Raw genomic sequence first — 230,686 nt, forward strand, 5'->3', positions numbered from 1 at the left:
CGAAGAGCTTCGGAATGCTGCCGAAGGCTTCGGATCCTTCACGCTTGCGGTTCGCGGAATGGGTACATTTGGACGACCTGCAGCTCCCAGTATACTTTGGACCGGAGTGGATGGACAGACAGGCAGGCTGACTGATCTGCACAAGCAGGTGATTAACGCAACGTCCAAATTGGGATTTCAGCCAGAGGAGCGATCATATAAGCCCCATATCACGCTTGCCCGGTCTTTCCAGGGTAACCATGCCTTTAACTTGTCGGAGCTGGATTCAACCATTTCGTTTGGGGAGTGGAGTCCTGATTCCTTCGTGATTTACAGGACGCGGATGGGACGAGCTCCAATGTACGAAGTCATCCAGAGAATCAGGTTGTAACAGATTTTTACGAGAGACGTTATTCAAAGCTCTCATATTCGGTTACATAACATAGAGTAAGCAGGTACAGATGTACCTTATGAAGCGTCTCCCGGGGGAGAGCGGGAGGTTTCGGACGACTTCATAGCATAGAGAGAATATACCGGAACGCAGGAGGTCACTATGGATTTATTCAAACAAAATCGTTACGTCGCGCTGTTGATCGGCGCTATTCTAGTATGTGTAGGATCCATTTGTCTATTATGGAGAACGGCAGGAATAGAGGAACAGGGGATTATGAGTATGCCTAGATTGGGTGCGGAATCTACTATTCCTATGCTGCAAGCTCAATCTTTACGTCCATTTGAAGCTTCAATCTCAGTGATCCAGAGGAATAAGATGCCTCATACTGCTATGGTGGGACACGAATTTAAGCAAGAGCTAGAGAAGAGTAAGCTAGTCAAAGAGCAGAGTGTGTCTGCTGCCAAACTAGACAAAACAATCCCCCCAAAACAAATTTTCTTCACCCGAACTGCGCTGTTAAGCCCGGAGGATGAAAGTAAATCCACCTGGAAATACGCGCTTTCAGAAGAAGAGCTGCTTCTCCTGCAAAAGATTGTCATGGCAGAAGCAGAGGGCGAACCGTACGAGGGCAAAGTGGCAGTTGCCAATGTTGTCCTGAACCGGCTGCGGTCAGCCAATTACCCCAATACCATAACAGAAGTTGTATATCAGAAGTATCAATTCAGTCCTGTTCGGAATGGACGCTTAAAGCGTGTAAAGCCAAACAAGGATACCGTTCGTGCAGTTACCGAAGCCCTGTATGGACGTAAGGAAGTTAGTGATGATACCTACTATTTCCTATCCATCAAGCTTGCCAGCGATTTAACTGTTGCGCGTACTCAGAAGAAGATCAAGCAAATTGGCAATCATACTTTTTATAAATAAATCGGCTTACATGTTCTGATTACATGCTGAACTGCTTTAGCGCTTGTGGATCACTGCTATGTCTCAAAGGCACGGACGAGGAAGAGTCAAAGAGCATTTCCACTAAATCATGAGCACAACGGTCGGGCTTGTAGTTAATTTTGAAGGTGTGATGCCGTGCCGATTTGGACTCTGCAGAACGGTGTCTGCTGGTTAGCCGCTCGAACCACCGATCAATGGCTTCAGCCTCCAGTGTCTCACCATAACCACTGGTCACGAAATACTGCCTGTTGCTCTCTTCTTGACCTGGTATGGATTCGCAAAACAGCATAGGAAGTCCCTTGGCCAGCGCTTCTGTACAAGTCATTCCGCCAGGCTTTGTAATCAGCAGATCTGAGGCATCCATCCATTTACTGATTTCTTTGGTATGGCCGAGAATGACTACATTGGGATGATCAAAGCCCGGATGATTCCGTAGCTTGGAAGCCAGCTTCTCATTCGTACCTGTACAGAAGACGAGTTGAACCTTGTCTCTCCAGGAGGTTAGGGAATCGAGAACCTGTTTCTTGAACAGAAGGCCCCATCCGCCGCCCATAATCAAAACTGTGGGGATATTGCGGAGCTGCAGTTCCTTGCGCACACAAGCCTTATTCCGGGTCGTCCAGAAATTCGGATGAACAGGGATTCCGGTTACATGAACAGCCTCGGGCTTAATGCCCCGTTTGAGAAGTAATCTGCGGACCTCGGGAGTAGAGACCAGATAGCGGTCAACTTCAGGATTGATCCACGCAGCATGGGCATCATAATCGGTAATGACGGTATAGAGGGGCACGTTCAGCCCGGCAGCCGATTTAAGGCGGGAGATAACAGCGCTTGGAATCGGATGTGTGCATATAATCAGATCCGGCTTAAGCTGCTTAATGAGATTAGCCGTATGTGTATAGAATATCTTATGAAGGGCAAGCCGGGTCAAACGGTTAATGGGCTTTTCATACTGCTTGCGGTACAGCATCCCGACTAAGGCCGGACTTGTAACGACAGTCTTACGATAGGCAGACAGAATGATTGGTGCCACAACAGGATTGAGAAAAGAACCTAGTTCCAGTACCTTGGTTTGTATTCCCGGGTTGATTTTTTTCATACCTGCTGCCAGGGCATAAGCAGCCTGGGTATGCCCGCTTCCAAAACCTTCAGATAGAATAAGCACTCTTTTTCTGTTCACTTTGTTCACCTGCTTTATTTAGTCCTCCTTGTTTAAGGAGGCTATTTGTTTATATTGGGAAATTAAAATTATTGTTCCATATGTATATTAACGTTGTTCACTTATCTATAGTTTATTTCGAATCCCAACTTTAGAGAACAGGCCGTGGACCAGATAAATACTGGACCAAGGTCGGGGAATAATTAATGATAGAATTTCAAAATAAAAAAACGATGAAAATAAGTTGCAAATTCAATGAAAGAGTGATAAATTTAACAATGACCGTATGACCGAAAATCAATTTTAGTCATTTAGTTCTAAAATTCTTGCGGAAGGAGAGAAAAGGTGTCTACAATCGATCGGCGCAGACAAATCGTGGAGGCAGCAACAAAGTCCTTTTCTTTGTTTGGCTACAAGGCCACAACCATGGATCAGGTAGCCAGAATCGCGAATGTCGGTAAAGGCACGATTTATACGTTCTTCGCGAATAAAGAGGAGCTGTTCGATGACATTCTTCAAGGTGTGCTGCTTGAAATGAAGCGAATCACGGAGCAGCAGGTTGCCCAGGACAAATCGTTTTTTGACAATCTGTATAATGCTCTGGACGGTGTGCTTGAATTTAGGGAAGAGCATGAGCTGCTGATCAAGCTGGCTCAGGAGGTCAAAGAATTTGGAACCCCGCAGGCAAGAGAAGCCATGCAGCGCGTGGAGAATGTGATCATCGATTACCTGGGAAGGCAGATCATCCGTGCGATGGAACAGGGTGAGATCAGTCAGGTCAATCCTGAGGTGGCCTCGTTCGTTATGGTGAAGCTGTACATTGCCCTCGCTTCGGATTGGAGTAAGCAGCATGAGCCTCTGACCAAAGACCAAATTAAGGATTATATCAATTTGTTTCTGGCTGAAGGCATAGCTGTAGAGGGCCGGGGACGAGAGAAGAGTTATCCGCTCGTACAAACAGTTAAAGATTTATAAGGAGAGAGAAATCGCGATGAGAGCATTATCTGTGTTTTTCAAGGATATTAAATCAGGTGTTAAGAAGCCGATGACCCTGATATCGTTCATTGCGGTCATATTCGTACCTATTCTGTATTGTGGGATGTATCTGTCCGCATTCTGGGACCCCTATGGTCACCTGGATGAACTTCCGGTTGCGGTAGTCAATCAGGATAAAGGCGCTGAATATGAAGGGAAATCACTGCATATCGGCAGTGATCTGGTGGATGAGCTTAAGAAGAATGAGGATTTCAAATGGGACTTCGTAACCGAGAAGGAAGCCCGGCAGGGGATGGATGAGAATCGCTATTATATGAAGATTACGATTCCTGAGAACTTCTCCTCAAAAGCTACAACGCTAATGAACGATCATCCTGACCCGGCTGAACTGGTCTATGAACCGAACGGGAACTATAACTTCGTAGCTGGACAAATCGGCAACAGCGCGGTCAAGGACCTTAAAGCGAAGATCTCCGCTAAAGTGACTGAGGCCTATACGAACAGCTTGTTCGATAAAGTCTCGGAAATATCATCGGGTCTTACTGAGGCAGGCAACGGTGCCGGCGACATCCACACAGGTGCCGGAAAGCTGCAGGACGGTGCGGCCAAGCTGAAGGAGAATCTGGGTAAGCTGGTTAACGGTACTTCTGAGCTTGAGGCCGGTATTGTTCCTCTGGCAAATGGCGCTGGCAAGCTTCAAAGCGGGGCCTCTGAGCTGAATAAAGGAGCTTCCTCATTAGCAAGCGGCCTTGATCAGCTTAGCGCTGCCCATAAGCAGCTTCAAAGTGGGACAGAGCAGGCTGTGGCCGGTGCCACGCAGTTATCAGGCGGCCTTCAAACTTCCCTTGAAGGAAATAAGAAGCTAAATCAGGGTCTTCATGACTCGCTTGAGGGAACTACCAAGCTGCAGGCGGGGCTCCATTCTGCAGTAGACGGAAGCACGAAGCTGAACCAAGGACTGCAATCTTCAGTCGATGGCAGCGCTAAGGTAGCTGAGGGCGCCAAAGGCGTTGCTCAGGGTCTGGATCAACTGGTTAAGGCCAACCCAGCTCTCGCCAAAGACCCTTCTGTTCAAAAATTGCTCGCGGCAAGCCAGGCAGTAGCCCAAGGCAGCGAGCAGGTAGCAGCAGGGCAGAAGCAGCTTGCCGAGGGCAGTAACCAGCTGGCAGCTGGCAGTAAGCAGCTGTCTGATGGCAGCGACCAGCTGGTCCAAGGGAACAAGCAGCTCGTAACCGGCAGTGATGCGCTGCTTGAAGGGAACCAGAAGCTGGTGGATGGAGCATCTAAGCTCCAGGCGGCTGGACCGAAGCTTACCGGCGGTATGCAGCAGTTCGGCAGCAAGCTGTCCGAAGCGGCGGCAGGCAGCCATAAGCTTGCATCTGGTGCCCAGCAGCTATCTACCGGCACAAGCTCACTGGTAGAAGGAATTCATAAGCTCGTCGGCGGTGTCAGCACGATTGCCAGTGGTTCCGTGAAGCTGGATGAGGGTGCGGGTGAACTTAAGAACGGAATGGGCGACCTCGTTAGCGGCTCCGGCAAGCTTGCGGATAAGCTGAATGAGGCGGCAGACAAAACTTCGGATGTGAAGGGAACAGACGAGCGGGTTACTATGTATGCCCAGCCTGTAGAAGTCCATGAGGACACATCCAAGAAGATCAGCAATTACGGAACAGGTATTGCACCGTACTTCCTGTCGATCAGTCTATTTGTAGGTGCGCTTCTTTCTACTATTATTATCTCCATGAGAGGAACCACCGTAGAGGATGCGTCCGGCTTGCAGCGTTTCTTCAGCCGCACGTTCACATTCCTGCTCATGAGCCTGTTCCAGTCTATTGTTGTGGCTACACTTGTACTGGTGCTCGTTGGACTTAAGGTGCAGAGCCTGCCGCTCTTCTACCTGTTCACGTTCGCAACAAGCTTTGCCTTCATGATGATCATTCAGGCCATTGTGACCTGGCTGGATCAACCAGGCCGCTTCCTGGCGGTGATTCTCATGGTACTCCAGCTGACAACCAGTGCAGGTACATTCCCGCTCGAACTGCTTCCGGAATGGATGAAGCCGATCAACCCTTGGCTGCCTATGTCCCACTCCGTGGCAGGGTTCAAAACGGTAATCTCAAGCGGGGACTACAGCGTGATGTGGCATCAATTCGCACTTCTGCTTGTGTACGGAATTGTCTTTGTGTTAATTACCTTGGCCTACTTCCTGCTGAGAACACCTAAATCGACGGATATGAATCAGGAAGAAATCGTTACTCCATTAGCTTAAATAGAAGTATAGACAGGCGTCCCTGCAAAGGGGCGCCTTTTGCTATTAGAGTATAAATGCCAAGGGATCGTTACATAAAAATTCTTATCGCCATCATAAAAAGATTAGATTTCCCACATAGGAAACGGGATGCTACAATATCTAGAACAATAATACGAATGTGATTTCTGTCTAATTTTGCATTGCAGCTGAGAATTTAGTAGCTATGATCCATCTATCAGAGGATTTATGCAAATAAAGTGTTCAAAAGTCTATTGGAAACCTGCCGTTTTGCGTATAAATTGATTGGAACGAGCTATTTTACGAACAGAAAGGTTGCATGTTATATGAAACATACGGATATTCCGGCAAAGCAAGGTTTATATGACCCGGCTTTTGAAAAAGATGCCTGCGGTATGGGCTTTGTTGCTCATATCAAAGGACGGCCGTCTCACGATATTGTCAGCCAGGCGCTGACTATGCTTACTAATATGGAGCACCGCGGCGGCCAAGGCAGTGAGCCCAACTCCGGCGATGGAGCAGGGATCATGATTCAACTTCCGCACCGTTTCTTCGCGCTTGAAGCCGAGAAGCTGGGTTTCCGTCTTCCGGAACCAGGCCAGTATGGTGTCGGTATGATTTTCCTGCCTCATGATGAGGAGGTCCGCAGTCTTCAGGAAGCGAAATTCAAGGAAATTGTCGAAGAAGAAGGACAGCAGCTTCTTGGATTCCGTACCGTGCCAACGAACGATGAGATGCTTGGCAAATCAGCCAAGGAAGCTAAACCTTATGTCCGTCAGGCTTTTATCAGCCGCAGCGCGGATATTAAGGATGACCTGAGCTTTGAACGCAAACTTTACGTCATTCGCCGCCGCGCTGAGCTTGCCATCCGTTATGGTGGAGCTGAGCAGGGCGATGCCTTTTACATGCCGAGTCTTTCATGCCGTAAAGTGGTGTACAAAGGAATGCTCACAACTGAGCAGGTGGGCGAGTTCTATCTGGATCTGCAGAATGAACAGCTTGAGTCTGCTATTGCTTTAGTTCACTCCCGTTTTAGTACGAATACATTCCCGAGCTGGGAACGCGCGCATCCATACCGCTTCATGATTCACAATGGTGAGATCAATACGCTTCGCGGAAATGTGAACTGGATGCATGCCCGTCAGTCCCTGTTCCAAAGTGAAGTGTTTGGAGAAGATTTGGCGAAGGTGAAGCCGGTCATTAACCCGGATGGGTCCGATACCGGTATGTTCGATAATACCTTTGAATTCTTGTATTTGAGCGGACGATCTCTGCCGCACGTAGCCATGATGATGGTGCCAGAGCCTTGGAATAACCATGAAAGCATGGACGACAGCAAGAAAGCTTTCTATGAATACCACAGTTCCCTGATGGAACCATGGGATGGCCCGGCCGCAATGGGCTTCACAGATGGTATTCAGATCGGTGCGATTCTTGACCGTAACGGACTTCGCCCTTCACGTTACTATGTAACCAAAGATGATTTGATCGTATTGTCTTCCGAAGCAGGTGTCCTGGATATCGCTCCGGAGAACGTTCTATACAAAGACCGTCTGCGTCCAGGCCGGATGCTGCTGGTAGATACCAAAGAAGGCCGGATTATCTCGGATGAGGAAGTGAAGGCTTCCATCGCGGCTGAGAATCCTTACCGCGAATGGTTAGATGAGCACCTTATTCATCTTGATGACCTCCCTGACTCTCCTGAACTGCCTGAGCAGGGACATGATAATGTAACCAAGCAGCAGTTGTCCTTCGGTTACACTTACGAGGAACTTCGTAAAGTTCTTGAACCGATGGCTTCCACAGGACAAGAAGCAATTGCTTCAATGGGTTATGATGCTCCAATTGCTGTATTGTCTGACCAGCCTCAGCGTCTGTTCAGCTACTTCAAGCAGATGTTCGCCCAAGTTACGAACCCGCCGATTGATGCGATTCGTGAAGAACTGGTAACGTCCACGCTGACCACAATCGGTCCTGAGCGCAACCTGCTTAATCCGGAACCGGAAAGCTGTCGTCATATTCGCCTTGAATCTCCTATTCTATCGAATGAGGATTTCGCGAAGCTGCGTCACGTTCACCGTCCAGGCTTCAAATCTATGACGATCCCGACCTTGTTCCCGGTTGCTGAGGGAGCAGAGGGACTTCGTAAAGCCATTGATACGCTTTGCAGTGCGGCTGATCGTGTAATTGAGAAGGGCCATAATATCCTTATTCTGTCCGACCGTGGTGTCAATGAAGAGAATGCAGCTATTCCTTCACTGCTTGCTGTATCAAGCTTGCACCACTACTTGATTCGTAAGGAGACCCGTACTAAGGTAAGTATCCTTCTTGAGTCCGGTGAGCCTCGTGAAGTTCATCATTTCGCACTGCTGCTCGGTTATGGGGTAAGTGCGGTGAATCCTTATCTGGCCTTCGAGACTTTGGATGATATGATCTCTCAAGGTATGCTTCGCGGGGTATCCCGTGAGAAGGCTGTGAAGAACTTCATTAAAGCTGCTACCAAAGGGGTTGTTAAGACTCTGTCCAAGATGGGGATCTCTACGATTCAATCCTATCGCGGAGCTCAAATCTTTGAGGCTGTTGGCCTTAATCAGGAATTCGTAGATCGTTACTTCACATGGACGCCTTCACGTATTGGGGGGATTGGTCTTGAGGAGGTAGCTCAAGAGACAATCGCTCAGCATTACCGGGCTTTCAATGAGAAGGACGGCAACGATAACGTGCTGGATTCGGGCGGTGAGTACGCATGGCGTGCGAACTCGGAAGAACACATGTTCAATCCACAGACGATCCATCTGCTTCAGCAGGCGGTTCGTACTGGAGACTATGGAATATACAAGAAATATGCTGCGCTTGTTCAGGGAGAGAATGAGAACCATTTGACGCTTCGTTCCCTGCTTAATCTGAAGCCTGCAGGACCTAAGGTCCCACTTGAAGAAGTTGAATCCGCAGCTTCGATTATGAAACGGTTCAAGACCGGTGCAATGTCCTTCGGTTCTATCAGTAAAGAAGCTCATGAGTCTATCGCGATTGGTATGAACCGCGTAGGCGGCAAGAGCAATACTGGTGAGGGCGGGGAAGATCCAGCCCGCTTCATTCCGGATGCGAATGGTGATTCACGCCGCAGTGCCATTAAGCAGGTAGCCTCCGGACGCTTCGGGGTTACTTCTCACTACCTGGTCAATGCAGATGAAATCCAGATCAAAATGGCGCAGGGTGCGAAGCCGGGTGAAGGTGGACAGCTTCCAGGCCGTAAGGTATATCCTTGGGTAGCTGAAGTCCGCGGTTCAACTCCGGGTGTTGGCCTGATCTCGCCGCCTCCGCATCACGATATTTATTCGATTGAGGATTTGGCGGAGCTAATCTACGACTTGAAGAACTCCAACCCTCGTGCTCGTATCAACGTGAAGCTGGTATCTGAGGCTGGCGTAGGCACAATTGCAGCCGGGGTAGCCAAAGGACGTGCGGATGTCATTCTTGTCAGCGGTTATGACGGCGGAACAGGAGCATCACCGCAAGGCTCAATCCGTCATGCGGGTCTGCCTTGGGAGCTGGGTCTGGCTGAGACACACCAGACGCTGATCATGAACAATCTGCGTGACCGTGTTGTCCTTGAGACAGACGGTAAAATGCTCAACGGTCGCGACCTGGCTGTTGCCGCGCTGCTTGGTGCAGAAGAGTACGGCTTCTCTACAGCTCCGCTTATCGCGGTTGGCTGTATCATGATGCGCGTATGCCATATGGATACTTGTCCGGTTGGTGTAGCGACTCAGAATCCGGAGCTTCGCAAGAATTTCACAGGGGATCCACAGCATGTGGCTAACTTTATGACTTTCGTTGCTGAGGATATGCGTGAGTGGATGGCTGAGCTCGGCTTCCGCACCATTAATGAAATGGTTGGCCGCACCGATTGCCTGGAGACCAGCAATGCGATTAATCACTGGAAGAAGAGCGGTATAGACCTGAGCCCGCTGCTTCATGTTCCTTCACTTCACGAGGGTGCAGATCGCTACAACACCCAGCTGCAGAATCATGGCCTTGAGAAAACGCTCGATATGACAAAGCTGCTTGAGCTTGCAGCGCCTGCTCTTGAGCGCGGCGAGCGCGTTCATGCCGAGCTGCCGATCACGAACGTGGATCGCGCTACGGGAACGATCCTCGGTAGTGAGGTGACCCGCTTATACGGAGCAGCGGGTCTGCCGGAAGATACGATCCGCTTCCATTTTGTCGGATCGGCGGGTCAAAGCTTTGGAGCGTTCGTGCCGAAGGGCATGACGCTGACGATTGAGGGCGATGCCAATGACTACATTGGTAAAGGCCTGTCAGGCGGTAAGCTGGCGGTGAGACCGTCACCGAAAGCTACCTTCGTTGCCGAAGAGAATATTATCGCCGGCAACACGGCCTTCTATGGAGCGACAAGCGGGGAAGCTTATGTCCGCGGTATCGCGGGTGAGCGTTTCGCGGTTCGTAACTCGGGCGCGAATGTTGTGGTTGAGGGTGTAGGCGACCACGGATGTGAATACATGACGGGTGGACGTGTGGTTGTCCTTGGCGGAACAGGGCGCAACTTCGCAGCCGGGATGTCCGGCGGTATTGCTTATGTATATGATCCGGAAGGTACCTTCCTTGACCGCTGCAACCTGGAAATGGTACTGCTTGAGCGTGTCGAGGAGGCGGAAGAGGCGGAAGAGCTTCGTTCCTTGATCAGCCGCCATGTGGAGTACACAGAGAGCGCTGTGGGCCGCAAGGTACTGGATAATTGGAATGAGTCACTGGCTTCCTTCGTGCGGGTTATTCCGAAGGATTACAAGCGGATGCTGCAGCAGATCCGCAAAGTTCAAGATCAAGGCCTTCAAGGCGAAGCAGCTCTGCTTGCCGCATTTGAAGCTAATATGCGTGAGCTTGCCCGTGCTGGCAACTAATCACTAAATCTAAGACCTGTAAGTCCAGAATGCTGGACTTGCAGGTTTTTTTGTGTATATCTGTGTTACTGGTGAAGCGAACTTGGAGAAAAGGCCCTCCGGTGAGGCGTTTCAGAGGAGAAGCTTGGACTGCATAAGCGAACGCCGGTCGCCATGTGTTTAAGATGCTGTACCAAGCGGGATGGAGCAAAAAGATGGAGAGGGGCAGAGGACGAAGGTCCAAGCATTCCCGGAAGTTAGGATTGTATGTACAAAAGTGAATAGTTCAACTGTCGTCCAATTAGATTTTCCTTTCAGCAGGCAGCAGGCAGGAATAAGCAACACAGAAGGACACCTAAGTCGGGGTTGTGACTAGAAGGTAGGTTAAGCTCGTACCGTGCCATACTGCAAATAAGCAGCATATGCTGTGAACAAGGGCTGCTTTTGAGGCAGTCTATTGTTAGGGGGTATCAGGTATGCGTGTCATAGACACAAAGCTGCCGGGAGCGGTGATTATTGAAACCGATGTGTTCGAGGATGAGAGGGGCTTTTTCACAGAGAGCTATAACCAGGAAGCCTTCGCGAAGCTTGGAATCACCCATGATTTCATCCAGGATAATCATTCCTATTCGGCGTCAGCAGGTACGCTGAGAGGGCTGCATTATCAGCTTCAGCCAAAGGCGCAGACGAAGCTGGTCCGTGTTCTATCAGGAGCCATATACGATGTATTCGTAGATCTTCGTAAGGATTCACCTACCTTCGGTAAGTGGGGGGAGGTCATCTTGACATCACGGAACTTCAGACAGGTTCTGATTCCCCGTGGATTTGCTCATGGATTCTGTACACTAGTCCCTCATACGGAAGTGTTATATAAGGTGGATGAGGTCTATTCCAAGGAACATGACCGCGGGATTCTCTGGAGCGATCCGGCGCTGGCCATTCCTTGGCCTGGAACCAAGCTTATTTTATCGGAGAAGGATAAGGTTCATCCGGTAATGGCCAAAGCCGAATTTGATTTCTGATTGAATAAATGGGCTAATGCGAAGGGGATGAATAGGTGTTATGAGTGAGATAATGACTCAGACTCACGAGCGGAAGAGCAGCGTGATACTCACAGGCGCCGAGGGCCAATTGGGGCGGGAATTGATGGATGTTTTTCGCGGTCTAGGATACGAAGTACATGGTCTGGGCCAAAGGGAGCTTGATATTACAGACACGGAACAGTGCTTTCAGGTGCTGCGGCGCCTGAAGCCGGATATGGTTATACATGCCGCGGCCTACACTAACGTAGACCGGGCGGAGAGCGAGCCGGATGTGGCTTATCAGGTGAATACCTATGGAACACGCAACATTGCTGCGGCTGCCGAAAGTATCCATGCCAAGCTGGTCTATATCAGCACCGATTATGTATTTAATGGAGGAGCTGACCAGGAGCCATTTGATGAGTTCCACCCCACCAAGCCCATGAACATTTACGGTCAATCCAAATTGGAGGGGGAGAAGTTCGTCAGAGAGCTTCATTCCCAGTTCTTCATTGTTCGCACATCATGGGTATATGGGCGCCATGGAAGCAATTTTGTAAGAACGATACTGGAGCTTGCCAGCAAGCAGGAGAGTATCTCTGTAGTGAATGATCAAATCGGTTGTCCCACTTATACCCGGGATTTGGCTCAGAAGCTTGAAGAGCTTGCTTCCTCCTCGAAATACGGAACTTATCATATATCTGGAGCCGGTTCATGCTCCTGGTATGATTTTGCATGTGCGATCATTGAATTTGCCGGTCTTAAGACAGCCATTATTCCCGTATCTACCAAGGAGTTCCCCCGTCCCGCGCCTCGTCCAGCCTACTCGGTGCTGATGCAGAGGGCGCTTCGCCTGAACGGGTTCAGTCCGCTGAGAGACTGGAAGGAAGCACTGGAGGATTTCATGAACATAGAGAAAACGCAACTGAATTGATTTTCATGCGTTATTATTAAGTATGGTAAAATCAAGAAATTACCGTCCGGCATACCCGGACCGGGTACATAAGGAGAGTGAATTTTTATGTTTCAAGAACCTGTTGTCCGCTTATCGAATGTGACGAAGAAGATTGGTTCCAAGACCATCATTGATCGTCTTACGCTCGATATTCCAGCGGGTCAGGTATTTGGCTTCCTGGGCCCTAACGGATCAGGGAAGACCACGACCATACGTATGATGGTTGGACTGATGTCGATTACTGAAGGGGATATTGTGATCAGCGGGTCGAGTATTAGGACGGATTTCGAGAAGGCGATTGCTCATATCGGAGCGATTGTGGAGAATCCGGAAATGTACAAATTCCTGACCGGATATCAAAACATGGTTCACTATGCAAGGATGTCTGGAGTTAGCAAAGAGCGTATTAATGAAGCGGTAGCTTTGGTCGGTCTTGAGAATCGGATTCATGATAAAGTGAAGACATACTCACTCGGAATGCGCCAGCGTCTGGGTGTGGCCCAGGCCATCCTGCAGCGTCCAAAGCTTCTGATTCTGGATGAACCTACGAACGGTCTTGATCCACAGGGTATTCGTGAGCTCCGTGACTATTTGCGGGTACTGTCAAGAGAAGAAGGGACAACCGTATTTGTCTCCAGCCATTTGCTGTCGGAGATGGAGCTTATGTGTGATACGGTGGCCATTATTCAGAGCGGCAAATTGATTGACGTTCGTTCGCTTAAGGCCGAGGATTTGGAAGGGCAGTATGCGGAGACTGGCTTTGAGGTTAGCGAACCGGAGCGGGCGCTTGAGCTCGTTGGAACTGGCCGACTGGAAGAGGGCCGTCTGATCGTCACAGTTAACCGGGAGCAGATTGCGGATCTTAACAGCCGCTTGGTAGCGGCGGGAATTAAGGTCTATGGCATTCAGGTTCTGACAAGATCGCTTGAGGATCAATTCTTGGAAATGACGGGAGGCGGACAAATTGGGTAATTTTCTATCTTTGGTACAGAATGAGAATATGAAAATTTATCGGCGGCTGCGCACATGGATCATGCTTGCTTTGGTTGTGCTGCTGCCTATATTATTCGCATCCATAATTGCAATTAATGAGAACAGATTTGGTCCTCATACGGAAGCCTGGAGTGCTGCATCTAATCTGTCCTTCATCTATTTTCTTGTATCGATCTTCTCGGTTGTTATCGCCGCCGATATTGTGGCCTCAGAATTCACGTGGGGGACGATTAAGCTGCTGCTTATCAGGCCTTGGACAAGAAGCAAGGTGCTTCTATCGAAGCTGCTTGCCGTTCTATTGTTCGCCATTGGAATAAGCATTCTCTTTATGATTGTAACGATAGCGATTTCTCAGATTTTGTTTTCTTCTGGGCCTACAGCCACGAATATGGAACAATCAAATTTTGGTCATTTTAGCCTGATGATATTCTATAAATTTGTAGATCTGCTCGTAATTAGTATCTTTGCATTTATGATCTCGACCGTATTCCGTACGAGTGGGCTCGCGATCGGGTTGTCTATGTTTCTCTTGCTGGCAGGCGGTATATTGGGAGCCATTCTGAATCCGGTGAAATACGCCTGGGCTAAATACCTGATCTTCAATAATATGGATTTGTCACAGTATGATATGTGGGCATCTGCAGGAATAACTGCACCTAGCGGGATGAGCCTCGGCTTCTCGGCTACGGTATTGGCTGTTTATGTTGTGATTTTTCTTGTGATCGCATGGCTGGTATTTAAAAGAAGAGACGTTGCGGCTTAATAAGGATAATAGTTTGTTGAATTGATAAGACTCTGGTGCTTCTTGTGCCGGAGTCTTTTGTATGTATACTGATCCATACAGAACTAACTTCAATCTCCAAGCTAAAGTCACCTGAAGAAAGTCACCTGAAGAAAGTCACCTGAATAAGGTTCCCGATAAATAGTTCCAACCAAAGTTGCAATTCATGGTCCCAACTCACAAATTCTGATTCCAAATGTCCTGACAATATAAGTGGCAGGTCCGATATCCAAATCATAAGGGATACCCAATAATTGGGGTATACGGGAGAATGTTGTATTTTCTCGGCAACTTACTTTGAGAGGGGATATGTCCTTGTTCAGTACCATGCAGCGTAAGATTACAAGTCTACTGGCATGCGCTATCATCATCTTCGGATTGGGGTCAGAGAAGAGCTATGCGGCTTCCGAAGTTCATTCGGACACTCAGCCGATTATGGAATGGTCTCAAAAGTACGGAGAGAATTCCACAGCTAAATCAGTAAGCCCCACTTCAGACGGAGGGTATGTAATGGCTGGGGAGATCACAGAGATCGATTACTCCACTCCTTATCCGGATTCGATCAAGAAGGCCTATATTGTGAAGACAGACGCGGCGGGGAAGCTCGAATGGGAGCAAAAGGTCACTTATGCTAACCATGAGTCGGAGTCAAGCACAGCGTATAAAGCGGTACAAACCCGGGATGGGGGTTATATCGTGACCGGATCTACTGATATAGATCGGCAGACCTGTGTATTTCTGATTAAACTCAGCCCTCGGGGTGAGGTGGAATGGAAGAATGCGTATGAAGGGTACTATTTCCAATCTGGGCAAGCGGTCTTGGAGACATCCGATGGAGGGTTTGTAACGACTGGATTCTCGGCGGGTTATGCGACTGGAGCTGATGCCTACGTCTTGAAGACAGATGCTCAGGGACGGAAGCTATGGATGAAATATTATAACTTTAGCGGGGATCAGTATTTCAGTGATATCATTCCTGCCCGGGATGGGGGATATGTAGCTGTAGGTAATGTGAATATTGATGAATACAGCTCAGGTCCAGAAGACTTCTCTGTCATTCTCAAGCTTAATGAGCAGGGTGAGAAGGTGTGGGAGGAATTTTATAAGCGGGCAGATGGGGCCATGAGAGTGGATTCTGTGATACCGTCCGGAGATCCTGACCAAGGATATTTAATTTTACAGAGAAAGTGGGATGGAAAGAGTACTACTCCTATATTGACCCAGACAGATCTGAGGGGCAAGGTCATTTGGGAGAAGACGTACGATCAATTATCGAAGGAGACTTCCCTCGGGCAAGTTGTCCGTACAGAGCAGGGTTATGCTCTAATTGGCGGGATCTACGATGCGACTGAAAGCTCTATTAAGCGGAAATATCAACATGTCATTCTGACTTTGGACAAGTCTGGCGGGCTGATAGACAATTTAACTTTTGGTGGAGCAGATAGTTATGCTCTTGGAAAAGGAATATACACAAATGAGGGAGGCTTCGTACTCTCCAGTGTAACAGGGTATTCCAGCCAGCAGAAGGCAACGTTAACGAGAGTACTGGAGCCAAAGACCGAACCGTCTGTATCCGGAAGCTTCTATCTTGATTCAGATGAATATTCCATTTCAGTGGGAACTTCAATAGATACGGTCGCTTACCTCAAGGACACTGACGGATCTCTGCATAATGTAACGAAAGTTGCGACTTTTTACAGTGAGAATCCAGAGATCGCGGAGTATGATAAGGAAGGCAACATAATTGGACACCGTGCAGGTATTACCTATATCAACGCTGTATACAAAGGCCAAACTTATAGGGCCAGCGTCCAGGTGCTTCGTGCGTTCGTTCCGATTGAGAAGCAGCTCATCGAAGAGTAAGGCTAGGGTCAACCATAATTTGATCCTGCCTGTTCGAGGGCAAGAAAGGGACACATTCTTCTCGGAGAGTGTGTCCCTTGACCATTCATGAGAGATAGACAACATACTCTGTTACTGTCTTAGACACAGGGTGAAATGATTCTGGAGAGGCTTGCTTAGCCGGCTTCGGGCTGAGGAACATTCTTGGATGGGCCCGCTGGGACAGGGGAAGCAACCGCGCTGGCTGCAGGCCGCTCCATAATGCTGATCCCATTTAGAATTCCCCCGTCCAAGATGACCAGTGTATGTGCCGATACATTGCCGTCTACTTGGCCGCTCGCCGTAATGGTTAATTTGCCTTCGGTAATAATGTCACCAAACACTTTTCCCGCTACGATAATTTCATTCCCTCTAATGGTAGAATGGGCTTCGCCTGACTCACCAATCACAATTTCTCCTGTTGTCTCAATTTCCCCGTGAAATTTGCCCTCGAGTCTGAGGTTGGCTTCACAGCGCAGCTTGCCCTGGATATCACTGCCGATCCCGATTAAGGTGTCCGATCCTTTTCCTGTACGTTTGTTGTCTTTGAACATGATTATCCTCCATTCTTAAGGGTTATTTAATTACTAATCTTGAGTTAGATAGGGGAGTGGATCAATCGGTTGATTCTGCTTCAGCACCTGGAAATGAAGATGGGGACCCGTACTCCGTCCGGTTGTGCCAAGTCTTCCGATCACTTCTCCCTTAGTTACCTTGTCATTAACGCTTACACTGATTTGGCTTAAATGCATGTACCAGGTCTGTAGTCCGTTAGGATGCTTAATAATAATAAAGTTGCCCCGTGCAGGTGAATGATCCGCCTGAAGTACTGTGCCCGCGGCGGCAGAGTAGATCGGATCTCCTATTTCCCCGGAAATATCCACACCGGCATGAAAAGCTGATTTTTTCGTAAAAGGATCAGAACGGTAACCAAAGCTTGAGGTTATACTTCGGGAGAGGGTTGGCCAAAGTGAAGGTGTGCCAGACAGAGATTGCTCAATATGCTCGGCTTGATCAACCATGCCGGGGACCTTGTTTAGCATAGTGTTGATTAGTTCGGACATCTCGGCAAAATCATCCTGGGTATCATAGGCCAGCCTGCTCGCCGTGTTCACATCATGTACGGCAATGAATTCGCCTCCAACTTGTGCAGTATCTTCCGGTGTACTTGAAGATGAGAGGGCCTTGCTCGTACCAAACTTACTAATAATTTGCTGAAGCTCCTTCTCCATCTCGGAGACCTTCTGAACTTTATTCTTCATACTCTTCGATTCGGCTGAGAGAGTAATAATCTGAGCTTGCAGACGTTTGATCGCCTCATCCTTGTCGGTAACAATAGCCTCAAGCTGCATATTATTGCTCTGAAGCTCTTGTTCCAGACTTGCTACGGTGTGGCCGGAATAGGCTTGAAGGCTTACAATTAACCCGGATATCGAGAGCAGGGCGGCAAGCGGGACGGCAATGACCAAAGGTTTGGATACTTGGATTTGCCTTACGGAATGGTTGGCATCCTGAAGTACAAGGAGGGTCATTTTGCGGGATAACGCTGCATTTCTCATGGCATCTCCTTTCATTAAAACTGAAATTTGATATTTTTCTTTAATTCACCCAGCATTACTTCTATAATTTATGTATTCGCCGCTCTCTCATAACATGCTTAAATAGCCAGATTTAACTCTCTTGATAGTTGTAGATGGGTGTAAGGAGTATTACACATGAATATGGTTAATGCTGAGTGGTACATAAGTTCAAAGAATTCATATTTAGAGATAGAAGGGGGACAACCATGCTTTGGCTGGTTTTTGCGCTTATAGCTTTTATATTCCAAAGCGCTACAATACTTATTCTTGAGTTCCGCAATCCTTCCAAGACGGTTGCCTGGCTCTTCATTCTGTTCTGCTTCCCGATTATTGGCTTCGTGCTTTATTATTTCGTGGCTCAGGATTATAAGAAGCGGAAGAGCCTCCGGCGAAGAGGAACCAGACTGTTTCAAGAGATGAAGGGCCGGATTTGGCAGCAGGCTAAGATTGTTGAAGTTGTCCAGGAAATGCAAAATCCCGAGTTCCATCATCAAGAGAGATTATTTAATCTATTAACTCATTTGTCAGAAAGTCCAATTACCGGATGTAACCGGACAAAGGTACTTACAAACGGGGAAGATACCTATGATGCGATCCTTAGTGAGATGGAGAAGGCCAAGGATCATATTCATATTGAATACTACATATTTAGAAGTGATGAGGTCGGGAAGAGATTTAAGGAGGTCATGATCCGAAAGGCCAAGGAAGGCGTTAAGATCCGCATGATCTGCGACGGACTGGGAAGCTATTACCTGAAGAATGAGTTCATTAACGAATTAAAGGAGGCGGGGATCGAGTTCTATTTCTTCCTGCCACCGCTCATTGCTACGATAGACAGACGGGTGAATTACAGGAACCACCGCAAAATTGTAGTCATCGACGGGACTATCGGATTTCTGGGAGGAATTAATGTCGGCGAGGATTACCTCGGTCTGTACCCAAAGCTTGGAGAATGGAGGGATACCCATCTGCAAATTGAAGGTGATTCGATCTACTTCTTGCAAAATACGTTCCTGGCCGACTGGAGGCTGGCTTCGGGTGAGCGGATCTCAGATCCATCCTTCTTCCCGGAGCATCACTGTACCGGGAATGAACAGGTTCAGATTCTGACCAGTGGACCGGATCAGCATTGGGATGCGATTCAGGAGATGTGCTTTGAGGCGATTGCTGTAGCCAAGAAGCGGGTGTGGATCACAAGCCCCTATTTCATTCCGGACCCAAGTGTATATACTGCGCTGAAGACCGCCGCCGTCAGCGGGGTTGAGGTGAAGATCATTATTCCATATCGTTCTGATAGTAAGCTGGTCCATCTGGCCTCACTGTCCTATGTAGAAGAGCTTCTGCATGCCGGAGTCAAATTCTATCAATATACCAAGGGATTCATCCACGCCAAAGTGATGATTATTGATGATCTGCTGGCTACGGTTGGAACGGCTAATATGGATATGCGCAGCTTCTTCTATAACTTCGAAATGACAGCGGTACTGTTCGATCAGGCGCCAATTCGGAGATTGCTGAATGACTTCGAGGTGGACCTCACTCACTGCCGTCCCATAGCTCTTCGGGAGTTCTCCAAGAGACCGCGGCTTCAGAAGGGGGCTGAAATGCTTACACGGATGCTGTCTCCACTATTATAACCTTGTCTGCTCTTCTGCTCTAATTCGGGCAGTGAACTATTTTGTGGCCGAGCTTTTTAAATGTTTGAGAATCAAATCAACAGATTGGGGCGGCACTGCTTGAAGCAGGTCGCCTTTTTGCTGTAAGCGCTCGGAGATATTAAGCAGGTTGAACTCGGAGGGATGCGGATTCTGCCTCACTTCATCCCAGGTTAATGGGGTGGACACGCTCGCGGCAGCCTTGGCACGCGGTGTATAAGGCGCTGCAAGAGTTTTGCCGTTATAATGCTGGAGATAATCGAAATATATTTTATCCCCGCGGTCCTTTTTCAGCCGTTCTATGGTGAACAGGTCAGGAAAGCGTTCCGTGACGAATCTGGCAATGAAATGTCCGATCGTTCTTAGCTCGTCGAAGGTTACACCATACTCGGTAGGAACAATAATCTGTACCCCGGTCGCCCCCGAGGTCTTAGGAACGGAATTGAGGCCGAGTGAGGTGAGAATATCCCCCACATGGGCGGCAGCTTCCATAATTCGCGGATCATCCTCCAGTGTAGGATCGAGATCAATCATCCACTCGCAGGGCAGGGATTCATCGACATAGTGCAGCGAAGGGTGAAACTCAATGGAGGCAAGATTGCCCAGCCATAGCAGTGTCGGGAGATTATCCAGGACGATATAGTTGATGTTCTCGTGAAGAACGGTTTGAACGTACTCGGGCAGAGGCTCGGGGGCATTCTTTTGGTAAAAGAAAGGCCCGTCAACGCCACCTGGATAACGAATGGTGGTTAGAAGACGGTTCCTGCAGTAGTTAAGCAGGTAGGGAGAGAGCTCAGCAAGCTTCGCCAGGTAATCTCGCTTCGTTATCCCGGCTTGGGGCCAGAGCAGCTTGCCCGGATTGGATATAGGCACCTCATATCCTTCAACAGTGATCGTGCCGCGGATGGCTTTAGGCATGGGAGCAGCTCCTTCCGATTTTGATACATACAAGTATTGTGGGATGAGACAGCGCGTGGGGGAATGGTGTCTAAGGATTCGCAGAGCATCGATGACAATGTACAAGACAGCACCAGGGAGCAGCGCTTCATCAACTGAATCCGAATTTGCACATTGACGGATCAACAGAGACGACAGCCTGAATACTCGGCTGACGAAGGGTTCCTCCAGGTGTCCATTCTAGAAAATTGACCTTTACGGTCAGCTGTGGTTCAACCCAGTAAGCTTCCTTGCTGCGGGACGGCGAGGCAGTGAAAGAACGGGAGGGCCTTGTAATTGGAGCAACCCGCTCCGTGATATCTCTCCAATCCTGCACGGTCAATTTGCCGGTGCCCGCATGTCCGATATACCACAGCCGTCCTTCCTCATCATAGAGACCGAGCATCAGCGCATTCACGATCCCACCGCGCAGTGTGTATCCTCCGACGACAGCTACCAGGTCCTGAATGACCTTCTTCTTCATCCATCTCTTGTCTTTGCCATCCAGTGCATAAGTGCTTCCGAGGTCCTTAACTACGATTCCCTCCATCCCGTGCTGGCTCATTACTCCGTATAAGACTTCAGGAGAGGGAAAGTCAGCTGTGATCTGTACACAGGAAGTGGGGATGATGGCTTCCTTGAGAATTGTCTGCCGTTCCCGCAGGGGAAGGCTGGTTAACCACGCGCCGTTATAATACAAAATATCAAATAACATATAAGTGACAGGCACCTCCTGCTGTGCCCGTCTGATATTCTCCGCTCTGCGCGAGCCATCCCGCCGCATCACCTCATGGAAGGAGGGCTTGCCTTGATCCAGCGCAATAATCTCGCCATCCAGAATCACGGATTCAGCCCGGCAGTATTCCTGAATCCGGGTAAGCTCCGGATACTGCAGTGTCCGGTTATTTAGCTTCCGGTTGACGAGCTGAACCTCATGTCCATCGAAGTAGGTCAGCATCCTGACCCCGTCCCATTTAATCTGGGCGGTCCATGATTCACCTTCGGGCAGCTTGTCCGTGGAGATAGGCTCAAAAGGAACTACTGGCTGTAATTTCATCCACGCTCACTCCTTACTGGTTCTGGGGGCAGCGGGTACGGCTGTTAAGTTCCGTAATCCGCCTATATAAGCCGCAGTTAAAATGTCTACATTTGTGTATGCAGTCGTAACTACGGGGAATGCTTGGACTTTCGGCCGCTGCCCGCCTCCAGATTTTTTGATTTATACCTCAAGACGGATGAAATCCGGAGACAAAGCATATGCTTCCGATGCAGCTTTCTTTCAGAAAGCTTGTAGGCGATCGCTTGCGCTCCTACAGTTCCAAGCTTCCCCTCCGTTACGCCTTACCTCAAGTCAAATTTTTAACTGCGTCTTATATTGCTAAGAAATAGTCTTCTTCGCTTTGGAAGCGCTTGGACGTTTCGGCTTGGGCGCGGCCTTCGGCGCGCCAGTAGGGTCTTCTGTGGCTGCAGCCGCAGGGGTCCCCCGTTTGGCTCTCGGCTTCTTCACTACAGGCCCCGGGTCTGTAGCAATAGGCTTCACGGCTTCAATACTTGCTTGCAGGGCAGCCATCAGGTCAATAACATTGCTCTCCGGCCTTGCGGGAGCGAGGCTGATCTCCTCACCCGCTACTTTGTGCTGGATCAGATTCATGAGTGATTCGCGGTAATCATCCGTATACTTGGATGGCTCGAACGGAGTGGACAGCTGTTCAATCAGCACCTTGGCCATGCCGAGTTCCTTATCGTTCACCCCGGCCGCCTCGGGAAGATTGGGCACCTGGCTGATCGGTCGTATCTCATCCGGATAAAAAATCGTCTCGATTGCGAGGCAACCTTCCATGACCCGGATCGCAGCAAGGCTGCTCTTGGAGCGTATGGCTATCTTGGCAATTCCAATCTTGCCAGTCTGCTTCATCGCTTCAAGCAGCAGTAGATAGGCATTGGAACCAGCCTGGTCGGGGGATAAATAATAGGTCTTCTGGAAATAAATCGGGTCGATGTCCTTAAGGTCGACAAAATCCAGAATGGTGATCGTCCTCTCCACTTGGGCGGACAGCTGCTCAAGCTCCTGCTTCTCAAAGAGGACGTACCTTCCTTTCTCATACTCATAGCCTTTGGAGATCTCCTCCCAATCCACATCCTTCTCACAGGAAGGACAGCGTCTCACATATGAGATCGGGCTTCCGCAGGCCTTGTGAATATATTTCATGGAGATGTCTTTATCCTCTGTCGCGGAGAACATCTTCACCGGAACATGAACAAGACCGAAGCTAATTGCGCCTTTCCATACCGTATGCATACAGGGCGGGCTCCTTTCAGGGTCAAATCGAATATTTAACACAGGTCGCACCATGCTGACTACCTTTAGTATGGGACAAAAAAGGCTATCTAATAACAATGGCGGGCTAAGCACAAATAATTCCTGGTTTCTTGCGGGGGGGACAAGGTACCGATATAATGAGAACAGATGTATGGGTATATGAATACAAGGATGATCGGATAAAGGTGGTTTATCCCATGGAATTTGATAAGAGAGCAGCAGATCTGATATTGAAGGCGAATGATCTGGCTGATACGGAGAAGCTGGCTGCATTTCTGGCTGCTCAGGCAGAGCCTGGAACGGTCATAGCGCTGGATGGTGACCTGGGGGCAGGCAAGACCGCGTTCTCGCAGCTGTTCGCGAAGCATCTTAAGGTTGAGCAGCAGGTGAACAGTCCTACCTTTACTTTAATTAAGGAGTATGAGGGCAGACTGCCCTTCTATCATATGGATGTATACCGGCTGTCGCTTGAAGAAGCGGACGAGCTGGGCCTTGAGGAATATTTCGAAGGCCAAGGAGCCACTCTTGTGGAATGGGCAAGCCTCATTGAGGAGCTTCTGCCTTCTGCTTACCTGCATATTTATATTGAAGTTATGGGCATGAATGAGAGACAGATTTATTTGAAGGGGCAGGGATCGCCTTATGAGCAATGGCTCCTGGACCTAAAGAGAGAATGGGGAACTGAATCATGAGTATTAATTCAGGAATGCCGCGTTATACGCTTACCTTTGATTCGTCTACGGCTTCGCTCGCTGTAGCCGCTATGGATGGCGGCCGGCTGCTGGCTGAGCGCAATATAACCGCCGAGCGCAATCATTCGGTGCATCTGATCACGGCCATCGAGGAAGTGCTTGCCGAGGCCGGCATCGCGAGGAGCCAGCTTGACGGTATCGGAACCGGAGTCGGCCCGGGGTCCTACACGGGCATCCGGATCGCCGTGACCACGGCCAAGACCTTGGCGTGGTCCATGGGCCTGCCGGTGGCGGGCATTTCCAGCCTCGCCGCCCTGGGACTTGGCGGCTGGGCCACCGGAACGGGCCAGCCGCCCGAGGCCTTCGAGGCTGCGGCAGGGCGCCGCAGCGAGGAGACAGCAGCCAGTGAGCAGGCTGCTGCGGGCGGGCCCCCAGCGGAATGGATTATTCCGCTGATGGATGCACGGCGCGGTCAAGTATATACCGCGCTGTTCGAGGCGGCGCCGGGCAAGCTGCCCCGGCGCCTTGAGCCGGACGGCATCCGGCTGATGGAGCGCTGGGTCACAGCGCTTGCCGGACGCCTGGAGGCGCTCGCGCCAGAGGCGCGGCCGTCCGCCGTGTGGTTCACCGGCGAGACGCAGGTGCACGGCGCGGCTGCGGAGGCGCTCCGCCCGCTGCTGGGCGGGCGGCTTGAGACGCGGCCTTACGTGCTGGAGGGCGCATGGGCCGGTCTGCTGGGCGCGGACCGGCTCATGCGCGGCGAATCGGACGAGGTACATTCGCTCGTCCCGAATTATACCCAGCTCGCGGAAGCGGAAGCGAACCTGCTTCGCGGCGTATAAGGGGGCAATCGAACATGGAAGCAGAACAGGCTGGTGGCGTACAGGCCGGTGCCGGAATCCGGTTCCGCCCAATGACGCTTGAGGATATTCCAGACGTGATGGTCATCGAGCACGAATCCTTCACGCTGCCCTGGACGGAGAATGCGTTCCGCAGCGAGATGACGCAGAATCATTTTGCCAAATATATCATCATGGAGAAGGACGGTGCACCGATCGGATATGCGGGCATGTGGACCGTGGTGGATGAGGCCCATGTGACCAATATTGCGGTACGTACCGCTTATCGTGGCCAGCATCTCGGGGAGAGACTCATGCGGGAGATGATGCTGCTGGCCGGAAGAATTGGAATGACCAAGATGACCTTGGAAGCCCGCGTCTCCAACACGGTGGCGCAATCCCTGTACGGTAAGCTAGGCTTTCGTCCTGTAGGGCTGCGCAAAGGTTATTATTCAGACAATCAGGAAGACGCACTTATTATGTGGTGTGATCTGCCTGATGATATTGTTGCCCATTATGGGGAAGGAAGCGAATGGGACTTATGAATGGATTGGATACAAAGTTAGAACAAGACAGCTACATTCTGGCTGTGGAGACCAGCTGTGACGAGACCTCCGTGTCGGTCGTTAAGAACGGGCGGGAGGTGCTCTCCAACCTGATCTTCAGCCAAATTGAGACACATAAAGCCTTCGGGGGGGTAGTGCCTGAAGTTGCTTCACGCAAACACGTCGAGAGCATTACTCTGATGCTGCAGGAGGCGGTTGAGCAGTCCGGCATTTCTCCAGACAAGCTGTCCGCGGTTGCGGTGACACAAGGGCCGGGTCTGGTAGGTGCGCTGCTTGTTGGAATTATGGCCGCCAAGAGCTTGGCCTTTGCCCTGGATAAGCCCCTGATCGGAACGCATCACATCGCAGGTCACATCTATGCGAACCGCCTGGTTCAGGAGATTTCCTATCCGAGTATTGCGCTTGTCGTATCCGGTGGACATACGGAGCTCGTGCTGATGGAGAGCGAAGGGCAGTTCAAATTGATCGGTCGGACAAGGGATGATGCGGTGGGAGAGGCTTATGATAAAGTTGCCCGTGCGCTGGGATTCCCCTATCCCGGGGGGCCTTATGTTGACCGGCTGGCACACGAGGCGGAGAATTCGGCCGACCTTCCCCGTTCCTGGCTTGAGCCGGATTCCTATGACTTTAGCTTCAGTGGACTTAAATCTGCGGTACTCAATGTGCTGAACCAGAGCAAGATGCGGGGCGAGACCCCGGATATTGCCGCGATTGCCCGCGGATTCCAGGAATCGGTCATCGAGGTGCTGGTGGAAAAGGCGATACGTGCCATGCGGATGACTGGAGCAGCCGAGCTTCTTCTCTGCGGTGGAGTAGCGGCCAACCGTGGGTTGCGTGAGGCCTTGGCCGCACGCTGTGAACGTGAAGACATTACGCTTAGAATTCCACCGCTTGCGTACTGTACGGATAATGCGGCAATGATCGGAGCGGCCGCTTACCTGAAGCTTACGCACGGGGAATTCGCGCCGCAGACCATGAAGGCCGAGCCGGGCTTATCGCTTGAAGAATGGTCGGTAGGCAGTTAAAAATGTATCGCACTCCATGTCCATCCTGATAAATGCAGGATGGATTTTTTGTCTAAATCCAAATCCGAGTAAAAGGATGGAGTAGACAACAGCAAATGAAGTGCTGTGCTTCAAAGACATGTGCGGGCTGAATCGCACCCCGGCTTAATCCCTTGTCTAGCAGTTTTGGGAAAACAGGCAGTGGGGATGCAGAAATGTTGGAAAGTTGGAATGCTGGGAATGCTGGGAATGCTGGGAATATAGCTTCTGACAAGCCTGCCTGTGTTTATACGTATAAGAGATAACTTTTCATTGGAGGTTACTATTATGGATTTGGGTCTATCAGGCAAGTCGGTTTTTGTGGCGGCGGCAAGCAAAGGATTAGGCAGGGCCAGTGCGCTGGCCTTCGCACAGGAAGGTGCGCTTGTAACCATAGCTAGCCGAAATCAGGAGCAGCTTGAGGTTGCTCAGCAGGAGATTCAAGCAGCAACGGGGCATAAAGTGAACACTTTGCGTATGGATGTCACCAAGGAGGAGGAGATTCGCCATGCGATTAGTACCACAGCCAAGTCCCAAGGGGGTCTGGATATATTGGTCACGAATGCGGGCGGACCGCCGGGAGGAACCTTTGCCGATATGAGCGATGAGGATTGGCAGAGAGGGTTTGAATTGAATTTGCTTAGTGTCATTCGCATGATCCGGGAAGCGGTACCTTACATGAAATCAGCTGGGGGCGGGAGAATCGTCAACCTGGCGTCCACTTCGATCAAGCAGCCAATTCCAGGACTTATTCTGTCCAATGTATTTCGTGCGGGTGTCCAATCACTTGCCAAGACTCTTGCGGAAGAGCTGGCGAAAGATAGGATTCTTATCAATACGATTGCCCCTGGCCGAATTGCTACGGACCGGATCACCGAGCTGGATTCTGCGCGGGCGGAGAAGAATGGAACTTCGCTTGAGTTCATCCAGGCTGAGGCTGTTCAAGCGATTCCGCTTGGCCGGATGGGAACTCCCGAGGAATTTGCCCGAATGGTTACTTTCTATGGATCATATGCGAATACATATGTGACCGGTCAATCCATTATGGTCGATGGAGGCATGCTGAAGGGGCTATAGCCCGTAGTCGTGCTGATTTTCTACGGCGTAACTTCTTCAGCTTGCTTCCCTGAACAATATTCCAACCTTTTACACTTTATGGTGTAGAAGGTTTTTTAATTTTCGCAATACCGCATCCTTCCTAGATAGGATAAAATTACAATAAAAGCGGAAGGAGGAGTTTTATGACACCCCTCGTGTTCAAAACGAGCCGAGACAGGTTCTACGTTAATTTTTGGATCGGAGTCCTTGTGTTTATCACGTTATCCTTATTTTTGTCGCTGCTGTTTACGCCAGTCGATTACTTGCAGCTTTTTATTGTTGGTGTGATCGATCTGCTTGTAATTGGCTTTATGGTTTGGTTGGCTGTAGATCTTAAATATGTGATTACCGAGGATCATTTATTGGTTAAGGGGGGTTTCATTAAGTCTAAAATCAATTACAGCGATATCACCAAGATCACAAGGAATCCAAATATCTGGGCCGGCTACCGAGTGTTATTTTCGCGTGATGCTATTGAAGTCCACTATAAGACCGGACTTTGGAGCAGTGTAATCATCTCCCCTATGGAGAAAGAAGCATTCATAGAAGAGCTTAAGAGTAGGAATAACCGTATCTATGTTGAGCCTCGTGAAATGAAGCAGTTATAACTAATCTACATAACATGGATTTTACAATCAGAGCTTATAGTGAAATAAGCACTTATTAATTACGGTTACCTGAGGAGGATGAGCAAGTGCCCCTTATTAATTTCGCCCATCGCGGAGCGGCAGGCCACTGCCCGGAGAATACCATGGTGTCATTTCAGAGAAGTATTGAGCTAGGAGCTACGGGGATTGAGACCGATGTGCAGATGACCCGGGACGGTCATTTGGTATTGATTCATGACGAGACGCTGCAGCGTACTGCGGGATCTCCGGAGTGGGTGAAAGATTTGACGCTGGAGCAGCTTAAACAGAAGGAAGTAGGATCCTGGTTCCATGAAGATTTTCGAGGCGAAGCGATTCCGACCCTTGAACAGCTGCTTGAGCTTGCACAGAACCAAGAGATAATTGTGAATTTGGAGCTTAAGAATGGGATCGTGCAGTATCCGGACATAGAATCGAAAGTTATTGAGGAAGTAAGGAAGTTCGGTCTTTCCGACCGGATTATTATATCCAGCTTCAATCACTATTCCTTGGTCCTGTGCAAGAAGATTGCCCCGGCTATACGTACCGGTATTCTATACATGGAAGGGCTGTATGAGCCTTGGAACTATGCGTCTGGAATTGGCGCAGATGCTCTTCATGCTTTTAAATATGCGCTAACTCCTGAACTTGTGGCCGAGGCCGCACGGCATGGGATTCCCTATCATCCCTTCACCGTGAATGATCCCGAGGAAATGAAAGCTCTTATTCATGCAGGGGTCTCAGGAATTATTACGGATTATCCGGATCGTCTGGCGGAGCTGTTAGCTTCTGCAGGAGGTTAATACATGACTAGAACATGTCTGTTGGGGCTTGGTTTCTTTAGCATTAGTCTGACCTGGGCACTGTACAATGCCTTTGTTCCCTTATTTCTAGACGATTATTTAAAGAAAGCCTCGATGATTGGCTTCATGATGACCATTGATAATTATCTGTCCCTGTTCATCCAGCCATGGATTGGCTATCGCAGTGACAGGACACGGACCAGGTATGGCCGGCGGATGCCGTATCTGCTTATCGGTATGCCGCTTGCGGCGGTATTCGTTACGCTGATTCCGTGGTACACCAGTCTTACTACCCTGATCCTGTTCATGGTGCTGATGAATCTCTCAATGAGCCTGTTCCGTTCTCCAACGGTTGCGTTAATGCCGGATATTACACCAGAGCCGCAGCGGACCAAGGCTAACGGGGTCATTAATTTAATGGGCGGGTTAGGCTCAGTTCTCGCGTTCGGGGTAGGTTCTGCGCTGTACGGAGTTGGCTCTTATGTGCCATTTCTAGGAGCCGGTGTAGTGATGCTTCTCTCCATGTTCATACTCAAGATTGTCATTCAAGAGCCTTATGCCTTACAGCAGGCTGGGGGTATGGAGAAGAAGCCGCGCATTCGGATCAAGGACCAGCTGGACAGAACAACGATCTTAATTCTGCTTGCGATCTTCTTCTGGTTCGTGGCTTACCAGGGGGTAGAGGCATTGTTCACTCTATACGGAACCAAGCACTTGGGCATGTCAGACAAAGCGGCTTCCTTCTCGCTAACGTTCTTCTCTCTGGCCTTTCTGGTCTTTGCGCTGCCCAGCGGCTGGCTTGGAGCTAAATATGGCAAGAAGCGAATTATTTCCTCGGGTGTGGTTGGATTGCTGCTTGTTTTCGGCGCCATCATTTTTGTGCAGTCAACGCTACTGCTTCGAGTACTTCTGATCGCAGGCGGAATCTTCTGGGCTTGCATCAACATTAATTCGTATCCCTGGATAGTGTCGACAGGCAGGGAAGAAAGCATTGGTACACGGACGGGGCTGTATTATTTGGTCTCCTCGCTTGCGGCTATTATTTCTCCGCCACTGCTTGGCTTGATGATGGATATGTTTGGTTATCAGGTGCTGTTCGTCGCGGCTTCATCAGGCCTCGTGCTGGCTTTTCTGTGCCTCCTTGCTATTAGACAGAATTCCGCTAGGGTGGATATGCCTGAGTCCCCTGCCTCGTCACTGTGAACCGGTCTTTATAAGGTGTTAACTTTGTGGAAAGGGTGAAGTTGATATGGATAGCCATCAAATTTATCTGGACAGTATTAAAAGCCAATTCCAGTATTATAAGAAGCTTGGAGAGAAGGCTATCGAGCAGCTGGAGCCCGAGCAGCTGTTCACGGCCTATAATGATGACACCAACAGTATTGCAACGATCGTGAAGCATATGAGTGGAAATATGCTCTCCAGATGGACTCATTTTCTAACAGAAGACGGGGAGAAGCCTTGGAGGAACCGGGACGAGGAATTTGAGCAGGATATCATCGTGGACAAGGAAGAGCTCATGAAGAAATGGGAGGCTGGCTGGGCCTGTCTGAATGAGGCGCTAGACTCGCTGCGTCCGGACCAGCTGCTTGAAATCATCTATATTCGTAATGAGGGACATACCGTGATGGAAGCAATCAACCGTCAACTGGCTCATTATCCTTATCATATTGGGCAGATCATCTATGCAGCTAAGCTGCTTAAGCATGGCAGCTGGCTCAGCTTATCTGTTCCACGAAATGGCTCCAAGTCCTATAATGCGGAGAAATTCTCCAATGAGAGAGTAGTTAGGAACTTTACGGTGGAAGGGCTGAAAAAGCTCGAATAGCACCAGTTGTAACGACTGACCGAAGCCCAAATGGCTTCGGTTATTTTGTGTTTAAAATTATTTTATATATTTTTATTCTTAAATCCTCATTACAAAGCTTACATCTTTCGAAAATACATGTATAATTATGGAAAAAGGAATAGATACTTGAATTTCTCTTATAGGAAATACAAATCTCTTATCACAAAGTCAATTGTAAAGTCTAATCCTGACTAATATAATGACAGAAAGGCTGTGCGACCATGGATAACACTTACAGATTCGGACCTGATGGTTTTTTTGAATTTCTGGATGGGGTTCCCTTGTGGTTCAAGATTTTTGGAGGTACACTGCTGATTGTTGTGATAGGGACATTTGCGTATGCCATTATTAAAGGACTATTGGTGTGGTCGGCTAATAATAGCAAGAGCCTGTTAACGAAACAGGCTGTGGTTGTGTCTAAGAGAACTGAAGTGTGGGGAGGATCTGGGAATTCAACTCCATCAACAAGTTACTACATTACCTTTGAGCTTGAGAATGGAGCCCGGCTGGAATTCAAGATGGCCGCACGCGAATACGGTCTGTTGGTAGAGAAGGATGAGGGCGAGATTACCTATCAGGGTACAAGATTCATGAACTTCAACCGCAGAGTAAAAGGGGAATACAAACAGTATGGCTAATAGCTACAGGGTGCATCAGGCATCTATTGAGGATTTAAATGAACTGGCTGAAGTGTTCAACAAGTATAGAATTTTTTACGGCCAAGCCTCGGATATTGAAGGAGCAAAGAGCTTCCTGTTTGATCGTTTTGAACATCAGGAATCCATTATTCTATGTGTGCAGGCACATAATTCTAGGCAAGTGCTCGGATTTGCCCAGCTGTATCCGCTGTTCTCTTCGATCTCCATGAGACGGCTTTTGCTTCTGAACGATCTGTATGTAGACGAGGCATACCGGAAGCAGGGAATCGGCCAGATGCTGCTGGATGCGGCTAAGAGCTATGCTGAGAAGGTTCGTGCCAAAGGTGTGCAATTATCTACTGCGGTCACGAATAGCTCAGCACAGTCCCTTTATGAGCGAAATGGTTACGTCAGAGACAATGAGTTCTATCATTACTTTCTGGGTGTTCAGCCGGTATAGGATAAGCCCTGAGCTTTTGCCTCAGAGCGGGAGTCCTGTTATATGGAGATAGGCATTAGCAGTTTAGCCACCTAATTCGTGGATGAGTGGTCTCTTGTCTTGCTCAATCTTCCATGAATGAAGGGACACGATGGAGCGGTTGTATCATTATCTCTCAGAAAATACTGCTTCCATTCGTAATTGTCGGCATCACCATACAGCTTGAGGTCCGGATGAGGACCAATCGTATCATAAGTTTTAAGCCTTTGCCGAATCAGCGGCTTGATCATTTGAGTCTGCTTTGGCAGTTTATTGAACTCTACCAATACCCATCTTGGAGTAAGAGCCAGCATGAAGAAGGGGAAGTAACGGCTTTGGCGCCGGGTATGAGCAGGAGTTGCACAGTAGACGAAATAGGATTCTTCATGGAAGCAGAATTCCCACACATGATCGGATGGATCTACTGGAATATGCTGCGGCCATTCCCGCTTGTCCTCCCGGACCGTTCTGCTTAGCAAATCCCAGAACAAGGCTTCATACTGTTCTACGGACCATTTATTCCTTAGGTCACCCGGGGTATCGAAGAATAGAATGAGCGAGGTATATTTACCGAAGTGGCGGGAGCGCTCTGTATAGTTTCTTAATAAATCAGCCATAGTCTGCTCGGCATAGGGGCTTCGGGGATCAGGGACAAAACCATATCTCAGGTGGCTGTGAGTGAAGCCGAGTGTCGCGGGAATGCACGGGAACTTATCTTCCTTGTTCGTCATCTTCGCGGCGAAAGCATGATAGGCGGCGACCTGCCAGTCTTCCGGGGGGACAGAGTGACCCTCCATCATCTGGTTATCATAAAGTATCATTTGCAGCACTCCTTTATTACAGATTATGAGAATGAGGGGGAGCGGGTGACTGTCCCGGATTTTTGAACTTTGAATGGAAGCCGGCTTGGGACACGCACAGATACATATTTTATTGAGATGGCAGGATTTCGACCTCATAAATGAACTTTAAATCAAGAAATCTGGGGTGAACATTTTAACTGCGACGTATATATACAGTCAGAAAGAGGGGTCAATCGATGTCGCTTGTCATAATGCTTATGGTGATGATTTTAGCAGGGGCTGTTGTGGTTCCTTTACTGGTAATTGAGATTAATAGAAGAAGAGAGATTACTTCGGAATTTGACCGAAAGTTCTTCAATTATTCTTGTGTGACGCTGAGCTTACAGGTGCTATTCCTGGTTCTGTTCCTGACCGATACGCTCCAGCTGCTTGAAATCTGGGGTCATGTGATTTGGTTGCTCTCAGTAATAGCTGGTCTATACATCTGTGTATATGGAATCTGGAAAAGAACTAAAAACCGCAAGAATGTAATCCTGTTTCTGCTGACAGGCGGGATAAGTGTAATTCTTGGCTTTTTGTATGTATTAGGCTTATTCATAACCAGTATGTAATCAGGAGATATACTCTAGTAATTTGCAAAAGGGCCCTGAGCCGGACTCCGAATGATCGGACCGGTTCAGGGCTCTCTTTATAGCATAGAGTCTATTCGTTATTTCCGTTCGAGCTGCTCAGGGTTAAAGGTTACGATTACATTCTCGGGGCCGCCAGTGACTTCTTTATCCCAATTTAGCATGCCACCTTCATAATTGTGAACGTTCTTGAAGCCTTGACTCTGGAAGAATCTTGTGACCTGGAAGCTGCGTCCCCCGCTTCGGCATACAAAGACATACTCGCGGTCTTTATCGAAGTCGTTAATGTAAGCGGCAATCTCTCCCATTGGAATCAGAGGAACAGAAGGGATATGAGCGTCCTCGTATTCTTCAAGCTCTCTTACGTCAATAACCAGCACATTTCTCTCTTTGTCGTGAAGAAGCTCGTACAGCTCTTCGCGATCCACATGGGATATACCCTCAATTATTCTACTCATTACAGAATCTCCACCTTTCCCCATCTCAAAAAATATCCATACTCAGATACCGCTCACCTGTGTCTGGAGCAATGGATAATATCCGTTTGCCTTGGCCGAGCTTCTTGGCCAGCTGTATTGCAGTCCAGACAGTTGCACCAGCAGATGGACCAACCAGAATACCTTCTTGACTCGCAAGCAGGCGGGTGGTCTCTAGTGCATCTTCATCGGCAACCTGTACAATTTCATCATACACATTTGTATTCAAAATGGAAGGGACGAAGCCTGGGCTTGTTCCCACGAGCTTATGGGGCCCGGGTACTCCGCCTGATAGAACGGGAGATCCCTTAGGTTCTACCACATAGATCCGGATATCCGAGAGATGTTCACGCAGAACTTCACCCGTTCCTGTGACCGTGCCTCCGGTTCCAGATGAAGCTACAAAGACATCAAGCCGCCCTTCCATCTGTTCGATAATCTCCAGTGCTGTAGTTCCGCGGTGGGCATCCGGATTGGCTGGATTCTCGAACTGCTGAGGGATGAAGCTTCCCGGAATTTGTGCCTGCAGCTCCAGCGCTTTGGCGATCGCTCCAGGCATTCGCTCGGCAGCCGGGGTCAGCACTACTTCCGCCCCGTAGGCTTTCAGAATGTTAATCCGTTCCGCTGTCATATTATCGGGCATAACCAGAATCGCACGGTAGCCCTTCGCCGCTGCATTCATGGCCAGCCCGATTCCGGTATTGCCGCTGGTCGGCTCGATCAAAGTAGAACCGGGCTTGAGTCTGCCTTCCTGCTCAGCCCTAGCAATCATATGATAAGCTGCCCGGTCTTTCACGCTGCGGCTTGGATTGAAATATTCGAGCTTCACATAGACCTCAGCATCTTCAGGCCCTACTAGCCGATTCAGTCGGACTGCGGGAGTATCTCCAATCAGATCTGTAATGCTGTCTACAACTTTATTGGACAAGAGGAACCCTCCTTTCCCAGCATTGATTTGTATATTGTATCGATTCTAGAACAAGCATTCAAGTTCATCATACATAGTCTTATCGGGCTTGTTTGGGACTTAAGTCGTAGTTGTCAAGTTGTGGACAAGGTTATCCACAGTTTACCTGAATAATGTGTATAAATTGGTCAAACCCTTACCCAGTACCCATTTACATGAATCATGAAAAAGGGGACAAATTTTTCACAAACTTCTGTGTGATTTGTGGATAATGTGGATAATAAAGTGGATAAGAGCTTGTTCTCCGCTTAAGCTGGCTAAAAAAACGGCCTGATGGGCCGTTTGATTAAGGACTAATTTCTTAGTATTGTGGATAAGGCTGTGCATAATCGAAGGTGTTTGTAAAAACAATGCTAAAAATATTTTTTTGCTTGACGAGATTTCGTCTGGCTATTCCTCAGCAAGTAGCTGTTCCCATTCCGAATAGGCCTCGGACAGCTGGGTCTTCAGTCCGTCAATCCGGGTCTGACGTTCCTGTACGGCGACATAGTCCTGATAGACTTCCGGCTCAGCAAGCTCCGCTTCAAGTCCCGCAATGCTGTTCTCATGCTGGGCAATTAGCTGCTCCAGCTGTTCAATTCGTCGCTGACGGCTGCGTTCTTCACGTCTCGCCTGTTTGTCGGCCTCGTAAGACCTTGCACCAGACTTCACTTCCAAGGCAACTTCATCTGCTTTCTTGGACGTGACAAGCTTGGCTGCGGCCTTCTCTTGGGCAAGCTCCTCGAGTTCCTGCTTCTTCTCCAGGTAATCATCGTAGTTGCCTAAATAGGGCTCAGCCCCATTCGGATGAAGCTCAACAATACGCTCCGCCATCTTGTTCAGGAAGTAACGGTCATGGGAGATGAAGAGGAGAGTCCCATCGTACTCCATCAAGGCGGCCTCCAGAACCTCCTTACTGTATAAATCCAGGTGGTTGGTCGGCTCATCCAGGATGAGCATATTGGCCTTCAGCAGCATTAACTTGGCTAGAGCTACCCGGGCCTTCTCGCCCCCGCTTAAGGCAGCAATCCGCTTCAGAACATCCTCACCGCTGAATAGAAAGTTACCCAGAACACTGCGGATGCGGGCTTCCTCAATATGAGGGAAGGCGCTCCATAGCTCTTCAAGCACCGTATTCTTCGGATTAAGATGGGTCTGCTCCTGGTCATAATAACCCAGCTTGACCTTGGTTCCCCAGTTAATGCGTCCTGAAGTCATCTTCAAATCACCGGTTAAGATCTTGAGCAGCGTAGATTTACCGATCCCGTTAGGCCCAATGAGGGCAACCGTCTCGCCTCGGCGCAGATCAAAGCTTACGTTCTGGAACAGGGGCTTTTCCTTTTCAAAAGAATAGGCGAGCTGATCCACCTGCAGCACTTCCTTGCCGGACATGATCTCGGCTTCGAACGAGAAGCTCACTTTCTTCAGATCACCAAGAGGACGATCTAGAACCTCCATTCGATCCAGGGCTTTACGCCGGCTTTGTGCACGCTTGGTGGTTGAGGCCCGGACGATATTTTTCTGAATGAAATCTTCAAGTCTTGCAATCTCATCTTGCTGCTTCTCATATTGCTTCATCTGACTCTCGTACTCGGCAGCCTTGAGCTCGATATACCGGCTGTAGTTGCCTGTATATTTCTTGGATTGGTGACGCTCAATCTCCACAATAGCAGTGACCAGACGATCCAGAAAATAGCGGTCATGCGAGACAATAAGCAGAGCACCGGAGTAACTGCGGAGATAATCCTCAAGCCAGGTCAGCGTCTGGATATCCAGATGGTTCGTCGGTTCGTCCAGCATTAGAAGATCTGGGGCTTGAAGCAGGATCCGGGCCAGGGCAAGACGGGTCTTCTGGCCTCCGCTTAGGGTGGAGATCAGCGTATCTGGCGGGAATGTGCCAAAGCCCATACCGTGCAGGACGCTGCGAATCCGGGTCTCCATTTCATATCCGCCATGATCCTTGAACCAGTCGGACTTCCGGGCGTAACGCTCCAACAGGTCTTCAAATGCTTTCTCGTTCGCGGCTGATTCGGGATTTGCAATTTCCAGCTCCATTCTGCGGAGCTCAGTCTCAGCTTCAATCAGTGGATTGAATACATTCAGCATTTCCTCCCAGATCGTGCGTTCCGATTGCAGTCCGCTATTCTGGGCGAGATAGCCGATGCTTGTCTCCTTGGCCTTGAAGATCTGCCCGCTGTCGTAAGACATTTCTCCAGCCAGAATTTGCAGCAGCGTGGACTTCCCTGCTCCATTTACACCTACAAGCCCGATGCGGTCACGCTCAAGAATTTGCAGGCCAATGCCTTCCAGTATATTTGTAGTACCATAGGATTTTCTGATATCTGTTGCTTGAAGCAGCATAACTTGTATATCCTCCATATCTTTAAGAAACCTTGCCTGTAGTCAGGCCTGATATCCATAGTGTACATGAAACATCCCCCAAATGCACCGCCATGTAACAGGGATCTGTATATAGCAATGAGGGCCCCTTGCATCAAGTTTTCATTTTGGCAGAACAGTGATAAACTAAAGAGAGTATGATTGTGTATGGACTAGATTTAATATGGTTAGATTGTAACCGGTACCCTATCCTGAAAGAAGTGTGATATCCATTGGGCATACCGGATGTCAAAAGAGAGCTGCGCAGCCAAATGGCGAGAATACGAGCTGCGATCCCTGCTGCATCAAGAATGGAGCAATCCGAGTCGGCGAGCCGCCTTGCGGAAGCCGAGGTTCTCGCACCGCTGCGCGCCGGTAAGAGAGAGGGAAGGCTCACGCTGTTCGCCTACCTGTCTTTTCGGGACGAGCCTGCCACACTTCCTCTTATTCGAAGCTGCTGGTCCCATGGGGACCGCATTCTGGTTCCGCGGATAACCGGGCCAGAGAATTTCACGCTGCATGAGCTTGCGGGGGAAGAGGACTTGGCAGCTGGTACATGGGGGATTCCCGAACCGGCAGCGCATCTGCCAGAGTGGGAGACTGATCAATATGCTGATATTGATCTTGTTGTTGTCCCGGGTCTTGCTTACGACCTTACCGGAGGCCGAATCGGCTTTGGCGGAGGGTATTATGATCGTTTTATGGAGCAGCTGGGCGGACAGTGCAGGGAAGCGGGACAGCCGATGCCTTTGTTAGCGGCTTTGGTGCTTCGGGAACAGATAGTAACGGACATTCCGATGGAGGAGCATGACTTTCGGCTGAATCTCCTTTTTACCGCTGCGGGTGTGGTTCGTATTCTATAGACAGGCGCGGAATCACAATTCACGATAAAGGTTGGGAAGATCTTGACAGACTCAGGTTCAGAACACGGCAAGATGACGCATTTCAATGAACAGGGCCGTGCCAGGATGGTTGACATTTCGGGCAAAGAAATCACGGTCCGTACGGGTGTGGCTATAACTAAAGTAAGCATGCTTCCCTCTACGCTGCTCGCAATTAAGGAAGGCAGGGTTGGCAAGGGGGATGTGCTGGCGGTGGCTCAAGTTGCCGGGATCCAGGCGGCCAAGCGGACTTCGGATTGGATACCGATGTGCCATCCGCTGCCGCTGACCGGTGTGAACATTATTTTCTCCGATAATGGAGAGGACGAGCTATATATTGAAGCCTCCGTTAAGACCGAAGGCAAGACCGGGGTGGAGATGGAGGCTTTGACCTGTGCTTCCGCAACAGCTCTGACAATCTATGATATGTGCAAGGCGCTGCAGAAAGATATGGTCATCGGACCTACGATGCTGAAATCGAAGACGGGCGGGAAGAGCGGCGATTATAACCTCGGGGTATAGACAGATAAATGTTCCAATTCGGATAAGGAGGGTGACTTCATGGTATGGAAAACAGCGATCTTGACGGCTAGCGACAAGGGAGCCCGAGGCGAACGTGAAGACACGAGCGCACAGGTTATCCGGGAACTGGTCGAGGAAGAACTGGGCGGAGAGATTGTGGAATACCGCATTGTTCCTGACGAACAGGATGAGATTATTGCAGCTTTAATCGAAATGACCGATTACTTTCAGGCCAATCTGGTTCTGACTACCGGGGGAACGGAGCTGGCTGCCCGGGATGTGACACCAGAAGCGACGCGGCGCATTATCGAACGGGAAGTTCCGGGTATGGCGGAAGCAATGCGGGCAAGCGCCATGCAGAAGAACCCGGCGGCTATGCTGTTCCGGGGAGTTGTAGGCATCCGGGGCCGTACGTTAATTGTGAACCTCCCGGGGACCCCAAAGGGCGTTCACGAGAATCTGGCAGCTATCATGGGCCAGCTTCCGGAAGCCCTGCTGATGGTTACAGGCCAGTTCCGGCTATAGTGCTTACCGATTAATCCGGCTGTAACTGTGATTTCACTTATGTTATGATTGGACAATAGCATGTGACAGAACGGAGGGAACAAGGATGGGCGGTTTTATCCTAATCGTAATCGCAGCCCTGCTGCTGTTTGGACCGAATAAACTTCCGGATCTAGGACGGGCTGTGGGCCGTACGTTCCGTGAATTCAAAGAAGCTACCCGCGATATTGTGGATGATGAACCATCGGTGAAGAAGACGGAGCCGCTGCCGCCAAGGCCGGAGCAGAAGCCGCAGGCAGCTGAACGCCGATTACCGGAATAACCTGACTCCTTCCCGAAGGAAGGAGTTTTTTTGAGGGTAGCATAGATTGCGCTACAAAAGCGGGCACCGGGAGGTGCTTTATTTATGTCCATATATGATGATGTACAGGAGGGCGGCCTTAATGCCTGACGAACAGGATGGAATGTCGGTTGTTGACCATTTGTCTGAGCTTCGCAAACGTCTGTTTGTTACACTGATCTTATTTGCTGTTGTGCTTGTAGGTGGATTTTTCGTCGCCCATCCGGTATACGACTATTTGACCACACATGGACCGAAGGGCCTTGAACTGAAGCTCAATGCCTTCTCCTTCTGGGACGGGGTCAACGTATATATGAAGATTGCGCTGATCGTGGCTCTGGCTATAACGCTGCCATTTATGATCTATCAGATCTGGGCCTTTGTCAGCCCGGGCCTTAAGCCTAAGGAACGCCGTGCTACCTTGAAATACATTCCTTTTGTTTTTATTTGCTTCCTGATTGGTGTGGCTTTCGGATATTTTGTTGTGTTTCCACTGGCTATGCAGTTCACCTCAAGTCTTAACAAACAGCTCGGTCTGGTCGAGACCTATGGAATAACGGACTATTTCAAATTCATGACTAATATTATCCTGCCGATTTCGCTGCTGTTCGAGCTGCCGATTGTAGTCCTGTTCCTGACCCAGCTGCGTCTGCTTAATCCAAAGCGGCTTAAGAAAATGCGCCGGGTGGCTTATTTCGCCTTGGTGGTCATATCGGTTATGATCACACCTCCGGATTTCTTCTCGGCCTTCCTGGTGCTCGTACCTATGGTTCTTCTGTACGAATTCAGTGTAATGCTGTCGGGAAGAATGCACCGCCAACAGCTGGCTGCCGATGCCCAGCGAAGAGCAGAATACGAGAATTGAGCCGAAGTGCCCCTTGTCAAAGGCTATGGTTAGCCGGGTGATGAGGGGCTCTTTTTATTTCTATGAAAGGTGTGAAGAATGAGGAATATTTAGGCTGATCTTCGGATAGGATGAAAGGGGCGTGTCCAAGAAAAAAATGGTCACAGGGACTTGAAATCTGTAGCCACACCTAGTATCATAAAGTTGGTTGTTAGCACTACACGATGTCGAGTGCTAACATTAACATTCAAGTGTATCTTATATGGAATGAACTAAAGAAAAGAACGTCAAAAACGATCTAGGAGCACTCTCCAAGACTCGGTTACGTAGCCTTTAGTTTCAATCCATAGCTTAACACAACATAACTAATTAAGGAGGCTATTTTTCATGATCAGACCTTTAGGTGAACGCGTACTGGTAGAACCGATCGAACAAAACGAAACAACTTCATTCGGGATCGTACTTCCCGACTCTGCCAAGGAGAAGCCGCAAGAAGGCAAAGTAATCGCTGTCGGCAGCGGTTCCGTCAACAAGGACGGTGTTCGTGTAGCTCTTGAAGTGAAAGAGGGCGACGTAGTCTTGTTCTCCAAATATGCCGGAACAGAAATTAAGTATGAAGGTAAAGAATACTTGATTATGAAAGAAAGCGACATTCACGCAGTCATTGGCTAATGAATGCGAGGTCCCGAACTTCAATATAAGCGTAAGTGAAGATAATTTATTACTAAATTTATCAGGGAGGTTTTTGAACAATGGCAAAAGACATTAAATTCAGTGAAGACGCTCGCCGCGCAATGCTTCGCGGGGTTGACGCTTTGGCAAACGCGGTAAAAGTAACACTTGGACCAAAAGGACGCAACGTGGTGCTTGAGAAAAAATTCGGAAGCCCGCTCATCACGAATGACGGTGTAACCATCGCGAAAGAAATCGAACTTGAAGATGCATTCGAGAACATGGGTGCTCAGCTCGTTAAAGAAGTAGCAACCAAGACGAACGATGTAGCCGGTGACGGTACAACTACAGCAACCGTTCTTGCACAAGCCCTCATCCGTGAAGGTCTGAAGAACGTAACTGCGGGTGCCAGCCCAATCGGTCTGCGTAAAGGGATTGACAAAGCGGTTCGCGCAGCAGTAGAAGAATTGCAAAAGATCTCCAAAACTATCGAAGGCAAGCAATCTATCGCACAAGTAGCTGCGATCTCTGCGGCTGACGAAGAAGTAGGAGAACTGATCGCTGAAGCTATGGAGAAAGTCGGCAAAGACGGCGTTATCACCGTTGAAGAATCCCGTGGATTCGCGACTGAGCTTGAAGTGGTTGAAGGTATGCAGTTCGACCGCGGATATATCTCTCCATACATGATCACAGACACAGATAAAATGGAAGCTGTTCTGGATAACCCATACATCCTGATCACAGACAAGAAGATCAGCAGCACGCAAGAAATCCTGCCTGTGCTTGAGAAGATCGTTCAACAAGCTCGTCCGCTTGTGATCATCGCTGAAGATATCGAAGGCGAAGCTCAAGCTATGCTGATCGTGAACAAACTTCGTGGTACATTCAACGCAGTAGCTGTTAAGGCTCCTGGCTTTGGTGACCGCCGTGAAGCTATGCTGCAGGATATCGCTGCCCTGACTGGTGGTCAAGTGATCACTGAGAAGCTCGGTCTTGACCTGAAGAGCACAAGCATCGAACAGCTCGGTAACGCTCGTCAAGTGCGCGTAACCAAAGAAGCTACAACTATCGTTGACGGAAGCGGCGACAAGAACGATATCGCTGCTCGCGTTAGCCAAATCCGTTCCCAACTGGAAGAGACTACTTCCGAGTTCGACAAAGAGAAGCTGCAAGAGCGTCTGGCTAAGCTTGCTGGCGGCGTAGCGGTTATCAAAGTTGGTGCGGCTACTGAAACTGAGCTGAAAGAACGCAAACTGCGCATCGAAGACGCCCTGAACGCAACTCGCGCTGCGGTTGAAGAAGGTATCGTATCCGGTGGGGGTACTGCCCTTGTGAACGTATATCACGCTGTTGCTGGAGTGAATGTGACTGGCGACGAGAAGACTGGCGTGAACATCGTACTTCGCGCTCTGGAAGAGCCGATCCGTACCATCGCAGCTAACGCTGGCGAAGAAGGATCTGTTATCGTTGAGCGTCTGAAGAAAGAACAAATCGGCGTAGGCTACAACGCAGCTACCGGCGAATGGGTGAACATGATCGAAGCAGGTATCGTTGACCCTGCCAAAGTTACCCGCTCCGCATTACAGCACGCTGCATCTGTTGCAGGTCTGTTCCTGACAACTGAAGCGGTTATCGCTGACAAGCCAGAACCAGAAAAGCCAGCTATGCCTGACATGGGCGGTATGGGCGGAATGATGTAATAAAGGGTGTCCCAACCCTATAAATACAGTGTTTAAAAGGCTCCCGTGAGGGAGCCTTTTTATGTGATATATATAATGAAAAGACAGAAGTTTAATGGTGGGAAGAGGAACATTATTTAGAATATAAGCCCTGAGAGCTTAATTCTGCTCTCAGGGCTTACATGTGCTTCTACCAGTAAAAGAAGTGTGCTACCGCATAATAAACGGTTTTCACGACGCCGACAATCAATCCGGGTAAATCTGTGAGCGTGTTAATTGGGTGATGAAGTAGTCCTATGATCGTACCGAATATCAGCATAAGAAGTGCCGCAAAAAAGCCAATCACAGCATAAATGATGTCCATGATGATCCAGGTGACCGGCGTAGCAACAGAATAGACAGAGTTTGAATAAGAACTGAGACCGGATTCTGATTGTGCCTGCTCATTGAAATACTTACCGACCCCAATATCGGCCTGAATATTTCTGAATAATTTTGCAGGCAGGTTCAATAAGTACGAGATGTTATATGCCAAGTTCCCACTACCACTTAATTCTTTTGTAAAACTCCAGTGATAGCGAAGGTCGCGCTCAGCAACTAAGAACAGTACCTTTTTGTCCATTGAAGAAGTACTTCCATCCAACATAGAAGCGATATCTGAACTGGGTTCTTCCATTGATGAACCTGCTAGAAGAACCGTCGAGGTCTTAAGGGGATAGCTGTCTGTCAGTTGGCATCCACTTAATAAAATAACCATTAATACCATCATAATTCCTACACTTATACGTTTTCTCATTTTAGTCATTGCCAGCCCTTCGCTCTATGTAAATAGTTGTGTTAAAAAAGCATACCGACATAAATAATATCATCTATAGGTAAAAATGACCATAATTAATCCTGGCATTTGAACAATCTAACTATTTTATCTATCATTTCTACCTGTTTTCTGGTAACATGTACCTATATTCTGAGATATTTTAATGTAGGGGGATTTTTTTAATGTTTGCAATGGGTCTTATAGCAGGTATTTTCGGGATTATTGCGTCCATCATTGCTTTAATGGTAGGTGGCGTAGATGCAGCATTCTCATCAAGTGGTACTTCGTCTATAACGGGTTTGGGAATCTCGGCCCTAATCTTTAGTATTTTGGGTATCGTCGCTTCAGCTCTGACAAAATCAAAACCTAAATTAGCCGGTTGGCTTATGCTTGTAAGCGGTGTGGGTGGAGTGATCAGTATTTCAATGTTCTACATACTTTCAGGGGTATTGTTCGTTGTTGGTGGATTCATGGGGATACTATCAAAAAAGAAACCTGATCCACAACAAAATGTTGCAGCTTAATATTAAGATTGAAGGACCTTGGATAACTCCAAGGTCCTTTTTTTATTTACTATCTGTAGATGCACTTTAGTCCCCGGCATATTGCATGCATCGTTGATTAATATGGAGTTATTTATAAACACGGTAAACACAAATAAAGACCGTATCCATAAAATGGAACGGTCTGATATAATAAGCTTGTACAACACACCTTGAGTGGGTGCGCCTTCCTCCAGAAAGGAGGTGAGGCGTATGAACTTCTCTTTTGCAGATGTGATTGGTTTTGCTGCGTTCATTATCGCGCTGCTGACATACATCGAACGAAAAAAGAAGTAACCTGCTCTAAGGTTGGCGCCTGGACAGGTTACTTCTCACCACTTCAATGATTCACCAGTGGAGGAGTAACTCCACTCAAGTTGTTGTACAGGGGATCGGCCGCCACCGATCCCTATTTATTTTATCTTACGCCTGTTATCTTTATACCCATATTACTACACGGAATTAGCATTGACAATTATAATTGTACTTATTTTATTGGGATTAGGGTCTATTTCTATAATGACAGTGAGGTGAGGTTATACTTTGAAGAAGGCTTTACTGGTTATCTTAATTTTACTGTGTGGCTATTTGGTTTATTTTTATTATTTTGCCGAGAAGGCTGAAATCACTACAAAAACCGTATCTGAAATCGCACTTAGCACAGCATACATGGAGTTTGGGGATAAGACATATAGTATAGATTCTCATGTGGGACTGTTTAAAGAGAAAAGACATTTGATAGAAAACAATGTTCCTTTTTATTTAGAGAATCAAAGGAAATATTATTACAGAGTAATGGTCGAATATCCCAACGATCCTGCCTTAGTTAAAACACGAGGGAGTAATGGAATGATAATATACACGATTGACGCAAGTAACGGCAATATTATAAGTCGTGTGGAATCAGAAGTGGGTGCGAAGGTAAAATATTATTCACATTAGTTTATTAGACACGTACAGTAATCTTGGGTTTTCTGCTGGCGTTCAAGAAAAGCAAAAGGATGAACCCGCAAGCTTTATACTGCTTGCAGATTCATCCTTTTCATAGAGAAGTGTGTACTCTAGATGTCTCCACCGGGAATAGCAGGTCCCTCGTTAGATCCACCAGGTATAGCAGGAATCGTGATCGAGATATCCCCTGCTGGATGTATACCAGTTGGTCCCGAGATGATAGAGGCCGGAAGAGTTAAAGTAACTCCAGCTGCAGGGACATGTGGATTGTCACCTAGAATGATTTGGAAGCCGCTGGCATATGAGCTATCGCCAATATAGATTGACTCCGATGAAGTAATCATCAGCATTGCGTCCTGACCAAACGTATAGGTAGGATCAACTGACTTAAGTGCAGTCTCAAGCTGATCTATTGTTAAAACATTATCGGTATTCAAGCCTTCGATTCCTGAGTCATCCAACAATGTGAATTTCTTAATAGGATCATTGAAAGTAATCCATATCGAATCATTATAATCGTAACTCGAATTGTTATCTCCTGATTGCTGTTGTGTAACAGGCTCCTCAGTGGATAAGGCAGGCACAATAGTATCAATTGTGAAATAGGATTTGGTTGTCTGCCCACCTTTATCCGTAACAGAGAGCTCGTATGATCCATCCTCATTTATGCTGTCACCGAGATTATAATCAGTAACTTCCACACCATAAGTATCATTATAATAGTTGAGGCCTGTATCAGTTTTCGATAATTTGACATTCATAATATCACTATCTGGTGAAGTAGGTGTAACTGATTGGTTCAGGTAAAGCTGAGTATCAGGTGTATTTGCACTCAAGCCGATGTCATTCAGGTCACTAATGGTTGGAGCTGGATCTGTTACATCAGTATCTGTTAAGCCTTCCGAGGATGAGCCTGCTTTTCCTCTTGAGTCAACTGGCGTAACTTCAAAAATAATTTTATGCCCGCTATCAGCTGCAGTGAGCGTATAGGTCTTATCAGTAGCGCCTACAATTTCCTCTTGATTACTAGTCCCATCGTTATCCACTCTATACCATTTGTAAGTTGTTTCTCCTTCAAGATCGCCAAAGTCCTCATCACTAAAGTCATAGGAACCGGTTAGCGTCTTGCCTGCTTCGTTAACTCCCGTAATCTTAACATTTGAGACTGAGGGAGCATTGTTCTCACTTACTGGAGCAACAGGGATTGCAGGAATAACGATTGAGATAGACCCAGCCGCAGGTACACCAGTCGGTCCCGTGATGATAGAAGCCGGTAGAGTTAAAGGAACTCCAGCTGCTGGAATGTTCGCATTGTCACCTAGAATAATTTGAAACTCCTTATCATATGAGCCATCGCCAATATAGAGTCCATTCGTTGAAGTAGCCATGAGCGTAGCTCCCTCTCCAAATGTGTAGGAAGGATCGACCGAATTGAGCGCACTCTCAAGCTGATCCATTGTAAAGACATTATCTGTATCCAAGTTTTCAATTTCTGAATCTTCCATGACTGTATACTTCTTAATAGGATCATTGAAATTTATTGATATCGAATCACCAGAATCGTAAATCGAACTGCTAGTTCCTCCTGTTTGCTCTTGTGTAACAGGCTCCTCAATGGATAATGCCGGTACAAGGGTATCTATTGTGAAATAGGATTTGGTGGTCTGACCTGCTTTATCCGTAACAGCGAGCTCGTATGATCCATCTTCAGTTATGATGTCACCGAGTTTATAACCAGTAACCTCCGTACCATACGTATGATTATAATAGTCGAGGCCCGTATCCGTAGTTCTCGACAATTTGACATTCTCAATATCACTGTCTGTTGAGGTAGGTGTAATAGATTGGTTCAGGTAAAGCTGAGTATCAGGTGTATTTGCACTCAAGCCGATGTCATTCAGGTCACTAATAGTTGGAGCAGGGTCTGTTACATCAGTACCTGTTAAGCCTTGTAAAGGTGAGCCTGCTTTTCCTCTTGAGTCAACTGGCGTAACTTCAAAAATAATTTTGTGTCCACTATCCTCAGCAGTGAGCGTATAGGTCTTAGCAGTGGCACCTACTATTTCCTCTTGATTACTAACCCCATCATTATCCACTCTATACCATTTGTAAGTTGTTTCTCCTTCAAGATCGCCAAGGTCCTGATCACTAAAGTCATAGGAACCAGTTAACGTCTTACCTACTTCATTAACTCCGGTGATCTTAACATTTGAGACGGATGGAGCATTATTCTCACTTATCGGAGCAACAGGGATTGCAGGAATTGTGATCGTGAAAGGACCCGCGGGCTTTAATCCTGATGGGCCAACAATTTTATTTGGATCCAAGGTAATCGTTAGCCCTGCTGCAGGAATATTAGCACCTGCACCGAGTACTAGCTTGAATATATTTCCATAAGGTACATGGTTAATGGTACCCATAGGGTTTTGAGTGATCAAATACGCTCCGTCACCTAAAGTATAATCTAATGACTTCTCTCTCACTGCCTCCTCAATCGCCTGAACAGATAGACCTGGGAATATCTCAGGCAAAGTCTCCGAAGCTGCTGCATTATTAATATCAGTACTATCAAATTTCTGAATCGAACGATTGAAGGCGATAACAATGTTATCTCCCTGATCATATGCATTTGTATTTCCATCGATATTTTGGGATTGATAAATGTCTCCAAAGATACTAGGGGCTGTTTTATCAATGCTAAACCAAGTCTCTACAACATGATCCTGATTATCAGTAACCTTTAGGTGATAAGAAGCTTCTTCGGAAAGCTTAGTCCCCAAGGTATAATTTTCAACTTTTAATTCCTCTTGTGACCTTCCAAAAAGTCCATATGCTGCTTTCCAGAGTTCGACTTTCTTAACGTCCGAATGAGTGGAGTATGGCGTTACATCCTGCTTGTAGTAGGTTTCATTAGTTAAGTTTGTAATTTGTACACCTTGTAAAAGAGGAGTAGTATCCGGCTGCTCCGGTGTCGGTACAGGCGTCACTATAACAGGTGGTGTCGGTGTCGGCGTAACAACAGGAGGCTTCGTCTCTACCGGAGGAGTCGGCTTGTTGGATTCCTGCTCTGCTTTGTGCTGCTCATCCACCTTTACTTTTTCAGTCAAGAACTTGGATGCGACGAGAGCTAAATCCTGACGGCTTGCACTATTAGAAGGGTTGAAGGTTCCATCTGGGTTCCCGTTCATTAATCCGAACTCGACAGCCGTGGCAACAGAATCTTTAGCCCAGCTGGCAATGGATGAAGCGTCAGAGAATGTCAGATCTCTGCCTTTACCTGTACTATCAACACCCAGGGCGTTAACAAAAATAACGGCCATTTGCTCGCGGGTCAGGTTTTGACCTGTTCCAAACTGTCCGCCGCCGGTACCTTTAACAAGGCCAGCTTTTACAGCAGCTTCTACCGCAGCATAAGCATAATGGTCTTTAGGAACGTCTTTGAAAGTAGCTGTAGCTGGCGGGTTGCTAAGATCAAGGTTGAGAGATCTGGCGAGCACAATGGCAAAATCCTGCCTGCTAATATTACTTGTGGGGTTGAATTTACCGTTACCCGTTCCGTTCATAATGCCCTTTTCGACCAGTTCAAGAATGGCCTGTTTGGCATAGTTATTTGGAATATCAGTCAAGGTTGTAGCTGCTGAGGCATGTGGAGCCAGTGCTCCGAGCAGTACCGCGGTGGAAAGGACGGATATGGATTTGTGTTTCAAGTTTTGCTTCTTCATGGTGTGCTCCTTTGATGAATGTACTCTATAGTTGATTGATAATATCCTCTTGCTGCCGAAGCGTTCCAAAGATCTATAATCACTATGAATCAATATATATATCGGAAGAAAGACTGTAGTTTTTTACATATAATAATCCGAGTCTACAGCTCCTTGTCCGGGTATATTAATACCAATTGACCAAGCAAAGGGCAATCTATTAATATCTAATTTAAGTTTATTCATTTAGTATTTAAAGGAGGTGTGGTAGAATGGTAACGTTAAAGGAAAAAAATACCCAAATTTCCAGCTTTACCGGAAAGCTGCTTAGAAACCGATTCGGCAAAGGCCCTGAATCTGTTAACGTATCTATAGGAGAGCGCGGAATCGCGATACATATCCGTAATTTCATTAGTCCAGTGGAGCAGTTCTTGCTGGATAAAGAAGAGGAGCAGGCCCTTAGATACACAAGGGAGCTTCTCATGAAGTCGCTGCTTCCTGAGCTATCTGCCTATCTGAAGACTGAACTAGCGCTCGAGACAGAGGAATTATATTACGACTGGGGTCTTCATAACGCATCGGGGATGATTGTCGGATTATTCGATCTGCACAGTGAGAAATCCGAGCCATATCGAGGGCAGAAGAGCGTTCATGACCATGTCATCAAGGTAAGCGGCATGGTTCAGAAGGAGCCAGTACATATTGATTCCTGGTGGTTGAACCCCAAGACTTTAATTGTGGTTCGGGAAGGTATTCTGATTATTCTTGAGAAGGAACTTCTTGATTTGGGATATGAGAATATACTTAAAACTACGAAGCGCAAGATGGAAAAGCGGTTTTTGAATCAGGAGATTGGCTTCACGGAGGTCCTGAACAAGACACTATCCGATATTTATGTAGATTGGGATTTCTCACGAGATCGTAGTGTGATTGCATACACTTTTCAATAATTACATACGGGTTGTAATGGGTCAGACATGAGAATGAGCTGAACATAAGCCAAAGAAGGAGTGAAGGGACTCTTTTTTTGGCTTTTTTTGCATTAGTCCGCTCTTTTTGTCCCAATTATTCTTCATGTGTCCTGTTCTCCCTCTGACTAACCTGTAGGCTTTACTAATAAGGAGTGAAGATAATGAATTCACCCAGTTATACGATTCTGTATGTCGAGGATAATGAGCTGAATATGGCGCTAATGGGTCATATCTTTAAAAAGATTCCGCATACCCATCTTATCGGGGCTGCAAGTGCGGAGGAAGGCATAGAGATCGCTATACAAGGGCAGCCGGATCTCATCTTTATGGACATCCAATTGCCCGGTATGAACGGTTACGAAGCCCTTGAGGAGCTTCGAAGCCGGGAGGAGACTCGTCATATTCCAGTATTGGCAGTGAGCTCATTTGCTCAAAAGTCTGATATTGAGAAAGGTATACAGGCTGGTTTTGCCGACTATATCACAAAGCCGTTCCAACTAAAGGCTTTCAAGAACCTGATTGAACAATGGCTTAAGATCTGAGGGGGCTAAGACTTTATATACAAAAGAAACCCCCGTCCTTTCAAGGACAGGGGATGCCTGATTACTGTACGCTGCATAATTTTATTTATTCAAATCCTCGATAGAGGAAATATCCACATAGGCGGGCACGACAAGTCCTGTACGGACGCCGGTCATATTTGGACCAAGATCCTCCACTTGGTCTTTGTACTTATTCCAATAATCCGCATGAGTTAACGGAAGCCAGGCTGAGGCCGTGGCATCCACATCTCCACTGGCGACTCCAGTCCACATTGGGCCAGCTTCTACTTGAAGAGAAGTTACGTCATAGCCGAGTTCCTCGTGAAGAATATACTGAAGGAGATTGGTGCTTGCAATTTCTGAATCCCAAGCCACATAGCTTAGCTTGAGCTTCTGGCCATTCACCTTGGCAAGCCCCTTGGTCCATTCTTGTACCCGGTCCGGATGCTTCGTGGCCCAATTCTTCGCTGCTTCTTCAGGACTTTGTCCGCCTTGAATGGCAGCCATAATTTCTCCCATCTCATCGGATGTCCACTTGAACCGGTCCAGAAATGCATAAGCAGTGGGTTGATCCTGCTTCAGTCCCTTCCGGGCAATGGTGTGAATCTCCTCGGATTCACCATAGGTCTTCTTAGGATCATCCAAGTACTTAAGATCATACTTGGTGAACATCCAGTGCGGTGTCCATCCAGTAACTATGATCGGCTCTTTATTCTTAATTGCTTTATCCAGCATTGCCGTCATCGCGGTACTTGAGCCCTCAACCAGCTCCCAGCTGTCCAGCTTATAGTCTTGAATCGCCTTGGCAGTTGATTTCATAATCCCTGAACCGGGATCAATCCCGATGATCTGATTATGGAACTTGCTTGCAACGGCGCCTCCTTGGTTAGCGTCAGCTGATGTCCCAGAAGGCAGAAGCAAATACTGGGCAATGCCACCCACAATCAGGGTAGCCAGTAAGGCAGAAGCGAATACGAGGCGGCGGCGTGGCTGTTTTTGCAACAATGCTGCTTTGCGGCGGCCCCTCTTGAACAGATTCTGTGAGAATCTGTCGAGCACAATGGCCAGAACCACAACGGCAAGGCCAGCTTCAAAGCCTTGGCCGATCTTGAGCTGGGCAACAGCCCGGTAGACCTCGGCTCCGATCCCCTGCGCCCCGATCATGGATGCAATGACGACCATCGACAAGGACAGCATGATCGTCTGATTAATACCGGCCATCATCGTAGGCATGGCCAGCGGCAGATCCGCCTTGATGAGTTTCTGCCAAGTGGTAGAACCGAAGGCTTCGGCTGCCTCAGTCAGCTCAGCGGATACCTGCTTAATGCCCAGATAGGTCATTCGAATCGTTGGCGGTATTGCGAAAATTACCGAAGCAATAACGCCCGGCACAACACCCAGACTGAAGAAGGTGACAGCCGGCAGCAAATAGACGAACGCGGGCATGGTCTGCATAAAGTCGAGAATAGGCGAGACAATGCGGTGTGTGGTTCTGCTGTATGCGCTCCAGATCCCGAGGGGAATACCCAGCAGGATTGAGATAAGCCCTGAGGTGATAACAAGGCCCAGCGTGTTCATCGTCTGTGTCCAGTACCCTAAATTCTCAATCAGCAGAAAACCGATGACTGTAAATAAGGTTAATGGTAGACGGCCAATTGCGAAAGCCAGAATACCCAGTATTGCAATGAACAGCAGAGGATGCGGCAGCAGGAACAGACCCGAGAAGAAGCCAACAACATGCTCAATAATTAAAGCTATGGCATCAAAAAGACCTCCGAGATGTGAGCCCATCCAGCTCACAAGCGCTTCGATCCAATCAGCCAGCGGCAGTTTGGGTAACATTAGGCTTCACCTCCAAGGACCTTGGTATCTCCAGCAAGTGCCCCAAGCACCGCGCCGCGTACAATCACGCCAAGCAGGCGATGATTCTCATCCACGACAGCCAGTGGGACCTTGGCAGAGCTTGTAACTTCAAATAAATCGCCAAGGAGTGTATCTGGACTAACCTCAGGCCCATCTTTAATCAGAATTTCGGAAAGCCCCATTCCTGATTTAAGCGCTGTAGAGGCATCTTCGGCCGTAATTACACCAAGAAGTCGCTTGCCGCGGTCAATGACGAACAGATTGGAGATCCCTCGTTCACGCATAAGCTGCAGTGCAACACGAGGACCTCTGTCCAGTGTCACGGTCTCTGGGCGTATCATCACGTGGGAAGCTGTAAGCACCTTGGATAAATCAACATCCTCGATGAACCGTTCAACATAGCGGTTAGCAGGCTGGGTCAGCATTTCTTCCGGCGTGCCCAGCTGAACAAGCGCGCCATCCTTCATGAGCGCAATGCGGTCCCCAATGCGCAGAGCTTCGTCCAGGTCATGGGTAATGAAGACAATGGTCTTCTTCATCCGTTCCTGAAGCTCAAGCAGTTCGTCCTGCATATCTCTGCGGATGAGCGGATCGAGCGCGCTGAATGCCTCATCCATCAGTAGAATATCGGGATCGTTCGCCAGTGCACGCGCAAGACCTACCCTCTGCTGCATGCCGCCACTGAGCTCATCAGGCATCTTTGGGCCCCAGCCTTTCAGACCAACAAGCTCGAGTGCATCCTCTGCTTTGACCCGGCGCTCTTCTTTGCTGATCTGCTGTATTTCCATTCCGTATTCTACATTTTCAAGCACCGTGCGGTGTGGGAATAATGCAAACTTCTGAAATACCATGCTAATATTTTTGCGTCTGACTTCACGAAGCTGCGCTTTATTCATCTTGCGCAAATCTTTCCCGTGAATCAGAATTTCTCCCGAAGAAGGCTCAATCAGACGGTTCAGCATGCGGACAAGTGTAGATTTGCCACTGCCTGACAGGCCCATAATGACGAATATCTCACCTTGGCGGATATCCAGACTTACGCGGTTAACCCCGACCGTAATTTGTTTCTCGCGGGCCAGCTGTTCTTTGGTATGCCCTTTCTCTAACAGCTGAATGCCTTGGGCAGCATTTGGCCCAAACAATTTGCTGACATTCCGCACTTCAAGAATTGTATTTTCCAAACAAGCTCACCCCTTTATTTCTGTAGGTCTTAGTCTATCAAAAAAAATTCCATTTAATCAACTTCTATATCCGTACATACAGTACGTACAGAAAATACTGTACATAATTTATGCGCCAAATGCTCACGCTAACTCCTAAATGCTATCCAAGTCATTTCTTTACATTTAGACATGCTTTTTCTAAGATAAGATACATAAATGTAAAAGAGGTTAAATAGGAGGCTGCAAGCATGGGCTTGGAACAGCTTAATGAGCAGGAGCAAGCGGCTCTTCTGAAGGTCCGCAAGCGAGTGATTGAAGCAATAGGAAGAAATATGGACTTATATGGAATAACCCTGTCTACCGGACATCTGTACGGTCTGCTGTTTTTTGCGGACAAGCCGATGACACTGGATGAGATGGGACAGGAGATGAAGATGAGCAAGACCAGTATGAGTACAGGAGTCCGTACGCTGCTGGATCTTAAGATGGTTAATAAAGTATGGGAAAAAGGCTCCCGCAAGGACCTGTATGAAGTGGAGTACGATTGGTATCAGACTTTCAATGATTTCTTCGCCATTAAATGGCGTAAAGCTGTAGAGACGAATCTGAATGTGCTCAGACGTTCCATTCAGGAAATGGACAAGTGGATTGCCGAGGCTGAGGAAGCAGCGGTGAAGCGTGTTCTGACCGAGGATCAGAGGAAGATGAAGGAAGCTTCGGAGTATTACTTGTGGCTTGACCGGTTAATTGACACGCTGGAGAGCGGGGAGATTTATAAACTGGTTCCGAGGCAGGTTGAACCTAAAGCGTAAGCGGATATCCGCTTACGCTTTTTTTTGATTGGCACAATACATGCGGTTATCCTATGTTCAGCACGTCGGAAGCCAGACACAGAAGCATAAGCACGGCCAGTATGACACCAGAGCGGCGGGCAAGAAGTCTTGTGCTCCCCGATGTACCTGAGACAGCATATCGTAAATACATGAAGCTTCCGGCAGCAATGAGAAGCAGCTCTGCAGTCATGGAGAAGGTACTGCTGCGCCAGAGACCCAGTCCAAGCAGGGGAAGATTGCCAAGATTGCCTGGCAGAATCGGCAGATCAGGACGATGCACGAGCAGATCAAGAAGCCAGTGGCTGAACACTACGGCGCCAACCGTAAAGCCTCCACGCTTCCCCCAGAACTTTCTGGCCAGAAGGCCAGTCAAGACGGCAAGTATCAGAACACTGAGCAGGGAGTGAGAGTATTCCGCGTGAATCACTTGATTCCCATAGCCAACTCCTGTCTTGACTACGGTCTCGATATCACTGACGTATAAGGGGACAAAGATGACGTCAATCAGCTGGGTGGACAGCATAAGAGCCCAAAGAGGAACCTCTGGCACCTTAGCCTTCACAGCTGCTGCGAGACCGAAGTGTCCGGCTAACATAGCTTCTCCCCCTTATTCTTAAGTCTGCCAAGACGGGAATCGAGATAACCGCAAAGACAGGTGAACAAAAGCAGAAACAGTATAAAGCTCATGGCATGATCTCCTTTCGAACCTAAACTAATATCATTAGTTTTATTATAACTAATACCATTAGTTTTTCAATAGGCAATTTTGGTTTAGCAAATCAAAAAAGCAGGCTGTCGGTCTAATGAACCGCAGCCTGCTTCTATTTACTTGCCTTCCGGATTAGCCAAATCGTCCGGATATATATTCCTGTGTATTCGGCTTGGACGGATTGGTGAAGATAATGCTTGTCTCGTTATATTCCATCAGATTTCCAAGGTAGAAATAGGCGGTGAAATCAGAGACCCGCGCAGCCTGCTGCATGTTATGGGTCACGATGACGATGGTCAGTGACTTCTTCAGCTCGCCGATCAGCTCCTCAATCTTGGAAGTCGAGATTGGATCAAGGGCAGAGGCGGGCTCATCCAGTAACAGGATGTCCGGATTAACCGAAAGGGCCCGGGCAATACATAATCTCTGCTGTTGGCCTCCGGAAAGGGATAGTGCAGATGTATGCAGGCGGTCCTTGACCTCATCCCAGAGAGCAGCTTTGCGAAGACTATCTTCTACGATCTGATCAAGCTGCTTCCGGTTCTTGATTCCATGATATTTGGGGCCAAAGGCAATGTTCTCATAAATGGACTTATAAAAAGGGTTAGGACGCTGCCATACCATGCCAATCTTTTGGCGCAGCACGGTTACATCGGTCTCGGACGAATTGATGTCCTTATCTCCGATCCAGATGTTCCCGGTCTGACGAGAATCGGGAATTTCATCATTCATCCGGTTGAGTGAACGGAGGAACGTGGATTTGCCGCAGCCGGAAGGTCCGATCAAAGCCGTTACACTTTGCTCGGCGAAGGTCATGTCAATGCCTTTTACCGCCTCATGTTCTCCATAATAGACTTTAAGATTTTCAGTACGTAAGGTGTCCGTCATGAGCCGTTCTCCTCTTCCTTATCATTTATCATTTGATCGATGTGAATTTTCGGTACAGCGCTCTACCCAGCCAGCGGGCCAGCAGGTTGAAGATCAGGACCAGAATGACCAGGACTGCGGATGCGCCTGCAGCAATCTGCGCGGCATCTGGCGCAAGTCCTTCACTGTTGACTTTCCAGATGTGTACCGCCAGCGTTTCAGCCGGACGGAACGGGTTCAGCGGCGAATTATGATGCAGCGGGTTCCAGTCGCTGAAATTAATATGCGGCGTGGTCATCCCTGCTGTGAAGAGCAGGGCGGCAGCTTCGCCGAACACCCGGCCAGCCGCCAGAATGGTGCCGGTTACGATGATCGGCAGTGCCACCGGGAACAGGATGGAGGTGATGATCTTCCATTTGGACAAGCCCATGGCAAGGCCGGCTTCCTTCTGTTCCTTGGGTACGCTGCGGAAAGCTTGCTCCGTTACACGCACCATCAAAGGCATATTAAAGATCGTAAGCACGATGGCGCCGGAGAACAGCGAGAACCCGAAGTCGAACTGCTGAACGACAACGAGGAGACCGAACAGACCCACCACGATGGAAGGGAAGGAGGATAGCACCTCGACAATAAGGCGGATTGCGTCTGTCAGCTTGTTCGGCTTCGCATATTCAGCCATATAGATTCCGGCTCCAAGACCGAGTGGAATTGTAATAATCATGGTCAGAATAAGCAGGTATAAGGAATTAAAGAGCTGAGGACCAATTCCGCCACCCTCACGGATCGTCTGCGGTTCGGAAGTTAAGAAGTCCCAGCTGATATGACTGAGTCCTCTAAATAGAATAAAGCCCAGCATGCCCAGGAGCACGGCTACAATCAAGAGGGCGAAGAATACGATTATGCCAGTAGCAAGTTTATCGGCGGCTTTCGGTTTCAAAGTTTATGTCTCCTTTCGAGAAGCCTTACGACAAAGACAAAGACGAAGGTCATCAGCATTAATATCATGGCCATGCTCCAAAGCGCGTTGTTCTGAACGGAACCCATAACGGTATTACTCATATTCAGCGTGATCACACTGGTCAGGGTTGAAGCCGATTCGAACAATGAGGTCGGGATATGCGGAGCGTTCCCGATGACCATCTGTACCGCAAGGGCCTCGCCGAAAGCCCGGGCCATACCCAGAACAACCCCGGTCAGAATTGAGGGAAGAACCGTAGGAATAATTACTCCGTAGATCGTCTGCCAGCGGGTGGCTCCAAGTCCGTAAGAAGCTTCCTTCAGATTACGGGGCAGAGCGCTGAGCGCATCTGTAGCAATACTGGTGATGGTAGGAAGAATCATAATAGACAGAACGATAGCCCCTGCAGCCACACCGATACCTTGGCCCGGGAATGTATTACGCATGAAAGGGACCAGGATACTAAGTCCGATGAATCCATATACGACGGATGGAATTCCGGCGAGCAGCTCGATAACAGGCTGCAATAACTTTTTGCCCCAGGAAGGAACGATCTCGGTCATGAACAAGGCGGCGCACACGCTCAGCGGACTTGCGATTACCGCAGCGAGGAGAGAAGTCAGGAAAGATCCGTAAATGAACGGCAGTGCACCGAAATGGTTATCATCCGGGCTCCAGGTAGTTCCGAACAAGAAGTCGGATAGACTTACGCTATTGATGGCGAAGGTGGAGATACCTTTGGTAGCTACAAAATAAACTATGGAAATAATGATAACGATGAGGAAGAGCACACATATGGTTGTATATCCTCGCCCGATCCACTCCTCTGTACGATGCTTGCGCAGCAGAAGCGGGGTATCTTGGTTAGATTTCATTAGGTCCTTCTTTCCTTTCTAAATCGAAAATAGAGGCAGAAGTTTATTCTTCCGCCTCTTGGTATAAATCGTGAGCTGCCGAGTACTTGATGTTACTTCGTTACGTTACCCGCTTCATCACGCTTTACTTGCATTTTGTTCGCAGGGATGTAACCAAGCTCAACCACGTCGCCGTTTTGAACCTCGTCAGTCATGAAGTAATCGAGGAATGCTTTTGTAGTAGCATCCGGCTCACCTTTAGTGTACATGTGCTCGTAAGCCCATACCGGATATTTACCAGAGATCACGTTGTCAACTGTTGCATCTACACCTTCATATTGAACAGCTTTCACTTTGTCATCCAGGTAAGAAAGAGCAAGGTATCCGATAGCTCCTGGAGTCTCAGTAACAAGCTTCTTAACTGTACCTGATGAATCTTCTTGGATAGAGCCTTTCAAGTCTTCAGTCTTCGTACCCAAAGCGAATTTCTCGAAAGTTGCACGAGTACCGGAGCTGCTTGGTCTGTTCACGATTACGATCGCTTGATCTTTACCTTGAACATCCTTCCAGTTCGTGATCTTGCCTGTGAAGATGTCAACCAATTGCTGTTTGGTAAGGTTAGTTACGCCAACCTCAGGATTAACAACTGCTGCAATTGCAACTACGGCTACTTGATGGTCAACCAGTTCCTTCGCTGCGGCAGCATCTTTCATTTTCTCGGAAGCGAAGACGTCAGAGTTACCAATTTGAACCTGTCCGCCTGATACTTGAGTAAGTCCTGTACCACTGCCTCCGCCTTGAACCTGAACGGATACGCCCGAATTTTTATCCATGAATTTCTTACCTACCTGTTCAACGAGCGGTTGAAGTGCTGTAGAACCTGAAGCAAGAATAGATCCGCTAAGTGTAGTTGTTTCAGCTGTACCAGCATTGTTATTGTCTGTAGTAGTTGAACCTGACGTATTGTCTTTGTTACCACATGCTGCAAGTGATACTGCAAAAGCAAGCGTAAGAGTCAAAAGGAGCAGCTTCTTTAATTTCATTGTTTGTAATCTCCCCTAATTGTTTTTTTATTTGGTCGAATTTTGTTCTCGACTCTTAAAAGTATAGGGCCCATTCATTATTCCAAATTCATAACTTTGTAAATTGAATGATAAAAAGTAAAATAAAAAACTGATATATTCATAGATTTTATCTAATTAACTGGGTATGATGGGGGCAGGGAGGGAGTCATTGTATGAACATTGTAAAGTTGAAAATTGTCGTTTTAATAGAGAAATATAAGAAAATTTCTGACGTTGCCGTGGCGCTGGGACTCAAGCAGCCGACCGTAACTTTTCATATGAAAAGTCTGGAGGAGGAGCTGGGTACCGCGATCTTTGACACCCGCCGCGGACGCGTCATATTGACGGAGGCTGGTAGAGCGCTGCTGTATTATGCGCAGAGAATTACTTCTTTAACAGACGAAGCAATAAATGTTGTTGCGGATTTTGATACCCTGGAACGCGGAACACTGAGAATAGGCGCAGGGCTCATGCCAGGCAATTATTATCTCCCGGCGTTAGCGGGGCGGTTCATGCGTCAATTTCCCGGTATTCATCTGGACATCAAGATCAGAGCCGATGATGAGATTATGAGGATGCTTCAACAAGCAGATATTGATCTGGCGGTGATGCATACGAATCAAACTTTAATCGAGGATAACCTGGAGTGTGAGGTTCTTGAGAATGACGAGATTGTGCTTATTTATCCGGCTGAGCATTCTTTCGCGGCACTGAAGAAGATCGAAGTGAACCAGATTGCACAGGAGCGCTTCATTCAGCATGCGGGAGGGTCGTTTATTCGTGGTTTCTCAGAGCGTTGGGCAGCGGCGAATCAAGTGAATCTGTGGAACTCCGCCATAATGGACTCCCCCGAAGCGGTGAAGCTGGCCGTTCAGTCACGGATCGGAATCTCTTTCTATACGAAGAGGGGGCTATTGTCACTGGATGAACACGCTGGAGTTCGAACAGCTCCTTTGCCAGGCAACACGGTCCCGGATCCGCAGATTACATTGGTCTACCGAAAAGACAGACCTATTACGGCAGCAGGCAGGGAGTTTGCCGCTTTTCTAAGGTCAATCTAAGATCCACGTGCAACTTAAATTCTCTGGCAGGCATCTTATGTAGGGGAAGGGCAGCAGCTCTTCTCTAATCATCAGCATTTCGATTATAATAGAATGATTAAATATAATGCACTTAAAAATAATATATGGGAAGAAGTAACGGAGGGGAAGCTTGGAACTGTAGGAGCGAACGCGAACACCTTTGTCTCCGGATTGTAACCGTACTTCGGTATAATATAAAAAAATCTGGGGACAACAGCGGCCGGAAGTCCAAGCATTCCCCGTAGCTACAACCGTACAAATGCAAAAAATTTAAGTGCGGTCTTACATAGAATAATGCAGAGGGAGGGAGACCCATGGAAGATGAGAAGCAAAGGTTGAGTATCGAGGCCGCCAGGCTCTATTATCTCTCTGATTACAGTCAGCAGGATATTGCCACAAGGCTTGGCGTCTCCCGTCCGACGATTTCGAGGCTGCTCCAGTATGCGAAGGATCAGGGATATGTCCGGATCGATATTGTTGACCCCCTGGAGGATATGGATGTGTTAGGGGACCGGCTTAAGAAGAAATACAATCTGGAACTCGTGCTTGTAAGCTATTCTCCCTTAAATGAGTATCAGGAGATACAGAAGCAGATCAGCAAGAAGGCAGCCGAATATCTTCATGAGATCGTTCAGGATAAAGATATTATCGGCGTAACATGGGGAACAACGATGTACCAGGTTGCTCAGAACCTGCAGCCCAAGCAAGTCAGGGGGGTAGAGGTGGTGCAGCTAAAAGGCGGCGTCAGTCATTCCCATGTGAATACGTTCGCGGTCGAGACCGTCAATTTATTCGCCGAGGCATTTCATACGGCTGCCCGGTATTTGCCTCTTCCCGTTATCTTTGACAATACTGCCGTGAAGCAGATGGTCGAAGAAGACAGGCATATCCAGCGGATCATTGAACTGGGCAGGCAGGCCAATATTGCCATCTTCACAGTGGGAACTGTGAAGGAGGACGCACTTTTGTTCAGGCTTGGCTATTTCAATCAAGAAGAACAGCAGCTGCTTGAATCCAAAGGAGTTGGAGATATCTGCTCCAGGTTCTTCGATACGGACGGTCATATTATTAGTGAGGCAATTAATCAGCGTACGGTCGGTATTGACCTTACGGACCTTCGGCGTAAAGAGAAGTCGATTCTGGTCGCTGGCGGACATCGTAAGATTGAAGCCATTCGGGCCGCCCTTACCGGCCGGTATGCCAATATTCTGGTGACGGATCAGTTCACCGCACAATCGTTGTTATTATGAACAGTCTGCCGTAGTTTACGGCAGATTTTTTTTCGTTTTTAGGTTAATAATAAAGAGAATGAGGTATTGAACATAATTTCATAATAACGTTTACATATGTTCAATGCCGTGCTAATATAGCTATGGAATGATGGTTTAGCGACAAGAACAATTAATGAGATAATTTTCCACAAAGGAGACTGACGATATGAATGTAGCAGCGTTGATCGACCATACCCTTTTGCGCGCAGATGCCACAAAAGCAGAAATTACCAAGCTGACCGAGGAAGCAAAGAAATACGAGTTCGCCTCCGTGTGTGTCAATCCAACTTGGGTAGCGTATTGTGCGGAGCAGCTTGCGGGCACTCCTGTTAAGGTATGTACGGTAATCGGGTTTCCGCTGGGAGCTAATACTTCAGAAGTTAAAGCTTTCGAAGCTGCTAATGCCATCCAGAATGGCGCAGGTGAAGTAGACATGGTCATTAACATCGGAGCGCTTAAAGATGGCAATCACGAGCTTGTGAAGCAGGATATCAAAGCGGTCGTGGATGCTGCAGCAGGAAAGGCTTTGGTTAAAGTAATTATTGAGACCTGTCTGCTGACAGATGAGGAGAAAGTACGGGCGTCCCAGCTTGCGGCTGAGGCCGGGGCCGACTTCGTCAAGACCTCAACAGGCTTCTCTACTGGTGGAGCAACACCGGAGGATGTTGCATTAATGCGCCGTACCGTGGGTGATCAGATGGGAGTTAAGGCATCTGGGGGCGTACGCAGTCTTGAAGACATGACCAAAATGGTAGAAGCCGGAGCTACCCGAATCGGTGCAAGCTCAGGTGTCAAAATTATGGAGGGCGGACAATCTACGTCTTCATATTAATTTACTGCCAAAACCCAGGTGAAGGAGGACAATCCATGAAAGATCAGCTGATTCAAGAAGCTACTGAGGCACGAAAGACGGCTTATGTCCCTTACTCGAAGTTTCAGGTAGGCGCGGCCGTGCTAAGCGGAGGCCAAGTCTACCGGGGCTGCAATATCGAGAATGCTTCGTTTGGCCTGACCAATTGCGCCGAGCGGACAGCCATATTTAAGGCAGTATCCGAAGGGAGCCGCAGAATCGAAGCGATTGCAGTCGTAGCCGACACAGAGGGCCCGGTATCTCCTTGCGGAGCCTGCCGCCAAGTCATGGCTGAATTTTGCGACAAGGATACGAAGATCTATTTGACGAACCTTCAGGGGAATACGGAAGAATGGACGATGGATCGCCTCCTTCCGGGAGCTTTTCAAGCAGAAGATATGGATAAGAAGAACTAATCCTTCGGGGTTGTTCTTTTTTGATTAAAGTGAAAACGCTTAAGAGACAGCTGGAAATTACTATACAGAATTAGGAGCAGACATCATGAAATATGCAATTGCTATGCTGGGCTTACTCGTCGTTTTTGCATTAACCTACTTGGGCAGTAACGACCGGAAGAATATACGATACAGGCCGATTATTCTAATGATCGTGCTGCAAGCGATACTAGCATTTTTGCTGCTAAATACAGGAATTGGCGAGTTTATGATCCAGGGATTCGCATCTGTATTTGATCATTTGCTGAGCTATGCTTCAGAAGGTGTGAATTTCGTATTCGGGGGATTAGCGAACGAAGGACAAGCTCCTTTTTTCCTGTCGGTTCTGCTGCCTATTATTTTTATTTCGGCACTTATCGGGATCCTTCAGTATGCCAAAGTTCTGCCTTTTGTCATTAAATACATTGGCCTTATATTGAGTAAAGTAAATGGAATGGGTAAACTGGAATCCTACAACGCTGTGGCCTCGGCCATTTTGGGACAATCTGAGGTGTTCATTTCTGTGAAAAAACAGATCGGAAAGCTTCCGAAGCACCGTCTGTACACATTATGTGCCTCTGCCATGTCTACAGTATCCATGTCTATCGTAGGTGCGTATATGACGATGATTAACCCGAAGTATGTGGTTACAGCACTGGTGCTTAACTTGTTCGGCGGATTCATTATCGCATCGATTCTTAACCCTTATACAGTAACTAAAGAAGAGGATATACTTGAAGTACGGGAAGAGGAGAAGCAATCGTTCTTCGAAATGCTGGGCGAATATATTATGGATGGCTTCAAAGTGGCCATTACCGTTGCTGCGATGCTGATTGGATTCGTAGCTTTGATTGCCCTTGTTAATGGCATTTTCAGCGGGATCTTCGGCATCTCGTTCCAGCAGCTGTTAGGTTATGTTTTTGCGCCGTTTGCCTTTGTGATGGGTGTACCCTGGAAGGAAGCGGTTGAAGCAGGAAGCATTATGGCAACCAAGATGGTCTCGAATGAGTTCGTAGCCATGCTGGATTTGGGCAAGCATACGGCGTTGTCCGCACATACTGTGGGCATTGTGTCCGTATTCCTGGTTTCTTTCGCCAACTTCTCTTCTATAGGTATTATTGCTGGAGCTGTAAAAGGGCTGCATGAGAAGCAGGGTAATGTGGTTGCCCGGTTTGGCCTGAAACTGCTATACGGAGCAACGTTGGTAAGTGTACTGTCGGCAACGGTTGCAGGGTTGTTCATTTAAGACACAAGGTGAGAGGAGCCGTTAACATGGCTGAATTTAAAAGAATTCACGTACTCGTTATGGACTCGGTGGGAATTGGAGAAGCGCCGGATGCGGCGAAGTTCGATGACTATGATGTGGATACCTTCGGACATATCGCTGAGGCGGTAGGGGGCCTGACGATGCCCAATATGGCTAAGCTGGGCCTATCCAATATTAAGGAAATAAAAGGTGTACCGAAAGCGGACAAGCCTTTGGCTTACTATACGAAGATGCAGGAGGCCTCCAGCGGAAAAGATACGATGACAGGCCACTGGGAGATCATGGGCCTGTATATTGACACGCCGTTCCGCGTATTCGAGCATGGATTTCCGGACGAATTGATTCAGCGTATCGAAGAGAAGACAGGACGTAAAGTGATCGGGAACAAGCCGGCCAGTGGAACGGAGATCATTGACGAACTTGGAGAAGAGCACGTGAAGACAGGAGCCTTGATTGTCTATACTTCAGCAGATTCGGTGCTCCAAATTGCGGCCCATGAGGATGTTGTTCCACTTAAGGAGCTGTACGAGATTTGTGAGTTCTGCCGTGAAATCACTTTGGATGATCCTTATATGCTGGGCCGGATCATTGCCCGCCCGTTCATAGGTGAGCCCGGGAAGTTCACCCGTACTGCGAACCGTCATGATTATGCGCTCAAACCATTTGGCCGCACGACGATGAATGAGCTTAAGGATGCGGGTCTGGACGTGATTGCTCTTGGTAAAATTTCTGATATTTACGATGGAGAAGGAGTAACGAAAGCAGTTCGGACCGTCTCCAATATGGACGGCATGGATAAGCTCGTGGAAGTGCTGGACGAGCCGTTCACAGGAATCAGCTTCCTCAATCTGGTTGACTTCGACGCGCTGTACGGACACCGCCGCGACCCGGAAGGCTATGCGAAGGCGCTCGAAGATTACGACGCAAGATTGCCGGAAGTATTTGCGAAGCTGACCGAAGAGGATCTGCTGATCATTACCGCAGACCATGGGAATGATCCAACATACAGGGGAACCGATCATACACGTGAATATGTGCCGCTGCTGGTCTACTCACCGAAATTTAATGGAGGACATGAGCTTCCGCTGCGCAGCACCTTCGCCGATATCGGTGCAACTGTGGCCGAGAACTTTGGGGTTAAGCTCCCGGAGCATGGAACCAGCTTCCTGGCTGATTTGAAATGATTATTTGGTCATCTTATTTAGACTATTTTACTTAGGAGGATTCACACATGAGTGTTCACATTAACGCACAAAAAGGCGATGTCGCCGAGACAATTCTACTTCCGGGCGATCCGCTTCGTGCCAAGTATATCGCAGATACGTACCTTGAGGATGTTACCTGCTACAATCAGGTCCGCGGTATGCTTGGGTTCACCGGAACCTATAAAGGCAAACGGATCTCCGTTCAGGGTACCGGTATGGGCGTTCCATCCATAAGCATATATGTGAATGAATTGATCAGCGAGTACGGGGTCAAGAATCTGATTCGTGTGGGGACCTGCGGTGCTATGCAGCAAAATATCCGTGTGCGTGATGTCATTCTTGCCCAGGCATCTTCTACGGATTCCAGTATGAACCGCCATGTATTCGGCGGATTTGACTTCGCGCCGGTTGCAAGCTTCCCACTGCTCAAAGCAGCTTATGACCGTGCGGTGGAAAAGGGACTTCAGCTTCATGTCGGCAACATCTTCAGTTCCGATATGTTCTACCGGGATGACAAATCTATCACTCAGAAGCTGATGGATTATGGAGTTCTGGCTGTGGAGATGGAGACTACGGCACTCTATACGCTCGCTGCTAAATTTGGTGTGAATGCATTGACGATTCTTACTGTAAGTGACCATCTCTTGACAGGCGAAGAGACTACATCGGAAGAACGCCAGACTACATTCAATGAGATGCTTGAAGTAGCCTTGGATACGGCAATTACACTATAGGCTTAGGCTTTCAGTGCAGCGCTTGCGAGATCAAGTGAGGAGTGTGTAAGTAATGAGAATGGTGGATTTAATCGAGAAGAAGCGTGACGGCAAAGAACTGACAACAGAAGAGATTAACTTCATTATCGAAGGTTACACCAAAGGCGAAATTCCCGATTATCAAGTCAGTGCGCTGGCTATGGCGATTTTCTTCAAGGATATGAATGACCGTGAACGTGCTGATCTGACTATGGCGATGGTGAACTCCGGTGAGACGATTGACTTGTCTGCCATTGAAGGTGTGAAGGTAGATAAGCACTCTACCGGCGGTGTTGGCGATACCACAACACTTGTGCTCGCTCCCTTGGTTGCAGCTTTGGATATTCCGGTAGCCAAGATGTCTGGCCGCGGGCTTGGACATACCGGAGGAACGATTGATAAGCTCGAAGCCATTAAGGGCTTTCATGTGGAGATCACGAAGGAAGAATTCACGAATCTCGTGAATGATCACAAGATTGCTGTAATTGGACAGACCGGCAACATCACGCCTGCGGACAAGAAGCTGTATGCGCTGCGGGATGTTACCGCTACGGTTGACTCAATTCCGCTGATCGCAAGCTCCATTATGAGCAAGAAGATCGCAGCGGGCTCGGATGCCATCGTGCTTGATGTGAAGACTGGAGCAGGCGCATTTATGAAAACAGCTGAAGACGCCAAGGCACTCGCCCATGCCATGGTCAGCATAGGGAACAATGTCGGCCGCAGAACGATGGCAGTTATCTCTGATATGAGTCAGCCTCTGGGCTACGCGATCGGGAACTCCCTGGAAGTGAAGGAAGCGATTGACACCTTGAAAGGGAACGGGCCGAAAGATCTTGAAGAGCTCTGCTTGGCGCTTGGTCGTCAGATGGTTTATCTGGCGGGTAAGGCCTCTTCTCTGGAAGAAGCGGAGGAGAAGCTGAAGGAAGTGATCAAGAACGGGAAAGCCTTGGAGAAATTCAAAGAGTTCGTTACGAATCAGGGCGGAGATGCCACGATTGTCGATCATCCTGAGAAGCTGCCGAAAGCGGATTATCTAATTGAGGTTCCGGCCAAATCAGATGGAGTTGTAGCCGAGATCGTAGCTGATGAAATTGGTACCGCGGCGATGCTCCTGGGCGCAGGCCGGGCAACCAAAGAGTCTGAAATTGATCTGGCTGTGGGCTTAATGCTTAACAAAAAGATCGGAGATCAGGTTAAAGCAGGAGAGTCTCTGGTTACGATTCATGCAAATCGGGAACAAGTGGATGAGGTCATTGAATTAATCTATGCTAATATCCGAATTGCGGATCATGCTGAAGCTCCCGTGCTAGTACATGATATTGTAACTGAATAAATTAAATGAAAGAGAGCATGGATCCTTGGGGATTCATGCTCTCTTTGCTGTTCAGATATAGGAATATTAATTCAGTTTGAACCGGGAAAGGACCCTATGCAGATCATCTGCAAGTCTTGAAAGTTCATGTGCGGAAGAAGCAATCTCCTCCATACTTGCCAGCTGTTCTTCGGTGGAGGCTGAATTGTTCTGACTGGTAGCCACGACCTCTTCACTGGATTTGGAGACCTCCTCCATGAAGCTGACTAACCGCTGACTTCCCGAGGAGAGAGTCTGGATTGTCTCTGAAGTCTGATCCACTTGGGCAGATACTTCAGCCGCCTGGGTCTCGATCATTTGGAACCTGCTGCCCATCTCAATCGTTTTGGTGAGTCCCCGTGTAACTTTTTCGGTACCTGTATGCATGGCAATTACGGCTGTGTCTGTCTCAGAGACTATACCTTGAATAAGTTCATTAATTTGCTGAGCGAATTCCTGAGACTGTCTGGCCAATTGCCGAACTTCCCCGGCCACTATCGCGAAGCCCCGTCCTTGTTCGCCTGCTCGTGCTGCCTCAATCCCTGCATTAAGTGACAATATATTTGTCCGGTTAGCGAGTTCTGTGATCATGCTTGTGATGCTGTTAATTTGCTGAGACCGTTCACCCAGCGATTGAATAACGGATGCCGCTTCCTGGACCGTTGTCTGAATATCCTGCATCTCGATCAGAATGTCCTGAATGGCAGAGGCTCCTTGGGTTGAGGCCTCGAGTGAGGAGGCAGACAGTTCGGATACCTGCTGGTTACTGTCTTTGACAATCTGAATTCCTTCAGAGATTCGCTGAATACCCTGTACGGCCATGCTTACATGAGCCTGTTCTTGATCGGCGCTGGTTACGATCTGCTGAGTGGATTCCACGATATGCTCCGTTGCCTTGGTCGTATGCTCCGCGCTTGCGGTTAATTGCTCCGAGGAAGCAGCAACCTGAATAGCTGTGTCTTTGGCTTGAATAAGAATCGAACGCAGATTGCGGATCATTTCATTATAAGAACCTGCCATATCAGCCAGTTCATCTTTTGATCGCAGCTGAATCTCACGGCTCAAATCACCGTGACCCTCTGCAATTTCTTTCATCTGGCGGTTGATAACTTTAAGGGGCTTGGTGATGGAGCGCGCGACTTGCCAAGCGATTACCCAGGCAATAATCACGGCAGCTGCACATATTATAAATAGCAGCAATTCCTGCTGCTGGTTCTCTGTCTGCCTTGAAAAGTTCTCTTCAGCGGTCTCTTTATCGATTTTATCGGTAACCTGGTTAAGGGCTGACTCTAATTGTTTGCGGGTTTGGCGTTCTTCATTGAAATGGATATTCACGGCTTCAGCAGACTTTCCCGCACTCATGCTGGATAGAACGCGCTGGCTTGCTTCAGCATAAGTATTGTAATCCTGTTCTAGTTCAGCAAGGACCTTCAGATAAGAGTCATCGTGACCCGGCTTGGCCTTAAGTGAAATGAAGAGTTCCTGAACCTTCTTACGTTTGACAGCCATTTCTTCAGGGAATTGCTTATCTCCATTCAATAAATAAGCGCGTTCGTCGTTGGATATCCCGGTTAGACTGTACTGAAGTGCTTTCAGAGAGTATCTGAAATTGGCATCATGGGAGGCCTCCTGCTCGACCCCTTGTGACCGCTTCATTTGATAGAAGGAAAGTGCGGAGATCGAGATAAGAAGAGCAATCATTACGGTAAAAGCCAACAACAGTTTGTTTCGAATTTTCATAACATTCCTCTATTCTGACTTGAAATATAGTTATACAGAATTATTCGACAATTTTCGTCATATTCCTTCTGTGACGAGATATACTTAGCGATTATTTTCACTGACTATTCGCCTAATTCCTGTTAAGTCTATGGTCCTCAAAATTAAGCGCTTTCAAATAAAACAGGGTCCTAAACTACGGAATGATGATCCTAGCCCTTTTTTCGCAGATGATATCCCGCAGGTCACAATTCTTTTATTTTATGGCCATAATTCCTAGCCCTTTACTCCCTATTATTGTAAAAGATGTTTACGTTATATCGATTTCGGGTATTGTAGTAACAAAATTAAGTTATTTATGGATAAAGATGAGGGCGAACCGGTCCTACAGTCTGTCCCGATAATCAAGTTAGGAGGAACTATTGTGAATCTAAATGTACACCAAGCCATGGCCTACAACTATTATCAACCTTATAGACCTCAGAACATGAACATACAGAAGAAAGATAATATGAATGATAACTCCAGAAGCTTCAAAGATATTTTGAGCGAGAAGATGGGTTCATCTAATTCAGGTCTTAGAAAATAGAGAATTCAGGGCTTAGAGAACAAGCTTAATATTCTACATCACATAACAGCGAAGAAGATCAATACATAGAGTTCTGAGAGAGGTTCAATCCTGGTAATCCAGAGGTTGGGCCTCTTGCTTTTTATTGTTCCCTTTTCCAGCCCATGAGCAGCCGTGATCCATTATTCAAATACTGGAGCTTTCGAGCGGACTTTCGTGAGTGGGGACAGTAAAACAGCCCATTCCCTTGGTGCAGCTAGGGAATGGGCTGAAGTTCTGTAATCAGAGTCTGGTGGCGGGTAAAGATTCATAAAGGCGTTATTCTACCCTTTCAGACTGTGAGTGTGTACCGTATACCCGGTTCAGCACGATTCCAAACAGCATCCCGATGAAGGACATAACTGAAATGACGAGGAAGAGGGTCTTGCCGCCAAAGCTTTCATATATGGCTCCCCCGGCGTAAGAAGCGATAATCCCCGATACGCCAAAGAAGAGCAGGGCTAGCACAGTTTGGCTTGTCGCACGCCACTCCACAGGAGCTATCCGGTAGAGGTATTGAATAGCAGCTGAATAGAATATCGGAAAGGTGACAATTTGAAGCACCTGCAAAAAGACTAGCAGATGAGGATCTACGACCCAGGCCGAAATGAAGAATCGAAGGAAGTAGAAAGCACCTGCAATTGAGATCATCATAAGCTCGTGTCCTTTGCGCATCCACCAGAAGCTGAGCGCGAAGACGACGATCTCACTGCCAGCTGCCAAGAACCAGGCTTGCCCCACTAATTCAGAACCCCCGCCCAGTTCACGGATGTACACGCCAAGGAAAGTATCATTCATTCTGGCAGGTACCGAGCTAATGAATACGAGAACCAGAAAGAGCAGGGTCTCCCGGCTGCCTAGGAACGTCTTAAGACTTGCCAAGGTGACTGGCTTGCCTGCAACAGGGGCGTCCGGCATGAGCAGACTAATGATAAAGCCCATAACGCCGATAAAGGCGAAGAGATAAGCCAGACTGTGAGCTCCATATCCTGTCATGATGTATCCGGCAGCAAGCGACATGACGGCATATCCCAGTGCTCCATAAGTCCGAATAGAGCCATAGCTGACTCCCGCTGCCTCGCCTACTCTGAAATTCAGACTCTCAGTAAGCGGATCGATTGGCATGAGGAAGAAATATAGCAGCATCGCATAGGTGATTAGCAGTGTATAGCTTGAAGAATCATACAGCAGATAACCAAGCAGAGTTGAAAATATCAGCAGCAGCAAGAGCACCTTGCGGATGGTTTTGGTCCTGTCGCTGATCATCCCCCATAGAGGCTGGGCAATAATGGTGACAAATCCACCGCTGCCGACCACAAATCCGATTTGTGCGGGGTTCAGTCCTTGTTCGCTAAGATACACGGGTAGAAATGGAATAAATACGGCCAATAGAGCAAAATACAAAAAATTAAATGTGCGTAAAGATGCAGTTGATTTCATGGTTGTCCCTGCCTTAGCTTGAATGGATGTAATGCAATCTATTTATTGTATCACGGGTCCTTTAGATTCCAAATCCAACAATTAACTTCCATGGAATCGTTGAATTTTGAAAATAGTACTTGGTTGCGGCTCCCTGAAAGGTTAATATAGACATAATCAAATTCATATTTGGAGGCAGAGTATGCAATATGTAAGTACACGGGGGCAGGTTGCACCCAAAGGTTTTATTGATACCGTGCTCATGGGGCTGGCTGATGATGGGGGACTAATGATTCCTGCCGAGATTCCAGTAATCTCCCCTTCGACATTAGAGACATGGAAGAGCCTTAGCTATGAGGAGTTGTTCCAACAGATTTTCTCCTATTATATTAATGATGAGATTCCGGCTGAAGATCTTAAGGCGATGGTCAAGCGGAGTTATGCAAGCTTCCGTACACCTGAGGTTACACCAGTTAAGAAAATCAACGATTCTCTGTATATTCTGGAATTGTTCCATGGTCCTACTTTTGCATTTAAGGACGTAGCCCTTCAGTTCATGGGTGAGTTCTATTCTTATGTCTCGAAGAAACAGAATGAAATTATTCATATTCTTGGTGCTACCTCCGGAGATACTGGAGCAGCTGCCATTCAAGGTGTTCGGGGCAAGGAAGGGATCAAGATCTGTATTCTGCACCCACACCAGAAGGTAAGTAAGATCCAGGAGCTTCAGATGACCACGGTGAACGATGAGAATGTGCTGAACTTATCGGTCAAGGGGAATTTCGATGACTGCCAGAAAGTGATCAAGGACTTGTTCGCTGATCTGGACTTCAAGGCAAAGCACCATCTGCGTGCTATCAACTCCATCAATTTTGTACGGATCCTGGCACAGACCGTGTATTATTTCTATGCCTACTTTCATATTGATGCTGAAGCTCAGGCATCCAAGAAAGTTAACATTAGTGTGCCATCAGGTAACTTCGGCAATATCTTCTCCGGCTTCCTGGCGAAGAAGATGGGACTGCCTATTCATAAGCTGATTATTGCCACAAATGAGAACAATATTCTGGAGCGCTTCGTGCGCACTGGAGAATACAAACCAGGCGATTTCAAGAGCACGCACAGCCCTTCGATGGACATTCAGGTTGCGAGCAACTTCGAGAGATATTTGTATTACCTTCTGGATGAGAATGTAGAGAAGGTGTCTGAGTATATGAAGCAGCTGCAGACAGAAGGCAAGATCGTGGTAAGTCCAGAGCTTCTGGCCCGCGTACAGGCTGATTTTGCTGCTTATGGGGCTTCCAATGAGGAGTGCTTGAAATATATCGGCGATTATAATCAGAAGTATGATTACCTGCTTGATCCGCATACCGCTTGCGGAATTGCTGCTTATCAGGAATGCAGTGAGGAAGATGAGGTAACCATTACCTTTGCTACCGCTCATCCAGCCAAGTTCGATGAGGCCATCGCCCTGTGCATGATTGAGCAGAAGTTCCCTGAGGAGATTTCGGCACTACTCACTAAACCACAGTATCAGCATGTGGTTGACCATAATCAGGATGAAATTGTCCGTGAACTGGAGACATTCTACGGGGACAAGTAAAGCTTTGATGATTAGAAAAACCTTCGATGCCCACTCTTGAGGCGGGATCGAAGGTTTTTTTGTTGTCTGCACATAAATTCCTATCAGAATTGATATTCAATTCCGGTAAGTGGTGTCTTTCGGTTACAGACGGAACCGGGAAGAAAGACCTTGAAGCTCCACGGCCATGATCGTTAAAGAATGCACAGCCTCTTCAACCTCTTTCATGGTTGCAAGCTGCTGCTCAGAGGCCGCAGCTACGCTTTGTGTCTTGGTGAATGAAGCGGTAGCGATCTCCTCCGTAACATGCAGAGAGGAGCTGACCTCCTCAGAGCTTGCTGAGATTTGTTCGGAAGCGGCAGACACCTCTTCAAGCTGCTGATTCACATCCTGAATCGATTTGGTGATCTGGTTAAAGGAGCGTTTCGCTTCCTCCATACCTTCAAGGCCCAAATGGATCTCGGCCTTCTCCTTCTCCATCATCTTGACGGCCTCAATGGTAGACGTCTGGATCTCCGTAATAATTGTGGAGATTTGTTCAGACGACTGATTGGATTGCTCGGCCAGCTTGCGAACCTCCTGGGCCACGACGGCAAAGCCTCTGCCGTGTTCCCCGGCCCGGGCCGCTTCAATGGAAGCATTCAGGGCCAATAGGTTGATCTGGCCTGAGATGCCCTTGATCAGATCGACTATGTTGCCAATCTCCTGTGAATGCTCATCCAGCTTACGGATCACGGCTTCAGAGGAACGGGACTTCTGCAATATGGAGTCGAGCTGGCTGCTGACATACTTAATTTTATCCCCGCCGAGATTGGCTTGTTCTGCCGTGAACTGGGAGATTGCCGAGACATCAGCTGCTGATTCCGCTACCCGCTGGATACCAGTGGCAACCTCCTCCATAGCCCGGCTGCATTCCTTGGAGCTGCCTAACTGGATGTCCGAGCCTTCGGCGACCTCTTGTATTTCTACTGCAATATGTCCGCTGGCTTCACTAGTCTGCTTGGAACTGGCAAGCAGTTCCTCCGAACTTGCCGAGAGCATTTCAGCATGCATACCGATTCTGGATATGATCTCCCGAAGACTGTCTACCATGTCATTGAAGCCCTTCGTTAATACGCCAATTTCATCTTTAGAGATGTAGTGACCATTCACAGCTAAATTTCCGTTCTGGGCTTCTACCATGAGAGATTTCAGCTTACCCAGCGGGCGGGTGATCATTCTGGATAAGATCAGGCTGATCGTTCCGCAGATCAGAAGGGAAGCAATCAGAAGAATAATGGAATTGCGCTTGCTGTCAGCTGCATCATTCTTATTGCTTTCGTTCAGAGTAGTAGCGGCTTTCTGGTTCAGTTCCTTGATCTTGGTGAGCGTGTTCATGATATCTGTTCGAATCGGCATCACCTGAGAGTCGAAGATCGTATAAGCTGCATCAATCTGATTCGCGTCAAGCTTGCTCAGCATGGCATCCCGGGCTTGATTGCTTGTCCCAATCTTGCCTTTGAAGTTATTGTATAGCTGCTTGGTTTCCGTTGATAGGCCAATTCCCTCAATCTGCTTCTGGGCGGCGATGCTGCTTGAAATTAATTTTTGAATCTCACCATTAATCTCTTTCTGCTTCGTCTCATTCTGATTGCTTTCCATCATGAGCTCTAGCTGTAGAGTGTTAATTTGGGCATTGTTCGTAATGATCTGATTAATCAACTCGTTTGGCACCATGTTGTGCGTATACATTTGTTTGGCATTATTATTGATTTTGTCCAGGTAATAATAACCCGATAGGCCGATCAAACACATAAAAATCGTAGATAGACCGATTAATCCCATAATTTTAACAGAAACCCTCTGATTCACAAAAAATCTCATTCTTACAACCTTCTTTCACCCGGTGTCTAAAAGATTTCAAAGTCTTTGTTCTCTATATATCGTATAATTTAGGCTGTTCCTAAAGATGATTTAGATAGTTTGTGAAATATGGGTTAAATTACCTAGTGAGCAGGGGGAGAATATGAAGCTGGTATCCTGGAATGTGAACGGGCTGAGAGCCTGTGTAAATAAAGGCTTTAATGATTACTTCGACGCGGTGGATGCGGATATATTCTGCGTTCAGGAGATCAAGCTGCAGGAGGGCCAGATTGAGCTTGATCATGGCGGGAGATATGAACAGTATTGGAACTACGCTGAGAAGAAAGGCTATTCAGGTACGGCTGTTTTTACCAAAATAAAGCCTATCTCCGTAAGGTATGGTCTGGAAGAGGATCACGAGCCGGAGGGCCGTGTGCTTACGCTAGAATTTGAACAATTCTATCTGGTGAATGTCTACACTCCGAATGCCAAGAGAGATCTGGCTAGACTGGATTATCGGCTGGAATGGGAAGACCGGTTCAGAAGTTACTTGAAGGGGCTCGATGCGCTGAAGCCGGTGATTGTGTGCGGGGACATGAATGTGGCTCATCAAGAAATCGATCTTAAGAACGCGAAGGGCAACCGCAATAATTCAGGCTTTACCCCGGAAGAGAGGGAGAAGATGACCCTGCTGCTGGATGCTGGATTTGTGGATACCTTCCGTTACTTTTACCCGGATCAGACGGATGCTTACAGCTGGTGGTCCAATATGCCAAAGGTAAGGGAGCGGAATGTGGGCTGGCGTATCGATTATTTTCTAGCTTCGACCAGGCTTGGACCAAAGCTTGCGGATGCGCGAATTGATGCTCATATTATGGGAAGCGATCATTGTCCAGTCGTCCTGCTCCTGTCTGATATATAAACTCGGAGACTATACTCAGGGAAGAGGTATCATGTGAATAACGAAGCTTCAGAGCTAGACATTCAGGAATTACTCACCAGGCAAAAGCTTTATTATAAAGAGGGTCACACACGGAGCGTCTCGTCAAGACGGCTCATGCTGACCCGTCTTAGTGAGGTACTCAAATCGAGGGAACCCGAGATTATGGCCGCGCTGCGTCAGGACCTGAACAAATCTGAACTCGAATCCTATAGTACAGAAATAGGAATTGTACTGGAGGAGATCAGACACATCTGCAGACGTCTTACCCGCTGGGCGAAGCCGCGCAGAGTGCGAACCGTGCTTACGCACATTGGCTCGAAAGGCATGATTGTACCGGAACCGTATGGAACTGTGCTAATTATTGCACCTTGGAACTATCCTTTCCAGCTTGCCATCTCTCCACTTGTAGGAGCTATTGCGGCGGGAAATACGGTCCTTCTTAAGCCTTCTGAGCTGTCACAGGCCGTATCGGATCTGCTTAGACGCATCTTGGCTGAAGTGTTCCCTGAGGAGTATGTCGCTGTAGTTGAAGGCGGTGCGGAGGTAAGCTCCGAGCTGCTCAAACATAAATTTGATTATATCTTCTTCACCGGCAGCGTGAATGTAGGACGAATTGTAATGGAAGCCGCTGCGAAGCAGCTTACCCCTGTGACTTTGGAGCTGGGAGGTAAAAGTCCTTGTATCGTCCACAAGGATGCGGATATCGGGCTTGCTGCGAGAAGAATTGTCTTCGGGAAATTTACGAATGCAGGGCAGACCTGCGTAGCGCCGGATTACTTGTGGGTCCATCGAGATGTGAAGGAAGAGCTGCTGCAGGAAATGCGACGTGCGATTCACGACTTTTACGGAAAGGACCCGATAAGGCATCCCGATTATGGCCGGATTGTAAGCCGGCGTCACTTTGACAGGCTGGTTATGTTCCTGCAGGATGGACAAGCGGTTCTGGGCGGGCAATACGATGCGGGAACCCTTAAGATTGAGCCTACCGTTCTGGATCGCGTTACTTGGGACATGCCAGTGATGAAAGAGGAGATCTTTGGCCCGGTGTTCCCGGTGCTGGAGTATGAGGATCTTGATGAGGTAATTGCCGGAGTTCGCAGTCATCCAAAGCCTCTAGCCCTGTACTTGTTCAGTCAGAGCAAGGGGATTCAGAACAAGGTGATTAATTCCTTATCCTTCGGCGGGGGGACGATTAATGATACGTTGATGCATCTGGCAACTCCTTATCTGCCCTTTGGAGGGGTAGGGGACAGCGGAATGGGAAGCTACCACGGCTTCGAGAGCTTTAAGACCTTCTCCCATGAGAAAAGCGTCCTTGTTCAGACAACGCGCTTCGACTTCGCGTTCCGCTATCCCTCTTCCAAGAACGCACTGCGTATACTGAGGAAGCTTATGAAATAACATGAAGGGCAGTATCCTGATTTCCCAAGGATACTGCTCTTCATTTAGTGTTATTCGCTTAGGACTGTTTGAGTCCCGTATAGACTAGAATCGCATCTCTTAGAAACTCAGCAGTTCCTGGCTGCTTCTCATCATAATGTGCTTTGAAGCGTTCATCCTCAACATACATTTGAGCGAGTCCTGCATGCGCCTCTTTGCTGTAATGGCTCCAGTAATAGGTCAGCCACTGCTTATGCAGATCGGCGGCCTTCTGGGCCATCTCGCCCCCGGGATCGCCCGTCTTGAAGGCTTCAGCCAAGGTGGCATACAGCTCATCAGTGAGACGGGTAAGCTCTTCGTGCTGCGCCTCAGTCATGTTCTTAAGCTTCGCGTTGGACTGATCGATTGCCTCGTTCCCATATTTATTTCGTATTTCTTGACCGTATTTGCGTTCATTTTCATCAATCAGCTTCTGTTTGAATCCCTCGAATTTCTCATGGTCTGTCATAACGGTTCTCCCTTCATGTACAGCAATCGTCTTCTCCACATTCGCGATGAGAAGGTCGAGCTGTTTTCTTTTGCCAAGGAGTTGTTCCCAATGTTCCTTGAGTGCCTGAGCTCCGTCAAATGAAGAAGCGTTCATCATCCCCCGAATTTGTTCCAGACTAAGCCCCAGTTCTCTATAGAAAAGAATGTGCTGGAGTCTGTCTACCTCACTCTGGCCGTAGATCCGGTAACCTGACGAGTTGATTCTTGCCGGCTTAAGAAGGTCAATCTCATCATAATAGCGAAGCGTTCGGGTACTGATTCCAGCCAGATGACCGAGCTTTTGTATGGTGTATTCCATCCTGGCATCCCTCCTGACAAATTAACTGTACTTCTTAACGTAACGTGAAGGTCAACATATGTTTTTGATTATACAGAAATCTATCTATTTAGGTGAAAGAAAGGGACATCGATTGAAGCCGATTCGGCATTGTTGCTGTCACGGTGCCGAATACGATGGGGAATGAATACGGTTGCTTGTTAGCTGACGCAACAAAGGACCCTCAAAGGGGTCCAATATTGTCATGAGTATACATGCTTACTCCTTCTTCTCTGGCCAGGTGATCTTGTGCGAGGTTCGGCTCCACTTCTCATAGAATAGCTGATCTTCTCGTTTGAAGATCCGGCTGACCAGATGGACAAAGAATATCAGGTTCACGAGAAAAATCAGAAAGTATAGGGGCAGTGCGAGCAGGCTTGGAAGCTTCTCAAAGTGAAGGGTGCCCATACGGAATACACTAAGCTGGCCGAGCACCCAGTACAGCAGGCCGTAGCGGTAGATCAGAGACAGCAGGGTTAACGACCCATCAGAGCGGATTAAGTGAATTCGTACCAACCACTTGCCAAGGGTTCTGCCTTTGAAAATATAAGGCAGGAGCATGAAATACAGACCGGTGGATATGAAATATGCGCCGGGAATGCGAATGAACCTGAACAGAGTGTAGAGAATAACCCATAGGAGCAAATCGGTAAGCAGTGCGATTCCGCGTCTTGTATAGGTTACCCTTTTGGTTGTCTTATCCAGATTGGCATCCAGCCGATCCATTCGGGGCAGCAGCCTGGAGATCCACTCGGCGATGAGGAAGCCGATAATTCCACCAAGCGTATTCGTGATCAGGTCATCCACATCAGCAAGACGATAGGGATGGTCGTAGAAGCCGTAAATCCCCGTCAGCTGAGTCAGCTCAAAGAATAGGGAGAGTGACAGCGATAGGATAAGGCACTTGATCCACCCAGTTCTGAAGTAGTACCGCATGAATATACCGAATGGTATAGTCAGTGCGACGTTAAACAGGACCTGTAGAGATGCGCGTTCCCTCAGCAATAGCAGATATGACGAGAGGCTCGTCAGCTTAACATGGGTCTCGCTAATAATATCCTGTACAAAGTTCAGAGGGATGAGCTGCAGGGATCCTCCCGCTGGAGCGGCATTATGCCTGGAAGCGGGGAACGGCAGAAGGATTAGATAGAATGCATTCATGAGGTAGAGCAGGAACAAATACAACATAAAGGCTCTTACCTTATTGATGTAGCCGTGTCTACGGTACTGCACAATCAGGAACGGCAGCGTGAACAGAAGCGCGGCAATGGGGAAAGTAAGAAAAGCATAGGAAATCGGAAAAAAGTAAGCTTGAAGCATAAATTCACCTGCTAATAATTTATTGATTTGTTGATTGCACCATTCATAATATACCATTTATCTGCTTTCAGCGCCGAACTTGACTGCTGCAACAGCAGGATATCTCTTGGCCAGCGAAGAATATACCCTGGGATACGTTGACATCACAGCAGGGGAGGAATTTCATGATTTCGATTGATTTGACAGGCAAAACCGCTCTGATCACAGGAGCGAGTGGAGAGCTTGGTCGTGTAATGGCGAGTACACTTGCCCGAAGCGGAGCAGATATTATTATTCATTATTTCAGTAATAAGGCGAAGGCTGAATCCGTTCAGCGGGAGGCCCAGCAGCTTGGCCGCAAGGCCTATATCATTTCTGCGGACATCTCCAAGCTGGATTCAGTTCTGCAGATGAGAGATACAATCCAAAGTGAATTTAAGCTGCCGGAGATCATCGTGGCCAATGCCGTCTCCCAGTACAGCTGGACTACGGTGCTTGAGCAGGATCCAAGCGATTATGTAGATCAGTTCAACTCGACCGTTCTACAGGCGGTTCATTTATCTAAAGCGTTTGTTCCCTATATGATTGAGCAGCAGGGCGGCCGCATTGTCGCCATTAATACGGAATGCTCCATGCAGAACTTTCCTACCCAGTCCGCTTATGTGGCAGGCAAGCGAGGGATGGACGGCGTCTACCGCGTGTTGGCCAAGGAGATTGGGGAGCATCAGATTACCGTGAACCAGGTCGCGCCAGGATGGACGATCAGTGAGCGGGACCGTGAGAACAATACGGAGCACAGTGAATCCTACGAGCAATCCGTTCCGCTCAAACGCCGCGGCACAGACCAGGAAATTGCCAACGTAGTAGCATTCTTAGCTTCAGATCTGGCTAGCTTTATTACAGGTGCCTATGTGCCGGTCAGTGGCGGAAATGTAATGCCATCAATCTAAATGAATGTAGATAAGGGAGGCGTGACCCATGCGTGACAAAGCTGATTGGTTGAAAACGGCTAAAGTTCCGGACCGGCCACATTCAGATGCTTCTATGCAGTATCGATTGCCCCCCGGACAGACTTTGACAGAGAAGTTCCCAATTCTGCACGAAGGTCCGGTACCCGAATATGAAATGAACAGCTGGACGCTTCGTGTATTTGGCGAAGTGGAAGAAGAGCGGATCTTCAGCCTGGATGAACTCAAAGCCCTGCCACAATCGAGGTCTGAGAGCGATATCCACTGCGTAACCCGGTGGTCCAAGTTCGACACCCGCTGGGAGGGTGTGAAGTTCAGGGACTTTATGAAATCACTGCGGGTCCTGCCAGAGGCCAAGTATGTTATGATTCATGCGGATACGAATTATGAGACCAACCTGCCGCTGGAGGATTTGCTGCATGAGGATGTTCTGCTTGCTTTCAACTATGACGACAAGCCCTTAACCCCCAAGCATGGTTATCCCCTCCGTCTGGTTGTACCCCATTTATATTTCTGGAAAAGCGCCAAGTGGGTTCGGGGCATCGAATTCATGAAGGAGGACCGGAAGGGCTTCTGGGAAAGTCATGGCTTCCATAACACAGCTGACCCGTTCAAGGAGCAGCGGTTCTCCTCGGATGAGTACGAGATGCCGGAAGGTGAATAGGAATACAATGAGTATGATTGAGCGGGGTACCCGCGTGAGATAAATATATAACGTACTGAAGCCTGTCTCTGCGTGAATACGCTGAAGACAGGCTTTTTAGTATCTGTTAGGAGTAGGGGCTGAGATGAGATTACTTTACAAAGGTGATCAGGTCAAGTCATTGGTGTAGCCTCCAGAGCCATCCAAGTATTACCTATGGAAGTTTGACAATCTCGGCCTTGTAATACCACTTGCCTGTAGAATCAATATATCCATTGTCCGTTTTGGTAACAACCCAAGCCAACTTGTTGCTGTAAGGTTGAACCTCAACAAATTCGAATGACGTTATTCTCTTGCCTGAACTGTTAATGATCGCCCAAAGCCCGTTCTTCTTCACGCTGGCCAAGCCCTCCTGGAAGGGAGCGGCATCATCATACTGCGGCGATATGATGAGCTTGCCTTGAAGATTGGTATAGCCCCACTTCCCTTTTACCTTAACAGGGGCGAGAGAGGAGCTGGAGAATGGTTTCGCGTCCTCGAACTGAGGCTTTATCGTCCAAGCTCCCGCTTTATTGATATAACCCCATTTCCCGTTCTGCTTGACCGCAGCCGCGGGTCCCGTAAAGGAGCCTGCGGCTGAATATACGGCTTTGATCACGAGCTTTCCTTTTGTATCAATAAATCCCCATTTGCCATTGATTTGCACGGCCGCTAGGTTATTGGCATAGGACTGTGCGGATGAGAACTGCGGTGGGATGACCATTTGACCGGATAAATTAATATAGCCCCACTTCTTGCCAACCAGCACGGGAGCAAGTCCACTGGCATAATCGTTCAGGTCTGGATAACGGTTCTGGCCGATATATTCGCCTTTCGTATTGATGAACTGCCATCCTTTGTCATCCTTCACGGCAGCCCTGCCTTGATGGAAATCTCTTATGAGTTTATACTCACCCGGGAATGCAGGCTCACCGGTAGGGGTAATAAAACTCCATAAGTCATTTGAGGCGCGATGAACCGCTGCGAGTCCTTCCGAGAAAGGCTTGACCCGATAATAAGTCTGACCGTCTTTTACGACAGAGCCCTTGTCATCCAGGTACGTCCAAGCAAAGGTCCATTCATTAGGATGCCAAGGGATAGGCAAAGCATAAGTAACCGTCTGGCGTGTCATAGGTACAGGAGTTGGAGGCATTATATTTGCGGGTTCATTGGAAATTTGCCCTTCTTTGTTATTTCCCCATTCAAATAGCTGTCCACCTCGGGTGAGGGCTGCCGTAATCTCTTCTCCGCTTGCAATTTCCGCTACACGGTCAATCGTGTTCAGCTTGATAGGTCTTGGCCGAGGCTCTGTCGTTCCATCACCTACCTGGCCATATTCATTCGGCCCCCAGGACCAGACCTGGCCCTCTTTGGTGAGCGCGTGAGTTTTCGAGACCTGAACAATGTCTGTTAAGGAAGGCAACGGGATAGGATCTTTAAAGTAGCTGTATTCCATCTCGCCAGTTCCGATACTCCCTTGGTAATTGATGCCCCATTTTACAACAGTGCCATCCTGCAAAAGCGCGATATCGCGGGATAAAGACTTTACGCTGCTTAAGCCATTAAAAAGAATAGGGGAGGTAACGATCTCCTTCTTGCACTTCCCGCCGCTGCATTGGATGACCCCGCCCCATCTCCACACCTGGCCATTGGAAGTGACAGCAAGACCTTCATCGGAAGAAGCCGTAATGGCTGTAACATTGGAAAGAGATTGTACTTGAACCGGGAGTTCTTCATCATGGCCGCTTTGACCGTTTCCCAGCTGACCGACTTTATTGCTTCCCCAGCCCCATACGCTGCCGTCCTTGCGAAGAGCAAGGGTATAGTATGCGCTGTCTGCAATATCAATGACATCGGATATCCCGCTTACTTGTCTAGGCACCGAGTCAACTTGGCCCTGACCCAACTGCCATACGGTTCCGTCCTGCTTCACGACCCTAGAATGATCGTAGCCTGCGCTAATGAGCTTCACCTTCTCAAACCCTTTGATCGGAACAGGAACGTTGTGATAGCTGACATTATGGTCACCCAGCTGACCATAAATATTATTCCCCCAGCCCCATACGTTGCCGTCCGTGTCTAAAGCCAGAAAATGATAATATCCTCCTGCGATCTTCGTGAACTTCACGCTCTGACTGCCCGCAGCTGCTGCGGAGACACCCGAATAAGACGTCTCGCATAGCAGTAAAACGCAGAGAGCGAGAAGGACAAATTTTAACCTGGAATACGTTGAATGCATTTCAAACCTCCATATTTTTGAATAAAAGTATTTCATCCTACTTCGGCGGGGTGGGTATGATTTCCTGTAAATGTACTGGTAACTTTGGATATGAAATTCAACAAAAAATAGAATTCGTGTATTGACTACTTGTTGAATTCAACACCTCTATGTAAAACGCACAGGAGTACATCGCCAGTAGGGCAATGTACTCCAATGGATAGTTACACTGATTAATCTACTCTTATTACCGGCAGCCATCGGATTCTCCTCATAACTGATCCCGAAAGCTGTGAATCTAGCCAAAGAATCAGATGTTCAATAATAGCTCCATGGCTTCACGTTCCTTGTCTGCGATCTCAACCAAAAGCTTGGAAGTTTGGTTCAGCTCCTGATAGCTGCCCGTTCTTCCTGCTATGTCGAATGAAGAAGACACGCTTACCCACATGGGAGCGATTTCCGCAAACAGCTTGTGTGCCTTGTCCAGTCTTGAGTCTCCAAGATGAGCCATGCATTCTTCAAGAAAATCCCGATATAGATTCCGGAACAAAGCTCCGCCAGTTCCCGCCTTCTCCATTAACTGCGCAGTCAAGCATAGATCTGCATCTATATTCTCGCTTCTAGAAGGCCATTTCAGGACTTCTTGGCTCATCTTGAGAATGCCCTTATTCCCTATATTGCGAATGGGCGGATTTAGATAGTCATGTGCATTTTGGGTTATAGAGGATCGGATAGCGGGTACAAGCTCAGGAAGCGTATCAGGCGGCTCAATCGTAAAGGAACGATTCTTGGAGCTCATTGGGCCCTTTGCGCTTCTCGCCATGGCCAATTGCGTCAGTCGTGTCTTTACAAGACCACCTTGCTGCCTTGTATCCGCCATGTAGGCGTAATCGGCATCCGCGCCATAGATTACTGCGTAATGACCTGCAAAATGCACCTTTTTCGTAAAATAGTCCAGGTAATACGAGTCTAATTTCAGGCCAACCGGAACTCCGCGTTCTAAGAAGCTCAGCACATTCCGCCACGCTTTATCGACAGAAGAGCTCTCTTGTACCTTGAGGGCCAAGTTGAGCCGGGATGCCAGGCAGGTGGTCAATTCATCCGGCTTCACTCTTCCCCCGATAAAGGGAAAGTCCATCTGCTTGGAATCCCAGTAAATGAAACCGAATCCCTGACCTAATCCGAATAACATCGGCTCCGATAGCTGAATTCCAGTAAATTGAAGCAAGTTGCCCATAGTTGTCGTTTCGCAATGATCCCCTTGATAAGGCACGAAATCCTCAATGATTCTACTCATGTTCCTTCGTCTCCCCCAACAATTCATGAATGATATTGCTAACAAATGCTTGTTCACTCTCGATGAGACTCACCGGGTGAAGAAAAAGTGCCCTGGCGTGAAGCGGTAAATGAGCGCCGCCTTGCGATTCATACATCTGCCTTAGATGATTCAATGACTCTCCTAGAAAATCCAGCCGTTTGTGCAAAGCTTCAATCGCCTCATCCTTCTTCACAACAGGTAATGCGGCTAGCCCGAGATCGAATCGGTTATCGCGTTCCCGGGAAGAGGAGAGGCTGGAAATGACTTCATCCCTCAGCGCCCCGATACCTTTTCCGGTCATGACAAATCGTGTCGGCATAGGCCCTTTCCCGGATTTCTCGCCTGATTCCTCGTGTGCGATCAATCCCTTATCGTTCAATTTCTTCAGACCAGCGTAGACTGAAGTCGTACCGATATTGGCCCATTCCCTATAACCTCGCTGATCGATTAGCTTATTGATGTCGTAACCTGATGCTTGTTTACATTCTGCGATAATTTGTAGCAGCGTAAATTCAACATTCGAAAGTGGATTCATGTCTAGGCTCCTAAAAATTAATATTACACATGTGTAATATAACACTAGTGAAATAAAATATCAACGTAACAATGTCGGTGGGGGAAATGAAGTAATGTTTTCACCAGACGAAACCAAGGTAAATCGAAGGGGAGGAGGAACGCAACAATTGGAGCTGGAGAGCAGGGGGGAGTAAGGACGGCATAGCAAGAATGAAGAATTGGGCATGGAGAAGCTGCAAGCGGAAAGGCATTCAAGTTTTCGAACGCAACATAACAAAAAGGACTGCAACAGTCGGCCTCTCGGCAATCTGTCACAGCCCTCCAACCCGCGTCTGGTGCAGCTTCTCTTTCTTATTCTTCTCCTGTCGCTACCGGATTCTCCTAATACTGATCCAGTCGCTCCAGCATATTATCCCATCATTAACCCCCATGTTCGAATAGATCCAAATCAAAAAGAGCGGGTTCGCAATATTTTTAGTTCCCATCAAAATGATAAATTAGTTGTACAACGCCTGAGGAGAACGTTCTTGTATTAACCATTTTTAAAGTCAACCTCTGTTTTATATCCACAAACAGCGGTTTCCCTTCTCCCAAAACAACAGGGTGAACAGATAATCTAAATTCATCAACAAGTCCTAAATTAATAAAAGTTGTAATAAGACTTGCTCCCCCATACAGCCAGATGTCTTTGCCAGGCTTATTCTTTAATTTATTTACTTCTTCAAGAATACTATCATTTATGAATACGGCTTTATTATCAGTCCCTTTTTGGGTCCTGGAAAACACATATTTCTCTTTGCTATGAACCAATTCCCAAAACTCTTTTTCAGAATCAGTATGTTCAATTTCTGGAGTGAATTGTCCCCATAAATCGTAGCTTTTTCTTCCATATAAAATTGTATCAATTTGATTTAAAAAGTGATTAAACTCCATCTCAGAGTCCATAATGCACCAATCAACCTCACCATTTTTCCCTTCAATGAAACCATCTAAAGTGACCGCTAAATCTAAAATTATTCTTCGTTTCATGATTTGTTACTCCTTTCGTTATTCTACCTCCCATTCTAGACCTCAAATACGTCACCTTATGTCATATTAATGAAAGTGAGGTGTTCCTCCACGTGCTCCGTACGAAAGATTGCTCCGCGCCTTTTATGGATGGACGCAAACGAAAATGCCGAGCGTTCAACAATAACCTGACCCGACCGCCCTACTGTGGCTGGCTCCGGGGTTCCTGCAACTACTTAAGTCGGGTTCTTGTTTGCAAGCTGTTGAACGGGAACGCCAGAGAGGGCCGCAACAGGTCACTTGCACCTAACCTGTACAGCCCTCAACCCCGCGTCTGACGCGGCTTCTCTGTTCTTACTCTGCCCCTGTCGCAATCGGGTTCTCGTTATACGAAATCCAATCGCTCCAGCTTCCCGGATACAGCTTCACATTCGTATACCCGAGATTATGCAGTGCGAGCACATTTGGACAAGCGCTGACACCGGAACCGCAGTATACAACAACGTCCCGGCCAGCTTCAGCTGCTTGAATAATATCTGCAAAATGCTCCCTGAGCTCGGCCTCGCTTCTCCAGGCTCCGCGCTCGTCAAGGACCTCCTTCCAGAAGCGGTTAGCCGCTCCTGGAATATGCCCTGCGCGGGCATCGATCGGCTCTTCCTCGCCGATATAGCGCTTCGCTTCGCGCGAATCCACCAGCAGCGCGCCGCTTGCCCCGGCGGCAGAGGCTTCGCGCACCTCGCTGACGTCAGCCCACATGCCGCGCTGCGGCTGAGCGGTGAACGTCTGCGGAATGACCACATGCTGCTCGGCGCTCACGGGATAACCCGCCGCCTCCCATGCGGAGAAGCCTTCGCTCAGCACGAAGACCTGCTCATGCCCGGCATAGCGCAGCAGCCACCAGAGCCTCGCGGCGTACATGCCGCCCTGATCGTCGTAAGCTACGACTCTCGTCTGCGGGCCAATCCCGGCCCGTCCAAGACGCTCTTCCAGTGCCGCCATATCCGGCAGAGGATGGCGGCCGCCATGGGCCTGGACCGGCCCTGACAGGTCTGCCTCCAGGTCCAGATAGACGGCGCCTGGAATATGGCCGGCGTCATAAGCCTGCCGTCCTGCTTCCGGCTTGCCGAGCTGGAAGCGGCAGTCCACAATCACTTGATCCTGCTCGTAGAGTCTTGCGAGCAGCCAGTTTTTTGCAACTAATGTTGACATCATTACTCCTCCTCTATATAAGACGCAGTTAGAAAGTTGGCATGCGGGGAGAGGCGTAATGGAGGGGAAGCTTGGAACTGTAGGAGCGAAGCGATCGCCTACAAGCTTTCTGAAAGAAAGCTACATCGGAAGCATAAGCTTTGTCTCCAGATTTCATCTCTGCTGCAGTTTATTCAAGAAATCTGGAGAGAACAGCGACCGAAAGTCCAAGCATTCCCCGTAGTTACGACTGTACCCACAAATGTGAACATTTTAAGCTGCGTCTTACTATCCTTTTATTTCCGGATCTCAAAAAACTGACAATCCTTGCGTGAATGATAGGCAAGCTCGCTTACGCCCGATTGTACGATGACGGTCTGGTCATCGAAGCGGATAATGACTCCGCCGGAGTCGACCAGATGATCGTCCTGAAATACACGAATACGATATTGCTGGTCCAGCGCTTCCTGAAAGTCCTGTTCAGTCAGGAGCGGTCTTCTAATCGGCATGGTGATTCCCCTTTGCTGGCACAATTTCCAATTAAGGTTACCATATCATAAAAATGACCCTTGGTGCGACCGCAAGCTGCTGCAGGATTTTATGCCTGGCAGGGGACCTTTAGATTCTCCTTTTGACTTCAAAGAGAGTCTGGAAGTACACTAGTTAAAAATTACTAAAATCTACTATATAACAAGCAGTTAGAAAAATGACATGCGAGGGAGGGGCGTAAGGGAGGGGAAGCTTGGAACTGTAGGAGCGAAGCGATCGCCTACAAGCTTTCTGAAAGAAAGCTACATCGGAAGCATAAGCTTTATCTCCGGATTTCATCCCTACTTAGGTATACATCAAGAAATCTGGAGATAACAGCGGCCGAAAGTCCAAGCATTCCCCGTAGTTACGCCTGTACCCACAAATGTAAACATTTTAACTGCATCATATATAGCAGATCTAATATAGGAGTGGCTTTATTATGGACGTTAATGGACTCAGGCAGCATAGGCAGTACCCGGATCAGGCGGGACACGGGCATGGCAATGCGCGGGCAGCTTATGAGCGTGATTATTCAAGATTGATTCATTCGCCAACTTTCCGGCGCCTGCAGGGGAAATCCCAGGTGTTCGGGGCCGGAACCGGCGATTATTACCGGACTCGTCTTACCCATTCTCTTGAGGTAGCACAGATTGCCAGGGAAGCTGCACGCAGCTTGATTCGTTCGTATCCTGGTATTGATACCGCGCGGGCTGGGAATCCGGGACTTATTATCGATTCCGAGGTTGTGGAATGTGCGGCAATTTGTCATGATTTTGGGCATCCTCCTTTTGGGCATAAGGGAGAAGAGGTGCTCTCGGGAATACTGGACCGGTTAATTGAGGATAAAGTGCAGCAGGAACTGAGGAAGAGCAGTGATCCAGCTGCCAATGAGCTGCTGATTCGCTCCGCAATGAGGCAGAAATACGAGCATTTCGAGGGGAACGCCCATAATTTCCGGCTGATTATGTTCCTGGAGAAGCGGGAGGATCTGGACGGGCTGAACTTGTCCGATGCGGTTCTGTTGGGAACGAACAAATATCCTTTTCCCGGCACGGTGAATCATAAGGGCATGTATCACCATGAATGGCAGTATATTTCCGAGATCCGCAGTCTCTGGGGGATACCGGCAGGCAAGAAGACGCTGGAAGCCCAGCTTATGGACCTGTGTGATGATATTGCATACTCGGCGCATGATCTGGAAGATGGGATCAAGGCAGGGAAGATCGAGGTGCATGAGCATTTCATGCAGGACCCGCATATCCAGCAGCTGATTGTGGAGAAAGTGAACACGCTGGAGGATCCATGCTGGCAGGGATGGGACGATGAACGCATTCGCAGTAAGGCAGAGGAGGTGCTAACAGCGTTCCTTCGGGTCTGGAATGAGAAGCTGCCGACCTGTGAATTTGATCAATCCCGTACACGCCGGGAGGTCAAGGCTTATTGGGTAAGCCTCTTTGTAGGAAGTCTTGGCGTAATTCCGGACGGGAATTGGCAGAAGGTGACTTTTGTCAGGAACGGGGAAGAAGACGAGGACATGCTGCGAACGGTCAGTGTGCTCAAGAGCTTCGCATGGGTTACGATGATTCGAGACCTGAGGGTACAACGTCTGCAGAAGCGGAGTGCCTGGATTATCAAGAGGCTCTGGGATGCGTTCGTAGACCCGCATACGTCGAAGTCCATTATCCCAGGGGATTGGCTTCGCCGCTTTGACCGCGATCAGAAGAGAGAACACCCAATCTGGACCTGGGAGCATATGATCATTGATTATATTGCGGGCATGACCGACGCTTACGCCGAGAAAATATACAATGAACTGTATGGACTCAAGGTCGGCTCGATTTATGATCTGGATTAGCCCAAGCAGAAAGGGGCTGATCCAGCTTCGGGAGCTGGAACTACAGTAACCATGCTTAATCACTAGACTATGTTAAATAGACAATAGAAATAGGAGCAGCGGCAGGATTAGACCGGACAATACAGTCTAATTCTGCCGCTGTTTATTATGCCATCTCCCCAAAATATTCTACAACTACGTCACGGAATTCCAATGCAGCCCGCGAAATATATCGGCTCTTGTGTGATAATAAAGCGATCTCCCGTACCAGATCGTGATCCTCGACTTTGAGATAGTGTATATGCTCATTTGAGTTTTTCGCTGTGCTTGGAATGAAGGCGATGCCAATTTGTGCTTCCACAAGAGAGCTAAGCCTGGCAGGTTCATCTCCCTCATACACATATTTGGGTGTGAATCCGGCGGATTCGCATATCGAGTCCACTAAATCACGAGCACCGTAGCCCTTTTTTACTCCGACAAACCATTCATCTCTCAATTCCAATAAAGATATGCTATCCCGCTCTGCCAGAGGATGCCCCTTGGGAACAGCAACAAGGACCGGATCGATGCACACGACTTGGGTATTGATGTCATCTCCATATATAGAGGGGGAGGACAAGCAGAAATCGACCTCTCCGCGGTGAAGAAGTGTGATCATTTCCTGCATGTTCAGCATTTGTACATGAAACTGTAAATTTGGCCGCTTTTTCCGAAATTCCCGCAGGATATTGGGGAGCGAGCTTGCGGTGGTCACCGCCAATTTGAGAGTGCCATGTTCAGGGCTGGACAAGTCGTTAATCTCCTGCTTCCCCTGTTCGAGTTCAAACAACGCTCTTTCAGCACGGCGCAGGAAGCTGTTCCCAAATTCGTTCAATCGCAGCTTTCTGCCTATTCGATCGAATAAAGGGACCCCTAAATCATCCTCCAAGCGCTGAATCGTCTTGCTTAGTGATGATTGGGTTACATGCAGACTTCGCGCGGCTTCGGTCACATGCTCCAATCTGGCTACCGTGAGAAAATACTGCAGTTGAAGAAGTTCCATTTGCATCCTCCACTTATTCCTTCTAATCAATGAAATCATAACATGAAATGCGTTGGAATAAATAACCGTTTTCAAGTACGATGACATAAAAAAAGTGAGGGGGAGCAAATATGAGTGCTCGAAGCAGGTGGTTAATGATATCCGTGTGTCTTGGGATTCTACTCAACCCATTAAATTCTTCGATGGTTTCTGTAGCACTTCCAAGTCTGCAAAATGTGTTTAAGCTTGATTTTACGGGTGTGTCTTGGATTATATTTTCTTTCTACATTGCAAGTGCGATCGCACAGCCTGTTATGGGAAAGGCCAGTGATTTATTCGGTCGCAGGCGGATATTTCTAACAGGGCTTGTTATATCCTTCGTGGCTTCCTTATTAGCTCCGCTGTCACCATACTTCGGGATGCTTATTGTGCTGCGCATTGTGCAGTCAATCGGAACAAGCATGATGGTTGCGGTGGGAATGGCTATAATACGCATTCATATTACGGAGAAACAAGCTACCGCGCTGTCGGTTTTGTCCATATTCTTATCCGGAGCCGCAGCAGTAGGACCCTTTGTAGGCGGGGTTCTGGTTCACTTATGGAGCTGGCCTGCTATCTTTTTGGTCAATATTCCGTTTGTGGTGGCGAGCTTTCTGCTCGCTTGGAGGACTATTCCCAGGGAAGAGCAATCATCATTCCTTGCTGCACGGGACATGTCTTTTCGTAAATGGCTTGCTGTAATTGATGCTTCAGGAATCCTGCTCTTCGCAGTGGGACTGGTAGCCCTGCTCGCTGGGTTACTATCCGTCAAATCATCCGGGCAAATCTCAACGGGAAATGTTATTACTTTGCTGATCGGGATCGTGGTGCTGGGGGCATTCATAAGACATGAGCTAAAATCAAAATCACCCTTCATTCCTTTGCGCACATTCGCCAAACATCCTGGGATGACCTCTGTCAATGTCCAATATATACTTGTTAATTTGCTGTATTACTCGCTCTTCTTCGGGTTCCCGTCCTACTTGCAGACCGTTCGGCATGTCAGCGAGTTCCACACAGGAATCCTCATGCTGACCCTGGGCCTGTGCTCATTAGTGGCTTCACCACTGGCAGGACGATGGATCGATAAGTCAGGACCCCGGCCGGCATTACTTGTATCCGCCCTTCTAATGTCATTTGGGTCCATTTGGATTGTAACCTTGAATCAAACGTCACCGTTGATCAGTGTATGTTTGGCACTAGCTGCATTTGGAATTAGTAATGGGCTGAACAATGTAGGCATGCAAGCAGCCTTGTTCCAAAGCTCACCCAAAGAAATCATCGGAGTAGCCTCTGGATTATTCAATACCTCCAGATATCTGGGAACCATTCTCTCTTCCTTGTTGATAGGTATCGTAATGGGGGGCAAGTTCAGCTTCAGTGGCTTTCGGTGGCTTGGGATGACCCTCGCGGTAGTTGCTTTGTCTCTGATATTTATGAATCTACGGCGACAGGAGTCAGGACAAATGCAAGAGTCAGAGATTCCATCAAGTTCAAGATAGAGAAGAGATCAAAGTAAGCATATGTATGCTCCAAGATGTCAACACAACTTGAGTTATGTTAATCAGCAGTCAGAGTGGGCAATGCACGCCTTTATTTCATGTCCAGATTAAAGGCACTTGCCATTGTTCTATAACTGGACAGACAAGACACGATCGCTAGTAATACCGTAATGACCAATGAAATCATCCAGTTCTTATGGAAGACAAGTAGAATACCAAATGCAATCAGAAAGGTTAAGAATCCAATCAATAGCGAGAACAGAACTATCCTTTTCTTCGTCATAAGCATCGTTCATTACGCTCCAATCCCTAATAAGATTAAGTTGACTGTTAAAAAAAATCTTACTATGCTAGATCCCTTCATTTCCCCATAATATTAACATATATTGGAACTCCAACTCCCTTTTAATAATTATATAAATTGAACTTAAGAATTACCCGCAGGCAAGAGTGTGAAATGATTCTGGAGAAGCGAAGCGTTCGCCTACAAGCTTTCTGAAAGAAAGCTACATCGGAAGCATATTCTTTGCGATCGGAAGAACATTTCACACGGCTGCCTTTCGGGTAGCTCAATAGTTTAACTTATATAGTTTTTATATCCAAAAATGAATTGTCGACCACGGTGAAATAGCTTAGGATTGAGGAGTGGAAAACGCATACATTAGTAGAGGGCATGGAGGTGGATTTTATTAGCATGTGGATTGTTATTATAATATTGTTTGTCCTGCTGATCTTGTTCAATAATAAGCAGCTAGTATCCGCACGCATCAGGCGTATTTATAAAGAGATTCATTTATTGGCGGATAGGGTGGAGACGGGGCACTCTTCGAAAGATGATTTACCCGAGTGGGAACGCTGTTTGGCTTATCTGGAGGCACGACCAAATGAGTTCAATAAGCTGGAATTGGAGATAGGGTTAAGAGCTAGGTTCACGTCATATCTGGAGCGGCACTATCCGCATGACCCAAGACTGCCCGAGCTGCAAGCAGCGGCCGGATACAGGAAGGATACGATCTGGGGAATGAAGATGAATACATGGGGCAAAAAGTAGATTAAGAGCTGCCCGCTGCGTTAATCTCTTAGAATAGATAGAGGGGGTGTTCCCAAGGTCAATGAACCTCGGGAACACCCCCTCTATGATTTATAACGGAGGATTCGCATGGCATCTGCGGCATACCGGATAATAGGCTTCGCTGCCGCCGATCTGAATCTGTTCGCCACTATATACGGGCTTGCCATTCTCTACCCGGAGATTCATAGTGGCTTTGCGTTCACAGAACCAGCAAATCGTCTTCATTTCTTCTAATTTGTCGGCATAGATGAGCATCTGCTCACTGCCCTCGAACAAATGGTTCTGGAAGTCATTCTTAAGGCCGAATCCCATTACGGGTACGTCCAGCTCATCTACGATACGGGCTAGCTGCATGATCCCTTCTTTCTTCATGAACTGGCACTCATCCACCAGTACGCAGTATGGCCTCGGTTCATGATTCTTCACAATGCCAAATATATCTGTGTCCTCATAGATCGGTATGGCCTTTCTGCGCATCCCTACCCTTGACGACACGAATCCGACTTCATCCCGGGTATCAATAGCCGGAGTGAAGATTAGAACGGGCTTGTTCTGTTCCTCATAATTGTGGGCTACCTTTAGGATCTCAATGGACTTGCCGCTATTCATTGCTCCGTACTTGAAGTATAACTGTGCCAAGATGCATGTTCCTTTCCCTGCTGACAATATCTATTACAGCATAATAGGCAAGCTTGGCGTTAGTCAATGCAGAACCATATGGGAAAGGTGTCTTCTTCATCCGGTTAGACTCTCGTCCTCGGCGTGAGCTGTCCTCTCTGATGAACCCTGGATTCCAGGGGGGAGCTGGTCAGTTCCAAGCATCATGTCCAGAGCAGGATTGGTGACTCCAAAGTAGTGCTGGGAGTCTTTAAAGTGATGAAGTAAGTGGTATTTCTTCATCCACTTCCCAAAGCGTGTACGGGGGGTGATCGGCCGGTGCGAGACATAATGTACCCATTCATACAGCAGATGATAAGCGGCTACACCGAACATGAGCGCACTACCTAGGTGAATGCTTTGGAAAGCTAATGTGAAGACGAGCCAGAATAAGAGATGCACCGGTACGTTGTAAGAGTTAGGTGTGAGCATGTCCTTGAAATCCTGAGGATTCTTGTGGTGCTTGTCATGACCTTCATGAGCCTTTGGCATGATTCTGGACAGCCATCCATGCAGGATAAATCGGTGCGAGACGTATTCAACAATGAAAAAGACCAGTAATCCTCCTAAGACTGCGGGCCACATCCATCGGCTATAGGGTGTGATGATCGTAATAGCCGCATATAGGAACAACATAAATGTGATGAACAATACCCTTGAATCCGTGGCGAACTCTTTTACAAGCTGTTTCTCTTTATGCTTCATATAATTTCATTCCTCTCCTTACGCTTCATATAATTTCATTCCTCTCCTACTTGTTCATATGCCCAAATGCTAATGATATGAACTAAGTCTGATCTGTTCGTCATCCGGTATCTTGGAGTATATAGCAAAAAATGTAACTTTGGTTCCTTAATTATAATTAAGCACAGATTGCACCATTTGGCTACTGGGCCAAAGTCCAGTGATTGACGGCTCTAAGGTCCAGATTTAATTACCTCCTCTAGAAGGTATTCGGTCCCATGCAAGGTAACCTATACTTTTCAACGTGAGAGACAAATTTTGGGGAGGAAGAAGGAATTGAATTCAATAATTCGTTTTAGTATGAAGAATGCCACTGCCGTATTGTTATTGGTAGTGTTACTGGCTGCAGGAGGCTACTATGCGGTCAGTCAAATGAAGATGGAGAAGTACCCGGATGTGGAGATCCCTTATCTGCATGTAAATATCGTGTATCCTGGGGCATCACCTGAGCAGTCCATAAGAGACGTGGGTGAGGTTCTTGAGAAGGAATTCAGAAATATTGATGGGGTCACAGGCGTATATACCTGGGGAGCACCGAATGCATACTCAGGCGTTATCAAAACCAGCATGTCGGTGAGCATGGACAAGATTGAGGAGGAAGCGCGTAACGTCGTCTCCAAAGCCAAGCTCCCTGAAGGCACAGGTGAGCCTGTCTTCTTCAGCGAGAAGCTTGATCCCGAGATCTATACTGTAGCTTATAGCGGAGCAGACCAAGAGAAGCTGCAGCGGTTCGTGGAGGATGAAGCTGTTCCGGCTGTTAAAGCCGTAGAGGGTATTGGTCAGGTCGAAGTGAAGGGCATTCAGGATAAGAAAATATACATACAGATTAAACCGGACAGACTGAAAGAGAAAGGTCTTACCCTCGATCAGGTCCAGCAGATGATTACAGCGAATCATGTGAACATACCGATTGGTGACATCAAGACACCTTCACAGATTTTGCCTGTTCGTATGGATGATACACTGGGATCCGTCGAAGATATCAAGAATATTCGTTTGTTCGCAGCGGCTATGCCCCAGAGTACACCACAAGGGGAAGCCAAGCTGAACTCCTTTACACTGGGTGAGATCGCAGATATTACTTATCGTGCGCCCGAAGAGACCATTACCCATATGAACGGGGAGCCGGCAGTAACAATCAGCGTTCTGTCGAAGGGTGGAGATGACGCCGTAGGGATGGTTAAGCAGATCAAGAATAAGTTATCAGGTCTTGCGATTCCCGCCGGGGTCAAGCAGGAATTGATGCTGGATCAATCCGAGGATATAGAGCACTCAGTCTATGGCATGCTGCGGGAAGTGCTGCTCGGCTGTCTGATGGCTGTTGCGGTAACGCTGCTGTTCCTGCGCAACCTGCGCTCCACCTTGATAGCTGTAATTTCCATACCGCTGTCGATGCTGGCTTCATTTATCGTACTGAACCAGCTGGGTTATACACTGAACATGATGACCCTTGCAGGAATCGCCGTAGCGATCGGGCGGGTAGTGGATGACTCGATTGTAGTCATTGAGAATGTATTCCGCCGGGTACGTGGAGCTCAGGAACGGGATTCGGAGCTGGTCGAGCAGGCTACCCGAGAGGTATCATCAGCCATCACTTCCTCAACGCTTACGACGGTAGCGGTCTTCCTGCCCCTGGCATTCGTGCCGGGAATTGTAGGTAAGTTCTTCGTGCCGTTAGCTTGGACCATTGTGATCTCACTGTTGTTCTCGCTCCTGGTCGCGGTGACCATTGTTCCGCTCATGTCGAGGCTGTTCCTGCTTAAGATTAAGCACAGGGAGCATAAGGAGGGCGGCTTGCAGAAGCTATACCGCAGAATGCTGTCAGGAGTTCTTCGTCACCGGGCTGTGACGCTCTCTCTGGCGATTGTCCTTCTTGCTGGAAGTATGGCAATTCCTGCTGCGGGCGCAATCGGTTTTAACTTCCTGCCCTCGGATAAACCGACCAACTTTAATGTCGATGTCACGATGCCGGTAGGGACGAATGGTGCCGTAACGCAGAAGGTTGTTAAAGCGGTCGAGCAGGCAGTCAAGGCTGAACCGGGAGTGGAACGAACCTTTATTCGCGCAGGTAATGAAGATGGACGTGTCTCCTTCAAAGTAACTGAGGAAGCGGATACGAACCGAATTGGCGAAGAGCTTCGGAAAAAATTCACCGATATCAAGGGCGCTGAAAGTATTGTACTAGTGGGTCTTGGTGGGATCGGCGGGAACAATTTGAGCATTATCGTCAATGGGCCTAATCAGGAATCGATCGTGGAAGGAGCCAATCAAATTGCAGCCGCGATCCGCAAGATTGATGGCTTGGCGGATGTGAGAAGCTCAGCTCAAGGAGAGAAGCCAGAAATTGCGATTGATTTGAATCATGAGCGAGTGGCCGAGAATGGGCTGACTCCAGCCCAGATTGCCTCAAGCCTCAGAATGATGGTTACCGGGGGCACCATTGCAAGTATGGACATTAATAATAAGCCATCCGATGTAATCCTACAGCTGCAGACGGGCCATACGGGATCTGCCGAGCAGCTGAGAGAGCAGGAAGTAACCGGTGCGCTGGGCCAACATGTGAAGCTTGGGGATCTGGGTAAGATCAAGAAGGTCCAAAGCCGGACCATGGTTGCCCATTTGGACGAGAAAGAATATATGGAGGTCTACGCGGCTATCACCGATAACAACTCAGCCAAAGTTAGTAGTGATGCCTTCGCGGCCATCAATGCCCTAAAGCTGCCGAATGGAGTTTCCTGGACCTCTGAAGGTGCCGCCAAGGAAATGAATGCAGGCTTCGTTAACATGGGGATTGCCCTGCTGATTAGCATTGTGCTTGTCTATTTCGTGATGCTGCTGGCCTTCGGGCAGGCGATGCTGCCGTTTGTCATTCTCGCTTCCATTCCGTTCTCTGTCATTGGAGCGATTGGCGGGTTGTTCCTGGCAGGTGAACCGATCGGAATGTCGGCTATGATTGGACTTCTTATGCTGAACGGCATCGTGGTAACCAATGCGATCGTGCTGCTTGACCGTGTGAAGCAGAATGAACAGAAGGGGATGGAGAGACGTGAGGCCTTGATTGAGGCCGGGGTTACCCGCGTGCGGCCGATTCTGATGACAGCTATTGCGACAGTTGGGGCCTTGCTTCCTCTGGCCCTATCCACCGAGGCCGGATTAGTATCCCGTGCTCTTGCGGTGGTGGTGATCGGCGGACTTGTCAGTTCAACTCTGCTTACCCTGCTTATCGTGCCGGTCATTTACAGCTTCATGGGCTCACGCCGTGAGAAAGTGAAGCAGGAAGTGCTGGTTCCGGCGAAGCAGCTGTGAAGGTAATGGTTAACGTATTGTAAGCCAAGATGACCTGACTAATCTCTTGCAAAGAAGCCGTTCCAAAGGCAAGTAAAGGAACGGCTTCTTTTGCTTTTATTTGTTTGTTTTTTTGGAGCAATTTCGTCGAAGCCTGCGGAGAGACGAACGATTGCGGACAAGCGCTAGCGGTCGCCTTTGGTTTTGGATTTCATCCGCTTAACACTCATTCTAGAAATCCAAAACCAACAGCGATGGGAGCAACGTTCGTTCTCGGAGTCTTTCGAACACAAACCGAACTCCTAGACAAATAGGGGGCCGTCTTATGACTTTGGGACGGCTCCTTTTCCTATTTCCATTTATTCGGGGAACTTGAAGTTAGGACAATCCTGTTATAATAGATAAGCGAATTCAGAGTAACAGAATAGGAGCGTGTGATGACTCGGATATCGAAAGAAAGAATACTAGAAATTGAACTCCTTAGAGGGATTGCCTTTGCGGGGGTTGTATTTCAGCATGCGGTTGCCCATTATGGCTACCTGAAGGAGACTGGACTTGCCGACGGCGCGCTGCTGGCGCTGCTCGTGATCCTTTCGAAATTTGCGGTACCCGTATTTATTTTTATTACTGGAATGGTACTCTTCTATAATTATGACGGCCAGCTGAATTATCTGTCTTTTCTAGGTAAAAGAATCAAGGACATTGGAGCTCCCTTCTTCATTTGGTCCGTATTTTATATGTTCCTGAACCATGCCCTTCCGGGAGCGAAGCTTCACGAGGTCTTAGCTGCTGGGGAGAGGTTAATCACGGGGAAATCAAGCTTTCATTTATGGTATGTGTTCATGATGGTCCAGTTCTATCTGCTGTTCCCGCTGTTCCGGTATGTCGTCCGGGGAATATCTGATCGTCTGCGTCCATCGGTTCGTCCATGGGTCGTTGCCGCAGCAGGGGCAGCCTATATAGGGCTAATGCCACTCATCGGAATGATCGGGGGTCTGTTCACCGCAGCGGATATTTCAGTGCTTACCCCGCTGTTCACCAATTATGCGGACCGGAATGTGCTCTATTATTTATTTTATTTCCTGCTGGGCGCGGCTGCCGGGATGAACGTTACCAGATGGCAGTTATGGGTTAGGAAGGGACAGCGTCTCTACTGGCCGGTATTTATCGGTTTCACAGCCTACTTTTTCTACCGGCTCGTGAATGGTTTTCAGCGAGAGGACGGCCTGCATATTAATTTTAACGGAGTTGCCCTGCTGCAGCCGCTTATGGTTGTTTTCCTGACCAGTTCCATATTTGTACTCTACCGGATTGCGATGGCTATGAAGACTAGCGGAAATCCGCTCTTGCTGCGAATGCTTACTAGAGTAAGTGTGTTATCTTATGGAGCCTACCTGATGCATGCCGGGGTCCTGCGGATTGCTTATACACTGGAAGGCAGCTTGTTCGCGGAATGGAGTATCACCCTGCGCACCCTGATCGCTTTTATATTATGTATGGTGATGTGCAGCCTCTTTACGTGGATACTGGCGAAGCTCCCATTTGGTAAATGGGTGGTAGGGGTTCATTTTCAGAGGGCAGCGAAGACTGGGCAGCAGGCGGTTCGGAAGCCCGGCGTGACCTCTTAGCGAGAACGCGTCGATATGAATTTGCGTGAGATATTACAGGCCAGCCCACACCAACAGGCTTATGACTGCGTAAATTGAGACATGAACCCCTGTGGAGGTGATAACCAATGGCAAAATTGTCCAATCATGCGAAAGCTCGCAAGTATTTGAACAAACGGGTTAAGATCAAGACCAAGACAGGCAGTATCCTGTACGGAACTATTGTAAAAGTATCGGGCAAGCGGCTGTATTTGAATACCTCCTCGCTGCACGGTAAGGATACGAAGGCTCATGTCACTTTTGCACCCCTGATTCTGCCTCTGGTCCTTTTCGATCTGCTTGCCATTATTCTGCTGGAACGGCCTAGAAGAAGACACCACAGACACCACTGGTAGCTCGCAGCGCACGTCACATAACAAGCCGCCAGTCAGCTGCTGAAGCCCAGAATATGCTGTCAACCTGAGGGGAAGTCATTTGGCTTCCTTATTGTAGAGAAACCCGGGTCATTGATGACCTAGGGTTTCTTTTTTGTTTTGGTAGTTTTTTGAAGCTCCTATGTAAAGTCCCGGCTTGTCAAACATGTCCGCATAATCGTCCAAGTTCTCACATAGACATGTATCAAGTTTAGGAAAATTCATATGGGCTAAGGGGATGATACCATGCGTCGAATCACATGGGTGCTAACCATGGTGATAGCTTTCAGCATGCTGCTGGCTGCTTGCGGAACGAAGAATTCTGCTGATGTTGTCAAAGACTTGGATCAAGTCGTTACAAAGATGGAAAGTTATGAAGGTACGGGAACGATGACCCTACATACCGGCGAGAAGCCTCAAGAATACCGGGTGGAGGTATGGTATCAGAACCCGTCCTATTACCGCATTGCTTTAACGAACGCGCAAAAAGATGTGACCCAGATTGTGCTTCGCAACGATCAAGGGGTGTACGTGCTAACACCGAGCCTGAACAAGAGCTTCCGTTTCCAGAGCGATTGGCCGGAGAATCAAGGACAGGTATATCTGTATCAGACCTTGGTTCGCAGCATTCTGAACGACACTTCCCGTCAGTTTGTGGATGATAAGGACAGCTATGTTTTTGATGTGGCTGCCAATTATAACACCCAGACCCTGGTTCGTCAGAAAATTTGGCTGAACAAGAAGGACTATGCTCCAAAACAGGTCCAGGTTTCAGATTCGAGCGCTAATGTCGTCGTTGAAGTGAAGTTTGACAAGTTCAAATTCGATGCCGGTTTTGACAAAAAGTCATTCGATATGCAGCAGAACCTGAAAAATGCTTCTACGCCGAACTCCAAGGGCACGATTTTGGAAGTGGACGAGAACGGACAATTAGTCGAGAAGACCCCGGATCAGAACCAAGCGGCTGATGCGTCCAAGAGCACCAAGGATACAACAGCTGAGCCTGGGGACAAGGACAATAAGGCGGCTGGGGATTCTGCCAAGCTTCCTGCTTTGAGTGAGACCTTCGGGGTCATTATGCCAACCTACCTTCCTGAGGGGGTAGCCAAGAAAGAAGAGAAGGTCGTCGAAGGCAGTGAGAACAGTGCGGTACTGCTTCGTTATGATGGAACATACCAATATACACTGACCGAGGGCAGAGCAGCAGACCGTTCAGTATCTTTAGCGGCAAATGGTCAGGTTATCGATCTAGGCTTCACTTGGGGATATCTGACGGGTTCAGATCAAGAGACGCAGAACCTGGCCTGGACAGTGGATGGCCTTGAATTCAATCTGACCAGCAACAACCTTCCAGCAAATGAAATGATCAAGATTGCCGCTTCTATGCAGGACCAACCGGGTAAATAATAGTAGGTAGACGGATAACGGCTGTTGGGAGGAATGATCCTCTTCCCTTCACACCGTCCTTCCGTCCTCTTTTTTTATCTGCTGATGAAAGTGGAGTGTTATTCGGTTTCTTCTCCCGGTTAGCGGGTTTATTTGCAGAAAAAGGTTTCTCTATCGCAATTGACAGCCATCCTTGCGAACATTAACATTAATTTATTGTGTTAATGGATTTTCAAACATTAGAGAAGGTGACCTCATTGCAAGTAAACTATCGACCCACCCAAGTAGAAGTTGATCTGGACGCACTCAAAGCCAACTATTTGGCATTCCGTCAGGCTCTGCCTGAAGGTATGAAGCTTTTGGCCTGTGTTAAAGCTAATGCTTACGGCCATGGGGCTGTCCAGGTAGCCAAGGAAATGCAGCGCGTGGGTGCTGATTATCTTAGCGTAGCATTTCTGGATGAAGCTTTGGAGCTGCGGCAGGCAGGCATTACGCTGCCCATCCTGGTACTCGGGTATGTGCCGCCGCATGGTGTTCAGGTGGCTTGGGAGAACGATGTAACGATTGCTCTGTTCAGTGACGATGTGCTGACGGCTATTCAGGAAATGAAGTCCTCCCAATTCCCGCATAAGCTTAAGGTTCATATTAAAGTGGACTCGGGAATGGGACGGCTGGGTCTGTTACCCGGTGAGAGGCTGACCCGATTTGTCGGTGAAGCGATGGCAGTACCGCATGTGGAGGTAGAGGGTTTATTTACCCACTTTGCGACGGCAGATGAGAAAGATAAGACCTATACACTGGAGCAGTACAGACGTTTTCAGGGCGCGTGCGAAGCACTGCGGGAGCAAGGTTATGAGATCCCGATTATACATACGGGCAACAGTGCTGTCGCCGTAGATATGCCGCAGATCTCTTGCGATATGGTTCGTATAGGTATTTCTCTATACGGTCTATATCCTTCGGAAGAGGTCGAGCAGACTAAGGTGAAGCTAAGCCCGGTATTAACGCTGAAAACACAGGTTGTCTTCGTCAAGACGCTGCCCCCGCATTCAGGCATCAGCTATGGAATACGCTATACGACTGAATCCGAGGAGCTGATTGGTACGCTTCCGATCGGTTATGCGGATGGCTATTCACGTATGCTGACGGGGAAGGCGCAGGTTCTGATCCGCGGACGCCGCGTTCCTGTCGTTGGAACGATCTGCATGGACCAGTGTATGGTATCATTACAAACTTTTGCCGGTATGGCAGAGGAAATTCAAGCTGGAGAAGAGGTTGTCCTCATAGGTCAGCAGGGCGGAGAGACCATCACCGCAGGCGAACTGGCTTCAGAGCTCGGCACCATCCCCTACGAGATTATTTGCATGCTGGCTCACCGCATACCGCGGCTTTACACACGTTCAGGAGTGCCTGAACTCAGGGTGAATCCGCTGGTTGTGCCCGGCCAAGTGTAATTTACTACCCTAAAGTTTTTACCGGTATGAAGGAATTGTTTTGGAGCATCCCGAATATATCAAGTAATTGGAAAATGACAAATGGTATGTACGCCATTGTAGTTTCCGTTTATAATGAGATGCAGCATACTTGATATACAGGGAGCATATATTCCTTTGTATAAATTTCCTTGGATAATGATATACTGGTCCTAGGGAAGAAGGTCGAAAGGTTTGTGGGGGTGTAAAGTAATTGGCCAATATGCAGAGCACCAAAAGAATCATGATCAGCTTGCCAGATTATCTTTTGCAAGAAGTGGATGGGATTGTAGCTCTGGAGAATTCCAACCGCAGTGAACTTATTAGGCAGGCAATGAAGCTCTACTTGAACGAGCGGAAGAAGCGTTACATCCGTGAGTCCATGCAGCGCGGTTACATGGAGATGGCGAAGATTAACCTGACCATGGCCTCTGAAGCGTTCCACGCGGAGGAAGATGCGGACAGTACTCTGGACCGGCTAGTAAGCGGGGTGTGAACATGATCGTAAAGCGCGGTGACGTATTTTTTGCTGACCTCTCACCTGTTGTCGGTTCCGAGCAGGGAGGGGTAAGACCGGTGCTTATTATCCAGAACGATATCGGGAACCGTTTCAGCCCAACGGCCATAGTTGCTGCGATTACGGCTCAAATTCAGAAGGCAAAGCTGCCGACTCATGTTGAGATTGAAGCGGCTACACACGGGTTTGACCGGGATTCCGTCATTTTACTGGAGCAGATACGAACCATTGACAAGCAAAGGCTGACTGACAAGATCACCCACCTTGATGAAGAGACGATGAAGAAGGTGGATGAGTCATTGCTTATCAGTGTGGGACTGATTGATTTCTAACTAAAACATGACCTGATTATAAAAGGTGCGCCGGGGAGACTTGGGCGCATTTTTTATTTGGGGCATTAGGCGGCTGGCAATATAAGCTGAAGTTTGTGATAATAAGTTACATATAGTTTAGAGAAAGAGGGATTGGATTTGTCAGATATCGAGACGTTGGCGGAAGTTACGCCTCAGGATGTGCAAGCGGAAGAGCAAGAGCGGATTATTCAGCAGATCGCCAAGGAACTGCAGATCTCCGTCAAACAAATACGCACAACGATCGGGCTGCTGGGCGAAGGGAATACGATCCCGTTCATTGCCCGCTACCGGAAGGAAATGACGGGAGAGCTGGACGAGAACCAGCTTCGCAATATTGAAGAACGGGCAGCCTACTTGCGCGGCCTCGAAGAACGCAAGCGTGAAGTCATCCGAATTATTGATGAACAGGGTAAGCTTACGAAGGAGCTGGCTGCTGCAATTAAGCAATCAGGCAAGCTGCAGGAAGTGGAGGATCTCTATCGCCCTTACCGCCAGAAGCGCAAGACGCGCGCGAGTGTAGCGAAGGAGAAGGGACTTGAGCCCTTGGCCGAATGGCTCTTATCCCAGCCTAAGCAGGGTGACCTGCTAGCTGAGGCTGCGAGCTATGTCAACGTGGACAAGGGAGTGGAATCTGCAGAGGAAGCCGTACAGGGAGCCATGGATATTGTGGCTGAAATCCTTGCTGACGATGCCTCGGTTCGAGCCTGGGTACGCAGATATACGTTCGATCATGGCATGATTGATACGGCAGCGAAGGATGCGGAACAAGAATCGGTCTATGAGATGTATTATAGCTACCGGGAACTGGCCAAGAAGATGCCGCCGCATCGTATTCTGGCTATTAACCGGGGCGAGCGTGAGAATGTGCTGAAAGTCTCGCTGGATGTCCCGGCAGAGCCGGTTCACAAGTATATTGCCGGCCAAATCATCAAAGGGCATTCTCCGGTAGAGGCTGCGCTTCATACCGTGATTGAAGATGCCTACAAACGGTTAATTGCTCCGTCCATTGAACGTGAGGTAAGAGCCGAGCTGACGGAGAAGGCCGAGAATCAGGCCATCTCGATCTTCTCAGGCAACCTTCGCAGCCTGCTTTTGCAGCCGCCGGTGAAGGGCAAGAACGTCCTTGGCGTGGACCCCGCCTACCGGACAGGCTGCAAGCTTGCCGTTGTCGACGACACGGGCAAGCTGCTTGAGGTGGCAGTGACCTATCCGACACCGCCGCATAACAAGAAGCGCGAAGCTGCCGCCAAATTTAATGAGCTGATTGATAAGTACGCCATTCAGCTCATTGTCATCGGGAACGGAACGGCTTCGCGCGAATCCGAGCAGTTCGTCGCTGAAATCATCGCCGAACGTCAAGAGCAGGAGCTCGCTTACCTGATCGTCAGCGAGGCTGGGGCCAGCGTCTACTCCGCATCGAAGCTCGCGCAGGAGGAGTTCCCCGCGCTCGACGTCGCTGAGCGGAGCGCGGTCTCTATCGCCCGCCGGGTGCAGGACCCTCTGGCCGAGCTCGTTAAGATCGATCCCAAAGCCATTGGGGTCGGCCAGTACCAGCATGATGTCTCCCAGAAGCATCTGGAGGAGAGCCTGAAGACGGTCGTTGAATCTGCGGTTAACCATGTCGGTGTGGATGTGAACACCGCATCCCCGTCACTACTGTCCTATGTCTCTGGTGTTAATGCTACAACGGCGAAGAACATTGTGAAGTACCGCGAAGAGAACGGCAAGTTCACGAACCGCAAGCAGCTTCAGAAGGTTCCGCGTCTTGGAGCCAAGACCTATGAGCAGTGCATTGGCTTTATGCGTATTCCGGGAGGAAGCGATCCGCTTGATCGCACGCCGATTCACCCGGAATCTTATTCGGTGGTCACCCGCCTGCTTAAAGAGCTGAATATCGAGCCGCAGCAGCTGGGCTCCAAAGAAGTGGCTGCCCAGCTGTCGAGTCTCCAGCCCGAGCCGCTTGCTGAGAGCCTTGGCGTGGGTGTACCCACACTGAAAGACATCCTGGAGAGCTTGCAGCGTCCGGGGCGTGATCCCCGTGAGGAGCTGCCGCTGCCAATCTTCCGTACGGATGTACTGAAGATTGAGGACCTTGTCCCTGGGATGAAGCTACAGGGTACGGTACGTAACGTAATCGACTTTGGCGCATTCGTGGATATCGGGATCAAGAGCGATGGGCTTGTTCATATTTCGCAGCTCAGCAGCGGGTATGTGAAGCACCCTATGGATATTGTATCCGTTGGTGATAATGTGACCGTCTGGGTTCTCAACGTGGACGTGAAGAAAGGCCGGGTTGGCCTGACGATGCGTGATCCCGAGAAGAACTAGAATATAAGCACACAGAAGGTTGTCTTCTGGCAGTTGATCTGCCGTGGACAACCTTCTTTTTGATGAGATATTCAGCTTATCTGAGGCAAGTCCGGCAGGACTTAGGCATAGCGTTCTTTTTTGGCTTAGCAGTACCTATCCACCTAATATATGGAATTACACCCTTGTATCTCTCTTAAAGACAAGAAGCCATCACTAAGCCGTAACGGCGTTAGAGATGGCTTCTTAGGAACTGTCAATGATTACAGCTGACCTGCCTTATGATTGTCTTCGGAGCGATTGTAGTAGAAGAACCAGCACTCGTTAAGCAGCTTGATCTGGCGCCGGTCCTTCTTATGAAAAGCCCGCATGATTTGATTGCAGAGCCATTTTGGCAAAAGGCTCAACCTCCTGTCGGATTCCCTTAATATGCATAGCATATGGGGAGAAGCCCGGAAGTGTGCAGGTCCTACACGGATTGTTCTGCCTCTTCCTCGTACCACTGCTCGAGCTGGGCCTGTAGAGCGCGGATCTCGGTTAGCAGCGAGATAAGAGGATAGCTGGTCTCCTTAATCGAAGAGAATGAAGCTTCTAATGTGTTGATGTAATCAAGTCCACTGGTGATGTGGCTAGTCTCTTCAAGCAGATCAAGCCGGTCGCACTCAGCTACCGCTTTGGGAAGAGCGGGAATTTGCTCAGCTGTCAGCTTGGCAATCTCCTTGTGAAGGCGAAGATTCAAAGCGCTCAGCTGATAGGCATAATCCGCGGGCATTTCCACGAATTGCAGTTCATGATCTAATTGTAAAATGACGTAACGCATAGTCTGCATAAATGGATGACTCCCTCCAATGATTCCTACTTGACAGTGTAGCGTAATCAGAAGTTAAAATTCAAGTGTATGTACCGGGATTTCTGGACGGCAAAAAAGGAGAGATGATACCTGTGACTAACGATGAGCTGCAGGCATGGGTAGAGGAGATATCCCTACACAGCTTTGGTCTGCCGTTTCGGCATAAGGCTTCCTTCAACGCGCGGCTTAGAACGACAGGCGGCAGATATTTCATGAGAACCCATCATATTGATATCAATCCTCATCAGCTTGAAGCCTTCGGAAGAGAGGAAGTCGAGAAGATTATCAAGCACGAGCTGTGCCACTATCACCTGCATTTGGCAGGAAGAGGGTACCAGCATAGAGATCCTGAGTTTAAGGCCTTACTGCACAAGGTCGAGGGCAGCCGCTACTGCCAATCGCTGCCGGGTACTTCTGGCCGAAGATCACAGCCATACCGCTACAAGCTGGTCTGTACACGCTGCCGGATGGAATATTTGCGCAAGCGAAAGGTTGATCCTGGCCGCTATCGCTGTGGAAGATGCTCTGGAACCTTGAGGATGGCAGAACTTTAATATTCTCAGTCAACGATCGCCCGTGATATACTTGAGATCAATTCAAGAATGAGGAGTGATCCCATTGGCCAAATCAAATGCCAAGAAGCAAAGAGACAAGCTGAGCCGTGAAGGCAGACGCAATCCTGAGGCCGGAAGAAGCCCCTTTGTTTTTACAGATATGAGAACAAGGAAGACCAAAACCAAACATGAGAAGATGTACTTGATCAAACACAAGAACCAGGTTTCCAGAGGCGGAGATGAGGGTTCTTTTTATTTTGCCTATATAAGTAGGAATATCGATCATAAGGCAGCGAAGTGAATGGCCTTAAGGATCACTATCCCCAGGATTTAATAAGGTGAAACTCCGGTCACATAGGCGAATGCATTGCTTCTTAAGATTCAGTTTCTCTCTTACCTATGGGTAATTCTTAGGTTCAATCTATATAGTATCAGGTTAGCTTTACAGCAAGGAATGTGGGATGGAGACCTCGAATAAGAAAGAAAGTTGATCTATGTTACCTAAAGGAGGATAAGTATGAGCAAATTTGGATTATATACAAAATTCAAGACTCATGAAGGTCAACGTGACGCCTTGGTTGATTTACTGCTTGCAGTTGCAAGTGGGATGGAATCAGTGGAGGGCTGTGACCTGTATGTGGTTAACATTCCAGATAACGAGACGAATAGCATTTGGGTGACCGAAATATGGAACGATCCATCAGCCCATAAAGCCTCGCTTACCTTAGAGGAGGCAAGAGTGCTTATTGAAAGAGCCAAGCCATTCATCACTGGGATAGAACAAATTAAACTTAACCCGCTAGGTGGCAAAGGAATTTAGGATATATTTTACATTATTAAGCGACTTGTGTGCTCATAAGTGAACATGTCTTACATATACATGATAGTGGGAACGTACAAGGAATAGCCCTGGGGAGAGGAGAGCTGGACCGAAGGAGTATTTTGCGGATGGAATGGAGGAGAGGCACCATGAGTGCTGAACTGCTTATTCAACTGCTTGTGCTCATCATTATGATTATCGGTCTGGATCACCACAGAAAGGATTCCTGAGTTTCCATTACAAAGACCTGGCCTGTAGGCTGGGTCTTTCACATGATGTTCAATAATTTCCAGGAGGCAGTTATCCCTAAACTCCTTGACTTTGTTAAGCCATCATGATAAATTAATTGAAGTATAAATTATTGTTCCCTGATAGCTCAGTTGGTAGAGCACTCGACTGTTAATCGAGTTGTCACAGGTTCGAGTCCTGTTCGGGGAGCCATTTCTATTTGGAGAGATACCCAAGTGGCTATAAGGGGACCCTCTGCTAAGGGGTTAGACTGCGTAAGTGGTGCGAGGGTTCGAATCCCTCTCTCTCCGCCATAATTCACATATCATGATCTTACATAACGAACAGGGGCTTCTAAGTTTAGAATCCCCTGTTTTTATTTTGTCCTTCTAACCTGAGTGGGTCAGGTTAAGAGGGGGGGGGCAGCTTCATGTTCTATCTGCAAGGTCAATTTGTGGATGAATGAGCTTTGGACGATATTCGTGATTCATGATTAGTCCTGTGTCTATGGGTTAATTTCCGACCGCCTAGAGTTCGTTTTTTGGCAAAAATTCATCTTTATCAAAAATGTTATAAAAAAAAGCTTGTCAGCCTTATCCGTTTTTGATATACTCATTTTTGTTGTCACACGAGAGCAACTCGAAATACCTAAAACATGGCCCGTTGGTCAAGGGGTTAAGACACCTCCCTTTCACGGAGGTAACAGGGGTTCGAATCCCCTACGGGTCACCACCTTCATTAACAGCTTCAAGTGGGGATGAGAACCCATTAGGGTTCGTCGGAGTAATTGCTTCGGTAGGAATTCATCGCAGTCTCGTTCGAAGAATGAGTATCCCTTAAGGGTCACCACTTTCATTCTTAGTAAGAGCCATTAGCTCAGTTGGTAGAGCACCTGACTTTTAATCAGGGTGTCGAAGGTTCGAGTCCTTCATGGCTCACCATTTAATTTCATATGCGGTCGTGGTGGAATGGCAGACACGCTATCTTGAGGGGGTAGTGGGTGTATACCCGTGGAGGTTCGAGTCCTCTCGACCGCATCATTGTTTGAAGCAGGAGGAGCCTTATTTACAAGGCTCCTCCTGTTTTTATGTAGATAACAACGGTGCTGGTAAGAATTTTGGAATTGAAATGGGAGTGCTAATTTATCAAAAAAGTAGCCGAGAACACTCCTTCCTCTTCAGGGAGGAGATGAATCGGCAGCACTCATTTTTAGAGAACATATGTGCTATAATATAAACTATAAACCCAATTCAAGGAGGTGTGTGGCATGCTGGTTCATAAAGCCTATAAATATCGATTTTACCCAAATTCCGAGCAACAGCAGCTCATTTATCACATGTTTGGCTGTTGTCGTTTTGTGTTCAATCATTTCTTGGGCTTGTGGAATGACACTTATGCCTCAACCGGAAAGGGGTTATCTTATAACTCCTGTGCCACACAGCTGCCTGCACTTAAAGCTTCTTTTGAGTGGCTTAAGTTAGTCGATAGTATTGCCTTACAATCGGCGGTTCGCCATGTGGCAGATAGCTTTGATCACTTCTTTAAGAAGCAGAATCAGGCTCCACGCTTCAAAAGCCGCAAGAATCCTGTTCAAAGCTATACCACCAAATATACGAATGGCAATATTGCAATTGAAGGGGATAAGCTCAAGCTTCCGAAGCTAGGATGGATTCGATTTGCCAACTCCAGGGCATGTGAAGGACGTATTCTTTCCGCTGCAGTACGCCGAAATGCGGCGGGCAAATACTTTGTATCGCTTGTTTGTGAAGTAGATGTGCAGTCATTTCCTCCGGCCGATAAGCATATTGGCATTGATCTTGGCTTAAAAGAGTTTGCGGTCTGCTCAGATGGCATGCGAGTTGCAAATCCAAAGGCTTTCCGCAAATACGAGAAAAAGTTGGCTTTCTGGCAGCGCCGAATGAGTCGTCGCACTAAAGGTGGCTCGAACTGGCATAAAGCCAAAGTCAAAGTAGCTTGTATTCATGAAAGAATTACAAATATTCGCCAAGACTTCTTGCACCAGTTATCTACGAAGCTGATTCGTGAAAACCAAACGATGAGCATTGAAGATCTACAGGTAGCAAATATGCTTAAAAATCATAAGCTTGCGAAATCCATCGCAGATGCGTCTTGGAGTGAGTTTAAACGTCAGCTCACTTATAAAGCTCAGTGGTACGGACGCACGTTAAAATTCGCACACACCTTTACTCCAACGAGCCAAATGTGCCATATCTGCGGGAGTAAAAATAAAGATGTGAAAAACCTATCCGTGCGGCAATGGACATGTGCTTCATGCGGATCTTCGCATGATCGCGATGAAAATGCCGCTCACAATATTAAAAATCTTGCCGTATAAAGTAACATGGTCATGAACTGCGGGAACCGCAGGGATCGCCTGGTTAATTTTGCTTCGATTGAAGCAACCACCCAGGAATCCTCCACTTCTTTAAGTGGCGGGAGTGTTCAAAAAGTGGCTTCATTTAATTTCCACTTTACATTTGTGCTTGGCAGCTATATAATATGAAGTGTTCGCTTGAAAAATAGTGATACACCACGCGGTCGTGGTGGAATGGCAGACACGCTATCTTGAGGGGGTAGTGGGTGTATACCCGTGGAGGTTCGAGTCCTCTCGACCGCATATCGTAATGCAGGAACGATCTTTTTGCAGATTGCAAAGAGGTCGTTTTTTTCTTGTTTAGATACAGAAGAAGGCCCCCGTTCTCCTATTAGAGGAGTGCGGGGGCTTATTTGCAACTTATGAAGCAATAGTCTGAACCAGAAGGAAAATATTAAGTGTAATAATGATTCCTGTAACGAACCAAGCTAGAATGTTAATCCAGGTTTTGTTGGCGAACTCGCCCATCTTCGTTTTGCTGCTTGTAAATTTCACAAGAGGAACAACAGCGAATGGAAGCTGTAAGGAGAGAATCACCTGACTGAAGATTAATAAGTCCTGAACACCAGAATCCCCGTACATTGCTGTTACAATTACTGCCGGAACGATGGCGATCAAGCGGGTGATTAGACGCCGCAACCATGGTTTGAGGCGAAGATTAATGAAGCCCTCCATTACAATCTGGCCTGCAAGTGTACCGGTAAGCGTTGAATTTTGACCTGAAGCCAGAAGGGCTACGGCGAACATGACGCTTCCCAGGGTGGTCCCTACAATTGGAGTCAGCAAATGATAGGCATCGCCAATGTCCGTAACCTCAGTCAGACCGCTGGTATGGAAAGCTGCAGCCGAGACGATGAGAATCGCGGAGTTGATGAATAAGGCAAAGGTTAAGGCGATTGTCGAGTCCCAGGTCATATACTTGATGGCTTGACGTTTTCCAATAGCGGACTGATCAAATTGACGAGTCTGAACGATAGAAGAGTGCAGATACAAGTTGTGAGGCATTACCGTCGCCCCTAGAATAGCAATAGCTACATACAGCATCTGCGGATTGCTGATCACTTCTGCATTTGGAATATAACCCGTTAGGACACTACCCATATCCGGACTTGTCAGGAACAGGTCAATTCCGAAGCATACGGCAATCGTTGCAATCAGCACAATAATGAGGATCTCAAGGAATCGGAAGCCTTTATTCTGCAAGATCAGAATTAGAAGGACGTCAACTGCGGTTATGATTACCCCATATAGCAAAGGCAGTCCGAATAGTAAATTGAGTGCAATTGCGGTCCCGATGACTTCAGCCAAATCACATGCGGCAATGGCCAGCTCACACAATATCCAAAGTCCGAAGACAACCGGCTTGGAGTAATTGTCCCGGCAGGCTTGCGCCAAATCCTTCCCTGTGACAATTCCGAGCTTACCAGCTAGTGACTGAAGAAGTATGGCCATCAGGTTGGAAATTAAAATAACAGACAGCAGCGTATAGCCGAATCGTGAACCGCCCTCGATATCCGTAGCCCAGTTACCTGGGTCCATGTAGCCAACGGCCACCATGTAACCCGGTCCTGCGAAGGCGAGGAACTTCCTGAACCACTTCGCGTTGGTCGGAATCCGAAGAGAGCGATGCGCCTCCGGAAGCGACGGAAGTCCTTGATTCGATCTCCAGCCGGGTAAGCGCCCAGCCGTGCTTTCTTGAATGTCTTCCATTGGAATCACCCCTTTAGTCATTCATAATTTAATCCGAAATTCATGCTTTCACTCATATTGTACACCTACAATAGTTTTTGTCTAGGGAAACTTTTTGGTGAAAACGGTTTATTGCTAATTTTTTTAATGTTTATTGGAACTCGGTATTTAAGGGCATTTGTCCGGTATTTATATGTATGCCCTACCGGGATAAAAGGCAACTCGGCTACCAATAATAATTACAGTCCTTAGCTTAGTTGACATGCCGCCTAAAATTATTTAATATGTCTAAGTACTGAAAAAAGATCGAAATTTAATTAAACGGGTGATGAGCATGTCTTACAGACCAATTGTTGAGAACGTGACCGAAGCCAGCAGCAACCAGAAGGATGGCTTGTACGAATTTATTGTCAAAATGGTCGATGGAACGAAGTGCCGCGTGTTCTATCATCGCTTTCCAGAATGGAAGCTTACGAACATTAGCCGTCTTCTTCAAAGTCCTTGCCCGATTTGCCGCAAAGATTTCATTTGCAAATGCATGGATAACTTTGCCGGAGATATCGGACAACAGATCGTAGACGGACAATATTTGGATAAAGCAGAAGCCAAATAGACACGGGCGTTAGGCAGATAAACAAGGTGCGGGGATTAACCTCGCGCCTTTTTTCTATTATGATAAGAAGATAACAGAGCGGGTCGCTCTTCATTTATATTTTTAACCAAATCCGAGTTAAGTTTTACAGTTCGCTCTAATCTAATCTTAGGGGAGGGGGAAGGGTAATGAGCCAGCAGGATCATCCGGCATATAAGGGGCCAATTGTGCTTGTGGACGGCGTCTGTCATTTATGCCAAGGACTCACGAAGTTCCTGATTAAGCGTGATCGTGCAGGCCGTCTGCGGTTCGCATCCCTGCAATCAGACGCCGGGCAGAGACTTCTAGCCGAAGGCGGGATGCCCCTTCATTCATACAATACATTTGTACTTATAGAAGACGGGCACTATTACACGCGTTCTAAGGCAGCTTTGAAGTTAGCGCGCTGGCTTCCTTTTCCATGGCCGCTCTGGTATGGACTCATCGTGATCCCCTCTTTCATTAGGGATGCGGTGTATGATATTGTTGCACGTAACCGGTATCGGTGGTTTGGCAAGGACAATGCCTGCATGATCCCGACTAAAGAGATAAGGGAGAGATTCCTGGAATAACAGATGTTCATGCTAGTCAAATGTATAATAAGGACTTGCTAGCTTAGTATAGATGTGATATTCTAACTGTAAATTTAAGGAACAACGGCAACGGAAGCACCGTTCATCAACCGAGTTATCGGTTTTTGAGCGGTGCTTTTTTTGTTGTTCATTAGGGGGATGAGTGGATGGTTCCTGTAAGGATTGTGCTAGCCGTGCAGGATGAATTTTATATTGAAGCGTTTATGCATTATGTCAATTGCAGTGAATTCAATCAGAAGCTAAGGGTGACTGCGTTTAGCAAAGTGGAAGCATTTCAGAAGAGAATGCTCGATGCCCGGGATGTGCCGGATGCCGTGGTGGCGGAGTCCAGATATTTGGAATCCTGGAATCCTCCGGCAGGTGACAGGCAGATTCCCAGAATAGGTCTTATTGAAGGGGAGCAGGATGTGCAGGATGGTGTTATTGTGCTTCACAAATACCAGCCGCTTAAGGAGTTGCTCACTTCAATTATGTCGGCTGTTCAGGGACAGCGAAAGCCTCTCATAACCCCATCTGCTGGCAGAACAAAGGTAGTCGGAGTCTACTCGGTGAATGGGGGCAGCGGAAAGTCGACTACAGCTCTACACCTTAGCAGACAGCTGGGCTCAGAGGGACTGGGGGTGCTGTATCTGAATCTGGAGACGGCTGGCAGCGGATTCCCTGGAGCTTCTGGAAGACAAGAGAATGAAATGTCCGGGTTAGCTCGTCTTCTCTATGATTTGCAGGCAGCGGAAGATAAGGGTGACAGGCTTGAGCTGTCATCTGCCAATTATGTGATCCGCGATCGACATCTTCAGGCGGCCATGTTCGAGCCACTCTCAAATTTAAATGAATTATTAGAACTTACTAAAGAGCATACGATTCGGCTAATTGACTTCCTGGCGGAGAGTGGAACCTACGATCTTATCATGATAGATACAGACAGTTATCCATCTGAACGAACGGAAGGAGTGCTGGAGCGCTGCGACCAGCTGATCTGGCTGCTCACGGATGATATCGGTGCTGTTCACAGGACAGACCGGTGGCTCTCTCACCTGGAGCGAACGAGGGGGGATCTCTATGCAGATCTGGTTCAGAAGTCGATTTTTACTGTGAACCGGTGCCTCGGGAATCTTGTGAATCAACTTCCGCTGGGGAATGTAGTTCCCTATCTTACACTCCCTTACGTTCCAGCTTGGAAGCAGTTGAACTCCTGGGAGGAGCTCTTTCATTCTCCAGAATATCAGCGTGATCTGATGAAGCTGTCTGGTCAAATTATGGAGGTGTCAGGCTGTCGTTCTGAACCGGTGGAAGGAGGGGGATGGGAATGACGGAGGAGTGGTTCAGACAGCTTCGCGGTGAGATTAGAGCAGGCCTGGATGTCACTTCGAGTATGAATGATAGTGAACTCATGGAACATATCGAACGCCGGGTGCTTCGGGATGAGCATGTCAAAGATTTAACCGCGGCAGAGAAGAGAAAAGTAGTTCGCAGAGTCTATGACTCATTCCGGGGGCTGGATGTTCTCCAGCCTCTAGTGGAGGACAAGTCCATTACGGAGATTATGATTAATAGTCACCAGGAAATATTCATCGAGCGCAAGGGGCGCGTGAGTCAGATGGATATGAAATTTGAATCTAGAGAGCGCCTTGAGGATATTATCCAGTCCATCGTATCGGCAGTGAACCGGGTGGTCAATGAATCGTCACCCATTGTGGATGCCCGCCTCAAGGATGGATCACGGGTCAATGTGGTGCTTCCGCCGGTCGCTCTGAAGGGGCCTACCATGACCATTCGCAAGTTCCCGGAGCGACCTATGACTATGGATGACATTGTCGCTACTGGATCACTGAGTGAAGAGGCGGCCGTGCTGCTGCAGGACCTTGTCCGGAGCAAATACAACATCTTTGTCAGCGGAGGAACAGGCTCGGGTAAGACGACCTTTCTTAATGCGTTATCTCAGTATATCCCTCCGGATGAGCGTGTCATTACGATTGAGGACTCTGCTGAACTGCAGATTACGACCGTTCCGAATCTTGTATCGCTTGAGACACGCAATTCGAATACGGAGGGCAAGGGAGAGATATCTGTCCGGGATTTGATCCGGTCATCTCTGCGTATGCGGCCCAACCGGGTGGTTGTGGGCGAGGTGCGGGGGCAGGAGGCGCTGGATATGCTTCAGGCGATGAATACTGGGCACGACGGCTCTCTTTCAACCGGTCACGCTAACAGTACGTCTGACATGATCAGCAGGCTGGAGACAATGGTCTTAAGCGGAGCAGAGCTTCCGATCCAGGTGGTCAGGCAGCAGATTAGCTCGGCTATTGATATATTTGTACACTTGTCCCGCTTAAGGGACCGCTCCCGCCGGGTTACTGAAATCTCGGAGGTGATTGGCATGAGGGACGGGGAAGTGGTGTTGAACTCGCTTTATGTTTTTAAGGAGACTGGGGAACAGGGAGGGCGTATTCTTGGAGGGCTAGTGCCGACGGATAACTCTCTCTACCATACATCCAAGCTCAGTATGGCCGGACTGCCAGGCAACAAGTATGAAAGGGAGCGTCTGTCTGATGAAAGTTCATGTCCAGCGTAGAGTCAATGCTGTGAATGGTGGCGCCAATGCGGTAACACTTCCGGATTATAAAGTGCACATTCTAACGTCCCGTCAGAAGCTTATCAGTGTGATTGTAGGGGGAATCTTGCTTTTTACAGTGGGTTATATATTTTTTCACGTTTGGTTCCTGTCCGCAATAGTCGGAGCAGGGGGCATATACGCCCCGAAAATCTGGAGTAAGTACCTTCTGACAAGAAGAAGAGAGGCTCTGTCCCTTCACTTCAAACAAGCTTTGTACTCCCTTTCTTCTTCGCTAGCGGCGGGGCGTTCGGTTGAGAATGGATTCCGGGAAGCGATCTCTGATCTGCGTCTTCTATATCCCGATGCGCGAAATGATCTCATTTCCGAGCTTCATATTATTTGCACAAGAATGGAGTATGGGCAGCCTGTGGAGGAGGCGCTGCAGGATTTTAGCCAGCGTGCGGGGATTGAGGATATTACGAATTTTGCCGATGTGTTCACAACCTGCAAAAGAACGGGCGGGGATCTCGTGGAGATTGTGCGGCGGACCTCTGGCATTATTAGTGAGAAGCTGGACATCAGCCAAGAAATTTCCGTCATGATCGCTCAAAAGCGGTTTGAGTCAAAAGCCCTGCTTGGGGCACCGATCTTCTTTCTGCTGTTCATGAACTTCTCCTCACCGGACTATATGGAGCCCTTATACAGTGGTATCGGACTGTTCATATCGGGGATTGCTCTGCTTATGTTCGGAGGATGCTTCTGGATGATTAATAAGATTATGAATATTCGAATATAGGAGGCTGACTGATTGCTAATATGGACAATTCTGCTCGGTACACTTGGAGTCAGCTGGGGACTCCTGTATAAGAAGTCAGCCGGAACTTATAAGGACTGTGGAGAGTTCCACATGGATGGCCTCAGACTTCAGAAGCTGGCTCCTCCCATGCTCTATCTGCTGGATAGGGCGCGGTTTGCCGGACGATTCCCGATGTTCTTTTTCAAAGTACAGCGTTCTGTCCAGAAAATGTGCGGGGAACGAAGAGTGGGTGACCTCACGCTTATATTTCTTGCGGAGATGCTTTCTTATTCATGGCTTCTACTGGCCGCAGGCGCAATGTTCTCTCTTCTTATGGGAGGGGACCCAGCAGGATTTGGAATTGGGGTAATGCTTGCAGTGTTGATTCCGGCAGCGCTGGTTACGGATCTACACCGGAAGGTTGTAAGAAGGGAACAAGAGATCATTATGGAGCTGCCAGAGCTGCTTAATAAGATCATTCTGCTTGTTGGCGCAGGGGAGACAGTGCAGAAGGCAATCCGGCATTGCCTTGAGCGCAAACGGGATCAAGATCATCATCCGCTATACCGCGAATTGCTCCAGATGTCACGAGAGATGGACAGTGGATATTCGTTTCAGCAGGCTCTGGAGAGCTTCAGCAAGCGCTGCGGAATACAGGAAGTATCTGCTTTTACCACAGCTGTGCTGCTTAACTTCAGACGAGGGGGGAGCGACTTCGCGCTTGCTCTTCGGGACTTATCTCATTCGTTATGGGAGAAACGGAAGGCGGTTAGCCGAACCCGCGGTGAGCAGGCCTCGTCCAAGCTCGTGTTCCCTATGCTGCTGCTCTTTTTGATTATTGTTGTTCTGGTTGGAACACCGGCCTTTATGGCCATGAGTTTGTAAAGAATATTAACTAATTGAACTTAACTTAGGAGGAATTAGAATGTTAACGACAATCCAAGGGAGAATGAAGCAGCTGTGGAAGGATGAGAAGGGCCTCGGGATGCTGGAGATTATCTTAATCATCGCGGTAATTGTAATCATCGCTGTTATTTTTAGAGAACAGCTCTCTAATATTGTTAGGAATCTATTGTCGAAGGCAGGATCGAAGACGGACGAATTCATGGATGGAAAATGATCAGGAGGCTGAAAAGAGATATAAATGGCAGTTTTACACTTGAAGCTTCGTTAGTCATGCCCATTGTTCTGATGTGCACAATGCTGTTGTTATTTCTCTGCCTGTATTTGTATCAGACCTCGATTCTCCAGCAGACAGCTGCGGTTGCGGCTGAACGTGCGGCAAATACCTGGGATAATAGCTACCGTGATGCCCGAACGGGTGCCGTGGAAGCAGACAAACATGACGGATTGTACTGGAGATTAACGGATGACTCTATGGTGCAGGCTTTATTCGGCCTGGCCGGAGCTGAGCGGACGTCCACTCTGTCCCTGCCTTCAAGTGGGACGAGTGATTCACTGGCTGTAACCAAGCTAAGCCATACCGGTCAAGAGGTGCCATCACATATTAACGGAACGATGGAATACAGCCGGAATCTGCTGTTGAGGAAGGTGACTGTTTCACTGGATAGGCTGATTCACTTAGCTCCGCTGGAAAGAGCCATGGGCAGCGACCTGAAGCAGCTTGGACGATCCGATTCCTATGTTGTTGAACCAACGGAATGGATCCGTACTGTTGATCTGGGGAGGTACTACACTGCCAAGTTCAAGAGCGGGAAGGGCTCGGGAGCTAGCCCGCAGGAGGCTGGAGCTGCCTTGAAGCAGTATGCCAAGTAGAGGCCATTCGTAGGTGTGAAAGGAGGGCATGAATGTTTCATAAGGAGCGCTCCGAACGCGGTGCGGTAACTGTATTTTTGATTATTATCTTTGCTTTCGTCTTTGCATTTGTCTCCATATTTATTGATTATTCACGGATGTCTGCGCTGCAGGCACAAAGTGAGCAAATTTCACACGCCGCGGTACGTTCCGTTCTATCGGCCTATGACCCGGATCTCCTTGAACGTTACGGTTTATTTGCTTATGGAGGAACCGATGAGAATTACATTATGACTAAAGTGCTTCAGGATGAGTTCGACCTGCTCTCCCGAAGCGATGATCTGTCGATAATGAAGGCCAAGCTGGATAGTTCATCGGTGCAGCTGGAGCGGCCGCTGGGGAGTCACCCGGTCTTCACCCAGCAAATTCGTGAACAAATGAAGTATAAAGCGCCTATCGACTTCACGATCGAAGTCGTGAATAAGTTCAAGCCAATGTCAAGCGTGATGAAGGAAGCTTCCGATACCGTGGATGTGATGGGAAAGCTTCAGAAGCTTTATGATGAGCGTGAGGATAAGCTTAATCAGCTGGTCGACCATCAGCGAAAGTCTGCAGCTGCGGTCCAGGAGCTCTCATCATATATATCGAACAGAGGAATCTCCTGGATTCCGGATGAGCCGTTAAATGGAAGTATCTCTACCACGAGGGACGCGGCAGCCCAGTTCGAAGATTATAAATCCAAGCTAGAGGAAGATAGTAAAAGAAAGCCAATGGATAAAATGTATGACATACAAATTTCATACTATACAAACGGGGTTTCACAAGTATTTAATCATGTAACCAGAGGTCAGAGAAATGCGGCGGAGAAGCATCAAGAGCTGCTTCCTGCCGCCAAGGAGCTTGCTGAGCAGGCCAGGCTCATCAATGACCAGATGAAGCAAATAATCAGCGATTCCGAGAATCGCTCTGCGAATAACGGGTATGACCAGGTAGGATCAGGTGTATCTGGAGGGGACCAAGCTGGAAGCGAAGAGATCAGGAAGATTCGTGAGCAGAGCAGAAAGCTCCTTCTTCCGGAGAATCTACTCACCCAAATGGAGACGAACATTGAAGATCAGAAAGTAAGCTTCACTCGTCTTAATGGGCAGGTAAGCGGACTTTTAGCACAGGAAGGATCTCTTCTTGGCATTGCAGGCAGCTCTGGGCCAATCAAGAATGCAATTGTGTCTACAGGACAAGAGGCGGACAATTACCTTCGAAAGTTTGTAGATGCAGGAGGAGCACTCGATCAGGAATCGAAGCAGCTGGAGTCCTATAGAAGTTATGATGAAGCTCGTAAGAAGACGGAACAGGAAGCCAAGGGAAAGCTTGAACAAGCCGGTAATATACTTAAGCAGTTATCAGGGCTCAAAGAGAAGATGGATGCTAAGCAAGAGGAGTTCAATACTCTGGAAGGATATTTCAATGAGAACGTAAATTTGAATGCCAAGGGCAGCTCCAGCAGCCCTGGTCAGGCTTCTTCAGGCAGTGATCCTTATGCGTCCGGCCAGCAATCGATGGACAATATGGACAGCCTGTATGGATCGATGTCATCTCTCCTTAGCGGATTGACAGATAATTGTTACCAGACAGAGTATGCTGCGGATTATTTTAAACACTTTGATGTCACGAAGCTAAAAGAAATTGTGAAAGGAGGCGGCTCAGGTTCCCTTAACGGCCTGATCGATCAATTTGGGCCGGAGCAGCAGGAAATGGAGTATATCCTTTATGGCTTCCATAATCCTGGCGGGAATATCGCGGCTGCCTACGGAGAGATATTCGCTTCCAGATTGGCTGTAAGAACAATGGAAGGCTTCATTAAGAACAGCTCGGCCGGAAATCCCTTGCTGATACTAGCCTTGGCCCTGCTATACGGTATTGAACATGCGATTCAGGATATGGTGACTCTATGCGAGAAAGGGAGTATCCCTCTAAGCGATTATTTCAAAGTTGAGCTTAGTTACCGGGATTATTTAAGAATATTCATGCTCCTTCATGGGCAAAGTGACGGGCGGCTGTCCCGGATGCTCGCCTTGATCAGGCTTAATACCGGAATTAACCCTGACCAGCGGAACACTTATATTTCGAGTGAGATCACGATTGCAATGCCACTTTGGTTCTTGCCTGGTGTAGCCAAAGCCTTGAACGCGTCCGGAGTTCTGGAAGGTCGGGTGGAAGGGAACCGGTATTATGCAGTTAAAAAAGCAGACTACTCTTATTAAAGGCTGGCGTAACGTCCGGGGAAGTATAGTACTTGAGGCATCGCTTGTATTGCCTGTTTTTCTGTTATTTATTTTCTTTCTTATATACATGGTTCAGATGACGGTTATTTCTACGCAAATGCGTAATGTGGTCTCAAATGCGGTGAAACAAGTTTCTGCTTCAATGTACCCTGTCGCATTGGTCGTGAAATCACAGCAGGATAAGGGAGAAGAAGGCGGTGTCAGCCTTCAGATGCCTAAAGTGTCATTATCTGAATGGGCTGCCAAGTTCACTTCGCAAATGCAGCCTCCTTTCTCGGATTGGGTTAGAGAGGCCGCAGCCAAGGGAGATGAACCGTTGCAGGATTTGAAGAATCAGCTGTCAGAAGCGGTGCTCGATCCGGTAATCAAGCCGCTGCTGCATCCTTTTATGGAGGGTACGATTCTTAATGAAGATAGACTGCATGTCAGCAGGGTTGTTGTGCCCGATTTGAAAAAGGGGAAGAATCCGTATTTCGGCCTAGAAGTCAGCTATGAGCTGCCTATTAAGGTCCCATTCACTTCCGGTAAGATTGTACTCCAATCCAAAGCTGTGGAACGGCTATGGATAGGGGATACCGATGAACAGTCTGATAACGGGACGGAGGAGGGGCCAGATAAGAAGGGTCAAGCGGCAGTGGTCTTATCCAAGCCCGAACCCGCCTATACAGGGAATCAGGCCCGAATTCAGGCACGGGCCGAATCCGGCAGTAAAGTTACTTTAACTGTGTACTATAAGAGCGGCAAGAGTGTTGCGAAATATTTGGGTGAGGCAGTAGCGGACTCATCGGGCAATTTAGAATGGAAATGGTTGATATCGGGGAACACCACACATGGAACCTGGACATTTGTATTGGAGACAGAAGAAGGTGTTCGGACAACGGATAGTTTTCAGGTGACAGGTAAAGGAAGTACGAAGTAAGTAATCGGAGGAGACCTCATGGACTTTGGATTTGTGGGATGTTTGATTTTTCTGTTAGCTGCGTTTGTTACGGATATCAGGTGCATGAAGATTCCTAATAAGCTCACCATACCTGCGATGATAACAGGAGTGGCGTACCAGGTGTGGGCTGGTGGCTGGATGGGGCTGGCATCTGGGCTCAAAGGAGCAGTGATTGGATTCGGAATTATGCTAGTGCTGTATTGGACCGGAGCAGTTGGGGGCGGAGATGTAAAGCTGTTCGGAGGTATTGGGGCTTGGATGGGTACTGGCTTCACTTTGACCTCTCTGGTCTACTCTATTGTATTTGCCGGGATTCTCGGACTCATGATTCTAATCTGGAGAAGAGAAGTCTTTCAGAGGATAAGGGGAGTACTGAACAGTGTACTAGGAGCCATTATTCTTAGAGGGCTTGGACCACTTAAGAGCAAAGAGAGCGATATGCTGAGCTTTCCCTTTATGCTCGCGGTATTGCCTGGCGTGTTGACTGCTTACTACTACTTGTAACAAGTAAAGTATAGAGGAGGTCTTGAATTGCTTAGTCTGCTGACTGATTTCGTTCGAAATGGCGGCACGTTTATGGTGCTCTCGACAGAAGAGGGACTCTTGTCCACTGAACTCAGCCGAGCACAGTGTGGTATGATCGCATCCGCATCTATTCCGCATTTGCTCAAACTTGATGTGAAGGAAATCGATCTTGAAGTAACTCTGCATTACGATATTACGGGAAAAAGAATGCTCTCACAGTGTATGAAGAGTGAGAAGATCAGCATGCCGGAGCTCTACGTTTTACTGCTTCAAATGGTTAATGCTCTGGATGAGTCAAAGCAGTATATGTTACAGCCATCGAATTACTGGCTTAATGAGAATTACATATTTGTGGACGGAAGCTTGAATTTCGGGAAAATATTCCTGACGTACATTCCTCTACAGGAAGAGTTCACCTCTGAGCCAATCCAGAGCCAGCTGCTCGCTTTAATCATGAAGCTGATCACTTCGGTATCAGTACTTGAGGGGACGGGTGTACAGAAAATCATGCAGTTATGCGGAAGCGACCTGTTCTCTCTGGCCGGGTTTAGAAAGCTCCTTCGGGAGCTTCTTGCTGGAGGTGGTGAGAATCACTCTGAAGATGAGAATTCCAAGCGGGCTTTCAATTCTAACCATGAGCTGTTCATGAACCGGAGAAGTCAGACAGGCAGCCAACCTTTTGCGAGAGAGTCAAGCAGAAGCCTGCCCTCGCTTGACCCTCCAATGAAGGGCATTATTCATGAACCGGATCTGAGGAAGCTTGAAGATGGTAACTCAATGGAGACAGATGAGCCAAAGCAGGACGGGAACTCATCCTCAATTAGAACCTATGTTTTATTAGGGACAGGACTCTTCGTGGCATTACTGTGGAAATTGATTTATCTTGATAATCCGGGTACCACAGGTCTCTATATATGCGGGGCGATCACGGCTCTTATGATTGCTGGGGTGATCTGGTTCTTAAGCGGCCATAGGTCTTTAACTGACTTCAGCAATAAATTTAAATCCAGGCAAGGCGATATAGAAGGTAATAAAGGATACACCGAATCTTCCGCTGATCAGGCAGCTGGGGATCAAGGTAGATGGGGGAAGTGGAATCTGGATGAATTCCTGACAGAGAATAACAAAGCAAATGAAGAGACGGTAAGCTCGAAGGGCTGGAATGAGACCGAATGGCGGTGGAATGATCAATTTCTGATTCGAGAGCAGGGTGTAGACAATAGCCCGCATTCAGCGGACAAGGTAATTCCTGATTATAAGGAAACATGGGGAGGTGTACATAGTCCCTCAAGCTATGTCACCAATGAAGTGCCACGGATAAGAAATGAGGATCAACTTAATCCTGGAAGAAACTATTACGAACAGCTGAGCGGGAAGACAGAGATGCTTGGTTCATCAAGGCAAGCTACAGTTCTGCTTAATGGACAGGGAGATGCGAATAACTATCCTCAGACTCCTTACCTGGAAAGAGTGGAGCAGGGAAGTGGAACTTCTGAGAGAATCGTGCTTTCAGGGGTCAGCTTTGTGATCGGCCGCTCTGAGGAAGTAGTTCAGTATGTCGAGAAGACAGTTGGAACATCACGTGCTCATGTCGAGCTGACCATCCAGGGCAGGAAATGCTCGATTAGAGATCTGGGGTCAAGAAATGGGACCAAGCTCCAAGGGGAGGTTATCGCTCCATATAAGGAGTACCCACTTGAAGTTGGCAATACATTCTCGATTGCTACAACAAGCTTCAAGCTATGTATCTGACACTCCGGGTGTACATTTTGTAATAATCTCGCCAAGATGCACCCGTCCGTGCTACCCAGAGCATAGCAATTTAACATCTGGTGATGATCATTCGGGGTTACATGAAATTTATAGTTTGCATATACGCCCTAGTTAATCATTTGTGTTCCTTTAAATCATAAAGGGCCTCCAGCAAGGTTGGAAATTGATATGTAAATCCATGCTCAAGTGCTTTGTGTGGCAAAACCCTTTGCCCATCAAGCAGCAGTGTGGATTGCTCTCCTAATATAGACTTAAGCAAGAAAGCCGGAAGGGGGAACCAGTAGGGGCGATGGACAACCTTCGCAACCGTTCGTCCGAACTCATCATTCGTTACAGGAGATGGGCTTACAGCATTGATGGGTCCTGCGATTACGGGGTTCATCACAGAGTAATCGACTAACCGTACAATATCCTTCAAATGTATCCAGGACATCCATTGCTGTCCGGTTCCCACTCTTCCGCCAAAACCTAGCAGATACGGCAAGCGCATAAGCGGATAGGCTCCTCCCGAATTGCCAAGAACAACACCGGTACGCAGGGTGACCATGCGGACTTCCTGGTTCGCCAAGGATGCTGCCTCATGCTCCCACTTCAAAGTTACTTCTGATAGAAAATCCTGCTTAAATGTAGGACTATTCTCATCGAATTCCTTCGTCAGCGAGGTTCCGTAAATACCCACCGCCGAACCTTGAACTATAACACCAGGCTTCTTATGAAGCTTGTTAACTAGTGCTGTTACCGCTTGAACGGAGCTTAGGCGTGAGTTCAGAATCCTCATCTTGCCTTTCTTAGTCCATCGTTGATTGAGAGAAGAGCCTGCCAAATTGACCAGCGCATCTAGGCCTTCCAATGCTCCTGGTGATCTCTCAAGTTCTTCCCAGGTAATATAATTTGGATTATTAGCAGCTCTCTCTCGATCGGCAATTGGAATCTTGCGCGTAACGATGATGACCTCATGGCCCTTTTCTAACCAATAAGACACGAGAGCGCTCCCGATAAATCCTGTTCCTCCACAGACAGCCATCCTCACATTGATCCCTCCTTCGATGAGCGGAACTAATAAACTATTAACTATGTAGACATGTAATCAATCGATACTATTAGGACTCCAATCTGGCTATACTAAGCTTATAAAAAGAACCCACCTAGCTGCAAGCCAATAAGGTGGGTCCGCTTTTGATATTTCAAGCTCATCTCTATCATTTATTCATTAAATGCTGGTAAGGCGAGTAATCAATCTCATTCTTCTTCAGAAATTTGACAAGGAACTTGTTATCACGCTTTGGTGTAGCAACAATATATCCTTTAATGCAGTGGTCACGAGTCACTTCGGATGCGCCGCTCTCGATGGCGATTTTGCCAATTTCAGCAGCAATGGAGTGCTTGGCAATATCTCGAAAAGCCTGAGGAACAGGGGATACCAGCATATCCAGAAAAGCTTTGGCATCATCGGTCCACATCGGACGGCTCCGCTCAACCCAATAATTCTGCCAATCCAGCTTGGACTTGCCATCTGCCTTTGGCAGCACTTTCATAAATTTGCGGAACATAAAGAATCCGCCGATTGTCATGGTACCCAGCATAATAAATCCCCAGAAAACAATGGAGTTCATGAACCAGCGGTCAGGCCCAGAGGAAACAGCGAACGAGAAGACGTTCCAATGGTACATCTATTTTCTCACCTCAATCTTGAATATCACATCTGGCATTATGAGCCTTTTTTTGCTATTGATTATTAGGAATTATACCTTATTTCTAGATTTATTTGAATATTCACGCTAAAATATACTGAATCAAGTTCATTTACTAAGGGGGATACAAGAAGTGCTGAAGATCGGTTCCCATGTTTCGTTATCCACTAAGGGATTGCTTACTGCCACTGGCGAGGCTGCCTCATACGGCTCAAGCTCTTTCATGATATACACAGGCGCACCACAGAACACTCGCCGCAAACCTATCGACTCACTGTTTATTGAAGAAGGCAAAGCAGCAATGGCTGAAGCTAATATAGACGAGATTGTCGTGCATGCCCCTTATATCATAAATTTGGGCTCCTATAAGGAGAACACCTACCAATTGGCGGTCGATTTCCTTAAGGAGGAAATTCGCCGTACGCATGCACTGGGTGTAAGGAATATTGTACTTCACCCGGGCGCTTTCACAGACAAAGACGCGGATTATGGAATTGACCGCATTGCCGCTGGACTCAACGAAGTTCTAAATGGTACAACTGAGACGGACGTAAGCATTGCACTTGAGACGATGGCCGGAAAGGGAACCGAAATCGGAAGAACCTTTGAGGAGATTGCTCGGATCATTGAGCAGGTCGAACACAAAGAACGCCTGACGATCTGCCTCGACACGTGCCACATTCATGATGCTGGATACGACATTGTTAATAATTTGGATGGCGTATTGGACGAGTTCGATCGGATTATCGGTCTGGATCGGATCGCGGTGGTGCATATTAATGATAGCAAAAACCCGGTAGGTGCCGGCAAAGACCGCCACACTCCGATCGGCTCCGGCTGGATTGGATTTGAAGCGATTCGGCGTGTGGTTCACCACGAGAAGCTTCAAGGACGTCCATTTATTCTGGAGACGCCTTGGATTGGTAAAGACGCTAAGACCCAGCGTCCAATGTACGAAGTGGAAATTGCCCTGCTCCGCGGAAATGTGGCTGAACGGTTCGGTGAGAGCTTTCTATCCGAAGTTGAACAAATTCATGCTTTCTTTAATAAGCAGGAGATTTATCCCCGTGCCTTCATCATCAGTACATGGGAACTGCTCAAGAGTGACGCCAAGGCGAAGAAAGCCGATCCGCGTGAACCGCTGGAACGTCTTTATGACTCTATTGTGGAAGCGGGTCTGTTCCCTGAATTGTCAGAAGAACAAATCAATCAACGTATTATTGCCTGGCTGGCAGTAAATGAGCTTACGGTTTAGGTAAATTGAAGGAGGATTTTTGTAACAAATGGACACTCATGTGAAATCAGGTCTACTGCCTGTAAAAGAATATCAACAACATCGCGCACGTATGCTAATCTCCTGCCCTGACAGTCCGGGGATCGTGGCAGCTGTATCACATTTTCTTCATGAACACGGAGCAAACATTGTTCAATCGGATCAATATACAATGGATCCTGAAGGCGGCATGTTCTTCATGCGCGTCGAATTTGACCTGAACGATCTGAGCGGCCGGTTAATGGGGATCAAGAGTGATTTCCAGGAAATTGCGGACAAGTTCCAGATGGAGTGGAATATCTTCCCGCTGAATGAGAAGAAGAAATTGGCTATCCTGGTATCCAAGGAGGATCACTGTCTGGTCGAGCTGCTATGGCAGTGGCAGGCCGGCGATCTGGATGCCGATATCTCGATGGTCATTAGTAATCACCCGGATATGCGGGAGTATGTGGAATCCTTCGGAATTCCTTACCACCATATCCCGGTTACTCCAGATACGAAGAAAGAAGCGGAGCAGCGCCAGCTAGAATTGTTGAATGGTAATGTGGATCTGATTGTGCTTGCCAGATACATGCAGATTGTATCGCCGGCTCTAATTCAGCCTTACCGGAATCGGATCATTAATATCCACCACTCTTTCCTGCCGGCATTTGTTGGAGGGAAGCCTTATGCTCAGGCTTATGACCGCGGAGTTAAGATCATTGGGGCTACCGCGCACTATGTGACAGAGGAACTTGATGGAGGTCCTATTATTGAGCAGGACGTTCAGCGCGTAAGCCACCGGGATAATGTAAGTGAATTGAAGCGTATTGGCCGGACCATTGAGCGGGTTGTATTGGCTCGCGCAGTGAAATGGCATATTGAGGACCGTATTCTCGTTCACCAGAACAAGACGGTCGTGTTTAACTAATCGTTTTATAATATTAAGGCACCCTGGCAAGTACGGGATACATTCCCATCTTACGCCAGGGTGCCTTTTGTCATTTGTATTCAATTTCCATTCAATCACTTTCAAGATCGCCGGATGTCTCCTGCTTAACGATATCTTTGGTCTGCTCAAACAAGTGTCCATCCTGGAGCATATCGATGAACTGCTGCATCCAGCTGTAGAATTCAACGGCGTGATAGAGTTTGTGCAGATCCTTGAGCGCGTTCTGGCGGATATCCTCTGAGGTACTCGGATGGAGAATTAATTCCTTTAGATCGGGAAGGACTTGATCAATGGCTTCCATCATCACATCGCGTTCCCTCTGAAATTTGGTGGAGAAGAAATTACGAAAAGTAACGTAAAAGTCACTCTGAGCACGATACAGGTCCTTGCGATCTCTCTTGGTATCCAGCTTCTCAATCATTCGTGAATCCAGCAGTGAACGGGCTGCATAGCTCATGTTGCTCTTGCTCATCCCCATTTTGTCTTTCATCTCTTCGAGTGTCATGGGTTCGTCTTCAAAGAACATGGTCCCATAAAGGGCTCCGGCCGATGGGGTCACTCCATACAAATCCATAGTTACACTGATTGCTCCGATAACCCGGTTTCTAAGTTCGATCCACTCTCTATACTTTCGCTCATCTTCTCTCATGGCTTCCATACCTACCCACCATCCGAATTCAAAAATTGTTGAATCTTTATTCATTATAACGGCTATTCTGACTTATTACCTAGAAAAACTACTATTTTTACAATTTTGATCAAAAGAGGACCGAGAATTTACCTGGTTTTGACCCTTGTTTTCTAAATGAATGTACAATATTTACTATACATAACGAATAAAAAGCGAATTATGACGTTGTTACAACAACAATTCAAGAAAAATTGTACATATAAAAAGTTAGGGGCTGTTGTAGTTGAAGAGATTTCGTAAGTGGGGAGAAATACAAGTGCTATGGTTCGCCTTGCCCGCAATGCTACCATTGACCGTCTTTTGGATCATACCCATGTTCTACATTATTTATCTGAGTATGACGGATTGGGATCTTATGAGTCCTGTTAAAACCTTTGTAGGACTTGAAAATTACACTTATCTTTTTAAAGATCCTGAATTCTACCAATCCCTACAGACGACCTTGATCTTTACTGTGGGAAGTGTGATTCCGACCATGATCGGCGGTCTTTTGCTGGCCCTGCTGTTGAACAGCAAGCTGGCAGGTTCAGGCATATATCGTGCCATTATTTTTTCCCCATGGGTTACCCCGACAGTTGCGGTGTCTATCGTGTGGGCGTGGATATTTGAGCCGCGTTCAGGAATGGCTAATGCCATTCTCAGTGAATTGGGCATGCATACTGTTTCATGGCTGCAGAATTCGGTTTGGGCGATGGTTGCCATTCTTATTGTGACCATTTGGAAAGGGCTAGGCTGGGTCATGGTATTCTATCTGGTTGCTCTACAATCCGTACCTGATAGTTTGAGGGAGGCGGCACAAATTGATGGTGCTGGCAGACTAACCTGCTTCTTCAAAGTTACTCTGCCACTTATATCACCGACTACATTCTTTCTTTTCATTATTCAGACGATTGATTCGCTGCAGGCTTACGACCAGATTAATATTTTGACTCAAGGCGGTCCCGCGGGTTCAACGCGTACGGTATTGTATCTGTACTATCAAGCTGCCTTTGACCAGTTCAATGTTGGCCAAGCTTCGGCAGTCGCGCTTTTACTCGTGGTCTTTACCGCACTTTTCTCGTTAGCATCTATGTTTATGTCCCGCAGAAGTGTTCATTATTTATCGTAAAGGAGAGACCTCTATGAAATTAAGTCATATGCTTCCAAGGCTCTCACGTCATGTTTCTCTACTAGTGATCAGCCTGATCATAGCATTTCCATTCCTGTGGATGATCACGAGCTCTTTAAAGTCTGATGGGGAAATTCGGAGTTTTCCACCAGTGCTGTGGCCTGAAAGACCGCTTTGGAACAACTTCTCAGAAGCGTGGAGCGCGGCTCCTTTTGGACAGTATTTACTGAACAGTGTCGTGGTTGCGTTAGTGATTGTACTTATCCAAATCATGAACTCAGCCATGATGGCTTATGCGTTAACACATATGAACTTTCGGTTCAAAAATGCATTGATGGCGATCATTCTAACAAACTATATGCTGCCTGTATCCGCGACTTATCTTCCGAGCTACATTATCTTGTCCAAGCTTGGTCTCATTGACACTTACACTGGGCTTATCATTTCCAATGCCGTCAGCATCTTCTCAATCTTTCTGATTCGTCAAGCTTTCATGCAGCTGCCCAAGGAGCTCGCGGAGGCGGCAAAGATCGATGGGGCTGGGCATGTGCGTATCTTATTCTCAATATTGCTTCCCCTTGCGCGATCATCTTTCATCATTTTGGCTCTACTGACCTTTATAACGAACTACAACAACTATTTCTGGCCCATGCTGATCACGAAATCACCGGAATTAAGTCTGGTATCTGCCGGTTTGAGGTCCTTTTTCGTCGAGGGCGGGGGTTATGGAATGAAGTGGTCACTAATTATGGCAGGCAGTACTTTCACAATCTTACCGCTGCTCATCCTGTTTGTTATTGCTCAGAAATGGATCATAAAGGGGGTGAGCAATGCCTTCAGTGTGAACAAGGGATAGGAATCTAAACGAATTCACTTCAAATTAATTAGAGAAAAGTGGAGGTTAGTGAAAATCATGCGTAAATCTAAATCTATTATGGCATCAATTCTAGTCCTTACATTTATCTTATTGTCCGCCTGCGGGAACAAGGGTCAAGCAGACTCGGCGGCCAATTCGGCTGCAGACGCTACTAAAAGCTCGGAGCCTGTTGAAATTGAATTCTGGTACGGTCTTGGCGGTAAGCTTGGTGACAATATGAAACGCTTGATTGATAAGTTCAATTCTTCTCAGAAGGAAGTTGTCGTGAAGCCAGTAGTTCAGGGTAACTATGACGAAACCAAGAAGAAGCTGCAAGCGGCAATGGCCTCCGGGAACGTGCCCGCCGCTGTACTATCCTCTGATATCAGCTGGGCCAAGAAAGGGCTATTCGCTCCGCTGGATGACCTGATTGCCAAGAATACGTCCTTTAATACAGACGACTTCATTCCGACCTTCCTGGAACAAGGCAAAGCAGACAATAAGCAGTATTTTATTCCGATGTATGGGACGACTCAACTTCTCTATTATAATAAGTCGATGTTCGAGAAGGCTGGCGTAACTGAAGAAGATATAAAGACATGGGAAGGCCTTGCCGAAGCCGCGAAGAAATTGACGGTGAAGAATGGTGGCAATGTTACTGTGGCCGGTTGGGAACCGATGTGGGGTTACGAGAATTTGCTTGATGCTGTTCTCAGCAAAGGCGGTAAAGTGCTAAGTGATGATGGCAAGACTCTATTGATCGATAGTCCTGAATGGATTCAGACTTGGGACAGCTTCCGTAAATGGATTCATGAAGACAAAACTATGGCTATCCATTCCGGGGGCCAAGGCTGGGAATATTGGTATAAGACGATTGATGACGTCATGCAGGGTCATGCAGCCGGATATACAGGATCAAGCGGAGACCAGGGCGATCTGGATTTCACCAAATTAGCCGCAGCTCCGCAGCCAGGCTGGAACGGACACGCACCGGCTCCTGTAGCATCTGCCATTCTTGCAGGAATTCCAGCAGCAGCATCACCCGAGCAGCAGGCGGCGGCTATGAAATGGTTCACCTTCTTCACAAGCACATCGACTACAGCTGACTGGTCCATGAATACAGGTTATATCGCGGTTCGAAAGTCAGCAATGGAAGAGCCAGCGTTTAAAGCTTTTGCCGAGAAAAATCCACAAAGCAAACAGCCGCTTCTTCAAGCTCAGACCGCCTCGGCTCCATTTATTGACCCTACTGGCGGGAAGATTACGGATGCACTCAAAATCGCTGCCGATAAATTGGAAATTCAAAACTTACCGGCTGATCAAGTGCTTAAAGAGGCTAAAGAAACGGCTCAACGCGAGCTGGATCGTGTGCAAGGGAAATGAATATGAGATATCAGGAAATTAAGATCGAGCAACAGGGACAGCAAGGAATCTCATTCCAGCATTCTTTTACACTTGATAAATCTGGTGAATGGCTCGCGGTGCGAGCCGTTCACCCTCTTACTAAATGGCTGCAGATCGTGATTAAAGATCCAGAGGGAAACATTCGGATGCAATATCTTGGCAAAGGGGATGAGAATACGCTGCTGCTCACAGCTGGGCCCAAGGATTCAACCTGTGGTTCGGTACCTGGAGCGATACCAGCGGGGAATTGGACCGTTCAAGTCTTGGCCATTAATCATGAACCGGCCCCGCCATACATTCTTCATATACAATCTGGAGAAGGAGCACCAGAGATTGAAGGAACGCTTCATCAGGTAGGGGCACAGTTATGGAGCAGCCTGTCCGCAGCATCAGAATCTCTAAATTATGAGAACTATGACTGGAACAGAGTTTTGTCCAAGGAGTCCCGGTGGTATCGTGGGGACTTCCATATGCACACAAGACTTACAGACGGGAAACAGACCGCTGAGGAATTGAATGCTCAGGCGGCCAGGCAAGGGCTGGATTTCATTGTCGTAACCGAGCATAACTTCCTTACTACAGGCTGGCCTGAATCCGATCTGCTGGTCATTCCCGGCGTTGAAATAACCTCCAGCCAGGGCCACTTTAATGTCCTGGGCATTCGTCGCTGGATTGAATGGTTTGAAGACGGGGGAGTACCTGTTTTTGAGACACCTGCAGGAATGGAGAGCATTCTAGCTGAAGCCCGAAGTCAAGGTGCGGTGTGCAGCATGAACCATCCGGAGCTTGCCCCATGGGATTGGCAGCTGGATGTGCGTCTGGATGCATTCGACACGATTGAGATCTGGAATGATCCAACCTTCCCGGATAACGAGAAGGCGACAGAAGAGGCTTTGAAGCTATGGGATTTCCTCTGGAAGAACGGAGTTGTCTTATGGGGTGTAGGAGGCAGCGACACGCATAATCTTCCACATGAGAGCTATGTTCCGGGTGGACTTCCATCTTTGGTAGGCGACCCTGTTACCTGTTTGTGGAGTGAAGAGTTGTCCGTTCAAGGAATACTTAATGCGGCCCGCTTTGGCAGAAGCTACGTAACAAGGGGGCCGGTGCTAGAGCCGCGTTTGTACCGTGACGATCTGGTATATAGGCCCGGTGATCATGTGTTACAGGAAGAACAACAAAACTCCCTATTGATATATGAGTATGAACTCCATGTACAAGAAGCTGGCGAGGGAAGCTATATCAGGTGGATGGTTGATGGGTTGGAGGCAGGATTAACCGGGTGCAGCCAGGGAGGAACCTATACATACTCCTTTACTTGGCCGCCGGGTGAGTATCACTTTATTCGGGCAGAGATTCGTGACTCGTCGGGAAGTCTCTTAGCCTTTATCAACCCGATTTACCAGGGAACTCCTGTACCTAAACTGAGTACATGGGGGGAACTTAAGGCACAGATGAAGATCTAAGACAATAGATGATCAAGTACAAAATAAGGGGAGCCGGGAATGCCAAAGTTGATAGTCTCAGGCCGGGAATATGAAGTAGACGGCATATTATTTGATAAAGATGGTACACTGATTGAATTTCTCCCTCTATGGGGCGGATGGGCACAGATCATGACAGACCAGGTTGCAGCAGCAATCCGCAGCGGAGAATTCCCGGTTCCACTTGAAGTTAGGTGTGAATGGTTAGGAATAGAAATGGATGAACAAGGCCAAATAACCGGATATGATCTGGGAGGACCTTTATCGATTGCTTCAATTCCGGAAATTGAAGGGATACTTGCCTGGCAGCTGTACAAGCATGGATTAGCATGGAATGAGGCTATAGCTAAAATTCGTAATTTCCGGATGAAAGCCTCGCAGTATATTGAACGTGAGCGCCCAGTCTTTCCGGTGCAGGGGCTGCAAGGTTTTCTGGGTAAATGTAACGAACTGGGCGTGCCGCTCGGTGTAGTTACCGCAGATCAAACGGATGAAGCGGTCAAACACCTAAGCTTAATAGGCATTGATGGCTACTTCAAGACGATCATCGGTAGTGACCTTGTATCTGAAGGAAAGCCATCTACGGAAATTGTCTATAAGGCTTGCAGAGAACTGGGGATTGCCCCAAACAGGACCGTATTAGTTGGTGATACTGGCGGGGACATGCAGATGGGGTTTGACGCAGGCATGGCGGTTACGATTGGAATCAACAGAAACGGCAGTTTGATCGGCGCGAAAGAAACAATAACCTCTTACGATGCTCTTATCATTAATTAGGATATATATCAAAGGAATGAAGCCAATGGGCTGGTTATACTTAGGTGCTGCAATTGTTCTGGAACTTACCGGTACCATGATTATGAAATATTCAGTAGGATTCTCAAGGCTAATGCCTTCGATCCTCATGTTTGTTTTTTACGGATGCAGCTTTACATTCTTAAGCTTCGCGGTTAAAACACTCGAACTCAGCATGGCGTATGCAATCTGGTCAGGCCTTGGCACCGTGTTGATTACGACTGCGGGTATACTCCTGTATGGGGAACAAATTAATCTGTTGAAAATTATCTGTGTTGCATTAATTGTCCTTGGCGTGATGGGACTTCATTTTGCTTCATCATCAGGTAAAGCGGGTTGAAATCATTAGTAATGACTTGGCCTCATCAAGGGTGACATGGGTGTGCGATATGCATCCCGGCTCGGATGAGGCTTTTTGAACTTTTGAACGGAGCAGTCCGTTCTTCTTGTATAGTATAGTTTGGTCAAAGTTAGGGAAGTTGTAATCAGGTAGGATTTTGCTCATTCTGTCAGGATGTACAATTCTTGTGCGAAAAACTGCGAAAAAACACGTTTCATGGGATTTATGGACAGACAGTCTGGAAATGGAGCCCTTAATTGTGGTACAATGCATAAATAAGTCAAAATGACTTTTTCAATTTGGACGTTATGTTTGATCCATAAAATCAAACTTAATCTAAAGACATTTGAGGAGGAAACAAAGTAATGGCTGATCAAATCAAGGATATCGCTGACAACAACGTAATCGATAATTTGTCGATTGCCACCATTCGTACCCTGTCTATCGACGCGATTGAGAAAGCAAACTCCGGTCACCCGGGCATGCCGATGGGATCTGCTCCTATGGGCTATCAACTGTTCGCAAAAACAATGAATCACAATCCGGACCATCCAACCTGGATTAACCGCGACCGTTTCGTGCTGTCCGCTGGACATGGTTCGATGCTTCTATACAGCTTGCTGCACCTGAGCGGTTATGATCTGTCCCTTGATGATTTGAAGCAGTTCCGTCAATGGGGAAGCAAAACTCCAGGACACCCTGAATTTGGGCACACTGCCGGCGTAGATGCTACAACTGGACCACTGGGTCAAGGTATTGCGATGGCAGTAGGTATGGCTATTGCTGAAGAGAATCTGGCAGCAACATATAACAAAGACGGCTACAAAGTCGTTGACCACTATACTTATGGCATTTGCGGCGATGGAGACTTGATGGAAGGTGTATCATCTGAAGCTGCATCCCTTGCAGGTCACTTGAAGCTGGGCAAATTGATCTTCCTGTATGACTCCAACGATATCTCTCTTGACGGTGAGCTTAACCTCAGCTTCTCCGAGAATGTCAGACAACGTTTCGACGCTTATGGCTGGCAGACTTTGCTGGTTGAAGACGGTAACGATCTGAGCGCGATCGCTGCTGCGATTGAAGAAGGTAAGAAGGATACAGCTCGTCCAACTCTTATCGAAGTGAAGACCGTAATCGGATACGGAAGCCCGAACAAGCAAGGTAAAGGCGGCCACGGCGGTACTCACGGTTCCCCGCTTGGTGCTGAAGAAGCTAAGCTGACCAAAGAATTCTATAAATGGGTATACGAAGAAGACTTCTATGTACCTGATGAAGTTCGCCAGCACTTTGCTGACGTGAAGAAACGTGGTATTGAAGCGAACAAAGCTTGGGATGAGCAATTTGCGAAATACAAAGCTGCATTCCCTGAGCTTGCTGCACAATTTGAACAAGCTATTGCCGGCGAACTTCCAGCTAACTGGGATGCTGAGCTTCCTAAGTACACTTCCGCGGACAAAGCGCTGTCTACTCGCGTAGCTTCCGGTAATGCACTTAATGGTCTTGTAAAAGGAGTTCCACAGCTTCTCGGCGGATCTGCTGACCTTGAAAGCTCCACAATGACTCACTTGAAAGGCCTTCCTGTTCTAACTCCGAACAGCTACGAAGGACGCAATGTGTACTTCGGTGTTCGCGAGTTCGGTATGGCTGCGGCTATGAACGGGATTGCTCTTCATGGCGGACTCAAAATCTTCGGAGGTACGTTCTTCGTATTTACAGACTACCTGCGTCCAGCAATCCGTTTGGCTTCTATCATGGGGCTTCCTGTTACTTACGTACTTACCCATGACAGTATCGCAGTTGGTGAAGACGGCCCGACACACGAACCGATCGAGCAGCTTGCTTCGATTCGTATTATCCCTGGTCTGACTGTCATCCGTCCGGCTGATGCTAACGAGACTTCAGCAGCTTGGGCTTATGCGGTAGAGAATAAGAGCAACCCGGTTGCTCTCGTATTGACTCGTCAGAACCTGCCTGTGCTTGAGAATACGGCAGAGCTTTCCCGTGAAGGAATCAAACGTGGTGGTTATGTGGTATCCGATGCCAAAGATGGCAAGCCGGTTGCCCAGTTGATCGCTACAGGTTCTGAAGTTCAGCTTGCAGTTAAAGCTCAAGCAGCTTTGGCTGAAGAAGGTATTCAGGTTCGCGTCATCAGCTTGCCAAGCTGGGATCTGTTCGACAAGCAGGATCAAGCTTACAGAGATTCTGTTATTCTTCCAGATGTTAAAGCTCGTGTTGCCATTGAAATGGCTCATCCGTTTGGCTGGGAGCGTTATGTTGGGGAGAAAGGTTCCATTATCGGTATCAGCACGTTCGGCGCATCCGCACCTGGCGACAAAGTGATTGCTGAGTATGGATTCACTGTAGAGAATGTTGTAAAACACGTTAAAGCTCAACTGTAATAAACGACAATCGACCGAAAAGGGGAACGGAAAACGATGCCGCAATTTCAAAATGTAACCGTAGATAAAGCAGCCAATATTTATTTTGATGGAAAAGTAACCAGCCGTGCCGTGTACTTGCAGGATGGAAGCAAAGTTACACTGGGTATCATGCTGCCTGGTTCTTATGAATTCGGAACAGACACGGAAGAGGTTATGCTGATTCAATCCGGAGATCTGAAGGTTCTTCTTCCAGATGAGACGGAGTGGAGAGAAATCAACGGTCAGGGCGAGTTCACGGTTCCCGCAGGTCGTAAATTCAAGCTAGAAGTGAGTAAAGTGACGGATTACTTGTGCTCATACAAATAATTACCCTCCCAAACCCTCCCTTCCAAGGGAGGGCCCCAAGGGCTACGCCCTCTGGACACCCGAAATGGGCCTAGGGAGATTGGATGGCTGGACTTAGCTCGGAAGGGCTTAGGATCGCTTGCCGTCCCTTCGGGACCCGCTATCATTGGGGATGGGTCTGGTAACTGAAAAGACTGGCATAACAAGCGGCTTCAAAGCGTACGGAGTTTAATTCGTGCTTTGGAGCCGCTTGTCGTCCTTTCAGGACACGCTTTACGTCTGCGGGGGTGATGGTGAAGCTGCATAGGATTATGCGTTCTGGCGTGCAAGGAGGCGCTGTCCCTGCGGGATGCGCTTGGGGATGAGCAAGACTGAGTGAGTGGCAGGGCTTGCTTTTTGGGTTGTTTGTTTCGAGCTGGGAGGCGCTGTCCCTGCGGGATGCGCTTAGGTTGAGCAGGGAGCTGAGTGAGTGGCAGGGGTAGCTTTAGGGTTGTTTGTTTCGAGCTGGGAGGCGCTGTCCCTGCGGGATGCGCTTGGGTTGGAGCAGAGAACTTAATGAGTGCAGGGGTGGCTTTTGGGTTGTCTGTTTCGTGCTGTGAGGCGCTGTCCCTGCGGGATGCGCTTGGGTTGGAGCAGATACTTGGTTAGTGAGCACCTGGGTATGAATGCAAAAGAAGGGCAGCCAAGTTGGCATACCCTTCTTTTGTAATGGTGATGTGGGTTTACAGCTTTTTACCGGCGATCGTCTGGCCGATCCAGCTCTCATAGATTTTTACGACGGCGGACAGATCCTCCTCGCCATAGCCTTGGGTCTGGCCGGCTTGGAACAGGCTCTTGGCCAGGTTCAGCATGGGAGACGGGATGGAAGCGCCATCGGTCAGGGAAGAAGCAAGCTTAAGATCTTTGAGCATGAGCTGCAATGAGAATTGATTGCTGAAATCATGATCGATAATCTTCTGGCCCTTTAGATCGGCGGCTTTACTTCCTGCAGAGCCGAGCTGCACCAGTTCAAGGAATGCGTCAGCCGGGAGGCCGGACTTGGAAGCAATGGCGAAGCCTTCGGCAAGTGCCAGGTTGTTGATGCCTACCATCGTATTGTGGGCAAGCTTCGCGACGGAGCCTGTTCCGTTGTCGCCCATATGTAGGATCTTTTTACCTATCGTTTCAAAGATGTCTGAGGTTGTCTCCAGGGTATCCGCCGGGCCACCGACCATAAATACAAGCGTGCCGCTGACAGCCGCCGGAGAGCTTCCGGTAACGGGTGCGTCCAGGAAGGAGCCGCCAAGCGCTGTGATTTGGGAAGCAAGCTTTCTGGAAAGTGAGGGGGAGATGGTGCTGCAGTCAATCACAATGCTCCCTGGGTGGAGTCCCTGGAGGAGTCCGTTGTCCCCTTCGTAGACATCCGCGATTGAATTGTCATCGCTGACCATGGTAATGATAACATCATTCCCTTCAGCTGCTTCGCGGGGCGTTGAGACTGCTGTGGCGCTTTCCTTAACTAAGGCCTCTGCCTTGGAGCTGGTGCGATTATATACAGTAACTGGGTATCCTTTTTTGAGCAGATTGGAGACCATAGGCGCGCCCATCGTGCCCAAACCGATAAATCCGATTTTCTTCATCAAAAATTCACCTTCTATTGTCGAATTGTGCTACGGTTAATATTTTACCACGCAACAAGGTGAACGTGTACAATGTGCCCTTGTCTTCACCTGGAATATACAGTATTCTAGGTTTAGTTGTTTTTTGGATAGGCAGATTAACCCATACAAATATAAACGGAGGTAGTTTTGTTATGTCAAAAAAAGTAACTTTTGATTACAGTAAAGCTCTTACGTTCGTCGGTCAACATGAAATTGACAATCTTGCAGAGCCGGTTCGTGTGGCTCATGAACAGTTACATAAAGGAACGGGTGCTGGTTCCGATTACCTGGGCTGGATCAACCTTCCTACAGAATATGACAAGGAAGAATTCGCGCGTATCCGTCAGGCTGCAAGCAAAATCCAGAACGATTCTGAAGTGCTGATTGTAATTGGAATCGGTGGTTCGTATCTGGGAGCCCGTGCTGCGATTGAAGCTTTGTCTCATTCGTTCTACAACACTTTGCCGAAGGACAAGCGTAAGACTCCGCAGATTCTATTTGCCGGAAATAATATCAGCTCCACTTATGTAACGCACCTGCTTGATCTGATCGAAGGCAAAGACTTCTCGGTTAACGTGATCTCCAAATCCGGTACGACTACCGAGCCGGCTATCGCATTCCGTATTTTCCGTGCAGAGCTTGAGAAGAAATATGGCAAAGAAGAAGCCCGCAAGCGCATCTACGCAACCACAGACCGCGCAAAGGGTGCCCTGAAGAAGCTTGCCGATGAAGAAGGCTACGAGACGTTTGTTATCCCTGACGATGTAGGCGGACGTTATTCCGTACTTACTGCTGTAGGTCTTCTGCCTATCGCAGCTGCTGGCATTGATGTTGAGCAGATTCTTCAAGGCGCTGCAGATGCTTCCAAAGAATTCAGTAACCCTAACCTTGCCGAGAATGCAAGTTATCAATATGCGGCTGTGCGTAATGCCTTGTACCGTAAAGGTAAAGTAACCGAAATTCTCGTGAACTACGAGCCATCCTTGCACTTTGTATCCGAATGGTGGAAGCAGTTGTTCGGTGAAAGTGAAGGTAAGGACTTTAAAGGGATTTTCCCAGCGTCCGTGGACTTCTCAACTGATCTTCACTCTATGGGTCAATTTATCCAAGAGGGTAACCGGAACATCTTTGAGACTGTTATTCAGGTGACGGATGTGGATCATCATATTACGATCGAATCTGATCCAGATGATCTGGACGGTCTGAACTTCCTGACAGGTAAGACGCTGGACTTCGTGAATAAGAAGGCTTTCCAAGGAACCTTGCTTGCACATACGGATGGTCAAGTACCTAACCTGATTGTTAACGTTCCTGATTTCTCTCCATATTCCTTCGGTTATCTGGTGTATTTCTTCGAGAAAGCCTGCGGTATCAGCGGTTATCTGCTCGGAGTTAATCCATTTGACCAACCAGGTGTAGAAGCCTACAAGAAGAACATGTTCGCCCTTCTTGGCAAGCCTGGGTATGAGAAAGAGAAAGCTGAGCTTGAAGCAAGACTTTCCGAATAGTATCTAAGTTATTCCTGAAATAAGAGCAAGAGATAAATGTGTACAAAGAGCAGTTCGCCACTAGCCGGCCGGACTGCTCTTGGCACATCATCATACGTCTGAAAGGTAATACGCTATGCTAGAGAGATACAGAACGGTCAGAGAATCCGGCAGCAAAGAAATCGTCATCAAGAAGTCCAGGTTTATTGGTCACATCATGCCGGCCCAAACGGAATCCGAAGCGATAGCCTTTATTGAGCAGGTTAAGAAGGAACACTGGAATGCCACACACAATTGTTCAGCCTACATGATTGGTGAACGTGACGAAATCCAGAAGCAGTCTGATGATGGGGAGCCGAGCGGCACAGCCGGCAAACCTATTTTGGAAGTCATCCGCAGTCAAGGGCTCAAGAATGTGGCTATTGTAGTTACCCGTTACTTTGGTGGAATTATGCTGGGAGCCGGCGGGCTGATTCGAGCTTATACCGATGGAGCTGTCGCAGCCATAGAAGCCGGGGAGGCAATTACCCGTGTCCTGCATCGGCAAATTTACGTCGAAGTTGATTATACTTGGCTTGGCAAGATTGAGAATGAACTTAGAACGCGAGGCGTGCGAACAGGTCAGTCTTCTTTTGCAGATAAAGTTACATTGTTATGTCTGCCTGAGAATCAAGAGGCTGATAGTTTTACTGCCTGGATGATCGATTTAACACAAGGACAATCCGTGATTACAGAAGGTGAGAGGATTTACTTTATCGAAGGGGAATAATGCGAAATGGCAAGAAGAGCAGTGGAACAGGAGTTGTCGAGGGACAGAATTATGGATGCCGCCAGGCATCTGTTCATAACAAAAGGATATCGTGCGATATCGATGAGAAGTATCGGGCAGCATCTGGGTTACAGCCACGGATCACTCTATTATCACTTTAAAGAGAAGGCCGAGTTATTCTACGCAATTGTCGTACAGGACTTCAATCATGTGGACCTGTTGTTTCGTCAGGTCATCAGCAGCCCTCCGGTAGAAGGATTAACCAAGGTGGAGCAGCTTATGCTGGAATTTATCAAATTTGGAATGGAGCATCCGCATCAATACGAGATTATGTTTATGCTCCGTGATGAAGAGATCCTGTCTTATTGCCGGGCAGAGCAATCCAAGTGCTTTGATTTGTTCTCAGCCATTGTGAAGAAATATATGAGAGAAGAAAACCATCCTTTTGCTCAGCATACGTCGGTTCCGCTTAGCATGTTTTTGGGTCTGCATGGATTCATTTCATTCTATATACAGGATCATCTTACTTTTGAAGAGATTCAACCTGCTGCCATTGCCCATGTCAAAATGCTGAGTCATAGCCTCTAAAATTACGCGTCGAGAGACGTATTTATTTTTACTATGTCGCTTTAATAGGGTACACCAATACATCACTGTAGCTGTAACTCTTCATAACGTTAATATACTAATGCATGTTTCTTTATCAAATTTTTACGCCCGGTCCGCAATGCGGAGCTGGGCTGCTTGTCATCTTGCATAAATAATTACGGTACTATTTGCACGTCCATCAGAATAGATAACGGCTAAAGCTACGGGCGTATCTAGCAGATGGATACCTGGTCTTCTATATGGATTGAACTAAAGACTGCGTGATCGACGCTCATTTCTTTAGTTCATTCCATATAAGTAACAGGAAATTAAAAAGAAGCCCCCAAGGGCTTCTTCTTAAGTATTATGTTTGTTCATTTAGTCGTCTTCGGTTCATCATAAAGCCATTTCCCTGAGATATGAGGAATTTAGGACTCAATTGTTCTGCAGCCTCTCTGAATGAGACCGAGCAGCCAAGACACAAACGGTTATGACGAATCGAAGTTCCGCAGCATTCACAAGGATAAGTGAGATTCTTGCAGTTCCTTGGCAGTCGTCCCTCTTTAATAAACTGAATGATAACAGACTTGTTTATATCAGTTGCTAAGCTCAGCTCGTCAGTAGATGTATTTGGAGATCTCCAAAGCAGGTCAAGACATTGGGTAAGCTCATAATCTAGTTTAGCACTACAATTGGTACATAAGTCCCTGAGATTCTTTTTATATACAGACCCACAATTAGGACAATTGCTTGTTAATAGTTCCATTTTCATCATTCCTTGCAGGTAGTATAGGTAGAAAGTTCTAGTTATATCTTACTGTATGACCCATGCTGGATCAATAGATTTGGATAAAAAAATATATTTCAAGAGGCCAAAGTAACTTTCTCTTTCTATCATTAACAAAAATCGGTCTAATCTAAACATTATTTTGTAAGATTTTACGATCCGGAAATAAATCAACAAATCTATCGTTTAGAAAAGATCTCGAAAAGTCGTACGAAACAATTGACGATGGAAGCGGGAATTTGGTAAAGTAAGTGATAAGTAATAATACCTAGTATTTTGATGAGAATTTTGTTCAATCGGTGATTGACTATACCGGACAATGATATAGATGTGAAGCCTGCTGCTTGATGTGATGAAGGGACGTGATTGGATATGCACGTAGAAGTCAAAAATTTGGATAAGCATTTCGGTTCTTTCCATGCAGTTAAAGATGTCAGCTTTGGCATCCAGAAGGGCCAATTAATTGGTCTGCTTGGTCCCAGTGGTGGCGGGAAGACCTCGATTCTGCGGATGCTCGCAGGCCTGGAGAGTCCGGATTCTGGAGAAATTCTATTTCACGGACAACGGGTGAACCATTTAACGCCCCAGGAGCGAGGAATTGGATTCGTCTTCCAAAGCTACGCTTTATTTAAGCATATGACCGTATTTGATAATATAGCCTTCGGATTGAAGGTGAAGAAAGCGCCTAAGGATAGCATCCGGGACCGCGTTATGGAACTGGTCGAGCTGACGGGACTGAAGGGATTCGAGCACCGGTATCCTCATCAGCTGTCGGGCGGACAGCGTCAACGTGTAGCTTTTGCCCGTGCGCTTGCGCCGGAACCGCAGCTGCTTCTCCTGGATGAACCCTTCGCAGCTATCGATGCCAAGATTCGTCAGGAGCTTCGTTCCTGGCTTCGTGAGTTAATTGAGCGCGTAGGAATTACCTCAATCTTTGTCACTCACGACCAGGATGAAGCTATTGAAGTCGCAGATGAAATCATGATTATCAGCCAGGGCCAATTGGAGCAGAAAGGAACACCTTGGGATATTTATAAAGACCCTTCGACGCCTTTTGTAGCCCAGTTCATTGGTGAATCTACCTTGGTAGACAATGCGGCCAAGCTGAAGGGCTTTGATGAAGCGAGCAAAGGCAGCGATACCAAGGCATTGATCCGTCCAGAGTATATTGAAGTAGGGACAAAGCATGAGTTCCAGGTGCTGTCAGCAACGGATAGCGGGATCGTGAAGCATTTGCATTTCCGCGGCAGCCAGTGGCTGGTTGAAGTTGAGGTTGGAGGTTATATTCTAACGACTTACCGTTCATTGGAGAAGGAGAATCTTCATGTAGGACAGCAGGTTCAAGTGCTTGTTCACAGGGCTTATCTCTATAATGAAAAGGGAAGCTGGATGGCTGAGAACCGGTTCAAGGTTGACCCGCTGACCGTAATTATTTAGCCATACTCCATTGTAATCTGAATGCATAACCGAAGAATATTTCTTCGGTTTTTTTGCTATTCTCCAAAAGTTCCGGCTTGTTGTTTGCCCGTAAGATATCTTAATATCTAACAATTTAGCACTAAGATGACGATATAAAAGAGCATAACGAATATCTATTCTATATCTATTTCTAAAGGAGAATTTAGGGCATGAGTACATAGTTATCTTTCTTAACAAAACTAACATCAAGTGCAGCCGTGTACAGAAAGAACGCAGCAAGAAACACAGAAGCAGGAGGATTATATGAGAAGTATAATGAAGTCATTTTCTATTCTTTTTCTATCTTTGACACTATTATTCACAGTGACCTATCCAGGGCAGGCTAATGCGGCTATTGCGGGTACAGGCTGGGAAAAGGTTGGGTCCAGCACAACTGACTTGGCTGATTACATAACGTTAGTAATTGATGACACCGTGCCAGCTGACAATACCTTGTCAGTTGAAGAAACGTTAAATTTGGACAATGGTTCTTTGGAAGACGGGTCCAGCACTACAATAAATGGTGTCCCGTACGTTGCTTTTGATAATGGAAGTACAGGCCTTGTTACAGTAGCTAAGCTTGTAGATGGGACATGGACACAGCTGGGCAGTGATCCGATTACAACCAATCGTTCTTCTCGGATAAGAATGGTTATGGATCATGGCACGCCGTACGTTATCTATATAGATCAGGTTAATCTAGGTAAGAAGGTAATCAAGAAGTTTAATGGCAGCACATGGGAGAGCGTAGGACCTGCGTTTGACGGTAATTATGCGCAGTTAGCGGTTGATAAGGGCACCCCATATATTCTGATTAGCGACTATGATAACTCCAGGGGAGGCAAGGCCACTGTAAAGAAGCTTGAAGATGGCAACTGGGTTGATGTCGGTCCCGGCGGCTTCTCGGAAGGTTTAATAAGTGTTCCTTCACTTGCTGTAGATCACGGTACGCCATATGTAGCCTACTCTGATCTAGCGCATGACGGCAAATTAACGGCCATGAAATACAACGGTGAGGAGTGGGAAACGATTGGGAATCCCGGGTTCACCGAGGGTACCGCTGGTGCAGGGAATAAAGGCGCAATTATTTTACGTATCCAAGACGGTACACCATATGTCATGTTCTCGGATGGAGCGTATGCTGATCAGCGTGGCTATGGAAAGGCAACCCTTATAAAATTTAATGGAGCAGAATGGGAAAGTGTAGGGCAAGCCGGGTTCTCTGCAGGTGGAACAGCCTCGTTATCTTTTGTATTTAGTGGTGATACGCCTTATGCAGCTTATACCGATGTATTGAACGCATCCAAAGCAACGGTTATGAAATTTAATGGAGCAGCTTGGGAAACAGTCGGCAAAGCAGGCTTAACTCCTTCCAATGCTGAAGATACTTCGATTGCCGTTGATGGCAATGGCACTCCATTTGTGGCCTTCTCGGATTATGAGCAACGGGCCAGATTATCATTAATGAAATATAACCCGCATGAGCTGCTGAACAGCAGTACTACGCTGACCAGCTCCTTAAATCCGTCGAAGCTATATCAGGACGTAACATTTACCGCCACGGTGGCAGGAACGGATGAGGGAGGAATCCCGACAGGAAATGTTCAATTCATAGAAGGGGACAGACTGCTGAATCAGGTGGCCCTGGACTCATCAGGAGCAGCCACTTATAAGACAAACAGCTTGAGTATCGGGGATCATACGATTACTGCGGTATATAGTGGAGATGCGAAATACGATGTTAGTACCTCTACATCGGTTACTCAACAGGTCAATTCGAATATTGTAGTTAATCCGCCGGAGCTTAGACCTACAGTAACTAGGGTATCAAGTTCACCCAACCCGTCCAAAGCGGGCCAAGAGGTACAGATCCGTGTGAAGATTGCATCTAGCCCGAGTACTTCTGGCGATATGCATGGGACGTTGATTATTAAGGATGGTTCAACAAAGCTGGCCGAGCTTACGGTATTGCCATTTGGGATTTCGAATGGATATACATTTGTAGATTATTCCACAAGTGATCTTTCGGTAGGAGATCACCCGCTGACCGCTGAATATAGCGGAGATGCATTGTTTGGATCGAGTGTAACTTCTGCGCCATATATCCATGTAGTAGGTGAGGGGACTTCGCCAACACCGACGCCTACGCCAACACCAGATCCGACACCGACACCAACGCCGGGACCAATGCCGACGCCAACACCAACACCGGAGCCGGTGCCAACACCAGTGCCGGCACCAGAACCAAAGCCAACTCCAGCGCCGGATGTAGAGGTCTTCAAGAAAGATGTATTTAAATCCGGTTCAGATGTTGAGTTATCTATCGAGAAGAAAGTGAACGAAGCGCTCAAGCATCAGAACTCTGGCTTCTCTCCTGTGGATACCAAGAATCATTGGGCAGAACAGACGATTGATATCTTTACGAAGCTGAACATTATTAGAGGCTACGAAGATAAGACTATTAGACCGAACCAGGACATGTCCAGGGGAGAGTTCATTGCGATTCTCGCCCGCATATTTGATGTAGGCGGAACGCATAAGGCCGAGCTCAAGGATGTCAAGGGACACTGGGCGGAAAAGCCGATCGTGCAGTTTGCTCAAGCGGGAATCATCAGCGGTACTGGAAATGGAGCCTTTAAGCCGGACAGTACGATCACGCGCGAAGAGATGGTAGTTGTTTTGTCCAGGATCGTTAACCTCCAAGGAGCTGCACAAAGCTCGAACGGGCTGGTAAAGGACCCGATTGAATTAGCCGCTGAAGCGGGAATTATTAAGGGCAGCGGTGACGGGAAACTGAATCCGCAAGGAACAGCTGAAAGAGCAGAAGCACTTCAGCTGATCCTTAACACGTTGAAGCTTAATTCCAAGATCAAAACGATGCTTGAATTGTTGTAAAAGAGATCAGCACGTATAAGTGTTAACCTAATTAAGAAGGCGCCTCGATGAAATTCGGGGCGCCTTCTTCATGCATAACAACCAGGAGACATGTGGTAGGATGCCCGGCTTATTATAGTAGAGTATAATACGGAGTATAATACGGGCACCTCAATAGGTGAGTTGATTTCCGGTGGCACAGCACCAGTAGGGGCAGGGAAGCAGACATGTATGCAGCTCAATTACCTGGTCCGATAAGATAGGAGTACCGTACCGGTTATCGCCTTTACCGATCTGATTTGCTACGGTAAGAGCTTTCTTGTTGAGCTCTTCCGGGTGGACTATAATATTAGTGGCTTAATATATAAAGAGCGTGAGCAGTGAAACAAGCAGTAATTACAAGAGTTAGAGACGAGTCTAGGAGGAGTGATGGCTGTGGGAGATCAGCTTAGGTTCTGGGGAACCGGGGACGCGATGGGAGTGCCCCGGGTATACTGTGAATGTGCAGTCTGTGAGGAGGCACGGACCGCGGGCGTGAACAGGCGTTATCGTTCTTGCGTCCTGGTGGATGCAGGTAGAGAGTCTTTTCTAATCGATTGCGGTCCCGATTGGCGAACCCAAATGGAACAGCGTTGCCTGCGCTTTGTCAGGCATATATTAATAACCCACGCGCATTTCGATCATATTGGCGGTCTTCCGGAATGGACGGATGCTTGCAGGTGGCTGGAATGTAGAGGGCAGCTGTATGCGCCCCGTGAGGTGATTGAGCTTATTTTAAGGCAGTACCCATGGCTCGGAGGACATGTCGATTTCCATGGGATTGACGAAGGAATTACGTTGGCTGGCTGGAGAATTCAAGGCTGGAAGGTGTTCCATGGCAAGAACGGCTATTCCTATGCTTACAGGCTGGAGAAGAACGGATATAGCTGGTGTTACTGCTCGGATGCGATTGCGCTCCCGCCAGAGGAGAGAGTTCTTATGCGGGGCGTCAATCTGCTGGTACTCGGGACAAGCTTCTATAAGGAGGAGGCTCCTTTTCATACCCGTTCGGTCTATGACATGACTGAGGCCCTGGAGCTTCTTGCAGATGTGGAGCCTAAGCAGGCAATATTTACGCATATGTCGCATGACGTTGACCTGGCCCGGGATTACGAGCTGCCGGACCATGTAACACTCGCACAGACAGAAATGGCTGTCCTACTTGAGAGGTAGGACAGCCATTTTTTTGAATTTCGCTTTTGATTCATTTTGCGCAATAAAAGTCCACTATGGCTACTGAAACAAAGCGTTCTGAGATAGGTTATATCATACCATAATAGCAATGAAAGTTGCTGGGACAATGGTGAATGGTAACGTTAGCCTTATTGCTGTGCAAGAACAAACTTCTCGATAACCTCTTTGACTCCATCATCATTATTGCTAGCTGTAACATAATCTGCAAGCTCCTTGAGCGGGGCGATGGCATTGCCCATGGCTACACCAAGACCGGCCGCTTCAAGCATTTCATGGTCATTCCAGGAATCGCCGATAGCAATAGTCTCAGACAGGTCACAGCCAAAATGATCCGCAAGAAAAGTAAGGGCAGCTCCCTTGGTCCCTTCTTTATGCATGAATTCAAGGAAGTAAGGCTTGGATTTCGTAATATGCACGCCGTCTCCAAGCAGCTCACGGAAGATCGGGATCAGTTCATCGAGATAATCCGGCTCATCGATAATGAGCATTTTCGGTGTTGGCTGGGAGATCAGCTTCTCAAAATCCGGCTCAATATAGTACTGGGTATTATTCAATTTACTGTAATCGATCAGCTTTTGATTCTCTTCACGGGAATAAAGCTTATCGTCAATATAAGTCTGCAGATGTAAATTGTGTTCAATACAGTATTGGAACAGCTTACGGGCCGCATCTACAGGCATATAGCGTTCATACAAGACTTTCTCGTCAAGCAGGTTCTTCACTAAAGCGCCTTGATACGTAATGATAGGAACATTCAGGCCAGTCTGACGAGCAATTTTGTGAGCGGAGGCATAAGCCCGGCCGGTTGCCAAGGTCACAACCACACCAGCAGCTACAGCATCTTCCAAAGCTTGCTGGGTTCCAGGGGTCACTTCCTTGTCATCATTAATGAGAGTATCGTCGATATCGATGGCGATTAATTTATATTTTGACATTAGGTTTCTCTCCTTGTATCGCGCTGTGGGTCAGGCGCTGATTTCTTTATTGTCTTGACTGTCAGCTGCGGGGTGAGGCACAGCTTCTACAGAAGAAGCCGCCGGCTGAAGCTCTGCCGCAATCATGCCGGCCAGGATACAGGCACAGCCGATCAGGGCCGCAAAGCCCAAATGCTCACCTGCAAATAATACTCCGGTTAGAGCCGCAAACACAGGCTCCATGGCGAAAATCACCGCAACCCGGGTTGGGGTGGTATGCTGCTGGCTAACCGTCTGTATCCAGAAAGCAAATGCACTGGTTGGGCCGATCGAGACAAGAAGGGCAACCAGCACCTCCGGGCGCATAAGTGTATTTCCCAGATGGCTCATAGCCCCCAGGTGCTCTGTCATCAGGGAAGCTGCAAGACTTAGCAGGCCCGTAACCGCAAGCTGAATGGCGGCAAGGGGCAATGCCGGGTACTTTGGGGCGTACATCCCGGTGAAGCCAATATGAAGCGCAAAAGCAAATGCACACAGTAGAATCAGGCCATCTCCCCGGTTAGGAATGAAGCTGCCTCCCGAGAAGGTTAATAAATATAGACCAAAAGCAGCCAGAACAGCACTTGCAAGGCTTATCTTGGACAGCTTGTGCCGCAGCAGCACGGCGGCAAGCATAGGCACCATTACAACCGATAGGCCTGTGATGAATCCAGCATTGGAAGTTGTGGTATACAGCAAGCCAATGGTCTGAAGGGCATAACCTCCAAACAGAAATACGCCCAGCAGTGAGCCATGCAGCAGCATTTTGACGGAGAATTGTCTCCACTCTTTCCTGTAGAATACTGTAATAATCAAGCCCAGAAGCAGTGCAGCTCCAATAAAGCGAACCGCATTGAATGCCAGCGGGGGAAGTGCCTCAACTGCAGACTGGATCATCAGAAAAGTACAGCCCCACATCATGGCAACGATCAGCAGACTAAGCTCTGCAAGCCTAGAACGGGTAAGCATGAATTGATGTGCCTACTCTTCAAGGAATACGAGTCCGATGAAGTCGCTTAATTCAATATTGCCGAAATAATGCTTCACGTCAGTATTAGCCAGAGCGCTCGCAACCTCATTCTCTTCATAACGGAGTCCCCTGAGATTATCTTCAATATCAGCTACATCGCCCACTCCGAAGAAATCTCCGTAAATCTTGATCTCAGCAATCCGTCCGTCCTTAATGTCCATTCTAAGATCAATAATACCTACCGGGAATTTCTTAGTATGCTTCACATTGCTCTCCGGGGATAGTCCGTAGTTCCATTCCCAGTTCTGATAGCGTTCCTTGGAAATTTCATGAATCTTGTTCCAGTCCTCTTCTGTCAGCACATACTGGGGAACCTTGTCCACTTCCATGCCGAAAATGTGCCGAAGCAGCTCCGAACGGAATTCCTCGATTGTGATCTTCTTATCCAGAAAGTCGGAGATATTAGCTACCCGGCTGCGTACTGATTTGGTGCTCTTGGACTTGAATTTCTCCGGGTTGGCGTGGAGGGAGGCCTGCACGTTGTCCAGGTTCAGGTTGAACATGAGTGTTCCATGGCTGAACATGCGTCCCCGTGTGGAGAACTGGGCATTGCCGGAGATCTTCTGCTCCCCGACTTGAAGATCGTTCCGGCCAGTCAATTCAGCCTTTACCCCAAGCTGCTGGAGGGCTTCAACTACTGGTTGGGTGAATTTGCGGAAATTATAAAAGGATTGACCATCATCCTTCGTAATAAAGCTGAAATTGAGGTTCCCCAGGTCGTGATATACGGCTCCACCGCCGGATAGCCGCCGGACAACCTTGACACCGTTATCCTTAATATACTCCGCATTGATCTCTTCAATGGTGTTCTGATGCTTGCCAATAATGACAGACGGAGCATTAATATAAAAGAGTAAGTAGGTTTCATCCGCCGGGAGATGCTTAAGCGCGTACTCCTCTATGGCGAGATTAATGGCGGCATCTGTAATGCCTTGATTATCGATAAACAGCATCGCTCTCTTGTCCTCCGTATCTAATCTATGCTTTGTCACTTACTTTCTTATTGTAACGCAATTATTCGGGGAAACCAAAGAATTTTGACGCTTTATTGACGTGAAAAGTAGGCTGCCGTCATAATGGGTACAACAAAAGCCGAGATAAGACGCAGTTAAAAAAATTACATGTAGGTAAGGCGTAACGGAGGGGGAGCTTGGAAATGTAGGAGCGAAAGCGATCTCCTAAAGCTTTGTGAAAGAAAGCTACTTCGGAAGCATATGCCCTTGTCTCGGGATTTCATCCCTACTTCGGTATATATAAGAAATCTGGAGGCGGGCAGCGGCCGAAAGTCCAAGCATTCCCCGTAGTCGACCGTACCCCGAAATGTAAATGTTTTAACTGCGTATTATAAAGAAGAAAGAGGTAGGTACAATTATGTTAGAAGTATACGGACATGGCGGGGATTTGGAGACGGCCGCAAGTACCTATGGAAGAGGAGCCGGGGATTTCATAGATTTCAGCAGCAACATCAATCCGCTGGGTCCGCCGACCGGGTTAGTGGAGAGCCTGACTGAGGGCCTATCCTCGATTACCAGATACCCTGATCCGGGACATCGACAATTCAAGAGCATGCTGGCCCAGAAGCTCGGCCTGGATGAAGATTGGCTCTCTATTGGTAATGGCGCAGCGGAGACCATGGCACTGCTCCTGCTTGCACTGAAGCCAGTGACTGTAGGAATTGTGGAACCCTGCTTCTCCGAATATGCTGCCCTGGCTGAACAGTTTGGCTCGAAAGTCATCTCGATAAGGGGAAAGAGCGATCATGATTTTCATGCAGATCCGGAGGACATGGAGCAGTTGATCAGAAAGTCCGATCTGGTCTTCCTTGGACAGCCGAACAATCCGAATGGAGTTCAATATGGGGCCGAGCTGCTCAGACAGTACGCCCGTTCCGCTGAGCAGGAAGGCACTTATCTTGTGGTGGATGAAGCTTTCATCGATTTCATTGTGCCAGATTCAAGGCACTCTCTGGTGAGTGAAATCAGCTTATATCCGAGACTTATCCTGGTCAGATCCATGACGAAATTTTATGCTATACCGGGGCTTCGGCTTGGTTACGGGATTGCTCATCCGGATATTATTCGTGCCATGACGAACAAACAGGTGACCTGGAGTGTGAACCAGCTTGCCCTGCTTGCTGGTCAGGTATGTCTGGCAAGCCCGTCCGCGTATGAAGCAGCCACGATCTCGCTGATCACGGAGGAGAGGGGACGTCTGCGGGAAGGCCTGGACCATCTTGGATGCAGAACCTGGGCGGGCGAAGCGAACTTTCTCCTTGTAAGATTGCCGGAAGGCTGGACCGCCACCCGGATACAGAACGAACTCGGCAAGCGTGGAATTCTTATCCGCAGCTGCGCAATGTATCCAGGGCTCGGAGAAAGGGATATCCGGGTGGCGGTCAAGAATAAGGGAGACAACGGTCAACTGCTGCGGGAGATGCAGGCCGTACTAGGGATGGAGTAGCAGTAGCAGTAGAAGTAGAAGAAGAAGAAGAAGTAGTAGAAGAAGTAGTAGAAGAAGTAGAAGAAGGTAGCAAAGGCAAAAGCAAAAACAGATGCAAATTCAAATACGAAGTAAAAGTAGGAGAGGATTCCCGCCTGGATAGGGAGGCGCATTCAGATGGTTATCTTCACCTAGAAGTTAGATTACAGGGAAGATGAGTACGATGAAACTTAGCTGACGAAGGTTAGAATGTGATTACAAGGAATAGAGGAAAAGACCGGCTGTCAGTTGATTTCATCAATTCCCGGGCAATGTGGATTAGTGACAAGGAGGAAAAGGGATGAGTACACCTTTTATACATACAGGAAGTGAAGGAGATGGCCCTCGCGGTGAGTATAGCTCAGCTGCTTATCCAGGGCTCCGTCTTATTCGCGGAGAAAGACATATTTCCGTAAATCTGCCGGGTCCGGTTGATGCTCTGGGCAGTGCTGTCTATGGAGGCGGAATGGTTCGACTGCAGAGGATGGTTAACATTTATGTTGATCGCTTCTATCGGTGCGATGATCCAGAGCGAGATATTCGGGATCTGCTCCAGCGGTGGGAATATCCGCTGGAGCAGACGGCTGGATTATTGACAGCCGTCCGGCTTGAGCATGCAGCGGTGGCGGAGGAGCAGGACGACGAGGCCTCCGTATTCATCTGCGCCACGGCGGGCGTATCCAACGGAGCCCGCGCGGGCACCGCACGTACGACGTTCCCGGCGGACTATGTCCCGGGAACGATCAATCTGATGATCGCGGTGGACGGACGGATGACTCCGGCCGCGATGGTTAATGCGATCATCACCGCTACTGAGGCGAAGGCGGCTGCCCTCGCCGATCTGGGCGTTGTCGATGCCGAGAATGGCCTGCCGGCCACCGGCACGACCACCGACGCCGTCATGATCGGCGTCAGCCAGAACCCAGCGTACGGGCTGCTGCACCCGTACGCCGGCACCGCGACCCACATCGGCGGCCGAATTGGCCGCCTCGTCTACAGCGCGGTGCAGGAGGCGCTCGCCGCTGCCGGGGTCCGGCGGTGATCGCCTGGTGGGTCCTGCCGGCCGCCTATTTGGTCGACCGGCTGATCGGCGATCCGCGGGCCATTCCCCATCCCGTTGTAGGGATGGGCCGTGCGATCACGCGGATCGAGGCGGCAATCCGCCGCCGGGTGCCTGAGCGCCGTCTTAAGGCAGCCGGCTTGCTGCTGCCGCTGCTCGTGGCGGGCGGGGCCTTCGCCCTTACCTGGGGACTGATCTGGCTGCTTGCCCGGATCAGTCCCTGGCTTGCTGCTGCCGCGGAGATCTGGCTGATCGCGACCACGGTGGCCGCGAAGGGCCTGAAGGACGCGGGCATGGCGGTATATCACTGCCTACGGCAAGGCGACCTCCCGGCAGCACGCCGGTCGCTTGGTATGATTGTAGGCCGTGATACCGGGCATCTTGAATCATCCGAGATTGCCCGGGGAGCTGTGGAGACGGTCGCCGAGAATATTGTGGACGGTGTTGTCTCGCCTCTGTTCTATGCGATCATTGGGGGTGCACCGCTTGCCATGGCTTACCGCGCGGTGAATACTCTTGACTCCATGGTCGGTTACAAGAACGAGAAGTATCTGAACCTTGGGTGGGCTTCTGCCCGCCTTGATGATGTGGCGAATTACATTCCGGCAAGATTGACGGCTTTGATGCTTATTGTCGTCTCGCAAGGAATGGGCCTTCAGGCCGGACGCGCATACCGGACTATTCGGAGAGATGCTGCTTCGCATCCAAGCCCGAATAGCGGCTATCCAGAGTCCGCTGTGGCAGGGGCACTGGGCATCCGCCTTGGCGGCGAGAATGTGTATCACGGGGTTACTTCCTTCCGGGCTTATATGGGGGACAAGACCCGTGAACTGGTTCCTGATGATATTCCCAAGACAGCGGCAATGCTCATGTGGGTGTCCAATATATGTGTACTTCTCGGATCAGTGATTCTTCTGTGGCGGGGAGGCAGTCTGCTGTGGATCTAACTGTAGAATGGATCATTGTGCGCCATGGACGGACGGAGTGGAATGCGGAGCGGCGCTATCTCGGACATACGGATCTTGCACTGCTGCCGGGCGAAGATGCTCTTCTCAGCCCACTGGCCTCCGAGCTGCATGGACTAGCGTTCTGCGCTGTCTACAGCAGTGATCTGCGGCGCTGCGCGGAGACTTTACAGCGGGTTCGGCCTGATCTGATGGCTAAGGCGAGATTTGATCAAAGGCTTAGAGAAATGGATTTCGGTGAATGGGAAGGGAAGACCTATGATATGCTGAAAGACTTCCCGCTCTATAGGGAGTGGATTGATCATCCAGAAAAGGTTACACCGCCGGGGGGAGAATCCTGGGATCATTTCAGCAGCAGAGTATCTCAATTTTGCACGGAGGCCATGTCAGAAACTCTAAACTTTGTTAGACAATCTAAGGATACAGGGAATATCTCCCCTTCTAATCCACCGCGGATTCTAATTCTGACCCATGGCGGAGTGGTTCGCCTGTTAAGGGCGTTTCTGCTGCCGGGCGTAAGCTTTCGGGACTATCAAGCCGGGACAGGCAGTCTGCTGAGGATCCCTGTCCAGGTGAGCAGCACTAGATCTGGCAATGAGGAGCATGAGAATTCGTAATGTTATGGTGCAGTCAAGTCTTCGTCAGAAGTGGCACCAGGCTCCGCTATAAGCTGCACGAGTCTTCATCATGAGCAGTCATATTCCTTCGAATAAGCAACATTAGATCTGGTAATGAGAAGGATGAGACTTCGTAATAAGGCAGCACGTGTCTTTGCAGTAAGCAGCCAGAGTCTTCGTCATAAGCAGCTATATTCCTCCCAAATAAGCAGCACTGGGCCTCGGAACTCGTTGTACAATTCTCGCCGGAGACTGGCCGTGTCTTGATGACTCAGACATCTAACCCTCTAGCCGACATTCCCAACAAATGCATAAAATGTTGGAATTTCGGGTTGTATGGCGGGGCGATTTCACCTATAATCCAGTAGAGTAGATTCATCTTGAATAAGCGAATACATAATATTCATAAGGTCCTTGTAGAATGGCTATGCCATGATACGAGGTTAATAGGGAAGCCGGTGCAAATCCGGCACGGTCCCGCCACTGTATACCGGGGACGAGCCCAATCAACAGCCACTGTACTTGATAAGTATGGGAAGGCGGGCTATCGTCATTCACCCGGAAGTCAGGAGACCTGCCTTATGATTTCGTAGCGGTCCTCCGAGGAAGGGACAACGTTCTGCCGGAATATAATTTGTGCGGCTGTACCTCACGTCTTGTAGAGATGAAGGTTCACCGGACATGCTTTCGTAGACGTATACCTGATCCATAGGATCAGGTCTTTTCTTTTTGTTGGCACGGAAATGATCGAAATCGCAGATAACGTCAAGGTGATATCTGTTTAAGCTGAACGATCGAATTACATGTAAGGCAGCCGTGTGAAAAGTTCTTAAGGGTCGCTTCTCCTGAATCATTTCACATTTTTGACTAGTGGTAATTCTTAGGTTCAAGCCATCTGGCAACATAAATTAGAAGGGGAGAGAAACACAATGAAATTGAACAAAATCTGGGCCGCATGGCTGTTGACGCTTATGCTGGCAGTAACTGCGGGATGTGGAAATGCAGAGAAGGAAGGAACCCCAGCCTCCGAACCGACGAAGCAGGAAGCTAAGGCTCCTGAGCAGGCTGATCTCAAAACGACCTACCCATTGAAACTGAAGGATGCTACAGGGGAAGAGGTTACTTTTGACAAAGCTCCTGCCAAAATCGTATCTCTGGCTCCATCCGAGACGGAAGCTCTTTTTGCTATTGGTCTGGATAAGGAGATCGTGGGTGTAACGGATTTCGACGATTATCCGGAAGCGGCCAAGTCCAAGCCGAAGATGGGCGGTATGAAGGTGAACGCCGAGACCATCGTTGCAGCACAGCCGGATGTAGTCTTTGTAGCGGGACTTACGGATGCTGAGACCATCAAGACTTTGCGGGGACTGAATATTAAAGTATTCCAGTTCAATCCGAAGACCATTGATGCCGTGATCCAGGATATTGATACTTATGGCCAAATTACAGATCACCAGGCTGAGGCCAAGAAAGTTACGGATCAAATGAAGAAAGAGCTTCAGCAGGTTACAGATGCGGTGAAATCGGTCACGAACAAACAGAAGAAGAAGGTCTACATTGAATTCTCTCCTGGTTTTACCGTAGGTAAGGGTGAATTCATGGATGAAATGATCTCTCTTTCCGGTGGCGTGAACGTAGCTGGCGATTTGACCGGCTGGCAGCAAATTAATGAAGAGAACATTATTAAGGCCAACCCGGATGTCATTCTCTATGCCAAGAGTGTAGTGGATGAGAACAATAAGACGCTTGCCGATATTATCAAAGCCCGCAGTGGGTGGGATAAAATCACGGCCATTAAAGATAACCGGGTTGTGGGACTTGATGATAATCTGCTCAGCCGCCCGGGTCCGCGGGTTACTCAAGGCCTGATTGAAGTTGCTAAAGCGATCTATCCGGACCTTGTTAAATGAACAAGAAGTTAGCGGGTTATATTGGGGCCAGTCTCGTACTGCTGGTCCTTACCCTGCTGATCTGTGTAGGTACCGGCTCGGTCTCACTGCCTATTGGTGAAATTGCACGAATTCTGCTTCACAGGGTTCCTGCCCTAGGTGGCTGGATCACGCCGGACTGGAGCACAGCTTCGGAACAAATTGTTCTTAATGTTCGTCTGCCGCGTGTGCTGCTTGGCCTTATTGTAGGTTCATCCTTGGCTCTTGCGGGGGCGGCGTTTCAAGGAGTTCTCCGTAATCCGCTTGCGGATCCCTTCACTCTTGGCGTATCCTCGGGTTCTTCCGTGGGTGCGGCAGTGCTGATCTTCTTTGGCTGGCAGTTCTCCGTAATCGGCATATTTACGTTGCCGATGGTAGCTTTTGTTACCGGTGTAATTACACTATGGGTCGTTCTTGCACTTGCCAGAGAAGGCGGGAAAATCCCGACAGAGAGCCTGATCCTTTCAGGGGTAGTTATGCAGACTTTTCTTGGAGCGGTCGTGGCTTTCCTGACAGCCATGTCCAAGAAGACAATAAATGAAATTTTATTCTGGACAATGGGAAGCCTGAGTCTTCGCGGATGGTCATATATGGCCATCCTTTTGCCGTATTTGGTGATAGGTCTGGTCATTATCTGGAGCGGGGCACGCCGGCTGAATTTATTTGCGCTGGGTGAGCGGCAGGCTGCTCATTCGGGTCTTGACGTTGAGCGGACCAAGCTCGTTATGCTGGTTGTAGCTACCCTGCTTACAGCAGCGGCGGTCTCTGTGGCCGGAGTTATCGGATTCGTAGGACTCGTCGTTCCTCATATGATCCGTCTGATCACTGGGCCTGATTACAGGCTGATCGTCCCTCTCTCCGCCATTTGCGGAGGAATTTTCCTGATGTGGAGCGATCTTATTGCACGAACCATCCTTGGTCAAACTGAGATTCCGCTGGGGATTGTAACTGCATTTGTAGGCGCACCGTTCTTCGCCTATCTCTTATACCGGAATAAGAAGCAGCGAGAGAACAGACAGGAGCGTGGTATGATGTGAGCATGATCGAACTAAGAGGGGTCACCAAGCGAATAGGCCAGAAGACGGTGCTCCGGGATTTGAATCTTAAGATAGAGCAGGGACAATTCGTAGGGATTATTGGGCCAAATGGGAGTGGAAAAACAACGTTACTTCATACCATTTCGGGTGTAGAGAAGATAGATGCCGGAGAAATCGACATAGATGCTAGGGCAGTTGGGTCGTATAGACGCATAGAGCTTGCGCGTAAGCTTGCGGTGCTTCAGCAGGACGGAATCCCGAATATAGCATATCCCGTAGAGGATGTCATTGAGATGGGGCGCTTCCCATTTCTGGACTGGCTTGGCCGTGACAATTCTCCAGATGCCAGCCAGGTTCTGGATAGGATCATGACCAAGCTAGACCTGACTCCTCTTGCAGGTCGTCCCGTCGATGAATTGAGCGGAGGTCAGCGGCAGCGGGTAGCTTTGGGCAAAGTCATGGCCCAGCAGCCACAGGTGCTGCTGCTTGATGAACCTACAACCTATCTCGATATTCGCTATCAGCTTCAATTTATGGAGCTTGTATCAGAATGGCAGAAGGACGAGAACCTCACGGTAGTTGCTGTTATGCACGATTTGAATCTGGCATCCATGTATTGCGACCACCTGGTCATTCTGCAAGAAGGGAGTATTGCAGCAGAAGGGACACCTCAGGATATTTTAACACCGGATACCTTAAGGCGTGTATTTGAGGTTCGGTCGGCGATTGCCAGACATCCTGATCTGGGCGTTCCACAAATCATGTTAAGACGAAAGGAGCACTTGTGATGGAGAGTTCATCAATAATGGGGCGAATCGGGGAAATTCATGCACTGGATATTCATGCAATGGAGGCGGCCAAGAGCAGGCTGGACATTCTGACGAAGCCGCCAGGAAGTCTCGGTAAGCTGGAGGAGCTGGTAGCTCGTCTGGCAGGGATCACAGGTAAGGCACTGCCTTCATTCCCGGATCGGGCGGTAGTTGTCATGGCAGGGGATCATGGGGTATGCGAGGAAGGGATCAGTGCCTTCCCTGCAGAGGTTACGCAGCAGATGGTTCTGAACTTCCTGAATGGCGGTGCAGCGGTTAACGTTTTGTCAAGACAGGCTAAGGCTGACGTGCTGTGTGTAGATATTGGCGTGAACGGGGATATCAATCACCCTGACTTGCTCAAGCGGAAGATCAGATATGGAACAGCCAACATGGCTGCCGGTCCGGCAATGAGTAGGGAAGAGGCTGAAGCTGCAATCTTGGCAGGTGCAGGTATTGTGAGTGAAGCTATCTCGAAAGGGACAACGCTGTTCGTGACAGGAGAGATGGGGATCGGCAATACAACGGCCAGTTCTGCGGTGATGAGCGCTTTAACTGGAATAACTCCCCTTGAAAGTGTAGGACGGGGAACCGGGCTGAATGACGAGCGTCTTAGACATAAGGCTTTAATTGTTCAAAGAGCGATCGAACTGAACAAGCCTGATGTGAATGATCCGGTGGACGTACTGGCTAAAGTAGGAGGGCTCGAGCTTGCAGGATTAGTAGGCGTTATTCTCCAAGCTGCTGCGAGCCGGTGTCCTGTGGTCATTGATGGATTCATCTCCACTGCTGCTGCCTTGATCGCTATCCGTATAGCTCCGGAGGTAAGTGAGTATATGATTGCTTCCCATGTATCTGAAGAGCAGGGACACGCATTGCTGCTGCGTGAGATCGGGCTTGTCCCGATGTTCGATCTGGGTATGCGTCTTGGGGAAGGAACAGGCGGGGTACTCGCGCTGCATCTGATTGATGCTGCCTGCCGGATTCCAGCTGAGATGGCGACCTTTGAAAGTGCGGGGATCTCTGGAGCTGAAGAGGGCTTGCAATGATCGTGCTGATCACGGGCGGGGCCAGGAGCGGGAAGAGTGCTTTTGCAGAGAGATGGTGCATGAAGCACGCCTCATCTGCGGTATATATTGCTACAGCTGAAGTTTATGATGAGGAGATGCGTGAACGGGTGAATCTTCATCGCCGGCAGCGGTCTGAAGCTGACTACGCATGGACCACATTGGAGGAGCCTCTACGGCTAGCCGAGCTTCTTAAGGAGCTGGACGGAGCACGCCAGGATCCGCCAGCGGTTCTCGTGGACTGCCTTACCTTGTGGCTATCCAATGTTCTATTAGGAGCTGGCGAGGGACCGGATACGGATACTACGGCGGTGGTTGAACGGGAGATTGAGCAGCTCGTGGAGGCTGCTAAGTTGTATTCGGGCCTTCTTGTACTGGTCACGAATGAAGTAGGGAGCGGAATTGTGCCTGAATACCCTCTGGGCCGCCTGTACAGGGACCTTGCCGGAAGATTGAACAGGAGAATGGCTGAAATCTCCGAGCAGGTATTTCTTGTAACGGCAGGAATTCCAATAGAGCTGAAGAGTAGGGCGTATGACTTATGAGAGGCCGGGGGCAAGCAATCCTGGCCGCTTTTCAATTTCTGTCGCGCTTCCCGGTAACAGCACAGTTGGATTTTAAACCTGAACTACTTAAGCGTAGCACGAGATTCTATCCGCTTGTTGGCATGGCTATTGGACTCGTAAGCTGTCTGGTAGGGCTCATCTCGGCCTGGGCGCTGCCGCCTCTGCCAGCTTCGGTGGTCATACTTATAGGTTGGATCTACTTGACCGGCGGCCTGCATCTGGATGGCTGGATGGATACGGCGGACGGTCTGCTCAGCTATCGTTCCCGTGAGAAAATGCTGGAGATTATGAAGGACAGCCGGGTCGGAGCCATGGGAGTGATCGCGTGTGTCCTGCTGCTGCTGCTGAAGGTAACTTTAATTGCCTCACTTCTGGAAAAGGGTGCGCTGCCGCTCGCCCTTCTCACCGTCCCCCTATGGAGCCGATGGTTCATGGTTCATGCGATAGCAGGCTGGCCCGCGGCTAGAGGCCCCGAAGGGCTTGCGGGTCGATTCGGAGGGATGAATTATTATTCATCCTGGGTTGCTGGGCTGTGGGCACTGCTATTGTCAGGCGCCTCCTTGGTCCTCCTCAAGCAATGGGGATGCGGAGCAGGGCTGGACTGGCTTCAACTAGGGATTTGTTATGTGGCTGAGCCAGCAGCAGCCTGGCTAATAGGCTCGCTGGCAGCGAGCAAGATCAGCGGCAGATTAGGTGGGCTTACTGGAGATATTTATGGGGCCTTGAATGAAGGGTTAGAAGTGCTGCTTATGTTGATCTTGGTGGTCATTATTCATTAAGCATGAAGTGAGGAGGGCCAGGTGATGAAGCGACAATCAGACTCCCAAGGTGCTGTCTTGATGATTCAAGGAACGGCATCCGATGTGGGGAAAAGTATCGTTACCACGGCGCTATGCCGTATTTTTAAGCAGGATGGTCTTCGTGCCGCTCCTTTCAAGTCGCAGAACATGGCGCTGAACTCCTATGTGACAGAGGACGGCCTGGAGATCGGCAGAGCTCAGGGTGTACAAGCTGATGCTTGCGGAATTCAGTCCTCCACCGATATGAACCCCATTCTAATTAAGCCGACTGGGGATATGCATTCCCAGATCGTGGTGCATGGCAAGCCGCTTGCACATATGAGTGCGGAAGCTTACCGTAACGACTTTCTGCCGGAGGCCAAGCAGACGGTAATGGAGGCACTTGGGCGCCTTCGCTCTTCCTATAAGATTGTCCTTATGGAGGGGGCGGGGAGCCCGGCTGAAATAAATCTTAAGGATAGAGATATCGTAAATATGAATCTCGCAGGGTGGGCGGATGCGCCAGTATTGCTCATTGCTGATATTGACCGGGGCGGGGTATTCGCCTTCCTCGTGGGTACTCTCGAACTGTTGACTTCCGAGGAACGTGCCAGGGTGAAGGGGTTTATTATTAATAAGTTCCGGGGTGATCTCGCCCTTCTTCAGCCTGGGCTGGATTGGCTGGAGGAGAGAACCGGGATACCGGTACTTGGTGTTCTCCCGCATATTCCCGATTTGAATATTGAAGCGGAGGACTCAGTGGTGCTGGACAGCTGCTCCGGCAGAAGAGCCACCCACGGGTTAGATATCGCCGTAATTCGGTACCCGCGGATTTCGAATTTTACGGATTTTGATACTCTGGCCGCTGAAGAGGATGTTACCTTGCGTTATGTATCCAATGCGGCTGAACTGGGTATACCTGATGTTATTATCCTCCCTGGGACCAAGGATACGCTTGGAGACCTTGCTTACTTGCGAGAGCAGGGGCTCGATCAGGCGATCCATACGGCAATGCGCCATCCGAAGACGAGGCTTGTGGGAATATGCGGGGGTTATCAGATGCTGGGCAGACAGCTGACGGACCCTGACGCTTATGATTCAGGACGGGCAGGCCAGGCCGCCGGGCTTGACTTGCTGCCTATGACGACCGTGTTCTTGCCTGAGAAGAAGACCGTTCGCGTTACCGGAGTCATGCTTGGTGATCAGGCAGATCTTCTCTATGCGAATTCTTCGATCATTCCGATTCAAGGTTATGAGATACATATGGGTGAATCCGTCTGGATTGAAGGCTGCGCTCCTAAGCCGTTATTTGAACTTTCCAGCAGTCACACTGCTTCTGGGGAGAAGTGGCAGGAAGGCGCTGTGAGCGAAGACGGCCGGGTTATGGGAACGTACCTTCATGGAGTGTTCGATAATGATGAATGGCGCCGCGCCTGGCTGAACAAAGTGAGGGTGGACAAGGGGCTCATGCCAATTCATGACACCTTCTCGGCGGCAGACCGAAAGGAACAGGCTTTTGACCGTCTGGCCTCGATTACGCGCGAGCATCTCGATATGAACCGAATCTACGAGATTGCAGGTTTAACAAGTTCAGGGGCCGGCTAGTATTTGAACTTTCTTTTGACAAAATGTACTAGCTTTGCCCTAGACGTCTGTGTTAGAGTAGTATTTGCTGTTCCCTGAGGAATCAAAGTTTCAGGACAGCCGCGGTTCGTAACCATCCCGCGTAACCAAAACTAGGAAGGAAGAGGAATATGTTCAATTTTAGCTGGGGCGTGTTGTTCGTTCTTGTGAACTTCACGTTCTTTTTGATGTGTTACAAGTTTTTTGGTAAAAAGGGGCTTTATGCATGGATCGGCGTTGCGACCGTTATCGCCAATATTCAGGTAGCCAAAACGATCGATATGTTCGGTATTGTCATGACGCTCGGGAACACGATGTATGTAAGTCTATATTTGACAAGCGATCTGCTAAATGAAAAGTTCGGACGCGAGGAAGCCCGCAAAGCAGTCTGGTTCGGCTTTTTCACACTGATTATGACGACTGTCATCATGCAGATGGTGCTGGTCTTCAAGCCTCAACCCGGTGATATTGCTCAACCGGCTATGGAGACGATCTTTGGGCTTCTGCCTAGACTGGCGATCGGAAGTCTGACAGCTTATTTCATCAGTCAGTTCCTGGATGTTCGTCTATATGCGTGGATTCGGAGGTTCTATCCGAAGCGGAATCAGCTGTGGATACGGAATAACGGGAGCACGATGATTAGTTCATTTGTAGATACATTGATTTTTTGCACGATTGCTTTTGCTGGTCCAATGTACAGTCTGACCGACTGGCTGGAAATCTTGTTCACGACTTATATTGCCAAATTCGTACTGACAGCTGTCGGTACTCCATTCTTATATATCGCCCGGAATTTCAGGCACAAGGAAGATGAAGCCTCACTCCTTCCTGCCCAGCAGTAACAGGCAGAAGAGGCTGACTCAATAGAGTTAACAAAATGATCTCGAAGTAAAATTCGCTTCACATGAAGAAATCTCGCCTTAGTTAGAATCGGTTGTGGTACTTCCATTCTAGCAAGGCGAGATTTCTTTTGTTTTTAGAGCTTTACAGGTGCAAGAACATTTAAACGCTCATTGCGTCATGTACCTGGACTAAAACGAAGGCTAATCTTATTGTCCGAATAAGAGGCTGACTTGTTTGGATTGTCTGCTGCAGCCGGAGTTCGTGTGCTTAAGGTTAGCTATTCCAGGATAGTCAGCTTCTTAGGGAAAGAGGTTAGGACTTCGACTCCATCCGCTGTCACTACAATATCATCCTCGATCCTCACTCCTCCCAATCCCGCTATGTAGACGCCTGGTTCCACGGTGAACACATTGCCTTCTTGCAGAAGAGCTTCATTCTGCCCGTGAATGGAAGGATATTCATGTACATCAATCCCCAGACCATGCCCTAGGCGGTGCATGAAATATTCACCGTAACCAGCTTCATCAATGACCGTGCGCGCGGCAAGATCTATCGAAGCAAAGGATACACCTGGTTTGATGCTGCGAATGGCCTGTTCATTGGCTTCAAGGACCGTGTTGTAGATGTGAGTTAGCTTTGGAGAGGGTTCTCCAAAGGCAAAGGTTCGGGTGATATCCGAGGCATAGCCATCCGCATAGACGCCAATGTCGTACATAAGCAGATCGCCGTACTGCAGCTTTCTCGTGCCTGGCACACCATGCGGAAGAGCGGTCTTCTCGCCAGATAGCACCATGGAGTCGAAGGAAGGACCATCAGCACCCAGTCTTCTGATCTGGTACTCAATTTCGGCTACGAGTTCATTCTCCGTAACCCCTTCCTTCACTTTGGACAAGCCTTCCTGCAGCACTTGCTCGATTAAGCTGACGGCATGCTTGATCTTGACAATTTCTTCTGCGGATTTCCGGACTCTCATGTCCTGAATCCAAGGGCCGATATCCCGGTACAGGGTTGAGGTGAGGTGTTTCTGGAGTGCTTCGAAACGGGCTACCGAGAGATGATTCTTTTCCAGCGCAATCGTTCCAGATGTCCCTTTCAGCGCCTGGCTTAGAACAAGGTAAGGATTATCGGTATCGGTATGTGTATAAATACGGCTGATGTCAGAGGCTGCGCGAGCGGCCTCCTCGTCTAGAGCCGGGACGATCAGGAACGGTTCTTCACCAAGAGTCATCGCAGCCACGAGAAATCGTTCATGAGGATTGCTCAGGAATCCGGTTAAGTAATAGACATGCTTGGGGTCGGTAACTAGGAGCGTTTGTACCCCGTTCTGTTGCATTTGGTGTTCGAGTAAAGTCCATTTCAAGTTCATAGATGTACTTCCTTTCAAGAATGAGAGATAAGAAGGTGCTTCGATACGGCGGGTTCAGCCATGAGTCAAGTGATTCAGCATCTGCCGTCTGATCGCTAGTTCTGTCCACCGCGCACGCTTCCTTTGTAAAGGATTCTATTGTGATCATATCAGAATTAGAAAAGGATAAAAAATAATCATACTTGTCTCCTGAATATGGTGGATTCCAATGTTTAAATTTGCGGAGATTACGGTATAAAGGAGATAACAAAGGATAAGAGGTGAGAAGCATGGTGGATCGCGGTAAGGTGAACAACGGGCCATCCGGCATGGATAATCCGGAGCAGTATGAGACCGATCAGGAAAGCTTGTTTGACAAGTTCGAGAGCGAGCAAAATGTGGATTCGATCCCGATCGAGGATTTGAACGAGGAACTCAAGGAGGAGCGGAATAAAGAAGAGACCAAACATACTTCCTCTACTCAGAAGAAATATAAAGTGGACTTTGAGTAACGAAGCTGAATATGTGAATATATAGCAAAGACTCCGTCATCAACGGATTGACGGAGTCTTTGTGCTGCAATCGCGATAAGAACTCAATTGAAATCTTATCGAGCGGCTATATTTAATTAATCAGCGAGCTCTTTAATAAGTCCGGGCGGGGTCCCGCCTTGCAGGACACTCACCATATTCTCAGCAGCCCGCATGGCCATGTCCAGGCGGGTCTTCTCTGTAGCGGATCCGATATGGGGAAGGAGGACCACATTTGGCAAGATCAGGAGCGGATTATCCGGTTGGACAGGTTCCTTGTCGAACACATCCAGTCCGGCTCCATAGATCGTCTTGTTCTGAAGAGCTCGAATAAGCGCTTCCTCATCCACCGTCTGTCCGCGCGAAGCGTTAATGAAGATCGCTGTCTTCTTCATCTTGGCGAACTCAGCCTCTCCGATCATGTGGCGGGTCTCCTCGGTGAGCGGAGTCATAAGCACAATGAAGTCGGACTGCTCAAGCAGTTCCTCCATGGTGACGTAAATGGCATCATATTCTTGCTCAGCCTGTTTATTGCGGCTGCGGTTGTGATATAGAATATTCATGCCGAACCCGAATTTACCCCTGCGAGCAACTTCCCGGCCAATGCTACCCATCCCAATGATGCCAAGCGTCTTGTGATGAACATCCAGCCCGAACAGGCTTTCATTATCTCCGCGCTTCCAGCTGCCTTCCCGTACGTACTTGTCCATTTCGGGGACACGCCTTGCCACAGACAGCATCAGAGCAATAATTAGATCCGCTACGGTGTCATTCAGGACATCAGGTGTGTTGGTGCCTTTGATCCCCCGCTGCTTCATAGCCTCAAGATCAAAATTGTTATAGCCGACACTCATGGTACTCACCACCTTGAGATGGGGAGCATGGTCAAGCAGCTCGCCATTAATCTTGCCGCCTGCTGTCAACAGACCTTCTACATCCGCAATGTGGCCGGCCAGTTGTTCAGAAGTTAGAGGCTTCTCACCTTCCCATTTGCTGTACGTGCAGTGCTTGCCGATGTACTCCTCCACTTCTGGAGGAACGGGTCTGGCTATGAATACTTTCGGTTTGGTTATGGTCATGCTGAGGACTCCTCTCCGTTCGGGTTGTAGTCAGTTCTATCCTTTACTACCCATATTACCCTATATAAGTTGAATTTAAGAATTACTAATAGGCAAGAGTGTGAAATGATTCCGGAGAAGCGGAGCGTTCGCCTGAAAGCTTTCTGAAAGAAAGCTACATCGGAAGCATACGCTTTGTGATTAGACTTCTACCTTAGAAAATGAATAAAGAAGTCTGAGAACAACAGCGATCGTAGGAACATTTCACACGGCAGCCTAGCACGTAAATCATTAATTCAACTTATATAAAAAGAGTCCCGCTGATAATAAGCCGCCCGCAGCTGGCCGTATCTTATCGGTTATCGATCTTCTCTGGATACATATCATGGTTCATCATCCGGTGGTCGGCCATTTGTTCATACTTCGTCCCGGGCCGGCCGTAATTGCAGTAAGGATCAATGGAGATGCCGCCACGGGGTGTGAATTTGCCCCAGACTTCAATGTACTTCGGATCCATCAGCTTGATCAGATCGTTCATAATGATATTCATGCAGTCCTCATGGAAATCACCATGATTACGGAAGCTGAACAGATACAGCTTCAGCGACTTGCTCTCCACCATCCGGATATCCGGAATGTAGCTGATGTGCAGAGTAGCGAAGTCAGGCTGGCCGGTAATCGGGCAGAGGCTGGTGAACTCCGGAAAGTTGAATTTTACGAAATAATCACGATAAGCATGCTTGTTGTCGAAGCTTTCCAGAACTTCAGGTGCATATTGAAATACATATTTGGTTCCTTGATTACCCAGCAGGGTCAGGTCCTGCATCTCACTTGGTTGTCTTCCGCTCATAATTTGATTGTCCTCCGATATCTATATTAATTAAACCCCGCGCTTGTTCCCCCATACGAGGGTGTGCAGCTGAGGCAGTACGCGCACGTTGTTCAGCTCTTCAGATTGCATTACAGCATCAATCAGCTGTTCATATTGAGTAAGCAGATAGGAAGCATGGGCCTCGGTATCCATCCTCTGAACGTCGGGATTGCCGACCTGCAGGAACAGGATCGTATCAGGATACCGGGCATGAACCTTAGTGGCATAAGCCAGATCTTCCTCATCAAAAATAACGACTTTCAGACTGTGAGTATAACCCTGTGGTCTCGCGGCAAGCTTGAATACAATCTCATCAAGCTTGTCCCAATCGGTTTCCATTCCTGAACTTGGCGGCTTCGGAGAGAGGGTAACCTCATCAATCTCAGAGAGCCAATCCTGCCAGCGGGAACCTTGCGTCTCCACGGCGATACGGATACCCTCTGCCTTGAGCAAAGATACAAGTGATCCGAGCTGCGGCAGCAGAGCAGGGTTCCCGCCGGACAGAGTCACGTGGGAGAAGCGGCTACCCCCGATGCGCTTCAGTTCCTTCCATATCTGCTCCGCGCTCATCGAATTAATCAAATCCTTGGCACTGCCATCCCAGGTAAAAGCAGAATCGCACCACGAGCAGCGATAGTCACAGCCCGCGGTACGAACGAACATGGTCTTCTGTCCGATGACCATGCCTTCTCCTTGAACGGTCGGACCGAAGATTTCGAGTACAGGAATGCCGGGAACCGCCTTGCCCTCAGTTGAATTATTCACCGGTCATCCACTCCCGTCTAACCTCGGCGTAGCTGGTTGGTGTCTCATACAGCCTTATGAATTCGGTACGTCCATCACATATTAGAGAGTTATACTCATCAGACAACAGAGCTTCTTCCATTTGTTCATACAGCCATACGACCATATTCTCCGCCGTTGTGTTCATAGGTGGCAGTGTCTCGTTCAAGTAGCGGTGATCTAGGTAAGTCTCCATCCGGGTTTTCCATATTTCCTTGATCAGACCGAAATCAGCTGTAATCCCGGTATCATCCGGCCGTGCGCTGATTCCGATGACTGCTTTATAGGTATGGCCGTGCAGATTCTTGCACTTGCCTTCATATGCGTGTAGATGATGTGCGGCATCAAATGTAAATTCCTTACTCACCAGCACCCTCCTGTTGTGATAGCGGAGCTGGCTGGCCTTAATATCAACCTCGAACTGCTGGAGCTTCTCTACGATGCGAAATTCACCTGGTGTACGGCTCATGAGAGGTCTCCTTCCTCGCGGGATTGGAGAAATTTATCCAATCCGGCTTGTCTTAACTTGCAGGCAGGGCATTCTCCGCAGCCATGTCCAATCACGCCGTTATAGCAGGTCAGCGTCTTCTCGCGGACGAAGTCGAACGCGCCGAGCTCATCAGCCAGCGCCCAGGTCTCAGCTTTATCCAGCCACATAAGCGGGGTGTGGATCACAAAGTTATAGTCCATCGCTAGATTGAGTGTGACATTCAGCGATTTGACAAAGGTATCCCGGCAATCCGGATAACCGCTGAAGTCCGTCTCGCAGACGCCGGTGATAAGGTGTCTTGCCCCGGCTGTCTTGGCAAGTACAGCTGCGAAGCTAAGGAACAAGTGATTACGGCCTTCCACAAAGGTACTCGGCAGGCTGCCATCTTCATGCGTAATCTCAATATCATCACGTGTAAGAGCATTTGGAGCCAGCTGGTTCAGCAGGCTCATATCGAGCACGGTATTCTTGACTCCAAGCTCGTCAGCAATCTGCTTGGCGCACTCGATCTCAAGACTATGACGCTGACCATAGTTGAAGGTAACTGTCTCAACCTCGGCAAAATGCTTCAAAGCCCAGAACAGGCAGGTGGTGCTGTCTTGTCCGCCGCTGAATACGACGACAGCTTTTTCATTTTTAAGCATAAAAAAACCTCTCTATCTTCAGATATTTGCGGGGTAAATGAATATCATCTACACCTTACGAAGAGAGAGAGTTCTTGAACTGGCATCGCAAAAAAACAAGCCCTGTCAAATTGCGGATAAGGCTAGCTTAGTTTTTTATAGAGGGAGTTCGCGAACCTCTCCCATGCAGCATTAAGCAGCATGGACTTTCTTCAGTTAACGCAGGATGCGCGGAACCATTATAACACAATTAAGCTGCAAGGGAGGATGCAAGTTATGGCTATATATGTTCAAAAAAAGGAATGACCGGGCTGACCGGCCATTCCTTGGTGCATAACGAGTTACTTCAACGCTTGTTCTGTAATTCTTGCCAATGCGGCTTCAAAATCCAGCACTTCCGCTTCAGCTTTGCTTCTTTCTTTCCACTCCACGCGTCTGTCCTTGGCCAGCTTGCCAATCACAATGCGCACCGGAATCCCGATCAGGTCCGAGTCCTTGAATTTGACACCCGGCCGTTCGTCCCGGTCATCCAGCAATACCTCTATACCGAGATTTGTCAGCTTCTCGTACAGTTCATCAGCCAGGCTGGATTGGACCTCGTCCTTGGCGGAGAGCGGCACGATATGGACTTGATATGGAGCTAAGGACGCAGGCCACAGGATTCCGTTCTGGTCATGATGCTGCTCGGCCACAGCTGAGAGAACACGGGAGACGCCGATGCCATAACAGCCCATGATCAAGCTCTGTACCTGGCCCGAATTATCGGAGTAGACGGCACCAAGTGCCTCGCTGTACTTCGTTCCCAGCTTGAATACATGGCCTACTTCGATGCCTCGTACCAGATTCATCTCGCTTCCGCAGTGTGGACAGAGGTCGCCTAGAGTCACATTTCGAAGATCAAGCACATTATCAAGGGCAAAATCTACACCTGGACGAACTCCGCTTAGATGATAATCGGATTGGTTAGCCCCGGTTATAGCCGTCTCCATCATACAGACTTCCTGATCTACAAGAAGGGGGATGGAGAGTCCCACTGGACCCGCAAAGCCAACTTCCGCCCCTGTAACCTGCAGGACAGTGGCTGCATCAGCCAGAAGGACCGATTCAGCACCGATATGATTTTTCAGTTTGATCTCATTTACTTCATGATCACCGCGAACAAGAACAGCCGCCGGATTGCCATCACAGAGATAGATCAGCGTCTTAATGAAATTGCTGGCTTCTTGTCCGGTAAAAGTGACAAGCTCCTCAATAGAGTGAATTCCAGGCGTAGAGAGAAGATGAGGGGCAGGGAGATTTGTTCTGCTGCTTATCGAGGTCCCCAGATGTTCCGGTTGAAAAGAAGTCTTATATTCCGCCTTCTCTAGATTGGCGGCATAATCCCCTACAGTACATACGGCAATGGTATCCTCGCCGACCTCCGCGAGAGCCATGAATTCATGAGTCTCACCCTCGCCTCCAATAGCTCCGGCATCCGCCTGAACCGATCTGAAGTCAAGTCCGAATCTTGTGAAGATGCGGGTATAAGCCGCATGCATGGACCAGTAGCTGGAATCCAGTCCATTCCAGTCTGTATCGAAGGAATAGGCGTCCTTCATCAGAAATTCTCTTCCACGGAGTAATCCAAAGCGGGGCCGGCGCTCGTCGCGGAATTTGGTCTGGATTTGGTAGAGGGTCAGCGGCAGCTGCCTGTAAGAGCTTATCTCATCCTTCATCAGGGAAGTAATAACCTCTTCATGAGTTGGACCAAGGGCGAACTCTCTTCCATGACGATCCTCCAGGCGGACAAGCTCCGGACCATAGACATCATATCTGCCTGATTGTCTCCACAGCTCCGCAGGCTGCATCGCGGGCATTAGCAGCTCCTGCGCATTCGCCAAGTTCATTTCCTCCCGAACAATCGCAGCAGCCTTCTGCAGCACACGAAGGCCGAGCGGAAGATAGGTATATACTCCTGAAGCTAACTGACGAATATATCCGCCGCGCAGCAGCAGGCGGTGGCTTTGCGTCTCGGCGTCCGCAGGGGCTTCTCTTAATGTGGGAATTAGCATTCGGCTTTGTTTCATTTATCTCATCCTTTCTAATAATGATCCTCATAACATAAAAAGAGCGCTATTCGTCAAGGGACGAATGCGCTCGTGGTACCACCCTAATTAGATCAGTATCGGAATTCAGCTGATCCTTAATCTGATAACGGAGTTCACCGGCAGCGGGTTGCCACTGCAGCTTCCAAGGTAGGGAGTTCTCGAATCGTGCCGGGAAGCCTTTCAGCCCAGGGTTTCCTCTCTAAACGGCCGGTGTCCGAAGCTCATGATCTTGGTCAATGCTGTTACTAATATTTTCAATTAAATTACAACAAATTTGGTTCCAGGTCAATCTCCAGATGCTTCAGGATTAACTTGCTAGGGCGGACTGGATAGGAACCTTTCTCAGACTTACGATCAGCCATATGGCTTGAAGCGCTAATATGACAATGACGAGAAGGTTACCATACCAGAACGAGTTACTAGGGCTCATGAATTGAATCAAATTATGTATAAAGTGGAAGGTGATTAAAGGTAGAATATTGTTATTCATGATGATTAACAAAGCTAGGACAAGGCCTACGAGCAGTGCATAGACAATCTGCAAAATTGTGTCAAATAAACTTTGACCGGACAGAGCATTCAAAATATGTGTAACCGCGAAGAGGATGCTGGAGGTTGCGACAGCGGTAGTCACTCCTTTTGCAAGCAAAGTTCGAAGGATTAAGCCGCGGTAGATCGTCTCCTCGACAAAACCAACCAGCAGAGTAAATCCGATGAAGTACAGCAAAGTTGAAGCTGAGGTGGACTTAAAGCCATTGATGCAGTTAATGCCAAGCACAAGCACAAGCGGCAGATAATAGATCCAATTGCTGGACGGAATTTTCCGGATAGACTCAAAGCCAAGAGCGTTCCACTTTCTTCTGATGGTCAGGTACACAACCAGCACCAGAGCGATCGGGGTGAAAGCGATAATAACAGGGGAGGTATAATCCAATTGTTTAATTTGTGCGTAAGCCCCCGCCGCGAACATCGCAATGAGCAGGAGCACCTCAATAATAATTACAGCCAGGACGGGCCTCTTCGCCGAGAAGGTTCCCTTATTCGATAATGTTGTCATGATTCAGATCATTCCTCTCTTTAATATGTTTAATCCATTGTTCCTTCATGTTCAAATACTTCAGCCCATAATTAAGCATGGATACTCGGTAGTAATGAGCCTCTGGATTCTCTAATCCTTGAAGCTCCTTCGACACTATGTTCTGAACGGCCTCCAGGCGTTTCACCTGGCTATGTAGTCCGAACTGATATTCGGCAAGCTGCTCTTCCCGGACAGCTGGATCCAGATAATCGTAAAAAAATATTTTCAGCAACGGCTCACCTCTGAACAACTGGAGCGGCTCTGCCAGCCATAGAAGAAATTGACGCTTGCCCTCAGGGAGCAAAGTGGCAATCTTCTTGTTCTTCGCATCTTCGGTATCCGTTATGGACACCCAACCTTTCTCGTCCAGCCGCTTCAGAGCCGGATACAGACTCCCAAAGCTTACTTTATAAAAGAGTCCTACCGAGCTGTCGATCGTCTTCTTGATCTCGTAGCCGTTCATCGGTTGTTCCATAAGCAGTCCTAAAATTACAAACTCCAGCAAATGCCCTTCCTCATTTCCATGTATCTATTTGATATATCTATTTGATGCATTAATCATAATCGATTTCAATAATTTGTCAACAAAAAAAGAGAGGATTTTTGAAAAATCCTCTCTAGATCAGAATGGAGCTTTATTTTATAAGGAGCCCCGCTTCATATTTTTACCATAATAAATTTCATCCATCTCGACTTTAAGCCGGTCTGTGATCGAGGCCTGCTCTTCAGGGCTTAGCTTCTCCTTCGTGTATCCGAACAGATAGTTATCCAGATTGAAAGCTTTAAGCTTGCACTTGGTGTGGAAAATGTTCTCCTGATAGACATTGACATCAATCATGTCATACAGCCTTTTATCCTTGTCAGGAATGTAGTTCTGGATGGAGCTGATATCATGATCAATGAACAGCTTGCGTCCATTGATATCACGGGTGAAGCCGCGAACCCGGTAGTCCATCGTCATCATATCCGGTTCAAACGAATGAATAAGGAAGTTGAGTGCCTTCAGCGGGGAGATCTCCCCGCACGTAGATACATCAATATCCGCCCGAAATGTGCTTATGCCTTCATCCGGATGAGATTCCGGGTAAGTATGAACGGTGATATGACTTTTGTCGAGATGCATGACTACGGAATCGGGAAGGGGCCCGGGAGTCTCGTCAAATGTCTCGGTGTTCATCTCAGCAACGGGTCCTTCGGATACGAGCATCGTCACACTGGCGCCTTGAGGAATGTAGTCTTGTTTGGCAATATTTAATATATTAGCTCCAATAATGTCGGATACAGATTTTAAGATGGCGGTAAGCCGATCAGCATTATACTGCTCATCCACATACTCAATATAGGCATCCCGTTCCTCAGTCGTCTTGGTGTAGCAAATATCATACATATTGAAGCTGAGGGATTTCGTCAGATTATTGAATCCATGCAGTTGTATGGCTTGCTCCGGGGTTAATTTCATGGGTCATGTCTCCTTAAGTCACGATAATAACTAAATTATTACCTGATCTCATTTGTCCTAGTCTTTTATTGTTTTACCCGAAACTTGTATATCGGTAACAAGCAGGCAGGAATCGGGGAGCGCTTTGCCGGGACTTCAAGCCCCAAAAAGTCTGCAGGCGATGCCTGCAGACTGCGGGGTTATATGGAAATATCCAGTTTTCTCCCCAGATTCGGATCCATGCTCTGCTGAATAAGCTGCACCATATTCTGTGCTTGTCCTTCGGCTTGTTCTTTAGCCATGTTAAGAACCCTAATCCCAACAGCTTGAGCCAAGGAAGATTGACTCATGGATGTAGATAATGCTGCAATGTCCATAACACACCTCCCATAGCTACTTATCGGCACGAACCTAATTATTTGGAAGATCCCGCTTTGAATGGCTTTAAGAAGACCTTGGGAATATCAGTCTCAAATCGCATCATTGCTCCTGTTGTCGGATGTTCAAATGCCAGAATGCGGGCATGAAGCCCGAGTCTGCCGATCTCCTTGCTTCTCGAGCCGTACTTCTTGTCTCCGGCCACAGGATGTCCAATATCCTGCATATGAACACGAATTTGATTTTTACGTCCTGTCTCCAGATGAACCTCAAGCAGGGTGAAGAGCTTGCTCGATTCGATTTTTTTGTAATGGGTGATGGCATGCTGTCCGTCATTGGGATAGGGGCTGGAGTACATTTTGAGCGTGCTGCTTTCCTTCAGCCAAGAGGTTATCGTGCCTTCCTGCTTCTTCACCTCACCATCGACAAGAGCGACATAGGATCTCTCCTTAACAATATCCTGCCAGGAATTCTGGAGGATCTGCTGTACCTTCTCACTCTTGGCAAAAAGCATGACCCCAGATGTATCCCGATCCAGCCGGTGCACAATAAAGATCCGGTGGTTGGGGTTCTCAGTTCTTACATGACTCATAAGCTGGCGGTAAGCCGTGATCTCATTCTCTTGACCTGCCGAGACGGATAACAGTCCATGTTCCTTCTGGATTACAACAATATCCTCATCCTCAAAAAGTATCTTCATGCCGATCAGCGGCGGGGCAGAGCAGACTTTCTCCTGATGGATGGACACCAGATATCCGGGTTCAAGCTCATAGTTATATGCGGTAGTCGGCTGGCTGTTCACCGTTACCTGGCCCCGGGCCAGTATGGATTTTACGGAATTTCGGCTTAAATGGCTGAGGGTATCTAATAGAAAAGGGAGCAGCTGAGAGGACTCTTTAACCGTGTATATCTTCGGTTTGGCCGGGCTGCTTACTTTGGTCGTGCGGCTTGTGGTATAGTTCTTCTTCTTCACTTTCATGCCTCCTGGTAATCCGTGCTAATAGAGTCTTATATCTAGACCGATGATACCCTTATTTTGACGTTTGGGTCAATGTGCTAAGCGGTTGCCCAATTGTACAAACCCCGGTACACTATATGGAATGGAGATTAAAGAAACGTCAGTTCTTGGTCCATTCCATAGATGGAATGAACTACAGAAGGAACAGTTTTTAGTTCATTCCATATATCCAGGCAGGACCTTTTATCCTGAGGAGCGCTTTGGAATAGAGTAAGGAGATTTCTTACATGAACACTGAAATTTATACGATAGAACAAGCACAAGAGCTGCTGCAGAAGTATTATGGATATCCGGATTTTCGTGAAGGGCAGAAGAAGATCGTAGAGAGTCTCCTGCAAGGGGAGGACACGCTCGGAATTATGCCTACCGGGGGCGGTAAATCGATCTGTTACCAGATCCCCGCGCTGCTGCTGCCAGGTCTGACACTTGTAGTGTCACCGCTGATCTCACTGATGAAGGACCAGGTCGATGCGCTGACTACAATGGGGATTTCAGCTGCTTATATCAACAGTACCTTAAGTGGAAAAGAAGTGAACGAACGTATCCGTGCAGCAAAACGGGGTGAGCTTAAGCTCTTATACGTTGCCCCTGAGCGGCTTGAGCTTGACTGGTTCCAGAACGAGATGGCCGACTTATCCATTTCATGTGTCGCGGTCGATGAAGCTCACTGCGTGTCCCAATGGGGACATGATTTCCGGACAAGCTATCTGTCAGTGGCTCCATTTGTCTCATCCCTGCCTGATCGTCCAATCTTGGCCGCCTTTACGGCCACGGCGACACCGGAGGTTATGGATGATATGCTGCGGCTGCTTCGCCTCCAGGATCCCGCTGTATTCGTTACAGGTCTCGGACGTGACAATCTGGCTATGTCCGTCCTGCGCGGGGAGAACAAGCGGGAATATGTCATGAATTATACAGCTAGCCATTCAGCTGAGCCCGGGATTATATATGCGGCGACCCGTAAGGAGGTGGACGACCTCTATGAACGGCTGCGCCAGGCTGGAATCCAGGCGGGAAGATATCACGCCGGCTTATCCGATCAGGAGAGAGCCGACAACCAGGAGGCATTTCTATATGATGATATCCGGGTGATGGTCGCTACCAATGCGTTTGGTATGGGGATCGATAAATCCAACGTCCGGTATGTAATCCACTATAATATGCCTAAGAATATGGAGGCTTATGTCCAGGAGGCGGGCCGTGCCGGGCGGGACGGTGAGCCGAGCGACTGTATCCTTCTATTCAGCGCTCAGGACATTATGACCCAGAAATTCCTAATTGAGCAGAATCCCCAAGAAGGGGACCGGAAGCGAAATGACTACCGGAAGCTGCAGCAGATGATTGAGTACTGTTACTCCAATCGCTGTCTCAGGTTCGCTATGCTCGAGTATTTTGGGGAAGAGCATGATCAGAAGCCTTGCGGGATCTGCAGCTCCTGCCGGGATGAAAGGGAGCTCACCGATATGACGAGAGACGCTCAGGTTATCTTCTCCTGTATCTACCGGATGAGGGAACGCTTTGGCGTCTCGATGGTGGCCTCAGTGCTTAAAGGCTCACAGAACAAAAAAGTGCTTCAATACGGGTTCGATAGTCTGCCTACCTATGGCATGATGCGGACACGGACCGAGAAGGAGATCTCGGAATTAATTAATACCTTTGTTGCCGATGGCTATTTGAGCTTGTCGGAGGGTCAGTATCCCGTCGTACGTCTCCAGCCCGTAGCCGCTGATGTACTTAAAGGGAATCACCAGGTGATGATGCGCGCTCCGCTGCCTTCCGCTTCTTCCACAGCCTCCGGCAGCTCCCGCCGCAGAGGGCCATCCTATGATACAAGCCCGTCGGCTGTTAATGAGACCGTGTTCGAACAGCTTCGGCTTATCCGGCGCGATCTAGCCGAGCGGGAAAGAGTACCTTCTTATATTATCTTCAACGATGCCACGCTGCGCGAGATGAGTGTGGTCTGCCCGCAGTCGGAAGCGGCAATGCTGAAGATTAAAGGCGTAGGTGAATTGAAATACAAGAAATACGGCCAGCCCTTCCTTGACTTCTTCCTGAATCAAGGCGGCGCCTCGGATATGGATAATGACGATGACGATTATTTTTAATAAATTGTTCTATGCTTTTTGTGTATTTTAAAGTAAAGATTCTCCCTGCTCCATAGTCAGCGGAGGGGGCGGAATCGTCCTGAAGAAGCGCAGCGTTCGCCTTTGCTCCCGGATTCCATCAAGATAGTGATGATAATAAGGAATCCGGGAGCAACAGCGATCGTAAGGACGATCCGCCCACGGAGCGTTGCACCATGGACCGAAGGACGATCCGCCCACGGAGCGTTGCACCATGGACCGAAGGACGATCCGCCCACGGAGCGTTGCACCATGTACCGAAGGACGATCCGCCCACGGAGCGTTGCACCATGGACCGAAGGATGATCCGCCTACGGAGCGCTACACAACGTGCCCAAGGACGATCCACCCACGGAGCGCTGCACCATGCGCGCAAGAACGATGCATCATACTTTTTCAACTCAAAAGAAGGTTGTGAACCATGAAAGTTATCTTGTCAACGCTTAACGCCAAGTATATTCATACATCCCTGGCAATCCGCCTGCTCAAGGCGTACAGCGATCATGAATTCGATATTCAGCTTGCCGAATATACGATTAAGGACCCGGCCATGAACATCGTATCGGATCTGTTCAACAAGAAGCCCGATGTTGTTGGATTCTCCTGTTACATCTGGAACATTGAAGAGACCCTCAAAGTCGTTGAAATTCTGAAGAAAGTGATGCCTGAGGTCACAATCGTCCTGGGTGGACCCGAAGTGTCCTACGATACAGAGTACTGGATGAACCGGGCGAGCCATGTTGATTTTATCGTGATGGGGGAAGGAGAAGAAGTGTTTCACCGGCTTCTTCAGGAGCTTAGCGGAGAGCGTAAATTCCACTTTGTCTATGGCATTGCCTACCGCAAAGATCAGGAAGTCGTTATCATGCCGGGTCATCCTAAAAGCGATTTGAACACACTCCCGTCACCACATCGTTTTCAAGAGGACATTCCGAATTTGGGCAAACGAATTGTGTATTTCGAGACAAGCCGGGGGTGTCCCTTCAACTGTCAGTTCTGCCTTTCGAGCATTGAGGTAGGGGTGCGATATTATGATATTGAGCGCGTAAAGTCGGATATTCTCTATCTGATCAGTAACGGAGCCAAGATCATTAAATTCCTCGACCGTACGTTTAATATCAACAGGGCGTATGCCATGGAGATGTTCCAGTTCCTGATTGAGAATCATCAGGGCTGTATATTCCAGTTTGAGATCACTGCGGATATTATGCGTCCGGAGGTTCTCGAATATCTGGCTGAGAATGCGCCCCCTGGAATTTTCCGATTTGAAATCGGGGTTCAATCCACCAATGATGCCACCAATGAGCTGGTCAAGCGCCGTCAGAATTTTACCAAGTTGACGCGGACCGTCACGACCATTAAGAACAGCGGGAAGATTGATCAGCATTTGGATCTGATCGCAGGTCTGCCTGAGGAGAATTATGACTCGTTCCGCCAAACCTTCAACGATGTATTTGCCCTAGGTCCTGAGGAGCTGCAGCTTGGATTCCTCAAGATGCTGCGGGGGACTGGACTTCGGAATGATGCGAAGAAATACAACTACACGTACATGGACCATGCACCTTATGAGATTCTGGGTAATGATGTGCTGCCTTTCTCTGACATTGTCAGACTCAAGCGGCTGGAGGATGTGCTGGAGAAGTATTGGAATGCCCATCGTATGGACAATACCTTGCACTATTTGATGAAGCACGAATTTGACTCCCCCTTCGATTTCTTCCAGGACTTCGGTAACTATTGGGAAGAGCAGGGGTGGCAGCGGATCGGGCATCAGCTTGAGGATTTGTTCACGAGACTTCGGGCATTTCTGGATCACAGGGGATTAAGGCGCCCTGAAGTGGTTATGGGGTTAATGCAGCTCGACTACTTCCTGGGGCACAAATATAAACCTCGTAAGATCTGGTGGGAGACAGGTGTGGATAAAGACCGCAGAAGTACCCATTTCAAGGCGCTGACAGAACGGGCGAACCAGGTCTCCGGGGATTTTGCGAACTTGGGAATCCAGGACCGTGAGCTGCAAAAGTTTGCAGTAGTGGAGGAGCTCTCATTCCCGCTTCATAAAGTACTGAAGGATGAGCCCATCTCAGGCACAGAGCATGAGAAGACCCTGTTAATCGTCCTATATCAGCAAAATGATGCTGAAATTCCGGTATTCTATACCATGCCGCTGCTTGAGACAGCTGCACTTGATAAGGACTAATTTGCCAAGCAGTTTCTTGGGTAGAACAGCCTGTGTTCATTTTTTCAACCCTAACACATGACAAAAAGCAAGCTCCCCGGTAGGGGAGACTTGCTTTTTAGTGTTTTTCTATCTACGGCTTCTTGTTATAGTTGCCAAGTTCAAATTATATGACGGTTGATCCACTCCAGCAGATCTTTTGTCACTTCATCCCGGTTGATTTCATTCAGCGGTTCATGACGTGCCCCGGGGTACAGCTTAAGTTCCACATCTTGAATGCCCAGATTATGATACTGTCTGTACAGGCGGCGAACTCCATCCCCCTTAAGACCGACAGGATCTTCTTCTCCGCTGAATAAATATATCGGCTTGTCTTTAGGAATCAAGGCCATTCGCTCAGGAGTATGAATCTCCAGCAGAAGACGGAAGAAACCCCGGAAGAAGCCGGTGCTGCTTATGGCCCCGCACTCAGGGTCTTCAATAAATTTATCCACTTCCTCCTGATCACGGGTTAACCAGTCAAAGGGAGTGCGAACAGGTCTGAATGAACGATTGTAAGGGCCAAACACAACAGCATTAAGCAGGAGGCTGGGATGACGTTCACCCTGCAGCATGATTTGCAATAGGGCAAGCTTCTCGCCAACTTCCAGCATTCCCCGCTTTCCGCAGGTACCTGACAGCATAAATCCTGAATAGTATTCATGACCTGTATACATGACCTTTTGAGTAAGAAAAGACCCCATGCTGTGACCGAGGAGTAGAATCGGAAGATCGGGATGCTTATCCCGGATCACACTTCCGAGCAAGATCATATCGTTCACCATGGCATTGAACCCGTCCTTGCCGATCTTACCCAGTTCATCCAGGCTGCCTGCTGTCCGGCCATGTCCGCGATGGTCGTTGGCATAGACAATATAACCTTGCTTTGTAAGTTCCCCCGCAATGCGCTCATATCTCTTGGCGGTTTCAGCCATGCCGTGAGCAATCTGGATTACCCCGCGGGGCTGAGTCTCCTCCATAGAGGAGGGGAGCCAGTTATAGACATAGATATCCGTGCCGTCTGAGCTGAATAGATTGAAATGGTTCGATTCTATAGAGGTCATCCTCCTTCAGCTATAGCTTGAATGGTTCAAGATATGCGCGCAGGTTCGAAAAATTCAATACGTTCCCCATCCGGCCCGCTAAAGAAAAAGAAACGGTTCCCGTTTGGAAGCGTGCGAATCTCGGGATCCCGTCCAGATAATCCGAGTTCAGCAATACGGGCATATTCTCGGTCGATGTAGCTTACGGTGAATGCCAAGTGGTTCACGCGTCCTTCACTGGCGAGCTCGGGAGCATCCTTGATGTACACCAGCTCGATCTCTACACTTTCCTGTCCGGGAAAAGAAAGAAAGGCGAGACGAAGGTCCTCCCCAACTTCTCCAACGGTATAGAGCAGCTTAAGTCCCAGTACTCGTTTATAAAATTCAATGGAATCTTCAAGGGCAGATACCCGGATGCCAATGTGTTCAATCTTGTGTATGCTCATGTAACTAACCTCATTTCGTAATTGGGTAAGATCATACGGAATTTATCTTATTTCTTCTCAATAGCAATTAAATATGGGGCCGAGGCTTTCTGCAGCTGTCGGTATATTAATGACTGCCCTGCGGTTTGAGGCAAGGCAGCCGCCCATTCCTGCACGGCAGCGGCTTCATCTCCCCCGCCAGCATGGCCTGGATACAGAACTGCAGTTATAATCCCTCTCGGACGAAGGAGCTCCATAGCTGCCTCTAGAGCAGCAATCGTACTGGCAGGCTCAGTAATCAGCGATGGATCTGCCCCTTCAGCAGGAAGGTAGCCTAGGTTGAACATCACAGCCCCAATACGTCCATGGTATTCAGCTGGCACAGCCTCTTTCATGTCTGCATGACTGCGGTGAATTAGAGTAACCTTAGCCTGCTTAATATGGTCCTCCTTGGCCAAACGCTGCTCCGTTAGGGTTAGCGCTTCATTTTGTACATCAAAGCTGAAGATCTGGCCCTTCCGGCCGCAGGCAAGCGCCAGGAACAGGGTATCTGCGCCGGTTCCAGCCGTTGCGTCAATGGCTGTGTCTCCTGGCTGAAGACGAGCTGCTGCAAGCTGATGGGCCATGCTAAGAACAGATTGAAACCCCATCCTAACGCCCCCTCCAGAATTTACCCTGCCAGGAGTCGCGAGCCTTAAGTTCACCGTCTATCGCGTTCAGGACTTCCCACTTCTTCAGACTCCACAACGGGCCGATTAGAAGATCTCTCGGTGCATCTCCAGTAAGCCGGTGGACAATCATTTCGGGAGGTAGGAACTCCAAGGTGTCCACGATGAGCTTCACGTATTCATCTTTCTCCAGAAAGCGGAGTAGTCCTGCTTCATATTGTTTCACCATAGGAGTCTTTCTCATTAGGTGAAGCAGGTGGATCTTGATTCCTTGAACGTCCATGGCGGCGACGGCCCGTCCCGTATCCAGCATCATTTCATGGCTCTCCTGCGGCAGCCCGTAAATAATATGCGCACAGACCCTGATGTTTCGTTTGCGAAGCTTCTCTACAGCCTCGAGGTAACACTGGGTATCATGTGCGCGGTTGATTAATTGCGAAGTAGATTCATGGACAGTCTGAAGACCCATTTCCACCCACAGGTAAGTCCGCTCATTAAGTTCTGCAAGATAATCAATGACATCGTCAGGCAGACAATCTGGACGCGTTGCAATGGATAAGCCCACGACGCCGGGCTGCTGAAGAATGACTTCATAATATTCCCGGAGTTCCTCTACCGGGGCATAGGTGTTCGTATAGGCTTGAAAGTAACCGATATACCTTGCGTTTGGCCACTTCAAATGCTGTTTGTCCCGAATGGTATTAAACTGGGTGACTAGATCATCTCGGCGGCTTCCTGCGAAGTCGCCTGAGCCGCGTGCACTGCAGAAGGTACAGCCTCCTTTGGCGATGGACCCATCCCGGTTGGGGCAGGTGAAGCCGGCATCTAGCATAACCTTGAATACTTTCCCGTCAAAAACCTCCCGCATTTCTGTATTCCATGTATGAAATCTTTTACCTCCCCATAAGGTAGGGGCCGAAGGCACTTGTATACTCATGGTAACTCCTTTGTATTTGGAATGAGCAAAATAGATTTATGATAGTTCTTGCGCTTTTTTCTTATGTTACATTGTATCAAAAAACACAAAAAAAGGGGAACCGGAGGGCGGTTTGTTGAATTCATCGGCCTATTGTGATATTTTAATATCAGTCAGTAACTGAGATAGCATGTCAGTTTCTGAATGCACTGAACCTAATGAACGTCCTATATGAAGCGGATCCGGCTGTAATGCGGATCTTAAGAATCGTTGGACCCCAATTCCAAATATAGTGAAAGAGGAATCCTTGATCGTTTCCAGCGGTCGTTCGGATTCCTTTTTCCATTTTGTACACCCCTTTGGTCTTTACTTTTGGGGCAATCTTAGGCACAATAATGCAGAAGTATCAAATGTTCAATGTGCACTTTGCACATGATAAAGGCGGAGGAATGAGATGCGTTTACGCGGTAGAAAAGGGATACGGGAGAATTTGGAGTCGCAGCAGGATATCGTTACACTGGATCCCCGGGAGCATAAAGGACGCTGGGCGGAATGGTTCGGCAATGATAATCCGATTTATATTGAGCTTGGAATGGGTAAAGGGCAGTTCATCAGTGGGATGAGCGTGAAATATCCGGATTGCAATTTCATCGGAATGGACATGTATGATGAATTAATCCGCAGGGCAAGCGAGAAAGCGCGTGGAATCTGGAGAGAGCAGGGCGTGGACTTGCCAGTCAATGTTAAGCTCGCTTTGGGAAATATTGAGTCATTGGAGGAGTTCTTTGCTCCGGGTGAGGTTGAGCGGATCTATCTGAATTTCAGTGATCCTTGGCCAAAATCCAGACATGGCCGGCGCCGGTTGACTCATCCGCGGTTCCTGGACAAATATCGCACGGTTCTGAACGAGAAGGGTGAAATCCATTTCAAGACGGACTCCCTAACTTTGTTTGAATTTTCACTCAATTCCTTTGCGGCTACCGGACTGCAAATGAATAATATTTCGCTAAGCTTGCACCGGGAAGGGATTAATGAGGAGCATGTCATGACCGAGTATGAGACGAAATTTGTCGGACAAGGCATGAATATTTACCGCTGTGAAGTTATGGTAGGGACCGAAGCTCTGCGTAAGTATCATGAGCATAAGATGGATCAATTCTAATCACCGGATTTTGAATAGAAGAAGGGGCTGTTCTTTAGTCGGAAATGACTAATGAACAGCCCCTTCTTTTTGTTCCAGCAGATCAATGATAGCTTGAGCGCTTTGCATTGGATGATAACGCTTGATTTGTTCAATCACGCGCTGCCGGTTGCTTTTCACTTCTTCATAATGATCTGTCAGCTGACTGATCCATTCTGTAATCACATGAAGACCGGTAATCGGCGTTCCCCATCCCTGTGAAGCGAAATACTGGGAATTCTCTTCCTCTTGCCCAGGCAGCGGCTTGTGGAATAGCATAGGAATTCCTTTGGCCAGACCTTCCGAGCAGGTCATTCCGCCAGGCTTGGTAATCAGCAGATCGGAGACCTCCATCAGCTTGTCGATTTCTTTCGTGAAGCCCATAAGATGGATATTCGGATGTTTGAACCGAGGGTCATCCTTCATTTTTTGAAGTGACTTAGCATTGCTTCCAAAGCAGAAGATAAGCTGAATCTGTTCGCGGTAGCGGGCAAGAAGCGTATTGACGGCTTCATCTTTCATAAAGCCCCAGCCGCCGCCCATTACCAGCACCGTTGGCATATCAGCCAGACCAAATTTGTTCCTGATGTCTTCTTTGCTGTGGTGCCGTTCCCAGAAGCTTGGATGAACAGGAATACCGGTGACCCGGATTCTTGCTTCCTCTACTCCACGCTCAAGCAGTCTGTCTTTGACCTGATTGGTCGAGACCAGATAGCAGTCCACTTCCCGGCTAACCCAGGTCCCGTGAGCGTCATAATCCGTAATGACCGTACATAATGGAACATCAAGCCCCAGTCGTTTCATACGCGAAATTACCGCACTGGGAATCGGGTGAGTACACACAATTACATTCGGACGAATCTGCTTGACCAGCTGCGTGGTATGAGTATAAAAAATTCGATGCAGCGCCAGCGTCGTCAATCGGTTTAATGATTTTTTATAATTGCTGCGGTACATCATTCGTACCAGCCGGGGTTGGGAACTGAGCGTTTTCTTATACGCCGTAATGATTAGTGGAGCCATTCTTGGATTCAAGAAGCTTCCAAGCTCAAGGACCTTGGTCTGCACATTCGGCGATACTTTGCGCAGACTGCTCGAAAGCGCATAAGCCGCTTGGGTGTGCCCCGCACCAAACCCTTCGGATAAAAGCAGTACTCTTTGTTTTTGCACGTTAGTTTCACCTTTTCCTGCAAGGTTTTACCATAACCTAACAATATCCCCTTTAGGGCCATAATGCAACCGTACCTAGTGCGACTCCGGTCCCGATAACAGCTCCAGCCAGTACATCAGAAGGGTAGTGGAGTCCCAGATAAATCCGGGATAAGCCTACCAGCATTGCAATGGGAGCGAGTATAAAGGAAGTCATAGGCTCCATAACCATAAATGGCATCGTAACTGAGAAAATGGCTGTAGTATGTCCTGATGGGAACGAATGATCTGTTAAAGGATCACGGAATGTATTTGTTCCCGGAAGTGTTAGATAAGGCCTCACCCGAGGGTAAGTCTTTTTGGCTACTGCAACTGGAATATGACTGATAGCCAAAGAGGCGGCTGCTATAAGAGCAGTGTGTCTCCAAGGATCAGGGGTGAAAATCCATAGCAGTATCGTTGCTGCAATTGTAAAGGTTGCTCCTCCCATATGGGTCAGGTAAAAAAGCCAAAAGTTGAGGAAGCTTCCGTGAAGACCGGTATTTATTGCGACAAACAATCGTTGGTCCAGGTGTGTTAGTTTCACAAATAATCGCTGCATTCTATCCCTCCGCTTTGGATAGGCCAAACTGATTTAGCCGGAATTATCCCTTAATTATGGAGTGTGGTGTGTAATCCATATAACCAGCGGAAGCTGGCCTGAACAACCCTTAGCAGCAGATTGCCGTTATTTTCAGGATAGAATAATCATATTTTTATTCTACGGCCATTTCAAGGTCAGTTTGTTTTATTTTCTATTTTAAGCGTTGCCCTTTTTTGACTTATGAAGGGTACACCTACTACAATGATTCAAATGATATCAAAAAAGTTTAAAAAAATATCAGGTTTTCCGTAAACTTTTCCTGATAATTCTCGTTTGATTTAATATAACCTTTACTTTTATCGATTATTTTAGGCAAGGGGGCGAATCGGGAAATAAAAAACGGCAAAATGGATGAAAATAAGACCTAACCGCTATGAATGCAAGGACGAGGTACTACAGTACCCTGATATAGACATTCTTTGGGCGTAATTTACACGTAGAAGAGAAATTAGCCTTTTGACAAATCGGACGAATTCGTAGAGAATCTTTATGTCTGACTATTTGTACCCAAATAAAGATAAGGGGCAAATGGAGTTACCATGCTTCACTAAACTAAAAATGGATCAAGGGTCATTAGAAACTGCGATTACAAATTTTAGAGAGAAAACGTAGTTTAATTTCATGAGGGTTAAAAGGGGGGTACCAGGGAATCATGTTGGATGCCATTCTAGTTGGACTGCAGATTATCCTTGCAGTCATCGGTGTGTATCAATTCGTGTTCTCTTTGTTTGGCATGTACAAGAAAAAGAAAAAGCAGCATTTTCCTCCAACCAAATCCTTTGCTGTCTTAGTAGCAGCACATAATGAGGAGCAGGTCGTTGGAGCCTTGATGGAGAACTTAAAGCTGCTCAACTATCCACAAGAACTTTACGATGTATTTGTGATTTGTGATAACTGTACGGACGGTACTGTCGATATCGTACGCAGTCATGGTATGAATGCGTGTGTGCGTACCAATCCGAACCTTCGGGGTAAAGGTTATGCCATCGAATGGATGCTGAAAGAACTTTGGAAGATGCCGCGCCAGTACGATGCGGTAGTTATGTTTGATGCCGATAACCTGGCTCATCCGGAATTCCTGAACGAGATGAATAATGATCTCTGCGGCGGTGCTCGCGTAATTCAAGGTTATATCGATACCAAGAATCCTGAAGATTCCTGGGTCACTGCGGCTTATGGAGTGTCATACTGGTATGTGAACCGCCTTTGGCAGCTGCCTCGTCATAACCTGAAGATGGCTAACTTTCTGGGCGGTACGGGTATGTGCTTTGAGACCGAGCTTCTGAAAGAAATTGGCTGGGGCGCAACCAGCCTTGTAGAAGACTTGGAGTTCACTATGCGTTGTGCGAGCAAAGGGATTTATCCTGTGTTCAACTACGACGCCAAATTGTTCGATGAGAAGCCGTTGTCCTTCAAGGCTTCCGCACGCCAGCGTCTTCGCTGGATGCAGGGGCACTTTACCGTAGCACGCCGGTACTTCTTCCCAATGCTCTGGAAGAGTATCAAAGAGAGAAGCATGATCAAGTTTGACCTGGCTCTGTACGCAGTAAATGTCTACATCGTACTTCTGACATTTTTGCTTACGGCGTTCATCTGGGCGGATCAATCTTTGTTTAATGGACCGCATATCTCAACCATGTACAGTTATCTTCCGTTCTGGGTATCACTTCTGGCTATTGCCGGTAATGTGTTTATCTTTTTGGCGGCGATGATCCTGGAGAAGGTTACGTATAAGAAAGTTTACTTGTATCTGATTCTATTCCCGGTTTATCTGTTCTCGTGGTGGCCGATTACGTTCTATGCATTCTTTACACAGAACAACAAGCAGTGGAGTCACACCGAGCATACTCGGGTTGTTCGTTTGGAAGAAGTTCAAAGCAAGCAGGGATAATATCCCTGCTTTTTTTTATTTTTTTAATACCGCTTGACTGGAATAGGGTTGCTGTGATATATTAATCAAGTATTTGCTGTTAGCAAGCTTTTTGGATTGCAAGCAGAGGCCCTGGCTTCTCACCTGTCTGACTTCGGTTGGCTGGTTTTGATCCGATGATTTATGAATGTGAATGTTCATGATGAATTGATGATCAATTATGGGATGCGGGTGGTAACCTGTATCCCTTTTTATTTTGCTTATTTTGGTCAGAACAGTATGGCAACAGACCATTTGGAGGTGGAGAATTATCAGTAAGGAACATTTGATCAATGATGAAATACGGGCGAAGGAAGTTCGTTTGGTTGGTGCAGAAGGTGAACAGATCGGGATTAAGCCGATTCGTGAAGCACTGCAGATGGCCATCGATCTGAATCTGGATTTGGTGAATGTAGCGCCGACGGCTAAACCGCCGGTATGCCGGATTATGGACTACGGCAAGTTCCGTTACGAGACACAGAAGAAAGAAAAAGAAGCCCGTAAGAATCAGAAAATCGTCGATATCAAGGAAGTTTGGTTCCGCGCTAATATCGAGGAACATGACTACCAGACGAAACTGCGTAATGTGATCAAATTCTTGAAAGACGGCGACAAAGTGAAATGCTCTGTGCGTTTCCGTGGCCGTGAAATCACTCATGCCGATATCGGTAAGAAGATTTTGGATCGCGTCAAGGAAGAAGTTACTGAAATTTCTACCATTGAGCGTCTGCCAAAATTGGAAGGCCGCAGCATGATTATGATTTTGGCACCGAAAAACTAAGCGATAAGCTTACAACCTATAAGGGGGAAGTACCATGCCTAAAATGAAAACTCACAGCAGCCTTAAAGGCCGCTTCAAAATTACTGGAACTGGTAAAGTGAAACGCTACAAAGCAGGCCGTAACCACTTGCTCTCCGGTAAATCCAAAAGCACAAAACGTGTTTTGGCCGGCAATCCGGTTATGTACGCAGGTGACGTTAAACGTTTGAAACAAGGTCTGTCTAATCTTAAGTAGTAGAACACACTTTCTGGGAGGTTTTTTGATATGGCAAGAGTAAAAGGCGGATTCGTCGTTCGTCGTCGTCATAAAAAAGTATTGAAGCTTGCTAAAGGTTATTTCGGTTCCAAACACCGTATTTTTAAAACTGCTAATGAGCAAGTAATGAAATCATTCCTGTATGCATACCGTGACCGTCGTCAAAAGAAACGCGATTTCCGCAGACTGTGGATCGTGCGTATTAACGCGGCAGCTCGTTTGAACGGCTTGTCTTACAGCAAATTGATGCACGGCCTTAAACTGGCTGAAGTGAACATCAACCGCAAGATCCTTGCTGATCTGGCTGTTAATGATCTTACAGCATTCAATTCTTTGGCTGCTGTTGCAAAAGAAAAAATCAACGCGTAAATTGCGTTGTATGCAAGTAACAGGCGTCCCGAGCGGGACGCCTGTTTTTCTTTTTTCAAGGCGAGGGTACAGGCGTACTTCACATCCAGGGAATATGTTAGGAGGAAGACACTTGGAGGAGGGGAATGCATGAATTCAACCGCAATGAAAAAGGAAGCACAAAAGCTGATAGGTAAAAATATCGTGGCTTATAAAAAAGATGGTGGTATGGTTACGGGGAAGCTTGTAAAGATTAGCGGGGATCGTCTTATCCTTGCACCGAAAAAGGGAAAAAAGGTACACACCAAAGCGATATTGCCGCTTGCCTTGTTTGATCTGCTTGCGATAGGAACTCTGCCATACTCTTATGGCTATGGTCCAGGCCCTTATGGTGGTGGCGGATACGGCTATGGCGGCGGGTATGGATATAATAATTATGGCTATGGCGGGGGCTATGGCAGCCCATTCATATTTTAGATCAGCCGAGAGGGCGGATTTAACCGCAGTGGCTTAATCATTTCGTAACATAGTGATAGTGGGATGAACCTCGCTGTGTCATATCCAAGATTACGGTAGAACAGCTGGGCGCGATCATTTCCCGCGTCGACCATTACCTTGGCCTTGCTGCACCCACGAGAGGCGGCGAAACTTTCTGCTTGCGTAAGCAGGGTCTTCCCATGACGCTTGCGCTGCTGCGCGGGTGCAACGGCCATCATGTCAATGTATAATAAGTCCCCGTGAATCATAAAATGGATAAAGGCACACGGATCATCTTCATAGTCTGGAGAAGCAACTAAGGTTACTCCGCGGCTTAGTCTCATCGGAAGGTCTCTCCTCACGGCGTCCACATCTCCCTTTGACAGGTGCGAATAGGGGACAAGCTCTGTTTCGATCAGCCGGTAAATAACAGGATCATCCTGTTTGGGTCTCCGATAACGGATCATGGCTAATTCTCCTCCTCACCATACATATTCCTGGGCGGCGTACTCTATCGTATGGTGAGGAAGAAAAAGGGTTCCCGAAAGTTTTGGATGAATCGATTTGCAAAAAGTGTTGACTATGGCATCTAGGAATCATATAATGTTTCTAAACATTTTAACGCGATAACGCGATACGAAATCGGCAATGATGAGGACGAAGTGTTAGGGGCTCTTTTGATCAGAGAGTGGATGGATTTGCTGAAACCACCACCATTATCCCTTAATGACGAGCTCACCTCTGAGCTGTTCTCCTGAAAAGTTCTTCTTACCGGTAATAACCACGCGCGTGGAGAAGAAGAAGCTATTAGGGAGAATCGTAAGGTCTACGTTACGGACCATGAGTAAGGAGAGATCCTTTACTTGCCAAGGCTCGGTTCTGCGAAGATCCGGGTGAACATGGGTGGTACCACGGAAGCGATAACCTTTCGTCCCTCGAAGCAGATATCTGTTTTGAGTGGCGAAAGGTTTTTTGACGTTTATAGACCAAGGCTAGATGGATGGTAATATTGAGAGGAGGATGACTGATGAACGCTCGAATTCCAGAGATGCGCTCTACAGAAGAATTACGTGAAAAATGGATGAAGCCGGAAGTGATTACAGGTTCAGATATTTTGCTCAGAAGCCTGGTGCTTGAGGGTGTCGATTGCGTCTTCGGCTATCCGGGTGGAGCCGTATTATATATTTATGATGCACTGTATGGTTTTAATGATTTCCATCACTTGTTGACTAGACATGAGCAAGGCGCTATTCATGCAGCAGATGGATATGCTCGTGCCAGCGGCAAAGTTGGAGTCTGTATCGCTACATCGGGTCCCGGGGCAACGAACCTGGTAACCGGAATCGCGACCGCATATATGGACTCGGTGCCATTGGTAGTTATTACCGGGAATGTAGCGACAACTTTGATCGGTACAGATGCTTTCCAGGAAGCGGACATCACCGGGATTACGATGCCAATTACGAAGCATAGCTACCTGGTACGTGATGTAAATGATCTTCCGCGCGTGATTCATGAAGCGTTCCATATTGCAAATACAGGACGCAAAGGTCCGGTATTGATTGATATTCCGAAGGACGTTTCGGCGGCGAAGACGCTGTTTAATCCGGCCAACACCTTGAATCTTCGTGGATACAATCCAACGGTTCAGCCGAATCGTCTGCAGCTTGATAAGCTCCAAGCGGCGATTCGCGAAGCTGAGCGTCCAGTGATACTTGCGGGAGGCGGCGTAATTTACTCCGGCGGTCATGAAGCATTGTTCGAATTCGTGAACAATACCGGAATTCCGATTACAACCACCTTGTTGGGACTTGGCGCATTCCCAAGCGGCCACGAACTGTGGATGGGCATGCCGGGTATGCACGGAACGTTCACTGCGAACCATGGTATTCAGGAAGCGGATCTGCTTATCAATATCGGCGCCCGCTTCGATGATCGGGTAACAGGAGCTCTTGGAGGCTTTGCTCCACTGGCCAAGATTGTTCATATCGATATCGATCCGGCTGAGATCGGTAAAAATGTACCTGCTGATATTCCAATTGTCGGCGATGCCAAGACGGTACTCGAACTATTGAATCAAACTCCAGTCTATGCTGAGAAGGCTGACGCATGGAGACAGACCATCCAGACACGCAAGCAGGAGAAACCGCTGAAGTACATTGATTCAGATACCGAGCTGAAACCGCAATGGGTCATTGAACATTTGAATGAAACTACGCACGGCCAAGCGATTGTAACTACGGATGTAGGTCAGCATCAAATGTGGGCAGCTCAGTACTACAAGTTCAATCAACCTCGTTCATGGATTACATCAGGAGGACTTGGTACGATGGGATTCGGTTTCCCTTCGGCGATTGGTGCCCAAATGGCTCATCCTGAACGCCTGGTCATCTCAATCAACGGGGATGGCGGAATGCAAATGTGCTCGCAAGAGCTTGCGATCTGTGCGATTAACAAAATTCCGGTCAAAATCGTTGTTATCAACAATCAGGTGCTTGGTATGGTACGCCAATGGCAGGAACTGATCTATGAGAACCGCTACAGCCACATTGACTTGGCTGGAAGCCCGGATTTCGTGAAGCTTGCTGAAGCTTATGGAGTTAAAGGGCTGCGGGCAACGAACAAGGATGAAGCCAAGAAGATATGGCAGGAAGCTCTGGAGACTCCTGGACCGGTACTGGTTGAGTTCGTAGTACACAAAGGGGAAAATGTATATCCGATGGTTACGCAGGGCTCCACCATTGATCAAATGTTAATGGGGGATAGCGAATGATGACTAAAAGCCATGCAATTGCCGTACTAGTAAATGACCAGCCGGGTGTTCTGCAGCGTGTGTCCGGATTGTTCGGACGCAGAGGCTTCAATATCGAGAGTATTACAGTGGGTCAATCCGAGGAACAAGGCTTATCACGTATGGTTATTGTCACTCACGGAGACGACAAGACGCTGGAGCAGATTGAGAAGCAGCTGTACAAACTGATCGATGTTATTAAAGTTATCAACCTCAGCTCCAAGCCAATGGTTGCAAGAGAGCTCGCGCTGATTAAAGTCAAGTCGGAGCCTTCCGAACGCCCTGAAATCATGGGACTGGTTGAAACCTTCCGCGCTGCTGTTGTTGACATTGGAACACATAGTCTGATGGTTCAAGTTGTTGGTGACACAGAGAAAATTGATGCTATGATTGAACTGCTGACTCCATACGGAATTCGGGAATTGTCCCGGACCGGAGTAACGGCAATGACCCGCGGTAATGCCTAATTATAAAGAAGGCCGCGAATATTAAGTGCCCGCGCATAATGAGCGGGGGCTTGAAGGGATCAAGGAGGTCCTTTGAAGCACCCGTTCATTATGTGGAGGGTTTTTACAATCGGCGATAGCTGAAAGGAACCGAAAGCCAAGAGGAACCGGTAGGCATCGACCAATACTATTCTAGGAGGACGAACGAAAATGGCAGTAACATTGTACTATGAACAAGATGCAGAGCTTAACGTATTGAAAGGAAAAACGATTGCAATTATCGGATACGGAAGCCAAGGACATGCTCATGCACAAAACTTGCGTGAAAGCGGCCTTAACGTAGTAGTGGGTCTTCGTGAAGGTAAGTCTTTTGACAAAGCCAAAGAAGACGGCTTTGAAGTATTGTCTGTTGCTGAAGCAACTCGCCGTGCGGATGTAGTTCAAATTCTTATGCCGGACGAAACACAGGCTTCTGTGTATAATAGTGAAATTGCTCCTAACCTCAAAAAAGGTGCAGCTCTCCTGTTCGCGCACGGATTTAACGTTCATTTCGGTCAAATCGTTCCTTCTAAAGATAACGACGTACTGCTTGTGGCACCTAAATCCCCAGGTCACATGGTTCGCCGTACTTATGTTGATGGATTTGGTGTTCCAGGACTTATCGCTGTACATCAAGACGCAACTGGACAAGCTAAAGCAATCGGACTTGCTTATGCAAAAGGTATTGGCTGTACACGTGCGGGAGTTATCGAAACTTCCTTCCGTGAAGAAACAGAAACCGATCTGTTCGGTGAGCAAGCCGTTCTTTGCGGTGGTGTGAGTGCCCTGATCAAAGCAGGTTTTGAAACTTTGACTGAAGCTGGCTATGCTCCAGAAATGGCATATTTCGAGTGTCTCCACGAATTGAAGCTGATCGTAGACCTGATCTATGAAGGTGGTCTGGCTACTATGCGTGATTCCATCTCCAACACAGCTGAATACGGTGACTATGTAACAGGTCCTCGTGTTGTGACTGAAGAGACGAAGAAAGCTATGAAAGCTGTTCTTTCCGATATCCAACAAGGTAAATTTGCACGTGACTTCATTCTTGAGAATCAGTCAAACCGTGCATTCTTGACAGCTACCCGTCGTAATGAAGCTAGCCACCCAATCGAGGTTGTTGGTGCAGAGCTTCGCGGATTGATGCACTGGATCAAGAAGTAATAATAATTTTATAATCTCTATCTTTCAATGCGGCCATGCGTAAGCGTGAGCCGCATTGAATACTTTTCTAGGGATTTATTCAGTTATGTATTCCTCTTATAGCCATAACCTATTAACGTGATAGATTCTATATCTTTGTCTAACCTAACCAGATATGTTACAACAGAATGAGTATGAATTGGACTGAAACCTAACAAGGGAGTGTATGAATATGTCAGAAGTGAAGAAAATTGCGGTCATCGATGGAGATGGTATTGGACCGGAAGTAGTAGCAGAAGCAAAGAAAGTATTGAAACGCACGGAGGAGCTTTTTGGCTACCGTTTTGAAACAGAGCATGCCTTGTTCGGAGGTATTGCTATTGATGAGAAAGGAACCCCGCTTCCACAAGAAACATTGGACATTTGTAAATCAGCCGACGCTGTATTGCTCGGTGCGGTAGGGGGACCGAAATGGGATTCGAATCCGAAGGAGCTGCGTCCTGAGACAGGACTTCTTGGCATTCGTAAAGCGCTGGGTCTGTTCTCCAATCTGCGCCCTGCGGTTGTGTTCGATTGCTTGAAGGATGCTTCCACATTGAAGCCTGAAGTGTTGGAAGGTACAGATCTGATGGTCGTTCGTGAATTAACAGGAGGTATCTATTTCGGGGAGAAATTCCGCCGCGAGACTGAAAATGGTCAAGAAGCTGTAGATACTTGTGCTTACAATGTAGTTGAAGTAGAGCGTATTGTTCGTCAAGCTTTTGAAATTGCACAAAAACGCCGTAAGAAACTGGCTTCCGTTGACAAGGCTAATGTGCTTGAAACCTCCCGCTTATGGCGCGAAGTTGTTATCCGCATTGCACCTGAGTACCCGGACGTGGAACTCGAGCATGTGCTTGTAGATAACTGCGCTATGCAGCTTCTGAGACGCCCATCAAGCTTTGACGTTATCGTGACCGAGAATATGTTCGGTGATATTCTGAGTGACGAAGCAGCGATGCTTACCGGATCCATCGGAATGCTCTCCTCTGCATCCATGGGTGAAGGAAGCTTTGGTCTATACGAGCCGGTGCATGGCTCCGCTCCGGATATCGCTGGGCAGAATATCGCTAACCCAATTGCTACGATCTTGTCGTTAGCGCTTATGTTCCGCTTGACCTTCGGTTATGCAGATGCTGCAGATGCGATTGAAGCGGCTGTTGCTGAGGTGTTGGATGCAGGACATCGCACAGGTGATATTGCGGTAGACAAGAGCAAGGCGATCAGCACAACTGCGATGGGCGATCTCATTGTAGCAGCTATGAAGAAATAGGTAACAAGCTTTAATAATATGTAACTGAATCTCCTTATTTATAATAATTACAAAAAAGAAATCCTTCTAATCTTGACTTTGCATTTTAGCGATGATACCATTTGTTATGTAATCAGAAATTGCATAAGTTGATAAAGGGAACGGCCATTGGCTAGTTTTCTTACATATTTTCAAAGGAGGATTTTGAAATGGCAGAACGTTTGGTTGGTAGACCCGCTCCGGATTTCGATCTTGAAATTGTAACAGGAGACGGAAAAGAATTTGGACGTGCGAAGTTAACAGATTACCGCGGTAAATGGTTGGTATTCTTCTTCTATCCACTTGATTTTACATTTGTATGCCCTACAGAAATTACAGCACTGAGTGATGCTTATGAGCAATTCAAGGCTTTGGATACTGAAGTTCTGGGCGCAAGCACAGACTCTGTACACAGCCATAAAGCTTGGATCAATACGCCTAAAGACAGCAACGGTCTTGGACAATTGAACTTCCCGCTTGCTGCTGACATTACTAAGAGCGTAGCTCGTGAATACGGCATTCTGATTGAAGAAGAAGGCGTGGCACTTCGCGGTTTGTTCATTATCGATCCAGAAGGAGAGCTTAAATACCAAGTGGTCAACCACAATGATGTTGGACGCAGTGTGGAAGAGACTCTTCGTGTACTTCAAGCTTTGCAATCCGGCGGATTGTGTGCAATGAACTGGAAGCCAGGCGACAAAAACCTGAACGTTTAATTTACAGCTGTACAGGCTATAACAAAGCCCCCTCTCGGTGTATGACACCTAGCGAGGGGGCTTTTTATCCCATAGATTAAGGACTATTTCCTTAATTATTCAAATATGTGGTAACCTGAGAGGAATTTACATTTCACTTAGCGAATACGTTATAGGAAATCAGGAATAAAGCGCTTCATATTTTGAACCTAACTAAGGAAGGTGAAGGGGAATGAGTTTTTGCTGTGGAGCGAGTATGGTTGGCACGAAAGGAACATTGAAGCATTATCGTACGCAAGTCCATAATGTTCCCCTACTTTTCTGTCCGGTCTGTCATCGGGTAGAGGTTCATTATAAGGTTGAGAATGAGTATGAGATATTGGCTGAATACGCTCATGATGATGGAGCCGCAGAGGTGGACTTTCAGGATTTTGTAATGGAAGATGAGGAATCGATCTTCGGTAATTGTGTCAATTATGAGAGCGAGGACCCTTTGGATATTGTTCAGAATCAGATCGACATGTCGCTGGATCTACTTACTGTAGCGAAGCAGATTCAGGATGAGAAGTGGGAAAGAGAATTGAAGAAACGGCTTGCGGTTATGAGTCAAAGACGTACCAAGCTGATACACAATAAGAGTAAGGGTACCACAAGATAGCCTCCTGCCAAGGGGGCTATTTTTTCGTTAGAAAAAGATGAAGGTGGAGAAATCCTACTTTTTTCGACAGTATCTCTGATTGACGGTTCTCGGCATACTTAATATGATGTATACAGTGGTTTTCTAGGTTTTTCCAGTGTTGGACTAGCCCCAATAGTGTGAGGGAAAGAGAGAAGCTGTCGCAGCAAGAATAGGTTTAAACTTCTTTCATTAGATGATGGAAATATTGTCAGATAGGCAGGTACATCATTAATCAGAAAAGGGGGGGTCAACTTGTTGAGTGAATTTCAAGAAACATTGCTTCAGTCAGTTCAAGCATTTCAATCGACCCAGCTTGTCAAAAATAAATATGAGAATGTCCTGCAGCACCTCGATAGCGGAATTCTTTTGTTTGATAGTGACGGTGTCCTAACTTTTATTAATGTTCAGATGGCCAAGCTTCTTGAACTTCCTCGTCAGTCCCTGATTGGCTGTAATCTCCTTCAGCTTCTCCGTCATCCCTATTTAAGCCGTTTCAAACAGAAGAAAATTGCCAGGATCTACAGGGAGACCATCTTTCACCGCCGTAAATATCATGAGTTAATTGATGAGTATGGAAGACACTGGCTTATTACCGTTACTTATGGGGATCAGATGGATGGAGATTTCCTGCTGAGTGTAAAGGATGTATCTGATTACAAGCAAATTGAACAGACTGCTTACCAGAATGATAAGCTTGCGATGCTGGGCAAGATTTCGGCGGCGATCGCTCATGAGATACGTAATCCTCTTACTGCAATTCGGGGCTTTATACAACTTCTGCGTCCACACCTTCTTCAGCTTGGGAAAGATGAGTATGCTCGAATAATATTGATGGAGATTGACCGTGCGAATGATATTATTCATGAATTTCTAAATTCCTCAAAGCCCTCGGCCCCACAAAAGACTGTTGTAAGTGTACCTTCCTTGCTAAAGGATGCTCTTCTGCTAAGCGAGAGTGAGGCTCTTATGAAGGGGTGCGAAATGAGGCTTCATCAGATTAATGAATCCTTTCTTGTATCCATAGATGTCAAACAAATCAAACAAGTAATTTTAAATATTATCAAGAATGCGATGGAGGCTATTGAGGAAGTACAAGGCGACCACGCAGGAATGATTGAGATAAGCGCTAAGCAGGAAGGCAATTATGTGAATATTTCTATTAAGGATAATGGGAATGGAATGGACAAGACCCTGCTTACACGGTTGTTCGACCCATTCTTTACCACGAAAGAGAAGGGAACAGGACTTGGATTGTCTGTCAGCTATAAGATCATAAAAAATCACGGAGGAACGATTTTGGTAGACAGCATGAAGGGAGAAGGCACTGTATTTATGATATCGCTTCCATTAACACACCAGGTGTAAGCTGCGGTTGTGATCTAAGTGAATATAGTTCAAATACAGGCGAAGTGCACGATTGCACGGCGCCTTTTTTGACTGAATATGTCGGGTAATAAGGAATTGTGCTTATTCGGTCAAATAACTTTAGATATTACCTTTACTTTTGCTTTTAGCTTCAAGTAAGATGAATAGTAAAACAGATGAGAGAAGGTACCTTTGCGGATGAAGACGAATAATAGTAAAATTGTCGATTGCACAATACGGGACGGCGGTCTCGTGAATAACTGGGATTTCAGTGTGGAATTCGTTCAACAACTCTATGCAGGCTTAAATGAAGCTGGCGTTGACTATATGGAAATTGGATACAAGAACTCTCCAAAACTGTTGTCTGGAGCTGATTCGGCAGGTCCTTGGCGTTTTTTGAACGATGAATTTCTTCGTAAAGTAATTCCTCAGAAAGGCACAACCAAGCTGTCAGCACTCGTTGACATTGGCCGTGTTGATGAGAATGATATCCTGCCCCGCTCAGAAAGCATGCTCGATTTGATTCGCGTGGCTTGCTACATTAAGGATGTGGACAAGGCGCTTCAGCTTGTTCAAACATTCCATGATAGAGGATACGAAACGACACTGAATATTATGGCACTCTCCAACGTTATGGAGAACGAATTAATTGAAGCCTTTGAAATGATTAATGAGAGTGTTGTGGACGTTGTTTATATTGTGGATTCCTACGGAAGCCTTGACTATAAGGATATGGAGTACCTCGTACAGAAGTTCAAGACACATCTCCCTAACAAACGTCTGGGTGTTCATACCCACAACAACATGCAGCTGGCATTCTCCAATACACTAGTGGCTGCCCAAAACGGAGTAGAGTTCCTGGATGCTTCGGTATATGGTATGGGTCGTGCGGCTGGGAACTGCCCAACAGAGCTTCTTGTCACACATTTGAAGAATACCCATTACAAGCTGCGTCCAGTGCTTGAGGTGCTTGAGAATCTGTTGATTCCACTTCGGGAGAAGGAAGAATGGGGATATCTGGTTCCTTATATGATTACTGGTACATTGGATGAGCATCCTCGTTCAGCTATGGCACTTCGTGCATCAGCAGATAAAGATAAGGTTGTAGGCTTTTATGATAAATTAACGACTCCAGAAGTGAGCTTTGAGAAGAAACAATAGATTGTTCTAAGGTCCGGCAGAATTCTGCCGGATTTTTTTGCCAAAAAAGAAGGATAAAACACGAAAGATGTGGAATTGTTATTCTCAGGTACGTTGATTTTACATCTGGGGGTCAGAAGGCAAATGCAGATCAGAACAGCAGAGAAGATGACATTAATTAAAGGATTGTGCGGACTTGTCGTCATGATCTGGGTGAGCATGATTTCAACTACATCCACTAGTGGAGGTCAGTTAAAGGAAGTGCTGCAAGGTCTGCTCTTGTCAGTGGGATTTATAGCTGGAGCGATTTGTTTCGCTATATTTGCACAGGGCTGGATGCTGTTTACAAACAAGCTTTCCAGACACCGATTATACAGTGCTGTTCTTTTTGCGGTCATCGGTATAGTTGATGTCTTGTATATGACGTCCCTCAGTGGTGTTGAACTGTTCGGATTGGATTTGCAATCAAATACGCTCTTATGGCTGGTCATGATATCCCATGGAATTGGCGCTGCAGGAGTGCTGTTGATATTTAGCAGTAATGATAAAGAAGTTGGACGGACTCAGAAGCTTACTGTACTTGCCGCTACTTTGTTCTCGGTCGTCATTGGCCTGTATTTGATTGGACAATTTCAAGCCAGCCTTCCACTGCTGTTTGGCCGTATCGGGATGAATTCATGGCAGCTGCTTGGGAGTGCAGGGATTCTGCTCCTTTACGTGGCAGGATTGGCTGCTATTTTGTATAAAAATCGTGCTCAGCGCTCTACAGCCGTTTTGTCGGTTATTAGTGCTCTGATCTTTATGATGATGGGGCACTATTTAACTTTTATTTCTGAGCCCCAGCAATTGGGGATTACACACCTGACAGGTGAGATATTTATGATGCTATCTTATTATTTTATCCTGGAAGGTGTATATAAGCTTACTATTGAGGAACCCATTCGGTATCAACAGCTGGCTGAAGAGAAGATTACCTATTTAGCCTACCATGATGATTTAACCGGGCTGCCCAATCGGAGGAAATTAAAGGAGACCCTACAGGAGCAAATTGAAATTTCGCGCATATCAAGGGTTTCAACAGCTGTAATTATCGTTAATATTAATCGTTTTAAGGCGATTAATGACTCTCTTGGATATAGTGCCGGCGACCGTCTTCTCTGCGTTATGGGAGAAAGATTAATCCGCAGCTGTACTCCAGCTGAGGAAGTATTCCGGATGGGTGAAGATGAGTTTGCCGTAATTGTACCTGGTGTTTCTAATGTCAGTGGTATTCATGACAGAATGGAGCAGCTTCTTACCGCACTGGAATCAACCATGGTGATTGACAATTCTGAATACCATCTCTCTGTTAGTCTAGGTCTTGCTTTATTTCCTGAGGATGGACAAACAGCAGACCAGCTTCTCCAGAATGCGGATATGGCGGTCCATAATGCGAAAGAGCAAGGAATTGAATCCAGCCGATATCGGCCTTCCATGCAGGTACAGGTTCAATCCCGTCTTAAGCTGGAGAACGATCTACGCAAAGGAATTGAGCGGGAGGAGTTCTTTCTTGAATTTCAGCCGCAGATCCATCTGGATACGGGAAAAATTGTTGGTATGGAGGCGCTTGTACGTTGGAATCATCCGCATAGAGGTCTCATTTCCCCTGCGGAATTTATCCCTTTAGCTGAAGAGAGCGGACTCATTGTCCCACTTGGAGACTGGGTGCTGCGCACAGCATGTATACAGAATAAAAATTGGCAGATGCAGGGCTACGAGCCCATTTGTATTTCCGTCAACTTGTCGATGCGGCAATTTAGGCAATCCCATCTATCAGAACATATCAGGGACCTTCTCGCAGAGATCGGCCTTGATCCCAAATATCTGGAGCTTGAGATTACGGAAAGTATGACATTTGATAAGGAGACGGCATTTGACCAGCTGCGACGTTTGAAGGAGCTAGGGGTTCATATCAGTATTGATGACTTTGGTACGGGATACAGCTCATTACATTATTTGAAGAGCCTGCCGATTGATCGCTTGAAGATTGACCGTTCCTTTGTAAAAGAAGTGATGGAGGACAATAACGATGCCGCCATTGTCTCCACCATTACGTCCATGGCTCATCATCTGAAGCTGAAGGTTACAGCAGAGGGAGTAGAGAGTCAGGAGCAGCTTGAATTTCTGAAGCTTCAGCGGTGCCATGAAGGCCAAGGTTATTTATTTAGTAAGCCTGTGGGCGCCCAAGATATTGAAGACCGCTTTTTGTGCCGGGAAGCCGTATAATTGAAAAAAACACTTGCAAAGTGTAATGATAAATGATATATTTATTTTTGTCTTTACGAAACATAAAGGCGAGATAACGGGACGTAGCTCAGCTTGGTAGAGCACCTGGTTTGGGACCAGGGGGTCGCATGTTCAAATCGTGTCGTCCCGACCATTATCATTTTGCGGGTGTAGTTCAATGGTAGAACTTTAGCCTTCCAAGCTAATAGCGTGGGTTCGATTCCCATCACCCGCTCCATACAAATATTCAAGCCCTTCATTTATGAAGGGCTTTTTTATTATGGCTTTAGCCGGTTGAGTGCGTGAAACGCGCGAAACAAAAAACCACCCGCTATGCGGGTGGAGGGATCAGCGGTTTGACCACTAAGACCATTCCGATAAAATTGAGATGTTCAGGCTCAAAGAAAGGAATGGTCTTAAATGGCAAACAAGAGCTATAGTCTAGCTCACACAAAGTGGATGTGCAAATACCACATTGTCTTCACCCCGAAGTATAGACGGAAAGAGATCTATAATCAAGTAAGAAGAGATTTAATAGAAATTTTCAAACGCTTATGTAAGTACAAGGGAGTAGAAATTATAGAAGGTCACATGATGCCTGATCATGTCCATATGTTGGTCGCTATCCCACCGAAAATTTCAGTCTCATCATTCATGGGATATCTAAAGGGAAAAAGTTCGTTAATGATCTTCGAGAAGCACGCACAACTAAAGTATAAATACGGGAATCGAAAATTCTGGGCAGAAGGATATTATGTGAGTACGGTAGGTTTGAATGAAGCAACCGTAGCGAAGTACATTCGTGAACAAGAGGCACATGACCAAGCTGTAGATAAGCTGAGCGTAAAAGAGTACGAAGATCCATTCAGCAGCAACAGGGGCAAAAAGAAATAAACCAGTTTAACTGGTAAGTGAAAGTGACAATTAACACTGAGCCTGAACAGATTTGTGGTCAGGCTAGCGTCTTTAGGCGCAGTTTGGCAACAGGGGGTTATACCCCAAGAGCAAACCACCCGTTGGACGGGTGGTCATGATTGTCAAAAAATGATGAATTCTATATCTTTGGGGAATGCTAAAATATAGGATAACCTTAGTTAGTAAAGGGGAATAAACGCTTTAAACGAACATAGCAAGTAAGCATTCCAGCTTGAAGCGCTTGCATTGTTTCAATTCCGTAAATTTATTGACCTTTGTTCATTAATGTGTGGATTTTACTCTTGTGAAATTGTATAATTTGGTCGACAGACACGCTTCAATTATCGAAGGGGGATTATAACAATGAAAAAGACTTTTAAATTGTCGATCGTCATGCTGCTAGCACTTACTGTTGTACTTGCAGGATGCGGCAACAAAAAAAGCGAAACAAACGGCAGTACAGGCACTTCCCAAGGTTCATCCAAATCCGGGATCAAGATCGGTATGGTTACTGACGTCGGTGGGGTCAACGATAAATCGTTCAACCAGTCTGCATGGGAAGGTCTGCAGCAATTACAGAAAGATACAGGCGTTACAGCTGAGTATTTGCAAAGTACAAAATCAGATGAGTACAATACAAATTTGAATAAATTTGTTAAAGGCAAATACGCCTTGACTTGGGGTATTGGGATGAGCCTTGGCGATGCAGTCGGTAAGGTTGCAAAACAGAATCCCGATGCCAAGCTTGCGATTATCGATGCAGAGGTGAATGCTCCCAATGTTAAATCGGTAACTTTCGCAGAAAATGAAGGCAGCTTCCTGGTAGGGGTCGTTGCTGGTAAAATGACAAAAACTAATAAAATTGGCTTTGTTGGCGGAATTAAGCTTCCGGTTATCGAGCGTTTCGCAGCTGGATTTAAAGCAGGTGTACTTGCGGTTAATCCAAATGCTGAAGTGAACATCAACTACACAGGCGCGTTTGACAAGCCTGACCTGGGTAAAACAGCTGCTGCTACCCAATACAACAATGGAGCAGATATTATCTTCCAAGCTGCCGGCGGAACAGGTACAGGCGTATTTAACGAAGCTCTTGGCCGTGTGAAGAGTGGTCAAAAGGTGTGGGTTATCGGTGTAGATAAGGACCAATCCCTTGAATTCCCTGACGTAACTCTGACATCTATGGTTAAACGAGTGGATGAAGCTGTTAAGCGTGTCAGCAAGGAAGTTATCGACGGTACTTTCAAAGGTGGTCATGAGACTTTGACCTTGAAGGATAATGGTGTGGGTATTCCTGACACTTCCAGTAAATACGTTCCAGCTGACGTGCTTAAGCTTGTAGATGATTACAAAGCAAAAATTGTTAGCGGCGAAATCAAGGTTCCAGAAAAATAAGATATCTGATTTAGCTGTGATTTTTTAGTTTAACATGAACATTATATAGGCTATATTTATAGGGCAAGGCTGGTTATTTAACTAGCCTTGTTCCCTTGTTAACAAGGTTATTTTCAAGTCCTGTCCAGACTATCTTTATGAGAAGGGTGATCTCATGTCAGCAGCGCCTCCGGTTCTGGAGCTAAAGGGAATTACCAAGCGGTTTCCTGGTATTGTAGCTAATGACTCCATCAGCTTGAAGCTTAAAAAGGGCGAAATTCATGCGCTTCTCGGCGAGAATGGTGCCGGTAAGTCTACACTGATGAACATTGTGTTCGGGCTCTATCAGCCTGATGAGGGAAGTATTGAAATTAACGGTCAATCTGTACTTATTGATAATCCAAATAAGGCGATTGATCTGGGGATCGGAATGGTCCACCAGCATTTCAAGCTAGTGGAACCGTTCACCGTAACCGAGAATATTATTTTGGGCATGGAGCCGCGTAAGGGAATTAAACTTGATTATAAGACGGCTTCGGCTAAGATCAAGGCGTTGTCCGAGCAGTATGGACTCAAGGTGAATCCAAATGCCAAAATTCACGATATTTCCGTAGGTATGCAGCAGCGTGTAGAGATCCTCAAGACACTTTACCGCGGAGCGGACATCCTTATTTTCGATGAACCGACAGCGGTTCTGACTCCACAGGAGATCTCGGAATTAATGGAGATTATGCGCAGACTCGTAGCAGAGGGCAAATCTATTATTTTGATTACACATAAGCTGAAAGAAATTATGCAGATTTCGGATATCGTTACGATCATCCGCCGAGGTAAGGTAATTGACACGGTCAAGACCTCGGAATCCAGTCCGCATGAGCTGGCAGAGAAGATGGTGGGAAGAAGCGTATCCTTTAAAGTGGACAAGAAGCCGGCTGAGCCGAAGGAAGCTGTGCTTCAAGTAGACAATATTTCCGCTAAGAACAAGGATGGAGTAGCTGTTCTGGACGGACTTAGCCTGACTCTGAGAGCCGGTGAAATTCTTGGTGTCGCAGGAGTAGATGGCAACGGACAAAGTGAATTGATCGAAGCTTTAACTGGACTTCGCAAGATTGACAGCGGATCCATTAAGGTTCTGAATCAGGAAATCTCCAATATACCACCGAGAAAAGTAATCGAGAGCGGCGTGTCCCATATTCCAGAAGACCGTCATAAGCATGGACTTGTTCTAGACTTCTCGATGAAAGAGAACATGGTGCTAGAGACGTATTACAAAGAACCTTATAACCGTAAAGGCTTCTTGAATTATGATGCCATCGGCAAGCAGGCTAAGCGTCTGATTGAACATTTTGACGTGCGTACTCCGAGCATGGATACCTTGGCAAGATCCTTATCGGGTGGTAATCAGCAGAAAGCAATTATAGCCCGGGAAATAGATAAGGACCCCAATCTCCTGATTGCTGCGCAGCCAACTCGGGGCCTGGATGTAGGGGCGATTGAGTTCGTGCAGCGGCAGCTGATCGCACAGCGGGATCAAGGGAAGGCCGTGCTGCTGATTTCGTTTGAGTTGGATGAAATTATGAATGTATCTGACCGGATAGTGGTTATCTATGAAGGCCGAATCGTAGGCGAAGTGTATCCTGAATCAACCAATGACCAGGAACTCGGCCTGATGATGGCTGGCAGCACGGCGGGAGGTAAGACGCATGAGTAAAGTGTACAAAATATTTACCGGAAGTATAGTTATCCCTATGGTTGCCATTATATTCGGCTTGATCGTCGGAGCGATTATTATGCTTGTGGGCGGATATGATCCGCTGCTTGCCTATCAATCCCTTTTTGAGCAGGTATTTGGGGACCTATATGATTTCGGGGAGACACTGCGTGAGATTACGCCGCTGATCTTGACGGGTCTTGCAGTTGCATTTGCCTTTAGAGCGGGCCTCTTTAACATCGGTGGTGAAGGCCAATTTATTATTGGGATGACGGCTGCCACCTTTGTCGGAATCAAAGTGACCGGACTTCCATCCATCATCCATGCTCCTCTCGCGCTTATTGCGGGCGCGCTTTGCGGAGGCCTTTGGGCTGCCATTGCTGGTTACCTGAAAGCTAAGAGAGGCGTGAATGAAGTTATTACAACGATTATGCTGAACTGGACAGCTCTATATCTGGGGAACTATATCGTTAATGCCTTCCTGCTGCCGGAAGGAATGGATCATTCGGAAGAAATTCAACCCACAGCTTCGATTTCAATTCAAAGTCTGGTTAGTTTCTTTAATGATGCCCGCATGCACTGGGGTATGCTCCTGGCTGTGCTTGCATCCGTGTTCTTCTATTACTTCTTGTGGAAGAGCAAACAGGGTTATGAGCTTCGCGCCGTAGGCTTCAATCCTAACGCTGCTGAGTATGCCGGAATGAATGTGGGACGTAACGTAGTAAAAGCTATGTTTATCAGCGGCGTGTTTGCGGGGCTGGCAGGAGCGGTTCAAGTGCTTGGGGTATTTCATTACCAATCGATCATGTCAGGATCGCCGGGAATAGGCTTTGATGGCATCGCTGTGGCCTTGATCGGGATGAACCATCCATTTGGGATTTTGCTTGGGGGATCCCTGTTCGGTATTCTGACTTACGGATCTGCGGGTATGAGCTTTGGTGCAGGTGTTCCGCCTGAATTGATTCGTATTGTCATCGGCTCCATCATCTTCTTCATTGCCGCACAGGGCATCGTACGCTGGGTACTTAAACCTTTTTACTCCAAACGCAAGAAAGAGAAGGTGTTGTAAATGGATTGGGTAACTACTTTAGGCCAGTTGATCAATACGACGCTTGTATTCTCGACAGCGCTTATCTTTGCGGCCTTGGGCGGCATCTTCTCAGAGCGTTCAGGGGTAACCAACATTGGGATTGAAGGACTGATGACCTTCGGAGCCTTCTCTGCCGCGGTAGCTACTTACTATGCTGAACAAGCTGGAATGGGCGGAGGAGCTCCATGGGTTGGCCTCATTGCCGCAGTAATTACGGGGATACTTGCTTCATTGATTCATGCTTTGGCCTCGATTACGTTCAAGGCGGACCAGATTATAAGCGGGATCGTGATTAACTTCCTGGCCGCGGGCAGTACATTGTATTTGGTTAAGCTGATCTTTAGTGGCAATGGTGAGACTCCGCTTCTGCAGGTGGTGAGTAAATACCCGATACCGGGGCTTTCCCAGATTCCGATTATTGGGGAAGGGCTGTTCAACAATTACCCTACGACCTACTTGGCCATAATTCTGGTGTTCGTGGCTTATTATGTTCTATACAAGACTCCATTTGGTCTGCGTCTGCGTTCCGTGGGTGAGCATCCAAGTGCTGCAGATACGGTCGGAATCAACGTTCGCCGTATGCGTTATATTGGGGTTATGATTAGCGGCGCTCTTGCTGCTCTTGGCGGTGCGACAGTTACATTGACCACAACAAGTACTTTTGCGCATAATACCATCTCAGGTCAGGGCTTTATCGCTATTGCGGCGATGATCTTCGGGAAATGGAATCCAATCGGTGCGTTCGGCGCAGCTGCGTTCTTCGGCTTCTCTCAAGCGATTCGCAGTTATGTGACGTTGTTCGCCTGGTCCAGCCATATTCCAATGGAGTTCATCTACATGCTTCCATATGTGCTGACGATCATCGTACTGGTAGCTGCGGTTGGACGCTCTTCTGCTCCGTCTGCTCTAGGCATACCTTACGATCCGGGTAAAAGATAAAATTTGTGTATATAAAAAACGGCCGAACTTTTAAAGAGTTCTGCCGTTTTTTTGTGTTCTCTTAACCGGTGTATTCCGCGAATAAACATTTAGTCCTGTTCTGGTGGAGCAAGTTACGGCTGATCTTAGAGGTGGACTGTTTTGACTCGTCCGACTTGTCCATCTTCCAATCGAACTTTGATCCCGTGGGGATGACTGGGGGAGTTCGTTAAAATATCTTTGACAATGCCCCGGGTTAATTGGCCGGTTCGCTGATCTTTCTTAAGAACAATATCCACCGTTCGTCCGGGGATGATGTTTTTGCGCTCTGTTCCATTCATGAGGGTTCACCAGTCTCCTTTGTGTAGATAACACAAACATATCATAATGAAAGAGGAATCCAAAGCTTAGACAGGATTCGACTTGCCAATCGGTGCATGTTTTGCATATAATATTGAACATAAGAATGCAGGATAACCATGATATGAAATGCTTAGATGGAGAAGAGTAAGCAGTGCCTCTTTACAGGGAGGAAGCGCCGTAGGATTGAGAGCGTTTCTACAGAATCAGGCTGCCGAAGTTCACTCCGGAGCAGCGCCTTGAACCGATGGTCGGAAGACTATGGCATTAGAGGCTGCCGGCAACGAACCGTTAATTCGATGAGTGAGAGATGTATTTTTCAGATATGATGCTGTTTGGGTATGGCATCCACGAGGATACGGATCTAACAAGGGTGGTACCACGGTCTTTTCGTCCCTTACGGGAGAGAAGGCTTTTTTTGTTGTTCTTGAGAATTGCGCTCGTCATGTACGAAGGATCAGGGGTTCGGTATCTTGGGTCTTTAACTTTAAGGAGGTTCATAAATGAAAGAGCGGTTGGAGTCGTTAAAAATTGAAGCGTTAGAGCAGCTAAAGGACGTTGCTGATGCTGGGCAGCTCAATGATCTGAGAGTGAAGTATTTAGGTAAGAAAGGTGCGCTTACCGAAATTTTGAGAGGGATGGGAGCACTTAGCGCGGAGGAGCGTCCGGTGATTGGACAGGTCGCTAACGAGGTGCGTTCTGCTATTGAAGAGGTGATCGAGCGTCACCAGGTGGCTTTCCAAAACAAAGAAACCGAACAGAGACTGGCAGCTGAGAAGGTGGATGTTACTCTACCGGGACGCCCGCTTCGCCAGGGCAGTGTTCATCCGCTGAATAAGGTGATCCAGGACATTGAGGATATCTTCATTGGACTTGGATACCGCATTGCGGAAGGTCCTGAAGTGGAGACCGATTATTATAACTTTGAAGCCCTTAACTTGCCGAAGAATCACCCGGCCCGCGATATGCAGGATTCCTTTTACATTACAGAAGACATCCTGATGCGGACGCAAACCTCTCCAGTACAGGTTCGCACGATGGAAGCTATGAAAGGTGAAGTGCCGGTTAAGGTCATTTGCCCAGGTAAGGTCTACCGCCGCGATGATGATGATGCAACTCACTCCTTCCAGTTCAACCAGATTGAAGGTCTGGTCATCGGCAAAGGAATCCGCATGAGTGATTTGAAGGGCACCTTGCTCCAGTTCACACGTGAAATGTTCGGGCCTAATACACAGATTCGTCTGCGTCCAAGCTTCTTCCCTTTCACTGAACCGAGTGCTGAGGTAGATGTAACCTGTGTGAAATGCGGCGGTTCAGGCTGCCGGATGTGCAAACATACGGGCTGGCTGGAAATTTTGGGCTGTGGTATGGTTCACCCGCGTGTGCTTGAAATGGGTGGTTACGATCCAGAGGAGTATACGGGCTTTGCCTTCGGAATGGGCGTAGAGCGAATTGCGATCCTCAAATACGGCATTGATGACATCCGTCATTTCTACAGCAACGACTTGCGGTTCCTGCAGCAGTTTGCTCGCAACTAATAATCGAAGGGAAGGGACATATTCATGAAAGTATCAACCGAATGGTTGTCGGATTATATATCTTTGGACAATGTAGTCGCGGAGGAATTAGCTGAGCAGATTACACGCTCCGGCATTGAAATTGATTCTGTGGAGAAGAGAAGCCCAGGCGTGAGCCAGGTCGTAGTGGGTTACGTGAAAAGTAAGGAAAAGCACCCCGATGCGGATAAGCTTAATGTATGTATTATAGATGCGGGGCTCGGTGAGGACCTTCAAATCGTATGCGGCGCAAAAAATGTGGATGCCGGTCAAAAGGTACCTGTCGCTCTTGTAGGCGCCAAGCTTCCAGGTGGTCTTGAAATCAAGAAAGCCAAGCTGCGCGGTGTAGCCTCCCAAGGGATGATCTGCTCCGCCAAGGAACTTGGCCTGAATGAGAAGTTCGTACCGAAAGAGCAGCAGGAAGGTATTCTCGTACTCCCGGAAAATACTGAAATTGGGGTCCCAATTAACGGAGTGCTCGGTCTGGATGATAAAGTACTTGATTTTGATCTGACACCGAACCGTTCGGACTGCCTTAGTATGCTTGGAGCAGCTTATGAAGTTGGCGCTATCCTCGGGCGGGAAGTGAAGATTCCTGAGCCGGAGAAGAAGCTGATCGAAGTCTCTGAAGCCGCTAGCAATCACGTCTCTGTTCATATCAAAGCTCCGGAGCTTTGCAACCATTATGCAGTTCGGTATTTCTCCCACGTGAAGATTGCTCCTTCACCACAGTGGATGCAGAATCGTCTTGCAGCAGCTGGTGTTCGTCCGATCAACAACATTGTCGATATCACGAATTATGTGATGATGGAATATGGTCAGCCTCTGCATGCTTTCGATGCGGACCAAATCGCAGGCGGTTCCATTGGTGTACGCCAGGCTGTAGAAGGTGAGACCCTGGTAACTCTGGATGGTCAAGAGCGTAAGCTTGAGGCGGGTGCTCTACTAATCACAGATGGTGAGAATAAGCCAGTTGGCCTAGCTGGTGTAATGGGTGGTCTAAATTCCGAGGTAACGGGAGACACCGTCAATATTATTCTGGAATCGGCTCATTTCGATGGTGGCAGCGTCCGCAAGACCTCCCGTCAGCTCGGCCTTCGCTCCGAGGCTTCCCTTCGTTTCGAGAAAGAAGTTGATCCGAACCGGGTCATTCCTGCTCTGAACCGGGCTGCCAGTCTGATCGCGCAGTATGCCGGAGGTGCGGTACATCAAGGGATTGTTGAAGCCGTAATTAAGACACTGGAAGAAAAGAAAATTACGCTCTCACTTGCCAAGCTTAATGGTTATCTGGGAACAGATATCTCCATGCTTGAAGTCAAGGCGATCTTCACAAGGTTGAATTTCGAAAGTGCTGAACGTCAAGGAGAGATTGAAGTACTTGTTCCATCACGCCGCGGAGATATTACCCGCGATGTGGATTTGATTGAGGAAATTGCTCGTCTGTATGGATATGCCAATATCCCTACAACCGCAATTGAGGGACCAACAACAGCGGGTTCATACACCCGGGAGCAGTTCCTTCGTCGCAGCCTTCGTACGCTGTTAACACATGGAGGCTGGCAGGAAGTGATCAGCTACTCGTTCACGTATGAATCTTCTGTGGGTCTGTTCCCGACTCTATCCGAAGGAAGCCGTGCTGTAAAACTGGCTATGCCAATGAGCGAGGACAGAAGTGTGCTTCGTACAAGTACCCTTCCACAGCTAATCGATATTGCAGCTTATAACCGGAATCGCAAGCAGGAGAATTTGTCCGTGTTTGAGATCGGAAGTGTATTCTGGACGGATGAGGATAAGCTGACCAGACAGCCGCGGGAACTCCCTGTGCTAGGTTTTCTGCTAACAGGTCTTCGTCAGGAGAAACAGTGGAATATCCAGGCCGAGAAGGTGGACTTCTTCGATCTGAAGGGCGCCATTGAAAGTGTGACCGAATATCTGGGGCTTCATGACAAGGTGTTTTATGAAGCTGATTGTCCAGAAGGCTTCCATCCGGGGCGCTCGGCTTCCATTTATCTGAAGGCCGGGGAAGATAAAGTTCGCATCGGGGTACTTGGGCAGATGCATCCGAACCTGCAGCGGGACAAAGACCTGGAGGATACTTATGTAGCGGAACTTCTACTGGAACCTCTCTACCAGCATGCAGTAAGCAATATTGAGTACAGCGAGCTGCCAAGATTCCCTTCAGTAGAGAGAGATATCGCAGTGGTTGTGGACAGTGGGGTCGAAGCCGGAGCACTGATTCAGGCGATTCAAGCTACCGCGGGCGAACTGCTGACCGCCATTCAAGTCTTCGACGTATTCACTGGCAGCAAATTAGGAGAGAACAAAAAGAGTGTGGCCATCTCCATGGTATACCGCCATAAGGACCGTACATTGACCGAAGAGGATATTACGACAGTACACGATCGTGTACTTGAGGTTTTGGAACAAACTTTTGCCGCGGAGCTTAGAAAATAGCAGGAAATTAAAGAAGTCACATCGAATCCTATAGCAAGCAAGATTCGATGTGGCTTTTGTACAAATCACACATCTTGGGCCAGACAGAAGAATTGAAGGAGGTACTTGCTTTGACTAAATCCGATCGAACCAGTGTAACCGTAGAAATTTACGGCACTTCTTATAAAATTGTCGGCAGCAGTGCTGAATATATGAAACAGGTTGCCCGTCAAGTTAATGACCGCATGCATACCATAGCGAAAGCTCACACGCACTTGGATATTCCGCGTATTGCGGTTCTTGCCGCGGTTCATATGGCGGAGGAAGTTGTCAAGACGGATGCCTTGGAGCTGGAGCTTGCTTCCGTATCTGATCAGAAGAGGGTACTTGAGGAGAAGCTTAATGCTCAAGGTAATCTATATAATGAGCAGCAGATTAAGCTTGGCACCCTTCAAGAATCCTTCAACCGCCTTCAAAGTGAAAAGTCTGGGCTTGAAGAATCATTGAAGAAATCTAATGAACTGCTGAAGGATAAGGACAAAGAAGCCAACCTTCAGACTGCGCGGATCCAGGAGCTTGAGAAGCAGTTAAGCAGCGAGCGTGAAAGCCGCAGCACTCTTCAGGAGAAGCTTAGAACAACAGAACAGCTCTTGAAGAAAGAAAAAGAAGACCGGGCCAAATTGGATGAACAGTACAAACAGTCTCTTCGCCGTGAAGAAACTTCAGCTGTGGAAATCAAAAAGCTTAAAGAAAACTCGGCTTTGCTAGAAAGTCAGCTTAATCAATCGCTTGAAGCCACGGCGGCTGTTCAGAAGAAGGTTACAAGCCTGCAGGGTGCTCTTCAGGAGGCTAAATCTCTTGAAGAACAATTACGGGCAGAGGCGGCTTCGTCTGCTCAGGAAGCTGAGTCCAGACAGAAGCTTGCCGAGAAACGTCATGAACAGATTAATCGCCTTGAAGATGAGCTATTGGAAGCTGCGGAGACTAACGAGGCTTTAGAGCAAGGGCTGCGAACTTCACAGGATGAAGTTGAGTCATTGAAAGAGCAGCTGAATAAGGACAAGGTAGCCAGCAAGGAAGTAGAGGAAGAGTTAGCTTTGGTACAGGAGCAGTATAGTTCTCTCAAGGCTTCCTATGAGAGTACGCTGCGCCGTGAACAGCAGTCCGAAGAAGAGATGCAAGAGCTTAAAGCCGAAAGCGATAAGCTGAAACGGCAGCTCCTTGATCTTCAGGAGCAGCTTAAGCAGAATATGGACTTGGTACAAGAGAGAACCAAGATTCTGGAAGAGGCAGAGAATCGGGAACTGGAATGGCAGATTCGCTGTGAGACCGCCGAGGAGCAGTATAACGCACTTCGTGAAGCGGAGGCGGTTCTGCGTCAGCAGTTAGACGAGTGGCAGCAGCAATGTGCCGCAGCGGGAGACACCGCGAATTTACTCGCTGAGGAGAAGTCCAGTTTAGTCTCGGAAAGAGATGAACTGGCTGGTCAGCTGGAGGAGATCGGCGGGCAATTCGAACTGATATCGCATGAATACCGACTGCTGCAGACAGAACGTGAGATGGAGCTGGAGCGTATCCAGAAGATTCAGGAAGAGCACGCGAAGCTAAAGGAAGAATATGCGAAGCTCCAAATGGAGTACAATGAGTGGATCGAGCTGATTGAACAGGACCAGACCTGATAGGATAAGTCATATAGAAAAGGACAGCATCAGTATGCTGTCCTTTCAAATTATTCAACTACGATTTTGGCTACCATCTGACTATGCCCTGTACCACACATAACCGAGCAGGCAATATCAAATTCTCCAGCCTCAGTTGGAGTAACCACAGCGGACTCGTGCTCGCTGTCGAGCTGAAGATTTAGCTTAGGAATTAATACGCCATGATTTCCTGATTCGTTCTTGAATACAATTTTGACCGGAACGTCTTTCTTTAAATGATACACTTGTTGATCGAATTGATAATTAGTAGCTTTGATAACAAGTTCAGCTTCGGGGGTCACATTGGACTCACCGGCCGAGCTATTGTTAGCTTGCTTGCTGCCGCAGGCGGATAGAATCAATAGGAGCATAGCTGAAAGCAGAATTGCGATTGTCTTTTTCATTGGGATCCCCTTTTCGTTAAATTCAATTACAGCACCAACAATATAATAACTCAAAAGAGGTAGAATAGGCGATAAAGGCTATGAATGATTCGTGAACTTCATAGAAAGGGAACCCCAAACATTCCATTTGGTAAAGCTGTAGTTCAAGCAAATTGTAAGCTGGACATTGAAGCAGAATAAGAGATATAATTCTTTCAAAACATACTAAAAGTAGGGGATACACATCAATAGCGGTCGCAAGCATCCGGGAATCAGATTGACATGGAACCGAAGATTGATGAATGGATACTGGGGTTCAGCAATCATACTGCTTGCTGCTCAGTGGATACTATTTGAAAATCATTCAACTTTGTCCCCTGGCATCTACGAGTCGACATTTGACCTAAAATATCTGATTTCGGATTTTATAATTTTACTTACCTTGATTGTAAGCGAAATACTGCTAAGAACCCGGCAGGAGCATGTAGAGAGAATCGTACTGGTCTGCGGGCTTAGTGTTAGTTATTTGGTATTTTATATCCTTTTTCCGTTTCTTAATGGAGCGGAAATTGTACTCATCTTACCGATACTGCTCTCCCTTGTCTATTTCAGTTGGAGTGCCTTGTATAGCTCAGGATTGCTCAGCCTTATGTTTTTGTGCCTGAATTATTTATTTGTACACCCGAATAATCAGGGAGATGACTGGTTTGGATTCCTAATGGCTGCCATCTATATCATTCTGGTTTTACTGATTGGGCGGGCAGTACTGGCACGCTCTCATGAGCTCAGGAATAGCATGGAGACCCTAGTGAAGTCAGAGCAGAAGCTTATTGTGGAGAAGGCAATTTCAGATAAGCTCATCAAGATTGATGCTTTGACGGGACTATATAACCATAAAACCTTTCATGAATATCTGGAGAACCTGATTTTACATTGTGAAACCAATGGGGTCTCTTTGCATTTGGCTTTAATTGATATTGATAATTTCAAGAAAGTTAATGATACCTACGGCCATTGGGTAGGAGATATTGTCCTAAAAGATGCCGCAGGCTGCATTACGGAGTTACTCAATCCGAATAACTTCGCTGCACGTTATGGAGGAGAAGAATTCGCGGTAATCTTTACGGATACCACGGCTGAAGAAGCGGCTGAACAGGCGGAGCAAATCCGCCAGAAGATTGAGAGCCTGCCTTTGTCCCATTCGAGGGAACAGCCAGTTACCGTAAGTATTGGTGTGTGTACCTATCAGCCCGGAAATGGCAAAGAATTATTATTCCGTAATACGGATAATGCCCTTTATACAGCCAAACGAGCCGGGAAGAACCGGGTTGTTTTTCATCAGCCTGCGGAATAATGGAATCTGATCAGACAAAAGAGGCCCCAGTTCCAGGAACTGGGGCTATGTCTAATTCATAGAGAACTGCTGCGATCTAGCGTGAATGGTTGAACGGAGTGGCCTGTGGAGCGAACAGGTCAATAATCCCGATGACCAGGGCGGCAAGCAGAGCCCCGATGATGGTCACGGATACACTCGGAATAATGAACTGTGCGAACCAGATTACTAACGCGCTTGTAAGGAAGCCTACGATTCCCCGGCCAAATGGGGTCACTCGTGTACCGATTACCGCTTCAATAATCCATCCTAGAAGAGCGATTACAATGGCCAGTAGAAGCGCGCTGCCAAATCCGCTAACAGAGAAATGCGGAACCAGCCAACCCACAAGCATCAGAACTAACGCAGACACAATGAAGCGGATAATATGTCCAAAAAATTGCATGAGAATAGAGCCTCCTTTCTAAATGAATTAACCTGCTTCAAATCTCCGGCATTAGGATATACTCTCTGGATTAACTTTATGTGTGAAGAGGATGCTTTTATATACCCTACCGGCCTAAAATGGCGAAAAGCAAATCAGATCGTTTATAATATATGCGTACCCGAGAGGAGTTGTGAACGTCCTTGGACGAGAAAATTTTACAAACCTTAGAATATCGAAAAATCATAAATAAATTGGCAGGCTTTGCCCAAACTTCGCTGGGGAAAGAGCGTGCAGAAAGACTACATCCTGCTACAAATCTCGATGATGTTAAACAGCTTCTTCAGGCCACCGATGAGGCTTTTAAAGTAGATCGGCTTAAAGGGGCCCCGCCCTTTGGTGGAATTGTGGATATAACGATGCCCGTTAAGCGAGCTAGAATCGGGGGAACATTGAATCCACATGAGCTAATGGGGATATCGACTACCCTATCAGGTGCACGTCGTCTGAAGCGTTATATCTTGAACATTCACGAAGAGGAAGAAGTGCCTCTTCTGTATAATCTTTGCAGTGAGCTTAGTGAACAGAAGCCTCTAGAGAATGCCATCAAGCTCTGCATTAATGAGAATGCTGAGGTAATTGATTCGGCCAGTGCGGAACTTGCCCAGATCCGACGTGAGCTGCGCGGAGGCGAGGTGAGGATTAGAGAGAAGCTTGATGCCATGATCCGGTCTTCCTCTGTGTCCAAGATGCTTCAGGATCAACTGATTACCATTCGCGGGGACCGGTTCGTTATTCCAGTGAAGGCGGAATACCGTGCACATTTCGGCGGGATCGTTCATGATCAATCCGGTTCTGGTGCGACCTTGTTCATTGAACCTGAATCCATTGTGGCCATGAACAACAAGCTGCGGGAGACCCGGCTGCGCGAAGAGAGAGAAATCGAGGTTATTCTGCAAAAGCTGACAGCTCTTGTAGGTGAACAGACAGAGCTTCTTCAATACGATTGCGATGTGCTCAGTCAACTTGATTTTATTTTTGCAAAGGCCCGTCTAGCCCGTGAAGTAAAGGGAACGCTTCCCCTGATGAATGATCGCGGTTTCATGAAGCTGAAGAAAGGGCGCCATCCGCTAATTCCTATGGATAAGGTTGTTCCGATTGAAGCAGAGCTGGGTAATCAGTATACCTCGATTATTGTAACTGGTCCGAATACGGGCGGTAAGACCGTTACGCTTAAGACGATTGGTCTTCTGAGCTTAATGGCGATGTCCGGTTTGTTCGTGCCGGCGGAGGACGGGAGTCAGCTCTGCGTCTTTGATGCGATTTATGCGGATATCGGAGATGAGCAGAGTATTGAGCAGAACCTAAGTACATTCTCCAGCCACATGACCAATATCATCTCGATTCTAAGTAAAATGTCTCCGAAGAGCCTCGTCCTCCTAGACGAGGTGGGGGCAGGAACAGACCCGGCAGAGGGCTCCGCTCTTGCTGTGGCGATTCTGGAGCATATTCACTCACTTGGATGCCGGATGGTTGCCACAACCCATTACAGTGAACTGAAGGCCTATGCTTATGAACGGAAAGGCGTCATCAACGCAAGCATGGAGTTTGATGTGAATACACTAAGTCCAACGTATCGGTTGTTGATCGGCGTGCCTGGACGAAGTAACGCGTTCGCGATCGCAGAGCGCCTTGGATTGCCTGGAAGTATTCTTGATTTCGCCCGCGGCGAGGTCAAGGAAGAGGATCTTAGGGTTGAGCACATGATCGCTTCCCTTGAAGAGAACAGACTTGGGGCAGAGCAAGAGCGCGAGAAGGCGGAGAAACTTCGCCAAGAGCTCGAAAGTCTGCGCAGCCAGCATGAGGCTGAACTCGAGAAGCTTGAGCAGCAGCGCGACAAACGACTGGAGAAAGCCGAAACCGAAGCCCGGAATATTGTTGATAAAGCCAGAAGTGAAGCTGAGAAGATTATTGATGACCTAAGGAAGCTTGCCCTGGAAGAAGGGGCTTCCGTTAAGGAGCATAAGCTGATTGCGGCACGCAAGCAGCTGGACGAAGCAGAGCCGGCTAAGCGGAAGAAAGCGGCTGCTGTGCGCAAGGCTGCCAAGCAAGTAAGATCTATTGAACCTGGTGATGAGGTTAAGGTGTACAGCCTGAATCAGAAAGGCCATGTTGTGGAACTGTCCGGCAAGGAAGCGGTTGTCCAACTTGGAATCATGAAGATGAAGGTGGCGGTTGATGATCTGGAGCTGATCCAGCAGGCTTCGGCAGGAGCTGCCGTGCAGCAGCGTACCGTAACGAATCTGAAGAGAACCCGGGACGACCAGACACGGTCCGAGCTGGACCTCAGAGGTGCGAATCTGGAAGAGGCGATCATGGAGGTAGACCGGTTCATTGATGAGGCTTTTCTGAGCAATTTGGGCCAGGTGTATATCATCCATGGTAAAGGAACGGGGATTCTGCGGACGGGAATTCAGGAATATCTCCGTAAACACAAAAACGTGAAGAGCTACCGAATCGGCAATTACGGCGAAGGCGGCACTGGGGTAACTGTGGCGGAATTGAAATAACGATGGAGGAGAATGCCTGTTGAAGGAATCCATTGATCGGCTGCTTGAGTATCCTGTTGGCATGACTTTAGGATTGTTCTCGGTAGCTATACTGGAATTAATCGTATTTCTATCCTGCTTTGAATTCGCGGCCAGGTATAGGTGCTGGAACGAGATCAAGCGTGGAAATATGGCAGTTGCTCTGGCTACGGCAGGTAAAATATTTGGAATTTGTAACATCCTTCGTTATTCCGCAGTACTACAGGGGACCATTTACGATTTTATGACTTGGTCCTTCGTAGGTACTGTGCTGCTGTTCATCTCCTATCTTTTATTTGAATTTGTAACTCCTGTATTTCGGATCGACCGAGAGATTGCTGAGGATAACCGGGCTGTGGGTGTCATTGCCCTGGGGATATCGGTCTCGTTGTCCTTCGTAATCGGAGCAAGTCTAGGTTAACCTGGTCACTAGGATAAAATGTAGAGCGCATTAGGAGGATACATGATAAAGAATCTGGTCCGGGTATTGTTTGTGGCTGCAATACTTTTTATAATCGCAGGTGTCATATTTTTAGCGCGGTCTTAAATTTAACAAGAGGAAGGAATATCTACTATGGAAACGACGGTGTGTCCTTGGTGTCTTACAGAGATTGTATGGGATGAAGAAATCGGTCCCGAAGAGGAATGTCCTCATTGCCATAACGAACTGAAAGGCTACCGTACTCTCCAAATTAACTTGGGAGACGAAGAAGAATATGAGGAAGACGCTGACACAGATGCAGAAGAAAGTCAGGATTCCCTTGGTTTTTGGGATGCTGATGAAGAAGAAAGCTCCGGCGCGGTTCGCCGGGTGAATTCTTTTGCAACTGCAGGTGCGGACTTGCTTGAATATGAATCTGCGGTTGAAAGAATCCTGGGTATGCAGGATGAGGTACCTGAGTGCCCGCACTGCCGGGAATATATGCTCCTTGCCGGTCAGGAGCAGGTGAATGCGAATAGCGGCATGCAGCAGCAAAAAACGCCTCTTCTTAAAGCGCCATATACACTGAACGTGTATGTGTGCTCTTCCTGCTTCTCAGTTAGCCGGGTTCTGTCTGAACCAGACAGGCACCAATTCATTCGTAGTATAACGAATAGCAAGAATCAAGAATAATATGTCTTTTTCATGAACAGGGCCTGCTCAGATTATTCTGAAGCAGGCTTTTTTTGCATCATAAAGTACTGAAGCGGCCATAATATGGGGGTCCATAAACTACCGAGGAGGTAAGACCTATGAACCAAAGTTCGCTTCAGCCACTGACCACCAAAGAGCTGAATTATATTGCAGATTCGATTATGAATGAAGATTTGCTGATTAAGCAGAGTGCTGCTGCTGCGGCCGTGTCCCAGAATACCAATATACAGCAAGCCCTTTCCCAGTATATCCATGCCCACCAGCAACATTTACAGCTTCTTACCGACGCTCTCAAGGAACACCAATCAGTTGCACCAACACAAGCACAATAACAAAGGGAGGAAGCATCTGTGAATAATCAGGTTAATTTGGCCGAACAAGACATTCTTAATACTATTCTTGCTGATCTTAGAAGAACCGCCCGGGAGTATACCACAGCAACAACTGAATCTTCGTGCCCTTCGGTACGTCAAATGTTCAATCAGCTTACGGACGGCACGCTCCGCCTGCAGGGAGAACTGTATAATTTGATGCAGCAAAACGGGTCTTATCAATCACCTGCTAAGGCACCTCGCGAGGAAGTGGACAAGCTGTATCAGCATGCGTCAGAGGCTCAGCAGAAGAGCCGGCAATTCGCTCAAATGACATCTCCACAAGGAAATACTTCCCAGGCTGAACCCACTCACGTGAGCTGAACCGTGCTCTAACCCTTGGGACAGCTTGTTTTCCAGAATCCGTCCTTACCGTGAAAGCTAACACGGAAGGACGGTTTTTGTTTGCAGATGCCCTAAAATCATGTAAGATAGATACAACGAACTTCTGATTTCCCAAGCAAGAAAGGCCTTGGAACAAGGCCCGGGGAACAGGCACAGGAGGTATTATATGAAAGAGCTAAGTGAACTGAAACTTAAAGTGCTGGATCTGCTCCGTGAGGACGCCAGACGGAACCCTGAGCTGCTGGCCACCCTTCTTGGTGCCTCATTGGAAGAAGTAAAGACTGCAATTCGTGAGCTGGAAGAGGAACACATCATTGTGAAATACGCGACTGTGGTTAATTCCAGCAAGCTTGATGACGAGAAAGTTACTGCGTTGATTGAAGTCCAAATTACACCAGAACGCGGACGGGGCTTTGAGGCCATTGCAGAACGTATTTATTTGTTCTCTCAAGTTAAGTCTGTGTATTTAATGTCAGGTGCTTATGATTTGCTAGTCGAAGTGGAAGGACGTAATCTGAAGGAAGTTGCAAGCTTCGTATCGGATAAGCTGTCTCCACTGGAGTCAGTACTATCGACCAAAACTCATTTTATACTCAAAAAATACAAACAGGACGGCATTATCTTCGAGGATCATGAAGAGGATCGTCGTCTTGTGATTTCTCCGTAAAGGAAGTCATGTTATGAATGTAAATCCAGGTCTGAGATCAGAGCAGGAAGTTGGCAAATCGATGAACTCGTACTTGGCACCCCTTGTGCGGGAGATCCAGCCATCGGGAATTAGAAGATTTTTCGATTTAGCAAGCGGCAACAAGGATATTATTACCTTGGGTGTCGGTGAACCGGACTTTATCACGCCGTGGCATGTCCGGGAAGCAACGGTGCATTCCCTTGAGAGAGGATATACCAGCTATACTTCGAATTCAGGAACACCAGAACTCCGTGAGGCGATTGGTCAGTACTTGTATGATAGTTTTCAGGTGAGTTACGAGCCTTCGAATCAAATACTGGTTACAGTAGGGGGAAGTGAAGCCATCGACTTGGCTCTTAGAGCATTGATTTCTCCCGGAGATGAAGTGTTGGTTCCTGCTCCATGTTATCTTCCCTATTCTCCGCTCACCTCAATTGCAGGAGGTGTTCCGGTAGAGATCGGGACCTATGCCAAAGATAATTTCAAGCTAACAGCGGAGAACTTACTGGCGAATATCACACCCAAATCCAAAGTGCTGATCCTGAACTACCCGAGCAATCCAACGGGCGGTATTATGACTTATGAGGACTGGCTCCCGATTGCAAAGGTTGTGGAGGATAACGACCTTATCGTTATTTCTGATGAGATTTATGCGGAACTGACCTACGGCCAGAAGCATGTAAGCTTCGCATCAATTCCAGGTATGAAGGATCGCACGATTCTAGTGAGTGGATTCTCCAAAGCTTTTGCTATGACAGGCTGGCGGATGGGATATGTATGCGCTCATCCTGATCTGATCTATGCCATGCTGAAGATCCATCAATATACCGTGATGTGTGCGCCTATTATGGGCCAAGTGGCTGCTCTTGAAGCGCTCACCAATGGAATTGAGGAAAAGGACCGAATGATCGATTCGTACAATCAGAGACGAAGATTGGTTGTACAGGGACTGCGTGACATAGGGCTTGACTGCCATGAGCCTCAAGGTGCCTTTTATGCCTTCCCTAGTGTGGAATCCACAGGTCTTTCCTCAGACGAATTTGCACAGAGACTGCTGGTTGAAGCTAAGGTAGCCGCCGTACCAGGTAATGTCTTCGGCCTAGGTGGGGAAGGGTTCCTTAGATGCTCTTATGCAACCTCTGTTGCTAATCTGACAGAAGCCATTGATCGTATGGGTGAATTTGTAAATAAGCTGAAACAAGGCTGAAATTACAGAAATTTCATTTTCTAATTGATTACTGGATGATGATCGTGTTATAATTTCTTTTTGGGAGAGCTGTTTTTAGGTTCAACCTCATGTTAAGAGGAAGCTTGAGAGATTTCTAACATTCAAGGAGGGACTGCGAATGCGAAGCGGAGATTACAGCCTGTCTAATCAAACTGGTTACTGCGTTGCCGAAGAACACAAATCAGAACGGTGGACATCGAAAGAGAACCCTCTCGCTTCATCATCCATTTCCGAATCCTTGGAAGATGAAATTTTGGTTCTTCGTAACCGAATGGAGAGACTCTTCCTGCAAGAGCAGTCATTTACCTCAGATATTGTAATCGAGATCAGCAGTCTGCTTGATCTAAAGATTAATGAATTTATGAAGAGTAAGAAATCCTAATATATACTTGATTAAAGGAGATCCTTCAGAGGGTCTCCTTTTTTCGAAAAATGACCGAATACTAAAGAGGAGGCATAAAGATAATGTCTATTTATACACGTACGGGAGATGAGGGTAAGACATCCGTTATTGGAGCCAGAGTCATGAAGGATGACGAGCGTATTGAAGCATATGGAACCATCGATGAACTCAATTGTTTTGTAGGTCAGGCGATAAGTCAGGCAGACCCGGAGCAATATGCGGATTTAATTCAGCATTTACTTCAAATTCAGCACGAACTGTTCGACTGCGGGTCGGATCTGGCCTTTGTGAAGTTAAATGAGTCCCGCTTTAAGGTGAGCGCCTCGATGGTTGACCAGTTGGAACAATGGATAGATGCCTATGAGCAAGAGAATCCAAAGCTGGAGAAATTCATCCTGCCAGGTGGTACGGCGCTATCTTCTACTCTGCACATTTGCCGTACGGTCTGCCGCCGAGCGGAGCGCCGGACAGTCTCGCTTGGAGCGAAGCTGGACATTAACCAGGATGTTCTTAAATACTTGAACCGTCTGTCGGATTTCTTCTTTGCTGTTGCCAGAACTGCTAATGCCAGAGCGAAGATGTCCGATATAGAATATGAGCGCAGCGCAAAGGTGTTCCGTAACCAATGACAGCTTATTATGATCCAATTGAATATGAGGTAAAGGAAGAAGACAGCGGTATGCTGCTGAAGACGGTACTGCAGCGGAGGCTCGGCGTGTCCCGCAAGCTTCTATCTAAGATCAAGCTGACTGAACAAGGCATTATGTTAAATGGGGAAAGGGTCTACATTAGCGTCAAGGTGAAGCATGGAGATCAGATTGCCATCCGGATGGAGCAGGAAGAGTCAGATGATATTTTGCCGGAGCCTATTCCATTTGAGATTTTGTATGAAGATGACGCCCTGCTGGTTGTGAATAAAGAACCCGGAATTATCGTACATCCCACCCATGGTCATTATACCGGGACGCTTGCGAATGGGGTGGTTCACTATTGGAAGGAACGCGGAGAGAGGTTTCGCTTTCGCCCTATACATAGACTCGATCAGGAGACGAGCGGAGTGCTCGCCATTGCCAAGAATGCTTATGTTCACCAGCATATATCTGAACAGCTGATTGCCGGGCAGGTAACCAAACGGTATAAGGCTCTGGTCCATGGAGCTCCTTCCCTTGGAGAAGGGACAATAGACGGGCCAATCGACCGGGACCCGGATGAACCCCATCGCCGTATTGTAACGCCTGAGGGATATCCGGCCCTAACATTTTACACAATCGTAGAGAGATATTCAGCGGCATCCCTAGTGGACATTCGACTAGGGACAGGCCGGACTCACCAGATTCGTGTCCATATGACGTCAGTGGGGTGCCCGCTCATTGGGGATAAGCTGTATACCTATCCGGCCGGAGAGGAATTGACAGAAGACAAGCGGGAGAACGTGGATCAGCTAAATCTCCTGATTGGGCGTCAGGCGCTACATGCGGCTGAGCTGGGGTTGCGCCATCCGCTCACGGGTCAGGATATGATCTTTGAAGCCCCTCTTCCTGAAGATATGAATAGGCTTAGAGACTATTTACTAACAGATTATCGATAACTGGAGGCTCATCATGAGTGAACTAATCGTATATCAATACCCGAAATGTGGAACCTGCCGGAATGCCGTAAAATGGCTTGATTCAGCAGGGCATCAGCTTGATTTAAGAAATATTTTTGAGGCTCCACCCAGTAAGACCGAGCTTGCAGCTGTGATTGATCTTAGCGGACTTGAGCTCAAAAAGTTTTTTAATACAAGTGGTGAAGTCTACAAAGAAATGGGGCTGAAGGACAAGCTTGCAGAAATGTCCCGGGAAGAGCAGATCGCCCTGCTTGCTTCAAATGGCCGACTCATTAAGAGACCCATCGTTACAGACGGGAAGAAAGTGACCGTAGGCTTCAAGGAAGAGATGTTCGGGCAGGAATGGGGAAATCATTAGTAATCGAACGCGTGCTGCTCGTATGATATACTGGAGTATATACAATCTGGATGCAGCTACGGTCCAGGAATGAACGAAGGAGAGAGAACGTTGACGACTAAAAAAGAAACACTATTGCTGGTAGACGGAATGGCGCTCATGTTCCGGGCCTTTTATGCTTCAGCAGCCAGCGGTTACATCCGGCGGACTAAGGCGGGGCTCCCTACTAATGCAATATATGGCTTCATGCGGTATTTCTGGGATGCTGTAGAGAAATTCTCCCCTTCCCATGTAGCCTGCTGCTGGGATTTGGGAAGCAAGACGTTCCGCACCGAGCAATTTGCAGCCTACAAAGGTAACCGGTCGGAAGCACCGGATGATCTGGTTCCCCAGTTCGCTGTTATTCTTGAAGTCATGGACAGCCTGGGCATTCCTAACATTAGCGCAGAAGGTTACGAGGCCGATGATTGCATCGGTACACTTGCCTCTATTTATTGCCAGGACATGGATGTCCTAGTACTGACCGGAGATCACGATATGCTTCAGCTCGTCAATGATTGCACCAGTGTCATTATTATGAAGAAAGGCCATGGGAATTACATGGTCTATACTCCGGACAGCCTGATGGAAGAGAAGCAGCTGCTGCCGCGGCAGATTATTGATGTTAAAGCTCTTATGGGTGATCCGAGTGATAACTATCCTGGGGTACGCGGAATTGGCGAGAAGACTGCGGTTAAGCTTGTTCAGGAGTACCATGATGTCGAGGGGATTCTTGCGAATCTGGAGGAGCTCTCCAAAGGAGTACGGACCAAAATTGAAACCGATCTGGACATGCTTCACCTGTCCCGTCAGCTTGCTACTATTAAGTGTGATGTGGAGCTAGCATGCCAGATTGACGAATGCCGTCTTGAGCTGAATCACGCTCTGATTGCTTCTAAATTTGAAGAGCTTGAAATGAAAAGTATATGTGCATGGATGGGAGTTGCGGTTGTTTAGATGAAGATGTATACCAAGAATCGGACTTATCTGATAACAAGAATTATGCTGGTTATTGCAGCGGTATTGCTGCTGACAAGTGGAGGGCTTGAGCCTCTCACCGCAGAAGCGAAGCCGGGTATCAAAGCCTCTTCAAGCAAGGTTAAAGTCGGAAGCAAGACCTTCACAGTCCAGACGGTCTCAATTCCAAAAGGAACCCCTGTTACGCTAGGGATTGCGAAGCGTCAAGTGGGACAAGTAGAGGCGTTCACCTCCATCGTGAAGAATTACCATGCGGAAGCCGCGATTAATGGGGCGTTCTTCAATGCATACGGCGGTCCTACAGACCCGTATGGTACATTCATCATTCAAGGGCGATTAGCTCATTTCGGAGGATATGGGACAACCATCGGTTTCCTGAAAGATGGAACTGCGGTGATGGCTCCCCTGCGTAACTCGCTAACGGGTACTGTTACCAGTGATAAAGGGAGCTCCATTGGCTGGTATGCCGTATTCCTGAACCGTACCCCTGCAAAGGGGGCCAGCACGATTATCAAGTATACTCCGGATCGGGGAAGCCGAGTCGGATTCAGCGGTGGGATTGCTGTAACCATTGTGAATGGTGTCGTCACGAAGAAAGAAACGAATGCGAACAGTCTGATTCCTAAGAACGGTTATGTGCTTGTTTTTACAGGGAATGAGAAGAAGAGCTCGGATCGCTTCGTTGTTGGATATGAAGTTCAAGAGAATTTGGTCTATAAAGACGATAAAGGAAATGCGATTCCGTGGGAGAATGTCGTAACGGCTGTAGGTGCAGGTCCGCGGCTTGTGCGGGATGGCAAGGTGGATTTGAACGCCAAGGCAGAAGGCTTTAACGATCCGAAGATTCTATCGAGTTCCGCAGCGCGCAGCGGGATCGCGATTATGCCGGATGGTTCGACTCTGCTTGCAACCGTATCTGGTGCAACCATGCAGCAATGGGCGGGTATTATGAAGGCACTGGGCACGAAGCAGGCCATGAACCTGGATGGAGGGGCTTCCTCTGGCCTTTATGCAAATGGCAAGGTGCTTACTCAAGCTGGGCGGCCGCTTAGCAATGTGCTGGTATTCGGTAGTAATGTGAAGTGACCAGATGCAGTTATGCAATAATCAAAACCCTCTTCCGGTATCCGGAAGAGGGTTTTTGGTTTATTTAGCTTGATCGATAGATTCCTCGCCCTTCTCAATTTCACGCTCCGCCTGTTTGCGATGGGCAATCCGGCTGCTTGCTGAAGCGGCGATCGCTCCCACAATATCATCGAGGAACGTATGAACCGGACCAAGGCTTTTATCATTTAATCGTTCCAGAACGCCGGGCTTAAGCTTATCTACATAACCATAGTTTGTGAATCCGATACTTCCGTAGACATTGACGATGGAGAAGGCAAGAATTTCATCGACGCCGTACAGCCCTTCATCATTCGAGATCATTTCCTGCAGCTCGGGGATAAGCAGTTCTTGCTCGGCGAGAATATCCAGCTGGATCCCGGTTAATACCGCATTTTGAACCTCTCGTTTGGTAAGTACCTGCTCCACGTTATGGATGCATTCCTCCATCGTAAGATCAGGATAATACTTCTGCTGAAGCAGCATAACAAGCTCGGCAATTTCCGAAATTTTGACGCCCCGCTTATGAAGCCATTCTTTGGTCGCGTCGGCCACCTTTTTACTGTTCAAGCTGTATGGGATTTTCGCTTTGTCCATGACCTTCACCTCAACTCCTAACATATTCATGCTGCTCTTGATATGTGCAGTGTGTCCACATCCCAGAAATAATAGTTATTTTTCCAAAGGGGGGCTCGTATATATAGTAATACAAGCCACAGAAAATTGTTAGGGAGGCACGAAGGAACTATGAAATCTTTTCCAAGAGTACAGACTGCAGCAGCAGCCAGCTTAATCGCTATCCCTCTCTTGTTATCAGGGTGTGGAATCTTCGGTTCACAAGGTGCGGCGCAGATTGATCCTCCGCCAGCGGATGTTGAGGCCCAGATGCTGCAGACCGCAGATCAAGTGAATCAGACAAGCTCCTCGGGAAAAACAAGCACCTTGAATTCGAATCAGGCCACAATCTATCTGAAGAATGATCAGGGGCTGCTAGCACCTGTATCCTTAAATCTGCCACAAGGCAGTAAGGAAGGGAAGCTGAATCAAATCATGGAGTCCCTCGTACAGGGTGGGACTTATGCTTCGTCCATTCCTGAAGGCTTCCAGGGTGTACTTCCCAAAGGAACACAGGTTACCAATGTCACCGTAGATAAAAAACAAAAGCTGGCCGTGGTGGAATTCACCAAGCCCTTCACAAAATACGATGTGAAGGATGAGCGCAAAATCATGGAAGCTGTAACATGGACATTAACGGACAACCCTGATGTTCAGAACGTTCAAATATGGGTGGACGGGCAGAAGCTGAATGAAATGCCGGTTGGCCATCTTCCACTGAATCAGCCCCTGAATCGCACCGTAGGAATTAATCTGGAGCTGACACCGGGAGCAAATATCTCTCAGACAAGCCCGGTTACAGTATACTTTGCCTCATCAACCGACAGTGGAATACCTTATTTCGTACCCGTGACCCGGTTGGTTCCAGCAGGAGATGATTCGGTAAAAGCAGCTTTAGCCCAATTGATTCAGGGCCCTGTCCAGGGCGATGGACTTCAGCAGGTGTTAACCTCGAATACCACGGTTGAGCAAGTAGAGACGGCCAAGGACGGTGTAGTAACCGTCTCGCTGAAGGATGACATGTTCAAGCCTGGCGAGAAGATTCCGGCTCAGCTGCTTCAGTCTCTTGTTCTAACCGTTACGGAGAATACCAAGAATGGTAAAGTACGCATTTGGATGAATGGAAGCAAAGACGTGGTAGGGGACGACAACCAGAAGTACAGTGAACCGGTCTCCCGTCCGGAAGCGCTCAATCAAATTCCTATCTGATTTCTAACCGGGGCCAGCTGCGGAGCGGCTCCTTTTTCTATGGCGGGGATTTTCTTCCTAAGGTGCTTTTGTAGCATCTCTTTGGTAAAATAGGGGAAGTATAGACAGGATGAAATGTAGGAGGCACATAGTCATGAGAATAAATGGACGACTTGCGGATCAGCGCAGGCCTATGAATTTAACAGCAAATCCCAATAAATATGCAGAGGGTTCTGTATATATTGAAGTCGGTGATACCAAGGTACTCTGCACCGCAACTGTAGAAGAGAAGGTCCCCCCGTTCATGAAAGGTCAAGGACGAGGCTGGGTAACAGCGGAATATGCGATGCTTCCCCGGGCAACCCAAACGAGGAACCAGCGGGAATCCGCCAGAGGCAAGCTTACGGGCAGAACGATGGAGATTCAGCGGTTAATCGGGCGTGCACTTAGATCCGTAGTTAATCTTCAGGCGCTTGGAGAACGAACCGTAATCGTTGACTGTGATGTTATTCAGGCGGATGGAGGCACACGAACCACATCGATCACTGGAGCTTTCATAGCGATGTCGATTGCCGTGAATAAGCTGGCTCAGAAGCACAATCTCGCCGTATTTCCTGTTACTGATTACTTGGCCTCTGTGAGTGTAGGCGTAGTCGGAAATAAGCTGCTGCTCGACTTGAATTATGAAGAGGACTCCAAAGCCAAGGTAGATATGAATGTAGTCATGACCGGCGAAGGCAAGTTCGTAGAAATTCAGGGCACTGGAGAAGAAAGTCCCTTCTCCCGTGAGGAAATGAACGGGATGATGGAGCTGGCGGAGAAGGGAATACGTGAAATGATCGCGCAGCAGCAAGAGGTGCTAGGGCCGATCGCCCTGAAGATTGGATCTGGTCAGGCGGGTAAGAATGTATGAACCCTTTTAAAGATACGGTAATTGTTGTCGCCACGAAGAATCAAGGTAAGGTTAAGGAATTTGCCCATGCACTTGCCGAGTTGGGCGGCACAGTGAAGAGTATGTATGATTATCCAGAGCTGCCTGAGGTTGTGGAGGATGGGGATACGTTTGCCTCCAACGCCCGCAAGAAAGCGAAGACAGTGGGAGACCTACTTGGCAAGCCCGTTCTCGCTGATGATTCCGGACTTTGCGTAGACAAGCTTGGCGGGGCTCCAGGAGTCTATTCAGCGCGCTATTCGGGTGAGCACGCTACGGATGCGGAGAATAATGCCAAATTGCTGGATGAACTGGAGAAGCTGTCCGAAGGGGAAGATACGGAGCAGCCGCTCCTTAGCCCTGCCCGATTCGTATGTCATCTGGCGCTATATGACCCGGGAACCGGGGAATTCGTAGAGGCCGAAGGCACCGTAGAAGGGATGATATCGGCTGAGCCTGCCGGAAGCGGGGGCTTTGGTTATGATCCCCTTTTCTATGTGCCTGCCTACCAGAAGTCCATGGCCGAGCTTACGCTCCAGGAGAAGCAGGCAATCAGCCATCGTGGTACTGCGCTGCGAATATTGAAGGACAAACTCGGAGTGAAGTGATATTAGAAGGAAAACCTTGGCACGATGTGATATGACAATAAAGGACGGCAGCCTTGTCAGGCATGCCGTCCTTTATTCATTTTTGTAGCTGTGCTGAAACTATGTCACTAGACTTTGGTAGCGACAACAGTTAGCCTCTTATAATCGGCATAAATTGAACCTTCATGCAGCAGCTTTGGAACCAGTCTTTCTGTAACTTTGGCGTAGATGCTAGCTTTCTCTTCGTCTGAGAACCCGTTTAAGAAGTCGCCTCCGAAATTAGATAGCCAGCCGTTTAAGCCTTCCTTGTTGTCTGTCAGCTTTGTGGGGCGGTCATAATGGCGGGCGTACTCCACTTTAAATCCATGTTCTTCAAGAAGTGAGGCGTATTCCCCGACACTTGGGAAGTACCATGGGTTAAGCTTCGAAGCATCCGTGCCGTATTCCTCAGCGAACACCTCATAAATAGCCTGAACAATGGTCTCCACGTTGCCTTTACCGCCGAATTCGGCTACAAATCTTCCTCCAGGCTTTAATGCTTGATGGATTGAACGGACGACACCGGGTGCGTCCTTCATCCAATGAAGCGCCGCATTTGAGAATACAGCATCATAATGCTCTTCAGCGGTGAAGTTCTCTCCATTACTTACTTTGAACTCGAGATTAGGGTACTTCTTCTTGGCTGCTTCAATCATGCTCGCTGAATAATCGATCCCCTTTACTTGGGCTCCAGACTCAGCAATTTGACTGGTTAAGTCTCCCGTTCCGCAGCCCAGATCCAGAATCCGCTCGTTCTTCTCAGGTCTCAGCAGATCAATCAGATTCTTTCCGTATTCCGACACGAAGGCAAGCTTGTTATCATAAGATTCCGGGTTCCAAACATTCTTTGAACTCATTTGCAGCAGCTCCTTGGAATTAAATTACATTCATTGTCGCACGAAGCTGCTTATAAATGAAATATATAATTAATATAACGGTAATAGGTAATACCTATGGAAGGATTCCTTAGTTCAAAGGTACAGGTATTACCGGATTGCTACCTTGTATGTCTTCAGCCAATGGTTAACCTGAGCTAAATAAGCGAATAATTGAGGACCCGACATCAGCTGACCGAACCAGGGGAGATTGGAAGAGGCTTCAGCGGAAGAAGCAATTTCGCGAATTTTATCCTGGTTAATCAGCGGAAGAATAGGGGAGGAGCTATCATCCAGTATATTTAGAACCTGCTGTCTCACTACATTTAGATAGGCGGGGTTATGTGTCTTAGGATAAGGGCTTTTCTTCCGGTACAGAACATCGTTTGGAAGTACTCCTTCAAGTGCTTTCCGAAGAATTCCCTTCTCCCGATCACCAGCAGTCTTGATCTCCCAGGGAATATTCCACACATATTGCACAAGCCTGTGATCGCAAAAAGGTACGCGTACCTCAAGCCCTGCGGCCATACTCATTCTATCCTTGCGATCCAGCAGCGTCGGCATGAACCGCGTAATATTTAAATATGACATGATTCGCATTTGGGCTTCCTTTCCACTCTCACCTCTTAGCCTCGGGACTTCATTCACCGCATCCTGGTAACGATCCTGGATATATCCCTGCGGGGAGATCCATTCCCTGATCTCGGGTGACAGCAGCTCGGAGCGAAGCTGGGTAGCCACAGACCATGGGAAGGTTCCCGAGTTCAGCAATTCGTCACGATGAAACCAAGGATATCCGCCAAAGATCTCATCCGCCGCTTCCCCGGATATTGCGACCGTAGCATCCCTTTTAATCTCCCGGCTGAACAAAAACAGTGAGGAGTCTACATCCGCCATGCCCGGCAGATCTCTCGCTTCTGTAGAGGCATCCAGGGCGTGAACCAGCTCCGGTGTATCAAAGCGTATCCAGTGATGCTGAGTGCCAAGCTCCGCAATCATGCGTTCAATC

Annotated in this window: 218 protein-coding genes, 8 tRNA genes and 2 riboswitches (2 of these 228 running past the window's edge); of the genes, 157 read left to right on the forward strand and 69 right to left on the reverse strand. The window is 47.9% G+C overall.

The features are described 5' to 3' along the window. Both thpR and ACRRNK_RS04675 read left to right on the forward strand, forming a co-directional pair. Positions 1 to 370, forward strand: the 3' portion of a protein-coding gene (thpR, locus tag ACRRNK_RS04670) for an RNA 2',3'-cyclic phosphodiesterase (RefSeq protein WP_433945643.1). 194 nt of this gene lie to the left of the window's left edge; only the last 370 of its 564 coding nucleotides appear in the window; the start codon falls outside the window, past its left edge; the stop codon is at positions 368 to 370. 162 nt (positions 371 to 532) lie between these two features. After that, positions 533 to 1,297, forward strand: coding sequence for a cell wall hydrolase (locus ACRRNK_RS04675; RefSeq protein ID WP_433945644.1), 765 nt, complete (start codon positions 533 to 535; stop codon positions 1,295 to 1,297). A 19-nt stretch (positions 1,298 to 1,316) separates the two neighbouring features. Here the strand turns inward: ACRRNK_RS04675 and ACRRNK_RS04680 are convergent, their stop codons facing one another. After that, entirely contained in the window at positions 1,317 to 2,498 is a 1,182-nt protein-coding gene (locus ACRRNK_RS04680; RefSeq protein ID WP_433945645.1) for an MGDG synthase family glycosyltransferase, read from the reverse strand. A gap of 324 nt (positions 2,499 to 2,822) precedes the next feature. On the opposite strand from ACRRNK_RS04680, the gene ACRRNK_RS04685 reads away from it, so the two are divergent. The 8 genes from ACRRNK_RS04685 to ACRRNK_RS04720 all read left to right on the forward strand — a co-directional run bounded on the left by ACRRNK_RS04685 (position 2,823) and on the right by ACRRNK_RS04720 (position 16,257). Beyond that, positions 2,823 to 3,452 carry a TetR/AcrR family transcriptional regulator gene (locus tag ACRRNK_RS04685; RefSeq protein WP_433945646.1) on the forward strand — a complete coding sequence of 210 codons (630 nt, stop codon included), beginning with the start codon at positions 2,823 to 2,825 and terminating at the stop codon, positions 3,450 to 3,452. Positions 3,453 to 3,468: 16 nt separating this feature from the next. Continuing rightward, a complete protein-coding gene (locus ACRRNK_RS04690; RefSeq protein WP_433945647.1) occupies positions 3,469 to 5,742 on the forward strand; it encodes a YhgE/Pip family protein in 2,274 nt (757 codons plus the stop codon). A gap of 326 nt (positions 5,743 to 6,068) precedes the next feature. After that, positions 6,069 to 10,664, forward strand: a complete 4,596-nt coding sequence (gene gltB / locus ACRRNK_RS04695) for a glutamate synthase large subunit (RefSeq protein ID WP_433945648.1) — start codon at positions 6,069 to 6,071, stop codon at positions 10,662 to 10,664. Positions 10,665 to 11,119: 455 nt separating this feature from the next. After that, positions 11,120 to 11,665, forward strand: coding sequence for a dTDP-4-dehydrorhamnose 3,5-epimerase (gene rfbC, locus ACRRNK_RS04700; protein ID WP_433945649.1), 546 nt, complete (start codon positions 11,120 to 11,122; stop codon positions 11,663 to 11,665). Between the two features lie 40 nt (positions 11,666 to 11,705). Then, complete coding sequence (gene rfbD / locus ACRRNK_RS04705; protein WP_433945650.1) at positions 11,706 to 12,599, forward strand: dTDP-4-dehydrorhamnose reductase; 894 nt, start codon at positions 11,706 to 11,708, stop codon at positions 12,597 to 12,599. Between the two features lie 87 nt (positions 12,600 to 12,686). Then, on the forward strand, positions 12,687 to 13,592 hold the full coding sequence (locus ACRRNK_RS04710; protein ID WP_433945651.1) for an ABC transporter ATP-binding protein: 906 nt from the start codon (positions 12,687 to 12,689) through the stop codon (positions 13,590 to 13,592). Further along, positions 13,585 to 14,376, forward strand: coding sequence for an ABC transporter permease (locus ACRRNK_RS04715; RefSeq protein WP_433945652.1), 792 nt, complete (start codon positions 13,585 to 13,587; stop codon positions 14,374 to 14,376). Before ACRRNK_RS04710 ends, ACRRNK_RS04715 begins: the two co-directional genes overlap by 8 nt. Positions 14,377 to 14,721: 345 nt before the next feature. Beyond that, positions 14,722 to 16,257 carry a hypothetical protein gene (locus ACRRNK_RS04720; RefSeq protein ID WP_433945653.1) on the forward strand — a complete coding sequence of 512 codons (1,536 nt, stop codon included), beginning with the start codon at positions 14,722 to 14,724 and terminating at the stop codon, positions 16,255 to 16,257. Between the two features lie 155 nt (positions 16,258 to 16,412). Here the strand turns inward: ACRRNK_RS04720 and ACRRNK_RS04725 are convergent, their stop codons facing one another. Both ACRRNK_RS04725 and ACRRNK_RS04730 read right to left on the reverse strand, forming a co-directional pair. Next, positions 16,413 to 16,829 (reverse strand): bactofilin family protein, encoded by a 417-nt coding sequence (locus tag ACRRNK_RS04725; RefSeq protein WP_433945654.1) that lies wholly within the window; start codon positions 16,827 to 16,829, stop codon positions 16,413 to 16,415. 33 nt (positions 16,830 to 16,862) lie between these two features. Beyond that, positions 16,863 to 17,834, reverse strand: coding sequence for a M23 family metallopeptidase (locus ACRRNK_RS04730; RefSeq protein ID WP_433945655.1), 972 nt, complete (start codon positions 17,832 to 17,834; stop codon positions 16,863 to 16,865). A gap of 227 nt (positions 17,835 to 18,061) precedes the next feature. Between ACRRNK_RS04730 and cls the strand changes: the two genes are divergently transcribed. Further along, positions 18,062 to 19,492, forward strand: a complete 1,431-nt coding sequence (cls, locus tag ACRRNK_RS04735) for a cardiolipin synthase (RefSeq protein ID WP_433945656.1) — start codon at positions 18,062 to 18,064, stop codon at positions 19,490 to 19,492. 36 nt (positions 19,493 to 19,528) lie between these two features. Here the strand turns inward: cls and ligD are convergent, their stop codons facing one another. The 3 genes from ligD to ACRRNK_RS04750 form a co-directional block, all read right to left on the reverse strand. Continuing rightward, complete coding sequence (ligD, locus tag ACRRNK_RS04740; RefSeq protein ID WP_433945657.1) at positions 19,529 to 20,428, reverse strand: non-homologous end-joining DNA ligase; 900 nt, start codon at positions 20,426 to 20,428, stop codon at positions 19,529 to 19,531. A gap of 130 nt (positions 20,429 to 20,558) precedes the next feature. Then, positions 20,559 to 21,503, reverse strand: coding sequence for a DNA ligase (locus ACRRNK_RS04745; RefSeq protein WP_433945658.1), 945 nt, complete (start codon positions 21,501 to 21,503; stop codon positions 20,559 to 20,561). Positions 21,504 to 21,824: 321 nt separating this feature from the next. Continuing rightward, positions 21,825 to 22,745: a Ku protein gene (locus ACRRNK_RS04750; RefSeq protein WP_433945659.1), complete on the reverse strand. Its 921-nt coding sequence runs from the start codon at positions 22,743 to 22,745 to the stop codon at positions 21,825 to 21,827. Positions 22,746 to 22,963: 218 nt separating this feature from the next. Between ACRRNK_RS04750 and tsaE the strand changes: the two genes are divergently transcribed. From tsaE to ACRRNK_RS04805, 11 genes are all read left to right on the forward strand, one after another. Further along, complete coding sequence (gene tsaE / locus ACRRNK_RS04755; RefSeq protein ID WP_433945660.1) at positions 22,964 to 23,458, forward strand: tRNA (adenosine(37)-N6)-threonylcarbamoyltransferase complex ATPase subunit type 1 TsaE; 495 nt, start codon at positions 22,964 to 22,966, stop codon at positions 23,456 to 23,458. Then, the gene (tsaB, locus tag ACRRNK_RS04760; RefSeq protein ID WP_433945661.1) at positions 23,455 to 24,300 is read left to right on the forward strand and encodes a tRNA (adenosine(37)-N6)-threonylcarbamoyltransferase complex dimerization subunit type 1 TsaB; all 846 of its coding nucleotides are present in this window, start codon (positions 23,455 to 23,457) and stop codon (positions 24,298 to 24,300) included. The genes tsaE and tsaB overlap by 4 nt, the downstream gene beginning before the upstream one ends. Positions 24,301 to 24,314: 14 nt before the next feature. Further along, positions 24,315 to 24,842, forward strand: coding sequence for a ribosomal protein S18-alanine N-acetyltransferase (gene rimI / locus ACRRNK_RS04765; RefSeq protein WP_433945662.1), 528 nt, complete (start codon positions 24,315 to 24,317; stop codon positions 24,840 to 24,842). Beyond that, positions 24,839 to 25,888 (forward strand): tRNA (adenosine(37)-N6)-threonylcarbamoyltransferase complex transferase subunit TsaD, encoded by a 1,050-nt coding sequence (tsaD, locus tag ACRRNK_RS04770; protein WP_433946804.1) that lies wholly within the window; start codon positions 24,839 to 24,841, stop codon positions 25,886 to 25,888. The genes rimI and tsaD overlap by 4 nt, the downstream gene beginning before the upstream one ends. A gap of 306 nt (positions 25,889 to 26,194) precedes the next feature. Next, complete coding sequence (locus ACRRNK_RS04775) at positions 26,195 to 26,983, forward strand: SDR family oxidoreductase (protein WP_433945663.1); 789 nt, start codon at positions 26,195 to 26,197, stop codon at positions 26,981 to 26,983. A gap of 164 nt (positions 26,984 to 27,147) precedes the next feature. Continuing rightward, positions 27,148 to 27,612: a PH domain-containing protein gene (locus tag ACRRNK_RS04780; protein ID WP_433945664.1), complete on the forward strand. Its 465-nt coding sequence runs from the start codon at positions 27,148 to 27,150 to the stop codon at positions 27,610 to 27,612. A gap of 86 nt (positions 27,613 to 27,698) precedes the next feature. Further along, a complete protein-coding gene (locus ACRRNK_RS04785) occupies positions 27,699 to 28,433 on the forward strand; it encodes a glycerophosphodiester phosphodiesterase (protein ID WP_433945665.1) in 735 nt (244 codons plus the stop codon). A gap of 3 nt (positions 28,434 to 28,436) precedes the next feature. Continuing rightward, on the forward strand, positions 28,437 to 29,636 hold the full coding sequence (locus ACRRNK_RS04790) for an SLC45 family MFS transporter (RefSeq protein WP_433945666.1): 1,200 nt from the start codon (positions 28,437 to 28,439) through the stop codon (positions 29,634 to 29,636). A 46-nt stretch (positions 29,637 to 29,682) separates the two neighbouring features. Further along, positions 29,683 to 30,261 (forward strand): DUF1572 family protein, encoded by a 579-nt coding sequence (locus tag ACRRNK_RS04795; protein WP_433945667.1) that lies wholly within the window; start codon positions 29,683 to 29,685, stop codon positions 30,259 to 30,261. Between the two features lie 242 nt (positions 30,262 to 30,503). Continuing rightward, the gene (locus ACRRNK_RS04800) at positions 30,504 to 30,920 is read left to right on the forward strand and encodes a DUF2500 domain-containing protein (protein ID WP_433945668.1); all 417 of its coding nucleotides are present in this window, start codon (positions 30,504 to 30,506) and stop codon (positions 30,918 to 30,920) included. Beyond that, the gene (locus ACRRNK_RS04805) at positions 30,913 to 31,380 is read left to right on the forward strand and encodes a GNAT family N-acetyltransferase (RefSeq protein WP_433945669.1); all 468 of its coding nucleotides are present in this window, start codon (positions 30,913 to 30,915) and stop codon (positions 31,378 to 31,380) included. The genes ACRRNK_RS04800 and ACRRNK_RS04805 overlap by 8 nt, the downstream gene beginning before the upstream one ends. 71 nt (positions 31,381 to 31,451) lie before the next feature. Here the strand turns inward: ACRRNK_RS04805 and ACRRNK_RS04810 are convergent, their stop codons facing one another. Beyond that, positions 31,452 to 32,219: a YqcI/YcgG family protein gene (locus tag ACRRNK_RS04810; RefSeq protein ID WP_433945670.1), complete on the reverse strand. Its 768-nt coding sequence runs from the start codon at positions 32,217 to 32,219 to the stop codon at positions 31,452 to 31,454. 218 nt (positions 32,220 to 32,437) lie between these two features. Here ACRRNK_RS04810 and ACRRNK_RS04815 point away from each other — a divergent pair, with 218 nt between their 5' ends. Then, positions 32,438 to 32,812 (forward strand): hypothetical protein, encoded by a 375-nt coding sequence (locus ACRRNK_RS04815; RefSeq protein ID WP_433945671.1) that lies wholly within the window; start codon positions 32,438 to 32,440, stop codon positions 32,810 to 32,812. Positions 32,813 to 32,910: 98 nt separating this feature from the next. Here the strand turns inward: ACRRNK_RS04815 and ACRRNK_RS04820 are convergent, their stop codons facing one another. The 3 genes from ACRRNK_RS04820 to ACRRNK_RS04830 form a co-directional block, all read right to left on the reverse strand. Then, on the reverse strand, positions 32,911 to 33,288 hold the full coding sequence (locus tag ACRRNK_RS04820; RefSeq protein ID WP_433945672.1) for a rhodanese-like domain-containing protein: 378 nt from the start codon (positions 33,286 to 33,288) through the stop codon (positions 32,911 to 32,913). A 25-nt stretch (positions 33,289 to 33,313) separates the two neighbouring features. Next, on the reverse strand, positions 33,314 to 34,234 hold the full coding sequence (gene cysK, locus ACRRNK_RS04825; protein WP_433945673.1) for a cysteine synthase A: 921 nt from the start codon (positions 34,232 to 34,234) through the stop codon (positions 33,314 to 33,316). Between the two features lie 429 nt (positions 34,235 to 34,663). Then, positions 34,664 to 36,613, reverse strand: coding sequence for an ABC-F family ATP-binding cassette domain-containing protein (locus ACRRNK_RS04830; RefSeq protein WP_433946805.1), 1,950 nt, complete (start codon positions 36,611 to 36,613; stop codon positions 34,664 to 34,666). Positions 36,614 to 36,864: 251 nt separating this feature from the next. On the opposite strand from ACRRNK_RS04830, the gene ACRRNK_RS04835 reads away from it, so the two are divergent. The 7 genes from ACRRNK_RS04835 to groL all read left to right on the forward strand — a co-directional run bounded on the left by ACRRNK_RS04835 (position 36,865) and on the right by groL (position 42,094). Continuing rightward, the gene (locus tag ACRRNK_RS04835; RefSeq protein ID WP_433945674.1) at positions 36,865 to 37,494 is read left to right on the forward strand and encodes a 5-formyltetrahydrofolate cyclo-ligase; all 630 of its coding nucleotides are present in this window, start codon (positions 36,865 to 36,867) and stop codon (positions 37,492 to 37,494) included. 72 nt (positions 37,495 to 37,566) lie between these two features. Further along, the gene (gene moaC, locus ACRRNK_RS04840) at positions 37,567 to 38,034 is read left to right on the forward strand and encodes a cyclic pyranopterin monophosphate synthase MoaC (RefSeq protein ID WP_433945675.1); all 468 of its coding nucleotides are present in this window, start codon (positions 37,567 to 37,569) and stop codon (positions 38,032 to 38,034) included. Between the two features lie 39 nt (positions 38,035 to 38,073). After that, entirely contained in the window at positions 38,074 to 38,559 is a 486-nt protein-coding gene (locus tag ACRRNK_RS04845; RefSeq protein ID WP_251377675.1) for a MogA/MoaB family molybdenum cofactor biosynthesis protein, read from the forward strand. 85 nt (positions 38,560 to 38,644) lie between these two features. Further along, positions 38,645 to 38,860: a twin-arginine translocase TatA/TatE family subunit gene (locus ACRRNK_RS04850; protein ID WP_433945676.1), complete on the forward strand. Its 216-nt coding sequence runs from the start codon at positions 38,645 to 38,647 to the stop codon at positions 38,858 to 38,860. 121 nt (positions 38,861 to 38,981) lie between these two features. Then, positions 38,982 to 39,743 carry a twin-arginine translocase subunit TatC gene (gene tatC, locus ACRRNK_RS04855; RefSeq protein WP_433945677.1) on the forward strand — a complete coding sequence of 254 codons (762 nt, stop codon included), beginning with the start codon at positions 38,982 to 38,984 and terminating at the stop codon, positions 39,741 to 39,743. Positions 39,744 to 40,109: 366 nt separating this feature from the next. After that, entirely contained in the window at positions 40,110 to 40,394 is a 285-nt protein-coding gene (gene groES, locus ACRRNK_RS04860; protein WP_127199559.1) for a co-chaperone GroES, read from the forward strand. An 80-nt stretch (positions 40,395 to 40,474) separates the two neighbouring features. Beyond that, positions 40,475 to 42,094: a chaperonin GroEL gene (gene groL, locus ACRRNK_RS04865; protein WP_433945678.1), complete on the forward strand. Its 1,620-nt coding sequence runs from the start codon at positions 40,475 to 40,477 to the stop codon at positions 42,092 to 42,094. A gap of 169 nt (positions 42,095 to 42,263) precedes the next feature. Here groL and ACRRNK_RS04870 read toward each other — a convergent pair whose 3' ends face one another. Further along, a complete protein-coding gene (locus ACRRNK_RS04870; RefSeq protein ID WP_433945679.1) occupies positions 42,264 to 42,878 on the reverse strand; it encodes a hypothetical protein in 615 nt (204 codons plus the stop codon). Positions 42,879 to 43,072: 194 nt separating this feature from the next. Between ACRRNK_RS04870 and ACRRNK_RS04875 the strand changes: the two genes are divergently transcribed. After that, complete coding sequence (locus ACRRNK_RS04875) at positions 43,073 to 43,414, forward strand: DUF4064 domain-containing protein (RefSeq protein WP_433945680.1); 342 nt, start codon at positions 43,073 to 43,075, stop codon at positions 43,412 to 43,414. Positions 43,415 to 43,975: 561 nt separating this feature from the next. Further along, positions 43,976 to 44,374: a hypothetical protein gene (locus ACRRNK_RS04880; protein ID WP_433945681.1), complete on the forward strand. Its 399-nt coding sequence runs from the start codon at positions 43,976 to 43,978 to the stop codon at positions 44,372 to 44,374. A 119-nt stretch (positions 44,375 to 44,493) separates the two neighbouring features. Here ACRRNK_RS04880 and ACRRNK_RS04885 read toward each other — a convergent pair whose 3' ends face one another. Next, positions 44,494 to 48,105, reverse strand: a complete 3,612-nt coding sequence (locus ACRRNK_RS04885) for an S-layer homology domain-containing protein (protein ID WP_433945682.1) — start codon at positions 48,103 to 48,105, stop codon at positions 44,494 to 44,496. A 251-nt stretch (positions 48,106 to 48,356) separates the two neighbouring features. Here ACRRNK_RS04885 and ACRRNK_RS04890 point away from each other — a divergent pair, with 251 nt between their 5' ends. Together ACRRNK_RS04890 and ACRRNK_RS04895 are read left to right on the forward strand one after the other, a co-directional pair. After that, positions 48,357 to 49,034, forward strand: coding sequence for a DUF2294 domain-containing protein (locus tag ACRRNK_RS04890; protein WP_433945683.1), 678 nt, complete (start codon positions 48,357 to 48,359; stop codon positions 49,032 to 49,034). Positions 49,035 to 49,216: 182 nt separating this feature from the next. Continuing rightward, the gene (locus ACRRNK_RS04895) at positions 49,217 to 49,597 is read left to right on the forward strand and encodes a response regulator (protein ID WP_433945684.1); all 381 of its coding nucleotides are present in this window, start codon (positions 49,217 to 49,219) and stop codon (positions 49,595 to 49,597) included. 81 nt (positions 49,598 to 49,678) lie between these two features. Here ACRRNK_RS04895 and ACRRNK_RS04900 read toward each other — a convergent pair whose 3' ends face one another. Both ACRRNK_RS04900 and ACRRNK_RS04905 read right to left on the reverse strand, forming a co-directional pair. Next, complete coding sequence (locus tag ACRRNK_RS04900; protein ID WP_433945685.1) at positions 49,679 to 51,439, reverse strand: glycine betaine ABC transporter substrate-binding protein; 1,761 nt, start codon at positions 51,437 to 51,439, stop codon at positions 49,679 to 49,681. Next, positions 51,439 to 52,641 (reverse strand): quaternary amine ABC transporter ATP-binding protein, encoded by a 1,203-nt coding sequence (locus tag ACRRNK_RS04905; protein ID WP_433945686.1) that lies wholly within the window; start codon positions 52,639 to 52,641, stop codon positions 51,439 to 51,441. Before ACRRNK_RS04905 ends, ACRRNK_RS04900 begins: the two co-directional genes overlap by 1 nt. A gap of 230 nt (positions 52,642 to 52,871) precedes the next feature. Between ACRRNK_RS04905 and ACRRNK_RS04910 the strand changes: the two genes are divergently transcribed. After that, positions 52,872 to 53,435, forward strand: a complete 564-nt coding sequence (locus ACRRNK_RS04910; RefSeq protein WP_433945687.1) for a GbsR/MarR family transcriptional regulator — start codon at positions 52,872 to 52,874, stop codon at positions 53,433 to 53,435. A gap of 46 nt (positions 53,436 to 53,481) precedes the next feature. Here the strand turns inward: ACRRNK_RS04910 and ACRRNK_RS04915 are convergent, their stop codons facing one another. The 5 genes from ACRRNK_RS04915 to ACRRNK_RS04935 all read right to left on the reverse strand — a co-directional run bounded on the left by ACRRNK_RS04915 (position 53,482) and on the right by ACRRNK_RS04935 (position 57,887). Next, entirely contained in the window at positions 53,482 to 54,051 is a 570-nt protein-coding gene (locus ACRRNK_RS04915) for a permease (RefSeq protein ID WP_433945688.1), read from the reverse strand. Between the two features lie 246 nt (positions 54,052 to 54,297). Next, positions 54,298 to 55,053: a phosphate ABC transporter ATP-binding protein PstB gene (pstB, locus tag ACRRNK_RS04920; RefSeq protein WP_433945689.1), complete on the reverse strand. Its 756-nt coding sequence runs from the start codon at positions 55,051 to 55,053 to the stop codon at positions 54,298 to 54,300. 28 nt (positions 55,054 to 55,081) lie between these two features. After that, on the reverse strand, positions 55,082 to 55,969 hold the full coding sequence (pstA, locus tag ACRRNK_RS04925; RefSeq protein ID WP_127199569.1) for a phosphate ABC transporter permease PstA: 888 nt from the start codon (positions 55,967 to 55,969) through the stop codon (positions 55,082 to 55,084). After that, a complete protein-coding gene (gene pstC, locus ACRRNK_RS04930; protein WP_433945690.1) occupies positions 55,966 to 56,865 on the reverse strand; it encodes a phosphate ABC transporter permease subunit PstC in 900 nt (299 codons plus the stop codon). Before pstC ends, pstA begins: the two co-directional genes overlap by 4 nt. 92 nt (positions 56,866 to 56,957) lie before the next feature. Then, entirely contained in the window at positions 56,958 to 57,887 is a 930-nt protein-coding gene (locus ACRRNK_RS04935; RefSeq protein WP_433945691.1) for a phosphate ABC transporter substrate-binding protein, read from the reverse strand. 194 nt (positions 57,888 to 58,081) lie between these two features. Between ACRRNK_RS04935 and ACRRNK_RS04940 the strand changes: the two genes are divergently transcribed. From ACRRNK_RS04940 to ACRRNK_RS04975, 8 genes are all read left to right on the forward strand, one after another. Continuing rightward, positions 58,082 to 58,969 (forward strand): LysR substrate-binding domain-containing protein, encoded by an 888-nt coding sequence (locus ACRRNK_RS04940; protein ID WP_433945692.1) that lies wholly within the window; start codon positions 58,082 to 58,084, stop codon positions 58,967 to 58,969. Between the two features lie 335 nt (positions 58,970 to 59,304). Further along, positions 59,305 to 60,240: a sugar-binding transcriptional regulator gene (locus tag ACRRNK_RS04945; RefSeq protein ID WP_433945693.1), complete on the forward strand. Its 936-nt coding sequence runs from the start codon at positions 59,305 to 59,307 to the stop codon at positions 60,238 to 60,240. Between the two features lie 187 nt (positions 60,241 to 60,427). Further along, complete coding sequence (deoC, locus tag ACRRNK_RS04950) at positions 60,428 to 61,093, forward strand: deoxyribose-phosphate aldolase (RefSeq protein ID WP_433945694.1); 666 nt, start codon at positions 60,428 to 60,430, stop codon at positions 61,091 to 61,093. A 35-nt stretch (positions 61,094 to 61,128) separates the two neighbouring features. Then, positions 61,129 to 61,527, forward strand: a complete 399-nt coding sequence (locus tag ACRRNK_RS04955) for a cytidine deaminase (protein ID WP_433945695.1) — start codon at positions 61,129 to 61,131, stop codon at positions 61,525 to 61,527. A gap of 85 nt (positions 61,528 to 61,612) precedes the next feature. Further along, positions 61,613 to 62,791: a NupC/NupG family nucleoside CNT transporter gene (locus ACRRNK_RS04960; protein ID WP_433945696.1), complete on the forward strand. Its 1,179-nt coding sequence runs from the start codon at positions 61,613 to 61,615 to the stop codon at positions 62,789 to 62,791. 26 nt (positions 62,792 to 62,817) lie between these two features. Next, positions 62,818 to 63,996, forward strand: coding sequence for a phosphopentomutase (deoB, locus tag ACRRNK_RS04965; RefSeq protein WP_433945697.1), 1,179 nt, complete (start codon positions 62,818 to 62,820; stop codon positions 63,994 to 63,996). Positions 63,997 to 64,043: 47 nt separating this feature from the next. Next, positions 64,044 to 64,751: a purine-nucleoside phosphorylase gene (deoD, locus tag ACRRNK_RS04970; protein ID WP_433945698.1), complete on the forward strand. Its 708-nt coding sequence runs from the start codon at positions 64,044 to 64,046 to the stop codon at positions 64,749 to 64,751. Between the two features lie 52 nt (positions 64,752 to 64,803). Continuing rightward, on the forward strand, positions 64,804 to 66,105 hold the full coding sequence (locus ACRRNK_RS04975) for a pyrimidine-nucleoside phosphorylase (RefSeq protein ID WP_433945699.1): 1,302 nt from the start codon (positions 64,804 to 64,806) through the stop codon (positions 66,103 to 66,105). 66 nt (positions 66,106 to 66,171) lie between these two features. On the opposite strand, the gene ACRRNK_RS04980 is transcribed toward ACRRNK_RS04975, so the two are convergent. After that, positions 66,172 to 67,863, reverse strand: a complete 1,692-nt coding sequence (locus ACRRNK_RS04980) for a methyl-accepting chemotaxis protein (protein ID WP_433945700.1) — start codon at positions 67,861 to 67,863, stop codon at positions 66,172 to 66,174. Positions 67,864 to 68,266: 403 nt separating this feature from the next. Here ACRRNK_RS04980 and ACRRNK_RS04985 point away from each other — a divergent pair, with 403 nt between their 5' ends. Beyond that, positions 68,267 to 68,431: a hypothetical protein gene (locus tag ACRRNK_RS04985; protein WP_433945701.1), complete on the forward strand. Its 165-nt coding sequence runs from the start codon at positions 68,267 to 68,269 to the stop codon at positions 68,429 to 68,431. A gap of 297 nt (positions 68,432 to 68,728) precedes the next feature. Here ACRRNK_RS04985 and ACRRNK_RS04990 read toward each other — a convergent pair whose 3' ends face one another. Next, entirely contained in the window at positions 68,729 to 69,889 is a 1,161-nt protein-coding gene (locus ACRRNK_RS04990; protein WP_433945702.1) for an MFS transporter, read from the reverse strand. Between the two features lie 181 nt (positions 69,890 to 70,070). Between ACRRNK_RS04990 and thrC the strand changes: the two genes are divergently transcribed. Next, complete coding sequence (gene thrC / locus ACRRNK_RS04995) at positions 70,071 to 71,471, forward strand: threonine synthase (RefSeq protein WP_433945703.1); 1,401 nt, start codon at positions 70,071 to 70,073, stop codon at positions 71,469 to 71,471. 123 nt (positions 71,472 to 71,594) lie between these two features. On the opposite strand, the gene ACRRNK_RS05000 is transcribed toward thrC, so the two are convergent. After that, positions 71,595 to 73,313 (reverse strand): methyl-accepting chemotaxis protein, encoded by a 1,719-nt coding sequence (locus tag ACRRNK_RS05000; protein WP_433945704.1) that lies wholly within the window; start codon positions 73,311 to 73,313, stop codon positions 71,595 to 71,597. 142 nt (positions 73,314 to 73,455) lie between these two features. Here ACRRNK_RS05000 and ACRRNK_RS05005 point away from each other — a divergent pair, with 142 nt between their 5' ends. Next, complete coding sequence (locus ACRRNK_RS05005) at positions 73,456 to 74,214, forward strand: exodeoxyribonuclease III (RefSeq protein WP_433945705.1); 759 nt, start codon at positions 73,456 to 73,458, stop codon at positions 74,212 to 74,214. Positions 74,215 to 74,247: 33 nt separating this feature from the next. Next, positions 74,248 to 75,636: an aldehyde dehydrogenase gene (locus ACRRNK_RS05010; protein WP_433945706.1), complete on the forward strand. Its 1,389-nt coding sequence runs from the start codon at positions 74,248 to 74,250 to the stop codon at positions 75,634 to 75,636. Positions 75,637 to 75,694: 58 nt separating this feature from the next. On the opposite strand, the gene ACRRNK_RS05015 is transcribed toward ACRRNK_RS05010, so the two are convergent. Both ACRRNK_RS05015 and ACRRNK_RS05020 read right to left on the reverse strand, forming a co-directional pair. Continuing rightward, complete coding sequence (locus ACRRNK_RS05015) at positions 75,695 to 76,462, reverse strand: MerR family transcriptional regulator (RefSeq protein ID WP_433945707.1); 768 nt, start codon at positions 76,460 to 76,462, stop codon at positions 75,695 to 75,697. 237 nt (positions 76,463 to 76,699) lie between these two features. Further along, positions 76,700 to 77,800, reverse strand: a complete 1,101-nt coding sequence (locus tag ACRRNK_RS05020; protein ID WP_433946806.1) for a VanZ family protein — start codon at positions 77,798 to 77,800, stop codon at positions 76,700 to 76,702. 167 nt (positions 77,801 to 77,967) lie between these two features. On the opposite strand from ACRRNK_RS05020, the gene ACRRNK_RS05025 reads away from it, so the two are divergent. Both ACRRNK_RS05025 and ACRRNK_RS05030 read left to right on the forward strand, forming a co-directional pair. Next, positions 77,968 to 78,729 (forward strand): SDR family NAD(P)-dependent oxidoreductase, encoded by a 762-nt coding sequence (locus ACRRNK_RS05025; protein ID WP_433946807.1) that lies wholly within the window; start codon positions 77,968 to 77,970, stop codon positions 78,727 to 78,729. Between the two features lie 28 nt (positions 78,730 to 78,757). Continuing rightward, complete coding sequence (locus ACRRNK_RS05030; protein ID WP_433945708.1) at positions 78,758 to 79,411, forward strand: sulfite oxidase-like oxidoreductase; 654 nt, start codon at positions 78,758 to 78,760, stop codon at positions 79,409 to 79,411. 193 nt (positions 79,412 to 79,604) lie between these two features. Here ACRRNK_RS05030 and ACRRNK_RS05035 read toward each other — a convergent pair whose 3' ends face one another. From ACRRNK_RS05035 to ACRRNK_RS05055, 5 genes are all read right to left on the reverse strand, one after another. Continuing rightward, positions 79,605 to 81,668, reverse strand: a complete 2,064-nt coding sequence (locus ACRRNK_RS05035) for a WG repeat-containing protein (protein ID WP_433945709.1) — start codon at positions 81,666 to 81,668, stop codon at positions 79,605 to 79,607. A gap of 289 nt (positions 81,669 to 81,957) precedes the next feature. Then, positions 81,958 to 82,944: a BtrH N-terminal domain-containing protein gene (locus tag ACRRNK_RS05040; protein ID WP_433945710.1), complete on the reverse strand. Its 987-nt coding sequence runs from the start codon at positions 82,942 to 82,944 to the stop codon at positions 81,958 to 81,960. Beyond that, positions 82,937 to 83,500 (reverse strand): PadR family transcriptional regulator, encoded by a 564-nt coding sequence (locus ACRRNK_RS05045; RefSeq protein WP_433945711.1) that lies wholly within the window; start codon positions 83,498 to 83,500, stop codon positions 82,937 to 82,939. Before ACRRNK_RS05045 ends, ACRRNK_RS05040 begins: the two co-directional genes overlap by 8 nt. A 455-nt stretch (positions 83,501 to 83,955) precedes the next feature. Further along, complete coding sequence (locus ACRRNK_RS05050) at positions 83,956 to 84,510, reverse strand: dihydrofolate reductase family protein (RefSeq protein ID WP_433945712.1); 555 nt, start codon at positions 84,508 to 84,510, stop codon at positions 83,956 to 83,958. Positions 84,511 to 84,843: 333 nt separating this feature from the next. Further along, entirely contained in the window at positions 84,844 to 85,698 is an 855-nt protein-coding gene (locus ACRRNK_RS05055) for a sulfurtransferase (protein ID WP_433946808.1), read from the reverse strand. A 58-nt stretch (positions 85,699 to 85,756) separates the two neighbouring features. Here ACRRNK_RS05055 and ACRRNK_RS05060 point away from each other — a divergent pair, with 58 nt between their 5' ends. Beyond that, complete coding sequence (locus tag ACRRNK_RS05060; protein ID WP_433945713.1) at positions 85,757 to 85,921, forward strand: hypothetical protein; 165 nt, start codon at positions 85,757 to 85,759, stop codon at positions 85,919 to 85,921. Between the two features lie 52 nt (positions 85,922 to 85,973). Here the strand turns inward: ACRRNK_RS05060 and ACRRNK_RS05065 are convergent, their stop codons facing one another. Further along, positions 85,974 to 86,186 (reverse strand): hypothetical protein, encoded by a 213-nt coding sequence (locus ACRRNK_RS05065; RefSeq protein WP_433945714.1) that lies wholly within the window; start codon positions 86,184 to 86,186, stop codon positions 85,974 to 85,976. A 461-nt stretch (positions 86,187 to 86,647) separates the two neighbouring features. On the opposite strand from ACRRNK_RS05065, the gene ACRRNK_RS05070 reads away from it, so the two are divergent. Further along, on the forward strand, positions 86,648 to 88,063 hold the full coding sequence (locus ACRRNK_RS05070; protein ID WP_433945715.1) for a deoxyguanosinetriphosphate triphosphohydrolase family protein: 1,416 nt from the start codon (positions 86,648 to 86,650) through the stop codon (positions 88,061 to 88,063). 145 nt (positions 88,064 to 88,208) lie between these two features. Here the strand turns inward: ACRRNK_RS05070 and ACRRNK_RS05075 are convergent, their stop codons facing one another. Further along, on the reverse strand, positions 88,209 to 89,084 hold the full coding sequence (locus ACRRNK_RS05075) for a LysR family transcriptional regulator (RefSeq protein WP_433945716.1): 876 nt from the start codon (positions 89,082 to 89,084) through the stop codon (positions 88,209 to 88,211). A 110-nt stretch (positions 89,085 to 89,194) separates the two neighbouring features. On the opposite strand from ACRRNK_RS05075, the gene ACRRNK_RS05080 reads away from it, so the two are divergent. Further along, positions 89,195 to 90,604, forward strand: coding sequence for an MFS transporter (locus ACRRNK_RS05080; protein WP_433945717.1), 1,410 nt, complete (start codon positions 89,195 to 89,197; stop codon positions 90,602 to 90,604). A gap of 91 nt (positions 90,605 to 90,695) precedes the next feature. Here the strand turns inward: ACRRNK_RS05080 and ACRRNK_RS05085 are convergent, their stop codons facing one another. Beyond that, complete coding sequence (locus ACRRNK_RS05085) at positions 90,696 to 90,887, reverse strand: hypothetical protein (RefSeq protein WP_433945718.1); 192 nt, start codon at positions 90,885 to 90,887, stop codon at positions 90,696 to 90,698. A gap of 411 nt (positions 90,888 to 91,298) precedes the next feature. Here ACRRNK_RS05085 and ACRRNK_RS05090 point away from each other — a divergent pair, with 411 nt between their 5' ends. Continuing rightward, entirely contained in the window at positions 91,299 to 91,655 is a 357-nt protein-coding gene (locus ACRRNK_RS05090; protein ID WP_433945719.1) for a hypothetical protein, read from the forward strand. Positions 91,656 to 91,745: 90 nt separating this feature from the next. On the opposite strand, the gene ACRRNK_RS05095 is transcribed toward ACRRNK_RS05090, so the two are convergent. Further along, positions 91,746 to 92,315: a thymidine kinase gene (locus ACRRNK_RS05095; protein ID WP_433945720.1), complete on the reverse strand. Its 570-nt coding sequence runs from the start codon at positions 92,313 to 92,315 to the stop codon at positions 91,746 to 91,748. Between the two features lie 96 nt (positions 92,316 to 92,411). Continuing rightward, entirely contained in the window at positions 92,412 to 93,038 is a 627-nt protein-coding gene (locus ACRRNK_RS05100; protein WP_433945721.1) for a sterol desaturase family protein, read from the reverse strand. Between the two features lie 315 nt (positions 93,039 to 93,353). On the opposite strand from ACRRNK_RS05100, the gene ACRRNK_RS05105 reads away from it, so the two are divergent. The 8 genes from ACRRNK_RS05105 to ACRRNK_RS05140 all read left to right on the forward strand — a co-directional run bounded on the left by ACRRNK_RS05105 (position 93,354) and on the right by ACRRNK_RS05140 (position 104,438). Then, positions 93,354 to 96,383 carry an efflux RND transporter permease subunit gene (locus ACRRNK_RS05105; protein WP_433945722.1) on the forward strand — a complete coding sequence of 1,010 codons (3,030 nt, stop codon included), beginning with the start codon at positions 93,354 to 93,356 and terminating at the stop codon, positions 96,381 to 96,383. Between the two features lie 416 nt (positions 96,384 to 96,799). Further along, entirely contained in the window at positions 96,800 to 97,990 is a 1,191-nt protein-coding gene (locus ACRRNK_RS05110; RefSeq protein WP_433945723.1) for an acyltransferase, read from the forward strand. 107 nt (positions 97,991 to 98,097) lie between these two features. Beyond that, entirely contained in the window at positions 98,098 to 98,364 is a 267-nt protein-coding gene (locus ACRRNK_RS05115) for a hypothetical protein (protein WP_433945724.1), read from the forward strand. A gap of 264 nt (positions 98,365 to 98,628) precedes the next feature. Continuing rightward, on the forward strand, positions 98,629 to 99,789 hold the full coding sequence (locus ACRRNK_RS05120; protein ID WP_433945725.1) for a DUF4367 domain-containing protein: 1,161 nt from the start codon (positions 98,629 to 98,631) through the stop codon (positions 99,787 to 99,789). 236 nt (positions 99,790 to 100,025) lie between these two features. Beyond that, positions 100,026 to 101,222 (forward strand): alanine racemase, encoded by a 1,197-nt coding sequence (gene alr / locus ACRRNK_RS05125; RefSeq protein ID WP_433946809.1) that lies wholly within the window; start codon positions 100,026 to 100,028, stop codon positions 101,220 to 101,222. 232 nt (positions 101,223 to 101,454) lie between these two features. Further along, positions 101,455 to 101,736 carry a CopG family ribbon-helix-helix protein gene (locus ACRRNK_RS05130; protein ID WP_276575549.1) on the forward strand — a complete coding sequence of 94 codons (282 nt, stop codon included), beginning with the start codon at positions 101,455 to 101,457 and terminating at the stop codon, positions 101,734 to 101,736. A 2-nt stretch (positions 101,737 to 101,738) separates the two neighbouring features. Then, positions 101,739 to 102,089 (forward strand): type II toxin-antitoxin system PemK/MazF family toxin, encoded by a 351-nt coding sequence (locus ACRRNK_RS05135; RefSeq protein ID WP_127199609.1) that lies wholly within the window; start codon positions 101,739 to 101,741, stop codon positions 102,087 to 102,089. Positions 102,090 to 102,227: 138 nt separating this feature from the next. Beyond that, entirely contained in the window at positions 102,228 to 104,438 is a 2,211-nt protein-coding gene (locus ACRRNK_RS05140) for a Tex family protein (protein WP_433945726.1), read from the forward strand. 242 nt (positions 104,439 to 104,680) lie between these two features. Here the strand turns inward: ACRRNK_RS05140 and cmpA are convergent, their stop codons facing one another. Further along, entirely contained in the window at positions 104,681 to 104,815 is a 135-nt protein-coding gene (gene cmpA, locus ACRRNK_RS05145; RefSeq protein WP_433945727.1) for a cortex morphogenetic protein CmpA, read from the reverse strand. A gap of 71 nt (positions 104,816 to 104,886) precedes the next feature. Continuing rightward, positions 104,887 to 105,246: a hydrolase/acyltransferase gene (locus ACRRNK_RS05150; RefSeq protein WP_433945728.1), complete on the reverse strand. Its 360-nt coding sequence runs from the start codon at positions 105,244 to 105,246 to the stop codon at positions 104,887 to 104,889. A gap of 113 nt (positions 105,247 to 105,359) precedes the next feature. Between ACRRNK_RS05150 and ACRRNK_RS05155 the strand changes: the two genes are divergently transcribed. The 10 genes from ACRRNK_RS05155 to ACRRNK_RS05200 all read left to right on the forward strand — a co-directional run bounded on the left by ACRRNK_RS05155 (position 105,360) and on the right by ACRRNK_RS05200 (position 109,507). Further along, positions 105,360 to 105,821, forward strand: coding sequence for a SprT family protein (locus tag ACRRNK_RS05155; RefSeq protein WP_433945729.1), 462 nt, complete (start codon positions 105,360 to 105,362; stop codon positions 105,819 to 105,821). Between the two features lie 64 nt (positions 105,822 to 105,885). Then, the gene (locus tag ACRRNK_RS05160; protein ID WP_433945730.1) at positions 105,886 to 106,122 is read left to right on the forward strand and encodes a hypothetical protein; all 237 of its coding nucleotides are present in this window, start codon (positions 105,886 to 105,888) and stop codon (positions 106,120 to 106,122) included. A 216-nt stretch (positions 106,123 to 106,338) separates the two neighbouring features. Then, on the forward strand, positions 106,339 to 106,641 hold the full coding sequence (locus tag ACRRNK_RS05165; protein ID WP_433945731.1) for a putative quinol monooxygenase: 303 nt from the start codon (positions 106,339 to 106,341) through the stop codon (positions 106,639 to 106,641). A gap of 365 nt (positions 106,642 to 107,006) precedes the next feature. Continuing rightward, positions 107,007 to 107,082: transfer RNA gene (locus ACRRNK_RS05170), tRNA-Asn, on the forward strand. Positions 107,083 to 107,091: 9 nt separating this feature from the next. Beyond that, positions 107,092 to 107,183: transfer RNA gene (locus ACRRNK_RS05175), tRNA-Ser, on the forward strand. Positions 107,184 to 107,526: 343 nt separating this feature from the next. Then, positions 107,527 to 107,601, forward strand: a tRNA-Glu gene (locus ACRRNK_RS05180). 133 nt (positions 107,602 to 107,734) lie between these two features. Beyond that, positions 107,735 to 107,810 (forward strand) — tRNA-Lys (locus tag ACRRNK_RS05185). A 13-nt stretch (positions 107,811 to 107,823) separates the two neighbouring features. Next, positions 107,824 to 107,906: transfer RNA gene (locus tag ACRRNK_RS05190), tRNA-Leu, on the forward strand. Between the two features lie 230 nt (positions 107,907 to 108,136). Further along, positions 108,137 to 109,225, forward strand: coding sequence for an IS200/IS605 family element RNA-guided endonuclease TnpB (gene tnpB, locus ACRRNK_RS05195; RefSeq protein WP_433945732.1), 1,089 nt, complete (start codon positions 108,137 to 108,139; stop codon positions 109,223 to 109,225). Positions 109,226 to 109,424: 199 nt separating this feature from the next. Beyond that, positions 109,425 to 109,507 (forward strand) — tRNA-Leu (locus ACRRNK_RS05200). 117 nt (positions 109,508 to 109,624) lie between these two features. Here ACRRNK_RS05200 and ACRRNK_RS05205 read toward each other — a convergent pair. Continuing rightward, a complete protein-coding gene (locus ACRRNK_RS05205) occupies positions 109,625 to 110,974 on the reverse strand; it encodes an Nramp family divalent metal transporter (protein ID WP_433945733.1) in 1,350 nt (449 codons plus the stop codon). A gap of 313 nt (positions 110,975 to 111,287) precedes the next feature. Between ACRRNK_RS05205 and ACRRNK_RS05210 the strand changes: the two genes are divergently transcribed. From ACRRNK_RS05210 to ACRRNK_RS05265, 12 genes are all read left to right on the forward strand, one after another. Next, positions 111,288 to 111,566: a hypothetical protein gene (locus ACRRNK_RS05210; protein ID WP_433945734.1), complete on the forward strand. Its 279-nt coding sequence runs from the start codon at positions 111,288 to 111,290 to the stop codon at positions 111,564 to 111,566. A 167-nt stretch (positions 111,567 to 111,733) separates the two neighbouring features. Then, a complete protein-coding gene (locus tag ACRRNK_RS05215) occupies positions 111,734 to 112,156 on the forward strand; it encodes a thiol-disulfide oxidoreductase DCC family protein (RefSeq protein WP_433945735.1) in 423 nt (140 codons plus the stop codon). A 167-nt stretch (positions 112,157 to 112,323) separates the two neighbouring features. Beyond that, positions 112,324 to 113,487, forward strand: coding sequence for a hypothetical protein (locus ACRRNK_RS05220; protein WP_433945736.1), 1,164 nt, complete (start codon positions 112,324 to 112,326; stop codon positions 113,485 to 113,487). Further along, entirely contained in the window at positions 113,484 to 114,749 is a 1,266-nt protein-coding gene (locus tag ACRRNK_RS05225; RefSeq protein ID WP_433945737.1) for a CpaF family protein, read from the forward strand. Before ACRRNK_RS05220 ends, ACRRNK_RS05225 begins: the two co-directional genes overlap by 4 nt. Continuing rightward, positions 114,727 to 115,527, forward strand: coding sequence for a type II secretion system F family protein (locus ACRRNK_RS05230; RefSeq protein ID WP_433945738.1), 801 nt, complete (start codon positions 114,727 to 114,729; stop codon positions 115,525 to 115,527). The genes ACRRNK_RS05225 and ACRRNK_RS05230 overlap by 23 nt, the downstream gene beginning before the upstream one ends. Positions 115,528 to 115,539: 12 nt before the next feature. Further along, positions 115,540 to 116,412 (forward strand): type II secretion system F family protein, encoded by an 873-nt coding sequence (locus tag ACRRNK_RS05235; RefSeq protein ID WP_433945739.1) that lies wholly within the window; start codon positions 115,540 to 115,542, stop codon positions 116,410 to 116,412. 40 nt (positions 116,413 to 116,452) lie between these two features. Then, complete coding sequence (locus ACRRNK_RS05240; RefSeq protein WP_433945740.1) at positions 116,453 to 116,647, forward strand: Flp1 family type IVb pilin; 195 nt, start codon at positions 116,453 to 116,455, stop codon at positions 116,645 to 116,647. Beyond that, on the forward strand, positions 116,644 to 117,303 hold the full coding sequence (locus ACRRNK_RS05245) for a TadE/TadG family type IV pilus assembly protein (RefSeq protein ID WP_433945741.1): 660 nt from the start codon (positions 116,644 to 116,646) through the stop codon (positions 117,301 to 117,303). Before ACRRNK_RS05240 ends, ACRRNK_RS05245 begins: the two co-directional genes overlap by 4 nt. A 32-nt stretch (positions 117,304 to 117,335) precedes the next feature. Further along, complete coding sequence (locus ACRRNK_RS05250; protein WP_433945742.1) at positions 117,336 to 119,543, forward strand: hypothetical protein; 2,208 nt, start codon at positions 117,336 to 117,338, stop codon at positions 119,541 to 119,543. Further along, complete coding sequence (locus ACRRNK_RS05255) at positions 119,512 to 120,483, forward strand: TadE/TadG family type IV pilus assembly protein (protein WP_433945743.1); 972 nt, start codon at positions 119,512 to 119,514, stop codon at positions 120,481 to 120,483. The genes ACRRNK_RS05250 and ACRRNK_RS05255 overlap by 32 nt, the downstream gene beginning before the upstream one ends. A gap of 18 nt (positions 120,484 to 120,501) precedes the next feature. After that, positions 120,502 to 121,008 carry an A24 family peptidase gene (locus ACRRNK_RS05260; RefSeq protein ID WP_433945744.1) on the forward strand — a complete coding sequence of 169 codons (507 nt, stop codon included), beginning with the start codon at positions 120,502 to 120,504 and terminating at the stop codon, positions 121,006 to 121,008. Positions 121,009 to 121,035: 27 nt separating this feature from the next. Then, positions 121,036 to 122,781 (forward strand): DUF6382 domain-containing protein, encoded by a 1,746-nt coding sequence (locus ACRRNK_RS05265; RefSeq protein WP_433945745.1) that lies wholly within the window; start codon positions 121,036 to 121,038, stop codon positions 122,779 to 122,781. 136 nt (positions 122,782 to 122,917) lie between these two features. Here ACRRNK_RS05265 and ACRRNK_RS05270 read toward each other — a convergent pair whose 3' ends face one another. Next, positions 122,918 to 123,832, reverse strand: a complete 915-nt coding sequence (locus ACRRNK_RS05270; protein WP_433945746.1) for a TIGR01777 family oxidoreductase — start codon at positions 123,830 to 123,832, stop codon at positions 122,918 to 122,920. Between the two features lie 169 nt (positions 123,833 to 124,001). Then, entirely contained in the window at positions 124,002 to 124,472 is a 471-nt protein-coding gene (locus tag ACRRNK_RS05275; RefSeq protein WP_433945747.1) for a DUF2621 domain-containing protein, read from the reverse strand. 154 nt (positions 124,473 to 124,626) lie between these two features. Here ACRRNK_RS05275 and ACRRNK_RS05280 point away from each other — a divergent pair, with 154 nt between their 5' ends. Both ACRRNK_RS05280 and purU read left to right on the forward strand, forming a co-directional pair. After that, on the forward strand, positions 124,627 to 125,748 hold the full coding sequence (locus ACRRNK_RS05280) for a deoxyribonuclease IV (protein WP_433945748.1): 1,122 nt from the start codon (positions 124,627 to 124,629) through the stop codon (positions 125,746 to 125,748). A 28-nt stretch (positions 125,749 to 125,776) separates the two neighbouring features. Then, a complete protein-coding gene (gene purU, locus ACRRNK_RS05285) occupies positions 125,777 to 126,676 on the forward strand; it encodes a formyltetrahydrofolate deformylase (RefSeq protein ID WP_433945749.1) in 900 nt (299 codons plus the stop codon). 91 nt (positions 126,677 to 126,767) lie between these two features. On the opposite strand, the gene ACRRNK_RS05290 is transcribed toward purU, so the two are convergent. Beyond that, positions 126,768 to 127,400 carry a GbsR/MarR family transcriptional regulator gene (locus ACRRNK_RS05290; RefSeq protein WP_433945750.1) on the reverse strand — a complete coding sequence of 211 codons (633 nt, stop codon included), beginning with the start codon at positions 127,398 to 127,400 and terminating at the stop codon, positions 126,768 to 126,770. A 268-nt stretch (positions 127,401 to 127,668) separates the two neighbouring features. Between ACRRNK_RS05290 and ACRRNK_RS05295 the strand changes: the two genes are divergently transcribed. From ACRRNK_RS05295 to ACRRNK_RS05330, 8 genes are all read left to right on the forward strand, one after another. Continuing rightward, positions 127,669 to 128,496, forward strand: coding sequence for a carbohydrate ABC transporter permease (locus ACRRNK_RS05295; protein ID WP_433946810.1), 828 nt, complete (start codon positions 127,669 to 127,671; stop codon positions 128,494 to 128,496). 13 nt (positions 128,497 to 128,509) lie between these two features. Further along, on the forward strand, positions 128,510 to 129,352 hold the full coding sequence (locus tag ACRRNK_RS05300) for a carbohydrate ABC transporter permease (protein ID WP_433945751.1): 843 nt from the start codon (positions 128,510 to 128,512) through the stop codon (positions 129,350 to 129,352). Positions 129,353 to 129,409: 57 nt separating this feature from the next. After that, a complete protein-coding gene (locus tag ACRRNK_RS05305; RefSeq protein ID WP_433945752.1) occupies positions 129,410 to 130,735 on the forward strand; it encodes an ABC transporter substrate-binding protein in 1,326 nt (441 codons plus the stop codon). A 2-nt stretch (positions 130,736 to 130,737) separates the two neighbouring features. Beyond that, the gene (locus ACRRNK_RS05310) at positions 130,738 to 132,222 is read left to right on the forward strand and encodes a CehA/McbA family metallohydrolase (protein WP_433945753.1); all 1,485 of its coding nucleotides are present in this window, start codon (positions 130,738 to 130,740) and stop codon (positions 132,220 to 132,222) included. Positions 132,223 to 132,261: 39 nt separating this feature from the next. Then, the gene (locus ACRRNK_RS05315; RefSeq protein ID WP_433945754.1) at positions 132,262 to 133,017 is read left to right on the forward strand and encodes an HAD family hydrolase; all 756 of its coding nucleotides are present in this window, start codon (positions 132,262 to 132,264) and stop codon (positions 133,015 to 133,017) included. A gap of 25 nt (positions 133,018 to 133,042) precedes the next feature. Then, positions 133,043 to 133,375: a DMT family transporter gene (locus ACRRNK_RS05320; RefSeq protein ID WP_433945755.1), complete on the forward strand. Its 333-nt coding sequence runs from the start codon at positions 133,043 to 133,045 to the stop codon at positions 133,373 to 133,375. Between the two features lie 365 nt (positions 133,376 to 133,740). After that, positions 133,741 to 135,777: a transketolase gene (tkt, locus tag ACRRNK_RS05325; protein WP_433945756.1), complete on the forward strand. Its 2,037-nt coding sequence runs from the start codon at positions 133,741 to 133,743 to the stop codon at positions 135,775 to 135,777. Between the two features lie 36 nt (positions 135,778 to 135,813). After that, complete coding sequence (locus ACRRNK_RS05330; RefSeq protein ID WP_433945757.1) at positions 135,814 to 136,125, forward strand: pyrimidine/purine nucleoside phosphorylase; 312 nt, start codon at positions 135,814 to 135,816, stop codon at positions 136,123 to 136,125. A gap of 701 nt (positions 136,126 to 136,826) precedes the next feature. On the opposite strand, the gene ACRRNK_RS05335 is transcribed toward ACRRNK_RS05330, so the two are convergent. After that, positions 136,827 to 137,723, reverse strand: a complete 897-nt coding sequence (locus ACRRNK_RS05335) for an NAD(P)-dependent oxidoreductase (RefSeq protein WP_433945758.1) — start codon at positions 137,721 to 137,723, stop codon at positions 136,827 to 136,829. Between the two features lie 173 nt (positions 137,724 to 137,896). Between ACRRNK_RS05335 and ACRRNK_RS05340 the strand changes: the two genes are divergently transcribed. The 6 genes from ACRRNK_RS05340 (at position 137,897) to ACRRNK_RS05365 (ending at position 146,919) form a co-directional block, all read left to right on the forward strand. Next, positions 137,897 to 139,252 (forward strand): glucose-6-phosphate isomerase, encoded by a 1,356-nt coding sequence (locus ACRRNK_RS05340; protein ID WP_433945759.1) that lies wholly within the window; start codon positions 137,897 to 137,899, stop codon positions 139,250 to 139,252. Positions 139,253 to 139,367: 115 nt separating this feature from the next. Beyond that, entirely contained in the window at positions 139,368 to 140,000 is a 633-nt protein-coding gene (locus ACRRNK_RS05345) for a YigZ family protein (RefSeq protein WP_433945760.1), read from the forward strand. A gap of 6 nt (positions 140,001 to 140,006) precedes the next feature. Then, positions 140,007 to 140,588 (forward strand): TetR/AcrR family transcriptional regulator, encoded by a 582-nt coding sequence (locus ACRRNK_RS05350; protein ID WP_433945761.1) that lies wholly within the window; start codon positions 140,007 to 140,009, stop codon positions 140,586 to 140,588. A gap of 1,159 nt (positions 140,589 to 141,747) precedes the next feature. After that, positions 141,748 to 142,812, forward strand: a complete 1,065-nt coding sequence (locus ACRRNK_RS05355) for a sulfate/molybdate ABC transporter ATP-binding protein (protein ID WP_433945762.1) — start codon at positions 141,748 to 141,750, stop codon at positions 142,810 to 142,812. A 285-nt stretch (positions 142,813 to 143,097) separates the two neighbouring features. Further along, positions 143,098 to 145,728 (forward strand): Ig-like domain repeat protein, encoded by a 2,631-nt coding sequence (locus tag ACRRNK_RS05360; protein WP_433945763.1) that lies wholly within the window; start codon positions 143,098 to 143,100, stop codon positions 145,726 to 145,728. A gap of 408 nt (positions 145,729 to 146,136) precedes the next feature. After that, positions 146,137 to 146,919: an MBL fold metallo-hydrolase gene (locus ACRRNK_RS05365; protein ID WP_433945764.1), complete on the forward strand. Its 783-nt coding sequence runs from the start codon at positions 146,137 to 146,139 to the stop codon at positions 146,917 to 146,919. Positions 146,920 to 147,068: 149 nt separating this feature from the next. On the opposite strand, the gene ACRRNK_RS05370 is transcribed toward ACRRNK_RS05365, so the two are convergent. The 3 genes from ACRRNK_RS05370 to ACRRNK_RS05380 are packed head-to-tail and all read right to left on the reverse strand — an operon-like array spanning position 147,069 to position 149,876. Then, positions 147,069 to 147,875 carry a Cof-type HAD-IIB family hydrolase gene (locus ACRRNK_RS05370; protein WP_433945765.1) on the reverse strand — a complete coding sequence of 269 codons (807 nt, stop codon included), beginning with the start codon at positions 147,873 to 147,875 and terminating at the stop codon, positions 147,069 to 147,071. 30 nt (positions 147,876 to 147,905) lie between these two features. Then, positions 147,906 to 148,862, reverse strand: a complete 957-nt coding sequence (locus tag ACRRNK_RS05375) for a DMT family transporter (protein WP_433945766.1) — start codon at positions 148,860 to 148,862, stop codon at positions 147,906 to 147,908. Positions 148,863 to 148,874: 12 nt separating this feature from the next. Continuing rightward, complete coding sequence (locus ACRRNK_RS05380; RefSeq protein WP_433945767.1) at positions 148,875 to 149,876, reverse strand: lipoate--protein ligase; 1,002 nt, start codon at positions 149,874 to 149,876, stop codon at positions 148,875 to 148,877. Between the two features lie 418 nt (positions 149,877 to 150,294). Here ACRRNK_RS05380 and cobD point away from each other — a divergent pair, with 418 nt between their 5' ends. The 12 genes from cobD to ACRRNK_RS05440 all read left to right on the forward strand — a co-directional run bounded on the left by cobD (position 150,295) and on the right by ACRRNK_RS05440 (position 162,694). Continuing rightward, the gene (gene cobD / locus ACRRNK_RS05385) at positions 150,295 to 151,383 is read left to right on the forward strand and encodes a threonine-phosphate decarboxylase CobD (protein ID WP_433945768.1); all 1,089 of its coding nucleotides are present in this window, start codon (positions 150,295 to 150,297) and stop codon (positions 151,381 to 151,383) included. A 484-nt stretch (positions 151,384 to 151,867) separates the two neighbouring features. Beyond that, positions 151,868 to 152,443: an adenosylcobinamide amidohydrolase gene (locus ACRRNK_RS05390; RefSeq protein WP_433945769.1), complete on the forward strand. Its 576-nt coding sequence runs from the start codon at positions 151,868 to 151,870 to the stop codon at positions 152,441 to 152,443. Beyond that, positions 152,440 to 153,408: an adenosylcobinamide-phosphate synthase CbiB gene (cbiB, locus tag ACRRNK_RS05395; RefSeq protein WP_433945770.1), complete on the forward strand. Its 969-nt coding sequence runs from the start codon at positions 152,440 to 152,442 to the stop codon at positions 153,406 to 153,408. Before ACRRNK_RS05390 ends, cbiB begins: the two co-directional genes overlap by 4 nt. Further along, a complete protein-coding gene (locus ACRRNK_RS05400; RefSeq protein ID WP_433945771.1) occupies positions 153,399 to 154,043 on the forward strand; it encodes a histidine phosphatase family protein in 645 nt (214 codons plus the stop codon). The genes cbiB and ACRRNK_RS05400 overlap by 10 nt, the downstream gene beginning before the upstream one ends. A gap of 391 nt (positions 154,044 to 154,434) precedes the next feature. Next, positions 154,435 to 154,639: riboswitch (cobalamin riboswitch) on the forward strand. Positions 154,640 to 154,972: 333 nt separating this feature from the next. Next, positions 154,973 to 155,953 carry an ABC transporter substrate-binding protein gene (locus ACRRNK_RS05405; RefSeq protein WP_433945772.1) on the forward strand — a complete coding sequence of 327 codons (981 nt, stop codon included), beginning with the start codon at positions 154,973 to 154,975 and terminating at the stop codon, positions 155,951 to 155,953. Beyond that, a complete protein-coding gene (locus tag ACRRNK_RS05410) occupies positions 155,950 to 157,008 on the forward strand; it encodes a FecCD family ABC transporter permease (RefSeq protein ID WP_433945773.1) in 1,059 nt (352 codons plus the stop codon). The genes ACRRNK_RS05405 and ACRRNK_RS05410 overlap by 4 nt, the downstream gene beginning before the upstream one ends. 2 nt (positions 157,009 to 157,010) lie before the next feature. Then, positions 157,011 to 157,796 (forward strand): ABC transporter ATP-binding protein, encoded by a 786-nt coding sequence (locus ACRRNK_RS05415; protein WP_433946811.1) that lies wholly within the window; start codon positions 157,011 to 157,013, stop codon positions 157,794 to 157,796. After that, positions 157,796 to 158,866, forward strand: a complete 1,071-nt coding sequence (gene cobT, locus ACRRNK_RS05420; RefSeq protein WP_433945774.1) for a nicotinate-nucleotide--dimethylbenzimidazole phosphoribosyltransferase — start codon at positions 157,796 to 157,798, stop codon at positions 158,864 to 158,866. The genes ACRRNK_RS05415 and cobT overlap by 1 nt, the downstream gene beginning before the upstream one ends. Beyond that, positions 158,863 to 159,429 (forward strand): bifunctional adenosylcobinamide kinase/adenosylcobinamide-phosphate guanylyltransferase, encoded by a 567-nt coding sequence (gene cobU / locus ACRRNK_RS05425; protein WP_433945775.1) that lies wholly within the window; start codon positions 158,863 to 158,865, stop codon positions 159,427 to 159,429. The genes cobT and cobU overlap by 4 nt, the downstream gene beginning before the upstream one ends. After that, complete coding sequence (gene cobS, locus ACRRNK_RS05430) at positions 159,426 to 160,229, forward strand: adenosylcobinamide-GDP ribazoletransferase (RefSeq protein ID WP_433945776.1); 804 nt, start codon at positions 159,426 to 159,428, stop codon at positions 160,227 to 160,229. The genes cobU and cobS overlap by 4 nt, the downstream gene beginning before the upstream one ends. A 24-nt stretch (positions 160,230 to 160,253) precedes the next feature. Continuing rightward, entirely contained in the window at positions 160,254 to 161,834 is a 1,581-nt protein-coding gene (locus ACRRNK_RS05435) for a cobyric acid synthase (protein ID WP_433945777.1), read from the forward strand. A gap of 149 nt (positions 161,835 to 161,983) precedes the next feature. Beyond that, positions 161,984 to 162,694 carry a queuosine precursor transporter gene (locus ACRRNK_RS05440; RefSeq protein WP_433945778.1) on the forward strand — a complete coding sequence of 237 codons (711 nt, stop codon included), beginning with the start codon at positions 161,984 to 161,986 and terminating at the stop codon, positions 162,692 to 162,694. Between the two features lie 278 nt (positions 162,695 to 162,972). On the opposite strand, the gene ACRRNK_RS05445 is transcribed toward ACRRNK_RS05440, so the two are convergent. Further along, positions 162,973 to 164,061 (reverse strand): M24 family metallopeptidase, encoded by a 1,089-nt coding sequence (locus ACRRNK_RS05445; RefSeq protein ID WP_433945779.1) that lies wholly within the window; start codon positions 164,059 to 164,061, stop codon positions 162,973 to 162,975. Between the two features lie 269 nt (positions 164,062 to 164,330). On the opposite strand from ACRRNK_RS05445, the gene ACRRNK_RS05450 reads away from it, so the two are divergent. Next, a complete protein-coding gene (locus ACRRNK_RS05450; protein WP_433945780.1) occupies positions 164,331 to 164,552 on the forward strand; it encodes a hypothetical protein in 222 nt (73 codons plus the stop codon). A gap of 116 nt (positions 164,553 to 164,668) precedes the next feature. Here the strand turns inward: ACRRNK_RS05450 and ACRRNK_RS05455 are convergent, their stop codons facing one another. From ACRRNK_RS05455 to ACRRNK_RS05505, 11 genes are all read right to left on the reverse strand, one after another. Continuing rightward, complete coding sequence (locus ACRRNK_RS05455; RefSeq protein ID WP_433945781.1) at positions 164,669 to 165,649, reverse strand: 2-hydroxyacid dehydrogenase; 981 nt, start codon at positions 165,647 to 165,649, stop codon at positions 164,669 to 164,671. Between the two features lie 331 nt (positions 165,650 to 165,980). Next, positions 165,981 to 166,478, reverse strand: a complete 498-nt coding sequence (gene queF, locus ACRRNK_RS05460) for a preQ(1) synthase (RefSeq protein WP_433945782.1) — start codon at positions 166,476 to 166,478, stop codon at positions 165,981 to 165,983. Between the two features lie 30 nt (positions 166,479 to 166,508). Further along, positions 166,509 to 167,264 carry a 7-carboxy-7-deazaguanine synthase QueE gene (gene queE, locus ACRRNK_RS05465; RefSeq protein WP_433945783.1) on the reverse strand — a complete coding sequence of 252 codons (756 nt, stop codon included), beginning with the start codon at positions 167,262 to 167,264 and terminating at the stop codon, positions 166,509 to 166,511. After that, positions 167,257 to 167,751 carry a 6-carboxytetrahydropterin synthase QueD gene (queD, locus tag ACRRNK_RS05470; RefSeq protein WP_433945784.1) on the reverse strand — a complete coding sequence of 165 codons (495 nt, stop codon included), beginning with the start codon at positions 167,749 to 167,751 and terminating at the stop codon, positions 167,257 to 167,259. The genes queE and queD overlap by 8 nt, the downstream gene beginning before the upstream one ends. Continuing rightward, a complete protein-coding gene (gene queC / locus ACRRNK_RS05475) occupies positions 167,748 to 168,416 on the reverse strand; it encodes a 7-cyano-7-deazaguanine synthase QueC (protein ID WP_433945785.1) in 669 nt (222 codons plus the stop codon). Before queC ends, queD begins: the two co-directional genes overlap by 4 nt. Positions 168,417 to 168,537: 121 nt before the next feature. Continuing rightward, positions 168,538 to 168,581, reverse strand: a riboswitch (PreQ1 riboswitch). A 155-nt stretch (positions 168,582 to 168,736) separates the two neighbouring features. Then, a complete protein-coding gene (locus tag ACRRNK_RS05480; protein WP_433945786.1) occupies positions 168,737 to 170,461 on the reverse strand; it encodes a proline--tRNA ligase in 1,725 nt (574 codons plus the stop codon). A gap of 328 nt (positions 170,462 to 170,789) precedes the next feature. Beyond that, a complete protein-coding gene (locus ACRRNK_RS05485) occupies positions 170,790 to 171,539 on the reverse strand; it encodes a lysostaphin resistance A-like protein (RefSeq protein WP_433945787.1) in 750 nt (249 codons plus the stop codon). Further along, positions 171,520 to 172,065: a PadR family transcriptional regulator gene (locus ACRRNK_RS05490; protein WP_433945788.1), complete on the reverse strand. Its 546-nt coding sequence runs from the start codon at positions 172,063 to 172,065 to the stop codon at positions 171,520 to 171,522. The genes ACRRNK_RS05485 and ACRRNK_RS05490 overlap by 20 nt, the downstream gene beginning before the upstream one ends. Before the next feature lie 135 nt (positions 172,066 to 172,200). After that, on the reverse strand, positions 172,201 to 173,019 hold the full coding sequence (gene speD, locus ACRRNK_RS05495; protein ID WP_433945789.1) for an adenosylmethionine decarboxylase: 819 nt from the start codon (positions 173,017 to 173,019) through the stop codon (positions 172,201 to 172,203). Positions 173,020 to 173,198: 179 nt separating this feature from the next. Continuing rightward, positions 173,199 to 173,375, reverse strand: coding sequence for a YjfB family protein (locus ACRRNK_RS05500; RefSeq protein WP_433945790.1), 177 nt, complete (start codon positions 173,373 to 173,375; stop codon positions 173,199 to 173,201). Positions 173,376 to 173,413: 38 nt separating this feature from the next. Further along, entirely contained in the window at positions 173,414 to 174,355 is a 942-nt protein-coding gene (locus tag ACRRNK_RS05505; protein ID WP_433945791.1) for an RluA family pseudouridine synthase, read from the reverse strand. Between the two features lie 266 nt (positions 174,356 to 174,621). Here ACRRNK_RS05505 and recQ point away from each other — a divergent pair, with 266 nt between their 5' ends. Both recQ and ACRRNK_RS05515 read left to right on the forward strand, forming a co-directional pair. After that, a complete protein-coding gene (recQ, locus tag ACRRNK_RS05510) occupies positions 174,622 to 176,499 on the forward strand; it encodes a DNA helicase RecQ (protein ID WP_433945792.1) in 1,878 nt (625 codons plus the stop codon). A 439-nt stretch (positions 176,500 to 176,938) separates the two neighbouring features. Then, positions 176,939 to 178,717: a B12-binding domain-containing radical SAM protein gene (locus tag ACRRNK_RS05515; protein WP_433945793.1), complete on the forward strand. Its 1,779-nt coding sequence runs from the start codon at positions 176,939 to 176,941 to the stop codon at positions 178,715 to 178,717. A 140-nt stretch (positions 178,718 to 178,857) separates the two neighbouring features. Here the strand turns inward: ACRRNK_RS05515 and ACRRNK_RS05520 are convergent, their stop codons facing one another. The 4 genes from ACRRNK_RS05520 to ACRRNK_RS05535 are packed head-to-tail and all read right to left on the reverse strand — an operon-like array spanning position 178,858 to position 181,808. Beyond that, positions 178,858 to 179,799 carry an alpha/beta hydrolase gene (locus ACRRNK_RS05520; RefSeq protein WP_433945794.1) on the reverse strand — a complete coding sequence of 314 codons (942 nt, stop codon included), beginning with the start codon at positions 179,797 to 179,799 and terminating at the stop codon, positions 178,858 to 178,860. A gap of 26 nt (positions 179,800 to 179,825) precedes the next feature. Continuing rightward, positions 179,826 to 180,224, reverse strand: coding sequence for a VOC family protein (locus tag ACRRNK_RS05525; RefSeq protein WP_433945795.1), 399 nt, complete (start codon positions 180,222 to 180,224; stop codon positions 179,826 to 179,828). 47 nt (positions 180,225 to 180,271) lie between these two features. Continuing rightward, a complete protein-coding gene (locus ACRRNK_RS05530; protein ID WP_433945796.1) occupies positions 180,272 to 180,853 on the reverse strand; it encodes a class I SAM-dependent methyltransferase in 582 nt (193 codons plus the stop codon). Between the two features lies 1 nt (position 180,854). After that, positions 180,855 to 181,808 carry a TIGR01212 family radical SAM protein gene (locus ACRRNK_RS05535; protein WP_433945797.1) on the reverse strand — a complete coding sequence of 318 codons (954 nt, stop codon included), beginning with the start codon at positions 181,806 to 181,808 and terminating at the stop codon, positions 180,855 to 180,857. Positions 181,809 to 182,241: 433 nt separating this feature from the next. Here ACRRNK_RS05535 and trmB point away from each other — a divergent pair, with 433 nt between their 5' ends. After that, the gene (gene trmB / locus ACRRNK_RS05540) at positions 182,242 to 182,949 is read left to right on the forward strand and encodes a tRNA (guanosine(46)-N7)-methyltransferase TrmB (protein WP_433945798.1); all 708 of its coding nucleotides are present in this window, start codon (positions 182,242 to 182,244) and stop codon (positions 182,947 to 182,949) included. Between the two features lie 48 nt (positions 182,950 to 182,997). Here the strand turns inward: trmB and ACRRNK_RS05545 are convergent, their stop codons facing one another. Both ACRRNK_RS05545 and ACRRNK_RS05550 read right to left on the reverse strand, forming a co-directional pair. Then, the gene (locus ACRRNK_RS05545) at positions 182,998 to 184,137 is read right to left on the reverse strand and encodes an MGDG synthase family glycosyltransferase (protein ID WP_433945799.1); all 1,140 of its coding nucleotides are present in this window, start codon (positions 184,135 to 184,137) and stop codon (positions 182,998 to 183,000) included. Positions 184,138 to 184,189: 52 nt separating this feature from the next. Beyond that, positions 184,190 to 184,717 (reverse strand): phosphatase PAP2 family protein, encoded by a 528-nt coding sequence (locus ACRRNK_RS05550; RefSeq protein ID WP_433945800.1) that lies wholly within the window; start codon positions 184,715 to 184,717, stop codon positions 184,190 to 184,192. Between the two features lie 694 nt (positions 184,718 to 185,411). On the opposite strand from ACRRNK_RS05550, the gene ACRRNK_RS05555 reads away from it, so the two are divergent. From ACRRNK_RS05555 to ACRRNK_RS05580, 6 genes are all read left to right on the forward strand, one after another. Next, positions 185,412 to 186,650 carry a glycosyltransferase family 2 protein gene (locus ACRRNK_RS05555; RefSeq protein ID WP_433945801.1) on the forward strand — a complete coding sequence of 413 codons (1,239 nt, stop codon included), beginning with the start codon at positions 185,412 to 185,414 and terminating at the stop codon, positions 186,648 to 186,650. Positions 186,651 to 186,812: 162 nt separating this feature from the next. Beyond that, positions 186,813 to 186,947, forward strand: coding sequence for a hypothetical protein (locus ACRRNK_RS05560; protein WP_433945802.1), 135 nt, complete (start codon positions 186,813 to 186,815; stop codon positions 186,945 to 186,947). Positions 186,948 to 186,954: 7 nt separating this feature from the next. Continuing rightward, on the forward strand, positions 186,955 to 187,449 hold the full coding sequence (gene infC, locus ACRRNK_RS05565; RefSeq protein WP_127200582.1) for a translation initiation factor IF-3: 495 nt from the start codon (positions 186,955 to 186,957) through the stop codon (positions 187,447 to 187,449). A 34-nt stretch (positions 187,450 to 187,483) separates the two neighbouring features. Next, on the forward strand, positions 187,484 to 187,684 hold the full coding sequence (gene rpmI, locus ACRRNK_RS05570; protein WP_433945803.1) for a 50S ribosomal protein L35: 201 nt from the start codon (positions 187,484 to 187,486) through the stop codon (positions 187,682 to 187,684). A gap of 30 nt (positions 187,685 to 187,714) precedes the next feature. Further along, entirely contained in the window at positions 187,715 to 188,074 is a 360-nt protein-coding gene (gene rplT, locus ACRRNK_RS05575; protein WP_127200584.1) for a 50S ribosomal protein L20, read from the forward strand. 129 nt (positions 188,075 to 188,203) lie between these two features. Beyond that, positions 188,204 to 188,530 carry a hypothetical protein gene (locus ACRRNK_RS05580; RefSeq protein ID WP_433945804.1) on the forward strand — a complete coding sequence of 109 codons (327 nt, stop codon included), beginning with the start codon at positions 188,204 to 188,206 and terminating at the stop codon, positions 188,528 to 188,530. Here ACRRNK_RS05580 and ACRRNK_RS05585 read toward each other — a convergent pair. Further along, positions 188,527 to 188,997, reverse strand: a complete 471-nt coding sequence (locus tag ACRRNK_RS05585; RefSeq protein ID WP_433945805.1) for a GNAT family N-acetyltransferase — start codon at positions 188,995 to 188,997, stop codon at positions 188,527 to 188,529. The genes ACRRNK_RS05580 and ACRRNK_RS05585 overlap by 4 nt on opposite strands. Positions 188,998 to 189,557: 560 nt before the next feature. On the opposite strand from ACRRNK_RS05585, the gene ilvB reads away from it, so the two are divergent. From ilvB to ACRRNK_RS05665, 16 genes are all read left to right on the forward strand, one after another. Further along, the gene (ilvB, locus tag ACRRNK_RS05590; protein ID WP_433945806.1) at positions 189,558 to 191,303 is read left to right on the forward strand and encodes a biosynthetic-type acetolactate synthase large subunit; all 1,746 of its coding nucleotides are present in this window, start codon (positions 189,558 to 189,560) and stop codon (positions 191,301 to 191,303) included. Beyond that, positions 191,303 to 191,788 (forward strand): acetolactate synthase small subunit, encoded by a 486-nt coding sequence (gene ilvN, locus ACRRNK_RS05595; protein WP_433946812.1) that lies wholly within the window; start codon positions 191,303 to 191,305, stop codon positions 191,786 to 191,788. Before ilvB ends, ilvN begins: the two co-directional genes overlap by 1 nt. A 189-nt stretch (positions 191,789 to 191,977) precedes the next feature. Next, the gene (gene ilvC / locus ACRRNK_RS05600) at positions 191,978 to 192,970 is read left to right on the forward strand and encodes a ketol-acid reductoisomerase (protein ID WP_433945807.1); all 993 of its coding nucleotides are present in this window, start codon (positions 191,978 to 191,980) and stop codon (positions 192,968 to 192,970) included. Between the two features lie 211 nt (positions 192,971 to 193,181). Then, the gene (gene leuB / locus ACRRNK_RS05605; protein WP_433945808.1) at positions 193,182 to 194,261 is read left to right on the forward strand and encodes a 3-isopropylmalate dehydrogenase; all 1,080 of its coding nucleotides are present in this window, start codon (positions 193,182 to 193,184) and stop codon (positions 194,259 to 194,261) included. Between the two features lie 188 nt (positions 194,262 to 194,449). Further along, entirely contained in the window at positions 194,450 to 194,995 is a 546-nt protein-coding gene (locus ACRRNK_RS05610) for a peroxiredoxin (protein ID WP_433945809.1), read from the forward strand. Positions 194,996 to 195,206: 211 nt separating this feature from the next. Beyond that, a complete protein-coding gene (locus ACRRNK_RS05615) occupies positions 195,207 to 195,632 on the forward strand; it encodes a hypothetical protein (RefSeq protein ID WP_433945810.1) in 426 nt (141 codons plus the stop codon). Between the two features lie 273 nt (positions 195,633 to 195,905). Continuing rightward, positions 195,906 to 197,018, forward strand: coding sequence for an ATP-binding protein (locus ACRRNK_RS05620; protein WP_433945811.1), 1,113 nt, complete (start codon positions 195,906 to 195,908; stop codon positions 197,016 to 197,018). A 198-nt stretch (positions 197,019 to 197,216) separates the two neighbouring features. Beyond that, positions 197,217 to 198,179: an aldolase catalytic domain-containing protein gene (locus ACRRNK_RS05625; protein ID WP_433945812.1), complete on the forward strand. Its 963-nt coding sequence runs from the start codon at positions 197,217 to 197,219 to the stop codon at positions 198,177 to 198,179. Positions 198,180 to 198,302: 123 nt separating this feature from the next. Further along, a complete protein-coding gene (locus ACRRNK_RS05630) occupies positions 198,303 to 200,423 on the forward strand; it encodes a putative bifunctional diguanylate cyclase/phosphodiesterase (protein ID WP_433945813.1) in 2,121 nt (706 codons plus the stop codon). A gap of 77 nt (positions 200,424 to 200,500) precedes the next feature. Then, a tRNA-Pro gene (locus ACRRNK_RS05635) sits at positions 200,501 to 200,577 on the forward strand. A 10-nt stretch (positions 200,578 to 200,587) separates the two neighbouring features. Continuing rightward, a tRNA-Gly gene (locus tag ACRRNK_RS05640) sits at positions 200,588 to 200,661 on the forward strand. A gap of 182 nt (positions 200,662 to 200,843) precedes the next feature. Next, positions 200,844 to 201,317 carry an IS200/IS605 family transposase gene (gene tnpA / locus ACRRNK_RS05645; protein WP_433942914.1) on the forward strand — a complete coding sequence of 158 codons (474 nt, stop codon included), beginning with the start codon at positions 200,844 to 200,846 and terminating at the stop codon, positions 201,315 to 201,317. A 384-nt stretch (positions 201,318 to 201,701) separates the two neighbouring features. Then, complete coding sequence (locus ACRRNK_RS05650; RefSeq protein WP_433945814.1) at positions 201,702 to 202,730, forward strand: BMP family ABC transporter substrate-binding protein; 1,029 nt, start codon at positions 201,702 to 201,704, stop codon at positions 202,728 to 202,730. 154 nt (positions 202,731 to 202,884) lie between these two features. Continuing rightward, positions 202,885 to 204,420, forward strand: coding sequence for an ABC transporter ATP-binding protein (locus tag ACRRNK_RS05655; RefSeq protein ID WP_433945815.1), 1,536 nt, complete (start codon positions 202,885 to 202,887; stop codon positions 204,418 to 204,420). Beyond that, on the forward strand, positions 204,413 to 205,489 hold the full coding sequence (locus ACRRNK_RS05660) for an ABC transporter permease (RefSeq protein WP_433945816.1): 1,077 nt from the start codon (positions 204,413 to 204,415) through the stop codon (positions 205,487 to 205,489). The genes ACRRNK_RS05655 and ACRRNK_RS05660 overlap by 8 nt, the downstream gene beginning before the upstream one ends. Continuing rightward, the gene (locus ACRRNK_RS05665) at positions 205,490 to 206,449 is read left to right on the forward strand and encodes an ABC transporter permease (RefSeq protein ID WP_433945817.1); all 960 of its coding nucleotides are present in this window, start codon (positions 205,490 to 205,492) and stop codon (positions 206,447 to 206,449) included. Positions 206,450 to 206,574: 125 nt separating this feature from the next. On the opposite strand, the gene ACRRNK_RS05670 is transcribed toward ACRRNK_RS05665, so the two are convergent. Further along, complete coding sequence (locus ACRRNK_RS05670; protein ID WP_433945818.1) at positions 206,575 to 206,769, reverse strand: YwbE family protein; 195 nt, start codon at positions 206,767 to 206,769, stop codon at positions 206,575 to 206,577. Positions 206,770 to 207,291: 522 nt separating this feature from the next. On the opposite strand from ACRRNK_RS05670, the gene pheS reads away from it, so the two are divergent. The 3 genes from pheS (at position 207,292) to ACRRNK_RS05685 (ending at position 212,456) form a co-directional block, all read left to right on the forward strand. Beyond that, on the forward strand, positions 207,292 to 208,326 hold the full coding sequence (gene pheS / locus ACRRNK_RS05675) for a phenylalanine--tRNA ligase subunit alpha (RefSeq protein ID WP_433945819.1): 1,035 nt from the start codon (positions 207,292 to 207,294) through the stop codon (positions 208,324 to 208,326). A gap of 24 nt (positions 208,327 to 208,350) precedes the next feature. After that, complete coding sequence (gene pheT, locus ACRRNK_RS05680) at positions 208,351 to 210,798, forward strand: phenylalanine--tRNA ligase subunit beta (protein WP_433945820.1); 2,448 nt, start codon at positions 208,351 to 208,353, stop codon at positions 210,796 to 210,798. 110 nt (positions 210,799 to 210,908) lie between these two features. Beyond that, on the forward strand, positions 210,909 to 212,456 hold the full coding sequence (locus tag ACRRNK_RS05685; RefSeq protein WP_433945821.1) for a cell division protein ZapA: 1,548 nt from the start codon (positions 210,909 to 210,911) through the stop codon (positions 212,454 to 212,456). Positions 212,457 to 212,506: 50 nt separating this feature from the next. On the opposite strand, the gene ACRRNK_RS05690 is transcribed toward ACRRNK_RS05685, so the two are convergent. Then, positions 212,507 to 212,881, reverse strand: a complete 375-nt coding sequence (locus ACRRNK_RS05690) for a cytochrome C oxidase subunit II (protein WP_433945822.1) — start codon at positions 212,879 to 212,881, stop codon at positions 212,507 to 212,509. Positions 212,882 to 213,158: 277 nt separating this feature from the next. Between ACRRNK_RS05690 and ACRRNK_RS05695 the strand changes: the two genes are divergently transcribed. Then, positions 213,159 to 214,214 (forward strand): GGDEF domain-containing protein, encoded by a 1,056-nt coding sequence (locus ACRRNK_RS05695; protein WP_433945823.1) that lies wholly within the window; start codon positions 213,159 to 213,161, stop codon positions 214,212 to 214,214. Between the two features lie 76 nt (positions 214,215 to 214,290). Here the strand turns inward: ACRRNK_RS05695 and ACRRNK_RS05700 are convergent, their stop codons facing one another. Next, positions 214,291 to 214,638: a phage holin family protein gene (locus ACRRNK_RS05700; protein WP_433945824.1), complete on the reverse strand. Its 348-nt coding sequence runs from the start codon at positions 214,636 to 214,638 to the stop codon at positions 214,291 to 214,293. Positions 214,639 to 214,820: 182 nt separating this feature from the next. Between ACRRNK_RS05700 and ACRRNK_RS05705 the strand changes: the two genes are divergently transcribed. The 13 genes from ACRRNK_RS05705 to ACRRNK_RS05765 all read left to right on the forward strand — a co-directional run bounded on the left by ACRRNK_RS05705 (position 214,821) and on the right by ACRRNK_RS05765 (position 225,424). Beyond that, positions 214,821 to 217,187, forward strand: coding sequence for an endonuclease MutS2 (locus ACRRNK_RS05705; RefSeq protein WP_433945825.1), 2,367 nt, complete (start codon positions 214,821 to 214,823; stop codon positions 217,185 to 217,187). A 61-nt stretch (positions 217,188 to 217,248) separates the two neighbouring features. Continuing rightward, positions 217,249 to 217,626: a DUF350 domain-containing protein gene (locus ACRRNK_RS05710; protein ID WP_433946813.1), complete on the forward strand. Its 378-nt coding sequence runs from the start codon at positions 217,249 to 217,251 to the stop codon at positions 217,624 to 217,626. A 153-nt stretch (positions 217,627 to 217,779) separates the two neighbouring features. Continuing rightward, positions 217,780 to 218,319: a hypothetical protein gene (locus tag ACRRNK_RS05715; RefSeq protein ID WP_433945826.1), complete on the forward strand. Its 540-nt coding sequence runs from the start codon at positions 217,780 to 217,782 to the stop codon at positions 218,317 to 218,319. A gap of 119 nt (positions 218,320 to 218,438) precedes the next feature. Continuing rightward, positions 218,439 to 218,672, forward strand: a complete 234-nt coding sequence (locus tag ACRRNK_RS05720) for a hypothetical protein (RefSeq protein WP_433945827.1) — start codon at positions 218,439 to 218,441, stop codon at positions 218,670 to 218,672. Between the two features lie 18 nt (positions 218,673 to 218,690). Then, the gene (locus ACRRNK_RS05725; RefSeq protein ID WP_433945828.1) at positions 218,691 to 219,035 is read left to right on the forward strand and encodes a spore coat protein; all 345 of its coding nucleotides are present in this window, start codon (positions 218,691 to 218,693) and stop codon (positions 219,033 to 219,035) included. A gap of 187 nt (positions 219,036 to 219,222) precedes the next feature. After that, positions 219,223 to 219,723, forward strand: a complete 501-nt coding sequence (locus tag ACRRNK_RS05730; RefSeq protein ID WP_433945829.1) for an Lrp/AsnC family transcriptional regulator — start codon at positions 219,223 to 219,225, stop codon at positions 219,721 to 219,723. A gap of 13 nt (positions 219,724 to 219,736) precedes the next feature. Beyond that, a complete protein-coding gene (locus tag ACRRNK_RS05735) occupies positions 219,737 to 220,951 on the forward strand; it encodes an aminotransferase class I/II-fold pyridoxal phosphate-dependent enzyme (RefSeq protein ID WP_433945830.1) in 1,215 nt (404 codons plus the stop codon). A 139-nt stretch (positions 220,952 to 221,090) separates the two neighbouring features. Continuing rightward, positions 221,091 to 221,354 (forward strand): aspartyl-phosphate phosphatase Spo0E family protein, encoded by a 264-nt coding sequence (locus tag ACRRNK_RS05740; protein ID WP_433945831.1) that lies wholly within the window; start codon positions 221,091 to 221,093, stop codon positions 221,352 to 221,354. Positions 221,355 to 221,437: 83 nt separating this feature from the next. Continuing rightward, positions 221,438 to 222,004, forward strand: a complete 567-nt coding sequence (locus ACRRNK_RS05745) for a cob(I)yrinic acid a,c-diamide adenosyltransferase (RefSeq protein ID WP_433945832.1) — start codon at positions 221,438 to 221,440, stop codon at positions 222,002 to 222,004. Then, positions 222,001 to 222,963 (forward strand): RluA family pseudouridine synthase, encoded by a 963-nt coding sequence (locus tag ACRRNK_RS05750; protein ID WP_433945833.1) that lies wholly within the window; start codon positions 222,001 to 222,003, stop codon positions 222,961 to 222,963. Before ACRRNK_RS05745 ends, ACRRNK_RS05750 begins: the two co-directional genes overlap by 4 nt. A 13-nt stretch (positions 222,964 to 222,976) precedes the next feature. Further along, complete coding sequence (locus tag ACRRNK_RS05755; protein ID WP_433945834.1) at positions 222,977 to 223,342, forward strand: arsenate reductase family protein; 366 nt, start codon at positions 222,977 to 222,979, stop codon at positions 223,340 to 223,342. Positions 223,343 to 223,411: 69 nt separating this feature from the next. Next, the gene (locus ACRRNK_RS05760; RefSeq protein ID WP_433945835.1) at positions 223,412 to 224,317 is read left to right on the forward strand and encodes a 5'-3' exonuclease; all 906 of its coding nucleotides are present in this window, start codon (positions 223,412 to 223,414) and stop codon (positions 224,315 to 224,317) included. Continuing rightward, positions 224,318 to 225,424, forward strand: coding sequence for a phosphodiester glycosidase family protein (locus ACRRNK_RS05765; RefSeq protein ID WP_433945836.1), 1,107 nt, complete (start codon positions 224,318 to 224,320; stop codon positions 225,422 to 225,424). 60 nt (positions 225,425 to 225,484) lie between these two features. Here the strand turns inward: ACRRNK_RS05765 and ACRRNK_RS05770 are convergent, their stop codons facing one another. Beyond that, positions 225,485 to 226,039: a phosphatidylglycerophosphatase A family protein gene (locus ACRRNK_RS05770; RefSeq protein ID WP_433946814.1), complete on the reverse strand. Its 555-nt coding sequence runs from the start codon at positions 226,037 to 226,039 to the stop codon at positions 225,485 to 225,487. 150 nt (positions 226,040 to 226,189) lie between these two features. Here ACRRNK_RS05770 and ACRRNK_RS05775 point away from each other — a divergent pair, with 150 nt between their 5' ends. From ACRRNK_RS05775 to ACRRNK_RS05785, 3 genes are all read left to right on the forward strand, one after another. After that, a complete protein-coding gene (locus tag ACRRNK_RS05775; protein ID WP_433945837.1) occupies positions 226,190 to 227,266 on the forward strand; it encodes a GerMN domain-containing protein in 1,077 nt (358 codons plus the stop codon). Positions 227,267 to 227,399: 133 nt separating this feature from the next. Further along, entirely contained in the window at positions 227,400 to 228,158 is a 759-nt protein-coding gene (rph, locus tag ACRRNK_RS05780) for a ribonuclease PH (RefSeq protein WP_433945838.1), read from the forward strand. Beyond that, entirely contained in the window at positions 228,155 to 228,784 is a 630-nt protein-coding gene (locus tag ACRRNK_RS05785) for an XTP/dITP diphosphatase (protein ID WP_433945839.1), read from the forward strand. The genes rph and ACRRNK_RS05785 overlap by 4 nt, the downstream gene beginning before the upstream one ends. A 107-nt stretch (positions 228,785 to 228,891) precedes the next feature. On the opposite strand, the gene ACRRNK_RS05790 is transcribed toward ACRRNK_RS05785, so the two are convergent. Both ACRRNK_RS05790 and asnB read right to left on the reverse strand, forming a co-directional pair. Beyond that, positions 228,892 to 229,659, reverse strand: a complete 768-nt coding sequence (locus ACRRNK_RS05790; protein ID WP_433945840.1) for a class I SAM-dependent methyltransferase — start codon at positions 229,657 to 229,659, stop codon at positions 228,892 to 228,894. Between the two features lie 129 nt (positions 229,660 to 229,788). After that, positions 229,789 to 230,686: the final stretch of an asparagine synthase (glutamine-hydrolyzing) gene (asnB, locus tag ACRRNK_RS05795; protein ID WP_433946815.1), read on the reverse strand. The gene runs 947 nt beyond the window's last position; only the last 898 of its 1,845 coding nucleotides appear in the window; its start codon lies beyond the right edge, outside the window; the stop codon is at positions 229,789 to 229,791.

Origin of the sequence: Paenibacillus sp. SN-8-1 (genome assembly GCF_050995535.1) — a bacterium.
Lineage (GTDB): Bacteria > Bacillota > Bacilli > Paenibacillales > Paenibacillaceae > Fontibacillus.

Bases quoted from the DNA above. Each gene is read 5' to 3' on its own strand.
- ACRRNK_RS04675 (WP_433945644.1), top strand. From the start codon at position 533: ATGGATTTATTCAAACAAAATCGTTACGTCGCGCTGTTGATCGGCGCT.
- ACRRNK_RS04690 (WP_433945647.1), top strand. From the start codon at position 3,469: ATGAGAGCATTATCTGTGTTTTTCAAGGATATTAAATCAGGTGTTAAG.
- gltB (WP_433945648.1), top strand. From the start codon at position 6,069: ATGAAACATACGGATATTCCGGCAAAGCAAGGTTTATATGACCCGGCT.
- rfbC (WP_433945649.1), top strand. From the start codon at position 11,120: ATGCGTGTCATAGACACAAAGCTGCCGGGAGCGGTGATTATTGAAACC.
- rfbD (WP_433945650.1), top strand. From the start codon at position 11,706: ATGAGTGAGATAATGACTCAGACTCACGAGCGGAAGAGCAGCGTGATA.
- ACRRNK_RS04710 (WP_433945651.1), top strand. From the start codon at position 12,687: ATGTTTCAAGAACCTGTTGTCCGCTTATCGAATGTGACGAAGAAGATT.
- ACRRNK_RS04720 (WP_433945653.1), top strand. From the start codon at position 14,722: ATGCAGCGTAAGATTACAAGTCTACTGGCATGCGCTATCATCATCTTC.
- ACRRNK_RS04725 (WP_433945654.1), bottom strand. From the start codon at position 16,829: ATGTTCAAAGACAACAAACGTACAGGAAAAGGATCGGACACCTTAATC.
- ACRRNK_RS04730 (WP_433945655.1), bottom strand. From the start codon at position 17,834: ATGAGAAATGCAGCGTTATCCCGCAAAATGACCCTCCTTGTACTTCAG.
- cls (WP_433945656.1), top strand. From the start codon at position 18,062: ATGCTTTGGCTGGTTTTTGCGCTTATAGCTTTTATATTCCAAAGCGCT.
- ligD (WP_433945657.1), bottom strand. From the start codon at position 20,428: ATGCCTAAAGCCATCCGCGGCACGATCACTGTTGAAGGATATGAGGTG.
- ACRRNK_RS04745 (WP_433945658.1), bottom strand. From the start codon at position 21,503: ATGAAATTACAGCCAGTAGTTCCTTTTGAGCCTATCTCCACGGACAAG.
- ACRRNK_RS04750 (WP_433945659.1), bottom strand. From the start codon at position 22,745: ATGCATACGGTATGGAAAGGCGCAATTAGCTTCGGTCTTGTTCATGTT.
- tsaE (WP_433945660.1), top strand. From the start codon at position 22,964: ATGGAATTTGATAAGAGAGCAGCAGATCTGATATTGAAGGCGAATGAT.
- tsaB (WP_433945661.1), top strand. From the start codon at position 23,455: ATGAGTATTAATTCAGGAATGCCGCGTTATACGCTTACCTTTGATTCG.
- rimI (WP_433945662.1), top strand. From the start codon at position 24,315: ATGGAAGCAGAACAGGCTGGTGGCGTACAGGCCGGTGCCGGAATCCGG.
- tsaD (WP_433946804.1), top strand. From the start codon at position 24,839: ATGAATGGATTGGATACAAAGTTAGAACAAGACAGCTACATTCTGGCT.
- ACRRNK_RS04775 (WP_433945663.1), top strand. From the start codon at position 26,195: ATGGATTTGGGTCTATCAGGCAAGTCGGTTTTTGTGGCGGCGGCAAGC.
- ACRRNK_RS04780 (WP_433945664.1), top strand. From the start codon at position 27,148: ATGACACCCCTCGTGTTCAAAACGAGCCGAGACAGGTTCTACGTTAAT.
- ACRRNK_RS04790 (WP_433945666.1), top strand. From the start codon at position 28,437: ATGACTAGAACATGTCTGTTGGGGCTTGGTTTCTTTAGCATTAGTCTG.
- ACRRNK_RS04795 (WP_433945667.1), top strand. From the start codon at position 29,683: ATGGATAGCCATCAAATTTATCTGGACAGTATTAAAAGCCAATTCCAG.
- ACRRNK_RS04800 (WP_433945668.1), top strand. From the start codon at position 30,504: ATGGATAACACTTACAGATTCGGACCTGATGGTTTTTTTGAATTTCTG.
- ACRRNK_RS04805 (WP_433945669.1), top strand. From the start codon at position 30,913: ATGGCTAATAGCTACAGGGTGCATCAGGCATCTATTGAGGATTTAAAT.
- ACRRNK_RS04810 (WP_433945670.1), bottom strand. From the start codon at position 32,219: ATGATACTTTATGATAACCAGATGATGGAGGGTCACTCTGTCCCCCCG.
- ACRRNK_RS04815 (WP_433945671.1), top strand. From the start codon at position 32,438: ATGTCGCTTGTCATAATGCTTATGGTGATGATTTTAGCAGGGGCTGTT.
- ACRRNK_RS04820 (WP_433945672.1), bottom strand. From the start codon at position 33,288: ATGAGTAGAATAATTGAGGGTATATCCCATGTGGATCGCGAAGAGCTG.
- ACRRNK_RS04830 (WP_433946805.1), bottom strand. From the start codon at position 36,613: ATGCTGCTTCAAGCAACAGATATCAGAAAATCCTATGGTACTACAAAT.
- moaC (WP_433945675.1), top strand. From the start codon at position 37,567: ATGACGCATTTCAATGAACAGGGCCGTGCCAGGATGGTTGACATTTCG.
- ACRRNK_RS04845 (WP_251377675.1), top strand. From the start codon at position 38,074: ATGGTATGGAAAACAGCGATCTTGACGGCTAGCGACAAGGGAGCCCGA.
- ACRRNK_RS04850 (WP_433945676.1), top strand. From the start codon at position 38,645: ATGGGCGGTTTTATCCTAATCGTAATCGCAGCCCTGCTGCTGTTTGGA.
- tatC (WP_433945677.1), top strand. From the start codon at position 38,982: ATGCCTGACGAACAGGATGGAATGTCGGTTGTTGACCATTTGTCTGAG.
- groES (WP_127199559.1), top strand. From the start codon at position 40,110: ATGATCAGACCTTTAGGTGAACGCGTACTGGTAGAACCGATCGAACAA.
- groL (WP_433945678.1), top strand. From the start codon at position 40,475: ATGGCAAAAGACATTAAATTCAGTGAAGACGCTCGCCGCGCAATGCTT.
- ACRRNK_RS04870 (WP_433945679.1), bottom strand. From the start codon at position 42,878: ATGACTAAAATGAGAAAACGTATAAGTGTAGGAATTATGATGGTATTA.
- ACRRNK_RS04875 (WP_433945680.1), top strand. From the start codon at position 43,073: ATGTTTGCAATGGGTCTTATAGCAGGTATTTTCGGGATTATTGCGTCC.
- ACRRNK_RS04885 (WP_433945682.1), bottom strand. From the start codon at position 48,105: ATGAAGAAGCAAAACTTGAAACACAAATCCATATCCGTCCTTTCCACC.
- ACRRNK_RS04890 (WP_433945683.1), top strand. From the start codon at position 48,357: ATGGTAACGTTAAAGGAAAAAAATACCCAAATTTCCAGCTTTACCGGA.
- ACRRNK_RS04895 (WP_433945684.1), top strand. From the start codon at position 49,217: ATGAATTCACCCAGTTATACGATTCTGTATGTCGAGGATAATGAGCTG.
- ACRRNK_RS04900 (WP_433945685.1), bottom strand. From the start codon at position 51,439: ATGTTACCCAAACTGCCGCTGGCTGATTGGATCGAAGCGCTTGTGAGC.
- ACRRNK_RS04910 (WP_433945687.1), top strand. From the start codon at position 52,872: ATGGGCTTGGAACAGCTTAATGAGCAGGAGCAAGCGGCTCTTCTGAAG.
- ACRRNK_RS04915 (WP_433945688.1), bottom strand. From the start codon at position 54,051: ATGTTAGCCGGACACTTCGGTCTCGCAGCAGCTGTGAAGGCTAAGGTG.
- pstB (WP_433945689.1), bottom strand. From the start codon at position 55,053: ATGACGGACACCTTACGTACTGAAAATCTTAAAGTCTATTATGGAGAA.
- pstC (WP_433945690.1), bottom strand. From the start codon at position 56,865: ATGAAATCTAACCAAGATACCCCGCTTCTGCTGCGCAAGCATCGTACA.
- ACRRNK_RS04935 (WP_433945691.1), bottom strand. From the start codon at position 57,887: ATGAAATTAAAGAAGCTGCTCCTTTTGACTCTTACGCTTGCTTTTGCA.
- ACRRNK_RS04940 (WP_433945692.1), top strand. From the start codon at position 58,082: ATGAACATTGTAAAGTTGAAAATTGTCGTTTTAATAGAGAAATATAAG.
- ACRRNK_RS04945 (WP_433945693.1), top strand. From the start codon at position 59,305: ATGGAAGATGAGAAGCAAAGGTTGAGTATCGAGGCCGCCAGGCTCTAT.
- deoC (WP_433945694.1), top strand. From the start codon at position 60,428: ATGAATGTAGCAGCGTTGATCGACCATACCCTTTTGCGCGCAGATGCC.
- ACRRNK_RS04955 (WP_433945695.1), top strand. From the start codon at position 61,129: ATGAAAGATCAGCTGATTCAAGAAGCTACTGAGGCACGAAAGACGGCT.
- ACRRNK_RS04960 (WP_433945696.1), top strand. From the start codon at position 61,613: ATGAAATATGCAATTGCTATGCTGGGCTTACTCGTCGTTTTTGCATTA.
- deoB (WP_433945697.1), top strand. From the start codon at position 62,818: ATGGCTGAATTTAAAAGAATTCACGTACTCGTTATGGACTCGGTGGGA.
- deoD (WP_433945698.1), top strand. From the start codon at position 64,044: ATGAGTGTTCACATTAACGCACAAAAAGGCGATGTCGCCGAGACAATT.
- ACRRNK_RS04975 (WP_433945699.1), top strand. From the start codon at position 64,804: ATGAGAATGGTGGATTTAATCGAGAAGAAGCGTGACGGCAAAGAACTG.
- ACRRNK_RS04980 (WP_433945700.1), bottom strand. From the start codon at position 67,863: ATGAAAATTCGAAACAAACTGTTGTTGGCTTTTACCGTAATGATTGCT.
- ACRRNK_RS04990 (WP_433945702.1), bottom strand. From the start codon at position 69,889: ATGAAATCAACTGCATCTTTACGCACATTTAATTTTTTGTATTTTGCT.
- thrC (WP_433945703.1), top strand. From the start codon at position 70,071: ATGCAATATGTAAGTACACGGGGGCAGGTTGCACCCAAAGGTTTTATT.
- ACRRNK_RS05000 (WP_433945704.1), bottom strand. From the start codon at position 73,313: ATGAGATTTTTTGTGAATCAGAGGGTTTCTGTTAAAATTATGGGATTA.
- ACRRNK_RS05005 (WP_433945705.1), top strand. From the start codon at position 73,456: ATGAAGCTGGTATCCTGGAATGTGAACGGGCTGAGAGCCTGTGTAAAT.
- ACRRNK_RS05015 (WP_433945707.1), bottom strand. From the start codon at position 76,462: ATGGAATACACCATACAAAAGCTCGGTCATCTGGCTGGAATCAGTACC.
- ACRRNK_RS05020 (WP_433946806.1), bottom strand. From the start codon at position 77,800: ATGCTTCAAGCTTACTTTTTTCCGATTTCCTATGCTTTTCTTACTTTC.
- ACRRNK_RS05030 (WP_433945708.1), top strand. From the start codon at position 78,758: ATGCGTGACAAAGCTGATTGGTTGAAAACGGCTAAAGTTCCGGACCGG.
- ACRRNK_RS05035 (WP_433945709.1), bottom strand. From the start codon at position 81,668: ATGCATTCAACGTATTCCAGGTTAAAATTTGTCCTTCTCGCTCTCTGC.
- ACRRNK_RS05040 (WP_433945710.1), bottom strand. From the start codon at position 82,944: ATGAGTAGAATCATTGAGGATTTCGTGCCTTATCAAGGGGATCATTGC.
- ACRRNK_RS05045 (WP_433945711.1), bottom strand. From the start codon at position 83,500: ATGAATCCACTTTCGAATGTTGAATTTACGCTGCTACAAATTATCGCA.
- ACRRNK_RS05050 (WP_433945712.1), bottom strand. From the start codon at position 84,510: ATGAAACGAAGAATAATTTTAGATTTAGCGGTCACTTTAGATGGTTTC.
- ACRRNK_RS05055 (WP_433946808.1), bottom strand. From the start codon at position 85,698: ATGTCAACATTAGTTGCAAAAAACTGGCTGCTCGCAAGACTCTACGAG.
- ACRRNK_RS05060 (WP_433945713.1), top strand. From the start codon at position 85,757: ATGGAGGGGAAGCTTGGAACTGTAGGAGCGAAGCGATCGCCTACAAGC.
- ACRRNK_RS05065 (WP_433945714.1), bottom strand. From the start codon at position 86,186: ATGCCGATTAGAAGACCGCTCCTGACTGAACAGGACTTTCAGGAAGCG.
- ACRRNK_RS05070 (WP_433945715.1), top strand. From the start codon at position 86,648: ATGGACGTTAATGGACTCAGGCAGCATAGGCAGTACCCGGATCAGGCG.
- ACRRNK_RS05075 (WP_433945716.1), bottom strand. From the start codon at position 89,084: ATGGAACTTCTTCAACTGCAGTATTTTCTCACGGTAGCCAGATTGGAG.
- ACRRNK_RS05080 (WP_433945717.1), top strand. From the start codon at position 89,195: ATGAGTGCTCGAAGCAGGTGGTTAATGATATCCGTGTGTCTTGGGATT.
- ACRRNK_RS05085 (WP_433945718.1), bottom strand. From the start codon at position 90,887: ATGACGAAGAAAAGGATAGTTCTGTTCTCGCTATTGATTGGATTCTTA.
- ACRRNK_RS05090 (WP_433945719.1), top strand. From the start codon at position 91,299: ATGTGGATTGTTATTATAATATTGTTTGTCCTGCTGATCTTGTTCAAT.
- ACRRNK_RS05100 (WP_433945721.1), bottom strand. From the start codon at position 93,038: ATGAAGCATAAAGAGAAACAGCTTGTAAAAGAGTTCGCCACGGATTCA.
- ACRRNK_RS05110 (WP_433945723.1), top strand. From the start codon at position 96,800: ATGACTCGGATATCGAAAGAAAGAATACTAGAAATTGAACTCCTTAGA.
- ACRRNK_RS05115 (WP_433945724.1), top strand. From the start codon at position 98,098: ATGGCAAAATTGTCCAATCATGCGAAAGCTCGCAAGTATTTGAACAAA.
- ACRRNK_RS05120 (WP_433945725.1), top strand. From the start codon at position 98,629: ATGCGTCGAATCACATGGGTGCTAACCATGGTGATAGCTTTCAGCATG.
- ACRRNK_RS05135 (WP_127199609.1), top strand. From the start codon at position 101,739: ATGATCGTAAAGCGCGGTGACGTATTTTTTGCTGACCTCTCACCTGTT.
- ACRRNK_RS05150 (WP_433945728.1), bottom strand. From the start codon at position 105,246: ATGCAGACTATGCGTTACGTCATTTTACAATTAGATCATGAACTGCAA.
- ACRRNK_RS05165 (WP_433945731.1), top strand. From the start codon at position 106,339: ATGAGCAAATTTGGATTATATACAAAATTCAAGACTCATGAAGGTCAA.
- tnpB (WP_433945732.1), top strand. From the start codon at position 108,137: ATGCTGGTTCATAAAGCCTATAAATATCGATTTTACCCAAATTCCGAG.
- ACRRNK_RS05205 (WP_433945733.1), bottom strand. From the start codon at position 110,974: ATGGAAGACATTCAAGAAAGCACGGCTGGGCGCTTACCCGGCTGGAGA.
- ACRRNK_RS05210 (WP_433945734.1), top strand. From the start codon at position 111,288: ATGTCTTACAGACCAATTGTTGAGAACGTGACCGAAGCCAGCAGCAAC.
- ACRRNK_RS05215 (WP_433945735.1), top strand. From the start codon at position 111,734: ATGAGCCAGCAGGATCATCCGGCATATAAGGGGCCAATTGTGCTTGTG.
- ACRRNK_RS05220 (WP_433945736.1), top strand. From the start codon at position 112,324: ATGGTTCCTGTAAGGATTGTGCTAGCCGTGCAGGATGAATTTTATATT.
- ACRRNK_RS05225 (WP_433945737.1), top strand. From the start codon at position 113,484: ATGACGGAGGAGTGGTTCAGACAGCTTCGCGGTGAGATTAGAGCAGGC.
- ACRRNK_RS05230 (WP_433945738.1), top strand. From the start codon at position 114,727: ATGAAAGTTCATGTCCAGCGTAGAGTCAATGCTGTGAATGGTGGCGCC.
- ACRRNK_RS05240 (WP_433945740.1), top strand. From the start codon at position 116,453: ATGTTAACGACAATCCAAGGGAGAATGAAGCAGCTGTGGAAGGATGAG.
- ACRRNK_RS05245 (WP_433945741.1), top strand. From the start codon at position 116,644: ATGATCAGGAGGCTGAAAAGAGATATAAATGGCAGTTTTACACTTGAA.
- ACRRNK_RS05250 (WP_433945742.1), top strand. From the start codon at position 117,336: ATGTTTCATAAGGAGCGCTCCGAACGCGGTGCGGTAACTGTATTTTTG.
- ACRRNK_RS05255 (WP_433945743.1), top strand. From the start codon at position 119,512: ATGCAGTTAAAAAAGCAGACTACTCTTATTAAAGGCTGGCGTAACGTC.
- ACRRNK_RS05260 (WP_433945744.1), top strand. From the start codon at position 120,502: ATGGACTTTGGATTTGTGGGATGTTTGATTTTTCTGTTAGCTGCGTTT.
- ACRRNK_RS05275 (WP_433945747.1), bottom strand. From the start codon at position 124,472: ATGTACCATTGGAACGTCTTCTCGTTCGCTGTTTCCTCTGGGCCTGAC.
- purU (WP_433945749.1), top strand. From the start codon at position 125,777: ATGGACACTCATGTGAAATCAGGTCTACTGCCTGTAAAAGAATATCAA.
- ACRRNK_RS05290 (WP_433945750.1), bottom strand. From the start codon at position 127,400: ATGAATAAAGATTCAACAATTTTTGAATTCGGATGGTGGGTAGGTATG.
- ACRRNK_RS05295 (WP_433946810.1), top strand. From the start codon at position 127,669: ATGCTACCATTGACCGTCTTTTGGATCATACCCATGTTCTACATTATT.
- ACRRNK_RS05300 (WP_433945751.1), top strand. From the start codon at position 128,510: ATGAAATTAAGTCATATGCTTCCAAGGCTCTCACGTCATGTTTCTCTA.
- ACRRNK_RS05305 (WP_433945752.1), top strand. From the start codon at position 129,410: ATGCGTAAATCTAAATCTATTATGGCATCAATTCTAGTCCTTACATTT.
- ACRRNK_RS05310 (WP_433945753.1), top strand. From the start codon at position 130,738: ATGAGATATCAGGAAATTAAGATCGAGCAACAGGGACAGCAAGGAATC.
- ACRRNK_RS05315 (WP_433945754.1), top strand. From the start codon at position 132,262: ATGCCAAAGTTGATAGTCTCAGGCCGGGAATATGAAGTAGACGGCATA.
- ACRRNK_RS05320 (WP_433945755.1), top strand. From the start codon at position 133,043: ATGGGCTGGTTATACTTAGGTGCTGCAATTGTTCTGGAACTTACCGGT.
- tkt (WP_433945756.1), top strand. From the start codon at position 133,741: ATGGCTGATCAAATCAAGGATATCGCTGACAACAACGTAATCGATAAT.
- ACRRNK_RS05330 (WP_433945757.1), top strand. From the start codon at position 135,814: ATGCCGCAATTTCAAAATGTAACCGTAGATAAAGCAGCCAATATTTAT.
- ACRRNK_RS05335 (WP_433945758.1), bottom strand. From the start codon at position 137,723: ATGAAGAAAATCGGATTTATCGGTTTGGGCACGATGGGCGCGCCTATG.
- ACRRNK_RS05340 (WP_433945759.1), top strand. From the start codon at position 137,897: ATGTCAAAAAAAGTAACTTTTGATTACAGTAAAGCTCTTACGTTCGTC.
- ACRRNK_RS05345 (WP_433945760.1), top strand. From the start codon at position 139,368: ATGCTAGAGAGATACAGAACGGTCAGAGAATCCGGCAGCAAAGAAATC.
- ACRRNK_RS05350 (WP_433945761.1), top strand. From the start codon at position 140,007: ATGGCAAGAAGAGCAGTGGAACAGGAGTTGTCGAGGGACAGAATTATG.
- ACRRNK_RS05355 (WP_433945762.1), top strand. From the start codon at position 141,748: ATGCACGTAGAAGTCAAAAATTTGGATAAGCATTTCGGTTCTTTCCAT.
- ACRRNK_RS05360 (WP_433945763.1), top strand. From the start codon at position 143,098: ATGAGAAGTATAATGAAGTCATTTTCTATTCTTTTTCTATCTTTGACA.
- ACRRNK_RS05365 (WP_433945764.1), top strand. From the start codon at position 146,137: ATGGCTGTGGGAGATCAGCTTAGGTTCTGGGGAACCGGGGACGCGATG.
- ACRRNK_RS05370 (WP_433945765.1), bottom strand. From the start codon at position 147,875: ATGTCAAAATATAAATTAATCGCCATCGATATCGACGATACTCTCATT.
- ACRRNK_RS05375 (WP_433945766.1), bottom strand. From the start codon at position 148,862: ATGCTTACCCGTTCTAGGCTTGCAGAGCTTAGTCTGCTGATCGTTGCC.
- ACRRNK_RS05380 (WP_433945767.1), bottom strand. From the start codon at position 149,876: ATGCTGTTTATCGATAATCAAGGCATTACAGATGCCGCCATTAATCTC.
- cobD (WP_433945768.1), top strand. From the start codon at position 150,295: ATGTTAGAAGTATACGGACATGGCGGGGATTTGGAGACGGCCGCAAGT.
- ACRRNK_RS05390 (WP_433945769.1), top strand. From the start codon at position 151,868: ATGGTTCGACTGCAGAGGATGGTTAACATTTATGTTGATCGCTTCTAT.
- ACRRNK_RS05405 (WP_433945772.1), top strand. From the start codon at position 154,973: ATGAAATTGAACAAAATCTGGGCCGCATGGCTGTTGACGCTTATGCTG.
- ACRRNK_RS05410 (WP_433945773.1), top strand. From the start codon at position 155,950: ATGAACAAGAAGTTAGCGGGTTATATTGGGGCCAGTCTCGTACTGCTG.
- ACRRNK_RS05415 (WP_433946811.1), top strand. From the start codon at position 157,011: ATGATCGAACTAAGAGGGGTCACCAAGCGAATAGGCCAGAAGACGGTG.
- cobT (WP_433945774.1), top strand. From the start codon at position 157,796: ATGGAGAGTTCATCAATAATGGGGCGAATCGGGGAAATTCATGCACTG.
- cobU (WP_433945775.1), top strand. From the start codon at position 158,863: ATGATCGTGCTGATCACGGGCGGGGCCAGGAGCGGGAAGAGTGCTTTT.
- cobS (WP_433945776.1), top strand. From the start codon at position 159,426: ATGAGAGGCCGGGGGCAAGCAATCCTGGCCGCTTTTCAATTTCTGTCG.
- ACRRNK_RS05435 (WP_433945777.1), top strand. From the start codon at position 160,254: ATGAAGCGACAATCAGACTCCCAAGGTGCTGTCTTGATGATTCAAGGA.
- ACRRNK_RS05440 (WP_433945778.1), top strand. From the start codon at position 161,984: ATGTTCAATTTTAGCTGGGGCGTGTTGTTCGTTCTTGTGAACTTCACG.
- ACRRNK_RS05445 (WP_433945779.1), bottom strand. From the start codon at position 164,061: ATGAACTTGAAATGGACTTTACTCGAACACCAAATGCAACAGAACGGG.
- ACRRNK_RS05450 (WP_433945780.1), top strand. From the start codon at position 164,331: ATGGTGGATCGCGGTAAGGTGAACAACGGGCCATCCGGCATGGATAAT.
- ACRRNK_RS05455 (WP_433945781.1), bottom strand. From the start codon at position 165,649: ATGACCATAACCAAACCGAAAGTATTCATAGCCAGACCCGTTCCTCCA.
- queF (WP_433945782.1), bottom strand. From the start codon at position 166,478: ATGAGCGGAAGACAACCAAGTGAGATGCAGGACCTGACCCTGCTGGGT.
- queD (WP_433945784.1), bottom strand. From the start codon at position 167,751: ATGAGCCGTACACCAGGTGAATTTCGCATCGTAGAGAAGCTCCAGCAG.
- queC (WP_433945785.1), bottom strand. From the start codon at position 168,416: ATGCTTAAAAATGAAAAAGCTGTCGTCGTATTCAGCGGCGGACAAGAC.
- ACRRNK_RS05480 (WP_433945786.1), bottom strand. From the start codon at position 170,461: ATGAAACAAAGCCGAATGCTAATTCCCACATTAAGAGAAGCCCCTGCG.
- ACRRNK_RS05485 (WP_433945787.1), bottom strand. From the start codon at position 171,539: ATGACAACATTATCGAATAAGGGAACCTTCTCGGCGAAGAGGCCCGTC.
- speD (WP_433945789.1), bottom strand. From the start codon at position 173,019: ATGAAATTAACCCCGGAGCAAGCCATACAACTGCATGGATTCAATAAT.
- ACRRNK_RS05500 (WP_433945790.1), bottom strand. From the start codon at position 173,375: ATGGACATTGCAGCATTATCTACATCCATGAGTCAATCTTCCTTGGCT.
- ACRRNK_RS05505 (WP_433945791.1), bottom strand. From the start codon at position 174,355: ATGAAAGTGAAGAAGAAGAACTATACCACAAGCCGCACGACCAAAGTA.
- recQ (WP_433945792.1), top strand. From the start codon at position 174,622: ATGAACACTGAAATTTATACGATAGAACAAGCACAAGAGCTGCTGCAG.
- ACRRNK_RS05515 (WP_433945793.1), top strand. From the start codon at position 176,939: ATGAAAGTTATCTTGTCAACGCTTAACGCCAAGTATATTCATACATCC.
- ACRRNK_RS05520 (WP_433945794.1), bottom strand. From the start codon at position 179,799: ATGACCTCTATAGAATCGAACCATTTCAATCTATTCAGCTCAGACGGC.
- ACRRNK_RS05525 (WP_433945795.1), bottom strand. From the start codon at position 180,224: ATGAGCATACACAAGATTGAACACATTGGCATCCGGGTATCTGCCCTT.
- ACRRNK_RS05530 (WP_433945796.1), bottom strand. From the start codon at position 180,853: ATGGGGTTTCAATCTGTTCTTAGCATGGCCCATCAGCTTGCAGCAGCT.
- ACRRNK_RS05535 (WP_433945797.1), bottom strand. From the start codon at position 181,808: ATGAGTATACAAGTGCCTTCGGCCCCTACCTTATGGGGAGGTAAAAGA.
- trmB (WP_433945798.1), top strand. From the start codon at position 182,242: ATGCGTTTACGCGGTAGAAAAGGGATACGGGAGAATTTGGAGTCGCAG.
- ACRRNK_RS05550 (WP_433945800.1), bottom strand. From the start codon at position 184,717: ATGCAGCGATTATTTGTGAAACTAACACACCTGGACCAACGATTGTTT.
- ACRRNK_RS05555 (WP_433945801.1), top strand. From the start codon at position 185,412: ATGTTGGATGCCATTCTAGTTGGACTGCAGATTATCCTTGCAGTCATC.
- ACRRNK_RS05560 (WP_433945802.1), top strand. From the start codon at position 186,813: ATGAATGTGAATGTTCATGATGAATTGATGATCAATTATGGGATGCGG.
- rpmI (WP_433945803.1), top strand. From the start codon at position 187,484: ATGCCTAAAATGAAAACTCACAGCAGCCTTAAAGGCCGCTTCAAAATT.
- rplT (WP_127200584.1), top strand. From the start codon at position 187,715: ATGGCAAGAGTAAAAGGCGGATTCGTCGTTCGTCGTCGTCATAAAAAA.
- ACRRNK_RS05580 (WP_433945804.1), top strand. From the start codon at position 188,204: ATGAATTCAACCGCAATGAAAAAGGAAGCACAAAAGCTGATAGGTAAA.
- ACRRNK_RS05585 (WP_433945805.1), bottom strand. From the start codon at position 188,997: ATGATCCGTTATCGGAGACCCAAACAGGATGATCCTGTTATTTACCGG.
- ilvB (WP_433945806.1), top strand. From the start codon at position 189,558: ATGAACGCTCGAATTCCAGAGATGCGCTCTACAGAAGAATTACGTGAA.
- ilvN (WP_433946812.1), top strand. From the start codon at position 191,303: ATGACTAAAAGCCATGCAATTGCCGTACTAGTAAATGACCAGCCGGGT.
- ilvC (WP_433945807.1), top strand. From the start codon at position 191,978: ATGGCAGTAACATTGTACTATGAACAAGATGCAGAGCTTAACGTATTG.
- leuB (WP_433945808.1), top strand. From the start codon at position 193,182: ATGTCAGAAGTGAAGAAAATTGCGGTCATCGATGGAGATGGTATTGGA.
- ACRRNK_RS05610 (WP_433945809.1), top strand. From the start codon at position 194,450: ATGGCAGAACGTTTGGTTGGTAGACCCGCTCCGGATTTCGATCTTGAA.
- ACRRNK_RS05615 (WP_433945810.1), top strand. From the start codon at position 195,207: ATGAGTTTTTGCTGTGGAGCGAGTATGGTTGGCACGAAAGGAACATTG.
- ACRRNK_RS05625 (WP_433945812.1), top strand. From the start codon at position 197,217: ATGAAGACGAATAATAGTAAAATTGTCGATTGCACAATACGGGACGGC.
- ACRRNK_RS05630 (WP_433945813.1), top strand. From the start codon at position 198,303: ATGCAGATCAGAACAGCAGAGAAGATGACATTAATTAAAGGATTGTGC.
- tnpA (WP_433942914.1), top strand. From the start codon at position 200,844: ATGGCAAACAAGAGCTATAGTCTAGCTCACACAAAGTGGATGTGCAAA.
- ACRRNK_RS05650 (WP_433945814.1), top strand. From the start codon at position 201,702: ATGAAAAAGACTTTTAAATTGTCGATCGTCATGCTGCTAGCACTTACT.
- ACRRNK_RS05655 (WP_433945815.1), top strand. From the start codon at position 202,885: ATGTCAGCAGCGCCTCCGGTTCTGGAGCTAAAGGGAATTACCAAGCGG.
- ACRRNK_RS05660 (WP_433945816.1), top strand. From the start codon at position 204,413: ATGAGTAAAGTGTACAAAATATTTACCGGAAGTATAGTTATCCCTATG.
- ACRRNK_RS05665 (WP_433945817.1), top strand. From the start codon at position 205,490: ATGGATTGGGTAACTACTTTAGGCCAGTTGATCAATACGACGCTTGTA.
- ACRRNK_RS05670 (WP_433945818.1), bottom strand. From the start codon at position 206,769: ATGAATGGAACAGAGCGCAAAAACATCATCCCCGGACGAACGGTGGAT.
- pheS (WP_433945819.1), top strand. From the start codon at position 207,292: ATGAAAGAGCGGTTGGAGTCGTTAAAAATTGAAGCGTTAGAGCAGCTA.
- pheT (WP_433945820.1), top strand. From the start codon at position 208,351: ATGAAAGTATCAACCGAATGGTTGTCGGATTATATATCTTTGGACAAT.
- ACRRNK_RS05690 (WP_433945822.1), bottom strand. From the start codon at position 212,881: ATGAAAAAGACAATCGCAATTCTGCTTTCAGCTATGCTCCTATTGATT.
- ACRRNK_RS05695 (WP_433945823.1), top strand. From the start codon at position 213,159: ATGAATGGATACTGGGGTTCAGCAATCATACTGCTTGCTGCTCAGTGG.
- ACRRNK_RS05700 (WP_433945824.1), bottom strand. From the start codon at position 214,638: ATGCAATTTTTTGGACATATTATCCGCTTCATTGTGTCTGCGTTAGTT.
- ACRRNK_RS05710 (WP_433946813.1), top strand. From the start codon at position 217,249: ATGACTTTAGGATTGTTCTCGGTAGCTATACTGGAATTAATCGTATTT.
- ACRRNK_RS05715 (WP_433945826.1), top strand. From the start codon at position 217,780: ATGGAAACGACGGTGTGTCCTTGGTGTCTTACAGAGATTGTATGGGAT.
- ACRRNK_RS05720 (WP_433945827.1), top strand. From the start codon at position 218,439: ATGAACCAAAGTTCGCTTCAGCCACTGACCACCAAAGAGCTGAATTAT.
- ACRRNK_RS05730 (WP_433945829.1), top strand. From the start codon at position 219,223: ATGAAAGAGCTAAGTGAACTGAAACTTAAAGTGCTGGATCTGCTCCGT.
- ACRRNK_RS05735 (WP_433945830.1), top strand. From the start codon at position 219,737: ATGAATGTAAATCCAGGTCTGAGATCAGAGCAGGAAGTTGGCAAATCG.
- ACRRNK_RS05740 (WP_433945831.1), top strand. From the start codon at position 221,091: ATGCGAAGCGGAGATTACAGCCTGTCTAATCAAACTGGTTACTGCGTT.
- ACRRNK_RS05745 (WP_433945832.1), top strand. From the start codon at position 221,438: ATGTCTATTTATACACGTACGGGAGATGAGGGTAAGACATCCGTTATT.
- ACRRNK_RS05750 (WP_433945833.1), top strand. From the start codon at position 222,001: ATGACAGCTTATTATGATCCAATTGAATATGAGGTAAAGGAAGAAGAC.
- ACRRNK_RS05755 (WP_433945834.1), top strand. From the start codon at position 222,977: ATGAGTGAACTAATCGTATATCAATACCCGAAATGTGGAACCTGCCGG.
- ACRRNK_RS05760 (WP_433945835.1), top strand. From the start codon at position 223,412: ATGAACGAAGGAGAGAGAACGTTGACGACTAAAAAAGAAACACTATTG.
- ACRRNK_RS05765 (WP_433945836.1), top strand. From the start codon at position 224,318: ATGAAGATGTATACCAAGAATCGGACTTATCTGATAACAAGAATTATG.
- ACRRNK_RS05770 (WP_433946814.1), bottom strand. From the start codon at position 226,039: ATGGACAAAGCGAAAATCCCATACAGCTTGAACAGTAAAAAGGTGGCC.
- ACRRNK_RS05775 (WP_433945837.1), top strand. From the start codon at position 226,190: ATGAAATCTTTTCCAAGAGTACAGACTGCAGCAGCAGCCAGCTTAATC.
- rph (WP_433945838.1), top strand. From the start codon at position 227,400: ATGAGAATAAATGGACGACTTGCGGATCAGCGCAGGCCTATGAATTTA.
- ACRRNK_RS05785 (WP_433945839.1), top strand. From the start codon at position 228,155: ATGAACCCTTTTAAAGATACGGTAATTGTTGTCGCCACGAAGAATCAA.
- ACRRNK_RS05790 (WP_433945840.1), bottom strand. From the start codon at position 229,659: ATGAGTTCAAAGAATGTTTGGAACCCGGAATCTTATGATAACAAGCTT.